Annotated in this window: 216 protein-coding genes, 1 tRNA gene, 1 other RNA gene and 3 pseudogenes (2 of these 221 running past the window's edge); 124 read left to right on the forward strand and 97 right to left on the reverse strand. The window is 71.7% G+C overall.

Annotated features, from left to right (window positions below):
* The 3 genes in view from ACIBSW_RS13385 to ACIBSW_RS13395 are tightly spaced (at most 37 nt apart) and all read right to left on the reverse strand, a layout consistent with a single transcriptional unit that may run on beyond the window.
* On the reverse strand, window positions 1-854 hold the 5' portion of the coding sequence (locus tag ACIBSW_RS13385; protein ID WP_354722585.1) for an ATP-binding cassette domain-containing protein. The gene continues 103 nt to the left of window position 1, outside the view; only the first 854 of its 957 coding nucleotides appear in the window; it begins with the start codon at window positions 852-854; its stop codon lies off the left edge, out of view.
* Window positions 855-866: 12 nt separating this feature from the next.
* Entirely contained in the window at window positions 867-1,712 is an 846-nt protein-coding gene (locus ACIBSW_RS13390; protein ID WP_354722586.1) for a DUF4097 family beta strand repeat-containing protein, read from the reverse strand.
* A 37-nt stretch (window positions 1,713-1,749) separates the two neighbouring features.
* Window positions 1,750-2,283 carry a toxin-antitoxin system HicB family antitoxin gene (locus ACIBSW_RS13395; RefSeq protein ID WP_354722587.1) on the reverse strand — a complete coding sequence of 178 codons (534 nt, stop codon included), beginning with the start codon at window positions 2,281-2,283 and terminating at the stop codon, window positions 1,750-1,752.
* A gap of 141 nt (window positions 2,284-2,424) precedes the next feature.
* On the opposite strand from ACIBSW_RS13395, the gene ACIBSW_RS13400 reads away from it, so the two are divergent.
* Complete coding sequence (locus ACIBSW_RS13400; protein ID WP_354722588.1) at window positions 2,425-4,575, forward strand: esterase-like activity of phytase family protein; 2,151 nt, start codon at window positions 2,425-2,427, stop codon at window positions 4,573-4,575.
* Window positions 4,576-4,612: 37 nt separating this feature from the next.
* Here the strand turns inward: ACIBSW_RS13400 and ACIBSW_RS13405 are convergent, their stop codons facing one another.
* Together ACIBSW_RS13405 and ACIBSW_RS13410 are read right to left on the reverse strand one after the other, a co-directional pair.
* Window positions 4,613-4,846: a hypothetical protein gene (locus tag ACIBSW_RS13405; protein ID WP_354730646.1), complete on the reverse strand. Its 234-nt coding sequence runs from the start codon at window positions 4,844-4,846 to the stop codon at window positions 4,613-4,615.
* 48 nt (window positions 4,847-4,894) lie between these two features.
* The gene (locus ACIBSW_RS13410) at window positions 4,895-5,119 is read right to left on the reverse strand and encodes a DNA-binding protein (protein WP_354730648.1); all 225 of its coding nucleotides are present in this window, start codon (window positions 5,117-5,119) and stop codon (window positions 4,895-4,897) included.
* Window positions 5,120-5,225: 106 nt separating this feature from the next.
* Between ACIBSW_RS13410 and ACIBSW_RS13415 the strand changes: the two genes are divergently transcribed.
* A complete protein-coding gene (locus tag ACIBSW_RS13415) occupies window positions 5,226-5,909 on the forward strand; it encodes a hypothetical protein (RefSeq protein ID WP_354730650.1) in 684 nt (227 codons plus the stop codon).
* A 21-nt stretch (window positions 5,910-5,930) separates the two neighbouring features.
* Here ACIBSW_RS13415 and ACIBSW_RS13420 read toward each other — a convergent pair whose 3' ends face one another.
* The 3 genes from ACIBSW_RS13420 to ACIBSW_RS13430 all read right to left on the reverse strand — a co-directional run bounded on the left by ACIBSW_RS13420 (window position 5,931) and on the right by ACIBSW_RS13430 (window position 9,009).
* Window positions 5,931-6,740, reverse strand: a complete 810-nt coding sequence (locus ACIBSW_RS13420; RefSeq protein ID WP_354730652.1) for an META domain-containing protein — start codon at window positions 6,738-6,740, stop codon at window positions 5,931-5,933.
* An 87-nt stretch (window positions 6,741-6,827) separates the two neighbouring features.
* The gene (locus ACIBSW_RS13425) at window positions 6,828-7,850 is read right to left on the reverse strand and encodes a hypothetical protein (RefSeq protein ID WP_354730654.1); all 1,023 of its coding nucleotides are present in this window, start codon (window positions 7,848-7,850) and stop codon (window positions 6,828-6,830) included.
* A 256-nt stretch (window positions 7,851-8,106) separates the two neighbouring features.
* Entirely contained in the window at window positions 8,107-9,009 is a 903-nt protein-coding gene (locus tag ACIBSW_RS13430) for an effector-associated domain EAD1-containing protein (protein WP_354730656.1), read from the reverse strand.
* Window positions 9,010-9,167: 158 nt separating this feature from the next.
* Here ACIBSW_RS13430 and ACIBSW_RS13435 point away from each other — a divergent pair, with 158 nt between their 5' ends.
* From ACIBSW_RS13435 to ACIBSW_RS13495, 13 genes are read left to right on the forward strand one after another with little or no spacing between them, the layout of a single operon-like run.
* Complete coding sequence (locus tag ACIBSW_RS13435) at window positions 9,168-9,764, forward strand: hypothetical protein (RefSeq protein ID WP_354730658.1); 597 nt, start codon at window positions 9,168-9,170, stop codon at window positions 9,762-9,764.
* A complete protein-coding gene (locus ACIBSW_RS13440; RefSeq protein WP_404799324.1) occupies window positions 9,761-10,837 on the forward strand; it encodes a HesA/MoeB/ThiF family protein in 1,077 nt (358 codons plus the stop codon). Before ACIBSW_RS13435 ends, ACIBSW_RS13440 begins: the two co-directional genes overlap by 4 nt.
* Window positions 10,834-12,297, forward strand: coding sequence for an effector-associated domain EAD1-containing protein (locus tag ACIBSW_RS13445; RefSeq protein ID WP_354719166.1), 1,464 nt, complete (start codon window positions 10,834-10,836; stop codon window positions 12,295-12,297). The genes ACIBSW_RS13440 and ACIBSW_RS13445 overlap by 4 nt, the downstream gene beginning before the upstream one ends.
* Before the next feature lie 7 nt (window positions 12,298-12,304).
* Complete coding sequence (locus ACIBSW_RS13450) at window positions 12,305-13,309, forward strand: JAB N-terminal domain-containing protein (protein ID WP_354719167.1); 1,005 nt, start codon at window positions 12,305-12,307, stop codon at window positions 13,307-13,309.
* The gene (locus ACIBSW_RS13455; RefSeq protein ID WP_354719169.1) at window positions 13,297-14,235 is read left to right on the forward strand and encodes a hypothetical protein; all 939 of its coding nucleotides are present in this window, start codon (window positions 13,297-13,299) and stop codon (window positions 14,233-14,235) included. Before ACIBSW_RS13450 ends, ACIBSW_RS13455 begins: the two co-directional genes overlap by 13 nt.
* Window positions 14,235-16,154, forward strand: coding sequence for an ATP-binding protein (locus tag ACIBSW_RS13460; RefSeq protein WP_354719171.1), 1,920 nt, complete (start codon window positions 14,235-14,237; stop codon window positions 16,152-16,154). The genes ACIBSW_RS13455 and ACIBSW_RS13460 overlap by 1 nt, the downstream gene beginning before the upstream one ends.
* A gap of 35 nt (window positions 16,155-16,189) precedes the next feature.
* Entirely contained in the window at window positions 16,190-17,350 is a 1,161-nt protein-coding gene (locus ACIBSW_RS13465; protein WP_354719173.1) for an AAA family ATPase, read from the forward strand.
* A 28-nt stretch (window positions 17,351-17,378) separates the two neighbouring features.
* Window positions 17,379-18,152 (forward strand): molecular chaperone DnaJ, encoded by a 774-nt coding sequence (locus ACIBSW_RS13470; protein ID WP_354719175.1) that lies wholly within the window; start codon window positions 17,379-17,381, stop codon window positions 18,150-18,152.
* Between the two features lie 18 nt (window positions 18,153-18,170).
* Window positions 18,171-18,443, forward strand: a complete 273-nt coding sequence (locus ACIBSW_RS13475; RefSeq protein WP_354719177.1) for a hypothetical protein — start codon at window positions 18,171-18,173, stop codon at window positions 18,441-18,443.
* On the forward strand, window positions 18,440-19,063 hold the full coding sequence (locus ACIBSW_RS13480) for a hypothetical protein (RefSeq protein WP_354719178.1): 624 nt from the start codon (window positions 18,440-18,442) through the stop codon (window positions 19,061-19,063). Before ACIBSW_RS13475 ends, ACIBSW_RS13480 begins: the two co-directional genes overlap by 4 nt.
* Window positions 19,060-20,700, forward strand: a complete 1,641-nt coding sequence (locus tag ACIBSW_RS13485; protein WP_354719180.1) for a hypothetical protein — start codon at window positions 19,060-19,062, stop codon at window positions 20,698-20,700. Before ACIBSW_RS13480 ends, ACIBSW_RS13485 begins: the two co-directional genes overlap by 4 nt.
* 40 nt (window positions 20,701-20,740) lie before the next feature.
* Entirely contained in the window at window positions 20,741-21,433 is a 693-nt protein-coding gene (locus ACIBSW_RS13490; protein WP_354719182.1) for a hypothetical protein, read from the forward strand.
* On the forward strand, window positions 21,430-24,810 hold the full coding sequence (locus tag ACIBSW_RS13495) for a WD40 repeat domain-containing protein (RefSeq protein WP_354719184.1): 3,381 nt from the start codon (window positions 21,430-21,432) through the stop codon (window positions 24,808-24,810). The genes ACIBSW_RS13490 and ACIBSW_RS13495 overlap by 4 nt, the downstream gene beginning before the upstream one ends.
* Before the next feature lie 3 nt (window positions 24,811-24,813).
* Here ACIBSW_RS13495 and ACIBSW_RS13500 read toward each other — a convergent pair whose 3' ends face one another.
* Entirely contained in the window at window positions 24,814-25,488 is a 675-nt protein-coding gene (locus tag ACIBSW_RS13500; RefSeq protein ID WP_354719186.1) for a TetR/AcrR family transcriptional regulator C-terminal domain-containing protein, read from the reverse strand.
* A 92-nt stretch (window positions 25,489-25,580) separates the two neighbouring features.
* On the opposite strand from ACIBSW_RS13500, the gene ACIBSW_RS13505 reads away from it, so the two are divergent.
* A complete protein-coding gene (locus tag ACIBSW_RS13505; RefSeq protein WP_354719188.1) occupies window positions 25,581-26,315 on the forward strand; it encodes a DUF4386 domain-containing protein in 735 nt (244 codons plus the stop codon).
* Here ACIBSW_RS13505 and ACIBSW_RS13510 read toward each other — a convergent pair.
* Window positions 26,280-26,612, reverse strand: coding sequence for a hypothetical protein (locus ACIBSW_RS13510; protein ID WP_354719190.1), 333 nt, complete (start codon window positions 26,610-26,612; stop codon window positions 26,280-26,282). The genes ACIBSW_RS13505 and ACIBSW_RS13510 overlap by 36 nt on opposite strands.
* A 119-nt stretch (window positions 26,613-26,731) precedes the next feature.
* Here ACIBSW_RS13510 and ACIBSW_RS13515 point away from each other — a divergent pair, with 119 nt between their 5' ends.
* The 6 genes from ACIBSW_RS13515 (at window position 26,732) to ACIBSW_RS13540 (ending at window position 31,709) form a co-directional block, all read left to right on the forward strand.
* Complete coding sequence (locus ACIBSW_RS13515; protein WP_354719192.1) at window positions 26,732-27,136, forward strand: helix-turn-helix transcriptional regulator; 405 nt, start codon at window positions 26,732-26,734, stop codon at window positions 27,134-27,136.
* Window positions 27,137-27,177: 41 nt separating this feature from the next.
* Window positions 27,178-27,723 (forward strand): hypothetical protein, encoded by a 546-nt coding sequence (locus ACIBSW_RS13520; protein WP_354719194.1) that lies wholly within the window; start codon window positions 27,178-27,180, stop codon window positions 27,721-27,723.
* Between the two features lie 159 nt (window positions 27,724-27,882).
* Window positions 27,883-28,296 carry an HPF/RaiA family ribosome-associated protein gene (locus tag ACIBSW_RS13525; protein ID WP_354719196.1) on the forward strand — a complete coding sequence of 138 codons (414 nt, stop codon included), beginning with the start codon at window positions 27,883-27,885 and terminating at the stop codon, window positions 28,294-28,296.
* A gap of 28 nt (window positions 28,297-28,324) precedes the next feature.
* Complete coding sequence (locus tag ACIBSW_RS13530; protein ID WP_354719198.1) at window positions 28,325-29,149, forward strand: TrmH family RNA methyltransferase; 825 nt, start codon at window positions 28,325-28,327, stop codon at window positions 29,147-29,149.
* 76 nt (window positions 29,150-29,225) lie between these two features.
* Window positions 29,226-30,839 (forward strand): methyl-accepting chemotaxis protein, encoded by a 1,614-nt coding sequence (locus ACIBSW_RS13535; RefSeq protein WP_354719200.1) that lies wholly within the window; start codon window positions 29,226-29,228, stop codon window positions 30,837-30,839.
* A 57-nt stretch (window positions 30,840-30,896) separates the two neighbouring features.
* Window positions 30,897-31,709 (forward strand): class I SAM-dependent methyltransferase, encoded by an 813-nt coding sequence (locus ACIBSW_RS13540; RefSeq protein WP_354719202.1) that lies wholly within the window; start codon window positions 30,897-30,899, stop codon window positions 31,707-31,709.
* Window positions 31,710-31,728: 19 nt separating this feature from the next.
* On the opposite strand, the gene ACIBSW_RS13545 is transcribed toward ACIBSW_RS13540, so the two are convergent.
* From ACIBSW_RS13545 to ACIBSW_RS13555, 3 genes are all read right to left on the reverse strand, one after another.
* Window positions 31,729-32,172, reverse strand: a complete 444-nt coding sequence (locus ACIBSW_RS13545) for an SRPBCC family protein (RefSeq protein WP_354719204.1) — start codon at window positions 32,170-32,172, stop codon at window positions 31,729-31,731.
* A gap of 93 nt (window positions 32,173-32,265) precedes the next feature.
* Window positions 32,266-33,114, reverse strand: a complete 849-nt coding sequence (locus tag ACIBSW_RS13550) for an SHOCT domain-containing protein (protein ID WP_354719205.1) — start codon at window positions 33,112-33,114, stop codon at window positions 32,266-32,268.
* A 51-nt stretch (window positions 33,115-33,165) separates the two neighbouring features.
* Window positions 33,166-33,612, reverse strand: a complete 447-nt coding sequence (locus ACIBSW_RS13555) for a protein phosphatase (protein WP_404799325.1) — start codon at window positions 33,610-33,612, stop codon at window positions 33,166-33,168.
* A 208-nt stretch (window positions 33,613-33,820) separates the two neighbouring features.
* On the opposite strand from ACIBSW_RS13555, the gene argS reads away from it, so the two are divergent.
* The gene (gene argS, locus ACIBSW_RS13560) at window positions 33,821-35,479 is read left to right on the forward strand and encodes an arginine--tRNA ligase (protein WP_354719207.1); all 1,659 of its coding nucleotides are present in this window, start codon (window positions 33,821-33,823) and stop codon (window positions 35,477-35,479) included.
* Here argS and ACIBSW_RS13565 read toward each other — a convergent pair.
* Complete coding sequence (locus ACIBSW_RS13565; protein ID WP_354719209.1) at window positions 35,415-36,434, reverse strand: RDD family protein; 1,020 nt, start codon at window positions 36,432-36,434, stop codon at window positions 35,415-35,417. The two genes, argS and ACIBSW_RS13565, sit on opposite strands and share 65 nt — an antisense overlap.
* Window positions 36,435-36,474: 40 nt before the next feature.
* On the opposite strand from ACIBSW_RS13565, the gene ACIBSW_RS13570 reads away from it, so the two are divergent.
* Window positions 36,475-37,470 (forward strand): stage II sporulation protein M, encoded by a 996-nt coding sequence (locus ACIBSW_RS13570; RefSeq protein ID WP_354719211.1) that lies wholly within the window; start codon window positions 36,475-36,477, stop codon window positions 37,468-37,470.
* 173 nt (window positions 37,471-37,643) lie between these two features.
* On the opposite strand, the gene ACIBSW_RS13575 is transcribed toward ACIBSW_RS13570, so the two are convergent.
* Window positions 37,644-38,546, reverse strand: a complete 903-nt coding sequence (locus ACIBSW_RS13575) for a LysR family transcriptional regulator (RefSeq protein WP_354719213.1) — start codon at window positions 38,544-38,546, stop codon at window positions 37,644-37,646.
* A 112-nt stretch (window positions 38,547-38,658) separates the two neighbouring features.
* Between ACIBSW_RS13575 and ACIBSW_RS13580 the strand changes: the two genes are divergently transcribed.
* Window positions 38,659-39,363, forward strand: coding sequence for a type 1 glutamine amidotransferase domain-containing protein (locus ACIBSW_RS13580; protein WP_354719215.1), 705 nt, complete (start codon window positions 38,659-38,661; stop codon window positions 39,361-39,363).
* A gap of 10 nt (window positions 39,364-39,373) precedes the next feature.
* Here ACIBSW_RS13580 and ACIBSW_RS13585 read toward each other — a convergent pair whose 3' ends face one another.
* Window positions 39,374-40,126 carry a class I SAM-dependent methyltransferase gene (locus ACIBSW_RS13585; protein WP_354719216.1) on the reverse strand — a complete coding sequence of 251 codons (753 nt, stop codon included), beginning with the start codon at window positions 40,124-40,126 and terminating at the stop codon, window positions 39,374-39,376.
* Window positions 40,127-40,146: 20 nt separating this feature from the next.
* On the reverse strand, window positions 40,147-41,301 hold the full coding sequence (locus ACIBSW_RS13590; protein ID WP_354719218.1) for a PQQ-binding-like beta-propeller repeat protein: 1,155 nt from the start codon (window positions 41,299-41,301) through the stop codon (window positions 40,147-40,149).
* A gap of 83 nt (window positions 41,302-41,384) precedes the next feature.
* Here ACIBSW_RS13590 and ACIBSW_RS13595 point away from each other — a divergent pair, with 83 nt between their 5' ends.
* On the forward strand, window positions 41,385-42,161 hold the full coding sequence (locus ACIBSW_RS13595) for an HAD hydrolase-like protein (protein ID WP_354719220.1): 777 nt from the start codon (window positions 41,385-41,387) through the stop codon (window positions 42,159-42,161).
* 7 nt (window positions 42,162-42,168) lie between these two features.
* On the opposite strand, the gene ACIBSW_RS13600 is transcribed toward ACIBSW_RS13595, so the two are convergent.
* From ACIBSW_RS13600 to ACIBSW_RS13625, 6 genes are read right to left on the reverse strand one after another with little or no spacing between them, the layout of a single operon-like run.
* Entirely contained in the window at window positions 42,169-42,621 is a 453-nt protein-coding gene (locus tag ACIBSW_RS13600; protein WP_354719222.1) for a pyridoxamine 5'-phosphate oxidase family protein, read from the reverse strand.
* A 26-nt stretch (window positions 42,622-42,647) separates the two neighbouring features.
* Window positions 42,648-43,967: a DUF58 domain-containing protein gene (locus tag ACIBSW_RS13605; protein WP_354719224.1), complete on the reverse strand. Its 1,320-nt coding sequence runs from the start codon at window positions 43,965-43,967 to the stop codon at window positions 42,648-42,650.
* A gap of 4 nt (window positions 43,968-43,971) precedes the next feature.
* Window positions 43,972-44,946 carry a MoxR family ATPase gene (locus ACIBSW_RS13610; RefSeq protein WP_354719226.1) on the reverse strand — a complete coding sequence of 325 codons (975 nt, stop codon included), beginning with the start codon at window positions 44,944-44,946 and terminating at the stop codon, window positions 43,972-43,974.
* Entirely contained in the window at window positions 44,943-46,307 is a 1,365-nt protein-coding gene (locus ACIBSW_RS13615; protein WP_354719228.1) for a DUF4350 domain-containing protein, read from the reverse strand. Before ACIBSW_RS13615 ends, ACIBSW_RS13610 begins: the two co-directional genes overlap by 4 nt.
* Window positions 46,304-46,882, reverse strand: coding sequence for a DUF4129 domain-containing protein (locus ACIBSW_RS13620; protein WP_354719230.1), 579 nt, complete (start codon window positions 46,880-46,882; stop codon window positions 46,304-46,306). The genes ACIBSW_RS13615 and ACIBSW_RS13620 overlap by 4 nt, the downstream gene beginning before the upstream one ends.
* Window positions 46,879-47,715, reverse strand: coding sequence for a hypothetical protein (locus ACIBSW_RS13625; RefSeq protein ID WP_354719232.1), 837 nt, complete (start codon window positions 47,713-47,715; stop codon window positions 46,879-46,881). The genes ACIBSW_RS13620 and ACIBSW_RS13625 overlap by 4 nt, the downstream gene beginning before the upstream one ends.
* A 160-nt stretch (window positions 47,716-47,875) precedes the next feature.
* On the opposite strand from ACIBSW_RS13625, the gene ACIBSW_RS13630 reads away from it, so the two are divergent.
* A complete protein-coding gene (locus tag ACIBSW_RS13630; protein ID WP_354719234.1) occupies window positions 47,876-49,675 on the forward strand; it encodes a 5'-nucleotidase C-terminal domain-containing protein in 1,800 nt (599 codons plus the stop codon).
* Between the two features lie 126 nt (window positions 49,676-49,801).
* Here ACIBSW_RS13630 and ACIBSW_RS13635 read toward each other — a convergent pair whose 3' ends face one another.
* The 5 genes from ACIBSW_RS13635 to ACIBSW_RS13655 all read right to left on the reverse strand — a co-directional run bounded on the left by ACIBSW_RS13635 (window position 49,802) and on the right by ACIBSW_RS13655 (window position 54,733).
* The gene (locus ACIBSW_RS13635) at window positions 49,802-50,938 is read right to left on the reverse strand and encodes a hypothetical protein (RefSeq protein WP_354719236.1); all 1,137 of its coding nucleotides are present in this window, start codon (window positions 50,936-50,938) and stop codon (window positions 49,802-49,804) included.
* A 190-nt stretch (window positions 50,939-51,128) separates the two neighbouring features.
* A complete protein-coding gene (locus tag ACIBSW_RS13640; protein WP_354719238.1) occupies window positions 51,129-51,971 on the reverse strand; it encodes a MerR family transcriptional regulator in 843 nt (280 codons plus the stop codon).
* A gap of 44 nt (window positions 51,972-52,015) precedes the next feature.
* The gene (locus ACIBSW_RS13645) at window positions 52,016-53,503 is read right to left on the reverse strand and encodes a serine/threonine-protein kinase (protein ID WP_354719239.1); all 1,488 of its coding nucleotides are present in this window, start codon (window positions 53,501-53,503) and stop codon (window positions 52,016-52,018) included.
* Window positions 53,504-53,642: 139 nt separating this feature from the next.
* The gene (locus ACIBSW_RS13650) at window positions 53,643-54,209 is read right to left on the reverse strand and encodes a YdeI family protein (RefSeq protein WP_404799326.1); all 567 of its coding nucleotides are present in this window, start codon (window positions 54,207-54,209) and stop codon (window positions 53,643-53,645) included.
* A gap of 38 nt (window positions 54,210-54,247) precedes the next feature.
* Window positions 54,248-54,733, reverse strand: coding sequence for a hypothetical protein (locus ACIBSW_RS13655; protein WP_354719242.1), 486 nt, complete (start codon window positions 54,731-54,733; stop codon window positions 54,248-54,250).
* A 339-nt stretch (window positions 54,734-55,072) separates the two neighbouring features.
* On the opposite strand from ACIBSW_RS13655, the gene ACIBSW_RS13660 reads away from it, so the two are divergent.
* Together ACIBSW_RS13660 and ACIBSW_RS13665 are read left to right on the forward strand one after the other, a co-directional pair.
* Complete coding sequence (locus ACIBSW_RS13660; protein ID WP_354719244.1) at window positions 55,073-55,441, forward strand: STAS domain-containing protein; 369 nt, start codon at window positions 55,073-55,075, stop codon at window positions 55,439-55,441.
* Window positions 55,442-55,568: 127 nt separating this feature from the next.
* Window positions 55,569-56,438: a serine/threonine-protein kinase gene (locus ACIBSW_RS13665; protein WP_354719246.1), complete on the forward strand. Its 870-nt coding sequence runs from the start codon at window positions 55,569-55,571 to the stop codon at window positions 56,436-56,438.
* A 4-nt stretch (window positions 56,439-56,442) separates the two neighbouring features.
* Here the strand turns inward: ACIBSW_RS13665 and surE are convergent, their stop codons facing one another.
* The 4 genes from surE to ACIBSW_RS13685 all read right to left on the reverse strand — a co-directional run bounded on the left by surE (window position 56,443) and on the right by ACIBSW_RS13685 (window position 59,553).
* The gene (surE, locus tag ACIBSW_RS13670; RefSeq protein WP_354719248.1) at window positions 56,443-57,267 is read right to left on the reverse strand and encodes a 5'/3'-nucleotidase SurE; all 825 of its coding nucleotides are present in this window, start codon (window positions 57,265-57,267) and stop codon (window positions 56,443-56,445) included.
* The gene (locus tag ACIBSW_RS13675) at window positions 57,264-58,202 is read right to left on the reverse strand and encodes a PfkB family carbohydrate kinase (protein ID WP_354719250.1); all 939 of its coding nucleotides are present in this window, start codon (window positions 58,200-58,202) and stop codon (window positions 57,264-57,266) included. The genes surE and ACIBSW_RS13675 overlap by 4 nt, the downstream gene beginning before the upstream one ends.
* Window positions 58,203-58,249: 47 nt before the next feature.
* Window positions 58,250-58,561 (reverse strand): hypothetical protein, encoded by a 312-nt coding sequence (locus ACIBSW_RS13680; RefSeq protein WP_354719252.1) that lies wholly within the window; start codon window positions 58,559-58,561, stop codon window positions 58,250-58,252.
* Window positions 58,562-58,638: 77 nt separating this feature from the next.
* Window positions 58,639-59,553, reverse strand: a complete 915-nt coding sequence (locus ACIBSW_RS13685; protein WP_354719254.1) for a cation diffusion facilitator family transporter — start codon at window positions 59,551-59,553, stop codon at window positions 58,639-58,641.
* Window positions 59,554-59,688: 135 nt separating this feature from the next.
* Here ACIBSW_RS13685 and ACIBSW_RS13690 point away from each other — a divergent pair, with 135 nt between their 5' ends.
* On the forward strand, window positions 59,689-60,609 hold the full coding sequence (locus ACIBSW_RS13690; RefSeq protein WP_354719256.1) for a superoxide dismutase: 921 nt from the start codon (window positions 59,689-59,691) through the stop codon (window positions 60,607-60,609).
* On the opposite strand, the gene ACIBSW_RS13695 is transcribed toward ACIBSW_RS13690, so the two are convergent.
* Both ACIBSW_RS13695 and ACIBSW_RS13700 read right to left on the reverse strand, forming a co-directional pair.
* Complete coding sequence (locus tag ACIBSW_RS13695; RefSeq protein WP_354719258.1) at window positions 60,606-62,729, reverse strand: AAA family ATPase; 2,124 nt, start codon at window positions 62,727-62,729, stop codon at window positions 60,606-60,608. The genes ACIBSW_RS13690 and ACIBSW_RS13695 overlap by 4 nt on opposite strands.
* A gap of 139 nt (window positions 62,730-62,868) precedes the next feature.
* Window positions 62,869-63,810: an alpha/beta hydrolase gene (locus tag ACIBSW_RS13700; protein WP_354719260.1), complete on the reverse strand. Its 942-nt coding sequence runs from the start codon at window positions 63,808-63,810 to the stop codon at window positions 62,869-62,871.
* Between the two features lie 186 nt (window positions 63,811-63,996).
* Between ACIBSW_RS13700 and ACIBSW_RS13705 the strand changes: the two genes are divergently transcribed.
* The gene (locus ACIBSW_RS13705) at window positions 63,997-64,659 is read left to right on the forward strand and encodes a carbonic anhydrase (RefSeq protein ID WP_354719262.1); all 663 of its coding nucleotides are present in this window, start codon (window positions 63,997-63,999) and stop codon (window positions 64,657-64,659) included.
* Between the two features lie 81 nt (window positions 64,660-64,740).
* Here ACIBSW_RS13705 and ACIBSW_RS13710 read toward each other — a convergent pair whose 3' ends face one another.
* The gene (locus ACIBSW_RS13710; protein WP_354719264.1) at window positions 64,741-65,070 is read right to left on the reverse strand and encodes a hypothetical protein; all 330 of its coding nucleotides are present in this window, start codon (window positions 65,068-65,070) and stop codon (window positions 64,741-64,743) included.
* A gap of 252 nt (window positions 65,071-65,322) precedes the next feature.
* Here ACIBSW_RS13710 and ACIBSW_RS13715 point away from each other — a divergent pair, with 252 nt between their 5' ends.
* On the forward strand, window positions 65,323-65,814 hold the full coding sequence (locus ACIBSW_RS13715) for a DUF3145 domain-containing protein (RefSeq protein ID WP_354719266.1): 492 nt from the start codon (window positions 65,323-65,325) through the stop codon (window positions 65,812-65,814).
* 92 nt (window positions 65,815-65,906) lie between these two features.
* Complete coding sequence (locus ACIBSW_RS13720; protein WP_354719268.1) at window positions 65,907-67,616, forward strand: glycoside hydrolase family 3 N-terminal domain-containing protein; 1,710 nt, start codon at window positions 65,907-65,909, stop codon at window positions 67,614-67,616.
* Between the two features lie 50 nt (window positions 67,617-67,666).
* Here the strand turns inward: ACIBSW_RS13720 and ACIBSW_RS13725 are convergent, their stop codons facing one another.
* The 7 genes from ACIBSW_RS13725 to ACIBSW_RS13755 form a co-directional block, all read right to left on the reverse strand.
* Window positions 67,667-70,216 (reverse strand): tetratricopeptide repeat protein, encoded by a 2,550-nt coding sequence (locus ACIBSW_RS13725; RefSeq protein WP_354719270.1) that lies wholly within the window; start codon window positions 70,214-70,216, stop codon window positions 67,667-67,669.
* 79 nt (window positions 70,217-70,295) lie between these two features.
* The gene (locus ACIBSW_RS13730; protein WP_354719370.1) at window positions 70,296-71,708 is read right to left on the reverse strand and encodes a carboxyl transferase domain-containing protein; all 1,413 of its coding nucleotides are present in this window, start codon (window positions 71,706-71,708) and stop codon (window positions 70,296-70,298) included.
* 31 nt (window positions 71,709-71,739) lie between these two features.
* Complete coding sequence (fabF, locus tag ACIBSW_RS13735) at window positions 71,740-72,966, reverse strand: beta-ketoacyl-ACP synthase II (protein ID WP_354719272.1); 1,227 nt, start codon at window positions 72,964-72,966, stop codon at window positions 71,740-71,742.
* A gap of 1 nt (window position 72,967) precedes the next feature.
* Entirely contained in the window at window positions 72,968-73,210 is a 243-nt protein-coding gene (locus ACIBSW_RS13740; protein ID WP_023359558.1) for an acyl carrier protein, read from the reverse strand.
* A 53-nt stretch (window positions 73,211-73,263) separates the two neighbouring features.
* Window positions 73,264-74,214 carry a beta-ketoacyl-ACP synthase III gene (locus ACIBSW_RS13745; protein WP_354719275.1) on the reverse strand — a complete coding sequence of 317 codons (951 nt, stop codon included), beginning with the start codon at window positions 74,212-74,214 and terminating at the stop codon, window positions 73,264-73,266.
* 37 nt (window positions 74,215-74,251) lie between these two features.
* Window positions 74,252-75,424 carry an acyltransferase domain-containing protein gene (locus ACIBSW_RS13750; protein ID WP_354719276.1) on the reverse strand — a complete coding sequence of 391 codons (1,173 nt, stop codon included), beginning with the start codon at window positions 75,422-75,424 and terminating at the stop codon, window positions 74,252-74,254.
* A gap of 176 nt (window positions 75,425-75,600) precedes the next feature.
* A complete protein-coding gene (locus tag ACIBSW_RS13755; RefSeq protein WP_354719278.1) occupies window positions 75,601-76,797 on the reverse strand; it encodes a helix-turn-helix domain-containing protein in 1,197 nt (398 codons plus the stop codon).
* A gap of 263 nt (window positions 76,798-77,060) precedes the next feature.
* Here ACIBSW_RS13755 and ACIBSW_RS13760 point away from each other — a divergent pair, with 263 nt between their 5' ends.
* From ACIBSW_RS13760 to ACIBSW_RS13775, 4 genes are all read left to right on the forward strand, one after another.
* Complete coding sequence (locus ACIBSW_RS13760; protein WP_354719378.1) at window positions 77,061-77,279, forward strand: hypothetical protein; 219 nt, start codon at window positions 77,061-77,063, stop codon at window positions 77,277-77,279.
* 81 nt (window positions 77,280-77,360) lie between these two features.
* A complete protein-coding gene (locus ACIBSW_RS13765; protein WP_354719280.1) occupies window positions 77,361-77,924 on the forward strand; it encodes a TetR/AcrR family transcriptional regulator in 564 nt (187 codons plus the stop codon).
* A gap of 45 nt (window positions 77,925-77,969) precedes the next feature.
* Window positions 77,970-78,422 carry a sigma factor-like helix-turn-helix DNA-binding protein gene (locus ACIBSW_RS13770; protein ID WP_354719281.1) on the forward strand — a complete coding sequence of 151 codons (453 nt, stop codon included), beginning with the start codon at window positions 77,970-77,972 and terminating at the stop codon, window positions 78,420-78,422.
* Window positions 78,419-79,186, forward strand: a complete 768-nt coding sequence (locus ACIBSW_RS13775; RefSeq protein ID WP_354719283.1) for a hypothetical protein — start codon at window positions 78,419-78,421, stop codon at window positions 79,184-79,186. The genes ACIBSW_RS13770 and ACIBSW_RS13775 overlap by 4 nt, the downstream gene beginning before the upstream one ends.
* 22 nt (window positions 79,187-79,208) lie before the next feature.
* Here the strand turns inward: ACIBSW_RS13775 and ACIBSW_RS13780 are convergent, their stop codons facing one another.
* Together ACIBSW_RS13780 and gltX are read right to left on the reverse strand one after the other, a co-directional pair.
* Window positions 79,209-79,742, reverse strand: coding sequence for a hypothetical protein (locus ACIBSW_RS13780; protein ID WP_354719285.1), 534 nt, complete (start codon window positions 79,740-79,742; stop codon window positions 79,209-79,211).
* 437 nt (window positions 79,743-80,179) lie between these two features.
* A complete protein-coding gene (gene gltX, locus ACIBSW_RS13785; RefSeq protein ID WP_354719287.1) occupies window positions 80,180-81,589 on the reverse strand; it encodes a glutamate--tRNA ligase in 1,410 nt (469 codons plus the stop codon).
* A 146-nt stretch (window positions 81,590-81,735) separates the two neighbouring features.
* Between gltX and ACIBSW_RS13790 the strand changes: the two genes are divergently transcribed.
* Window positions 81,736-83,109: a glycosyl hydrolase family 18 protein gene (locus tag ACIBSW_RS13790; RefSeq protein WP_354719289.1), complete on the forward strand. Its 1,374-nt coding sequence runs from the start codon at window positions 81,736-81,738 to the stop codon at window positions 83,107-83,109.
* Between the two features lie 24 nt (window positions 83,110-83,133).
* Here the strand turns inward: ACIBSW_RS13790 and ACIBSW_RS13795 are convergent, their stop codons facing one another.
* The 3 genes from ACIBSW_RS13795 to ACIBSW_RS13805 all read right to left on the reverse strand — a co-directional run bounded on the left by ACIBSW_RS13795 (window position 83,134) and on the right by ACIBSW_RS13805 (window position 87,813).
* On the reverse strand, window positions 83,134-84,387 hold the full coding sequence (locus tag ACIBSW_RS13795) for an MFS transporter (protein ID WP_354719291.1): 1,254 nt from the start codon (window positions 84,385-84,387) through the stop codon (window positions 83,134-83,136).
* A 134-nt stretch (window positions 84,388-84,521) separates the two neighbouring features.
* A complete protein-coding gene (gene aceE, locus ACIBSW_RS13800; RefSeq protein WP_354719293.1) occupies window positions 84,522-87,260 on the reverse strand; it encodes a pyruvate dehydrogenase (acetyl-transferring), homodimeric type in 2,739 nt (912 codons plus the stop codon).
* Between the two features lie 148 nt (window positions 87,261-87,408).
* Complete coding sequence (locus ACIBSW_RS13805; protein ID WP_354719294.1) at window positions 87,409-87,813, reverse strand: YjbQ family protein; 405 nt, start codon at window positions 87,811-87,813, stop codon at window positions 87,409-87,411.
* Between the two features lie 362 nt (window positions 87,814-88,175).
* Between ACIBSW_RS13805 and ACIBSW_RS13810 the strand changes: the two are divergent.
* The 4 genes and pseudogenes from ACIBSW_RS13810 to ACIBSW_RS13825 all read left to right on the forward strand — a co-directional run.
* Window positions 88,176-90,320, forward strand: a pseudogene (locus tag ACIBSW_RS13810) (thiamine pyrophosphate-dependent enzyme); the annotation flags it as partial.
* 109 nt (window positions 90,321-90,429) lie between these two features.
* Window positions 90,430-90,861, forward strand: a complete 432-nt coding sequence (locus tag ACIBSW_RS13815; protein ID WP_184996719.1) for a DUF3052 domain-containing protein — start codon at window positions 90,430-90,432, stop codon at window positions 90,859-90,861.
* A 75-nt stretch (window positions 90,862-90,936) separates the two neighbouring features.
* Window positions 90,937-91,401 (forward strand): peroxiredoxin, encoded by a 465-nt coding sequence (locus ACIBSW_RS13820; protein ID WP_354719298.1) that lies wholly within the window; start codon window positions 90,937-90,939, stop codon window positions 91,399-91,401.
* 67 nt (window positions 91,402-91,468) lie between these two features.
* Window positions 91,469-91,540, forward strand: a tRNA-Val gene (locus ACIBSW_RS13825).
* Here ACIBSW_RS13825 and ACIBSW_RS13830 read toward each other — a convergent pair.
* Entirely contained in the window at window positions 91,500-92,072 is a 573-nt protein-coding gene (locus ACIBSW_RS13830) for a tyrosine-type recombinase/integrase (protein ID WP_354719372.1), read from the reverse strand. The genes ACIBSW_RS13825 and ACIBSW_RS13830 overlap by 41 nt on opposite strands.
* 73 nt (window positions 92,073-92,145) lie before the next feature.
* Here ACIBSW_RS13830 and ACIBSW_RS13835 point away from each other — a divergent pair, with 73 nt between their 5' ends.
* Window positions 92,146-92,385: a hypothetical protein gene (locus ACIBSW_RS13835; protein WP_354719300.1), complete on the forward strand. Its 240-nt coding sequence runs from the start codon at window positions 92,146-92,148 to the stop codon at window positions 92,383-92,385.
* 190 nt (window positions 92,386-92,575) lie between these two features.
* Here the strand turns inward: ACIBSW_RS13835 and ACIBSW_RS13840 are convergent, their stop codons facing one another.
* Window positions 92,576-94,063, reverse strand: coding sequence for a hypothetical protein (locus ACIBSW_RS13840; RefSeq protein ID WP_354719302.1), 1,488 nt, complete (start codon window positions 94,061-94,063; stop codon window positions 92,576-92,578).
* A gap of 288 nt (window positions 94,064-94,351) precedes the next feature.
* On the opposite strand from ACIBSW_RS13840, the gene ACIBSW_RS13845 reads away from it, so the two are divergent.
* A complete protein-coding gene (locus ACIBSW_RS13845; protein WP_354719304.1) occupies window positions 94,352-94,810 on the forward strand; it encodes a hypothetical protein in 459 nt (152 codons plus the stop codon).
* Window positions 94,811-94,893: 83 nt separating this feature from the next.
* On the opposite strand, the gene ACIBSW_RS13850 is transcribed toward ACIBSW_RS13845, so the two are convergent.
* Window positions 94,894-95,619, reverse strand: coding sequence for a hypothetical protein (locus ACIBSW_RS13850; protein WP_354719306.1), 726 nt, complete (start codon window positions 95,617-95,619; stop codon window positions 94,894-94,896).
* A gap of 55 nt (window positions 95,620-95,674) precedes the next feature.
* On the opposite strand from ACIBSW_RS13850, the gene ACIBSW_RS13855 reads away from it, so the two are divergent.
* The 7 genes from ACIBSW_RS13855 (at window position 95,675) to ACIBSW_RS13885 (ending at window position 102,629) form a co-directional block, all read left to right on the forward strand.
* Window positions 95,675-95,872, forward strand: a complete 198-nt coding sequence (locus tag ACIBSW_RS13855; protein WP_354719308.1) for a hypothetical protein — start codon at window positions 95,675-95,677, stop codon at window positions 95,870-95,872.
* A 1,152-nt stretch (window positions 95,873-97,024) separates the two neighbouring features.
* Window positions 97,025-97,678: a hypothetical protein gene (locus tag ACIBSW_RS13860; RefSeq protein ID WP_354719309.1), complete on the forward strand. Its 654-nt coding sequence runs from the start codon at window positions 97,025-97,027 to the stop codon at window positions 97,676-97,678.
* A gap of 7 nt (window positions 97,679-97,685) precedes the next feature.
* Window positions 97,686-98,306, forward strand: a complete 621-nt coding sequence (locus ACIBSW_RS13865) for a hypothetical protein (protein WP_354719310.1) — start codon at window positions 97,686-97,688, stop codon at window positions 98,304-98,306.
* Between the two features lie 53 nt (window positions 98,307-98,359).
* Window positions 98,360-99,295: a hypothetical protein gene (locus ACIBSW_RS13870; RefSeq protein ID WP_354719312.1), complete on the forward strand. Its 936-nt coding sequence runs from the start codon at window positions 98,360-98,362 to the stop codon at window positions 99,293-99,295.
* An 837-nt stretch (window positions 99,296-100,132) separates the two neighbouring features.
* Window positions 100,133-100,699 (forward strand): hypothetical protein, encoded by a 567-nt coding sequence (locus ACIBSW_RS13875; RefSeq protein WP_354719314.1) that lies wholly within the window; start codon window positions 100,133-100,135, stop codon window positions 100,697-100,699.
* Window positions 100,700-100,771: 72 nt separating this feature from the next.
* Complete coding sequence (locus ACIBSW_RS13880; RefSeq protein WP_354719316.1) at window positions 100,772-101,122, forward strand: DUF1622 domain-containing protein; 351 nt, start codon at window positions 100,772-100,774, stop codon at window positions 101,120-101,122.
* Window positions 101,123-101,399: 277 nt separating this feature from the next.
* Window positions 101,400-102,629, forward strand: a complete 1,230-nt coding sequence (locus ACIBSW_RS13885; RefSeq protein ID WP_354719318.1) for a threonine/serine exporter family protein — start codon at window positions 101,400-101,402, stop codon at window positions 102,627-102,629.
* A 480-nt stretch (window positions 102,630-103,109) separates the two neighbouring features.
* On the opposite strand, the gene ACIBSW_RS13890 is transcribed toward ACIBSW_RS13885, so the two are convergent.
* Window positions 103,110-103,355 (reverse strand): hypothetical protein, encoded by a 246-nt coding sequence (locus tag ACIBSW_RS13890; RefSeq protein ID WP_354719320.1) that lies wholly within the window; start codon window positions 103,353-103,355, stop codon window positions 103,110-103,112.
* 265 nt (window positions 103,356-103,620) lie between these two features.
* On the opposite strand from ACIBSW_RS13890, the gene ACIBSW_RS13895 reads away from it, so the two are divergent.
* Window positions 103,621-104,796 carry a tetratricopeptide repeat protein gene (locus ACIBSW_RS13895; RefSeq protein ID WP_354719322.1) on the forward strand — a complete coding sequence of 392 codons (1,176 nt, stop codon included), beginning with the start codon at window positions 103,621-103,623 and terminating at the stop codon, window positions 104,794-104,796.
* A gap of 97 nt (window positions 104,797-104,893) precedes the next feature.
* Window positions 104,894-105,655: a DUF6928 family protein gene (locus ACIBSW_RS13900; protein WP_354719324.1), complete on the forward strand. Its 762-nt coding sequence runs from the start codon at window positions 104,894-104,896 to the stop codon at window positions 105,653-105,655.
* A 25-nt stretch (window positions 105,656-105,680) separates the two neighbouring features.
* On the opposite strand, the gene ACIBSW_RS13905 is transcribed toward ACIBSW_RS13900, so the two are convergent.
* A complete protein-coding gene (locus ACIBSW_RS13905; protein ID WP_354719326.1) occupies window positions 105,681-106,007 on the reverse strand; it encodes a DUF6331 family protein in 327 nt (108 codons plus the stop codon).
* A gap of 270 nt (window positions 106,008-106,277) precedes the next feature.
* Here ACIBSW_RS13905 and ACIBSW_RS13910 point away from each other — a divergent pair, with 270 nt between their 5' ends.
* Window positions 106,278-107,810 carry a hypothetical protein gene (locus tag ACIBSW_RS13910; protein WP_354719327.1) on the forward strand — a complete coding sequence of 511 codons (1,533 nt, stop codon included), beginning with the start codon at window positions 106,278-106,280 and terminating at the stop codon, window positions 107,808-107,810.
* 138 nt (window positions 107,811-107,948) lie between these two features.
* Here ACIBSW_RS13910 and ACIBSW_RS13915 read toward each other — a convergent pair whose 3' ends face one another.
* A complete protein-coding gene (locus ACIBSW_RS13915) occupies window positions 107,949-108,710 on the reverse strand; it encodes a DUF4253 domain-containing protein (RefSeq protein ID WP_354719329.1) in 762 nt (253 codons plus the stop codon).
* Between the two features lie 130 nt (window positions 108,711-108,840).
* On the opposite strand from ACIBSW_RS13915, the gene ACIBSW_RS13920 reads away from it, so the two are divergent.
* Both ACIBSW_RS13920 and ACIBSW_RS13925 read left to right on the forward strand, forming a co-directional pair.
* A complete protein-coding gene (locus ACIBSW_RS13920; RefSeq protein ID WP_354719331.1) occupies window positions 108,841-109,461 on the forward strand; it encodes a DUF3592 domain-containing protein in 621 nt (206 codons plus the stop codon).
* 254 nt (window positions 109,462-109,715) lie between these two features.
* Complete coding sequence (locus ACIBSW_RS13925; RefSeq protein ID WP_354719333.1) at window positions 109,716-111,260, forward strand: GGDEF domain-containing protein; 1,545 nt, start codon at window positions 109,716-109,718, stop codon at window positions 111,258-111,260.
* Here the strand turns inward: ACIBSW_RS13925 and ACIBSW_RS13930 are convergent.
* Both ACIBSW_RS13930 and ACIBSW_RS13935 read right to left on the reverse strand, forming a co-directional pair.
* Window positions 111,218-112,090, reverse strand: a complete 873-nt coding sequence (locus ACIBSW_RS13930; RefSeq protein ID WP_354719334.1) for a class I SAM-dependent methyltransferase — start codon at window positions 112,088-112,090, stop codon at window positions 111,218-111,220. The two genes, ACIBSW_RS13925 and ACIBSW_RS13930, sit on opposite strands and share 43 nt — an antisense overlap.
* 10 nt (window positions 112,091-112,100) lie before the next feature.
* A complete protein-coding gene (locus ACIBSW_RS13935; protein ID WP_354719336.1) occupies window positions 112,101-112,907 on the reverse strand; it encodes a TIGR02569 family protein in 807 nt (268 codons plus the stop codon).
* Window positions 112,908-113,147: 240 nt separating this feature from the next.
* Between ACIBSW_RS13935 and ACIBSW_RS13940 the strand changes: the two genes are divergently transcribed.
* Window positions 113,148-113,990 (forward strand): hypothetical protein, encoded by an 843-nt coding sequence (locus ACIBSW_RS13940; RefSeq protein WP_354719337.1) that lies wholly within the window; start codon window positions 113,148-113,150, stop codon window positions 113,988-113,990.
* Here the strand turns inward: ACIBSW_RS13940 and ACIBSW_RS13945 are convergent.
* A complete protein-coding gene (locus ACIBSW_RS13945; RefSeq protein WP_354719339.1) occupies window positions 113,963-114,907 on the reverse strand; it encodes an NAD(P)/FAD-dependent oxidoreductase in 945 nt (314 codons plus the stop codon). The genes ACIBSW_RS13940 and ACIBSW_RS13945 overlap by 28 nt on opposite strands.
* Before the next feature lie 46 nt (window positions 114,908-114,953).
* Between ACIBSW_RS13945 and ACIBSW_RS13950 the strand changes: the two genes are divergently transcribed.
* The 3 genes from ACIBSW_RS13950 (at window position 114,954) to ACIBSW_RS13960 (ending at window position 117,302) form a co-directional block, all read left to right on the forward strand.
* Window positions 114,954-115,550 carry an XRE family transcriptional regulator gene (locus tag ACIBSW_RS13950; RefSeq protein WP_354719340.1) on the forward strand — a complete coding sequence of 199 codons (597 nt, stop codon included), beginning with the start codon at window positions 114,954-114,956 and terminating at the stop codon, window positions 115,548-115,550.
* A gap of 67 nt (window positions 115,551-115,617) precedes the next feature.
* Complete coding sequence (locus ACIBSW_RS13955) at window positions 115,618-116,133, forward strand: SigE family RNA polymerase sigma factor (RefSeq protein WP_354719342.1); 516 nt, start codon at window positions 115,618-115,620, stop codon at window positions 116,131-116,133.
* Window positions 116,134-116,150: 17 nt separating this feature from the next.
* On the forward strand, window positions 116,151-117,302 hold the full coding sequence (locus ACIBSW_RS13960) for a hypothetical protein (protein ID WP_354719344.1): 1,152 nt from the start codon (window positions 116,151-116,153) through the stop codon (window positions 117,300-117,302).
* Between the two features lie 64 nt (window positions 117,303-117,366).
* On the opposite strand, the gene ACIBSW_RS13965 is transcribed toward ACIBSW_RS13960, so the two are convergent.
* The 3 genes from ACIBSW_RS13965 to ACIBSW_RS13975 form a co-directional block, all read right to left on the reverse strand.
* Window positions 117,367-118,203, reverse strand: coding sequence for a class I SAM-dependent methyltransferase (locus tag ACIBSW_RS13965; RefSeq protein ID WP_354719346.1), 837 nt, complete (start codon window positions 118,201-118,203; stop codon window positions 117,367-117,369).
* A 33-nt stretch (window positions 118,204-118,236) separates the two neighbouring features.
* Window positions 118,237-118,710: a GNAT family N-acetyltransferase gene (locus tag ACIBSW_RS13970; RefSeq protein ID WP_354719348.1), complete on the reverse strand. Its 474-nt coding sequence runs from the start codon at window positions 118,708-118,710 to the stop codon at window positions 118,237-118,239.
* Between the two features lie 249 nt (window positions 118,711-118,959).
* On the reverse strand, window positions 118,960-119,655 hold the full coding sequence (locus ACIBSW_RS13975; protein WP_354719349.1) for a bifunctional DNA primase/polymerase: 696 nt from the start codon (window positions 119,653-119,655) through the stop codon (window positions 118,960-118,962).
* A 246-nt stretch (window positions 119,656-119,901) separates the two neighbouring features.
* Here ACIBSW_RS13975 and ACIBSW_RS13980 point away from each other — a divergent pair, with 246 nt between their 5' ends.
* The 8 genes and pseudogenes from ACIBSW_RS13980 to mctP all read left to right on the forward strand — a co-directional run bounded on the left by ACIBSW_RS13980 (window position 119,902) and on the right by mctP (window position 128,022).
* The gene (locus tag ACIBSW_RS13980) at window positions 119,902-121,131 is read left to right on the forward strand and encodes a helix-turn-helix domain-containing protein (RefSeq protein WP_354719351.1); all 1,230 of its coding nucleotides are present in this window, start codon (window positions 119,902-119,904) and stop codon (window positions 121,129-121,131) included.
* Between the two features lie 16 nt (window positions 121,132-121,147).
* Window positions 121,148-121,732, forward strand: a complete 585-nt coding sequence (locus ACIBSW_RS13985) for a flavoprotein (RefSeq protein WP_354719353.1) — start codon at window positions 121,148-121,150, stop codon at window positions 121,730-121,732.
* A 21-nt stretch (window positions 121,733-121,753) separates the two neighbouring features.
* On the forward strand, window positions 121,754-122,614 hold the full coding sequence (locus tag ACIBSW_RS13990) for a Nif3-like dinuclear metal center hexameric protein (RefSeq protein ID WP_354719355.1): 861 nt from the start codon (window positions 121,754-121,756) through the stop codon (window positions 122,612-122,614).
* Window positions 122,611-123,345 carry a C4-type zinc ribbon domain-containing protein gene (locus ACIBSW_RS13995; protein WP_354719357.1) on the forward strand — a complete coding sequence of 245 codons (735 nt, stop codon included), beginning with the start codon at window positions 122,611-122,613 and terminating at the stop codon, window positions 123,343-123,345. Before ACIBSW_RS13990 ends, ACIBSW_RS13995 begins: the two co-directional genes overlap by 4 nt.
* Before the next feature lie 5 nt (window positions 123,346-123,350).
* On the forward strand, window positions 123,351-124,445 hold the full coding sequence (locus tag ACIBSW_RS14000) for a bifunctional RNase H/acid phosphatase (RefSeq protein ID WP_354719374.1): 1,095 nt from the start codon (window positions 123,351-123,353) through the stop codon (window positions 124,443-124,445).
* 96 nt (window positions 124,446-124,541) lie between these two features.
* Window positions 124,542-125,840: a glycoside hydrolase family 18 protein gene (locus ACIBSW_RS14005; RefSeq protein ID WP_354719359.1), complete on the forward strand. Its 1,299-nt coding sequence runs from the start codon at window positions 124,542-124,544 to the stop codon at window positions 125,838-125,840.
* Window positions 125,841-126,002: 162 nt separating this feature from the next.
* A pseudogene (locus tag ACIBSW_RS14010) lies at window positions 126,003-126,206 on the forward strand (DUF3311 domain-containing protein); the annotation flags it as partial.
* Window positions 126,207-126,375: 169 nt separating this feature from the next.
* A complete protein-coding gene (mctP, locus tag ACIBSW_RS14015; RefSeq protein ID WP_354719360.1) occupies window positions 126,376-128,022 on the forward strand; it encodes a monocarboxylate uptake permease MctP in 1,647 nt (548 codons plus the stop codon).
* Between the two features lie 641 nt (window positions 128,023-128,663).
* Here the strand turns inward: mctP and ACIBSW_RS14020 are convergent.
* A complete protein-coding gene (locus ACIBSW_RS14020) occupies window positions 128,664-129,125 on the reverse strand; it encodes a MarR family transcriptional regulator (protein ID WP_354719362.1) in 462 nt (153 codons plus the stop codon).
* A 72-nt stretch (window positions 129,126-129,197) separates the two neighbouring features.
* Complete coding sequence (locus ACIBSW_RS14025; protein ID WP_354719364.1) at window positions 129,198-129,950, reverse strand: sulfite exporter TauE/SafE family protein; 753 nt, start codon at window positions 129,948-129,950, stop codon at window positions 129,198-129,200.
* An 85-nt stretch (window positions 129,951-130,035) separates the two neighbouring features.
* Between ACIBSW_RS14025 and rnpB the strand changes: the two genes are divergently transcribed.
* Window positions 130,036-130,436: RNase P RNA component class A (gene rnpB, locus ACIBSW_RS14030), an RNA gene on the forward strand.
* A 444-nt stretch (window positions 130,437-130,880) separates the two neighbouring features.
* Here rnpB and ACIBSW_RS14035 read toward each other — a convergent pair.
* The 5 genes from ACIBSW_RS14035 to ACIBSW_RS14055 all read right to left on the reverse strand — a co-directional run bounded on the left by ACIBSW_RS14035 (window position 130,881) and on the right by ACIBSW_RS14055 (window position 135,814).
* Window positions 130,881-131,465 carry a hypothetical protein gene (locus ACIBSW_RS14035; RefSeq protein ID WP_354719366.1) on the reverse strand — a complete coding sequence of 195 codons (585 nt, stop codon included), beginning with the start codon at window positions 131,463-131,465 and terminating at the stop codon, window positions 130,881-130,883.
* A 114-nt stretch (window positions 131,466-131,579) separates the two neighbouring features.
* The gene (locus ACIBSW_RS14040; RefSeq protein WP_354719376.1) at window positions 131,580-131,942 is read right to left on the reverse strand and encodes an HNH endonuclease signature motif containing protein; all 363 of its coding nucleotides are present in this window, start codon (window positions 131,940-131,942) and stop codon (window positions 131,580-131,582) included.
* A gap of 335 nt (window positions 131,943-132,277) precedes the next feature.
* A complete protein-coding gene (locus ACIBSW_RS14045; RefSeq protein ID WP_354719367.1) occupies window positions 132,278-132,610 on the reverse strand; it encodes a helix-turn-helix transcriptional regulator in 333 nt (110 codons plus the stop codon).
* A gap of 1,184 nt (window positions 132,611-133,794) precedes the next feature.
* Window positions 133,795-134,601, reverse strand: a complete 807-nt coding sequence (locus ACIBSW_RS14050) for a hypothetical protein (protein ID WP_354717288.1) — start codon at window positions 134,599-134,601, stop codon at window positions 133,795-133,797.
* Between the two features lie 16 nt (window positions 134,602-134,617).
* The gene (locus ACIBSW_RS14055; protein WP_354717286.1) at window positions 134,618-135,814 is read right to left on the reverse strand and encodes a hypothetical protein; all 1,197 of its coding nucleotides are present in this window, start codon (window positions 135,812-135,814) and stop codon (window positions 134,618-134,620) included.
* A 531-nt stretch (window positions 135,815-136,345) separates the two neighbouring features.
* Between ACIBSW_RS14055 and ACIBSW_RS14060 the strand changes: the two genes are divergently transcribed.
* From ACIBSW_RS14060 to ACIBSW_RS14135, 16 genes and pseudogenes are all read left to right on the forward strand, one after another.
* On the forward strand, window positions 136,346-136,732 hold the full coding sequence (locus tag ACIBSW_RS14060; RefSeq protein ID WP_354717285.1) for a hypothetical protein: 387 nt from the start codon (window positions 136,346-136,348) through the stop codon (window positions 136,730-136,732).
* 130 nt (window positions 136,733-136,862) lie between these two features.
* Window positions 136,863-137,789: a hypothetical protein gene (locus ACIBSW_RS14065; protein ID WP_354717283.1), complete on the forward strand. Its 927-nt coding sequence runs from the start codon at window positions 136,863-136,865 to the stop codon at window positions 137,787-137,789.
* 11 nt (window positions 137,790-137,800) lie between these two features.
* Entirely contained in the window at window positions 137,801-138,157 is a 357-nt protein-coding gene (locus tag ACIBSW_RS14070) for a hypothetical protein (RefSeq protein ID WP_354717282.1), read from the forward strand.
* Between the two features lie 138 nt (window positions 138,158-138,295).
* Window positions 138,296-139,150, forward strand: coding sequence for an FtsK/SpoIIIE domain-containing protein (locus tag ACIBSW_RS14075; RefSeq protein ID WP_354717281.1), 855 nt, complete (start codon window positions 138,296-138,298; stop codon window positions 139,148-139,150).
* On the forward strand, window positions 139,150-139,341 hold the full coding sequence (locus ACIBSW_RS14080; RefSeq protein WP_354717279.1) for a hypothetical protein: 192 nt from the start codon (window positions 139,150-139,152) through the stop codon (window positions 139,339-139,341). The genes ACIBSW_RS14075 and ACIBSW_RS14080 overlap by 1 nt, the downstream gene beginning before the upstream one ends.
* A gap of 116 nt (window positions 139,342-139,457) precedes the next feature.
* Entirely contained in the window at window positions 139,458-139,979 is a 522-nt protein-coding gene (locus ACIBSW_RS14085; RefSeq protein ID WP_354717277.1) for a hypothetical protein, read from the forward strand.
* A complete protein-coding gene (locus tag ACIBSW_RS14090; RefSeq protein ID WP_354717275.1) occupies window positions 139,976-140,404 on the forward strand; it encodes a hypothetical protein in 429 nt (142 codons plus the stop codon). The genes ACIBSW_RS14085 and ACIBSW_RS14090 overlap by 4 nt, the downstream gene beginning before the upstream one ends.
* A 779-nt stretch (window positions 140,405-141,183) precedes the next feature.
* On the forward strand, window positions 141,184-141,531 hold the full coding sequence (locus ACIBSW_RS14095) for an RRQRL motif-containing zinc-binding protein (RefSeq protein ID WP_354717299.1): 348 nt from the start codon (window positions 141,184-141,186) through the stop codon (window positions 141,529-141,531).
* Window positions 141,528-141,938, forward strand: a complete 411-nt coding sequence (locus ACIBSW_RS14100) for a hypothetical protein (RefSeq protein WP_354717273.1) — start codon at window positions 141,528-141,530, stop codon at window positions 141,936-141,938. Before ACIBSW_RS14095 ends, ACIBSW_RS14100 begins: the two co-directional genes overlap by 4 nt.
* A complete protein-coding gene (locus ACIBSW_RS14105; protein ID WP_404799327.1) occupies window positions 141,935-142,828 on the forward strand; it encodes an NUDIX domain-containing protein in 894 nt (297 codons plus the stop codon). The genes ACIBSW_RS14100 and ACIBSW_RS14105 overlap by 4 nt, the downstream gene beginning before the upstream one ends.
* Complete coding sequence (locus ACIBSW_RS14110; RefSeq protein ID WP_354717271.1) at window positions 142,825-143,733, forward strand: hypothetical protein; 909 nt, start codon at window positions 142,825-142,827, stop codon at window positions 143,731-143,733. The genes ACIBSW_RS14105 and ACIBSW_RS14110 overlap by 4 nt, the downstream gene beginning before the upstream one ends.
* Window positions 143,734-143,771: 38 nt before the next feature.
* Window positions 143,772-145,295 (forward strand): replication initiator, encoded by a 1,524-nt coding sequence (locus ACIBSW_RS14115; protein ID WP_354717269.1) that lies wholly within the window; start codon window positions 143,772-143,774, stop codon window positions 145,293-145,295.
* A gap of 205 nt (window positions 145,296-145,500) precedes the next feature.
* Window positions 145,501-145,698 (forward strand): helix-turn-helix domain-containing protein, encoded by a 198-nt coding sequence (locus tag ACIBSW_RS14120; protein ID WP_354717267.1) that lies wholly within the window; start codon window positions 145,501-145,503, stop codon window positions 145,696-145,698.
* Complete coding sequence (locus ACIBSW_RS14125) at window positions 145,698-146,966, forward strand: site-specific integrase (RefSeq protein ID WP_354717265.1); 1,269 nt, start codon at window positions 145,698-145,700, stop codon at window positions 146,964-146,966. The genes ACIBSW_RS14120 and ACIBSW_RS14125 overlap by 1 nt, the downstream gene beginning before the upstream one ends.
* A 599-nt stretch (window positions 146,967-147,565) precedes the next feature.
* On the forward strand, window positions 147,566-148,084 hold the full coding sequence (locus tag ACIBSW_RS14130; RefSeq protein ID WP_354717263.1) for a monooxygenase family protein: 519 nt from the start codon (window positions 147,566-147,568) through the stop codon (window positions 148,082-148,084).
* A gap of 198 nt (window positions 148,085-148,282) precedes the next feature.
* Window positions 148,283-148,613 (forward strand): annotated as a pseudogene (locus tag ACIBSW_RS14135) (ASCH domain-containing protein); the annotation flags it as partial.
* Window positions 148,614-149,150: 537 nt separating this feature from the next.
* Here the strand turns inward: ACIBSW_RS14135 and ACIBSW_RS14140 are convergent.
* Window positions 149,151-149,501, reverse strand: coding sequence for a hypothetical protein (locus ACIBSW_RS14140; protein ID WP_354717261.1), 351 nt, complete (start codon window positions 149,499-149,501; stop codon window positions 149,151-149,153).
* Between the two features lie 340 nt (window positions 149,502-149,841).
* On the opposite strand from ACIBSW_RS14140, the gene ACIBSW_RS14145 reads away from it, so the two are divergent.
* The 6 genes from ACIBSW_RS14145 (at window position 149,842) to ACIBSW_RS14170 (ending at window position 154,966) form a co-directional block, all read left to right on the forward strand.
* Window positions 149,842-149,970: a hypothetical protein gene (locus ACIBSW_RS14145; RefSeq protein WP_354717259.1), complete on the forward strand. Its 129-nt coding sequence runs from the start codon at window positions 149,842-149,844 to the stop codon at window positions 149,968-149,970.
* Between the two features lie 123 nt (window positions 149,971-150,093).
* Window positions 150,094-150,738 (forward strand): hypothetical protein, encoded by a 645-nt coding sequence (locus tag ACIBSW_RS14150; protein ID WP_354717257.1) that lies wholly within the window; start codon window positions 150,094-150,096, stop codon window positions 150,736-150,738.
* 675 nt (window positions 150,739-151,413) lie between these two features.
* Window positions 151,414-152,466 carry a type I glyceraldehyde-3-phosphate dehydrogenase gene (locus ACIBSW_RS14155; protein WP_404799357.1) on the forward strand — a complete coding sequence of 351 codons (1,053 nt, stop codon included), beginning with the start codon at window positions 151,414-151,416 and terminating at the stop codon, window positions 152,464-152,466.
* Window positions 152,467-152,476: 10 nt separating this feature from the next.
* The gene (locus ACIBSW_RS14160; protein ID WP_354717254.1) at window positions 152,477-153,391 is read left to right on the forward strand and encodes a serine/threonine dehydratase; all 915 of its coding nucleotides are present in this window, start codon (window positions 152,477-152,479) and stop codon (window positions 153,389-153,391) included.
* Between the two features lie 262 nt (window positions 153,392-153,653).
* Window positions 153,654-154,268: a GTP cyclohydrolase II gene (ribA, locus tag ACIBSW_RS14165; protein WP_354717253.1), complete on the forward strand. Its 615-nt coding sequence runs from the start codon at window positions 153,654-153,656 to the stop codon at window positions 154,266-154,268.
* An 80-nt stretch (window positions 154,269-154,348) separates the two neighbouring features.
* The gene (locus ACIBSW_RS14170) at window positions 154,349-154,966 is read left to right on the forward strand and encodes a M15 family metallopeptidase (RefSeq protein WP_354717251.1); all 618 of its coding nucleotides are present in this window, start codon (window positions 154,349-154,351) and stop codon (window positions 154,964-154,966) included.
* A gap of 4 nt (window positions 154,967-154,970) precedes the next feature.
* Here ACIBSW_RS14170 and ACIBSW_RS14175 read toward each other — a convergent pair whose 3' ends face one another.
* The gene (locus ACIBSW_RS14175; RefSeq protein ID WP_354717297.1) at window positions 154,971-155,762 is read right to left on the reverse strand and encodes a methyltransferase domain-containing protein; all 792 of its coding nucleotides are present in this window, start codon (window positions 155,760-155,762) and stop codon (window positions 154,971-154,973) included.
* A 142-nt stretch (window positions 155,763-155,904) separates the two neighbouring features.
* On the opposite strand from ACIBSW_RS14175, the gene ACIBSW_RS14180 reads away from it, so the two are divergent.
* Together ACIBSW_RS14180 and ACIBSW_RS14185 are read left to right on the forward strand one after the other, a co-directional pair.
* A complete protein-coding gene (locus ACIBSW_RS14180; protein WP_354717250.1) occupies window positions 155,905-156,927 on the forward strand; it encodes an aspartate-semialdehyde dehydrogenase in 1,023 nt (340 codons plus the stop codon).
* Window positions 156,928-157,074: 147 nt separating this feature from the next.
* On the forward strand, window positions 157,075-157,278 hold the full coding sequence (locus tag ACIBSW_RS14185; protein ID WP_354717248.1) for a hypothetical protein: 204 nt from the start codon (window positions 157,075-157,077) through the stop codon (window positions 157,276-157,278).
* Here ACIBSW_RS14185 and ACIBSW_RS14190 read toward each other — a convergent pair.
* Window positions 157,275-158,594 carry a hypothetical protein gene (locus ACIBSW_RS14190; RefSeq protein ID WP_354717247.1) on the reverse strand — a complete coding sequence of 440 codons (1,320 nt, stop codon included), beginning with the start codon at window positions 158,592-158,594 and terminating at the stop codon, window positions 157,275-157,277. The two genes, ACIBSW_RS14185 and ACIBSW_RS14190, sit on opposite strands and share 4 nt — an antisense overlap.
* On the opposite strand from ACIBSW_RS14190, the gene ACIBSW_RS14195 reads away from it, so the two are divergent.
* Complete coding sequence (locus tag ACIBSW_RS14195; RefSeq protein WP_354717245.1) at window positions 158,554-159,156, forward strand: hypothetical protein; 603 nt, start codon at window positions 158,554-158,556, stop codon at window positions 159,154-159,156. The genes ACIBSW_RS14190 and ACIBSW_RS14195 overlap by 41 nt on opposite strands.
* A gap of 77 nt (window positions 159,157-159,233) precedes the next feature.
* A complete protein-coding gene (locus ACIBSW_RS14200; protein ID WP_354717243.1) occupies window positions 159,234-160,706 on the forward strand; it encodes an RNB domain-containing ribonuclease in 1,473 nt (490 codons plus the stop codon).
* Between the two features lie 3 nt (window positions 160,707-160,709).
* Here the strand turns inward: ACIBSW_RS14200 and ACIBSW_RS14205 are convergent, their stop codons facing one another.
* The 3 genes from ACIBSW_RS14205 to ACIBSW_RS14215 all read right to left on the reverse strand — a co-directional run bounded on the left by ACIBSW_RS14205 (window position 160,710) and on the right by ACIBSW_RS14215 (window position 163,907).
* Window positions 160,710-161,159 (reverse strand): VOC family protein, encoded by a 450-nt coding sequence (locus tag ACIBSW_RS14205; protein ID WP_354717241.1) that lies wholly within the window; start codon window positions 161,157-161,159, stop codon window positions 160,710-160,712.
* Window positions 161,160-161,206: 47 nt separating this feature from the next.
* Complete coding sequence (gene panB, locus ACIBSW_RS14210; protein WP_354717240.1) at window positions 161,207-162,037, reverse strand: 3-methyl-2-oxobutanoate hydroxymethyltransferase; 831 nt, start codon at window positions 162,035-162,037, stop codon at window positions 161,207-161,209.
* Between the two features lie 100 nt (window positions 162,038-162,137).
* Entirely contained in the window at window positions 162,138-163,907 is a 1,770-nt protein-coding gene (locus ACIBSW_RS14215; protein WP_354717238.1) for an NAD+ synthase, read from the reverse strand.
* 142 nt (window positions 163,908-164,049) lie between these two features.
* On the opposite strand from ACIBSW_RS14215, the gene ACIBSW_RS14220 reads away from it, so the two are divergent.
* The 9 genes from ACIBSW_RS14220 (at window position 164,050) to ACIBSW_RS14260 (ending at window position 175,977) form a co-directional block, all read left to right on the forward strand.
* Window positions 164,050-165,402, forward strand: a complete 1,353-nt coding sequence (locus ACIBSW_RS14220; protein WP_354717236.1) for a glutamine synthetase family protein — start codon at window positions 164,050-164,052, stop codon at window positions 165,400-165,402.
* Between the two features lie 78 nt (window positions 165,403-165,480).
* On the forward strand, window positions 165,481-165,906 hold the full coding sequence (locus tag ACIBSW_RS14225; RefSeq protein WP_354717234.1) for a DUF350 domain-containing protein: 426 nt from the start codon (window positions 165,481-165,483) through the stop codon (window positions 165,904-165,906).
* Window positions 165,907-165,931: 25 nt separating this feature from the next.
* Window positions 165,932-166,369, forward strand: coding sequence for a GNAT family N-acetyltransferase (locus ACIBSW_RS14230; RefSeq protein ID WP_354717232.1), 438 nt, complete (start codon window positions 165,932-165,934; stop codon window positions 166,367-166,369).
* A 23-nt stretch (window positions 166,370-166,392) separates the two neighbouring features.
* On the forward strand, window positions 166,393-167,202 hold the full coding sequence (locus ACIBSW_RS14235; protein WP_354717231.1) for a type 1 glutamine amidotransferase: 810 nt from the start codon (window positions 166,393-166,395) through the stop codon (window positions 167,200-167,202).
* Window positions 167,203-170,238: a bifunctional [glutamine synthetase] adenylyltransferase/[glutamine synthetase]-adenylyl-L-tyrosine phosphorylase gene (locus ACIBSW_RS14240; RefSeq protein WP_354717229.1), complete on the forward strand. Its 3,036-nt coding sequence runs from the start codon at window positions 167,203-167,205 to the stop codon at window positions 170,236-170,238.
* Window positions 170,239-170,388: 150 nt separating this feature from the next.
* On the forward strand, window positions 170,389-171,813 hold the full coding sequence (locus ACIBSW_RS14245; protein ID WP_354717227.1) for a hypothetical protein: 1,425 nt from the start codon (window positions 170,389-170,391) through the stop codon (window positions 171,811-171,813).
* Entirely contained in the window at window positions 171,813-173,285 is a 1,473-nt protein-coding gene (mptB, locus tag ACIBSW_RS14250) for a polyprenol phosphomannose-dependent alpha 1,6 mannosyltransferase MptB (RefSeq protein ID WP_354717225.1), read from the forward strand. Before ACIBSW_RS14245 ends, mptB (ACIBSW_RS14250) begins: the two co-directional genes overlap by 1 nt.
* Window positions 173,282-174,781: a polyprenol phosphomannose-dependent alpha 1,6 mannosyltransferase MptB gene (mptB, locus tag ACIBSW_RS14255; RefSeq protein ID WP_354717223.1), complete on the forward strand. Its 1,500-nt coding sequence runs from the start codon at window positions 173,282-173,284 to the stop codon at window positions 174,779-174,781. Before mptB (ACIBSW_RS14250) ends, mptB (ACIBSW_RS14255) begins: the two co-directional genes overlap by 4 nt.
* On the forward strand, window positions 174,778-175,977 hold the full coding sequence (locus ACIBSW_RS14260) for a glycosyltransferase 87 family protein (RefSeq protein ID WP_354717221.1): 1,200 nt from the start codon (window positions 174,778-174,780) through the stop codon (window positions 175,975-175,977). Before mptB (ACIBSW_RS14255) ends, ACIBSW_RS14260 begins: the two co-directional genes overlap by 4 nt.
* Here ACIBSW_RS14260 and ACIBSW_RS14265 read toward each other — a convergent pair.
* Together ACIBSW_RS14265 and ACIBSW_RS14270 are read right to left on the reverse strand one after the other, a co-directional pair.
* Window positions 175,922-179,017, reverse strand: a complete 3,096-nt coding sequence (locus ACIBSW_RS14265) for a BTAD domain-containing putative transcriptional regulator (protein WP_354717220.1) — start codon at window positions 179,015-179,017, stop codon at window positions 175,922-175,924. The two genes, ACIBSW_RS14260 and ACIBSW_RS14265, sit on opposite strands and share 56 nt — an antisense overlap.
* 30 nt (window positions 179,018-179,047) lie before the next feature.
* Window positions 179,048-179,416, reverse strand: coding sequence for an RDD family protein (locus tag ACIBSW_RS14270; RefSeq protein WP_354717295.1), 369 nt, complete (start codon window positions 179,414-179,416; stop codon window positions 179,048-179,050).
* Between the two features lie 280 nt (window positions 179,417-179,696).
* Between ACIBSW_RS14270 and glnA the strand changes: the two genes are divergently transcribed.
* On the forward strand, window positions 179,697-181,121 hold the full coding sequence (gene glnA / locus ACIBSW_RS14275; protein ID WP_354717218.1) for a type I glutamate--ammonia ligase: 1,425 nt from the start codon (window positions 179,697-179,699) through the stop codon (window positions 181,119-181,121).
* Window positions 181,122-181,152: 31 nt separating this feature from the next.
* Here the strand turns inward: glnA and ACIBSW_RS14280 are convergent, their stop codons facing one another.
* Window positions 181,153-181,812 carry a flavin reductase family protein gene (locus ACIBSW_RS14280; RefSeq protein ID WP_354717216.1) on the reverse strand — a complete coding sequence of 220 codons (660 nt, stop codon included), beginning with the start codon at window positions 181,810-181,812 and terminating at the stop codon, window positions 181,153-181,155.
* A gap of 193 nt (window positions 181,813-182,005) precedes the next feature.
* Between ACIBSW_RS14280 and ACIBSW_RS14285 the strand changes: the two genes are divergently transcribed.
* Window positions 182,006-182,941, forward strand: a complete 936-nt coding sequence (locus ACIBSW_RS14285; protein WP_354717214.1) for a hypothetical protein — start codon at window positions 182,006-182,008, stop codon at window positions 182,939-182,941.
* Window positions 182,942-182,962: 21 nt separating this feature from the next.
* Here ACIBSW_RS14285 and ACIBSW_RS14290 read toward each other — a convergent pair whose 3' ends face one another.
* Window positions 182,963-183,400: a hypothetical protein gene (locus ACIBSW_RS14290; RefSeq protein WP_354717212.1), complete on the reverse strand. Its 438-nt coding sequence runs from the start codon at window positions 183,398-183,400 to the stop codon at window positions 182,963-182,965.
* Between the two features lie 155 nt (window positions 183,401-183,555).
* Here ACIBSW_RS14290 and ACIBSW_RS14295 point away from each other — a divergent pair, with 155 nt between their 5' ends.
* On the forward strand, window positions 183,556-184,050 hold the full coding sequence (locus ACIBSW_RS14295; RefSeq protein WP_354717210.1) for a GNAT family N-acetyltransferase: 495 nt from the start codon (window positions 183,556-183,558) through the stop codon (window positions 184,048-184,050).
* Between the two features lie 17 nt (window positions 184,051-184,067).
* On the opposite strand, the gene ACIBSW_RS14300 is transcribed toward ACIBSW_RS14295, so the two are convergent.
* The gene (locus tag ACIBSW_RS14300; RefSeq protein WP_354717208.1) at window positions 184,068-184,694 is read right to left on the reverse strand and encodes a hypothetical protein; all 627 of its coding nucleotides are present in this window, start codon (window positions 184,692-184,694) and stop codon (window positions 184,068-184,070) included.
* Window positions 184,695-184,768: 74 nt separating this feature from the next.
* Between ACIBSW_RS14300 and ACIBSW_RS14305 the strand changes: the two genes are divergently transcribed.
* The gene (locus ACIBSW_RS14305) at window positions 184,769-185,707 is read left to right on the forward strand and encodes a carboxypeptidase regulatory-like domain-containing protein (protein ID WP_354717206.1); all 939 of its coding nucleotides are present in this window, start codon (window positions 184,769-184,771) and stop codon (window positions 185,705-185,707) included.
* A gap of 18 nt (window positions 185,708-185,725) precedes the next feature.
* Here ACIBSW_RS14305 and ACIBSW_RS14310 read toward each other — a convergent pair whose 3' ends face one another.
* Window positions 185,726-186,415 (reverse strand): DUF4191 domain-containing protein, encoded by a 690-nt coding sequence (locus ACIBSW_RS14310; protein WP_354717204.1) that lies wholly within the window; start codon window positions 186,413-186,415, stop codon window positions 185,726-185,728.
* Window positions 186,416-186,572: 157 nt separating this feature from the next.
* Here ACIBSW_RS14310 and ACIBSW_RS14315 point away from each other — a divergent pair, with 157 nt between their 5' ends.
* The gene (locus tag ACIBSW_RS14315) at window positions 186,573-186,758 is read left to right on the forward strand and encodes a hypothetical protein (RefSeq protein WP_354717202.1); all 186 of its coding nucleotides are present in this window, start codon (window positions 186,573-186,575) and stop codon (window positions 186,756-186,758) included.
* 53 nt (window positions 186,759-186,811) lie between these two features.
* A complete protein-coding gene (locus tag ACIBSW_RS14320) occupies window positions 186,812-189,673 on the forward strand; it encodes an AAA family ATPase (protein WP_354717200.1) in 2,862 nt (953 codons plus the stop codon).
* 385 nt (window positions 189,674-190,058) lie between these two features.
* Here ACIBSW_RS14320 and ACIBSW_RS14325 read toward each other — a convergent pair whose 3' ends face one another.
* Together ACIBSW_RS14325 and ACIBSW_RS14330 are read right to left on the reverse strand one after the other, a co-directional pair.
* The gene (locus tag ACIBSW_RS14325; RefSeq protein WP_354717198.1) at window positions 190,059-190,577 is read right to left on the reverse strand and encodes a hypothetical protein; all 519 of its coding nucleotides are present in this window, start codon (window positions 190,575-190,577) and stop codon (window positions 190,059-190,061) included.
* Window positions 190,578-191,043: 466 nt separating this feature from the next.
* Complete coding sequence (locus ACIBSW_RS14330; RefSeq protein ID WP_354717196.1) at window positions 191,044-191,688, reverse strand: DUF998 domain-containing protein; 645 nt, start codon at window positions 191,686-191,688, stop codon at window positions 191,044-191,046.
* Window positions 191,689-191,827: 139 nt separating this feature from the next.
* Here ACIBSW_RS14330 and ACIBSW_RS14335 point away from each other — a divergent pair, with 139 nt between their 5' ends.
* Together ACIBSW_RS14335 and ACIBSW_RS14340 are read left to right on the forward strand one after the other, a co-directional pair.
* Window positions 191,828-192,151 (forward strand): YciI family protein, encoded by a 324-nt coding sequence (locus tag ACIBSW_RS14335; RefSeq protein ID WP_354717194.1) that lies wholly within the window; start codon window positions 191,828-191,830, stop codon window positions 192,149-192,151.
* Window positions 192,152-192,179: 28 nt separating this feature from the next.
* Window positions 192,180-194,234, forward strand: a complete 2,055-nt coding sequence (locus ACIBSW_RS14340; protein ID WP_354717192.1) for a sigma-70 family RNA polymerase sigma factor — start codon at window positions 192,180-192,182, stop codon at window positions 194,232-194,234.
* A gap of 85 nt (window positions 194,235-194,319) precedes the next feature.
* On the opposite strand, the gene ACIBSW_RS14345 is transcribed toward ACIBSW_RS14340, so the two are convergent.
* Together ACIBSW_RS14345 and lipA are read right to left on the reverse strand one after the other, a co-directional pair.
* Entirely contained in the window at window positions 194,320-194,889 is a 570-nt protein-coding gene (locus tag ACIBSW_RS14345; RefSeq protein ID WP_354717190.1) for an NUDIX hydrolase, read from the reverse strand.
* Window positions 194,890-195,145: 256 nt separating this feature from the next.
* Window positions 195,146-196,069, reverse strand: a complete 924-nt coding sequence (gene lipA / locus ACIBSW_RS14350) for a lipoyl synthase (RefSeq protein ID WP_354717188.1) — start codon at window positions 196,067-196,069, stop codon at window positions 195,146-195,148.
* A gap of 357 nt (window positions 196,070-196,426) precedes the next feature.
* Here lipA and aspS point away from each other — a divergent pair, with 357 nt between their 5' ends.
* Window positions 196,427-197,692 (forward strand): aspartate--tRNA(Asn) ligase, encoded by a 1,266-nt coding sequence (gene aspS / locus ACIBSW_RS14355; RefSeq protein WP_354717186.1) that lies wholly within the window; start codon window positions 196,427-196,429, stop codon window positions 197,690-197,692.
* 9 nt (window positions 197,693-197,701) lie between these two features.
* On the opposite strand, the gene ACIBSW_RS14360 is transcribed toward aspS, so the two are convergent.
* The 6 genes from ACIBSW_RS14360 to lpdA form a co-directional block, all read right to left on the reverse strand.
* Window positions 197,702-197,866 carry a peptide ABC transporter substrate-binding protein gene (locus ACIBSW_RS14360; RefSeq protein WP_354717184.1) on the reverse strand — a complete coding sequence of 55 codons (165 nt, stop codon included), beginning with the start codon at window positions 197,864-197,866 and terminating at the stop codon, window positions 197,702-197,704.
* The gene (gene lipB / locus ACIBSW_RS14365) at window positions 197,863-198,498 is read right to left on the reverse strand and encodes a lipoyl(octanoyl) transferase LipB (protein WP_354717182.1); all 636 of its coding nucleotides are present in this window, start codon (window positions 198,496-198,498) and stop codon (window positions 197,863-197,865) included. The genes ACIBSW_RS14360 and lipB overlap by 4 nt, the downstream gene beginning before the upstream one ends.
* Entirely contained in the window at window positions 198,495-200,369 is a 1,875-nt protein-coding gene (locus tag ACIBSW_RS14370; protein ID WP_404799328.1) for a DUF2079 domain-containing protein, read from the reverse strand. Before ACIBSW_RS14370 ends, lipB begins: the two co-directional genes overlap by 4 nt.
* 32 nt (window positions 200,370-200,401) lie before the next feature.
* Complete coding sequence (locus ACIBSW_RS14375) at window positions 200,402-201,319, reverse strand: TIGR01777 family oxidoreductase (RefSeq protein WP_354717180.1); 918 nt, start codon at window positions 201,317-201,319, stop codon at window positions 200,402-200,404.
* 83 nt (window positions 201,320-201,402) lie between these two features.
* The gene (gene sucB / locus ACIBSW_RS14380) at window positions 201,403-203,190 is read right to left on the reverse strand and encodes a 2-oxoglutarate dehydrogenase, E2 component, dihydrolipoamide succinyltransferase (RefSeq protein WP_354717178.1); all 1,788 of its coding nucleotides are present in this window, start codon (window positions 203,188-203,190) and stop codon (window positions 201,403-201,405) included.
* Between the two features lie 47 nt (window positions 203,191-203,237).
* A complete protein-coding gene (gene lpdA, locus ACIBSW_RS14385) occupies window positions 203,238-204,623 on the reverse strand; it encodes a dihydrolipoyl dehydrogenase (RefSeq protein WP_354717176.1) in 1,386 nt (461 codons plus the stop codon).
* A gap of 103 nt (window positions 204,624-204,726) precedes the next feature.
* Here lpdA and ACIBSW_RS14390 point away from each other — a divergent pair, with 103 nt between their 5' ends.
* Entirely contained in the window at window positions 204,727-205,110 is a 384-nt protein-coding gene (locus ACIBSW_RS14390) for a hypothetical protein (RefSeq protein WP_404799329.1), read from the forward strand.
* Window positions 205,111-205,129: 19 nt separating this feature from the next.
* Here the strand turns inward: ACIBSW_RS14390 and ACIBSW_RS14395 are convergent, their stop codons facing one another.
* On the reverse strand, window positions 205,130-206,680 hold the full coding sequence (locus ACIBSW_RS14395) for a leucyl aminopeptidase (RefSeq protein ID WP_354717173.1): 1,551 nt from the start codon (window positions 206,678-206,680) through the stop codon (window positions 205,130-205,132).
* Between the two features lie 266 nt (window positions 206,681-206,946).
* Here ACIBSW_RS14395 and ACIBSW_RS14400 point away from each other — a divergent pair, with 266 nt between their 5' ends.
* The 3 genes from ACIBSW_RS14400 to ACIBSW_RS14410 are packed head-to-tail and all read left to right on the forward strand — an operon-like array spanning window position 206,947 to window position 209,101.
* Window positions 206,947-207,573 (forward strand): hypothetical protein, encoded by a 627-nt coding sequence (locus ACIBSW_RS14400; protein ID WP_354717171.1) that lies wholly within the window; start codon window positions 206,947-206,949, stop codon window positions 207,571-207,573.
* 56 nt (window positions 207,574-207,629) lie between these two features.
* Window positions 207,630-208,733, forward strand: a complete 1,104-nt coding sequence (gene gcvT / locus ACIBSW_RS14405; RefSeq protein ID WP_354717169.1) for a glycine cleavage system aminomethyltransferase GcvT — start codon at window positions 207,630-207,632, stop codon at window positions 208,731-208,733.
* Window positions 208,733-209,101: an MmcQ/YjbR family DNA-binding protein gene (locus ACIBSW_RS14410; RefSeq protein WP_354717167.1), complete on the forward strand. Its 369-nt coding sequence runs from the start codon at window positions 208,733-208,735 to the stop codon at window positions 209,099-209,101. The genes gcvT and ACIBSW_RS14410 overlap by 1 nt, the downstream gene beginning before the upstream one ends.
* Here ACIBSW_RS14410 and cobS read toward each other — a convergent pair.
* Window positions 209,072-209,794: an adenosylcobinamide-GDP ribazoletransferase gene (cobS, locus tag ACIBSW_RS14415; protein ID WP_354717165.1), complete on the reverse strand. Its 723-nt coding sequence runs from the start codon at window positions 209,792-209,794 to the stop codon at window positions 209,072-209,074. The two genes, ACIBSW_RS14410 and cobS, sit on opposite strands and share 30 nt — an antisense overlap.
* Window positions 209,787-211,598, reverse strand: a complete 1,812-nt coding sequence (locus tag ACIBSW_RS14420; protein ID WP_354717163.1) for a bifunctional adenosylcobinamide kinase/adenosylcobinamide-phosphate guanylyltransferase — start codon at window positions 211,596-211,598, stop codon at window positions 209,787-209,789. Before ACIBSW_RS14420 ends, cobS begins: the two co-directional genes overlap by 8 nt.
* A 138-nt stretch (window positions 211,599-211,736) precedes the next feature.
* Between ACIBSW_RS14420 and ACIBSW_RS14425 the strand changes: the two genes are divergently transcribed.
* Entirely contained in the window at window positions 211,737-211,934 is a 198-nt protein-coding gene (locus ACIBSW_RS14425) for a hypothetical protein (protein WP_354717161.1), read from the forward strand.
* Window positions 211,935-211,972: 38 nt separating this feature from the next.
* On the forward strand, window positions 211,973-212,758 hold the full coding sequence (locus ACIBSW_RS14430) for a site-2 protease family protein (protein WP_354717160.1): 786 nt from the start codon (window positions 211,973-211,975) through the stop codon (window positions 212,756-212,758).
* A gap of 36 nt (window positions 212,759-212,794) precedes the next feature.
* Here the strand turns inward: ACIBSW_RS14430 and ACIBSW_RS14435 are convergent, their stop codons facing one another.
* Together ACIBSW_RS14435 and ACIBSW_RS14440 are read right to left on the reverse strand one after the other, a co-directional pair.
* Window positions 212,795-213,793: an aldo/keto reductase family protein gene (locus ACIBSW_RS14435; RefSeq protein WP_354717158.1), complete on the reverse strand. Its 999-nt coding sequence runs from the start codon at window positions 213,791-213,793 to the stop codon at window positions 212,795-212,797.
* 21 nt (window positions 213,794-213,814) lie between these two features.
* Window positions 213,815-218,128 carry a WG repeat-containing protein gene (locus tag ACIBSW_RS14440; protein ID WP_354717156.1) on the reverse strand — a complete coding sequence of 1,438 codons (4,314 nt, stop codon included), beginning with the start codon at window positions 218,126-218,128 and terminating at the stop codon, window positions 213,815-213,817.
* A 345-nt stretch (window positions 218,129-218,473) separates the two neighbouring features.
* On the opposite strand from ACIBSW_RS14440, the gene ACIBSW_RS14445 reads away from it, so the two are divergent.
* Genes ACIBSW_RS14445 through ACIBSW_RS14455 form a run of 3 tightly spaced genes read left to right on the forward strand, consistent with a single transcriptional unit; the run spans window position 218,474 to window position 220,888 of the window.
* Window positions 218,474-219,133 (forward strand): ABC transporter permease, encoded by a 660-nt coding sequence (locus tag ACIBSW_RS14445; protein ID WP_404799358.1) that lies wholly within the window; start codon window positions 218,474-218,476, stop codon window positions 219,131-219,133.
* Window positions 219,126-219,926 carry an ABC-2 family transporter protein gene (locus tag ACIBSW_RS14450; protein ID WP_354717152.1) on the forward strand — a complete coding sequence of 267 codons (801 nt, stop codon included), beginning with the start codon at window positions 219,126-219,128 and terminating at the stop codon, window positions 219,924-219,926. The genes ACIBSW_RS14445 and ACIBSW_RS14450 overlap by 8 nt, the downstream gene beginning before the upstream one ends.
* 8 nt (window positions 219,927-219,934) lie before the next feature.
* Window positions 219,935-220,888, forward strand: a complete 954-nt coding sequence (locus ACIBSW_RS14455; protein ID WP_354717150.1) for an ATP-binding cassette domain-containing protein — start codon at window positions 219,935-219,937, stop codon at window positions 220,886-220,888.
* Here the strand turns inward: ACIBSW_RS14455 and ACIBSW_RS14460 are convergent.
* A complete protein-coding gene (locus ACIBSW_RS14460) occupies window positions 220,885-221,442 on the reverse strand; it encodes an XRE family transcriptional regulator (RefSeq protein ID WP_354717148.1) in 558 nt (185 codons plus the stop codon). The genes ACIBSW_RS14455 and ACIBSW_RS14460 overlap by 4 nt on opposite strands.
* Window positions 221,443-221,508: 66 nt before the next feature.
* Here ACIBSW_RS14460 and ACIBSW_RS14465 point away from each other — a divergent pair, with 66 nt between their 5' ends.
* Both ACIBSW_RS14465 and ACIBSW_RS14470 read left to right on the forward strand, forming a co-directional pair.
* Window positions 221,509-222,348, forward strand: a complete 840-nt coding sequence (locus tag ACIBSW_RS14465) for an AzlC family ABC transporter permease (RefSeq protein WP_354717147.1) — start codon at window positions 221,509-221,511, stop codon at window positions 222,346-222,348.
* Window positions 222,342-222,650 carry an AzlD domain-containing protein gene (locus ACIBSW_RS14470; protein ID WP_354717145.1) on the forward strand — a complete coding sequence of 103 codons (309 nt, stop codon included), beginning with the start codon at window positions 222,342-222,344 and terminating at the stop codon, window positions 222,648-222,650. The genes ACIBSW_RS14465 and ACIBSW_RS14470 overlap by 7 nt, the downstream gene beginning before the upstream one ends.
* Before the next feature lie 13 nt (window positions 222,651-222,663).
* On the opposite strand, the gene ACIBSW_RS14475 is transcribed toward ACIBSW_RS14470, so the two are convergent.
* The 3 genes from ACIBSW_RS14475 to nadA all read right to left on the reverse strand — a co-directional run.
* Window positions 222,664-223,299, reverse strand: coding sequence for a DUF3043 domain-containing protein (locus ACIBSW_RS14475; protein WP_354717143.1), 636 nt, complete (start codon window positions 223,297-223,299; stop codon window positions 222,664-222,666).
* Window positions 223,300-223,385: 86 nt separating this feature from the next.
* On the reverse strand, window positions 223,386-224,741 hold the full coding sequence (gene murA, locus ACIBSW_RS14480; protein ID WP_354717141.1) for a UDP-N-acetylglucosamine 1-carboxyvinyltransferase: 1,356 nt from the start codon (window positions 224,739-224,741) through the stop codon (window positions 223,386-223,388).
* Between the two features lie 215 nt (window positions 224,742-224,956).
* On the reverse strand, window positions 224,957-225,488 hold the end of the coding sequence (gene nadA / locus ACIBSW_RS14485) for a quinolinate synthase NadA (protein WP_404799330.1). 638 nt of this gene lie beyond the right edge of the window; the window shows 532 of its 1,170 coding nt (coding positions 639-1,170); its start codon lies off the right edge, out of view; it ends in the stop codon at window positions 224,957-224,959.

Raw genomic sequence — 225,488 nt, forward strand, 5'->3', positions numbered from 1 at the left:
TCGTCGAGTCGGCCGATCAGGGCACGCAGCGAGCGCAGGCTGCCGTCGCTGGGCACCCGCAGGGCGAGCGCGTCGTTGTCGCGCGAGGTCTGGCCCAGCACGCGCAGGCCCGCCTCGAGGCCCGCCGGGTCGGCGAACCGCAGCCGGACGTGCCCGCCGGGGATGCGGCGCTTGAGCTCCTCCGCGGTGCCCTCGGCGACCATCCGGCCGTGGTCGAGGACCGCGATTCGGTCGGCCAGCTCGTCGGCCTCCTCCAGGTACTGCGTGGTCAGGAAGATGGTGACGCCGCCGGCCACCAGGTCCCGGACGATCTGCCACATGTTCCGGCGGCTGCGCGGGTCGAGGCCGGTGGTCGGCTCGTCGAGGAAGATCACCTGAGGGCTGCCGACCAGGGTCATGGCCAGGTCGAGGCGCCGCCGCATGCCGCCGGAGTAGGTGGACGCCGGCTTGCGGCCCGTCTCGGCCAGGTCGAACTGTTCGAGCAGCTCGGCGGCGCGCCGCCGGCCGTCGCGCCGGGACAGGTGGTGCAGGTCGGCCATCAGCAGCAGGTTCTCCTCGCCGGTGAGCAGGTTGTCCACGGCGGAGAACTGGCCGGTGACGCCGATCGCGGCGCGCACCGCGTCCGGTTCCCGGGCCACGTCGTGCCCGGCGACCCGGGCCTCGCCGGCGTCGGCACTGAGCAATGTGGACAGAATCTTCACGGTGGTGGTCTTCCCGGCGCCGTTCGCGCCGAGCAGCGAGAACACCGTGCCGCGCTGCACGTCGAGGTCGAGACCGTCGAGGACGACCTGGTCACCGAACGATTTGCGGAGCCCGGTCGCGGCGATGGCCGGCCAGGAGGGCGTGGGGGTCATGGTTTCCCTCTTTCAGGAGCGGTGGACGGTGATGTCGCCGTAGGAGGTGCGGCCGCGCACCTCGACGGTCTCGGCGGCCCCGTCGGGCCGGGTGGCGTTCTCCAGCAGGTTGCGCATGTGCCCGAAGCCGGTGTTCAGCTCCAGCCAGGCGGCGGTGCCCGCGGCGATGCCGATGTCGAGGTCGCCCGCGGCGGTGCCGAGGACGATCGAGCCGCGGACCACCTGGCCGAGGCGGATGGCGCCGTTGGAGGTCTTCGCGTCGACGTTCGCGCCGGCCCGGTCGACGGAGATCTCGCCGTTGGCCGTACGCAGGCGCGCGTCGCCGGCGACCGCGTCGATCGCGATGTCGCCGTTGGAGCTCTTGACGCTCGCGGCGCCCTCGATCTCGCCGACCCGCACCTTTCCGGTGCCGGTGGAGAGCTCGGCGTTGCCCGCGACGCCGTCGACGGTGAGGTGGCCGGCGCCCGAGTTCAGCCGCAGCGGCCCGGTCAGCTCGAGCCGGGCGTTGCCGGCGGAGGTCTTGAACCGGCACTCACCGAGCCGGCCGGCGCCGTGCAGGTCGCCGACCTGCAGGTCGGCGGACACCCCGGAGCCGCTGGGCAGTTCGATGGACACGTCGACCGACCGGGTCTTGCGGGAGAAGTCGAAGGCGCGCGCCTTCGGCCCGGTCACCCGCAGCGTGCCGTTGGCGTAGTCGACGCGGACCTGCTGGGCGGCCGCGACGTCGGACTCGTCGGACTGGTCGGTCGGGCGGACCTCGACGACGGTGTCGGTCCGGTCGCTCGCGACGATTCGCACGTCGCCGACGCCGAGGTCGAGCGTGACGGAGATCGGTTCGGGCGTATCGAAAGTTGGCATTGTCGTTCCTCGTCTGAGTTGGTGTTTCGGTGTGCGGTCAGCGCACCCAGCCGGTGAAGCCCTGCTTGCTCCGCTTGCCGCTGCCGCGCGGCTCGGGACGCTGGTCGCGGTCGGTGCGCTGCAGGGCGGCGGCGGCCGCCCGGCTCAGCCAGGCGTTGACCGAGCGCCCCTCCTTGGCCGCGGCCTCCTCGATCGCGGTCTTGAGCTGCTCGGGCAGGCGCACGTTGATCCGCGCGGCGGGGCCGTCCTCGGCGATCAGCAGCTCGCTGTCCGGCGTGCCGTCGGCCGGCACGGCGGCCTGGTCGGCCGCGAACTCGAGCGGCCCGGTGGGTGCGGTGGTCACCACGAAGCTCGGGTCGCGCCCGCGCAGGCGCACCTCCACCGAGCCGGGGGCCAGGTCGCGGGTGATCTCGTCGGCGGCGGCGGACAGCGCGTCGAGCAACGTCATGCGGATCGCCGACTCGAGCGACCCGGTCAGGCGCTCGACCAGCGCACGGGCGTCGTCCCCGCCGGCCTCGGCGAGGGTGGCGAACTCGCGCCCAAGGTTGTTCACGTACGTGGTCAGGTCCATGTGTGCCACTGTGGCACACGGATGGCACGCATGCAAGCCATGATGGCTCACAGCGGTGCCACCCATGATCGGCAAGCCTGAGACATCAGACGTTTTCCGCCTGGCCACCTCGGCGTCGTTGTCGGCCCGTAGGCAGGCACCATGCGTTCCACGACACCCCTCGGCCGTACCAGAAAGGCCGTCTCCCTGGTCGGCATCGCGGCACTCGCCGCGCTCCTTCCCCCGCCCACGACCGCGGCTGCGCACCCGCACGGGCAACCGGCGCCGCAGTCCTGGCGGCGCCTCGCGACCGTCCCGGCATACCTGAACTCGAGCGTCGGCGACACCGCCGCCGCGGAGATCTCGACCGTCACCGACGACGGGCGCACCGTCGTCTACACCGACAGCCCGGGCGGCCGCCTCGGCTTCGTCGACATCGGCGACCCGGCCCGGCCGAGGCCGGCCGGCACCCTGGCGATGGGCGGCGAGCCCACCTCGGTCGCGCACCTCGGCGGCCTGCTGCTCGCCGCGGTGAACACCAGCGCGAGCTTCACCGGCCCGTCCGGGAAGCTTGTCGTGATCGACGCACGCACCCGCGCGATCCGCCGGAGCCTCGACCTCGGCGGCCAGCCGGACTCCGTCGCCGTCGCGCCCAGCGGCCGCTACATCGCCGTCGCGATCGAGAACGAGCGCGACGAGGACGTCAACGACGGCGCGATCCCGCAGGCCCCGGCCGGGCATCTCGCCGTGGTCGACACCCGCACCTGGACGGTCGGCCGGGTCGACCTGACCGGCCTGGCCGAGGTCGCGCCCGGCGACCCGGAGCCCGAGTACGTCAGCGTCAACTCCCGCGACGAGGCGGTCGTCAGCCTGCAGGAGAACAACCACCTCGCGATCGTCTCCCTCGCGCAGCGCAGGGTGATCCGGCACTTCGGCGCCGGCACGGTCACCGTGCCGGGCGTGGACACGCAGGACGACGACCGGATCTCGCCGACCGGCACGATCACCGCCAAGCGCGAGCCCGACGGCGTCGCCTGGCTCACCGACGACCTGTTCGCCACCGCCAACGAGGGCGACTACGAGGGCGGCTCGCGCGGCTGGACGATCTTCGACCGCCGCGGCCGGGTCGTCTGGGACGCCGGCAACTCGCTCGAGCACCTCGCCATCGCGCACGGGCTCTACCCGGACAAGCGCTCCGACGCCAAGGGCATCGAGCCGGAGAACGTGGCGTTCGGCCGCTTCGGCGGCGTGCCCTACGTCTTCGTGAACGCCGAGCGCGGCAACTTCACCGCCGTCTACGACGTCTCCCGTCCGTGGGCGCCGCGGTTCCGGCAGCTCCTGCCCACCACGAACGGGCCGGAGGGCGTCGTCGCCGTACCGTCGCGGAACCTGATCGTCGTCTCCAGCGAGGAGGAGCTCCCGGAGGAGGGCATCCGGGGCACCGTCCAGATCTACGGCCTCGGCGGTGCCGCCGGCGCCTTCCCGTCGCTGGTCTCCCGCGACGACATCGCCTGGGGCACGCTGTCCGGGCTGTCGGCCGTGCCGGGCCGCGCCGACCGGCTGGTCGCGGTCACCGACAGCGCATACAGCCCGACCCGGCTGCTCACCATCGACACGGCCGCGCGGCCCGCGGCCATCACCGCCGAGCTCACCGTGACCAGGAACGGCACCCCGGTCGGCTACGACGCCGAGGGCGTCGCCGCCCTCGCGTCCGGCGGCTACTGGCTGGCCGTCGAGGGTTCCGCCGGCAAGCCCAACCTGCTGGTACGCACGGACGCGCGCGGCGCCGTACAGCAGGAGGTCCCGCTGCCGGCCGACGTGGCGGCCGCGGTGACCGCCAACGGCCTCGAGGGTGTCGCGGTCGCCGGCTCCGACGTGTGGGTCGCGGTCCAGCGGCCGCTCAAGGGCGAGGAGACCGTGCGCATCGGGCGCTACCGCGACGGAGGCTGGAGCTGGCTGGCCTACCCGCTGGACGCGGCGAAGACCGGCTGGACCGGGCTGTCTGAGCTGGTCGCGGTCGACCGGGACACGTTCGCCGTCGTCGAGCGTGACAACCAGCGCGGACCCGCCGCGGCGATCAAGCGGATCTACCGCTTCGACGTGCCGAGGACCTGGGCCGGCGTCCCGGTGGTCGACAAGCGGCTGGTCCGGGACCTGCTGCCGGCCCTGAGCGCGGACCGGGGCTGGGTGCAGGACAAGGTCGAGGGCCTCGCGGTCGCGGGCAACGGTCAGGCGTACGCGGTGACCGACAACGACGCCGTCGACGACGCCACCGGGGAGACGGTCTTCCTCCGTCTCGGCCGGCTGTTCTGAATCGGGTGCCCGCGCCGCCCGGTGCGGCGCGGGCCCATCATGGACGCCGGCCGGCGATCGCGATGATGAAGTAGACGGCGGACACGAGGAACAGGATGACGGCCAGGCCGGCCGGGAAGATCGAGTAAAGGACCAGGACGACCCATCCGGTCTCGTTGGGGTCGCGGCCGTTCGACAGCACGAACGGCAGGACCCACAACACGACCGTCACCAGGACGCAGAGCGCGGCGGCGATGAGCGTACCCACGGCGATGCGCATGTTTGTCGGCATGGACCCGAGCGTTCTCGTCCGTACCCTCGATCACCTGAGCCGGCGTGCTCAGGTGTCGCTGCGCCCGGGTGCTCGATCCGGCGCCGTGTCGTAGCGGTGGGCGGCGATCCACTCCTCGACCTCGTCGACCGCCCAGACCTTGCCCTGCGCCAGGGTGGCGACGGGCGTCGGGAAGTCGGATCGCCCGGCTATGTGATAAGCCCGCTGCCGGCTGACGCCGAGCAGGTCCCGGATCTCGTGAGCGCCGACAAGGCGCGGAGACTCACCATCCATGCGTACGACCATAGTCGCACGACTAGTGGCGCGGGAAGCCTGTCGTTGTTGCGACGCCGTATTAGCGTCCCCCTCGCCCGGCATCGCCTACAGAGGAGGGCCCAGCGTGCTGCAAACCGCACTCCATACGCCGGAGTTCTGGCGGTGCTACGTGCTCGACGAGACCGACGGATTCGACGTCGACGCGGCGGGCAAGCGGCTCGCTGAGGAGCTGGGCGGGACCAACCTGGACTTGCCGGTCGGCTCGAACTGGTTCCTGCGCCTGAACCTGGCCTTCCAGGTCAACCTGTTCACGCTGTACCTCTGCGATCCTGCGGACTCGGACGACGTCGCCGGCGGCCGGCTCGAGCTCGGCCATTGGGACCAGGCCCGGGCGCACCCGTTCTGCCTGCGCTGGGATGAGCTGGAGGCGGTGGTACGCCGGATGCGCGCCGAGCCGGACCGGCAGCGGGTCTCGCCGGAACTGGCCATGCTGCTGCTGGCGCCCTGGGTCGGCCACGGCTCCGACGAGCAGGACCTGCTGGCGGCGCGGCGGCGGATCATCGCCGGCGAGCTGGACCGGCTCGGCCTGTTCCACGGCGACGCCGCGGAGCGGATAGTGGAGAGCCTGCTGATGCCGGTCTCCGAGGACGATTACGCCTGGCGCTGGGACGCCGAGGCCGGCTGGACCTTCGGCGGAGAGTACTCGTGCTACTCCAACCGCAACGACGACCACCGCTTCCCGTTCGCCGAGTTCGCCGAGTTTCGGCGGCTGCTGGGCATCGCCGACGAGCCGGCATCCGCGCACTGACCGGCCCGGCCGCGTCCCCGGTCAGGGCTCGGCTCGCAGGTCCAGGCCGTCGCCGTCGGCGCGGGTCAAGGTCAGCCGGTCGCCGGTGATGCGGTAGGCCACCTTGCCTTTGAGCAGGCCGAGGACGGCGCGGTCGAACGCCTCCAGCTCGGGCGGGCAGTCCTGTTTCCGGCCGGCCGGGCGGGAGAAGATGATCGCGCCGTCGCCGATGGACGCCGCGCCGTCGACGTCGGTGCAGCCCGTCGAGCCGGTCACCCGTCCGTCCCGGAAGGTCAGGTGTGCGTCGGCGCCGGCCGGGACCGAGGCGGCCGCCTCGCCGTCGATCAGGGACTGCACCGACCAGCGCGGGCCGGTCAGCGGCCGGTCGGGCACGGCGGACCGGATGTCGATCAGCCGCAGCCGGGTCGTTCCGGCGCTGAGCACCAGGGTGTCGCCGTCGAGCTGCCAGGTGGGCCGCTGCTGCAGGAAGTCCGTCAGCCAGGTGTCCTGCTCCATCAGCTCCGCCGAGCAGGCCATCATCGTGCCGCCGACGTCGGTGACCACCAGCCGGTCGCCGTCGACCGCGGCCCGGCCGCTGAGGTGGTTGCATCCGGCCTCGGCGGTCACGGTGTCCGGCTTGAAACCCAGCCGCACGCTGGTGCCCTCGACGAGCTGCCGGGAACCCTGGTCCGCCGCGGCCGGCGCGGAGACGAACGTCCGCCCCCAGATGTCCGCGGCGCCGGGCGGCGGCGCCGCCGCGCCGCCCTGGCCGCATCCCGCGATCGACATCGCCGTCATGGCCGTCAGGAAGTGCCACCATCTGATCGTCATGCCGGCTGAGACGACATTCATCCGCCCACCGTTCCCTCGATCTTGTAATTGGCGCCGGGGGAGGCCCCGGCAATCATGCCGGGGCCTCCGTCATTCGCATATTTCGGATCAGGCGGGGGACAGGCCCTCGGCGAAATCGAAGAGGCTCTTGACGTCATTGTCGAAATACGGGCCGTCCATCTGACTGGCGTCACCGTGTCGATGACTGACCACGCTGTTCGTGTATCCGAGGCCGTTCTGATCGTTGTATTCCTGTAGCCAGGGTCCGCCGCTGGAGCCCTGCGTCATGTTGCACCAGGCCCGCACCTGCTGCCCGTGACCGTTCCAGGTGGTGCCCTGGCAGAAGTACTGGAGATCGCCGGGGAAGCCGCCCGCGGCCGGGTAACCGAGGATGGTCACGGCGACGGAGTAGCCCCAGTTCCAGCGCAGGCCCATGCCGCCGACGGTGTCGACCACCTTGGCGCCGTAGATGCCGCCGTTGTTCATGATCGCGATGGCGATGTCCTCGTCGCCGCTGCTGTTGTTGATCCACGCGGTGCGGGCGGTGAGGTTGCCGGCGACGAAGTTGCCGACCGGCGACACACCCTGCCGGAAGCCCGGCACGAAGATGAAGTTCGAGTACCAGCCGCCGCCCGCGCCGGCGTGCACGCAGTGGCCCGCGGTGATGACCAGGCGGCGCTTTCCGCTGTTCAGGGCGCTTGCCGAGCACTGACCCGTGCCGCCGGGAACCGAGACGTACACCTTGCCGACGGTGACGGACTGGTTCAGCGCGGCCAGGCCGCGCGCGGGCGGCGCGGGTGCGATGCTGCCGGGCTTGCCCTGCGGCGCCGGCGCGCCGGCCGGGTCGGAGTCGGTGACCTTCAGGTCCAGGTCCACCGCGGCCGCCATGCGCTCGGGCGTCCAGTAGGCCTCCACCTCGGCGATCGCCGCCGGGGTGTTCACCGCCTTGCCGCCGGCCGTCCGGGCGACCGTGCTGACGTTGCCGGACGCCGCCGCGGACGGCTGCGCCTGTGCCGCGACGCCGCCGGCCAGTATCAGCGCTAGGCCGACTCCGGCGACGGTCACCGATCTGACGATTGATCTCATTCCGGTTTTCCCTTTCCCCGAGTGACGTTCGATTCTTCCGAGCATATAGATCAACTTGGATGAAAGGTTTCTGGACGGCGTTCGACAAAAAGACGTTCCTATTAACCGCTTCAAGAGACGTCGATTCAGTCCGCTGATGGATCTCGAAAATAACGGGCGCGACTTGGGTAATCCACCCAAAATGACATCATCAATCTTGAATGGTGGGACGGGCTGGATATCCGCGCGGAAACTCGGGTGAATGGCATCCGAAAATGGATCAATGCGATCGCCGGAAATGGAGATCGCCGCGGGGCCGCCGTCAGGCGGTGAGGATCTCGAGGCCGTCGGCGACGGCACGCCCGTGCTCGGTGTCCAGCAGCGGCAGCTCGGCCTTGGCGAGGTAGCCGGCCTCGGCCATCGACCCGCGGATCAGCAGCGCCCGGTACAGGGCCGCCGCCACCGTCGGCGCGGCCTCGTCGGGAAGGTCGTCGCGGTGCGCCACGACGGTCGTGGCGCATTTTCGCAGCGTCTCCGCCGCCGCCAGGCTGTAGCAGGCGTTGAGGACGATGCCGTGCAGCCGCGCCCGGCCCGGGCGGCTCTGGTAGGCGAGTAGCACCTCGGCCAGGTCCGCGGCGTGGATGGCCTGTGGCGCCAGGCCGGGCCCGTGGAACGTGAGCAGGTCCCCGTTGCCGTGGCAGGCCAGGTGCAGCACGTCGTGCCCGGCCTCGAGGACCCGGCGCATGTCGGCGAAGGTGGCGAACGGCCGGTAGTCCACGTCCAGGCGCGAGCCGGCCACGTCGAGGATCGCGCGGTACTCCACTTCGGGCTGCAGCCGGCCGAGCGGTGCGCCGGCCGCGAGCGGGCTCGCGCTGAGCAGGAGCACGCTGCGCGGCGGGCCGGACGTCGGCGGGGCCGCCGCGACGCGATTCCAGAGATCGAAGACGCCCGTGTTGCCCGGCAGCAGGCGCATGAGGCGCCGCAGCAGTTTGGCGTATCCCTCGGCGAGGATGCCGGCGTCGAGCTGGATCAGGATCAGGTCCCACCAGTCCTCGGCCGTGGTGGAGGCCGGCCAGCCGGGTACGGCGCGGGTGGGGAAGCCGATGTCGCGCAGCAGCCGGGCCGCGGAGCTCGCGACGGGAAACGCGTCCGCGATCAGCCCGCGCAGCTCGGCGCGGTCGTCGGGGCTCAGCGCCACGTCGGCGCGCGGACGGTCACCGCTCATTCGAGCCACAGTAGCCAGTCGATGCGATCGCGGTTCCGCGGGGCCGTTCGCCGATCGCATTTCACAATAGTCACATGATCACAAGTCGCAATAGTGCCAAGATGAATGAGTAGTTCGGCCGCTGCGCGGTCCTGTCGATGCGCCGATAATGACGATCCATGGATGACGTCGACGAATTCGATGCGGCCATGGCGGCCGCCATGGATCCGCAACGGGACACCCCGGGCGTCACCATCGTGGAACGCGTCGTGCAGGCGACGTCGTGGTGGCATCCGCACCGGTGCACGACGTGCGGGCACACGTTTCGGCGCGGCGACCGGGTGCGCTTCGACACCGGGAGCGGCCAGGTGTGGCACCTGGAGGAGGAGCTGGGCTGCCACCGCGAGGCCGGCACCGGCACCGCCGAGCGGCGCCTCGGCGAGGCCGATCTGGCGGAGCTGGCGCGCTTCCTGGACGGCATCGACGCGAACTGGCGCGTCGCCGGCGGCGTGCCGGTGGTGCCCGCCGACACGGACCCGCAACTGGTCGCCCCGCCGATCGGCGGGCTGGCGCGCAAGGAGTGCCTCGGCTGCGCGCACAGCTTCCGCCCCGGCGAACTCGTCGTGATCTGCCCGTGCAGCCCCGTGCAGCCGGAGTGCCACTATGCGGTGCACCGCGACCCGGGGCTCGGACTCGTCTGCTGGGAGACGTGGCGGCCCAGCGGCATGGTGGCGGTCTGCCCGGTGACCCTGCGCCGCCTGGCGGGCGGCCAGTGAGCTCGGGCGAGGGCCGGTACGCGCGGCAGTCGCTGATACCCGACTGGGATCAGTCCCGGCTCTCCGCCGCCACGTTTGTGCTGGCCGGGATGGGTGCGCTCGGCAACGAGGTCGCCAAGAACCTCGCGCTGCTCGGCGCCGGACGGCTGATCGTCTGCGACCGGGACACGGTCGCGACGTCGAACCTGAGCCGGTCCGTTCTGTTCGCGCCGGACGACGTCGGCGAGCCGAAGGCGGTGGTGGCCGCGCGCGCTCTCGCCCGGCTCGCGCCGTCGACCGTGGTGTCGGCGCGGGTGGGCGACCTGATCAATGCCGTCGGCGTCGGCGAGCTCGCCGACGCCGACGCCGTGCTGGGCTGCCTCGACTCGCGCCACGCGCGGCTCAGCCTGCTCGGCCGCTGCGCGCGGGCCGGCGCCCCGCTCATCGACGGCGGCACCCACCCGTGGGGCGGCGAGGTGCGGGTCCGGCTCTCGCCGGACGAGGCGTGCTACTGCTGCTCGCTGACCCCGGGCCAGCGCGCCGAGGCGGACGCGCCGCTGAGCTGTGATCCGGCCGGCGCGCCGCAGCCGGCCTCGATCATCAGCACCGCGCTCGTCGCCGGCTGGATGACCACGGCGGCCACCCAGCTGCTCCTCGGCCGGCCGGTCGGCTGGCGCTTCCTGCAGATCGAGGCGCTGAGCGGCCGGACCGCGCCGATCACGGTCCGCCGCGACGACGGGTGCGGATTCCATCGGCGGCCCGATTTTGTTGATCAATTGAAATTGGGCGGATCCGCCACCGTACGGGAATTGCTGGCAACACTTCCGGAGGACAGTGAACCCCTCGTCTGGTCGATGTTTCCCGTTCCGGGTATCTGCTACCACTGTGGCCACGAGTCCGTACCGGCTAGCATTCGCGGCGGCAGTCTGGTCGGTTGTCCAAACTGTCGGGAAATCGTCCACCTCGACCTGACCCAACGGCTTCGAGAAGCGCCACCCGACGCGACGCTCTCCGAATTGGGCGTCGCGCCCGAAGAGATCATTCCGGTCCGGTCGTCATCTGGAGGGTATCGGTGGCTACGGATAGCCGCGTGAGCGAGTCGGCGCCCGAGCCCGAGCGGCCCACCGCCGACATCGTCCTCACGCCGGAGGACCGCGCCGACCTTCTCGAGCTGTTCGGCACGGTGTTCCACGGCCGGGGCGACGCGCGCCGGCTGCTGCAGGCGATCGGATTCCCGATCGGCTCCCTGCCCGGCTGGAGCGACTCGGTGGCGGCGCTGGACTGGTGGGACGAGATCTTCACCCTCCTCGACGCCGGGCTGGTGCCGGAGGGCTACCGGCGGCTGCTCACCCGGGCGGTGCGCCAATATCGCGGCAACACCGGACTGTTCGACCTCTACCGCCGTTATGTCGCCGACGTGCCGGCCGCGGCCGCACCGGGCGTCGCGAACCCGTCCTGTGTGGTCTTCATCCGGGCCTCCTCGGAGGAGGAGCGGCAGGCGGCGTTCGAGCAGCTGCGGGCGCTCGACCTCGACCCGCAGGAGTGGGTGACGACCGACCTGGTCGCGGCGTACACGGTCGCCTCGACCGACCAGGCGACGGTGAGCGCGCAGATGGGCCGGACCCGGCTGCCGTGGACCGTCGCGTCGCCGAACGGCGCGAGCTACCTCGTGCACACCCTCATCGTCGAAGGTCCGGACGGCAGCCGGTTCCGGCTGCGCGACACACCCGCCGCGGTGCGGCTGGAGACGATCGCCAGCGAGGTCGTCGCCACGCAGTACGCCGGCAAGGATCCACAGGTGACGGCCCGGCCGACCGTGATCAATCGGGTGCTCGCCGGCGGCGAGCAGGAGCGGGCCAACCCGGAGCAGAACCTCGACGAGGCCGGCCTCGCCGACGGCGCGCAGGTCCGGATCGCCTTCGAGGGCCGGGCCGGGCACGTCGCGCCCGCCGACCGGGAGGAGGCGCTGGGCCGGGCTCGGCGCCAGATCGTCGGCTACGCCCGGAGCCGGCAGATCGAGGTGCGGGCCAACTCCGACCTGCTGCCCACCCGGTTCGACCTCAGCTTCACGCAGCCCAGCTTCGGCCCGCCCGAGCGGCCCGAGGGCCCGCCCACCCGGATCGACCGGCACCGGGTGCGCATCCTGCTGGTCGCGGGCTTCCCGGCGACCGCGCCCAAGGTCTACTGGCTCACTCCCTACTTCCATCCGAACGTCTTCCCGACCTACGACTGCGACCTGACCAAGGAGCCCGGCGCGCCGCGGGGCCTGGTCTGCCTCGGGCAGGTCGCCGAGTCCTGGTACCCGGCCAAGGACCTCGGCGATCTGTGCCGGGTCATCGCCGACATCGCCGCGTACCGCAACTACGACGTCTTCGGCCTCGACCTGCCGCCGGACGACGACACGGTGCCCAAGGTCAACTTCTACGACCCCGAGGCGGCCAAGTGGGCGGTGTTCCACCAGGAGGAGATCAGGGCCATCGGCGGTTCGCCGGTCGTGCCCGTGCAGCGCGAGGTGCCGACGGTGTTCCGTACTCATCTGCGACGCATCGGCTGAGCCGCGGATGAGCCTGGGAATCGACCTCTATCGCAGTGACGACTATGTGCGGGCCGGCCGGATCGACCTGCTGGCGCTGCTCATACCCATCTTCGAACGCGTGCTCGGCGAGTCGCTGCGGGACACTTTGTTCACCCTCAACTTCCACCCGATCAGCGACGTGCGCGAGCTGTACGGCGAGCCGAGCCTGCTGAACCTGCGGTCGAGCCACGGCTACGTCACCGTGCAGATCACCCGGGGCGGCCGGGTGATCTACCGGCATCCGCACGCGGTGCGGGAGATCATCGGACGGCCGCTGCAGCGGATCCTCTCCGAGCAGGTGCCGGACGAGCGCCAGTGGGGCTTCGGGGTGTCCGGGCCGGGCCTGGAGGCGATCACACTGGAGCGTCCGGCGCCGCGGCAGGTCGGCGCGGTCGACGTCGCCGTGCGCCAGGCCGGGCCGCGGGTCCTGCACATGGAGGAGATGCCCGACCCCGAGCCGCCGCTCGCCGACGTGGCCGAGCTGGGCGTCGCGGAGCCGGCGACCTCCGACGACGTCATGACCGTCGTGGTCGCCCGGCCGGTGCAGGAGCTGCTGCTGCAGGACATGCCGTTGTCCGGCGAGGTCGAGGAGGGCGGCTTCCTGCTCGGCCGGTTGCTGCGCGACCGGGCGCGTGGCGGCCACCTGGTGCATGTGACGGCGGCTCAGCCCGCGGAGCGCACCGGCGCCTCGCTGCTCAACTTCACCTTCACCGGCGAGAGCTTCCTGCGGATCAACCAGACGATCGGCGCGGCCAGCGGGGCGTACCGGCTGGTCGGCTGGTACCACACGCACCTGTTCCCGGCCACCGACGGCGTCGGGCTCTCGTCGATCGACGTCGACCTGCACACCACCACCTTCCGCAGGCCGTGGCATCTGGCGGCGCTGCTCAACATCGACGAGACCGGCAAGCGGGTGCTGCGGGCCTACCGCTGGGACGGCGAGGCGATGCGGCTCGCCCGGCACCGGATCGGGGCGCCGTGGAAGCCCTGACGACGGCCCGCGAGGTGCTGCGCTGGTCGATGCGGCCCGAGGGGCAGCCGCCGGCGGGGCGGCTGAGCCGCCTCGGCGGCCTGGTCCGGCCCGACGCGGCCACCGCCGAGCTGCTGCGCTGGGCGACGGCGACCACCGCCGCCCGGATCGGGGCGGGCCGGCCGCCGCTCGGCGACCCGGGCGCGCCCGGGCCGGCCGCGGTCCTGCTGGCCGCGGCCATCGGCGGCCGGCGGCAGCGCGACCAGAGCGCGAAGCTGCTGAGCCTGGTTCCCCGCCTGCGGCTCACCCGGCGCGACGCCGGCTGGGCCGAGGGAGTGGCGCGCCACGCCGTCGTCGGCCCGGCGGTGTCCGCGGAGCCGCTCGCCGGTGGCGCGCCGGCGGAGTTCGTCGAGGCGCTGCTGGCGGCGTCGCCGCTGACGACGGTGCTGCACCGGCCGCCGGACGCCGACCGCGCGACCGCGGGCGGCGTGCTGAGCCGGCTCCTCGCCCGGCCCCGGGGCGTCGCGGTCCTGGTCGCGGCGTGCGCCGCGCCGTCGGCCGATCCGCTCGTGCTGGAGTGGCGCTGGACGGTGCTCGACCGGCTGCGCCAGGAGCGGGTGGCGGACATGCTCGACGTCTACGTCGCCGCGCGGCTGTGGCACGGCCCGGCCTGGGACGCCCGCATCGAGGAGGCCCGCCGCGGTCTCACCGGGCTGCCGAGCCCCCGTACCGTCGCGACGCTGCGCTACTGGCTGCCGCTGGCCATCCTCGACGAGCAGGAGCAGCGCGAGTCCGGCCTGGCCTACCGCGCCGCGCGGGGCGCCGCCGTCCTCCCGGCGCCCGGCGCCTCGATCAAGGGCCGGATCCTGCTGGACCACGCCGGCTACGGGCCGGTGCTGGAGCTGGTCAACCGGCACCGCGCCAGCCTGCAGAGCGGAGGCGTCTGATGGCACGGCGAGCCACCGTACGGGTGGTGCCGCTCGGCGACCGCCAGGCGTTCGCGGATCGCATCGCGGAGGCCGAACACGACGGCCGGACCACGCTCGGCGACCTGCTGCGCGAGGGGCCCGCGCTCGCGCTGCAGCCGCTCGACGGGCTGGCCGGCACGCCCGTCGTCAGCCTCAGCGTCGAGCTCGCCGACCCGGGCCCGGACGAGCCGCTCTACCGGCCGCCGGGCATGGTCGTCGGCGGCACGGCCGCGGACGCCGGCCCGCCCGCCGACCCCGGCCCGCCCGTCGAGCAACGGCCGATGGAGGGCGCGCGGCCGGCCGCCGGGCATCCGGAGGTCATCGACGAGGCCACCACGGTCCGGATCGCCTACGACGAGCAGATCAGGCAGACCGCGGAATATCTCGCCGCCGACCTGTCGGTCCTGGTCCGGTGCGAGAAGCTGCTGGTCGAGCACCTCGCCCTGGAGATGGCCGGGCGCTCGGGGCACCACGTCAAGGTGATCCCGGCCGAGTCGGCCGGCGGGAAGCCGTCCGGCGTGCTGCCCGGCGGCGGCGCCGGGCGCCGGCAGCAGATCCTCACCGAGCTGCAGGTGGCGGTGCGGCACTGCGGCAAGCGCGACGTCCTCGTCGTCGCGCACCTCGACCTGCTCGCCGGCGGCAGCGACGCGGCCCTCGGCGCCGAGGCCCGCGAGCTCATCGACGTCCTGTACGAGCGCAGCAAGGTGGTGCTGCTCGCCTTCGTCGACCCGTCCCTGGTCATACCGGAGGTCCTGGCCAACCGCTTCGCGGTGCGGGTCGACATCGACATCCTGCCGAGGGAGGTCCTCGCCGAGACCGGTGAGGCGATCCCGATCGGGACGGCGCTGGTCACCCGCGAGGAGGCGGAGCGGTTCGAGGGCTTCCAGCCCGTGCAGTTCTACAAGCACATCGCCGGCCTCAACGCGGTCCGGCTCCGGCACGCGATGATCTACGCCGGGCACGTGCACCCGCGGGGCGTCTTCCAGGACCTGCTCGACGAGCTGCGCAAGTTCAAGGCCAGGACCACCGCCAGCTCGTTCGAGGTACCCCACGTCACGCTCGACGACATCGGCGGCTACGCCGAGGTCCGCAAGGAGCTGCTCCGGGCGCTGGCGCTGCTCAACGAGCCGGAGCGGATACCGAAGAAGTTCCGTTCGGAGCTGCTGCCCAAGGGTTTCATCTTCTACGGGCCGCCGGGCACCGGAAAGACGCTGTTCGCCAAGGCCGTCGCCACCGCCATGAACGCCACCATCCTGGTCGTGTCCGGTCCCGAGGTGACCGACATGTACGTCGGCGAGAGCGAGCGGAAGGTGCGCGAGATCTTCGCCGAGGCCCGGCGCAACGCGCCCGCCATCATCGTCTTCGACGAGATCGACTCGATCGCCTCCCGCCGCTCCGGGCGCGAGGACGGCGGATCCCGCGCCGGCAACGCGATCGTCGCGCAGCTGCTCACCGAGATGGACGGCTTCCGCCCCGAGGTACAGGTGCTCATCATCGGCACCACCAACCGGCTCGACATCATCGACGAGGCGCTGCTGCGCCCGAGCCGGTTCCGGGCCGTCGCCATCGGACTGCCCGACCGCGACGCCCGCCGCGAGATCGCCGCGGTGCACGCCCGCCACTTCGAGGTGACCGTGCCCGGCGTCGTGCTCGACCGGCTGGCCGTGGTCACCAAGGACATGAACGGCGACGAGATCAGGTCGATCTTCCGGGACGCGCGGGTCGACCAGCTGTTGACCAGCCCCGACGGCGACGTCGGGCCGGACCGGCTCGGCACGGTGGTCGGCCGGCTGCGCCAAGGCAGGCATCAGCGGGACCTGAACCGGGAACAGGGAGCCTCCGACCACCCCGAGGCGGACCCGCCCGCCACCGGAACCGACGACGACGTGGTGCTTTAGCACCTGAGCCCGAGCATCGACTGGAGAAGCAACCCGTGATCACCGAGCTCGACCCGGCGGTGCGCAGGCTCGCCCTGAACTTCGGCCGTCAGCTGCGACGCATCAAGGACGACTTCGTCGAGCGGGACACCGCGGTCGACGTCATCGCGCTCGCCGCGCTCTGCCGCGAGCACGTCCTGCTGATCGGGCCGCCCGGCAGCGCGAAGACCGGCGTGCTGGAGCGCTTCAGCCTCATGCTGCGCGCCCGGTACTTCCGATATCTGCTGACCAAGTTCACCGAGCCGGACGAGCTCTTCGGCACCATCGACGTGCCGAGCTTCCACGCCGGGCACCTGAAGCTGAAGACCGAGGGCATGCTGCCGCAGGCGCAGATCGCCTTCCTCGACGAGGTGTTCAACGGCAGCAGCGCCATCCTCAACACGCTGCTCACGCTGATCAACGAACGCACCTTCCAGAACGGGGCGCAGCGCGAGCAGGCCGACCTCATCACGCTGCTCGGCGCCTCGAACGACATACCGGACGACCCGATGCTGCGGGCGTTCTGCGACCGGTTCCTGTTCCGCTACTCCGTCCACTACGTCTCCGACGAGGCCGTCGGCGACGTGCTGCGGCTCGGCTGGAGCCGCGAACAGGCCGCGCTGGAGCCGGCCGGGCCGGCTCCGGACCTCGCCGACTTCCCGCTCGGCGACCTGTCGGAGCTGCAGCGGGCGGTGGGCGGCATCGACCTCGCGCCGGTGCACCACACGCTGATCTCGATCCTTCGCGCCTTCCGCGACGAGGACGTGAGCTTCTCCGACCGCCGCGCGGTCAAGGCGCAGAAGGCGATCGCCGCCATGGCGCTGCTGGACGCCCGGGGGCGCGCCGAGCCGCAGGATCTCTCGGTGCTCGCACACCTCTGGGCGGATCCGGGCGACAAGCTGACGATCCGCCAGGTGATCAAGGCGCACGACGTGCCCGAGCCGGCCCGCGACGGCGCGGCGCTGGACCTCGGCGAGCTGGAGAACCTGATCCGCAAGACCGGACTGGATCTGCCGCAGGTGGAGTCGGCCGAGGAGGTCCGGGAGATCCAGCGGCGGCTGGGCCGGTGGCTGGCCGACGTGCGCGACTTCCACCCGGAGCGCGACGACCTGCTGGAGACGCTCGGCCAGCTGCAGGCGGAGGCACTCGACCGCTTGGAACGGTCCCTAACCGGCTGAACGACCGCCCGAGACAGGAGGAAAGCCGATGTGCAATCCACGGCGGGTCGAGGTCACCGCCACCCGGCAGCTCGACGAGGCCTGGGAACACGAGATCCGCCGGCTGTCGCTGGTCACCGCCACCGCGGTGGGTGAGGCGACGGTCCGCGAGCCACTCGACGACAGCATCGGCGCGCCGACGCTGGAGGCCCTGGTCGGCGTGCTCGAGCGGACCGACGGCTGGGAGCGCGACGGCGACGCCTTCCGGTACGCCCTGCCGGACGGCCACGTCACCTACCACGTCGAGGACCAGGAGCTGGAGATCGTGGTCCGGCTGTCGGCCGAGGTGGAGGCCGAGGCGGAGGCGGTGGCGACCGCGGGCGGGCGGATCTCCGAGACGCTCACGGTCACCGGGCAGGGCACCTACTACGACGACGGATGGGGCGACATCACCGAGGACGACGCGGCGCGCGCGGCGCAGGCCGACGCCCAGCGGCTGCTCGACGGCGGGCGCCGGGAACGCCTGGACGCCGAGGCCGCCGCCGCCGAGCGGGAACACGACCGGGCGCTCAGCGCCGAGGCCGGGGAACGGGCGCGGGCCCTGCTGGAGGAGCGGATGCAACAGCGGTCCGAACGACTTCGCGCGGAGGCGGCGCGCCGCCTGGCCGCGGCCGGGATCCTCGCCCGGACCACCTTCTACCAGGCGCTCGCGCAGGCCCTGCGGGACACCCTGGTGGCGTACGCGCGGGCGAACAACGCCGAGGGGCTGACGCTGAGCGAGACCGACGGCGTGCTGAACATCCAATTCGAACTGCGCGTCTGAGGCCTGAGGGGAGGGACCATGCGCGTACGGATCACTTTCCGGTACCGGGTGGAGACCGGCGAGGTCGAGGTCTTCCAGGTCGACGACGTGCCCGAGGGGCCGCGGTCGGCCGATCACGACGCCCGGCACGAGCAGGCGGCGCGCGGCCTCGCCCGGCTCATCGACCCGCACGCCCGGATCGTCGAGGAGCTGCCGGCCGACGCCGAGAAGGCCGCGACGCCGGAGCCGCCCGCCGCCGAGAAGGCCGACACCACCCGGCAGCCGCCGCTGCGGGAGGGTGGCTCGCGGTGACCCTCTGGGAGAAGGCCGGCGACTGCTACCAGCAGGACGGTGCGCTCGGCGACGCCGCCCGCTGTTACGGCCAGGCCGGACGCTTTCGGCTGGCCGCCGAGCTGTACGTCCGGGCGGGCGACGTGCACGCGGCCGCCCCGATGTACGAGCAGGCCGGCGACCCGAGCCAGGCCGCCTGGCTCCTGGTGCACACCGCCGGCGACGTGGCCGCAGCCCGCGCCTGCCTCGCCCGTGCCGGCACGCCGGAGCCGACCGACACCGGATCCGGCCCGGTCTGGTCCGCGGCCTCGCTCGTGCACCGCCTGGCCGAGGCCCGCTGCGACCTCGAGGAGCGGATCCGCGAGCCGGCCGCGCTGCGCCTGCTCGGCGACGTCCAGGAGGCCCTGGCCGGCGCTCACCCGGTCAACGACATCCGGATTCCGGACTGGTCGACGATCATCGCCGTCCGGCTGCGCCGGCTCGACCAGGCGGCGCTGGTGCACGCCGCGGCGGTGCGCGGGCGCCGCTCGGGCGCCCGCCAGCGCTGGATCACCTGGTCCGCCGCCGAGTTCGGCGTACCGGTCGTGCTGCCGCCGGACACCGTCGCCGCGCCGGCCCGCGCCACGGAGCGTCCGGCGTGACGGGCCGGCGCCGGACCCGGCCGGTGGTGCCCGAGCGCCGCGCCGCGCTCGACATCGAACGGGTCGACGACCCGCAGCCCGGTGCGCCGGCCCCGGTCGCCCCGGTGGAGCCGTTCGCCGCGGCGCACCGGATCGCGGCGGCGCCGTTCGCGTCCCGGGTCGAGCTCGCCGCCGGATTTCCCGACGCCGGCGCCGCGCTCGCGTGCGCCGGCCACCTCATCGGCGTCTACGGCGGCGACTGCGTGCGCGCGCACTCCCGGGACGGCGAGTGGTGGCTCACCATGTCCGTCGAGCTCGACCACGGGCGGTCGGCGGTGCACGCCGCCGGCGGCGTCCTGTATGCCCTCGTCGACGGGCGTTTCACCCGCGACCGCGGGTTCGGTCGGCTGCCCACGGCCGTCGGCCGCGACGCGGTCGAGCCGGACTCGCTGGCCGAGCTTGCGATCCTGGAGCTCCTGCGGGAGGCGGGCCTGCGCCCGATCCGCGGCGTGCCGAGGACGACGGCGACGCTCCTGCTGCCGGCCCGGGTGGCGACCGGCGCCATGCGGCGGGCCCTCGACATCGGCCTGGCCGTGAGCTTCCAGCCGGTGCGCCTCGCGCCGCTCTTCGGGGATGCCGGCGCGCCCGCCGACGGGCATCCCGTCGCCCGCGTCGATCTCTCCGCGCCGGACGGGGTGATCTCGCCGACGCTGCTGGACGCGTTCGGCCGGCTTCCGTTGACTTTGGTCGCCCGGCAGGGTGGCCCGGACCGCAACGTCCTGCTGCAGCACCGCCGGGCCTCGCCGATGCCGGATGCGCATCTCGCGGCGCTGGTCGAGGAGGGTGGGAGCTGGGTGCTGGCGGACGCCGCGTTCGGGTGCTGGCGCCTCACCGAGCTGGCCGGCCCGCAGGACGCCGCGGACCTGGTGATGGCCGGGCCCGGATACCGGCTCCGCGACGTGGGGCCGCCGGCCGCCGCGGGCGAGACGCTCGTCCCGCCGGTCGTGCGCGTGGTGGCCGACCGGGCCGCCAACCGGCGCAGCGACGCGATGCTGCTGACCGACGCCGAGCTGGGCGGGCTTGCCGCGCTGCTGGAGGGCCACCCGCTCGCCGACCTCGCGGAGATCGTCCATGGGGACACCTGGCACCTCGTGCTGGCGCCGGGCGGCCTGCTGGAGACCTTCCCCATCGGCCAGCCGCTGACCTGCATCGGCCCGGGCCTGCTCTACATCGGACGGGGCCGCCGGCTCAGCCCGGAGCTGCCGCCGGCGGCGCGCCGGCGGCTCTTCACCACGGATCCGGAGCACGCGATCGTGCTGCTCGGCGACCGCGGGCTGCGGTTCCGGATCGGCGAGCGGCGCCCGGTCTGGTCGCTCTGGGCCGTGTCGGGCCCGCCGATGGAGACCCAGCTGCCCGCCGACACCGCGCTGGCCCTGGCGGCCCTGGACCCGCGGCCGCTGGTCCGGCGGATGCCGACCGTTCCCTGGCGGCGCCCGGCCGGCGATGCCGCGCACGACAGCCAGGACGAACTCCTGCGCCAGGCGATCGCGGCCGAGGCGGCCGGCGACCTGGTCGCGGCCGCCGAGCTGCACCGGCGCCGCGGCGACCCGTACCGCGCCGGCACGCTCTACGAGCGCGCCGCCGAACAGGGCATGTGACACCTGGAACCCGACCGCTCATCGATTGCTGAGGAACTAGATGGATCACCCGGAACTGGAATGGCGATCGGTGCCGATGGGGCTCGACGACGACCTCGTGGTGCGCGGCGGCACCGGCGAGGAGCCCGCCGGCGCGGACCTGGGCGAGCGGGTCCGGATCGGCGGCCCGCTCGCGGTGCCGGTGCGGCCCGAGGACGTCGAGGGCGACCTGCGGACCTTTATGGCCGCTGAGGCCGGGCGGCACACGTACCACCTCACCCACGTCGCGCTCTCGCTGATCACCGAGCGCGGCGACCCGAAGTTCGAGTCGGCGACGCTGAGCCTGCTGCTGTCGGCGGCCGGCGGCGCCGTGCCGGAGCCGGTGGCCTGGTCGATGCTGCCGCAGCGGATCACCGAGGAGGAGAGCGTCACGACGAACTTCCGCTTCGGACCGGAACTCACCCTCGAGCCGGTCGGGCTGTCGCTCGGCTCGGTGGAGCGCGCCGGCACCAGGACCAGCGCGCGGCTGGCCGTCGAGGCGCGGGGACTCCTGCGGGCGGACCCGAGCTGGCGGCTGACGGACACTGCCCGGAACCCGATCGCGGGCGTCCACCGGCTGGTGCTCGTCGTGCGCGGCGCGGCCGGGGTGGTGCCGCAGGCCGTCGTCGGCGTGCGCGCCACCGTCCGGGAGCGGCGCGTCCTGCGCTATCGGAGCCGGGACCTGCCGCCGGTCGTGATCGCCGGATCGCTGTGAGCACCCCGGCCGCGGGCGGCGACCTGGACCGTGAGCTGGCCGCGTGGGCGGCCGGGCACGCCGCGACCGTCGGCCGCCCCGCACCGGCCCGGCAGGCGGGTGCGGAGATCGCCGCGGCGGAGGAGCTCGATCCGCGGCTGCTCAGCGTGCTGCAGGGCAAGGGCGACGGTTCGGGCGGGACCCCCCGCAGCGGCGAGGATCGCCAGGGTGTGCGGGGACTCGCGTGCGCGCGGATCGACGACGGCGGCTTTCTGCTCGCGACCGGTTCGCACGACGGCACGGTGAAGGTGTTCGATCCGATCACCGGGGCGTTGCTGCAGACCATCACGGAGCACACCGACACCGTTCGGGGCGTGGCGCTGCACGCCCTGCGCGACGGGGGCGTTCTGCTCGCCACCGGCAGCGAGGACGGAACGGTGCGGGTCTGGGATCCGACCGACGCCCGGTGCCTGCTCGTCATGGAGGACACCGGCGGCTCGTCCGACGCGGCGGCCTTCGTCGAGCTGGACGGCGAACTGCTGCTCGTCACCGGGGACCGGGACGCCGCGCGGGTCCGCGACCCGCTGAGCGGCGAGACCCGGCGAACGATGCACGGACACAGCCAGAAGGTGTACTGCCTCGCGACGATCGTGCTCCCCGACGGCACGGCGCTGCTGGCCACCGGCAGCAACGACGCGAGCGTGCGGGTCTGGGACCTGCGGACCGGTGAGTGCCTGCACGTGCTCGAGGGATATTCGGACGAGATCCACACGGTGCGTTTCGGCACCCTGCCGGACGGCACCACGATCGTCTTCTGCGACGGCCAGGGCAGCCGGCTCATCGCGTGGGACGCCGGCACCGGTGCGCAGCTCTACTCGACCAGCCACGAGGCCCTCGTGGTCGAGGCGTCGGCGTTCCTGCTCCAGCCGGACGGCTCGATGCTGCTGCTGCTCACCAACTCGCGGGACCGGTGCGTGCACATCTGGGATCCGGTGCGCGGCCAGCGGGTACGGCAACTACTCACGCTGGACAACCCGCCGTGGTCGATGTTGCTCTTCACCGCGCCCGACGGCCGGCTGTTCATGGCCGCGGGCACGAGCGAGGGTGACGTCTCCGTCTGGACGCTGACCGGCGAACGGGCGCTCGCCGACGGGCCGCGCGGACTCACCCTCGGCGCCGAGCAGGCGAGGCTGAGTCACGCGGGGCCGAGGGGCCCGGTCCGCCTGCTGCGGAGGGCGGGCGCGCCGCCGCTGGTCGCCGTCGCCGAGGGGAAGGCCATCCGGATCTGGGACATCGCCCGCGGGGAGGCCGTGCACACCCTCGAGGAGAGCGGCGCCAACATCGCCTGGCACCTGTCGTCCGCGTCGCTGGACGGCGGCACCGAGCGGGTCATCGCCGCGGAGCAGGGCGGAACCGTACGGATCTGGGATCCGGAGGACGGCACCTGCGTCGAGCGGATCGAGACGTCGTCGGCGATCGCGACCGCCGCGACGACCATCCCGGACGGCCGATCGATCATCGCCGTCTCCGGTGTCCGGTCGAGCCTCCGCGTTCGCCCGAATGTCCAGCAGAGCGTCGGCCTCACCTGGCTGCCCGCCCAGGAGGGGTATCCGACGCAGGTCACCGAGCAGCCGGAGGTCGGCTACTCCCTCGCCTTCACGACGCTGGGCGACGGCACGACGATCCTGTCGATCGGCGGCGGCGACGGATCCCTGGCGCTGTGCGACATCGCGACCGGCGACTGCCGCACCAGAATCGTCGGCTCGGGTTCCGTCCGGACCGTGGCGAGCTGCGACCTGTCGGACGGGACGGCGATCGTCGTGGCCGGCACGGAACGCGGCCAGATCCTGGTGGTCGACGTCGAATCCGGGATCAGCCTGCACGAGATCGACACGAGTGGCGACGCCGACTCCAGCCCGCGCGGCGTCGAATCGCTGTCGGCCGTCGCCCTCCCCGACGGTGGCGCGCTCATCGCGGCGACCGCGAGGTCCGCCGAGGGCCTGCGGCTCGGCATCTGGGACGCGGTCACCGGCGAACAGCTGTTGCTGCTGCCCGGCGCCGGCAGCGGAAACTGGGTCTCGACGGAGACGGTCGGGATGCTCGCCGACGACGACGGCCGGATCTGGATCGTCTACCCGCACGGGCAGGACTACGTGGTGTCGACGCTCGACGTCGCGCTCGGCGGGCCGGTCGGGTTCCGCCACCGGGACCGCCGACCGTTCGCGGCCGTCCGGGCCGCGGTCGACGGCCTGCCCTGGCTGGCGAACGCGGGCATCCACGCGCCGCTGTCTCTCCTGGCCGACCTGGTCGTCCTCACCGGAGGGCGGGAACCCGCGGATCGGCTCGCCGCGCTCGCCGAACACCCGGGCACGGACCGCCTGCGGTCCCTGCGGTGGCCGCCGCCAGCGCGGGTCGGCCTCGCCGCCCTCCTGCTGGAGAACGCGACCTTCGACGCCGGGTTCGCCGCGCCGCCGGCCCAGGTCCCGGAACTGCGGCGGGCCCTGCTCGCCGCCATGAAGAAGACCCCGAACGCCGCGGCGGAGGTCGCGCCGCCGATGGGTGCCCTCATGGCCGGCGTCGAGGAGGTGACCGAGCAGGTCCTCGCCCTGCTGGCGCTGCTGGGGCCCGACGCCGTCGCGGCGGACCCGCTGCTGCCGCTGCGGGTGCGGCACGAGGCGGCCTGCCTGCCGCTGCTCGACCCGCGCGTCCGTACCGCGATCACCGAGATTCCCCGCCAGGTCAAGACCCAGATCGAGTCGCACGCCGCCTCCGCGCGCGCCAGCGCCGGCACGGTGGGTCTGCGGCGCCGCGGCACGCCGCGCAGCCTGCTGCGCACCCAGCTGGCGCTCCCGGCCGAGCTGCGGAACCTGCTGGAGGCGCGGGGCAACCTGCTGTACCGGCTGCACGACGGCGAGCCGGAGCTGCGCCTCGAGCCGATGGTGCTCGTGCTGGACACCTCCCCGCCGACCTTCGGGCCGGTGGAGAGCACGCTGCGGCTCGTCGCGCACGGGCTGGCGGGAGGGCTGCTCGGGCGGCAACGCGAGGCGGCCGTCGTCACGCTCGACCGCCCGTCCCGGGTCGTGCCGTTGCGCCGGCACAGCGACCTGATGGCGCTCTGGACCAGCCGCATGCTCGACCCGCCGCAGCTGCGGACGGCCCTGCTCACGGCCGAGAGCGTGGGGTTCGCGGCGACCGCCGTCCTCACCACGCACCACGTCGCCCGGGAGTATCCGCTGCCGGGCCGGGCGAACCTGCGCGTGGTGACCGCGCACGCGCCCGGCGAGAAGCCGCCGCTGGCCACGACCAACCCGTACACCGTGCACCTCGGACCGCGGGCGCAGGCCGCCGAGATCGCGCGGGCCGTGGTCACGGTCCTGGTCGGCGCGGACGGCCGGTGACCCTCAGTCGCGGGCCCGCCCGATGCCGTCGAGGAGCAGGTCGACGGTGAACTCGAACTCGACCTGACTGTCGCACCAGCCGAGCGTCGGGTCGGCGGCGGCGTGCGCCTCGGCGGCCATCATCGCCGTCAGGTGCGGCAGCGCCTCGGCCATCGCCGGCAGCTGCGCCTCGACGGCGTCGACGTCCATGTTGCCGCCCGCCGACGCGGGGCTGAAGACCTCCTGGGCGAAGCCGAGGGCCAGGCTGCCGAACGCGTGCAGCGCCCGGTGCGCGATCCGGTGTGAGAACCCGGCGCCGACCAGGGTGGCCACGATCGCGTCGTAGTAGCCGTACACCCCGAACGGGATGGTCGGGCGGGAGGCCAGGAGCCCGGGCGCCCAGGGGTGACGCAGCATGACCTGCCGCGCCGCGAGGAACCGCCGCCTCAGCCGGGCACGCCAGTCCGGGTCCGTCCCGGTCGACTCGGCGGCGGCGACCGCGACGCCGATCTCGTCGACGACGGTCTCGGCGAGGCCGTCGAGCAGCCCCTGCTTGCCGGGCAGGTGGTGGTAGAGCGACATGGCCTCGACGCCGAGGTCGGCGGCGAGGCGGCGCATGGTCAGCGCCGGGAGCCCCTCCGCGTCCGCCAGCGCTACCGCCGCCGCCAGTGCGCGGTCGCGGCTGAGTGGTTCCCGCACGGACTTGGCTCCCGTTTCTCCGCTGACTCTTGCCCGTACCTTACAACGTATGGTTCCCTTACAACGTAAGGTTGCCGATAGAGGAGTTCCAGATGTCGCCGCTTGTCCGCCTCGCCCGCCAGACGGGCCTGCTCTATCTCGGCCTCGCCATCGCCGGCGGGCTGGGCTTCCTGCTCATCCGGCCGCGGCTGTTCGCGGCCGGCGACGCCGGCTCGACCCTGGCCCACCTGGTCGAGCACGAGGGGCTCGCGCGCGCGGGCATCGCCCTCGAGCTGCTGATCGTGCTGACCCAGGCGCTGGCCGCCGTCTGGTTCTTCCGCCTGTTCCGCGCCGTCGACTCCGTCGCCGCCGGCGGCATCGCCGCCTTCGGCCTCGTCAACGCCGTCGCGATCCTGATCAGTGCGGCCCTGCTGGCCACCGCGACCGAGATCGCGCTGCAGCCGGTCGGCGACGCCGCCGCGAACGTCCAGCTCCTGTACCTGGTCAGCGGCAACCTGTGGATCGTCGGGGGCCTGTTCTTCGGGCTGTGGCTCATTCCGATGGGCTGGTGCGTGCTCCGCTCGGGATGGATGCCCCGGGCGCTCGGCTGGATCCTCGTCGGCGGCGGCGTCGGCTACATGCTGAGCCCGTTCGTCGCGTACCTCGCCCCGCGGGCGGACCTCGCCGTCGACCTTCTCGCGCTGCCCGCGTCCGTCGGCGAGTTCTGGATGATCGGTTACCTGCTCCTGCGCGGCGTGCGCGCCGCCGCGCCGGACGGAGATCCGGCCCGGCGCCGGGACCTGGGCAGGGTGTCAGAGCCGGCCGGCGCGGGTCCGGTCGGCGGGTGAGGCGAACCGGCCGAAGCCGTCGTTGCCGCGGGCGCGCCGCAGCGCCGGCGGTGCCGGCCGCTCCGCCGGCGTTTCGATGATCTCGGCGGTCCGGGCGGCCGGTGCGTGCATCGGTTCGGCCCGCGCCGCCGGTGGTGCCGGCGGCGGGCCGGGCGCCGGGGCGACCGTCGGCGCCGGGGCGCCGCCCAGGTCGTCGGGTCCGCTCGCGGCGAACCGGGTCCATCGTGGCCGGTAACGAAGGAACATGGCCGCGCCGATGCAGATCATCAGGATGCTCACCAGGACCGTCGTCCGCATCACGCCGCCCACGACCTCTCGCTCCAGCCCCGAGTCATTGGTTATCTAGCCAACGACGGTAGCAGCAGGTGGAGTTTCAACCAATCGCCCCGACGCGGGGGAGCGCCTATCCTGGGCCGATGACCCCTTCTCGGCCGCTGATCGGCTTCGGTGGCTACCTGAAGGAAGCGATTCAGGCGGCCGGATTCCCGACGCCGACCCACTTCGCGCGCGCGGTCGGCACCGATCCGTCCGTCGTGCTGCGCTGGCTCAGCGAGGAGCAGCGGCCCACCATCCGGTCGATCGAGCGCATCGCGCCGGTGCTGGGCCGGACCATCCCCGAGATCGTCATGGCGGCGTACCCCGATCGGCTGGGCGGGCCGTCGCCGGCCGCGCCCGCCGCCCATCCGCTGGTCCGCGAGCTCGGGCGGATCCTCGGCGAGGACTCGCCGATACCCGCCGAGGACCGGGCCGCGCTGGAGACGGTGCTCGACCGGCTGTTCGAGCCGTACCGGAAAGTGTTGCGGCGGCGGAGATCAGCATGATCGACGTCGCGTCCACACCGAAACTTCCGTAGTCTCGGACCATGACTGAGCGGGCCCGCGGCGATCAAGGGTCCACCATGGGCGGACTCTCCATCCACATGAGCAGGCTGCTGCTGGTCTCGCTGGTCATGGCCACGGCCGCCACCGGCGCCCTCATCGTCACGATCGTGGTCGGGCTGCCGCCCTCGCACCCGCCGCCCGGCCCCAACGGCATGCCGCCGCCCCCGCCCAGCCTGCGCCCGCTGGCCACGTTCCCGGTCGTCACCGGGCTGTTCGTGCTGTCCTGGCTCTCGGTCGTGGTGGTGTTCTCGCGCGACCAGATCCTGCGGCGGATCCGGCAGCTGCAGGACCGGCCGGGAGGGTCCGTCGAGCGGATCGACGAGTTGTTCACCGAGCTCCGGTCCCAGCTCGCCGCCGACCGCGACCGCGAGCTGCGGATGCTCGAGGAGCGCATCGCCGAGCTGACCACCGAGTACGGCGAGCAGCGCGAGACCGACGGCTACCTCAGCGGCCTGCGCGTGGCGACCACCGAGGACCCGGCCGGCAAGGTGCACGCGATCCGCCGCGACCGCCGCCCGGGAGTCTGACTCGATCTCTTCCCGATTCGGGAACTGAAGTCCGTTTCGTCGGCCCTTCTCCGTGGGTAGTCGGTCTTCAAGAACATTCCCGAGCGAAGGGTCAGCGACCATGGTGACCGTAACTGCGTGCAATGCCCGGACCGTCTCCGTCGAGCGGGAGGTGCGGCGATGAGCGCGGTAGCGAACCCGGCCACTGTCGAGGACTGCCTGCGGGTGGGTGCCGGGTTCTCACAGGGCGACCGCAACTGGATCGCCGAGCAGTTCGCGACGCTGGACGCCCGGCTGGCCGGCTTCCACGCCGACACGACCGAACTCGAGGTCTCGGTGAAGGACCGCGAGGTCCGCGGGCAGAAGGTCACGTTGGAGTGCTGGATCGCCGGCCGGCCGAAGGTCGTGACGACCTCGCAGGAGGAGGATCTGCACGCGGCGCTGAACGACGTCCGCGACGACCTGCGCCGCCGGCTCAACGACGCGAAGACCCGCCAGGAACCGCGCAACAACCGGCATCTGCGCGAGCAGGCCGTGCCGGAGCAGGCCGAGGAGCCGCTGCTCGGTGAAGGCGGCCACCCGCCCGCGATGTGAGGGCGCGAGATGCACCAGACTGTTCGCCGTGGCCAGAACGATACGGATCAGCACGCGTAACGCGACCTTCCAGCAGTGGCAGGCGTTGCTCACCAACCGGAACAAGAGGCAGCGCGCCGGCGAGTTCCTGGTGCAGGGCGTACGCCCGATCTCCCTGGCCGTCGAGCGCGGCTGGGAGGTCCGCGCGATGCTCGTCTCGGACGGTCCGGGCCTGTCCCGGTGGGGGCGAGACATCGTCGACATCGCGGGCGCGCCGCAGGCGGTGGTCGCCGGCGAACTGATGCGTGAGCTGGGCGGAAAGGACGACGAGGCGCCGGAGCTGCTGGCCGTGGTCGCGATGCCGGGCGATGACCTCGCCCGCATCGCGGCCGGCCCGGCCATGCTGGTCGTGGTCTTCGACCGGCCGACCACGCCGGGCAACGTCGGCACCCTGGTGCGCTCGGCGGACGCGTTCGGCGCGGCCGGGGTCATCGTCACCGGGCACGCCGCCGACCCGTACGACCCGAAGGCGGTCCGCGCCAGCACCGGCTCGCTCTTCGCCCTCCCGGTGGTACGGGTGCCGAGCCACGTCGAGGTACTCGACTGGGTGAAAGTCCTGCGTTCGGACGGCGTACCCGCGCAGATCGTGGGCACCGACGAGCGCGGCCCGATCGGGATCGCCGAGCATGATCTCACCGGGCCGACCGTGCTCGCGATCGGAAACGAGACGCACGGACTGAGCGCCGCCTGGCGCGACGCCTGCGACGAGACGGTCCGGATTCCCATCACGGGGGCCGCGAGCTCGCTGAACGCGGCGTCGGCCGGTTCCGTCGCCCTGTACGAGGTGGCGCGCCAGAGAGGCAATTCGAAATAGTCCCTTAGTCGCCGCGATCTCCGGCCGAAAGGTAAGACAAGCGGTATACCCGATGCCGCCGTCAGAGGAGAACCTCGTGCGCGTCAAGGACATCAGCGTCGGCAAGCGGCTCGGCATCTCGTACCTCCTGCTCACCTCACTCATCGTCGTCTCGGCGGCGGTCGGCTGGTGGGGGTTGCAGCAGCAGAGCGAGGCGCAGAGCCGCCTGGCGGCGCTCGAGCAGGTGCGCGAGGACGTCCGGACGGCCAAGTACCTGGCGGCGGACGTGTCCGGCTGGCAGGGGCTGGTGGTCGCGGACGTCGGCGCGTTCGGATACGCGGCGGCGACCGGGCCGGACGGCTTCAACCAGCAGGGCAAGGTCGAGTCGAAGAAGAACATCTACGACAGCGTCGCCGCCGCGCACACCGAGGACATGACCGACGCCGAGCGGGCCACCTACGCCGAGCTCAAGCCCGCGTGGGACGACTTCTTCAAGTGGGACGACACGATCATGAAATGGCTGGCGGCGGACACGCCGGCCAGCCGGGCCAAGGCGATGACCACCATGAACGGCGGGCCGGCCGCCGAGTCGTACGGCAAGGTCCTGGACGTCACGGAGGCGCTCGACAAGTCGGTCGAGGCCCGGTCCGAGCAGCTGCGCGCCGACGCGGCCGAGGTCCGCGCCACCAGCCTCAAGGTGCTCGGCGGCACGCTGCTGCTGGCCGTGATCCTCGCGTGCTTCATGGGCATCGGGGTCACCCGGTCGGTGGTCCGGCCGCTCGCGGTGGTCGTCGGCGCGCTCGACCGCCTGGCCCGGCGCGACCTGACCGCCCGCGCGGGCCTCTCGCGCAGGGACGAGCTCGGCCAGCTCGGCGACGCCGTGGACCGGACGGCCGAGTCGCTCGGCGAGACCGTCACCGCCATCGCCGGGCACGCCGGCACGATCGCGACGGCGTCCGACGACCTGTCGGCGGTGTCGGCGCGGGTCGCCGAGTCCAGCGCGCACGTCGACAGCCAGGCCGCCGCGGTGGCGCAGGCCGCCGACAGCGTCTCCGGCAACGTACGCACGATGGCCGCGGGCAGCCAGGAGATGAGCTCCGCCATCGACGAGATCGCCCGCAACGCGGGCGCGGCCGCCTCGGTCGCGACCGAGGCGGTGGAGGTCGCCACGCAGACCAACACGACCGTCGGCAAGCTCGGCGAGTCCTCGGCGCAGATCGGCGACGTGGTCAAGATGATCACCTCGATCGCGGAGCAGACCAACCTGCTGGCGCTGAACGCGACGATCGAGGCGGCCCGGGCCGGCGAGATGGGCAAGGGTTTCGCGGTGGTCGCGGGCGAGGTGAAGGACCTGGCGCAGGAGACCGCGAAGGCGACCGAGGACATCGCCCGCCTGGTGCAGGCGATCCAGGCCGACTCCAGCAACGCGACCGAGGCGATCGGGCAGATCAGCTCGGTGGTCGGCCGGATCAGCGACTTCCAGACGCTGATCGCGGCGGCGGTGGAGGAGCAGACGGCCACGACCAGCGAGATGGGCCGCAGCGTCGGCGAGGCGGCGGCGAGCAGCGAGAACATCGCGTCGAACATCGCCGGCGTCTCCGCGGCGATGGGCGAGACGACCATCGCGGTGCGCCAGGCCCGGGAGTCGGCCGAAGGCCTGGCCCGAACCAGCGGCGAGCTTCGCGGCCTGGTCGACAGCTTCCAGCTTTAAGGTCTCTTTGGACTGATCCGCACCCCGTACCCGGCCGGTGGCTCGTAGCGTCAGCGTATGACGAGTTCACCGGCGCTGGGCGACATCAAGGCACGTCAGCAGAAGACCTGGGCAAGCGGCGACTACGGCGCGGTGGCCGCGCTCATCCAGCCGGTCTCGGAGAACCTGGTGCAGGCCGCGGACCTCTCCGCCGGGTCGCGCGTGATCGACGTTGCCACCGGTACCGGCAACGCGGCGATCGCCGCGGCCCGCTGCCTCTGCTCGGTGACGGGCGTGGACTACGTGCCGGCGCTGCTGGAGCGCGGCCGGGCCCGGGCCGCGGCCGAGCACCTTCCGGTCACCTTCGAGGTGGGCGACGCCGAGGCGCTGCCCGGCCGCGACGGCGCCTGGGACGCGGCCCTCTCGGTGTTCGGCGTCATGTTCGCCCCCGACCAGGACCGGGCCGCCGCCGAGCTGGCCCGGGTGGTCCGGTCCGGCGGCACCATCGCCCTGGCGAACTGGGTACCCGACGGATTCATCGGCGAGGTGTTCCGCACGGTGGGGCGCCGGGTGCCGCCGCCGCCCGGCGTGCGGGCGCCGTCGGAGTGGGGCAGCGCGCCGCGGCTGCGGGAGCTGTTCGGCGAGCAGGTGACGGACCTGCGGGTGAACCGCCGCGAGTTCGTGTTCCGGTTCGCATCCCCTGAGGGCTTCGCCGACTACTTCCGCGCCAACTACGGGCCGACGCTGAAGGCGTTCGAGGCGCTCGACGACGAGCAGGGCGGGCTGCTCTACGCGGACCTGGTCGACCTGGCCACCCGCCACAACGTCGCGACGGACGGCACCGCGAAGATCCCGTCCGGGTACGTCGAGGTGCTGGCCACCCGGGCCTGACGGTCCGGGGACGATGCCGTCAGGCGGGCGAGGTCAGCCGGTTCAGCGCGTCCGTGAGGCCGGCCGCGGTCTCGTCGCCGAGCTTCTCGAACTCCGCCCGTATGACCGGCGTGGCCAGCTTGGCGAGGCCGTGCATCTCGACGTCGACGCGGTAGGTGACCTCGCTGCCGTCGGCGACCGGGCGGGCGGTGATCGTGTCGGTCGAGGTCGCGCCCTCGCTGTGGCCGGCGAAGACCAGCCGGTCGCCCTCGACGACCTGCAGGGTGTAGGTGAGCTCACTCGTCACGCCGAGGATCTTCGAGGTGTTGTGCCAGCTCGCGCCGACGGCGAGCGGCCCATTGTCGGTGCGGCGGGTCTGCCGGGTGGCCGAGTCCCAGGCATTGGTGTTGCCGAAGTCCATCAGGTACGCGAGCACCGCCTGCACCGGGGCGGCGACGGTGAACGTGCGGGAGATCGTGATCATCGTCTTCCCCTCGAGGGTCCGGCGGAGCGTTTCCACCCTAAACGCCGGTAATCCCGCCCGTCGCCCTTTCTGCCACCTCTGCCCGGGCGCCGGTCAGGCGCCGGTCAGCCGGGCCTGGGCCGCCGCGTACTCGGCGTCGGTCATCTCGCCGCGCTGGTACCGCCGGGCGAGGATCACCAGATCGGCGTCTACCTCGGAGCGGGGGCGCGGCGCGGACCCGTCGACCGGGCGGCTCCACGGCGGCCCGGTCGGGCGGGAGACCAGCGGCGGGGCCACGAACTGCGCGGGCGCGAAGGGTCCGGGCGGCGGGCCGCCGAACATGTCCTGCCGCCGGGTCGGGGCGGCCGGGTGGTAGCCCGCCGGCCCCGTAGCAGGCTGCGGCTGCGGCCGGAACCAGCGGCCGGCCGAGGGCCGGGTGAGCAGCACGATCGCGACGATCAGCGCGATCATCGCCAGGCCCGCGAAGATCCCGCTCCCGATCCGGAACGCCGCCGGGTAGGAGTCCGGCAGCGAGCCGACCGAGGTCGTCCGCGTGACCCTCCCGTCCGTGCGTGACGTCCAGAACGCCATGTTGCCCCCGAACTCCGGCGTCCCGCCCCGCGTGATCGCGCTGGCGCCGCAGAACAGGACCAGCCCCATGACGGCCCAGGCGACGATCCGGCCGGCCTGGCTGCCGGAGCGCACCGCGACCGCGGCGCCCAGCAGGAGCAGCGCCACGACAATGGTCATCACCGCGAAGACCACGACGGACGACCCGGCCATGGTCGGCATGAACTCGTCGTCGCCGAACTCCCGGAATTCCTCGCGAACCCACGCCCGGGTCCGGCCGACCTGCCCGAAGAGCGCGAACCCGGTGATCAGATAGCCGAGCGCGGTGATCATCATCAGCGCGGCGGCGGCGGTGACCGTCGCCGGGCGCGTCCTGTCCGTGGTGCTGGTCATCCGCGGAGTCCCCGTTCCCCGAACCGATACCGGCCACGTCAGTGAATCAGGTCACAGCAAACCTGGCAGGTCCGAAATGGACCGACGGACGAAACGCCGCTGCCACGGCGTCTCGACGGCACCCGGGTGGTAGTGCAGGCGCACCCACGCGACGGCCTCCCGCGGCGCGACGCCGTCCAGCACGGCCAGGCACGCCAGCGCGGTGCCGGTGCGCCCCCGGCCGCCGGCGCAGGCCAGCTCGACCCGCTCGGTCGCGGCCCGCCGCCATGCCTCGCGCAGGACCTCGGCCGTCCGCACCCGGTCGGCCGGCAGCCGGAAGTCGGGCCAGCGCAGCCACCGGCTCTCCCAGGCCACCGGCGGCGGCGCCGAGCCGAGCAGGTAGACACCGAACTCGGGGTCGGGCCCGGCCGGCGACGGCCGCCGCAGGCCACGCCCGCGCACCCGCCGGCCCGACGGGAACGTGACGACGCCCGGGTCGTCTGCCGCCCACCCACTCACCCGGCCGATTCTCCACGACGCCGCGCGGGCCGTCCCGCTATCATCGGCGACATGCACAGTGCCAGCAGCGAGCGACGCCGGATGACCTCCCTCCGGTTGAGCTAGCACGTTCCCAGCCGGTGGGTCGATCCCGCCGGCGCCGCAACCCGCACTGACCGCACGGGCACCGATCGACCCGCCTTGCCGCGTACCGTCGATTGGATTGTCAATGAATCTCGAAGCCCTGCTCGCGTCCCGGCTCGGCGCCGCGTTCTCCCAGGTCGCGGGCGCGACCGTCGACCCGGCGGTGCGCCGCTCGCGGCACGCCGACTACCAGTCCGGCGCGGCCCTGCCGCTGGCCCGGCGGCTGGGCACCGCACCCCGCGAACTCGCGGCCGAGGTGCTCGCGAAGGCCGACCTGGCCGGCGTCGCGACGGCCGAGGTCTCCGGCCCCGGCTTCCTCAACCTGCGGCTGGACGACGAGGTGATCGCCGCCGCCGCGGACGAGGTCGCCGCCGACCCGCGGCTCGGCGTGCCGCCGGTCGCGCGCCCGGAGCGGATCGTCGTCGACTACTCCTCGCCGAACATCGCCAAGGAGCTGACCATCGGGCACCTGCGCTCGACCGTCATCGGCGACGCGGCCGCGCGGCTGCTCGAATGGCTGGGTCACGACGTCGTGCGGGCCAACCACCTCGGCGACTGGGGCACTGCGTTCGGCCTGCTCATCGAGCATCTCGGCACCGGCGACCCGGCCGGGATCGGCGATCTCACGGCCTTCTACCAGGCCGCGCGCCTGAAGTTCGACACCGACGAGGGGTTCCGGACCCGGGCCCGGCTTCGGGTGGTGGCGCTGCAGGCCGGCGACGAACCGACGCTGCGGCAGTGGCGGCACCTGGTCGGCGCGTCGCAGCGCTACCTGCTGCTCGCCTACGACCGGATGGACGTCACGCTCGGCCCGGAACACTTCGTCGGCGAGAGCTTCTACAACGACCGGCTGGAGTCCGTCGTTGCCGAGCTGACCGCCAAGGGGCTGCTGGTCGAGAGCGAGGGCGCGCTCTGCGCGTTCCCGGCCGGCCGCACCGGCCGGACCGGCGATCCGCTCCCGCTGATCGTGCGCAAGAGCGACGGCGGTTTCGGGTACGCGGCCACGGACCTCGCCGCGCTGCGGTACCGGGTACGGGAGCTCGGCGCGACCCGGCTGCTCTACTTCGTCGGCGCGCCGCAGCGGACACACTTCGAGATGGTGTTCGCGGTGGCGGCGGCCGCCGGCTGGCTGCCCGACGGCGTGACGGCCGAGCACGCCGGCTTCGGCTCGATCCTCGGCACCGACGGCAGGATGTTCCGCAGCCGGTCCGGCGAGTCCGTCCGGCTGGCCGCCGTCGTGGACGAGGCGATCGCCCGCGCCTCGGCGCTCGCGCCCGAGCCGGAGGTGGCCCGGGCCGTGGGCGTCGGCGCGATCAAGTACGCGGACCTGTCCGGCGACCGGATGTCCGACTACGTCTTCGACTGGGACCGGATGCTGGCGCTGACCGGCAACACCGGGCCGTACCAGCAGTACGCGTACGCCCGGATCCAGGCGATCCTGCGCAAGGCGGGCGGGTCCGAGGGTCGGATCCGGCTCGGTGCGGGCGCCGAGCGGGCCCTCGCCCTGGAACTGCTCGGCTTCGCGCCGGTGGTCGAGCAGGCGGCCCGGTCGCTGGAGTTCCACCGGCTCGCCGGCCACCTGTACGGCGTGGCGCAGTCGTTCAGCGCCTTCTACGAGAGCTGTCCCGTGCTGAGCGCGCCCGCGGGCGTACGGGAGAGCCGCCTCGCCCTCTGCGCGCTCACGGCCCGGACCCTGCGCCAGGGCCTGGATCTACTGGGGATCTCCACGCCGGAGCGGATGTAGGGGAGGGGTCCGGCCGGCCCTGCTCCAGGACGACGCCGAGCAGCGGCCGGTTGCTGCCCGCCGGGTCCCAGGACGGGTCGGTGACGGCCGGCTGCGCCCAGGCGAGCCGGCCGAAGCCGGGCCAGATCCGCTGGGTCAGCGCCCGGGTCGCGTGCACCCGGGCGCCGGCCCGGCGGCGGCGCTCGGCGAGCACGGCGCTGAGGAACATCCAGTGCGGCGTGCCGGGCGGCGGCTGCTGGGCGATCTTCTCCGCGACCTCCTGGGCCAGCCGGTAGGCGAACCGCTCGTTGTGCGGCCGGCGGATCGCCGCGGCCCGGGCCAGGTAGTGCCGGGCGGCGAGCGCCAGTTCGTCGTCGAGCCCGCTCAGGTCCAGCCCGGACGCCCAGCCGGCGAGCTGCGGCGGCATGGCCGGCACCCAGCCCCACGGCGCGGGCGAGCGCTCGTGGATGACGAATGTGCCCGCCGCCTGGTCGCCGAGGCGCCGGCCCTGCGGCGAGACGAGCATCGTGGTCAGCGCCACCGCCCAGGTCAGCGGCGGGAACAGCAGGCCGGGCCACTCCACGGCGGCGCCGACCAGGGCCCGGGTCAGCGCGTGCCGCAGCCGGATCGGGCCGCCGTCCACCCGGACCACCCGCAGCCCCATCGCCCGCTTGCCGGGGCTGCGGCCGTTGGTGAGCGTCTCCACGACGGTCGGATAGGCGATGAGCACGACGATGATCGAGATCGTGACGGCGGCGTCCATGAACGCCCCGTCGGCGACCCGGTCCGGCAGCATCGCCGCCACGATCCCGCACAGGGTGATCATCAGCACCACGAGCAGGCCCTGCAGCGCGATGTCCAGGATCAGCGCGAGCCCGCGCGAGCCGACCCGGGCCGGCCGCACGTCGACCTCGACGGCCTCGCCGTTGACGAGCGGATCGTCGCGCCGCCCGGTGGTCGTCGCCGCCACAGTCATGCGGGTAGTTAACCCGATGGGCGTTGGCTACGCTGCGCCGGTGGACCTGGACGCGTACGTCGCCGAGCGCCGCGGTGAGTGGAACAGGCTCGAGGCGCTCGCCCGCCGCCGGCGCCTCTCGCCGGACGAGGCGGACGAACTGGTCCTGCTGTACCAGCGCGCGGCCACCCACCTCTCGGTGGTGCGCAGCCACTCGCCCGACCCGGTCCTGCTCGCCCTGCTGTCGCAGCTGGTCATCGCGGGCCGCTCGGCGGTGACCGGCGGCCGGCGCTTCTCCTGGCGGCCGGTGGCGCGGTTCTTCACCTCGTCCTTCCCCGCACAGCTCTACATCGCCCGGTACTGGTGGCTCAGCGTCATGGTGGTCAACGTGCTCGCCGGCTGGGCGCTGATGTGGTATTTCTCCACCAACCCGGACATCGTCGGCAGCTTCGCCAGCGGCGAGGCGCTGCGGAGGTACGCCGAGGAGGACTTCGTCGGCTACTACAGCGAGTTCCAGGCGCAGAACTTCGCGGCCAGCGTCTGGTCGCACAACGCGCTGATCGCCGCGCAGTGCCTCGCCTCGGGCGTGCTGATCCTGCCGGTGCTGTACATCCTCGGCCAGAACCTCTTCGCCATCGGCATGACCGGCGGCGTGATGATCTACGCCGGGCACGGCGGGACGTTCTTCACCATGATCCTGCCGCACGGTCTGCTCGAGCTGACGTCGATCTTCGTGGCCGCCGGGGTGGGCCTGCGCATCGGCTGGGCCTGGATCGCACCCGGCCCGCACCGCACCCGGGGCCAGGCCCTCGCCGAACGGGCGCGCGCCGCGATGCTGGTCGCGCTCGGCCTGGTCGGGATGCTCGGCGTCTCCGGGCTGCTGGAGGCGTACGTGACGCCGTCCGGCCTGCCCGACGCCGTGCGGATCGGAATCGGCGCCGCGGTGTGGCTGGCGTTCATGGTCTACGCGCTCGGCGTCGGCGGCGCCGCACACCGGGCCGGCGAGACCGGCGCCCTGGCCCCGGAACACGACGTGACCCCGGTACCGACGGCCTGAGCGCGCCCTCCACCGCGACCGGCGTGAGTGCGGCAGAAGGCTGCCGACCGCCGGGACCGCCACCGGTGCGCGGCCCGGATTACCGCGCAGCGTAGGCGTGGTTCGGACCGTGAGCGGGTCGAGGACGTCGTTGCTGCGGTTGTCTACCCCGCTCCGCGTACGGGAAAAAGGGTCTAAAGGGAACCCCACTGGCGGGCGCGGTCCAGCAGGAGCCCGTGGACCGCGGCGATCGTCGGGTCGTGCCGCCGGCCCGCGGCCACCGCGAGGAAGATCGTGTTGAGCGGATCGACCTCCGGGCGGTGCAGCTCCAGCACGGACCCGGTGCTCAGGGCCGCCTCGGCGAGAAACCGCGGCAGGACCGACACCCCGGCCCCGGCGACCACCGCGGCGAGGACCGCCCGCAGGTCCGGCGCGGTCAGGACCACCTCGTTGGGCGGCCGGCGGCCGAACTCGGAACGCCAGTAGCGCCGGATGATCGGCAAATCCTCCGCGTACGCGACGAGCGGCAGGTGCGCGAGCGCCCGCAGCGGATCGGTGGCCAGCGCCGCCGGGTCGACGGTGCGGGCCAGCGACGGCGGGCCGAGCAGCACGAACTCCTCGTCGATGAGCGGCGTCGCGAGCAGGCCGCGGGCCGTCGGCCGGATCGCGGAGACGACCAGGTCCAGCTCGCCGCGGGCGAGCGCGGTCAGCAGGTCGGCGGCGAGTCCGAAGCTCGCCCGGACCCGCAGCCCGCCCTCGACCAGCGGGGCGAGCGCGGGCAGGATGCGGGCGGTCATGCCCTCGGCCGGGCCGCCGATCCGGATCGTGCCGAGCGGCTCGGGCGCCGGTTCGCCGGTGGCCAGCGACCGGCGCAGCGCGTCCAGGTGCGGCCCGGCGCGGCGGGCGAGGTCGTCGGCGCGCTCGGTCGGGGTGGCGCCGCGGTGCGTGCGCACGAACAGGGGCGCGCCGACCTCCCGCTCGAGGCGGGCCAGCTGGCCGCTGATCGCGGGCTGGCTGACGCCGCGCAGGCCGGCGGCCGCGGACAGCGAGCCGGTGCGGTAGATGTCCAGGAAGACCGCGAGCAGATCAAGGTCCATGTCCGCCGCCTGTCATAAGGATTCTTATATCACTTCGCGGGTACGGAGATAGTTTCCCTATGAGGGCCGGGCACCCGGCCCGCCCGATTCACGAAGCTTCGAAGGAGACCCGATGTCCTCGGTACTCATGGTCGTCACGGCGGCGGACTCGCTCACCCTGGCCGACGGCGGCAGCCACCCGACCGGCTTCTGGGCCGAGGAGGTCGCCGCGTCGCACCGGATCCTGCGCGAGGCCGGCCTGGACGTGCGGATCGCGACGCCCGGCGGCCGCCCCGCGCCGGTCGACCCGATCAGCCTCGACGAGCGCGGCGGCGTCTCCGCCGAGGACGCCCGCGAGCTGCGCGCCTACCTCGACTCGATCTCGGCGGAGCTGCAGCGTCCGCTGGTCCTCGCGCAGGCGCGGGCCGCCGACTACGACGCGGTCTACCTGCCGGGCGGGCACGGGCCGATGGCCGACCTGGCCACCGACCCGGACCTGGCGCGGATCCTCGCCGAGGCGGACGCCCGCCGGCTGACCGTCGCGGCCCTCTGCCACGGCCCGGCAGGGCTGCTGGGCGCCGTCGGCGCGGACGGGCGGTTCCTGTTCGCCGGGCGCCGGCTCACCGTCTTCACCGACGACGAGGAGCGCCAGGGCGGACTCGGCGACCGCACGCCCTACCTGGTGGAGTCGCGGCTGCGCGACCTGGGCGCGGTGATCGAGTCCGGCCCGGCCTGGAGCAACACGGTCGTCAGTGACGGCAACCTGATCACCGGCCAGAACCCCCAGTCGAGCGCCGACACGGCCCGCGCGGTCGTGACCTCCCTGCGCAAGGGCTGACGCCGCGGCGTCACGAGGCGACCACGAACAACCGGTCCGGGGTGCGGCGGCCGACGCCGGCGGCGATGTCGATGTGCCGCATGCCGTTTCGCCGCAGCGCGGACGCCAGCTCGGCCCGGGACCACGGCCGCATGGTGAAGTCGTAGGTGGAGCACGTCGTGGCCTGGCCGTCCACGACGAGCTCATACCGTTCCTCCACCTGGAGCAGCCCTCGCTGCCAGGTGGTGCGGGCGGAGAACCTCAGTTTGCCGGCGTCGCCCAGCTCGGCGACGACGCGCCGCTCGCCGCCGTCGGCCCGGAGCCTGGAGGCCTCCGCCTCCCTCACGTCCAGGAAGAGCAGCCCGCCCGGCAACAGGCAGGCTGTCAGCGATCTGACCGCCGCGTCGCGCTCGTCGTCGGTGGTCATGTCGTTGAGGACGCCCCGGCAGGTCACGGCGTCGTAGCGGGCGCCGGGATCCATGGCGCACAGGTCGACCAGCAGCGCACGCGCGTCTGGGCAGCGCGCGCCGGCCCGCGCCAGCAACTCGCGGGAGGCGTCCGCGAGATCGACCCGATGGCCTCTGCCGATGAGGGCCGCGGCGTGCCTGCCGGTGCCGCATCCGGCGTCCAGCACCGCGGCCCGGTGCCGGCCGGCCCGCACGAGCCGGTCATGCACCGCGTCGGTCCACGGCTCGACCGGGTCGGTGATCAGCGCGTCGTAAGCGTCGGCGTGCAGGCTGTAGAAGGGACGCTCGGCGCTGACCCGCGCGGACGAGGAAGCCACCCGGTGACGTTAACCGGGCGTCAGCGAATCGCGTACGCGGTGAGCAGCCCCTCGTTGGCCTGGTAGAGCATGCCGCCTGTCACGGCGACGTCGCCCTCGAACGCCGGCACGTCGTCGATCACCTTGCCGCGCTCGGCGTCCAGGGCGACGTCGCCGGCGTAGACCAGGCCACCGGCCACCAGCGGCTGACCGGCGAAGCTCGCCAGTTTCCGGCTCCAGACCCGCTTACCCGTACGGGCGTTGAACGCCGTGACGGTCTGGTCGGACGAGCGGTACACCCGGGCGCCGTCCGTCGCGATCGGCGCGTAGGACTGCCCGGGCGGCGGCGCAGTCCAGCGAGGGGAGCCGTCCTTGACGCTGACGGCCGCCAGCTTGTCCTTGGCGTCGGCGCCGTAGAACGTGTCGCCGGCCGGGCTCGCGGCGTCGGCGGACAGGTAGCCCTTCCTGGTCCAGCGCACGGCACCGCTGGTGATGTCGAAGGCCACCGTCTCGCCGGCCCGCACGCCCTCGTCGTCGGTGGTGAATGCCGGGACGGTGCCGTCGGCGGAGACACCGGCGGCGCGGCGGTTCTCCACCCTCCACAGCTGCTTGCCGTCGCGTACCCGGTAGGCCACGGTCTGCGTGTCGCCGTAGATGTCGGTGTCCGAGGCCAGGATCACGCCCTTGTCCATCACCAGGCCGCCGACCAGCGGGGAGGCGCCGGCCCAGCGTCGCTTCCCGGTCGCCACGTCGAGCGCGATCACCTGGGAGTTCGGGTCGCTCATCGAGTAGCAGTCGTTGTATCCGGCGACGAGCAGGCCGCCGACGATCGCCATCCGCGGGGGATTGCCCTCCCCGAACTCGTCCCAGTCGAAGCTCCACTTCTTGGCGCCGGTCGCCGCCGAGTACGCCGAGATCCCGGCCTGATCGCCGACGAAGATGCGCCCGCCGGCGATCACCGGCGCGCCGAATCCGGCGCAGCTGTCACCCTTGCGCAGCGGCACCGACCACTTCTTGGCGAGCCGCCCGACCGTCGCCGCGGTGATCACGTTCTCGTGCGGGTTGAAGTAGCTGTTCTCGGCGTCGTAGCCGACGTGCTCCCAGCGCAACGGCGCCGGCGCGGCGGCGGCCGGCGTCGCGCCGGTGGCCAGGATCAACGACAGCGCGGCGGCCGGAACTCGGACAAATACCTGCATATTAGTAACTTATGTGGCATAACAAGCCTTCGATGGGGCATTCGGCAAATATGCCGGTGGTCGCCCGGAGATAAGGTGCAGCCGTGGAATCGCAGACGGTCCTGCTCGACCTGGACGGCACGCTCCACGAGCACGGGGATCCGATACCGGGCGCGGCGCGGGCGATGGCGGAACTCCGGCGCGCCGGCCACGTGGTGCGGGTGTTCACCAACACCGACTCGCAGCCCGAGGCGACGCTGCTGCACCGGATACAGCGGCTGGGCATCCCCGTCGCGTCGGGGGAGCTGTTCACGCCGGTCACCGCGGCGCAGCGGGTGCTGGCGTCGGCGCCCGGCTGCCGGGTTCTCGTCCTCGCCGACGAACCAGTGCGGAACGAGCTGGCCCGTCACGGGCGGCTGGTGAGCCCCGACGAGGCGCCGACGGCCAGCCACGTCGTCATCGGCGACTGCCGGCAGACGCTGTCCTACCCGTACCTGGACGCCGCCTTCCGGGCGGTGCGGGCCGGCGCCGAGCTGATGGCCCTGCAGCGCGGCCGCTACTACCGCGCGGCGGACGGGGACCATGTGGACACGGGCGCGGTCGTCGCCGCCGTCGAGTACGCCGCCGAGCGGCCGGCGCGCGTGCTGGGCAAGCCCAGCCAGGACTTCCTGCGGCTCGCCACGGAGTCGGCGCGGCCGTGGGTGGTGGGCGACGACCGCAGCACCGACATCGAGATGGCGAACGCGGGAGGCGCGATCAGCGTCCAGGTGCGCACCGGCAAGTACACCGACCAGCGCGACAACGACGCCCTGGCACGGGCCGCGCACGTCATCGACTCGGTGGCCGACCTGCCGGAGCTGATCGCCCGGCGCCGCCCGTGAGCCGCGATCAGGCCAGCCAGGCGCCGTCGCGCATCAGGGTGCGGCCGGGGATCTCGTTCACTTCGCGCCAGGCCTGTACCCGGGCCGGCACCAGAACGAGGAAGACGTAGGAGTCGCCCGCCGTACGCGGATCCCAGTCGCTCTGCGCCGCGTAGGCATCGCCCACCGCGCCGGCGTCGGCGACCGGGATCGTGCGCTCCAGCGAGGCATCGATCATCACCACGTCGCGGGTGTGCCCCAGCGCAAGCCGGGCATCGCCCCGCGCGACGAGGTTGCGGGCGGTCGGCGAGTCCCGCGCCGTGGCGAGCACGATCCGGTCGTCGAACCAGGCCATCGTGAGCGGCACCAGGTACGGACCGTCGCCGTCGGAGGTGGCCACCCACGTGTCGGCGACCCGCGCGCTCAGCTTCTCCAGCACGTCCGCCTTGCGCCGCTCTGAGGTCCGCGGTTCGTCAGCCATGCCACATCTCACCACGCGGGCCGCGGCTACAGCCGTCCGGCCGCCTTGAGCATCAGGTATACGTCGGCGACCTTCGAGGCGAAGCCGTCGCGAAGCTCGTCCACCACGATCACGCCCTGCTGCTCCAGCAGGGCGCGCACCCGGCCGCGCTCGGCCAGCGCCAGCTCGGCGGCCGCGGCGACGTGCACGGCCTCGGCGGTGGCGTCCACCTCCGGCAGCTGGGCCAGCTGCGCGGTCTCCGGGTCGCGGACGCTGGCCAGGACGATCCGGTGGCGGGTGGTCAGGCGGGTCAGCATCGGCAGCAGGCCCTCGACGATCGGCGCGGCGTCCAGCGCCGAGAAGATCACCACCAGCGAGCGCTTGTGGTCGCGGCGCAGCAGGTCGGCCACGGCCAGGCCGAAGTCGGTCTCCACCAGCGCCGGCTCCAGGGCCGCCATCGAGCCGATCAGCCGGGGGAGCTTGGTGCGGTGCCCGCCACCCTCCACCTTGGCCCGCACGACGGTGTCGACCGCCAGCAGGTCGACCCGGTCGTCGGCCTTGGAGGCGAGCACCGCCAGCAGCAGCGCCGCGTCGATCGCGGCGTCGAGCCGGGGTTCGTCGCCGATCCGCGCCGCCGAGGTCCGGCCGGTGTCCAGCACGCAGACCACCCGGCGGTCGCGCTCCGGGCGCCAGGTCCGGACCACCACGTCATGGGTACGGGCGCTGGCCCGCCAGTCGATCGAGCGGACGTCGTCGCCGATCACGTACTCGCGCAGCACGTCGAACTCGGTGCCCTGACCCCGCCCGCGGGTCACCACGGCGCCGTCGAAGATGCGCAGCCGGGCCAGCTTCTCCGGCAGCAGCCGCCGGGACGGGAAGCGCGGCAGCACCCGCAGCGTCGACTCCGGGGTGACGGCGTCGTTCCACCGCTGCCGCCGCTGCCGGTACGCGAGGCCGAGCGGACCGCACGAGCGCAGCGTCACCCGCACGGCCGGCCGGTCGCCGTGCCGGGTCGGCGTCAGCGTGGTGACCACCTCGCGCTGTTCGCCGGGCGGCAGGTCGAGCCGGTGTTCGGCGTTGCCGGCGCCCGCCGAGGGCACCCAGCGGTCGCGCAGCCGCAGCCGCATCCGCCGGTCGCCGGCGTTGCCGACGGTCAGCGTCGCCGCGGTCGTCTCGCCCAGCCACACCGTCGCCTCGGCCTCGCGGCGCAGCGTCACCCCGGTCAGCGGGGCCGCGATCAGCAGGTCCAGCACGGCCGCGGCGGCGGCGAGCCCGGCGACGGCGAGCGTGGCGAGCCACGGCGACCCGACCAGCGCCGGCAGCGGTACGCCGAGCGCCAGCAGCAGCGCGAAGCGCCTGGTGACCACGCGCTCAGCGGGGTGCGGGCACGGCGCCCAGCACGGTCCGCAGCACCGAGTCGGTCGAGACGCCGTCCAGTTCGGCCTCGGCGCGCAGCCGGACCCGGTGCCGCAGCGTCGGGACGGCGAACGCCTTGACGTCGTCGGGCAGCACGTAGTCGCGCCCGCTGAGCCAGGCCCGGGCCTTCGCGACGGCCAGCAGGGCCGTGGTGCCGCGCGGCGACGCGCCCAGCTCCAGCGCGGGGGAGGTCCGGGTGGCCCGGCACAGGTCCACCACGTACTCCAGCACCGGCTCGGCGACGGCGACCCCGCGGGCGGCGGCCCGGCCTGCGGCCAGGTCGGCGGCGGTGGCGACCGGTCCGACGCCGGCGGCCTTGAGGTCGCGCGGGTCGAAGCCGTTGTGGTGCGCCCGCAGCACGCCCAGCTCCTCGTCGCGCTGCGGCAGCGGCACGGCGAGCTTGAGCAGGAACCGGTCGAGCTGCGCCTCCGGCAGCGGGTACGTGCCCTCGTACTCGATCGGGTTCTGGGTGGCGACCACGATGAACGGCTCGGGCAGCCGGCGGGTCTCGCCGTCGGTGCTGACCGTGCGCTCCTCCATGGCCTCGAGCAGCGCCGCCTGCGTCTTCGGCGGGGTCCGGTTGATCTCGTCCGCGAGCAGCAGGTTCGTGAAGATCGGGCCGGGCCGGAAGTTGAACGCGGCGCTGCGCGCGTCGTAGACCAGCGAGCCGGTCACGTCGCCGGGCATCAGGTCCGGGGTGAACTGCACGCGCTTGGTGTCCAGGTCCAGCGCGGCGGCCAGTGCGCGGACCAGCAGCGTCTTCGCCACGCCGGGCACGCCCTCGAGCAGCACGTGGCCGCCGCAGAGCAGTGCGATGACCACGCCGCCGACCACGGCGTCCTGGCCGATGACCGCCTTGGCGACCTCGTTCCGCAGGCGCTGCAGCGCATCGCGGGCCGCGATGGCCTCCACCGGTACGGAAGACGTCACGTCACTATCCCCTCGTCAGGTCCCTGTCGCCAGTTCTGCCGCCCGGTCACGTAGCGGACCAGGTTCTGCACGGTCGTCGCGGCGCGGGCCAGTTCCTCGTCGCTGTCCTCGACGCCGCCGCCGAGCATGTGCCGCACCTCGGTGACCGGCCGGCCGATGACGGGGGCGACGCGCTCGGCCACCTCGTCCACGCCGGCGTCGGGCGGCATTCCGAAGTGCTCGGTGAGCCGGCGACAGGCGGCCGCTTGCAGCGTCGCGAGCGAGTTGCCGCGCGCGCCGGCCCGCCGGTACAGCCCGCCGAGGCCGCGTACCGTCTCGGCGGCCCGGACCCGGACCGGCAGGGGCTCGGCGACCGGCGCGCCCAGTCGCCGCGCCGAGGCGGCGGCCAGGGCGAGCGCGGCCAGCGCGAGCAGCGCCAGGGTGGCCCAGACCGCGGGCGGGAAGGCCCTGGCCAGAGGACTGTCGGTGACCGGGTTGCCGCCGCCCTGCGCCTGGTCGCTCTGCCCGCCGTCCGGCTCGCCGTTGCGGTCGCCGTTCCCGCCGCTCTCCGGATCGTCGGCCGGATCGCCCGGCTGCCCGCCGCCGGGCTCGTCGCCGGTACCGCTGCCGGGCTCGCCCGCCGGATCGGTGCCCGGTTCCGGCTCCTCCTGCGGGAAGAGGTCGGTGACCGGGTCGGGCTCCCGTTCGTGCAGGTCGAGCCAGATCACCCGGGGGTCGCGCGCCAGCAGGCCGACGGCGAGGGCCTGGTTGCCGTGCTCCCCGGCGCGGTCGTTGCGGAACGGGTCGGCGGCGCCGATCAACGTGATCGCGGCGCGGGCGGTACTCAACTCGACGAGGCCGTCCCGGTAGCACCGCACCGCGTCGTAGCCGCGCGGGTCGTAGCTGCGGCGCAGCGCGGCGGCCGGCCCGGCCGCGCCGGCGAAGCCCGCCGAGCAGCCGGGCTGCGGCGCCGCGGCCGTCCAGCGGGGCCCGCCCACCGCGATGTCGAAGCCCGCGGTCCGCACCTGCTGCGCCTCGGGCGCCACGAAGATCACCCGCAGCTGCGGCGGCAGCGACGCCAGCCGGCCGAGGTAGACCGGATTGACCAGCTCCGGCGTCGTCACCAGGATCGTCGCGGGGCCGCCCGAGGCGGCGGCGGCCAGCGCGTCGGTGCTCGTGGTCCGCACGTCCACCTGTACGCCGCCGGCGGTCAGGCGGTCGGCCAGCAGGCGCGCGCCGTCACCCGCGTCGCTGGTCGGCGAGAGGTAGGACGCGTCGGTCGGGTCCGGCTGCTGCACGACGTGCGCGATCGCGGTGATCGTCACCAGGCCGGCGACGACGGCGAACGGCAGCGCGAACCGCAGCCGGCGGCGGGGCCTCACGGTGTGCCCTCGCGCATCCGCAGGCGCACGTCCCCGGTGAGGGAGCGCATGCGCTCGTCGTGTGCGGGCAGGGCGGTGCGGTCGCCGTACCAGATCTCCGAGAAGAGGTCGGTCGCGCCGCCCAGCGAACCGGCCACCGCCGGGCGGTGCGCGGCCGCCGCGGCCGCGACCTCGGCGGCGGTCGTGCCGGGCAGCGGCGCGACGACGCCCGCGGCGGTCAGGTCGCCGACGATGTCACGCAGCCGCTGCCGGATGGCCTCGGCGTAGCGGCCCTCGGCGGCGAGCCGGTCGGCCAGCAGGGTGCCGTCGGCGAGCACCACGGTCGGCGCGAAGGCCGGCTCCGGCTCCGCCTCGGCGGCCTTCGGTTTTCCGGTACGCCGAAAGCGCGGCAGCCGCAGCCGCGGCAGCCGGAACCGGGGCATCCGCCAGCGCGGCCACCGGCGCGGCACCCACGCGGGGAACCAGTACCAGAGCGCGCCGGTCAGCCCGGCCAGCAGCAGCATGAGCAGCAGCAGGGTCTGCGGCGGCACGACGTCGAAGACCGCGGCCGCGAACTCGTCCCAGGCCCGGGTCATCTCGTGTACACCAGGGGAGCGGAGTCGTCCTCGCCCCGCGCCCGCGCCCGCCCGATGGCGATGTCGAGCCCCTCGGTGCGGATCCGCGTCTCGAGCGACACCACGGCGGCGACGCAGGCGAGCGCGGCGTAGGCCACCGTGTTGGCGATCGCCCAGGACGCCGGGGTGACCCAGCTGAGCCAGGCCGGGTCGCCGCCGCTGATCAGCGACAACAGCGTCACCCATCCGCTGCCCAGCGCGAGCCGGACGGCGAACCAGGTGACATAGGCGGCCAGCAACGTCCAGAAGCCGCGAAGGCCGCCCCGGGCGGCGAGCCCGGCGGAGCGCCCGAGCGCGGTGAACGGATTGGCGGACCGGTCGATGACCAGCACCGCGGTGGCGAAGCCGAACAACCCGAACAGGATCAGCCACGGCACGGCGCCGAACAGGAACCCGGCCCCGCCGGGGACGCCGAGCAGCACCGCCGTGCAGACGGTCGCGACGGGCCGGGTCCGCGGCCAGAGCTCGCGGTGCCGGACCGAGCGGCCGATCAGCGCGGGCCCGGCGGCGGCCGCGGCGAGCGCGCCGAGCAGCGTGAGGATGAAGGCCTCGGTGGCGAACCCGGCGGCGGTGGCGGCCCACCACGCGCCGAAGTGGCCGCGGGCCGGCCCGTAGTAGGGCGGGGTGGCGAACACCGCGGTACGCAGGGAGACCATCAGGACCTGCTCGAGCACGGCTAGCACGGCGGCGGCGGCGAGCAGCGGGACGGCCCGAGCACGCAGGAGCGAGATCGCCGCGTCCAGGGTCTCGCCGAGAGTCATGGGACGCAGCGGCAGATCCGGCTGCGCAGGCATGGCGGCGATCCTACGAGATGCCCGCTCCCGGTGGTATTTCGCGCCGCCGGGCGAGGCCATCGACGTCTGCCGGTTGACCTCGCCTGCCGATGCATCGGCGGTTATGGTGCCTCTTGGGCGCCCACGAGGCGCCCCGCTACCTCCCTTCGAAAGGTTCCCGATGACCCTTCCCGCAGGCGTTTCGCGGCGCGGCGTGCTTGCCGCCGCCGCTGCCGGAGCCGCCATACCCCTCGTTCTCGGCGAAACCGCCGAGGCCGCGCCGGCGCACGGCCATGGTCAGCCCGCCCCGAAGACTTACGACCTCACCGTGCTCGGCACCTCCGACACGCACGGCAACGTCTACAACTGGGACTACTACAAGGACCTGGAGTACGACGACAGCGCGCACAACGACGTCGGCGTGGCCAAGCTCGCCGGGCTGGTGAACCAGATCCGGGACGAGCGGCGGGGCAAGGCGACGCTCGTGCTCGACGCCGGCGACACGATCCAGGGCACGCCGCTGGCCACGTACTACGCCAAGCAGGAGCCCATCACCACGACCGGCGAGCGGCACCCGATGGCCCGGGCGATGAACGTGCTGCACTACGACGCCGTCACCCTGGGCAACCACGAGTTCAACTACGGACTGCCGCTGCTCAACCTCTGGATCCGCCAGCTCGGCTTCCCGGCGCTGGCGGCCAACGCCGTCGACGTCCGCACCGGCCGGCCGGCCTTCACGCCGTACGTGATCAAGAAGGTCTCGCTCGGGCACCGCGCGCCGACGCTGCGGGTCGGGATCCTGGGCCTCACCAACCCGGGCGTGGCCATCTGGGACAAGGCCAACGTCGAGGGCAGGCTGCGCTTCGACGACATGGTCGCGACCGCCGCGAAGTGGGTGCCGATCATGCGGGCCCGCGGCGCCGACCTCGTGCTGATCTCCGCGCACGGCGGCGACAGCGGCACCTCCAGCTACGGCCCGGAGCTGCCCAACGAGAACCCGAGCGCGCTGATCGCCGAGCAGGTGCCGGGCATCGACGCGATCCTGTTCGGGCACGCGCACGCCAGCGTTCCGCAGCGCTTCGTGACCAACGCCGCGACCGGCGCGCAGGTGCTGCTCGCCGAGCCGTCGCGGTGGGGCCAGCGGCTCGTCCGGATGGACTTCACCCTGACCCGCGACCGCGGCCGGTGGACCATCACCGAGAAGAAGTCGGACCTGCTGAACACCAACACGGTGGCCGAGGACCCGAAGGTGCTCGCGGCGGTACGCGCGCAGCACGCCAAGACGGTCGCCTACGTGAACCAGGTCGTCGCCACGTCGACCGAGGAGCTGTCCGCGGCGGAGTCGCGCTACAAGGACACGCCGATCCTGGACTACATCAACAAGGTGCAGACCGACACGGTGACGGCGGCCCTGGCCGGCACCGCGTACGCGGCTCTGCCGGTGCTGTCGATCGCGGCGCCGTTCAGCCGCACCGCGGTGTTCCCGAAGGGCGACGTCAAGATCAAGGACGTGGCCGGGCTCTACATCTACGACAACACCCTCGAGGCGGTCGTGCTGACCGGCGCCGAGGTGCGGGCGTACCTGGAGTACTCGGCGAAGTACTTCGTGACGCTGCCGGTCGGCGCGACGCCGGACCCGGCGACGCTCAACGACCCGAAGGTGCCCGACTACAACTACGACGTGTTCTCGGGCGTCGACTACGACATCGACGTCAGCCGGCCGGTCGGCGACCGGATCACCCGCCTGGAGATCGCGGGCGCGGCGGTGGCGGCGGACGCGCAGTTCGTGGTGGCCGTGAACAACTACCGGCGCAGCGGCGGCGGCAACTTCCCGGGCATCGTGAAGACCCAGGTCTACAACGCGCAGCAGGAGATCAGGCAGCTGCTGATCGACTGGGCGCAGGCCAAGGGTGAGATCAACCCGGCGGACTTCTCGGTGCCGAACTGGCGGCTGGTCCGCGAGGGCGTTCCGGTCTTCTGATCTGAAGTGAACGGCAGGTGCCGTCGTGATGCTCCCCCCGGAGCACCACGACGGCCACCCGCCCACCCCAGCAGGTCCATGCACCAGCGGGGGACTATCTCGGCGGCGCCGATCGGGCGCCGTGCGTCAGTCCGCGGACCGGGACACCCAGGTGCCGTCGGCGTCCGCGGTCAGCGTGAGCGTCGCGGTGCGCCCGTCGTTGAGGGTCAACCGGCACAGGTACTCGCGCATGCCGTCGGCGCCGCGTTCGGCGATGGCCCGGCACTCGGCCTTGTCCGCGGTGATGTTCGCCTTCTGGAGCTGGCCGTCGTGCAGGACGGAGTCCTCCACCGCCGCGAGTCGCTGACCCTCACGGATGTCGGTGAAGAGCGGCTCGATGACCACCGCGCCGACCACGAACCAGATGAACGAGGAGGCGGCGAGCGTGACCAGGAACGTGACCCAGTAGGGCGCGGTGCTGTTGCGCCCGCGCCGGGCGTCGGCCGCGCGGCGGGCCGCGGAGATCACCCCGAGGACCCCGAAGAGCAGGGTGAACACGGTGACCGGCCAGACCGCCGGCGGGTGGGCGCGCGAGGCGTTGCGCATCTCGTCCGGGTACGGGACCAGCAGGCTGCCGTGCTCGGTCGCCGGCTGCGCGGGCACCGTGTGCGCGGTGACGGGGCTGAGCTGGGCCGTGGCCGCCCACGGGGGCGAGGTCGGATACGCCGAGGGCGCGGCCCCGGCAACCGGCGCCGGGCCGCCCGCCGGGCCGTAGCCGGACGGTGCGTAGCCGGTCGGGGCGTAGCCGGCCGGGGCACCTGCCGGGGCGTAGCCGGCCGGGGGATACGGGCCGGGCCGGGCCGGGCCGCTCGCCGGGAGGGACGGAGCGACCGCGGGCGGGTAGGCGACCTCCCCGCCGGGCAGGTGGGCACCGTGCCGCCGCAGGCCGCTCGTCTCCGGGTAGCCGTCGTCGTCCGCGTCGCCGCCGCCCTGCGGGGCGCCGGCGGGCGTCGCCTCCGGCGCGTAGGCGGGCGCGGCGCCGCCCTGGTGCTGCCCGGACGCCCCGAGCTGGACGCCGGCGACGGTCAGCTGCGGGTACGGCACCGGCTCGGGAGAGTAGGCCGCGCCCTCCTGCGGGTACGCCACGGCCCGGAACCCGTCGGCCGGGCCCGCGGGCGGGGAGGAGACGGACGGCGCGTAGTGATCCGGTGCCGGCGGGTACTGTGCGTAGCCTGTGGCGAACCGCGGCAACTCCTGCGTGCCGTACGGATCCTGCGAGGTCATGCGGGGCCTTTCCGGTAGCGGCTCGGGAGCAATGCCGTGCCAGTGGCCCAACTCATCGGCCTGCGGCCGCTGGAGTTGAGCACTCCTTGCCGCCCAAGCCCGCACCACCGGCCGATCGGCCTGTTCGTGCGCACCGGCCCGCCCGGTCAGCCCATTCCGCTCGGCCCGCCCGCCCCGCCCGGGGTCGCCGTCAGGTGGCCGGCGCCACCGCCACCTGCATCTCGGTGATCCACTTACTCAGGTCGTCCATCGGGCAGTCCAGGTAGATCTCGCGGGCGTACCCGCTGCCGACCGTCTGGTAGCCGCTGTCGTCGATCCAGTTCGCGATCAGCTGGCCGGTGCGGAACGCCTCCGACATCGGGCCGTGGTGCAGCAGCGTCGCGGCCCGCTCGACGGCCGGCAGGTCGACGACCTGGAAGCCCGGGTCGGCCGGCACGTCGCCGGTGATCGGGAACGCGGCGTGCACGGTGATCGACTCGTCGCCCGGGCCGCTCGGGTCCGGCAGGTAGTAGGCCATCGGCGGACCGCTGATCGTCACGCCGCCGCTCTCCAGCCGCTCGATGAGCTGCGGATACAGCGGGCTGAGCGCGGTGCTGATGTCCGGCCCGTCGTAGCTGGAGGCGGGCGCCGACAGCTCCGCGACGCGTACCGCCGGGATGTTCTTGAGGATGACGTCCCCGGTGTCCATGTGTCCCTCCGTCTCGATCAATCGCAGACGCGCGTCGACCAGGGCCAGCCGTGCGGTGCCGGCGGCCATCTCCTCGGCGAGCTGGGCCCGGCGCAGGCGCAGCATGCCGCGCAGCTCACCGGTGTCGACCTTCTCGTCGATCAGCACCTGGACCTGCTGCAGCGTGAAGCCGAGGTCCTTGAGCGCGATCACCCGGTTGAGCAGGGCCAGCTGCGCGGCGGTGTAGTACCGGTAGCCGCTGGACTCATCGACACGGGCAGGGCGGATCAGGCCGATCGCGTCGTAGTGGCGCAGCATGCGCACCGACACACGGCCCAGGGCGGCGAAGTCTCCGATACTGAACATGTTCTCCTCACCTTGGCGTCTGACACCGTGTGAGGGTCAAGCGTTCAGTTGCCGGTGAGGGTGCCGCCGCCGTCGCCGCCCTCCGGCGGCTTGGTCGGCTCGGTCGTCGTCGCCGGCGTGGTGGGCGGGGTGGTCGAGGTCGGCTCGGTCGCCGGCGGGGTGGTCGGCTCGGTCGTCGCCGGCGGGGTGGTCGGGGTGGCCGTGGCGGACGCGGTCTTGCTCGGCGGCGTCGTGCGGTTGGACCGCGGCGGGTTGTTCGGCTGGTTCTGGTTCCGGGTCGGTGCCACGGTCGGCTCGAGCGGCTCCTCGGACTCCTCCGGGTCGGCGCTCGGTCCCGCCGGCACGACGCCCTTGTCGGAGTTCGGGCCGCTCTCGTTGCCGCCGGGCTGCATGGCGATCGCCAGGGCCAGCCCACCGGCCACGATGAAGAGCCCGATCACGGTGAGCAGCACGGCGAGCTCGTTCCACGACCGGCCCCGCCGGCGGGGGAACGTCTCCGGCATCGCCGGCGCGGCCTCGAGCAGGTTGCGCTGACCCGGCAGGACGCGGCCCGGCGCGGCCGGGCTCATCGGCCGGGTGAGCGCCGTCCCGGTCAGCGAGGCGCCGCCCAGCGTGGTGCCGGCCGACGCGGGGCTCAGCATCGACGGGCGGCGCAGGGACGTCCCGGTGAGCGAGGCGCTGGTCTGTCCGCGCCAGTCGAGCGCTCCGGAGGCGGCGAGCGCGGCGTCGGCGAACTCGGCGGCGTTGGCGAACCGGTCGTCCGGGTGCTTCGACATCGCGCGGCTGATCAGCTCGCGCACGGCCGGCGGCACCACGTTGGCCGGCAGCGGCTCCGGGTCGTCCTCGAGGTGACGCAGCGCGACCTGCAGGGCGTTGTCGCCGTCGAACGGCGGGTGCCCCGCGATGCAGTGGTACGCGACCGCGCCGAGGGCGTACACGTCCGTCGCCGGGGTGACGTTGCCCTTGGCGACCTGCTCGGGCGCCATGTACAGCGCCGTGCCGACGATCGCGTTGAGGCCGGTCACGCTGGTCACGGCGGCGGAGCGGGCCACGCCGAAGTCGACCAGGATCACGGTGCCGTTGGGCTTGACGATCAGGTTGCCGGGCTTGACGTCGCGGTGCACGGTGCCGTTCTCGTGCGCGGCGTGCAGGGCGTCGCCCGCCTGCGCCACGATCGACATGGTCTCGGCAACGCCGAGGCGGCCCTGCTCCTTGAGCCGGGTGGAGAGCGGCTCGCCGTCCACATACGCCATCACGAGGTAGGCGCAGTTGTCCTCGTCGTTGGCGTCGCCGGCGCTGTAGTCGTAGACCTCGACGACGCCGGGGTGGCGGAAGGCGGCCATCATCCGCGCCTCGCCGTAGAAGCGGGCGGCGAACTCCGGGTCGGCGAGCATCGCGGTGCGCAGCACCTTGACGGCGATCGTGCGGCCGAGCACCACGTCGGTGCCGCGCCACACGTCACCCATGCCACCGGTGGCGATGCGCTCGTCCAACCGGTAGCGGTTGTCCAGGAGACTTCCCGAACTGAGCACCAGCTGGACCTATCTACTCGGGTGTCGGCACGGACGGAACACGACCTGCTCCGGCCGAGCTGTTGGCCGGGCACAACTGTACAGATTCACGGTGCTTCCCGGGGAGGTCGGTCGGTTGCGGAACGGACGCGAAGATCATTCATCTGCGAGTCAGTGGCGGTACCGTGCGTCCGGCCGCCGAGTCGGCGATGAGCTGAGCCAGGCGCCGCTCCCGGGTGTCCGCCCGTTTTGCGCTGACCACCCAGTGCGTCGCCGCGCGGCGGTAAGAGGCCGGCTGCGCTGAGAACCACTCCCATGCCCCCTCCTCGCTCTTGAAGCTCGCCGTCTGCCGTTCATCGAGAACAACGCCGGCGGGCTGCTCATATGAGTAGGCCGCCACCCGTTCGGGTTTGCGGTTCTCGAACGCCAGCAGGCCGGCCGGATGCATTTTGCCCACCGCGGTCAACTCGGCGATCTTGGCGACGTTGATCGCGCTCCACACGCTGCCCCTGCGCCGGGGCGTGAACCGGACCTGGTAACGGTCCTCGTCGATGCGCCGGCCGATGCTGTCGATCCAGCCGAAGCAGAGCGCCTGCTCGATGGCCTCGTGGTGCTGGACCGTCGGCCGACCGGTGTGCTTCTTGTAGTAGCCGACGAACAGCTCGGGCGCGTCGGCGTGGTGCTCGGCGAACCAGGCGCGCAGCTCGGCCGCGTCGGCGAAGAACACAGGCTCCATGCCCGGAGCCTAGGGGCGGGGTGCGACAGTCAGTTGTCGTACGCCGGAGTGATGATCGTGGCCGTCTCGGCCCGCTCCAGCTCCTCGTTCTCCGCCTGGCGCTGCACCGCGGCCTGCGCCGTCGACGCGGCGGCCCAGCCCAGCGCGGCACCGATCAGGCCGGCGCCGACGATCAGGCCCCAGGGCAGGCCCGGCCGGCGCCCGGCCAGCGCGTTCGCGGCCAGGTTGGCCCGGGCCCACGCCTCGTCGCTCACCGTGTTCAGCGCGCTGCCGGCCCGGTCGGCGAGCCGGGAGGTGCGCCGGGCCGTCCGGTGTGCCAGCCGCGAGCTGCGGCGCCCGGCCCGGCCGGTGAGCCTCGACGCCTGTGCGCCGGCCGCCGACGCGCCGGTGCCGGCCAGGTCCGCGGTGTGTCTGCCGGCGTCCATCACGCCCTCGCCGGCCGTCGCCATGGCCGACGCGAGGTAGTCCCAGGCCTGTGCCGCGGTGCGCTCGGCGGTGCTCCTGCGCGAGAACATCTTCCGTTACCTCCTGCGATCGCCGAACCGGCATTGGGCGTTCGCCCGCAAGGTTGCCCCGCCCGGGCCGGGGGTAAACCCCGGTGTATGTCCGGAGCCGCTCGGAAATTCGACGGGCCTCGGCGGGATTAAACGGTGGACATGGCTGGTTACGCTTGCAGCGGTTAAAGACGTGGCACACAGCCACCTGCCAGGTTCGGGCACTACGGTTCAGGGCAGTTTCACCGGACCCGACGGGGGTGGTCTCCGCTGCCCCCCGGATGAGGACGGCCTCGGTTCGGGCCGCCCTCGTTTCGAGGAGAAGACGCCTGGATATCCCGGGCGGGTGGAGGTATTGGCGTGACGCTGTCGATAACGACGTCGACGCTGCCCGATCGGGTGGTGGAGATCTCACCGAGCGGCGAGATCGACGTCGAGAACGCGTACCAGATCAAGGACGCCGTGGCGGAGCTGCTCACCGCGGGACACCCCGAGCGCATCGAGCTCGACATGCACGCCGTGGCATTCATCGACTCCGTGGGCATCAGCGCCCTGGTGGCCGCCTTCCAGCTCGCCAGCGTCAGCGGCGTCAAGCTGGTGGTCACCCGGCCCAGCCGGTTCGCGCACCGCCAGCTGTGGGTCACCGGCCTGCTCGGCCTCTTCGGCGCACCGGAGCCGTGCACTGATTGTCCGGATCCTTCCCGGCCGGCGCTCGCCGCTCGGCCCTGACCACGGTCTCCGGCGGGATGACTGGTCCGGGATCCCGCCGGCCCGACCGGGTGAAAAAAGGTTCGTTGTCTTAACCATCGCCGAGATGCTTGTCGATGCCATCGGCGGTAGGGGATAGTGCCAATTCGTGGCGCAACTTCCGATGGGCACCGCGATCCTCGGGCGATATGTGCTGATCTGCGCCATCGGTCAGGGCGGCGTCTCGACCGTGTACTCGGCCGTTGACGCCCGCCGCGGCCGCAAGCTCGCGATCAAGGTGCTGGCCCCGAGCCTGGCCGACGACCGTCGGGCCCGCGAGGACGTCCGCCGCGAGGCACTGATCACCGATCGGCTGCGGCACCCGAGCGTGCCCCGCGTCTTCGAGTACGGCGAGGCGCCGCTGCCGGACGGCACCGTGGTCCCGTACGTGGTGTTCGAGCTGCTGGCCGGCGTGCCGCTGACCGAGTTGCTGGCCGGCGGCCGGCTGGACTGGCCCGAGGCCGTGCGGATCGCCGCGACGGTCGCCGACGTGCTGGCCGTCGCGCACCGCCGCGGCGTGGTGCACCGCGACCTGAGCGCCCGCAACGTGATGGTCGGCGCGGGCGCCATAAAGATCATCGACTTCGGGCTGGCCACTGCCGCGCTGCGCGCCGGCGAACCCGGAGTGCGGCCGATCGTGGTGCGCGGCGACAACCGCCGGGCGCCCTCGCACCCGAAGACGGCGTTCGCCCGGCCCGCGGACGACGTGTACACGCTGGGCGTGCTGCTCTACGAGATGCTGACCGGCCGGTCGCCGTACCCGTCGGCGATCGCGGCGACGATCGTGGCCGCCGGCCGGGTCGCCTACCCGGCGCCGACGCCGGTCCTGGCGATCCCGGGCCTCCCTCCGGAGCTGCGCGACCTGGTCCGCGCCTGCATGGCGAAGCGGCCGGAGGGCCGACCCCGCAGCGTGGACGCCGCCCTGGCGCTCTGGCGGATCCTGGACGGCGCGCCCCCGCCGGACCCGAGCGTCAACTGATCGGCTAGATCGCCGGCGTCTGCACCACGATCGACTCGAGGTTGAACGTCACGTCCGTCGCCTCGGCCGGCGACCGGATCGGTGTCACCACCGCGAAGCCCTCGGCCAGCGCGGCCAGGTCCGTGCCCGCCTCGACCGGCTCGTCGGCGGCCTGCACCGCGGTACGCACGAAGCCCTCGCCCGCCTCGGCGATGCTCATCTGCACCTGGCCGAACCGGGCCAGCCCGGCCCGGCGCAGCCCGCGGATGCCGTCCACGTGCAGGTCCGGCACGTTCAGGTTGAGCACGGTGCCGACCGGCGTGTGCGTCAGCGTGGGCAGCAGCTTGATCGCCAGCTCGGCCGCGCTGTCCCAGTGCCGCTTCTCGTCGTCGATGCCGTCGACCTCGACCTCGCCCTTGGCGTTGGCGGGGGTGAGCACGTCCAGGGAGACGGCGAGCCCGTGCAGGCCGGCGTGGGACGCGGTCAGCGTTGCGCCGACCGTGCCCGAGTGCACGACGGCCGCGCCCGCGTTCGCGCCCCGGTTGACCCCCGCGAAGACGATCGTCGGCGGCGGCCCGAAGGCGCCGCGCAGGGCCAGCAGCACGATGTAGGCGGGCGACGCGGCCACCCCGTACGCGGGTACGTTCCTGACCCCGGTCAGCTCGCGCTGCTGCACGACGATCTTGCCGTTCTGCTCGACGGCCGTCACCGCGGCGCTGCTGCCGCTCGCCTCGGTGAGCGGCGCGGCGACGACGACGTCGAGGCCCTGGCGCGCGGCGGAGCGGGCCAGGTGCCGGAGCCCGGGCGAGTCGATGCCGTCGTCGTTGGTGATCAGGATTCGTGGCGTCATGCCGGCACCTTCGTGTCGAGGGGCGTCAGTCTCACCCGTTCGGTCAGCACCTGGACCGCGTCGAGGCGCCCGGTGCCGAGCCCGTGGCGGGTGACGTTGAGCGCCCCGGCGGCGGCGCCGGTACGCACGGCGTCACCCGGGGTCCCGCCCTGAGCCAGCACCGCCGCGATGCCGGCGGTCATCGAGTCGCCCGCGCCGCGCGGCTCGGTGGCGATCATCCTGGGCATGTCCACCTCGTACACCCGGTCCTCGATCAAGGCCAGCGCGCCCTTGTCGGCGCGCGAGACGAGCGCCAGCCCGGCGCCGTCCTCCTGCAGCCCGTGCAGCGCGCCGGCCAGCGAGTCGGTGGAGTCGTCCGCGACCCGGCCGTCGCGCAGGAGCTCCTCGTGGCTCACCTTGACGACGTACGGCCGGGCCTCGAGCGCGGCGCTCAGGTGCGCGCCCGACAGGTCGACGATCACCTTGCAGCCGTTGGCGCCGAGGTCGGTGGCGAGCCGCCGGTACACCTCGGCGGGCACCAGCGAGGGGTGCGCGGGCCCGCTGAGCACGGCGATGCCCGACCGCAGGCCCTCGGCCAGCGCGAGGCTGTACAGCTCGTCCATCTCGTGCCGCGACAGCGGCCGGCCGGGATCCGCGGCGAGCTCCGCGCGCTCGCCGCCGCGCCGGTCGTGCACGTACCAGCCGCTGCCCGAGTCGCGCCTGGTGGTCTTGAGCGTCACGCCCTCGAACCGCAGCAGCGGCTCCAGCACCTGCCCGACCTCGCCGCCGACGGCCGCGCAGAGGGTGACCTGCGCGCCGAGCAGGGTGATCATCCGGGCCTGCCAGACGCCTTGGCCGCCGGGGTGCACGTGCAGTTCGGCGTGGTCGTTCTGCTGCTCGAGCGCCACGGTCAGCTGGGGCGCGGGCACGAACACCATGACGCCTCTGTGGCTCATGGGATCAGTCTCGCGGACGGCACGCCGCGCCGGGCCGGATCCGCGAATTAGCGGGCGAGGCCCTCCGTGAGCTCCTGTACGGCGCTGATCAGGTCGGGGCGCCGGCGCATCAGGTCCTCGAGGCGGACCCGCCACCTGGCGACCTCGACGTCGGCGACGGTGTGCTCGTCGCTGTCGCTCTGCACCGTCGCGGTCTGCAGCCGCTGGCGGGTGTTGGCCAGTTCGCCGTACCAGTCGGTGCCGAGCTTGCCGAGCATCTCGGTGGCGAGCGCGCTGTACTCCGCGCTGCCCGCGGCCCCGACGAAGGCGCGTGCGCCGTCCCAGGCGACCTTGGGCTGATGGATGACGATCCGAGCCATAACGTCCCCCCGCGATTTGGCGTCATCGAGGAGTCTAGGCAGCTCACGGCCGCCCTCGTGTGGCTTCGCCGCGGTTGCTACCAGCCCGCCGGCGTGCAGGACCCGCCGGTGGTGACCGGCTCGACCTGCAGGGTCGCGTGCTCGATCTCGAAGTCGTCGTGCAGCGCCTCGCGGGCCGTGGCCAGCACGGTGCCGAGCTCGGCCGCGGGCTCGAGGCGCAGGTGCGCCGAGGCGACGTCCATGCCCGAGGTGAGCGTCCAGACATGCAGGTCGTGCACGTCGCGCACGCCGGGTACGGCCGCGAGCCGGTCGCGCACCACCGCGACGTCGAGGTGCGCGGGCGCGGCCTGGACGAGGATGCGCACCGCCGAGCGGCCGAGGGCGAACGTGCGCGGCAGGATCATCAGAGCCACGATCACGGCGACGATCGGGTCCGCGTACGACCAGCCGGTGACCGCGATGATCCCGGCCGCGACGATCACGCCGACCGAGCCGAGCAGGTCGCCGACCACCTCGAGGTACGCGCCGCGCACGTTCAGGCTCTCCTTGGCGCCCGAGCGCAGCAGCAGGAACGCGACGATGTTGACGACCAGGCCGCCGGTGGCGACCAGGAGCATCGGCCCGGCGGGCACGTGCGGGGGATCGGCGAACCGGCGCACCGCCTCGATCAGCACGTAGATCGCGACGCCGGTCAGCAGCAGGGCGTTGGCCAGGGCGGCGAGCACCTCGAGCCGGTAGAGCCCGAAGGTGCGCTGCGAGTCGACGCCGGCCCGGCCGGCGGCGGTGATCGCGGCCAGCGCCATCGCGATGCCCAGCACGTCGGTGAACATGTGCCCGGCGTCGGAGAGCAGCGCCAGCGAGCCGGTGAGCAGCGCGGCGGCGGCCTCGGCCAGCATGAACGCGGCCAGCAGCCCGCCCGCGAGCCAGAGGCGGGACCGGTGCCGCTCGCCGGCGCGCAGCGCCTGGCCTCCATGGTCGTGCCCGGCTCCCATAGGTCTCGCCTTCCGACGCTCCGCCGAACCCCGGCAAATGTATGTTCACATCGCTATGTATGCAAGTTGAACTCGGTTGCCATTACCGGGGTACAGGGTGACGACAGACCGAACCCGCCTGGAAGGAATTCCCCCGTGTCCAGACGTATTCTCGCGCTCGTCACCGCGGCCGCACTCGTGGTCGTGGCCGGTGCCACCCCTGCGGGTGCCGCACATCGCTCGCCCGGGCCGGCCACCATCGCGCTGCCCGACGGCTTCCAGCCCGAGGGCATCGCCATCGGCCGGGCGCCGTACGCGTACTTCGGCTCCCGGGTCGACGGCGACATCTACCGGGCCAGCCTGCGCACCGGCCGGGGCGAGGTGATCAGCCAGGGTCCCGGCACGACCTCGCTCGGCCTCAAGATCGACGGCCGCGACCGGCTCTTCGTCGCCGGCGGCAACGGCGGCGACGCCCGCGTGCTGAACGCCGCCACCGGCGCGCTGCTCAGGTCCTACAAGCTGCAGACCGTCCCGGCGTTCATCAACGACGTGGTGCTCACCGGCGGCGGCGGCTGGTTCACCGACTCGGCCAACCCGGTGCTGTTCCGGCTGCCGCTGGGCCGCGGCGGCGGCCTGCCCGCCGCGGCGACCCCGGTGCCGCTGACCGGCGACATCGTGCACCAGGCCGGCATCAACGCCAACGGCATCACCGCGACGCCGGACGGCCGCGCCCTGATCATCGTGCAGTCCGGCACCGGCAAGCTGTTCCGGACCACATACGGGGGCGTGACCACCGAGATCGACCTGGGCGGCGAGTCCGTGCCGGGCGGCGACGGCATGCTGCTGCGCGGCCGCACGCTCTACGTCGTGCAGAACCGGCTCAACGTGATCACCCGGATCCAGCTGGACCGGCACGCGACCAGAGGCGAGGTCGTCAGCCGCACCACCGACCCGCGCTTCGACGTGCCCACCACCATCGCGGAGTACGGCAAGCGCTTCTACCTGCCGAACGCCCGCTTCACCACGCCGCCGACCCCGACCACGCCGTACACGGCCGTCGCCGTGCCGCGGCCCTAGCGTTCTGACCTGGTCCAGTCGCGGGTGCCCACCGTCGTGAGGCGCTGGGTCGCCCGCGACAGGGCCACGTACAGGGTGCGGGTGCCGCTGGCGTCGATGGCGATCTCGGCTGGCTCGACCAGCACGACCGCGTCGTACTCCATGCCCTTGGCCTCCAGCGCGGTCACCACCTGGATCCGCTCGGGCAGCCCGGCCACCCACTTCGCCATCTCGTCGCGTCGCGGCACCGGTGTGATCACGCCGATCGTGCCGTCCACATCGGTGAGATGCTTCTCGGCGGACTCGCGCACCGCGTCCGGCAGCTGCGCGGCGCCGACGACCAGGTCGACCGGCTCGACGCCGGTGCTGCGTACCGCCGACGGCAGCGGCAGGTCCGGCATGATCGTCCGGATCACCCGGGCGGCCACCGCGAAGATCTCCGACGAGTTCCGGTAGTTGGTGGTCAGCGAGTAGGTGTTGCGGCGCCGCGAGCCGAGCGCCCGGTCGCGCGAGCGGTCCAGCTCCTCCGGGTCGCCGGACCAGGCCGTCTGCGCCGGGTCGCCGACGATCGTCCACGACGCGTACGCGCCCCGGCGGCCGATCATGCGCCACTGCATCGGCGTGACGTCCTGCGCCTCGTCGACGACCACGTGCGCGTAGTCGCGGTAGTCCTCGTCGCGGACCACCTGGGCGCGCGCCGCCGCCTGCCGGTCCGCGAACGTGCTGACCTCCTGCACCCCGTCGCGGACGTGGAACGGGTTGCCCTTCTTGCGCTGCGGCTGCCGCGGGCGGCCCATCAGCTCGTCCAGCTCGTCCAGCAGCGCCACGTCGGCGATGGTCGGGCCGTGCGCGGCCAGGCCGTCGAACGAGCCCTGCAGCAGCGCGATCTCCTCGCGCGACAACAGCCCGTTCGCGTACGCCCGCAGCCGCGCCGGCTCGGCCAGCCAGCGCAGCACCCGCATCGGGGTGAACCGCGGCCACCAGGCGCGCAGGAAGTCCCGGAAGTCGCCGCGGTCGGCCAACTCGGACTCGAACTCCCGCTTCTCCGGCAGGTTGCGCACCGAGCCCTTGGCCTGTGCCCAGAGCGCGTCGAAGATCCGGTCGAAGCCGACGCCGCGCACCTCGTTGCGGCGGGCGCCGCGCGGCAGCGCCTTGCGCCGGACCCGGTCCAGCTCGTGGGCGTCCAGGCGCAGCAGGGCGCCGTGGTAGAGCAGCCGCAGCTCGGTGGGGCCGCCAGGCACGGCGTCGTGCGAGGCCCGCTCGAGCACCCGGCGCATCCGCAGCGAGCCCTTGAGCGCCGCCACGTCGGTCGGGTCCGTGCGGGCGGCGTCGTAGCCGGCGACCAACGAGCCGAGCGAGCGCAGCGTCGCGGTGTCCTCGCCGAGCGACGGCAGCACCGTCGCGATGTAGTTGACGAACACCCCGGACGGGCCGACCACCAGGATGCCGCCGCCGGCGAACCGGCTGCGGTCGGCGTAGAGCAGGTACGCCGCCCGGTGCAGCGCCACGGCCGTCTTGCCGGTGCCGGGGCCGCCGGTCACGATCGTCACGCCCGAGGCGGGCGAGCGGATCGCGTCGTCCTGCTCGCGCTGGATGGTCGCCACGATGTCGCGCATGCCGCGCCCGGTGGCCTTGGAGAGGCTGGCCAGCAGCGCGCCGTCGCCGACCACCCGCATGTCCGCGGGCGCGGCCTCCGGGTCCAGCAGGTCGTCCTCGATGTTGGTGACCCGCTCGCGGGTGGACTGGATCATCCGGCGCCGGACCACGCCCAGCGGGTCGGCCGGGGTTGCCCGGTAGAACGCCGCCGCGGCCGGCGCCCGCCAGTCCACCACCAGCGACTGCGAGTTCTCGTCGCGGATGCCCATCCGCCCCACGTAGTGCACCGCGCCGGTGCCCAGGTCGAGGCGGCCGAAGACGAGGCCCTCGTACTCGGCGTCCAGGGCGTGCCGGCGCCGCGCGCGGTGGTAGACCATCGCGTCGCGCTCGACCAGCGCGCCGAACGTGCCGACCCCAGCGAGCTGGTAGCCCTCCTTCTCGGCCCGGGACGCGTCCTTGCGCAGCTCGGCGAGCCGGGTGTAGACCCGGTCGACGTGCTCCTGCTCGACCGCGATCTCCTGCTGCAGAACGGTGGCGTCGCTCAAGTCGGTTGTGCTCCCCGCTGGTCTTCCGCGTGCTGACGCCGCCCGGCACCGGCGCCAGGGGGCAATCGAACTTACTCCTGTTGCGGTACCCCCGTCGACGTCGGCACGCCCGCAAACGCTTGACCTGGGAAATCGGCAGTCACGCCGCCTGCTCGAAGCCGACCTGGCTTCCCCGGCGACGCTTGGACGGCAGCCGCTTGGCGGCGCGCGCCGCCACGGCGAGCACCGCGGCGGAGACCTCGAAGGGTCGCTCCATCATCAGCATGTGGCCGGCGCCGGAGAAGACCGTCAGCTCGGTGCCCGGCAGGGCGTCGGCGATCGACTCCGCGCACGGCGGCGGGGTCAGCCGGTCCCGGTCGCCGACCAGCGCGGCGGCCGGCACGTCGCCGAGCGCGGCGAGGGTCTCCAGCCGCTGCTGCGCGCCGACCGAGGCGCGGAACCCGCCGATCGACCGCAGCGACGCCCACCCGAACGCCGACATGGTGATGTCCAGGTCGGCGGCGCGGTAGCCGTCGCCGAAGAGCAGCCAGCGCACGGCGGGGCGCAGGGCCGGCAGCATCGCCCGGTGCGGGCGCCACACGCCGAGCCGGGAGAGCAGGTCGGCGCCGGTCGTCTCGGCGGCCCGCAGGATGGAGGTGAGCGCGGTGGGCAGCCCGTAGCTGGTGTGCGTCGCGCCCTCGGCGGTCGTCGACACGAAGACCAGGCCGGCCACCCGCGCCGCGAAGTCGTCCGGGTGCGAGTCGGCGTATTCCATGATCGTCATGCCGCCCAGCGAGTGGCCGACCAGCACGATCGGGCCGCTCGGCGCGTACACCCGCAGCACCTCGGCCAGGTCGTCGCCGAGCTGCCCCAGGGTGGCGGAGTGCCGCCGGGTCGCGGAGGATCGGCCGTGGCCCCGCGCGTCGTAGACGATCACCCGGGCGTCGGTCGCCTCGAGGGCGCTGAGCTGGTAATGCCAGGTACGCCGGTCGAGGCACCAGCCGTGCAGCAGCACCACGGTCACCGGCGCGTCCGCCGGCCCGCTCGTCTCGACGTGCAACCGGACGCGGTCTGGAAGCGTGAGCTTCGAGCGCTCGGACATGGGCACCTCCGTGTTTCTCACGGCCCCCGTCGTACCCACGGGTAATAAGCATCACTCGTGTTTCCCGGAATTGCCACCGACCATCCGGATCTTGAGCTGAACGTTCGTTCGGCTTTTATGGTACGGCCCGGGTGATGTAGCTCGCATAGCCTGTCGGCAGCCGGTCACTCGTAGAGAATCGGACGCATGACGGGTATCTCACCTGGTGACCAGGCGAACCGGGCGGCGGTTTCGACCGCCCCGGTCAGCCCCGCGCCGACTCGCATCGTCCGGCCGGCGGACGCGCTGGCGGAGCTCATCGCCGGCAACCGCCGCTTCGTCAGCGGCCGGCCCGAACACGGCCACGACGTCGCGGCGGCCGCCGCGTCCTCGGGCGGGCAGGTGCCGCACGCGGTCGTGGTCGGCTGCATCGACTCGCGGGTGCCGCTCGAGGCGATCTTCGACCAGACGTTCGGGTCGATCTGCGTGGTCCGCTCCGGCGGGCACGTGGTGGACCGCGCGGTACTGGGCTCGGTCGGGTTCGCCGTCGCGGCGCTCAAGGTGCCGCTGGTGATGGTGCTGGGCCACGTCCGCTGCGGCGCGGTGGACGCGACGGTCGCGGCGCTGCGCGCGGGGGAGCGGCCCGAGGGCGACGTCGGCTACCTGGTCGACGAGATCGCCCCGGCGGTGCACGCGGTCGGCCTGGACGACCCGGACGTCGGCGCCAAGGCGATGCGCGCGCACGTGACCCGCACGGTCCGCCGGATGCGCGACGTCACCGGCGTGGCGGGCGCGATCGCCGAGGGCCGGGTCGCGGTGGCCGGCGCGGTCTACGACCTCGACACCGGCTGGGTCGACCTGCTGCCCTGATCAACTTGTCTTGATCTTCGGCAAATGCAAAAAGGCGCTCCCCGGGCGGTCAAGCCCGGGGAGCGTCCCTGTGTCGTCTGCTCAGCCGCCGAAGACGCCGGCGTCCTCGAGGCGCTTCTCGGTCGCGTCCCAGCCGTGCTTGGGGAACGACTCGTTGAGCCCGGCGATCTCCGCGCGGATCTTGGCGCCGTGGCCGGCGGTCGCCAGCGTGCGGATCTCCTCGACGAAGGCGTCCGAGTCGGTGCGCAGGTGGTGGGTCTTGCCGTTGGTGAGGTTGCGCACGTAGGCGAAGCGGCCCTCGGCCAGCGGGATCAGGTACTTGAACTCGCCGAGCACACTCAGGGCGTCGCCCTTGCCGGCCTGGCCGGCGCGGACTGATGCGCGGGCGGTCTTAGAGGTGTTGCTCGCCACGGCGGTACTCCTAGCTAATGATTCTCGGCAAAGTATGTCGGCAGAAAATGCCGCAGCAAGCCTACACGACCCCCGCATGGCCGCACCGCCGGAGCGGGTTCAGCCGTTAGGCCAGGTGTGCCGCTACGGCCCTGCACATGTCGATATTGCGGTTTCTCTGGCGCACCATCCGCACCACCCGGCATCATGGAGCACGATCAACCGCGGTCGAGGTCGTAGGGGAAGACGCACCTCGGTCTCCGGGAGGTCACCGTGCCAACGTGTGGCGTCGTATACGTCCACTCGACTCCACTCGCCGTGTGCCAGCACGTCGAGTGGGCGATCGCGCGCGTCCTGACGGCCGCGGTCAACCTGCACTGGACTGAGCAGCCGGTCGACCCCGGCATGCGGCGGTCCGAGTGCAGTTGGACCGGACGGCCTGGGACCGGCGCGGAACTGGCTGCTGCCCTCAGGCAGTGGCCCATGGTCCGTTTCGAGGTCACCGAGGAACCGAGCCCCGGCGTCGACGGGGAGCGGTTCATGCACGTACCCGGCCGAGGCCTGTTCCGCGGCACCATCGGGGCGTCCGGCGACATCCAGATCGGCGAGGACCGGCTGCGGGCGATCATGGCGACCGCGCGGGCTCCTGAGGCGCTCTCGCACGCCCTGGAGAAGGCGCTCGGCACCGCCTGGGATGCCGAACTCGAGCCGTATCGCTACGCCGGCGACGGCGCGCCGGTAACGTTGCTGACCCGCGTGGGGTAGCGCCCGGGGCAGGCACCCGCGGCCCCGGACGACGCCGTTTGTCGAAGTTGCCGGGAGCTGATCCAATGGCGGCTGTGAATTGGGCGCTCCGTATGGCTGTGTCCGTACCCCTGGCGATGTTGGTGGGTTGCGGCAACGACGCGCCGCCGGCACCGCCGGCGCCGGCACCCGGCCCGGCGTCCCACCAGGCCGTCCCGCCGTCGGCGAGCGTCCCGCCGCGCCCGACCGGCGACCCCGCCGCCCTGGCGCGGGCCGCGGTCGCCGCCTTCACCGACGCGGACCTGGCCGGCCAGGTCCTGATGCCCTACGCGTACGGCGACACGGCCGACCGGGTCGACAAGACCGCCGCCGCGGGCAACCAGAACATCGCCGGCGTCAACACCCCCGCCGAGATGATCACGAAGTTCCGGCTCGGCGGCCTGATCCTGGTCGGCTTCACGCCCGACGACCCGACCGGCGCCACCAACCCGGCGACGAACGTGGAGAACCCCAAGCAGGTCCGCGGCCTGACCGACGGGCTGCAGCGGGCCGCGGCCCAGCTGCCCGGCGGCGCGCCGCTGCTGATCGGCACCGACCAGGAGTACGGCGTGGTCACCCGGATCCGGCAGGGCGTGACGCTGCTGCCGTCCGCGATGGCCTTCGGCGCCGCCGGCCGGCCGGAGCTGACCGAGGCCGCCTGGCGCGCCGCGGGCGAGGAACTGGCGGCGATGGGCGTCAACCTCGACCTGGCGCCGGTCGCCGACACGCTCGGGCCCAAGGGCAGCTCGGTGATCGGCTCCCGCTCGTTCGGCGCCGACCCGAAGGCGAACTCCGCGCAGGTGCAGGCGGCCGTCCGCGGCATACAAGGTGCCGGGATATCGGCGGCCCTCAAGCATTTTCCGGGGCACGGGCACACGACCGGCGACAGCCACGACGGTCTGCCGGTGGTCGCGCAGACGAAGGCGCAGCTGGCCGCCGAGGACCTGCCGCCGTTCGCCGCGGGCATCAACGCGGGCGCCGGCGTGGTGATGTCCGGTCACCTCGACGTCCAGGCCATCGACAAGGGCGTGGCCGCGACCTTCTCCCACAAGATCATGACGGACCTGCTTCGGACCGAACTGAAGTTCACCGGCGTCGCGATCACCGACGCGATGAACATGCCGCCGGCGATGAAGTGGCCGGCCGGCGAGGCGGCCGTGCGCGCCCTGAACGCGGGCAACGACCTGCTGCTCATGCCGCCGAACCTGGCCGGCGCCCGGGACGGCATCCTGGCCGCGCTCGGTAACGGCACCCTCAAGCGCGAGCGGCTCGTCGAGGCGGCCACCCGGATCCTGACGCTGAAGTTCCGGGGCGGCGCCCAGCCGCAGCCGGAACTCTCCACAGTGGCCTCGGCCGCGCACCAGACGGTCGTCTACGACGCGAACGCGGCCGCGGTCACCATCTTCCGGGGCGCCTGCACCGGCCCGCTGGCCGGCGGCGCGGTCACGGTGAGCGCCTCCGGCGGCCGGGAGGCGGCGCGGGTCGGGCTCGTCAAGGCGCTGCAGGCGGCCGGCGTGCGGGTGCAGGCCGCGGGCGGCACGGTCGTGCACCTGGTCGGGTACGGCGACCGGCGGACCGACCTGAGCATGGACGCGGCGATCACGGTCATGATGGACGCGCCGTACCTGCTGGCGGACTCGCGGTCGCCGACCCTGCTGGCCACGTACTCGTCGAGCCCACTCGCCCTGGCCGCCCTGGCGAACGTGCTGGCCGGCAAGGCGCCGGCCCCGGGCCGGTCCCCGGTGCAGGTGGGCAGCCTGCCCCGCAGCGCCTGCGTCAAATGATCCGGCGATAACGCCCGGCGGCCGACGGGATGAGTGGCGCGGTCACCGGCTCAGCTGGCCGCTGTTCCGCCTGCAGCGGGATTCGGGCGTTGGGCAGGGTTTCGGCGCAGTTCGGCGAGAGTCTTTGCCGCCGCCCGGTGTCGTGATGCAAAGGCTGCCGGGTCAGAGGCTGCGAGAGTCTCGAAGTAGCGGACACCTTCCGCGGTCAAGGCAACGACGTCGTTGGTGACACAACCGACTTTGAGGGCGATGGAACCCATGTTGCACAACGACGTGGCGAGGTTGGGTAGGTAGGCGTCGCGGTTGAGCCTGGTCAGTTCTCGGCGCAGGTCGACGGCTTCTTGGCTGGCAGTCAGCGCCTCGGCCCGTCGGCCCGCCTCGGCCAGCATGATCGCGTGGTTGTTCACCGACGTGGCGAGGTTGGGTAGGTAGGCGTCCCGGTTGAGCGTGGTCAGTTCTCGGCGCAGGTCGACGGCTTCTTGGCTGGCAGTCAGCGCCTCGGCCTGTCGGCCCGCCTCGGCCAACCGGTTCGCGTGGTTGTTCACCGACGTGGCGAGGTTGGGTAGGTAGGCGTCGCGGTTGAGCTCGGCCAACTCCCGCCGCAGGTCGAGTGCTTCCTGGCTGGCGGTTAGCGCCTCGGCCCGTCGGCCTGCCTCGGCCAGCATGATCGCGTGGTTGTTCACCGACTTGGCGAGGTTGGGTAGGTAGGCGTCGCGGTTGAGCTCGGCCAACTCCCGCCGCAGGTCGAGTGCTTCCTGGCTGGCGGTCAGCGCCTCGGCCCATCGGCCTGCCTCGGCCAACCTGACCGCGTGGTTGCTCACCGACGTGGCGAGGTTGTGCAGGTGGGCGTCGCGGTTGAGCTTGGCCAACTCCCGGTAGAGGCCGACCGCTTCCCGACTGGCGATCAGCGCGTCGGCCCGCCGCCCTGCCTTGGCCAGCCGCAGCGCGTGCCAGGTGGTCCAGTGCGCCTGATCGGGGAGCGAGGCATCGGCGGGGAACCCGGTGACGATGTGCGTGGTCAACTCGAGTGCGAGCTGGCCGAGTTCCAGTGAGGGATACGGCACCCGCTTCGCTGTCTGTCGCGCCCAGCCGTGCTCGATGGTCGCATCCGCCAGCAGCGCCACCAGCCGGGACGTGAACAGCCCCGGGAACTGCACGCCCACTTCGATGACCGCTTCCACCATGCCCGGTACGTCCACCCCGAGCGCCGCATCGATCAACGCATCCACGCCGGTCTGGTGCACCCGTGCCCGGCCCAGCACCGTCAACACCCGCACCGCCTGAGCGGCACTCAACCCGGACAACACCCGCGTCCGTTCCTGCACGCCGCACTCGGTCAACACCCGCGCCGCGAGGGACTCCGCCAACAGATCCGGCTGCACCACGCCCAGCACGGACCCCTGCCCCGCCGGGTACAGCCCGGACAACCACGACACGAACCCCGCGACCCTCGCCGCGTCCGCATCCGCCAACAGCGGCGCCCGCCGAACCACCTGCTCAACCTCGGCCCGGCTGTCCGCACCCATCAGCGCGGAGATCCCCACCACCTGCCGCAATACACCGTCGATCGTCAGATCATCACTGATGCCGAACAACCCGGCCCGCCGCGCCGTGAACCGCCAATACCGGCTCTCATGCCCCAGCACCTCACCCAGCACGTCGTATTCACCCTGGCGGTGTGCCCCGTCCAGCACCGCGACCAGCGCGTCCGCATGCAATCGCAACACCGGCGTTTCCGCTGGCCACGCCCGCATTCCAGCCAGTACCGGCGCAGGCCGGCGCAACTTCTTCGCGAACGCCGTTGCCGCATCCGTCACGATCGTTTTCGGGTCGCGGGCATCGTCGATCCGGGCTGCTACCTCGACCAGCACACCAGGCGCGGTGGTCATCGCCTCCACGAGATGCGCCTGCCGGTCGAACGCCGCGGGCAGACTCTCCCACCACAACCCCGCCGAACGCGCCAGCAACAGCACCCGTACCCGATCCGCCAGGTGCGCCGCCCACAACAGCTCGGCTACCGCCGCCCGGTCCCGCGCCTCCGCGTAATCCAGCACCAGCAGCGACCGCGGTCCGAATCCGCCCGACGCGACCAACCCGGCAGTCTCCGTCTCCGCGTGCGGGCTGATCCACTCACACCGCCAACCCACCAACCGTGCGGCGAGCTCCCGCGCCAGCCGGGTCTTGCCCACCCCACCCGCACCCACCAGCAGCCGCACCGCCACCGCATCCCGGTCGCCGGCCCACATCTCCAGCTGCCGCAACACCCAACCCCGGCCGAAGAACGGCACCACCTGCTGGTCCGGGCGCAGCAACCGCGTCACCGACACCGGTAGATCCGCTACCCGCACGACGGCCACCGCGCCCGCGCGGGCCTGCCGCCGCTCCCGGGCCGCCGCGACCCGATCCGTCACCGTCGGCCCGAACGCGCCCACCGCCCCCGCGAACGCCGCCGCGATCACCGTCCACCCGTGCTTGTCATCGGCCAGTGCCGCCCACCCCGCAACGGCAGCCACCAGCGCGGGTACGCCCGACCACAACCCGTACCGGCGCATCCGGCCCCACCGGCCCACCACCATGGGCCACACCGTACCGACGGTCACCAATCCATCACAAAGACGATCATCGACGGTACGGCGAAGGGGGCGTCCCGGCCGGGACGCCCCCTTCATCGTTTGCGGGTCAGAGTGGGATGTTGCCGTGCGCGCCGCGGCCGGCCGGCGCCGCGGCCAGGGCCTCGGCGATGCGCCGGCGGGTCTCCTCCGGCGTGATCACGTCGTCGACCACGCCGATCTCCAGCGCGCGGGTGACGCCGCCCGCCGTCTTCAGCTGCTCCTGGATCAGCGCCTCGCGCAGCGCCTCGCGGCCCTCCTGCGGCGCCGCCGCGAGCTGCTTGCGGTTCAGGATGTTCACCGCCGCGCTCGCGCCCATGACCGCGATCTCGGCGTTCGGCCAGGCGAACACGGCCGTGGCGCCCAGGGAGCGTGAGTTCATCGCGATGTACGCGCCGCCGTACGCCTTGCGGGTCACCAGCGTCACCCGCGGCACGACCGCCTCGGCGAAAGCGTGCAGCAGCTTGGCACCGCGGCGCACCACGCCGTCCCACTCCTGGCCGAGGCCGGGCAGGTAGCCGGGCACGTCGACCAGCACGATCAGCGGTACGCCCAGCGAGTCGCACATCCGCACGAACCGCGCCGCCTTCTCGGCGCTGGACGCGTCGAGGCAGCCGCCGAGGCGCAGCGGGTTGTTGGCGATGACACCCACCGTGCGACCGCCGAAGCGGCCCAGGGTGGTGGAGATGTTCGGCGCCCACTTGGCGTGCAGCTCGACGCCCGGCTCGTCGAGCAGGGCGCGGACCACCGGCTTCACGTCGTACGCCCGGTTGGCCTCGGCCGGCATCGACCCGGTCAGGTCGTGGTCCGCCGCGGCGCCCTCGGCGACGTCCGCCGGGGTGAGCCGGCCCTGGCGGCCCAGCAGGACGGTGAGCCGGCGGGCCTGCGCCAGCGCGCTCTCGTCGTCCTTGGTGGTGATGTGCACGACGCCGGAGCGGCGGCCGTGCGGCTCGGGACCGCCGAGGCGCTCCATGTCGACCTGTTCGCCGGTGACGCTGCGGACCACCTCGGGCCCGGTCACGAAGATCCGGCCGGCCTTGCTCATGATCACGATGTCGGTCAGCGCCGGCCCGTACGCGGCGCCGCCGGCCGCCGGGCCGAGCACCACGGAGATCTGCGGCACGCGCCCGGAGGCGCGCACCATCGCCGCGAACACTCCGCCGACGGCGTCCAGGGCGACGACACCCTCGGCCAGCCGGGCGCCGCCGGAGTGCCAGAGGCCGAGCACCGGTACCCGCTCGCGGACCGCCGTGTCGATCGCGTCGACGACGTGCTGGCAGCCCTCGACGCCCATGGCGCCACCCATCCGGGTGGCGTCGGTGGCGAAGGCGATCGCGGGCGTGCCGTCGACCTCGCCGCGCGCCCACAGCACGCCCGAGTCGTCCCGCGGCGCGAGCAGGCGCAGCGAGCCGGCGTCGAAGACCGCCCGCAGCCGCCGTTCCGGATCTCGGTGGTCGACGTCGACGGGCGGTTCCGAGGTCATGGTCACGGCGTACTCCGATTCGGCCGGATGGTCACGCACGGGTGAAGACCAGGGCCACGTTGTGGCCGCCGAAGCCGAATGAGTTGTTCAGCGCGGCAGGGATCTCGAGCGGTCGCGCCTTGTGCGCCGCGACGTCCATGTCCAGGGCGTCGTCCGGGTCGTCCAGGTTGATCGTCGGCGGAACGACGCTGTCGCGGATCGCCAGGATCGTGGCGATCGACTCCAGCGCGCCGGCCGCGCCGAGCAGGTGCCCGGACATCGACTTGGTCGAGGTGAGGACGGGGTGGTTGCCGATGGCGGCCCGCAGCGCGGCGATCTCGGCCATGTCACCGACCGGCGTGGAGGTGGCATGCGCGTTGACGTGCACGATGTCGGACTTGGACACGCCCGCGTCGGCGAGCGCCTTGGTGATGGCCCGGATCGCGCCCGCGCCCTCGGGGTGCGGCTGCACGATGTCGTAGCCGTCGGAGGTGATGCCGGCGCCGGCGAGCCGGGCGTACACCCGGGCGCCGCGGGCGGCGGCGTGGTCGGCGCGCTCGAGCACGACCGCGCCGGCACCCTCGCCGAGCACGAAGCCGTCGCGGCCCTTGTCCCACGGGCGGGAGGCCTTCTCGGGCGCGTCGTTGCGGGCGGACATGGCCCGCATCGAGGCGAAGCCGGCGATCGGCAGCGGGTGGATCACGGCCTCGGTGCCGCCGGCCATGACCACGTCGGCCCGGCCGGAGCGGATGAGGTCCAGGCCGAGCGAGATCGCCTCGGCGCCGGTGGCGCAGGCGCTGGCCATCGAGTGGACGCCGGCCTGCGCGCCGAGCTCGAGGCCGACCCAGGCGGCGGGGCCGTTGGGCATCAGCATCGGCACGGTGTGCGGGCTGACCCGGCGCGGCCCGGAGGCCTCCAGGATGTCGTCCTGGGCCAGCAGGGTCTGCGCGCCGCCGATGCCGCTGCCGAAGCTGACGGCGAGCCGCTCGGGGTCGAGACCGGAGTCCTTGAGGCCGCTGTCGGCCCAGGCCTGGTGGCCGGCGATCAGCGCGATCGCCTCGGAGCGGTCGAGCCGGCGCAGCTTGACGCGTTCGATGACCTCGGAGGGCTCGACGGCGAGCTGGGCGGCGATGCGGACGGGCAACTGCGCGGCCCACTCCTGGGTGAGTGGTCCCACCCCGGAGCGGCCGGCCAGCATTGCGTCCCAGGTGGACGCGACGTCCCCGCCAAGCGGGGTCGTCGCGCCGAGCCCGGTGACGACGACGTCTGTTCTGCTCATGTCAGTGGTTCGCCTCGATGAAGGAAACGGCGTCGCCGACGGTCTTGAGGTTCTGCACCTCGTTGTCGGGGATCTTGACGCCGAACTTCTCCTCGGCGGCCACCACGACCTCGACCATGGACAGCGAGTCGACGTCCAGGTCGTCGGTGAAGGACTTCTCCTCGGCGACGTCGTCCGGGTTCACCCCGGCGACCTCCTCGAGGATCTCGGCGAGGCCGGAGGTGATCTCAGCGCGGGTTGCCATTGTGGTGGGTTCCTTTCGATGGTGGGGGTACTCGCGGACAGTTCTCAGCCCGGTCACGGGCAGCGGACAACCTGTCCCGCGTAGGTGAGGCCGCCGCCGAAGCCGAAGAGCAGGACCGGGGAGCCCGAGGGCACCTCGCGTCGCTCGACGAGCTTGGACAGGGCCAGCGGCACGCTCGCCGCGGAGGTGTTACCGGATTCGATCAGGTCCTTGGCGACGACGACGTTCGGCCCGAGGCCGAGCCGCTTCACGATGCCGTCGATGATGCGGGTGTTGGCCTGGTGCGGCACGAACGCCGCGAGCTCGTCCGGGCGGACGCCGGCGCGCTCGCAGGCCTGCAGCGCGAACGGGGCCAGCGCGGTGGTCGCCCACCGGAACACGCTCTGGCCCTCCTGCTGGATGTAGGGCTGCCAGCCCTCGATCCGCAGCACGTCGCCCTTCTCCGGCGCCGAGCCCCACAGCACCGGGCCGACGCCGGGCTTCTCGCCGTCGGCGGAGGCCGAGACCACGGCCGCGCCCGCGCCGTCGCCGAACAGCACGGCGGTGGTGCGGTCGGTCCAGTCGGTGACGTCGGACAGCTTCTCCGCGCCGATGACGATGGCGTTGCGGCTGGCGCCCGCGCGGATGGCGTGGTCGACCGTGCCCAGCGCGTACGAGAAGCCGGAGCAGGCCGTGTTCACGTCCATCGCGGCCGGCGCGGCGATGCCCAGCCGGGCGGCGACCCGGCTGGCCACGTTCGGGCAGCGGTCGATCGACGAGCAGGTCGCCACGACCACCATGTCGATGTCGGCGGCGGTGAGCCCGGAGCCGGCCAGGGCCTTCTCGGCGGCGAAGGTGGCCATGTCGGCGACGGACTCGGCGTCCGCGACGCGGCGCTCGGCGATGCCGACCCGGTCCCGGATCCACGCGTCGTTGGTCTGGACGATCTCCGCGAGGTCGTCATTGGTGATCACGCGCGAGGGCTGGTAGTGGCCCATCGAGACGATGCGGGAACCCGCGTTCATCGTGCTGCTCCTTCGATCGCGACGGACTGGACCACACTCACTGGAGCAGTCCGCCGATGCGGGCGACCGGCTGGCCGGGGGCCACCGGGTCGTCGTGGCGGGCCAGCCACTCGGTGAGCACGCCGGCGCCGTGCGCGGCGATCTCGACCGGGCCCTGGCGGGTCACCACCTGGCCGACCACCTGACCGGTACGCACGTCGGCGCCCTCGTCCAGGCCGTCGGCGGGCCGGAACACACCGGCGCTGGGCGCCACCACGACCCGGAAGAGAGGGGTCGGCTCGTGAGTGGAGACCGTGCCGTGCCGGGCGATCAGGTCGCGGGCGGCGGCCAGGTCGTCCGGCGTGTTCAGCGTGACGATCTCCGGGGCACCGTCGCCCTTGAGCTCGCGTTTTACCAGGCCGGCCAGGGTGCCGGCCGGCGGCAACTCGATGACGCCGGTGACGCCGAGGTCGCGCAGGTTCCGCATCACCAGGTCCCAGCGGACTCCGGCGGTGACCTGGCGGACCAGGCGCTGCAGCATCTCCCGGCCGTGGATGACGGCCGCGCCGTCCAGGTTGGACAGCAGGATGCGGCCCGGGTCGGCGACGGTGACGCCGCCGGCCACCGCGCCCAGTGCCCGCTCGGCGGGCGCCATGTACGGCGTGTGGAACGCGCCGGCGACCGACAGGCTGATGATCCGCGCCTTGGTAGGCGGCTCGGCGGCGAACTTGGCGAGGTCCTCCAGCGCGCCGGCGGCGACGATCTGGCCGGCGCCGTTGCGGTTCGCCGCGTGCAGCCCGTGCTTCTCGATCGCGGCGAGCACCTCGTCGGGGTCGCCGCCGAGTACCGCGCTCATGCCGGTCGGCTTGAGCGCGCAGGCGGCGGCCATCTCGCGGCCGCGGACCCCGGCCAGGGTGATCGCGGCCTCGGCCGGCAGCACGCCGGCGAGGGCGGCGGCGCCCAGCTCGCCGACGCTGTGGCCGGCGACCAGGCCGACGTCGTACATCGGCAGGTGCTCGGCGGCGAGCAGGGCGGCGGCGACGAGCAGGGGCTGGGTGCGCGCGGTGTCCTTGATCTCGTCGGCGTCGGCGGCGGTGCCGAGGTGGATCAGATCGACGCCGGCGAGCGCCGACCACCAGCGGAGGCGGGCCTCGGCGCCGGGAAGGTCGAGCCACGAGGAGAGGAAGCCGGGCTTCTGGGAGCCCTGGCCGGGTGAGAGAACTGCGAGCACGTTGCTGACTCTTCCCGATGGCGGCGCGTTGCGGGGTTGCTGCGCGCCACCAAACCCTACGACCGACGTTGTAGGTTTCCTACAAACACTCCCGAAAAATGTCCTGTTTTGGGGTGAATTAGTGGCACCTCAAGGCACTTAACGATCTTTCAGTCAGGGTCCGGACCGGCAGTGATTTAGCTCGCAGGGTCGAGCCGGCCGATGGCCAGCGCGAGCCGCAGCGCGAACGCGTCCCGCCCGTCCAGCGGGGACAGTCCGGTCACCTCGGCGACCCGCCGGAGCCGGTACCGCACGGTGTTCGGGTGCACGAACAGCTCGCGGGCCGCGCTCTCCAGCACCCCGCCGGCGGCGAAGAACGCGTCCAGCGTCTCCAGTAGCCCGCCGCCGGCCCGGACGACCGCGCCGTACGCGTCGTGCCGCAGCGCCCGCCGGGCCTCGGAGTCCCCGGCCAGGGCGCGCTCCGGCAGCAGGTCGTCGGCGGCGACCGGGTTCGGCGCGCCGGGCCAGGCGGGCGCGGCCCGGAAACCGGCCAGGGCGGCCCGGGCCGACTCGGTGGCATGGTCCAGCGACGGTACGGCCGGCCCGACCACGATCGGCCCCTCGCCGAAGCTGGCCGCGAGCTGCCCGGCGGTGGCGAGCGGGTGGGCGGCCCCGCCCATGACGATGACGAGCCGGTCGCCGTGCACCCCGCCGATCACCTCGACCCGGGCGCGCCGGGCCGCCCGGTAGACGCTGTGCAGCACCGCGGTGATGTCGCCGCCGGGGGAGCGCCCGACGACCACCGCGACGGGCGGCGCGTCCGCCCAGCCGAGCGCGGCGGCCCGGCTGGCGAGCACGTCGGAGGAGTCGCCGCGCAGCAGGGCGTCGACCAGCAGCGCCTGCAGCCGGGCGTCCCAGGCGCCCCGGGACTCGGCGGCGCGGGCGTACACCCGGGCCGCGGAGAAGGCGATCTCCCGGGAGAACTTGAGGATGGCCGTCGCGAGGGCCTCCTCCTCGCCCGCGGCGGCGAGGCTGGCCACCTCGGACTCGGCGACGTCGATGGTGACCTTGACCAGCTGCACGGTCTGGGTCAGCGTGATCGCGCGGGCCAGCGCGCGCGGCGCGGCGGCGAAGACCTCGTCGGAGATCTCCTGGGTGCCGGCCGCGGTGCCGCCGGAGCGCAGCCACTCCACCAGCGAGCGCACGCCGGCCTGCGCCACGAGCATCACCCAGGAGCGCTGGTCGGCGGGCAGCGCCCGGAACCACGGCAGGGTCTCGTCCATCCGGGCGACGCTGGCGGTGGCGAGGGCGCCGGCGCGGCCCTCGACGCGGCGCAGCGTGGCGGCCAGTGGCGCCCGCCGGCCCGCGCCCGGTGTTTTCGCTGGCTTCGCCACCGGCCCAGCCTGTCACGATCCTGTTCGCCGTGGTCAGAGCGGGCCTCGAGGTTGTACCGTTCCGCGCGGTCACGCGTACATCTCAATTCTGTACCTTTTGGGAAATTTGTCCGTAATAGCGGTGCGCCTCGGCCCCGATTTCGGTCGGTGACCTGGCAGTGTGTCGTCCTAGTGCGCCGTAAACGCCCGTTCGGGAGGTAATACCGGGCGCCGAGGTGCCGATGAGACCGGGGTAACGAAGACCGGCAGGGAAGGAGGCAGTGATGACGGAGCGCGAGGACGGCCAACTGTGCGCCGACGCGGAGCAGGCGGCCGCGGAGGAGTCGCTCACCCCACTCGCCGTCGAACCGGCCGGTGAGGTCCCGCACCGGGTCGGCTGCCGCACCGAGCTTCGCGGCTGGGCCGGCGCACATCTGCACGGCGCGGTCCGCCCGCGCCGCCGCGCCGCGGGCCGCGGCCGCCCGCCGGGCCGCTGGTGCTGATCTCACTCGGTTGAGTGACTGCCTGCGGTGTGGCGCGCGCGTTCCGTGACGTCGGCGCCCCCGTCCCGACACCGTGAACGGGTGGACGACAAGAGACGGCTCATCCTCGACCAGGCCCTGGCTCTCGTCGACGAACAGGGCCTCGGCGCCATGTCCATGCGCGCCGTCGCGGAACGGGTCGGGCTCACCTCGATGGCGCTCTATCCGTACGTCGGCGGCAAGGACGCTCTGCTCGACGGGCTGGTCGACCTGCTGCACCTGGAGCTCGGCACGGGGTACGGCGAGGACCCGGCCGGCATCGACTGGCGCCAGCGGCTCCGGGCGCTGGGCCGGGCGGTGCGGGCGCTCTCCCGCGCACATCCCGGCGCGTACCCGCTGCTGCTGAACCGCCCCTCCGCCGGCGCCTCGGCGTCCTGGCTGACCGCCGCCCTGCGGGGCTGCCTGCACGACGCGGGCGTGCCCGCGGAGCAGGTGCCGCGGCAGACCCGGATGATCTGCGCGTTCCTGCTCGGGTACACCGTCGGGGAGGTGACCGGCGGCCTGCCCGCCGACGACGCCGCCGAGCATGACGACGACGCCGCCGAGTTCGACGCGGACCTCGACGACCTGGTCCGGCTGGTGGAGGTCACCGTAGGCGTTGGCTGAGCCGGTTCCGCGGCGACCGCGCGCGGTAGTGGCCTATAAAGAGATATGTCCGATGGGTACGTCACCCAGCGCTACGTCCATCTTCGCCGTGCGGCGTTCCTGATGTGCGGCGACTGGGCGCGGGCCGACGACCTCACCCGGGCCACGCTGGCGCGGTATCTCAACGAGGCCGACGCCGGCGACCCGGACCTCTGGACGTACGCGGACCTGATGGCCGGCGTCAAGAAGCCGCGCGGGCGCCGCAGGCGGGTCTTCGTCGCCCCCGCGGACGGCGAGGCCGGCGGCGACGCGCACACCGTGCTGGTCCTCGACGCGCTGCACGGCCTCACGCCGCGCTGCCGGGCGGTGCTGGTGCTGCGCCACTTCTGCGGCCTGGCCATCGACGAGACCGCCGCCGTCCTCGACCTCGACGACGGCCGGGTCCTGGCCCTGGAGGCCGAAGGGCTCGGCGCCTTCGCGTCGCTGCTCGCGACCGCGCACCCGGCCGGCACGCGATGAGCGCCCTGCTGACCGACGTACTGCAGCGGGCCTGCGAGAGCGAGCCGCTGCCCGGCGACGACGTCACCGCCGACATCGTCGCGCGCGCCGATCGGCTGCACCGCCGCAGCGCCTGGGTCCTCGTGCTCGCCGGCGTCGCCACGATAGTCATCGTCGTCCTGCTCGGGTACACCGCCACGACGCTCCTGCTGCCCGGCCCCAAGCTGCCGACGACCGCCGCGGTGCCCGTGCCCCAGCCGCGCCCCTCGGGCGTCCTCGACCCGGTCCTGGCGAAGCTGGCGCCGCCGATCGACGCCAAGGGCTACACGATCGTGCCGCCGGAGCCGGCGTCGGGCCCGGGCTGGCGGCGGTACGCGGTGCACGACCGGTCCGGCGCGCCGCGGGGCATGGTGGAGGTGGCCGTCTTCGACGCGGAGGCCGGGCTCTGCCTGCCGGTCAGCGCCGACCCGAGCGCCTGCGCCCTACCGGACCGGACCGCGGCCGGCGTCGAGTACGCCCGCTACTCCACCACCGACGATGTCGACTGGCAGGTGAACCAGGTGATCGCCCGCCGGCCGGTGGACGGCCGGACCGTGGCGGTCATGGCCACCGGCGAGCGCGGCACCGGCAGCGCGGCGGCGGGCGAGCCGCCGCTGACCATGGCGGAGGCTGAGGCGGTCGCCACCGACCCGCATCTGCCGGACGCGTTCGGGGTGGGCGAGCGGTGCAACCGCCCGGCGCCGTCCTGCCCGATCCTGAAGTTCCCGGTCCGCCCGAGCGATTGACCGCGGCCCGGGCGGCTACCGGTCAGACCCGGCGGCGGATCAGGTAGGCGATCCCGGCCAGGCCGAGCAGGATGACGACGAGCACCGCCGTGTTGAGCAGGAAGAGCCGGCGGAAGTCGGCCAGGACGTGGTTGACGTTCTCGACCGGGTCCATCTCGGCCGCCTCGACGTCCTCGCCGATGCCGCCGCCGATGCCGCCGCTGACCACGTCCGGCTTGGCCTTCAGCGGAACCCCGCTCAGGCGCAGCGACTCCGACATGGTCAGGCGGCCGTAAAACCAGCCGGACTGCTTCTTGCCGGTCGGCTGCTTGGCCGGCCGGTATGCCCGGGGGCCGCCGGCGGCGTTGGGGTAGAGGTCGTAGACCTGGGTCGCCTTGTCCTTGACCAGGACGGTCACGACGAACTTCGGGCCCATCTTGTCGGCCTTGGGCCGCGAGGTGGTCGGCGGCGTGCTCGCCAGCCAGTTGACCTCACTCAGCAGCCGGTTGAACAGGTCGTCCCGCTCGGCCTGCTGCACGACGATCTTCTGGGCGGGGAAGTCTCCGACGATCTGCACCGCGGTCGGCTTGGCCGGCGCCTTCGGTGCGGCCCACCCCGGTGCGGGGGCCAGACTGATGCTTAGTGCGAAACCTGCTGCAAGGACACCGGCCGCCGATAGAAATCGGGCGATCACCCCTTGAACCACCGTCCGGCCTCCCCGCCCCCGTGGATGAAAATCTGCGCGCTGGTGGTGCCGTCCTCACAGCTTTCCCTCAGATGGTCTCGGCCGCATCTCGGGCCGGGACGAATTGGAGCTATCTGGGATCGGTTGCGGTGGCGAGGACGGACGCCGAGCAGCGGCCGAATAGTACCTAGGCGTCGCAAGTTCCGCCGGGCGCGGTCACCCGTGCTGCTGACGTTCCTACCCCATAGGACGGCGGGGCTGGTCAAGACGTTGTCCGGTGGAGTACGCGCGCGCCGGACAAATCTGGCGCGCGCGTACTAAACGGTCGGTCAGCCCAGCTTGGCGCGGGCCGCGGCCAGCCGGGCGAGCGTCCGCTCCCGGCCCAGCACCTCGAGCGACTCGAACAGGGGCAGGCCGACGGTGCGCCCGGTCGCGGCGACGCGTACCGGTGCCTGGGTCTTGCCCAGCTTGAGCCCGCGCTCCTCGCCGACCCGCTCGAGGGCCGCCTTCAGCGGATCGGCCGACCAGTCGGGCTGCTCCGCGAACGCCGCGGCGGCGGCGTCGAGGATGTCGGCGGCGCCCTCCTTCATCGCCTTGTTCCACGACTGCTCGTCGGAGACCGGCTCGTCGAGGAAGAGGAAGTCGACGTACTCGACGATCTCGCCGAGCACCGCGATGCGGGTCTGCGCCAGCGGCGCCACCGCGGCGAAGACGGCCGGGTCGAACACCGCCGGGTCCCACGGCGGCGCGGGGATCGTGTCGGTGCCGCCCAGCCAGGGCGCGCACACCGCGGCGAACTCCTCGGCGTCCAGGGCGCGGATGTAGTCGCCGTTGAACGCCCGCAGCTTCTTCACGTCGAAGAACGCGGGGGAGTGGCTGACCTCCGCGAGCTTGAACTCCTCCTCGACGACCGACCACGGCACGATCTCGCGGTCGCCGGAGGGCGCCCAGCCGAGCAGCATCAGGTAGTTGCGCATCGCGGCGGCGAGGTAACCCTCGTCGCGGTAGGACTCGAGCGCGACCTTGTCGCGCCGCTTGGAGAGCTTCTGCCGCTTCTCGTTGACGATGACCGGTACGTGCGCCCAGACCGGCGGCTTGACGCCGAGCGCCTCCCAGAGCAGTTGCTGCTTCGGGGTGTTGGGCAGGTGCTCCTCGGCGCGGATCACGTGGGTGATGCCCATGGTCATGTCGTCGACGACGTTGGCCAGCAGGAAGACGGCCGAGCCGTCGCTGCGGGCGATGATGAAGTCCTCGATCAGCTTGTTCTCGAAGGTCGGCTCGCCGCGGACCAGGTCGACGACCACAGTGTTGCCCTCGTCGGGCGTGCGGAACCGCAGCGCCCGGCCCTCGCCGGGGCCGAGGCCCCGGTCGCGGCAGAAGCCGTCGTAGCCGGTGTGCTTGTTGCCCGAGCGGGCGACCGCGTCCTCGCGGGAGCAGCCGCAGTAGTACGCGCGGCCCTCGGCGTAGAGGCGGGTCGCGGCGGCGGTGTGTTCATCGGCGTACGTCGACTGGTAGTAGGGGCCCTCGTAGGTGCCGCGTTCGATGCCGATCCAGTCGAGCGCCGAGATGATGCCCTCGGTCCACTCGGGACGGTTGCGGGCGGCATCGGTGTCCTCGATGCGCAAGACGAAGACGCCGCCCGTCTGCTGGGCGACGATCCAGTTCTGCAGCGCCGAACGGGCGCCGCCGACGTGGAACATTCCGGTCGGAGAAGGGGCGAAGCGTACGCGAACTGTCACCCGCCCAGCCTACGGCGCTCGTCGAGGTCTTTGTCAGCGACCTTTTATCACGTCGTATATTGACGACTATTAGTTAATCTTCTTAATATTTAACCGCTCGATGTCATCCCCGACGGCGTCCCCGACGCCGGACAGAGAGGTTCCCCATGAGACGACAACTGGCCGCGGCAGCGCTCGCGGCCGTCCTGGCCGCCGCCGGCACGGTCGCCCTGCAGGGCAGCTCCGAGGCGGCCGTCCTGCCCGGCAACTTCAAGAGCGTCGGCTACCAGCCGTCGTGGGCGGGCAACGTCAACAGCATCCAGTACGGCAAGCTGACGCACATCAACTACGCGTTCGTGCTGCCGAACTCCAACGGCACCCTGCAGGCGGTGCCGGACCCGGGCAAGCTGACGTCGCTGGTCACGCTCGGCCACCAGAACAACGTCAAGGTCGGGCTCGCGCTCGGCGGCTGGAACGACGGGAACGACTCCGCGTTCGAGGCGCTCGCCGGCAACGCCGGCGCACGCACCACCTTCGTCAACGCCGTGCTCGGCCTGGTCACCCAGTACAACCTGGACGGCGTCGACATCGACTGGGAGTACCCCGACCCCGGCGCCTCCGCCAACAACTACACGGCCCTGATGCAGCAGCTCAGCACCGCGCTGCACGGCCGGGGCAAGCTGCTCACCGCCGCGGTCGTCTCCGAGGGCGGCACCGCGAACGGCGTGCAGCCCGCCGTCTTCGGCATGGTCGACTGGCTCAACATCATGGCGTACGACGGCGGCAGCCCGCACGCCAACTACGACTGGTCGATCGCCAGCGTCAACTTCTGGAAGAGCCGCGGCCTGCCGGCCGCCAAGGCGGTGCTCGGCGTGCCGTTCTACAGCCGGCCCGGCTACCGGACGTACGCGCAGATCGTCGCCACCAACCCGGCGTTCGCCAACCAGGACTGCGCCACCATCGGCGGCGTCAACGAGTGCTACAACGGCCTGCCGACGATCCGCCGCAAGACCCAGTGGGCGATGGCGAACGCCGGCGGCATGATGAACTGGGAGCTCTCCCAGGACGCGACCGGCGCGAACTCGCTGGTCAGCGCGATCTACACGACCGCGACCGGCGGCGGGCCGACCACACCGCCGACGAACCCGCCCTCCGGGCGCACCGGCCGGATCACCGGCATCGCCGGCAAGTGCGTCGACGTCGCCGCGGCCTCGTCGGCCAACGGCACCGCGGTGCAGCTCTACGACTGCAACAACACGGCCGCGCAGACCTGGACGGTGGCCACCGACGGCACGCTGCGGGCGCTGGGCAAGTGCCTGGACATCGCGGCCGCCGGCACGGCGAACGGCTCGCTGGTGCAGCTGTACGACTGCAACGGCACCGGCGCGCAGCAGTGGCAGGCGCAGAGCAACGGCACGCTGCGCAACCCGGCCTCCGGTCGATGCCTGGACGCGTCGAACAACAGCTCGGCCAACGGCACCCGCCTGCAGATCTGGGACTGCTTCGCCGGCGCGAACCAGCGCTGGGTGCTACCCGCGTAACCGCGTGACTCCGTGCGGTCCTCGCTAGGGGACCGCACGGATGCGGACCACCATGACCGCGCCGAGCAGCGTCACGACCGCCGTCAGCGCGTACAGGGTCGGATAGCCACCCAGGTGGGTGACCAGCGGCGCCGCGATCGCCGGGCCGAGCACCTGCGGGGCCGCCGTCGCGATGTTGATGATCCCGAGGTCCTTGCCCCGGTCCACCGCGGCCGGCAGCACCTGCGTGATGAGCGCGTTGTCCACCGCCAGGTAGACGCCGTAACCCGCGCCGAGCAGCACCGAGCCGACCAGCGCGACCGGCCAGGTCGGCCAGATCGCCAGCAGCAGGGCCGCGACCGCGATGACCACGCCGGACCAGACCACGAAGATCTTGCGCCGGCCGGACCGGTCCGACAGCCGCCCGCCGATCACCGCGGTCGCCACCATGCCCAGCGTGTACAGCAGGATCATGATCAGCAGGCCCTCGTCCGGGTTGGCGAGCTTGACCCGGTCGGTGAGGAAGTACAGCAGGAACAGGGTGCCGAGCGCGTTGCCGAGCTGCACCAGGAACCGGGTGCCCCAGGCCCAGGCGAAGTCGGGGTTGTCGCGGAACAGGCGCCAGATGTTGGTCCGCGAGCTCGGCCGCCGCACCTCCGCCGGCAGCGGGTCGTCGGGCGTCAGCAGCGCGAACGGCACGGCGAGCGCGACCAGGAGCAGGGCCATGACCACGTACCCGGAGGCGACGCCGGTGACGACCGCGGTGCACAGCACCGCGCCGAGCACCAGGCCGAGCGCCTGCGGCATGCCGATCCAGCCGGAGACCGCGCCGCGCTGGCCGACCGGCACCCGGTCCGGGACGGCGGCGGTCAGCGAGGCCAGCATGATGTTGAGCCCGACCTGTGCGCCCGCCCAGCCGAGCGCCACGCCGAGGATGTTCCGCTGCTCGGCGAGGGCCAGCAGCGACAGGCAGGAGATGGCGGCGCCGGCGAGGGTCCACACGTGCCGGCGCCCGTACGCCCGTCCGCCGATCCGCAGCCGGGTCCGGTCGGAGAGCGCGCCCGCCGCCGGGTTGACGATGATCGCGACCAGCGCGCCCAGCGCGGTCACCCAGCCGAGCGCCGCCTCCTTGCCGGCGACGCCGATCTCGGTGATCTGCTCGGGCAGCAGAATCTGCACCGGCGTGAAGAACGCCATCCAGAGGCCGAGGTTCGCCGCGAAGAGCAGGCCGATCCAGGAGCGCCGTACCGGCACCATCGGCTCGGCCAGCGCGGCCGGCGTGCCCTGCGTGACGCTCATGGCACCCCCGGGGAGAACGCGAAAGATCCTCGGACCTTAAGGGATCGGGGTCTCCGCGGGAAGGGCCCTCCCGGCCGAGGCCGGACACGAAAGAGGGGAGCCCACCCGGGCTCCCCTCTTTCACAGGCCGTCGGTCAGCTGTCGCCGCCGGTCTCGCCGACCGGGGCGGCCGTGACGTCGTCGATCGCGTACTTCTTCGCGGCCTCCACCGGAACGTGCATCGGCACCTTGCCGCGCAGCGCCAGCTGGCGCAGCGTGGCCACCGTGATCGACTCCGCGTCCACGTGGAAGTGCCGGCGCAGCGCGTGCCGGGTGTCGCTCATGCCGAAGCCGTCCGTGCCCAGCGACGTGTAGTCGTTCGGCACCCAGCGGCTGATCAGGTCGGGCACCGCCCGCATCCAGTCGCTGACCGCGACGACCGGCCCCTCGGTGCCCTCGAGCTTGGCCTGGATGTACGGCCGGCGCGGCTGGTCGCCCGGATTGAGCAGGTTGTGCTCCTCGGTCTCCATGGCGTCGCGGCGCAGCTCCGTCCAGGACGTCACCGACCACACGTCCGCGGCGACGCCCCAGTCCTGCGCCAGCAGCTGCTGCGCCTTGAGCGCCCACTGCACGCCCGTGCCGGACGCGAGCAGCTGCGCCTTCGGGCCGGAGGCCTCCGGCGCCGGCGCGTACCGGTAGATGCCCTTGAGCAGGCCCTCGACGTCGACCTCGGCCGGCTCGGCCGGCTGCAGGATCGGCTCGTTGTAGATCGTCAGGTAGTAGAAGACGTTCTCCTGCTGCTCGCCGTACATCCGGTGCAGGCCGTTCTCGACGATGTGCGCGATCTCGAACGCGAACGCCGGGTCGTAGGCGACCACGGCCGGGTTCGTCGCCGCGATCAGCAGCGAGTGCCCGTCCTCGTGCTGCAGGCCCTCGCCGTTGAGCGTGGTCCGCCCGGCGGTGGCGCCGAGCAGGAAGCCGCGGGTCATCTGGTCCGCGGCCGCCCACAGCTCGTCGGCGGTGCGCTGGAAGCCGAACATCGAGTAGAAGATGTACAGCGGGATCATCGGCTCGTCGTGCGTCGCGTACGAGGTGCCGGCCGCGATGAAGCTGGCGGTCGAGCCGGCCTCGTTGATGCCCTCGTGCAGGATCTGGCCGTTCGTCGCTTCCTTGTAGGAGAGGAAGAGCTCCCGGTCGACCGACGTGTACGTCTGGCCGTGCGGCGAGTAGATCTTCTTCGTCGGGAAGAGCGAGTCCATGCCGAACGTGCGCGCCTCGTCCGGGATGATCGGCACCCAGCGGGACCCGAACTCCTTGTCGCGCATCAGGTCCTTGAGCAGCCGGACGAAGGCCATCGTGGTGGCGACCTTCTGCTTGCCGGAGCCGCGCTTGACATCGCCGAAGGTCTTCGAGTCCGGGATCGCCAGCGACTTGTGCTTGGTGCGCCGGCTCGGCACGAAGCCGCCGAGCTCCTTGCGACGATCCAGCATGTACTGCAGCTCGTCGGACTTCTCACCGGGGTGGAAGTACGGCGGCAGGTACGGGTTCTCCTCGAGCTTGGCGTCCGGGATGTCCAGGTAGAGCCGGTCCCGGAACTGCTTGAGGTCGTCCAGGGTCAGCTTCTTCATCTGGTGCGTGGCGTTGCGGGCCTCGAAGTGCGAGCCGAGGGTCCAGCCCTTGATCGTCTTGGCGAGGATCACGGTGGGCTGGCCGGTGTGCTCGGTGGCCGCCTTGTAGGCCGCGTACAGCTTCTTGTAGTCGTGGCCGCCGCGCTTGAGGTTCCAGATCTGGTCGTCGGTCATGCCCTCGACCAGCTTGCGGGTGCGCGGGTCCCGGCCGAAGAAGTTCTCCCGGACGTACGCGCCCGATTCGCCCTTGTATGTCTGGTAGTCGCCGTCGGGCGTGACGTTCATCAGGTTGACCAGGGCGCCGTCGCTGTCAGCGGCGAGCAGCGGGTCCCACTCGCGGCCCCAGACGACCTTGATGACGTTCCAGCCGGCGCCGCGGAAGAACGCCTCCAGCTCCTGGATGACCTTGCCGTTGCCGCGCACCGGGCCGTCGAGGCGCTGCAGGTTGCAGTTGATGACGAAGGTCAGGTTGTCGAGCTCCTCGCGGGCCGCCAGGCCGATCGCGCCGAGCGACTCGACCTCGTCCATCTCGCCGTCGCCGAGGAAGGCCCATACGTGCTGGTCGCTGGTGTCCTTGATGCCGCGGTTGTGCAGGTAGCGGTTGTAGCGGGCCTGGTAGATCGCGTTCAGCGGGCCGAGGCCCATGCTGACCGTCGGGAACTCCCAGAAGTTGCTCATCAGGCGCGGGTGCGGGTAGGACGGCAGCCCGCCGCCCGGGTGCGACAGCTCCTGGCGGAAGCCGTCCAGGTCGTGCTCGCCGAGCCGGCCCTCGAGGAAGGCGCGCGCGTACATGCCCGGGGAGGCGTGTCCCTGGAAGAAGATGTGGTCGCCGCCGCCGGGGTGGTCCTTGCCGCGGAAGAAGTGGTTCATGCCGACCTCGTAGAGGCTGGCGGACGACGCGTAGGTGGAGATGTGGCCGCCGACGCCGATCTCGGGCCGCTGCGCGCGGTGCACCAGCATCGCGGCGTTCCACCGGATGTAGGCGCGGATGCGCCGCTCGATGAACTCGTCACCGGGGAACCAGGGCTCGCGCTCCGGCGAGATCGTGTTTATGTAGTCCGTCGACGTCAGGGGCGGGACACCCACCTGCCGCTCCCGGGCCCGTTCGAGCAGCCGCAACATCACGTAGCGTGCGCGCTTGGCGCCGCCGTCGTCGATGACTCCGTCGAGCGACTCGACCCACTCGCTGGTTTCCTCGGGGTCGATGTCCGGAAGCTGGCTCGGCAGGCCGTCGCTGATCACCGGGCGCTTGCGTTCCGTGGCCACAGGCATTCCTCTAGGTCGGTGTCGGGCCGTGCGCTCATCGTGTGAACCGCACGGGAATAGGTCCATCCTGCCCCCTGCCGGTGGCTGGCGTCACGCCTACCGCGCTCGTTCGCGACGCTCGACACAGGTACTGACCAGTAACTTCGCGTCAACCTGCCAGAAAGCTGAACCGGACCTGCCGCTGCGGGTTGTCGCCGTTGGTGTCGACGAGACAGATCGACTGCCAGGTGCCGAGCGCGATGCGCCCCCCGATGACGGGGAGTGAGGCGTACGGCGCGATCCAGGCGGGCAGCACGTGATCGCGGCCGTGCCCGCGCGACCCGTGCCGGTGCCGCCACCGGTCCTCGGCCGGCAACACGTCGTCGATCGCGGTCAGCAGGTCGTCGTCCGACCCGGCGCCGGTCTCGATGATGGCGACCCCGGCGGTGGCGTGCGGCACGAAGACGTGCAGGAGGCCGTCGCCGCGCCCGCTGACGAACCGTTCGGCCTCGCCCGTGATGTCCAGGACGGCGGGCCGGTCCCCGGTCCGCACGGTGATCACGGTGGTGTCCATGACGGGACTCTAGGTGAAGAGATCCAGGGCGAGGAAGAAAACGCACACCACCACGAACCAGCAGGCGCACTGCGCGACCCGACCGACCACCGCCATACCGCCGACTCCACCACCGGATCCGGCCGTTCCGCGGCGTTTCCGGCACACCTCACCCCCGGGCCGCAGGTCTTACGGGTGAAGGGAACCGACACCACGCGCGGTGGCGGTGCTGGCCACCGTCGGCAATGCTGGATCGCGTGACCACCCCGCAAAACCTCGACGAGCGCTTCCGCGACGCCGTCTCGGCACTGCAGCCGGGCGAGCCGCGGCGAACGCCCGACGAACCGGTCCGTGACGGCACCGCCCTGACCGTGGCCCAGACCAGAGAACTCTTCGACGCACAGCTCGCCAGCCGGCACCTCGACCTCGCCGCACGCTGGCTGCGCAGCTTCAACGAGGGCTTCTACACGATCGGGTCGTCCGGCCACGAGGGAAACGCGGCCGTCGCCGCCGCGCTGCGCCCCGACGACCCGGCGCTGCTGCACTACCGCTCCGGCGCGTTCTACTGTGTCCGCGCCTTCCAGGTCGGCCTCGTGGGCGACGAAGAGTCCGAGAAGGACCCGCTGATCGAGGCCGCCCGCGACGTGCTGCGCGGCGTGGTCGCCTCGGCCGCCGAGCCGATCGCCGGCGGCCGGCACAAGGTCTTCGGCCGCGCCGACCTGCAGATCATCCCGACCACCTCGACGGTCGCCTCGCACCTGCCCCGGGCCGTCGGCCTCGCCTTCGGCATCGCACGCAACCTTCGTACACCCTGGCCCGCCGACGCCCTCGCGGTCGCCTCCTTCGGCGACGCCTCGGTCAACCACGCCAGCGCGACCGCGGCCTTCAACGCGGCCGGCTGGTACGACCACGCCGGCCAGCGGCTCCCGCTGCTGCTGGTCTGCGAGGACAACGGGTACGGCATCAGCGTCCCGTCGCCCGAGGGCTGGACCGCGGCGGCGCTGCGCGCCCGCCCCGGCATCCGCTACTTCGAGGCGGACGGCTGCGACGCCGCCGCCACCTACGACGCCGCCCGCGAGGCCGCCGACTGGGTACGCGAGCAGCGCCGCCCCGCCGTGCTGCACCTGAGCATGGTCCGGCTCATGGGCCACGCCGGCGCGGACGCCGAGGTCGCGTACCGCAACGCCGAGGAGATCTCCCGCGACCTGGCCCGCGACCCGCTGGCCGGCACCGCCCGCCTGCTCGTCGAGAGCGGCTCCGCCACCCCGGAGGAGCTGATCGCCCGCTACGACGAGGTCGGCTGGCAGGTGCGCAAGGTCGCCGAGGAGGTGCTCGGCGAGCCGAAACTGGCCAGCGCGGGCGAGATCGTCGCCCCGCTGGCGCCGCGCCGCCCCCTGCGCGCGGCCCGCGGCGTCGCCGACGCGGCCGACCGGGCCGCCGGACCGGGCTCGGCCGCCCGGCTCAAGGCCTTCGGCGGCCGGCTGCCGGAGCAGGGCGGCCCCCTCACCCTCGCGCAGACCATCAACGCCACCCTCACCGACGCGCTGCTCGCCGAGCCCGGCGCGATCCTGTTCGGCGAGGACGTGGCCGCCAAGGGCGGCGTGTACGGCGTCACGAAGAACCTGGCCGACCGCTTCGGCGCCGACCGCGTCTTCGACACCCTGCTCGACGAGACGTCGATCCTGGGCCTCGCCCTGGGCGCCGGCCTGGCCGGGATGCTGCCGATCCCGGAGATCCAGTACCTGGCGTACCTGCACAACGCCGAGGACCAGCTGCGCGGCGAGGCGGCCACCATGGGATTCTTCTCCCGGGGCGCGTTCCGCAACCCGATGGTCGTCCGCGTCGCCGGCCTCGCCTACCAGCAGGGCTTCGGCGGGCACTTCCACAACGACAACTCGGTGGCGGTGCTGCGCGACATCCCGGGCCTGGTGCTCGCCGTGCCGGCCCGCCCCGCGGACGCGGCCGCGATGCTGCGCTCCTGCCTGGCCGCGGCGGCCGTGGACGGCAGCGTCTGCGTCTTCCTCGAGCCGATCGCCCTCTACCACACCCGCGACCTGTACGAGGGTGGCGACAACGAATGGCTGGCGCCGTACGCCGGCCCGGCCGACTGGACCGGCGGCCACATGCCCATCGGCCGGGCACGCACCTACCCGGTCGGCTCCGCGGACAACCTGACGATCCTGACGTTCGGAAACGGCGTACGGATGTCCCTGCGGGTCGCGGCCCGCCTGGCCGCGGAGGGCTACGGCTCGAGGGTGGTCGACCTGCGCTGGTTGTCCCCGCTGCCGGCCGCCGACCTGGTCAGGGAGGCCTCGGCCACCGGCCGGGTCCTGATCGTGGACGAGACCAGGCGCTCCGGCGGCGTCGGCGAGGGCATCCTCGCGGCCCTGGTAGACGGCGGATTCGTCGGCGCGGTCCGCCGGATCGCCGCCGCGGACTCCCTTGTTCCGCTGGGTCCGGCAGCGCAACATGTCCTGATCGGGGAAGATGCCATCACACAGGGTGCCCATGCCCTGCTGGCACGGTAAATTGCCTCACACTCGGTGCGCCACTTGCGCGCAGCGCCGCAACTGTGTGGACTACCCAGACCAGGGGTCGGCTTTCCGGCCCCGTCACGGAACAAGGAGGCATTCGACAGTGAGCGCGACCGCTGGTCAGGCCGACGGCGTACGTAGCCCGGCGGACCGGTTCGGGATCGAACCGGGCATGGTGGTCATGGAGATGGGCTACGACGACGACGTCGACGAAGACCTCCGTGACGCCCTGGCCGAACGTTGTGGCGAGTTGGTCGACGAGGACACCGACGAGGTGGTCGACGCGGTACTGCTCTGGTATCGCGACGGCGACGGTGACCTCTTCGAGCTGCTCACCGATGCTTTGGGGCCCTTGGCCGACAGCGGAGTGGTGTGGCTGCTGACCCCGAAGGCCGGCCGCGATGGCCACGTCGAGCCGAGTGAAGTCAGCGAGTCCGCGCCGACCGCCGGCCTCCAGCAGACCTCAACGGTGAACGCGGGCCAGGACTGGACGGCCGCCAGGCTGGTCTCACCCCGCGGCGCCAAGAAGAAGTAGCCGCGGCGCTGTTCCGGCCGGCACCCCTGCGACGGGTGACCGGCCATTCGACGTGCGCGCGGTTAGGGTGGGCGTGTGTCGATCAATGTTGGCGCCCAGGCGCCGGACTTCACCCTCAAGGACCAGAACAACCAGGAGGTCAGCCTCGCTGACTTCCGGGACCGCAAGGCGGTCCTCCTGGTCTTCTACCCGCTGGCCTTCACCGGCACCTGCCAGGGCGAGCTGGCCGAGATCCGCGACAACCTCCCCGAGTACGCGAACGAGCACGTCCAGGTGCTGACGGTCAGCGTCGACTCGGTGTACAGCCACAAGGTCTGGGCCGACCGCGAGGGCTACGAGTTTCCCCTGCTGGCGGACTTCTGGCCGCACGGGGAGGTGGCCCGGGCGTACGGCGTCTTCCACGCTCAGGCGGGCTTCGCCAACCGGGGGACCTTCGTGATCGACAAGGAGGGCGTGGTCCGCTACGCACACCTGCAGGGCCCCGGCGAGGCCCGCGACCAGAAGCCCTGGCGCGAGACCCTCTCAGAGATCATCTCCTGACCCGCCGCGCCGCAAGCGAACGCGGCGCGGCACGGTAGGATGACGACTCCGGTTGCCATGCCGAACCGGGCGCGTAGCTCAGCGGGAGAGCACTCGCCTTACAAGCGAGGGGTCGCAGGTTCGAAACCTGCCGCGCCCACCCATCCCCACCAGCACGAACAGCGGGCACCAAGATTGCTGGTGCCCGCTGCCGTCTCAGTTGCTCGTCGCGGGGCCTTCCTTGGGCCTCCACAGCAGGCCATCAACCTGTTGTGCGATGCCAGCAACCAGCTCCCCGCGGTGACGTGTCGACATCGGGTCGTCATCGACATCTGAGACCACCCCATGACCTCCATGACGGCCCGCGTCGGAACGCCCAGGACGAGCAGCATCGTGGCGGCAGTGTGCCTGGCGTCATGTAGCCGGGCGTCCCGGACCCCCGCCGCTTGCAGCAGGGCCTTCCAGGCGCGCTGGTCTGCTCCGCGATCGATCGGACGGCCATTCGGCTGGGTGAAGACCCAGTCTCCTCTCTCCCACAGCGGGCCGGCTGCCTCCCGCTCTGTCTCCTGCACGGCCTGGTGTTCGCGGAGTGCCTTGAGTAGCGGCGCCGGAATGCCGACCGCTCGCTTGCCGGCCCGTGACTTCACGTCAACCTCGACCAGGCCGCCACCATGGCGCTCCGGGCACTTCATGGCGTGCCGTACGCAACCAGGCCCTCGCCCCGGGCGCCCTACTGATCATCGCAGCCATCATCGGAGCGACCCGATGAGAAAGCCAACAACGGCGCAGTTCCCCAACGGGGTCACCCTGTCTCGCAGCCCGCTAGGCGGACACACCGTCAACTGGGACGGCACGTTCATCGGCTGGATCCACGAAAGCGGCGACCACTGGAACGCATTCCTACGCGGCAAGAAAGGCGAACCCGGAACACCACTCGGCCGCTTCCCCGAAGACGAAGCAGTACGACAGATCGCCATCGCATCCGGATGGCCCGGAGTCAAGTAACTACGAAGGTATGCACGCTCTGTTAAACCGGTGAGCATCTTCCGTACGGGTTCAAAGCGGCCCGCTTCGCATGCCGCTCGCGCCGCCCAGCAGAGCCGGGCCGGAGGCCCGCCGAGCGGGACGTCTTAAGGCAGCGGGCGTCTAGCTAATTGAATGAAGTGGCAGGTTGCTCGTGAATGCAGAAGTAGAGCTACCTTGCTCTGGGTGATGCAAAAGCAGTGATGACCTCTATCGCGACCTGTCTAATCAGTTCAATATCGGGGGCTAAGTCGTCTACCTCCGGGTTCGTTGGGTATAGGGGATCTTTTTCCGTGGATCCGCCAGCCACTTTGGAATGGACGATCCTGCAGCGCAGATCGTAAATTCTCTCTGCGAATTGGAGCGTGAGGGGTGGTTGTTGCTTGTTCTCGGCATTGTTATGAATTAGGCCAATGTCTTTAATTGGCCCGTTCTTGGCGAAATGCCCCTTGTGTTGATTATTCAACAAGTCAAATATGGTCGTCGCTTTGTCTTCTGGAAGCGCAAATTGTAGCAGTGCGCGGAATGATTCCCGCTCACTCTTCGCGCTCTGCCGTCCGATCGCTCTCGCGAGATTTAGTAGCGACTGGTTGTTGTTTAGGTCAAAGCCTGGCGAGAAGATTTCGCGCCGGAGGCGATCGATGTTGCTCCGCTCGTCACTGAAGGGGAGGTAGTATTCGACGGATTGATAATATGAAAGGTACTCGTTCAGTGGGCTCTGGGCTTCTTTGGCTGCAATAAAAAGAGCCACTGCCGGGGCCTCAATGAATTGGGGCGGAAACCGAACGACGCGGTCCTTTGGCTGCAGCGCGATTCGGCTTCTGTTCCTGCGGTCCTTCAAGGGTTCGTGAAATCGGTATACGCCGCGACCGGTTACGGCTAGCTCAAAAAAGAATGCCGTCACAATCTTCTTGGCTAAATCAACGGCGTTGATTATGGTCTTCCCCTCCGAGAAGCGAACCTTCGCGGAAATCGATCGGGGTATGGCAATCGGGCGCAACCCGTTTGCGGCTCGGTAATATCGCGCTGCCATTGTTGCTGACGGAATTGATATCTCCAGGCATTCGCCGCCACCGCTTCCGACATGAAAAAGTACAGTCCTGCGGGCTCTTTTCCCGTCTGGCCCTGGAGCCGGGTCATGGGAGCCCAGTGCGGTCCTGAATGCGTTGCTGTGATCTTGGTCTTGGGTGTCGGTGGGGCATCTGGATCTAGGTGAGATGTAGTCGTCCCGCGGCAGTGGCTCACCGAGCCCACGGTGAGCCATGTATCTCGATGACACCATCAATTCAACTTGGCGCCCATCTGGCGAACAGAGCGCGAGATCACCATCCTGTGACACCCACCCGATATCGATCTCTTCGAGGAACAGTGGAACAATGCGGGCCGGAAGAATGCCGTGTGTTACCCGCTTTCCGTTCTTCTCGATCTTATCAAGCGAAATCCAAGGCGCTGAGCGGCCCGTTGATAAGTCAATCCGGCTATCCTGCGGATGAAATCCGGCTTCAGTGAGCAGATGGAATGCCTCTTCTTGTTCTTTGGAGAGAATCTCAGCGAGCCTTTCGCGTTCTTTTCTCTGTTGCTCAATAAAGGTGTCAGAGAACATCTGCAATACTGGCTCAGAGTCTAATTCATCGGCAGGGTTTACTTCTCCATCGGGCATGCGGCAGATCATACCGGACTTCAAAGCAATGTGGGTTCAGTGCGCTCGCGGAACTGGGAAGCGCCATTGCGTCGTCCGTCGAGACGCGAAAGCCTGTTAAGGAAATGAGCTGGTGTGTTGCCGAATTGATCTTTTCTGGATCGGGCGCCGCGCAGACGCGGCGCGGCCGGACGGGCTCGGCCTGCTGGCGGCGCAAGCGCCGGCATCGGCCGGCCTGCCGGCAGATGTCAGCGGCGGGGAGTTCTTGGCTAGCGGTGGGCTTGCGACCAGCCGATATCTTCTGAAGCCGTGAATCTTGGAGACTTCGCCGACCTCGGCGACGCGGTCAGCGGCCTCTGCGGGGTCGTACTTGCCCTTGCGGCGATCATCGGAGGTTCGGCCGGTCTGGGCGATTGGCGCGCGAGGCAGCGTGCCGAGAAAGAGCTCGCCAAGGAGCAGGCGAACGAGATCCGCCTCAACAGGCAGCGTGTGCTGCAGGGCTGGAGACCGCATGGTGTGCACGTCTACGGGGTTGAGGTCGTCGACGCGCCGGCCGCGGTAGCGAAAGCCGTTGAGGAGTTGTCGGCTGGCGGTCCGAGCGACTACGTCCTACTGCGCGTCAACGAGACGGCGGACGGGAACGCCAATCGTGCATACAGCCTGCGGCAGCTTGTCCAGGCCCAGCACTACCTCGCTCAGGCACCTTCCTCGGGAGAATATGAAGCGCTCCTGAAGGGGCGCGATCGCCTGGCACAAGACCAGCGCTGACCTAGACACAATGCCAGGGTCCGAGCTGATGCCTTAGGCAGAAGTCCTAGCATGACGAGGCGTCGATCGCGGCGGCTTGGGCCTCAAGGGTTCTCGACCGGCCGCGACGCAAGTCGCCTGCCGAGTGCGAACCACGTCTTGCGGTCCTCGGCACTCATGTTCCGCGCGATTGCTCGAACCTCGGTATCCCACGGCTCGATCAAGGTGTCGGCGATCTTTGCGCCGACGAGTGGCAGGTAGCGGCCATCCGGGTCGTCTTCGTGCACCTCGTCCAGTGCGACGATCACTTCGGCTGCGACCAGCGAGGCGATGAGCGGCGGGGCCAGATCTCGGTGATCCATTCGCCCCTCAGCTAGAGGCGCCGCAAGTTGTCCACCTGTGTAGATCGCTGATGGCCGAGTCAGCGTCGGACAAACTACTGCCGCCACAACATTGAATAACTGTCCAACAGCGAGCGGGTTCTGGGCGTGCGGACGCAGGAGGTCGACGACTGAAAGTGCATGTCCCCTGAACGGACGGCTTTGCCCGCCTTCCCAGCGTTCGATATTGATTCGGCTGACTTTGATGCGTTCGGCGAACTTCGCCTGGCTCAGCTCCAAAGCGTGGCGAAACCCCCGTATTGACGCGGGCATGCTGATCGGGATCGGCCACTCGGCATCGAAAGACGTGTGCGCAGGACCGTAGACCTCGTAGTGCCCAAGTGGACTATCCGCGAACGCGTGGCCCATGAGTCTCGAACCAGGCGGCTGGGCGGGGTAGCCAGGGAAGGCGGTCAAAGGCTTCACGGTCAACTGCTCAAAGATCCGCACCCACATATTTTATATGAGGGTGGATACAGCTTCATGCTGGTGCGACTGTGAAGGCGTGACCCGGAAGAGCAAGCAGATGATCGCCAGTAGAAGGACGAAGCCTCGCGCAGGCGCCCTCAGTATCGAGCGAACGGTTCAGTTGGTTAATGCGGCGGCGCAGTTGTTCGGATCTTGCACGAAGCTCGTGGTCGCCGTCATCGGGCTTGTGCTTGCAGTGTCCTTGCTGCTCGACGTGATCATCAGGCGAGTCTGACCATGGGCCACGGGGCGGACTCCTGGTTCAGATGAATTCTGACCGTACCTACTGCCGCGCGCTTCGCGGCCTGCCACCGAATAAGTGGCGCGATGGTGCCGTTGGTTGCCGAACGCCAGCACCGGCGGTCAGTGCCAGCTAGGCAGCGTGGCCGGCGGTGCGACCGTGCTGCGATCGCCATTGGGAGTGATCGGGGACGTTACCGACCGCCCAGACCTCGTTTGACCTCGCACGGGAGTTGATCCAACCGAGCTGCCGGGACTCCTTAGGTGCAGGGTCGCCGGAACGGCGGGGATGTGCGATAGCCCAAGATCATGCCGTCTCCACGCCGTGCGAGGTGGATCAGCGGTAACCACGCCGACCACCAACCACCGACGTAACTGCAGCTCAGGTGCCGTATGATCCGCTTAGCTCCGGTACGCCCAGGCCCTTGATCAATGCAACGCCAAGTGTCACGGATTCAAAATTCACAGGCGCGCATCGCCGGTGCGGACGACGGGAGGTCCTCGAGCTAGGAGGAGGTGCGCGGTCGCAGTTGTGGTCTCGTTCGCTGCCGTTCGGCAGTGTCCAGCGGCGTCCGCGACGCAGGCGCCGCTGCAGGTCACCTGCGGTGCCGCGATCATCGCTGTACGACAGGCATAAGACTTGGAAAGCGTGCTCAACTCCTAGACGGCTTGGGCGTGCTCCGTCTCAATCGCCGTCTCAGTTCCGCCCAGTCCGACCGACGTTCACCGGTATTCATTGAGGTCCGTCGAGGTCCGCCGTCTGTGCCCAGGCCCTGGTCGAAGGCGGTCACCGTACCGCCCCGGACGCCCCTGAACGAAGGTCGATCGATCTTACAAGCGAGGGGTCGCAGGTTCGAAACCTGCCGCGCCCACCCACCTCCACCAGCACGAACAGCAGGCACCAAGATCACTGGTGCCCGCCGCCGTCTCAGTTGTCCGTCACGAGGTTGCGCGATGCCGGCGACCAGCTCGGCAGTGACGTGCTGGTACCGGGTCGTCATCGACATCTGAGACCAACCCATGACCTCCATGACGGTCCGCGTCGGCACGCCCAGGACCCAGCAGCAGCATGGTCGCGGCCGTGTGACGTGCGTCATGCAGTGGTGTGTCCCGTGCCCCGTCGTATGCAGCAGGCCTTCCACGCGCGTTGGTCTGCTCCGCGATCGATCGGACGGCCATTCGGCTGGGTGAAGACCCAGCAGTCACCCCTCTCCCGCAGCGGACCAGCTACCTCCCGCTCCTTTCCCACAGCTACCTGTGGGACATCGAGACCGGCCGCAGACAACCCACCCCGGACATCGCCCAGACGCTCGACGACGCGCTCGACGCAGACGGGATCCTGGCCGAACTGGTGACCGAATCCCCGGCCGTCGAGGCTGTCGACCACGCGCCGATTGCCGCCACCATGCACCTGCTCGATACCAACCGCCACCACATCGAGGACGTCGCCCAACGGTGCTGGTCCGCTGCCGATCCCGGTACCCGGGCCGCTGCCTCGCAGTGGGCGCCACCTGAGGTCGTCGGCCGGTTGATGATCGCAGCGGGCGGCAGCGCTCACCGTCACCCAGCTCTTCGACAGCCTTGCCATCCCGGCTCATTCAAGCTGGGCCTGATTCGACAGGAGCGGGAGCGCTGCCGGGTGCTGGCCGTCCTGACCTTCCTGCGCGCTCGACCGTCCACTTCGGACGCGTTCGTCGGTTTTCGCGCGGACGCACGAGCGGGACCGCATACATCGCAGATCGTCTATAGCTTTGCTGGCAGCAACCACACGTACGGGGGAGGCAAGTGTGATTTCTGCTAGGAGAATCGTGCTCTCGGGGCTGATGGCCCTGGGAATGATCGCGACGGTGATGCCGTCGGCAGCGCAGGCCGCCGAGACGACGTCGGAAGTCGGCATGATGATCGCCGGGTTCGACGCAGCGGTGGCCGAGGCCCACGGGTACGAGATCGTCACGTTGCCGGACGGGTCGCAAGCCTCGGTTCCGGCGGCCAAGGCCGCGGCGGCCAAGGCGGGCACCTTCATCCCGACGTCAGGGGTGCTGGTCAAGCCAAGCGGGGGCGGGGTCTCGGCCAATGCCTATGGTGCGAGGGTGGGCGAGTGCGGTACCTCCTGGGTGCAGATCTCGCCGCGGGGTGGCGGCAGCGCCGGACTGACCACCGGTATGGACCTGGTGCTTGACTCGGGTGGCCCGTGGGACATCCACTGGAACGTCAAAGTCAGCGACCGTAACGGGAGTTCGAACCAGGGTTACGACGAGTACGACGGCTACTTCAGCGGCACCGGGCTGAGCTGGTGGGGCAAGGGCCGCACGCTCAACCTGGCCCGGGGTTCGGCCACCGTCAAGGTGACCGCGGGCAGCTTCACGATCACCGAGGCCGGCTGGATCTGCTACTCCTACGCACCGAGCGCAACCGACATCATCACCTGATCCGCACACATTGTGGCAGTGCCGGTGCTTGTCGGCACTGCCACAATGTGGTCATGGAATTCGCCAGATCGATCGGGCGGGACGAGCTCTTCGCCCGGCAGGCCAAGCGCCTGCGCCGCGAGCTAGCCGAGAGCGACATGCCGGTGTTCGGCCTGGTCACCCGGCTGAGGCCGGCTGATGAGACGTTCGGCGGGCTCGACACCATCGACGATCGGCTCAGCGCGGTGCAGGTGGCCTACGGGCGGGCGGCCGAGGTCGAGACCTCGCGGGCCGAGCCCGGCGCCCTGCGCGAAACCCTCGAGCACTACGTCCGGCGCGGCGGGGATCGGTTCGCTGATCTCAAGTGGACGGAGAGCCCGGCCGTCCTGCAAGTGGACGGCACCGCGGTGAAGGCCCGCATGCTGCGCGCCGGCGAGCACTGGTGGCTCGTCCGCGGCGCCCGCGACGGGCTCGAGATCACGGTCGTGGGGCACGACTGGCATCCCGGCGAGCTGGCCGTCGAGACGATCACGGATCCGGGGTCGATGCTCGACCGGCTGCGCACGACACCCGCCTTCGTGCACCGCGAGCCCGAGCCGCTCCCGGCCGACCTGGGCCGCGAGCCGCACCAGGCCCTGGCCGAGGCGGTGGTGGCCAACGCCGTCGAACACGCGCGCTGGCTGGCCGAGGGCGGCCCCAAGTCGACCCTGCCGAGCTATTGGAGGGCCCTGTGGGCGGCCGCCGTGCAGCGCCAGATCGAGCTGAGCGACGCCACCGAGGCCGACGCCAACGAAGCCGTCAGCGCCATGATGTCGCAGCTCGGCACCCTGCACCATGAGGCCGACTGGTTCCGCGACGACCCTTCCCGGCGTCGCCGCGCCATCGGCGAGACGTTGTTCCACGGCACGGGCCTAGACCCGCACGTCCCGAGCCGCGCCGCCCAGGAAGCCTGGAAGCGCGGCGCCCACCAGGAGTGGAAAGCCGCCTGGCTGGAGTGGGCCAGCAATTAGTGCCTGACTACTGGCAAACGCGATCGTGCAGACTGGATAGCGTTGGGATACCTCGGCCTCGGTCGGCTGGGGGTACGGGGCACCGTCTCAATCGTCGTCTCAGTTGCACTCGGTCCGACCGACGTTCATGGGTGTTCGTTGAGGTCCGCCAAGGCCCGCCGTCCGTGCCGCGCCCTGGTCGAAGGCGGTCACCGTACCGCCCCGGACGGTCCTGGACGAACGTCGATCGATCTTGCAAGCGAGGGGTCGCAGGTTCGAAACCTGCCGCGCCCACCACCCTGACCAGCAGCGTAACGAGTCGCCAAGATCGATAGGTGGCTGTTGACAGCAACGCTGACAGCAACGACGTTCACGACAGCCGCCCGTCGAGCCGCCCAGCGCCTGACGCATGGCGTCCAGGTTCGCGTGCGAGTAGACCTTCAGGGTTGGTTTCACATCGGCATGTCGAGCAATCGCCTGGTCGGCAGCTTGTCCGGCGCCTGCGCGTCGGTGCCGTCCCACGGGTCCTCGAACCCCGAAGGTCAGTGCCGCGCTGGTAGGACCGGTGTGGTTTGCCGGGTGCCCGGGGCGCTCAAGGAATCAGCGCGACGATCTCGACGGCGCGCAGCACCACGCCCTCACACTGCACGGGCGTTGGATCACGCCGGAAGGGCGGCCAGGCCGACGACCATGGTCGCCGCGCGCACTCTCCTAGCCGGGACCGGCCTCGCCACACCGGCCTGATCTCCCGGTCCAGTGCGCGTCCAGTGCGCGTCCACTGGCTCCGGTGACGCTTGCTGGGTCGCCGATCACGGTGACCCCGGGACGACCCGGGCCTTGACCCCCGAGAGGGATGCAATGTTCACCAAGATCAGAACCGTCGCGCCGGCGGTCGCCGCGCTGGTGATGCTCGCGTTGGCGGCGCCCGCACAGGCGCAGGCGCGGGCGGCCGAGCCCGCGCCGATCCCCGAACGCGGGGTCGTTCAGCTTTCGGCTGGGCAGGCGGCCAAGATGTTCAGGGTCGTGCCCGTGAAGGCCACCGACCGCAAGCTCCCAGCGGTCGCGGCGGCAGACGTCTGTGACTACTACGAGCCGATCTGGGACATCACCTACGTCCCGACCGGCCAGCACCTGTGGGCCCAGGCGACAAGAACGAAGCCCTGCTCTAACGCAACCAAGGTGACCCGGATCCTGGAGCGCGCCACCGTGGTCGTCGAGGACGAGCCCGTCGCCGGCCTTACCTTCGGCGTGCCCTCGGTCATAGAGGATCCGAAGTCGTTCCCGAACACCTACTACACCGCCAGGGGTGCGCAGCCGTTCCGCTACTGCCCACAGGACGGCAGCGCCTGCGTGAGCGGGACGTTCAACATTGACGTGTATGCCAATCCCAACAGATTCATCTACAACATCGGGTACTTCAGCTGACCGCACCAGTGCCGGTCCCGGTGTCCACCACACCGGGGCCGGCACATCGGCGGAGGACGTGCTCACGCATCGGTGCAGGCGCGGAGCCGGGGTGAAACCCGAGTCGCCAGTGGACGCTGCCCAGGTTGCGGAGCGTCGGCGCCTCGGCGACGCGCTCGCCGCCAAACACCTCGTGACGGCGATCGGCGATCGGCATACTGTGCATACCGCACCCTGCGGGCCACCTTCGGCGGCGCTCTGCTGCTGGGCATCGAAGTCCTCGTCGCGGCCGACCTCATCCGCACCGTGGCCGTGACCCCCACCCTGACCAGCGTCACCGTTCTCGGCCTGATCGTGTTGATCCGGACCTTCCTCAGCTTCTCCCTCGGGGTGGAGATAGACGGCACCCTCCCCGGGCGCCGCGGCCCGCAGCCTGAACGGTGACCCACGGCCCAACCCCGCATCGCCGGGTGATGCGATTCATCCACAACGGGTGATCTCCAAGCGGCGCGGTCACGAATGATGCAGGCTCAGCTGAGCCCACCCACGCCGGCGTGGGTAGTGGCGGCGATTGGTCGTGACGCCGGTATCGCCACTAGGACACCCGCCGGAATGCTTGTCGCGCCGCAACCGGACTGAACACGGAACGAGACAGGCCTCGATGACGCAACCGACGAGACCTCCCACTCGGCCGGGTACCCCCGGGAAAGACCTCGAGCAGGTGCAACAGTTCCTGCTCGACGTCGGCAGCATGCTCACGGCCTCCGGCGAGGCCGTCAACCTCGTCGAGGAGCACCTGCACGGCCTGGCGGTGGTGTACGGCGTTCCCGAGGCTCGCGTCAGCGTGCTACCCACTTACCTGGCGATCTCGATGGAACCCGGGCGTCCGGCAGCCCTCGAGTCCACCCGTCGACTGACCGGGAATCTGCGGCTGGATCAAACGGCGGCGGTGTTCGAGATCATCAAGGCGGCCGAGGCCGGGCAGATCTCGCCCGCGGAAGGCAGCCGGCGGGTCCGGGCGATCGGCCAGATGGCTCCGCGCTTCAGGCCCACGGTCAGAGTCCTGGGCCACGCGGTGCTCACCACCGGTATTTGCCTGGTACTGCAGCCGGCCTGGGGCGACCTCATCCTCGCCGCGCTGTTCGGCCTACTCGTGGGCGCCCTCAAGCTCCTCGCCGGGCGATGGACCAGCTTCCAGATGATCCTGCCCGCCGCCGCGGCCTTCGCCGTCGCGGCCGTCACGTTCCTGGTCGTCGGGCACGGGTGGGCGCAGGCGGACCTGCGGGCAATGGTCCCACCGCTGGTGACATTCCTGCCCGGTGCGATGCTCACGATGGCCGTCGTCGAGATCGCCGCCGCCGAGACCATCTCCGGTGCCAGTCGCCTGGTGGCCGGAGCGCTGCAACTCCTGCTGCTCACCTTCGGGATCATCGGCGCTGCCCACGTGGTCGGCCTGCCCCCGCTGGAGCGGCTTGCCGCCTCGGACGGCCACGAGATCGGCTGGTGGACGCCCTGGCTCGGCGTACTGATCATCGCGCTCGGCGACTACCTGCACCACTCGGCTCCGCGCGGCACCCTCCGATGGCTCTGCCTCGTCCTCTACACCGCCTGGATCGCCCAGTTCCTGGGCGACCAGGTGTTCGGCGGCTACCTCAGCGGCTTCATCGGTGCCATCGTCATGACTCCCGTGGCGTACCTGATCGAACGGCGGACCTCGGGGCCCCCGGCGCTGGTCTCCTTCATGCCGGCCTTCTGGCTGCTCGTACCCGGAGCCATGAGCGTCATGGGGGTCACCAAATATCTGGGTCGGGGCGATCCCGCGGGTGCCCAGGAGTTCATCTCCGCCGTCGGGTCAATGATCGCGGTCGCGCTCGGAGTGCTCTGCGGCTACCCGCTCTACCGCGCGCTGGCACGCGGCCTCGCCATGCGCGCGCGCCGCCGATCCGCGTAGCACCCGCGCTGCGGGCAGCGCGTGGACGAGGCTCGTCGCGCGAGGCCTCAAGCCATCTAGCGCAAGCCACGCACGTCTCCGGGCCGTCGTAGTCAAGCAGTGCCACCCCGAACGGGGGCCACCTGGAAGGGCGCGTGCCCTACTCCTGGACGGCGAGGGCGCTCCGTCTCAATCGCCGTCTCAGTTCGGCGCAGTCCGACCCGCGTCCGTCGGTGTTCATTGAGGTCCGCCGAGGGTCACCGTGGTGCCTAACTCCTGGTCGAAGGCGGTCGCCGTCGATCTTACAAGCGAGGGGTCGCAGGTTCGAAACCTGCCGGACCGGCCCTCGGCGCGGCGGGCATTTGATCGGGTGGCGTCATCGGACAGGGAGATCTCCGCGCGGTTCGCGACTCACATCGAGCTGCACCGGGGGCTTGATGTGGCGCACGCCGGTGACCGAGAGGACGGGCGCTCCCAGGATGACGCGATCTCGTTTGTGACTCACTCTGGTGGAGATTGCACCCTCTGACGGCGCGAGCGACGCCGGAGAACGTCGGCTACCAGGAGCGCGGCGGCCAGGATGCCGGGACCCATGTGCACCGCGAGAGCTCCGGCCAGACTCGGACCACCCCAGTCCTTCGCGTAGCTTTCCGGATCCGACACGTCGATGACGAACGGCTCGGCTGCCGCCCGGGCGACGAAGTACAGCCCGACCACCCACCCGATGACCAACCCAGCTCTGCGCATCAACCCAGCGTAGGGGCATTGATCAACGTGGTTCTGGTGTCAGATCATGGTCGTTGGGGTCGGCCGGGTCGGTGTCGGTCGTATCGTGCTGGCCGTTGTGAGGGCTTCCGGTTGCCGGGCGAGGGTGACTGGTGCAGAAATCGCGGATGCGGGCAGGGGCGGTGCCGGGTTGACGGATGATCCAGGCTCGGCCGCCGACAGTGAGCGGGCCGGGAACCGGAAACCATGGGTCCACGCTGGGTCGGCAGTCACGGTCGGCCAATGGGTGGAGGTGCACCGGCTGGCGGTCGCCGGCCGGGAGCCCGCGATAGCCCAGGATGTCGGGGGCCGGGTGGCGAAGGTATGGCTGCCCAGGTCCCGGTTCGCGGACGTGGCCGCCCTGGCGACCGCGACCCTGACGCTCGGCCCGGACGCCGGCGCCCTCTACAACCTGGGCTTTGCTCAATCCTCCACCGGGCAGCCCCGACCGGCTCTGGCCAACTACGAGCAGGCGCTCCGCCGATATCGCGAGGCCGGCGACCGCAGCCGCGAGGCCGCCACCCTCACCAACATCGGCGCGGTGTACGACAGGCTCGGGGATCGGCAGCAGGCCCTGGCCTACTACCAGCAGGCCCTGACCATCCAGCAGGAGGTCGGCAACCGCGCCGACGAGGCCGCCACCCTCAGCAACATCGGCCTCGTGTATGACAGGCTCGGGGACCGGGAGCAGGCCCTGGGCTACTTGCACCAGGCCCTGCCCATCCGGCGGGAGGTCGACGACCTCGCCGGCGAAGCCGCCACCCTCAACAACATCGGCGGCGTGTACAACGGGCTCGGGGACCAGCAGCAGGCCCTGACCTACTACCAGCAGGCCCTGACCATCACCCGGAGGATCGGCGACCGCGCCGGCGAGGCCGCCACCCTCAACAACCTCGGGCACGCGTACAACGGGCTCGGGGACCGGCAGCGGGCTTTGGCCTATTACCAGCAGGTCCTACCCATCGCCCGGGAGGTCGGCGTCCGCGCCGGCGAGGCCGCCACCCTCAACAACATCGGCGCCGTGTACGACAGGCTCGGGGACCGGCAGCGGGCCCTGACCTACTACCAGCAGGCCCTGCCGATCACCCGGGAGGTCGGCGACCGACCCGTCGAAGCCACCACTCTCAACAACATCGGCCACGCGTACGACGGGCTCGGGGACCGGCAGCAGGCCCTGACCTACTACCAGCAGGCGCTACCCATCCTGCGGGAGGTCGGCGACCGCGCCGGCGAAGCCACCACCCGGTACAACATCGCGATGATCCACCGGGCGGAGGGGAATCTCGGCCAGGCCGTCGACGAGCTTGAAATCGTCGTCGACCTCGACCACCAGGTCGGCCACCCGGACCTCGAATCCGACACCGCCGCGCTCGAACAGGTACGCCAAGAACAAGTAAGAAGCAGGAGAGAACATCCGACCTGAGTCGCCGAAATTGGCTGCTCCGTTCGCCGCCGACATGACGATCTTGTAGGTCGGTAGTGTTCAGGCGTTTGTCGGCTACCGACCTTGGAGGAGCGACGTGGGCGCGAAGACGGCTCTGCTCGCCTTTGCCGATGGAGATATCCGCTCCGCGCTGCTTGGCACGACCCGCGCGGATCGCGCGGAGACTGGGGCGTTGGTGCGTCAGATCCACCCGGGCTACGCCGTCGAACCGGCCGACGACGGCGCGTTGTTCGAAGACACGTATCCGCCGGATGACATCACCTATGCCACGGCGCTGGCCGGCGCCGAGCTCTACTGCGACCGGCGACTCGTCCTCGACCGTCCGTCCGAGCTGCCGGAACACCTGCTCGCAGCCGGAGCGGGTCGGCGAATCATCATGCACGGGATGCACTCGGTCTCGGACTGGCTCGGGTTCGCGGTCTGGGAGGACGGCGTGCTGATCAGATCGCTGAGCCTGTCGCCCGACGGCGGCATCCAGGAGAACCTCGGCGAGCCATACGACTTCGAGCTGCCCTACTGGGCGGGCGCGCATCCCGTCGAGCCCGTACCCGGCTGGCCCGATCAGGGCCCGTACCCCTTGCCGTTTCATCCGCTTGAACTCGGCGAGGAAGCGCTGCGCGCACTGTTCGGCTTCGTCGTCGAGGGCTGCCCAGAGCCGGACGACATCGACACTGAGGCCGTTCACCTGCACGGCTTCCGGGTGACCGACCCGTCCGGTGATGAACAGGCCGCGCGCGAAGCCATGTATGCGGCGGTACGACAGACCTGGGGCGAACCGCGGAGGTTCCAGCTGGGCCCGGACGGCACCATGCACGAGATCGGGCCCGAAAGCCTCTGATCCCTGGATCGGTCAGCTCGACCGCTTATGGCGCGTCGCAGGCCGCAAGTCCCGCGTCCAGCGCGGCCAGGAAGTCCAGCAACTGCCGCCGGCCGTCGTCGTCGTGCGTGTAGTGGTTCAGGAATATCGACACGACGCGATGTGAGCGGTCCTCGGTCACCTCGATCAGCTCGATCAGTTGAAGCCGAGCCTCGATGACCGCGTCCGGCCCCACCTGACGGCACCACTTCTCGATGAGGGCGGGATCGGTGGAGACGGCGTCGATCCCGCAGCAGGTGCGGACGCAGTCGACCTCGCAATAGATGACGCACTTGCTCAGAGGCGATGGTATTTCGACCGAAAGGTCCGCCATGGCCCTCCTTCCGCCGAGCCCGCCGCATCGGTAACGGGTAGCCGATGCTAGCGCCGTCTCCGGTCCGCGGTCCTGCGAATATCGGCGGCGGCTCCCTGCCTGCCAGGGTGTTTCTGCACGTGGGGTGACCGGTGACCTCCGGCGGGTACATGAATTGATCTCGTTTTTGCAACGACGGTACGGGTTCGTTCCACCGGGGCTGCGGCGCGCGTGACAGCCTTCTAAGCTCCTCCCGCTTCGCCTCATAGTTACCTCACGGGAGGACCCCCAATGCACCGCTCCCTCGGACGGCGCGTGTTCGTCGGCGCCGTCGGCGCCATCGCGGCAGCCGCTCTAGCGACCCCCGCTTACGCCGCTGCCCCCGTCATCGACGTTGCCCTGCCGGACGTCACGGTGGCTGCCGGCGGCAAGACCGAGATCGGCCCGCTCCTGTCCTCCGACAAGGAGACGACCGTCCTCGGCGCCAAGGCGGTCTACGAGCTCTCCGCCGGCCTCGAGGGAGTCAGCTTCGAAGCGCCGGAAGAGTCCTCGGACTGCACCAGCGACGGGCCGACGAAGTTCACCTGCACCGCGAACTTTGAGACCTGGATCAGCCCGGACGGCGTCATCGGTGACTTCGAAGCCGGCATCGCCGCCACCGAGGCCGCGCTCGGCAAGAGCGGCACCGTCAAGCTCACGTTCTCGGCCGACGGCGTCGCACCGATCACCCGTACGGCCGAGCTCACCGTCGCCGAGGGCGTGGATCTCGCGGCCGGCGGAGACAAGGAGATCAGCGGCAAGCCTGGCGCGTCGTTCGACGCCTCGCTGCAGGTCCGCAACAACACCGACAAGGTGGTGCGCGGCGCCGCGGTCCTCTTCTACACCGACTACCCGTTCCAGTCGACGAAGCAGTTCTCCAACTGCTTCTACTCGCAGGGCCAGGTGAACGCGTGCACGTTCGACCGGGACCTGGAGCCCGGCGCGTCGTACCAGATCGTCCTGCCGTACAAGCTGCGCGCGGACACGTATGCGCCCGGCGTGGTGGCCGGCGAGTTCGAGTGGTTCACCACGGGCGACTACACGGACCTGATCAAGTTCCTCGACGACAACGGCTACGAGGGACCGGGCACCGCCGGTGACGGCGGCAAGCTCGAGCTTCGGAAGCTGCCGGCGGCCGCCTCGCTCGGGAATCACAAGCAGACGGACACCACACCGACGAACAACTCGCAGACGCTGACCGTCAACGCCTCGGGCAAGCAGGGCACTGACTTCGCGGCGATCGGTGCCAACGTGTCCGGCGGTGCCGGCGACACCGTCAAGGTCCCGGTCGGCGTGCGCAACAACGGCCCGGCGTCGCTGGACCGGAGCCGCCACGGCGGCCCCGCCGTGGTCGCCGTCGTTACCATCCCGGCCGGCACCAAGGTCGCTACCGTTCCGGCCGGCTGCTTCAAGGCCGAGGACGACAGCGTGCGGACCAAGCCCGACGCCCTGCAGTACGTCTGCTTCAGCAACCCGGTCTTCCCGGTGAAGACTCAGGTGGTCTGGGAGTTCGGGCTGAAGATCACCAAGGTGGTGCCGAACGCCGCAGGGGCGATCGAGCTCAACCCGGCCTGCGAGTGCGACGTTTTCAGCCGTGACATCAACAAGTCCAACGATGTCGCCAAGATCGTCGTGAACCCGACCGATGACGGCGGCTCGGGCGGCGGCCTTCCGGTCACCGGCCCGCAGACCGGGCTCATCGGTGCGGGCGGGGCGCTTCTGGTGGCGGCGGGTATCGCCGGGTTCATCGTGGCCCGTCGGCGGCGTACCCGATTCGAAGCCTGATCATTCAACGGGGGCGGGCGTTCACCCGCCCCCGTTGACCAGGGTGTGAAAGCGCCCTACGGATCGGCGGCCTGTGCGCGCAGGACCGCGATCAGGAGCAGGGCCAGGCCCGCTGGGTACGCGGCGTACATCGCCAGATCAGTCCCACCAGAACGACCAGTGGTCGCCCCGCACCTGCTTGCGTGCGATGCTCCCGGATTCGCCGAGAATCTGGGACAGGTCGTCGCAGTAGACCAGCTGCTCGACCGTGCACCGCGCGATGTCGTCCGTCGTGACGGGCGGTTTCGCGACCGCCAGTTCCAGCTGCGAGCCGGCGGCGTAGTAGAGCTCCGCGCCGTGATGCCGGTGCCAGTGCCGCAGGACCACGAGGTGGTCCGCCGGCCACAGGTCGACGTTCGGGGGCTGAATGAGGCCGGGCACCAACACCGGCACCTCGTGCCCGGCCGCCGCCGGCACGAGCAGCACCGACGTGGGCGGGTACGCAACGGTGTATCGGCGCAGACCCGGACCCGGCCCGGTGAGTCCGTTCAGTCCGGCGGCGACCCGCACCGGGTCGTAGACGGCATTCCAGTACGCGGCGCCCTCCTCGTCGGACTCCGCCAGCAATTCGTCGAGGGCCGTCTGCCGGAGCTGGTCGAACCGCTCGGCCGGGTCGACGGCCAGGGCCGCGGTCAGCGCCGCCGGTCCCTGCGCGTCGGCGGGGTACCGGCCGGCGCGGTCGGCGGCCATGGCGGCGTCCGGCCCGAGGACGGGGTACCACCCGGTCGCCGGATGCCGCCCGAGCAGGTCGCGCCACACCTCGTCGTGCCGGCCCGAGGGCAGGTCGGCGCTGAGCAGCCGGACGCCGCCCGGGGTCAGCGCCTCGCCGATCCCGGACAGCCCGGCTAGCAGCCCGATCACCAGCCCAAGCCTTGGCAGTTGAGGTCGCTGCCGACTCGCACCTCGACCTTCGCCGATCCCGCCACGGGGCGCTTACCCGCGTGGAACTTCGCCTGGCCCCGATTCACGGTCGAATCCGCCGCATAGAGGTGTGTCGCATGCCGGCTGTTCGCTTCCTGTAGTGCTTCCTGACCTGGTCGGCGCCCCTGGCGGACACCGTCTTGAACTCCGACCGCACATCATCGACGTAAGCGTCGAAGACCTCGATGTCGGGCCGGCCGTCGGTGTTGATCAGGTCTCTTACCTTGAGGCGGTGAAGGTCGTGGATGTCGTCGCCGTGCTCGTCCTGGTCACCGTCGGAGCCGGAATCCTGGGCCTGGGCCTGGAGCTCCGGTCGGAGCAGTCCCCGTACGCCGACGGCGTCGTCACGACGGCGACCACGACCAGCTTCCACACCACACGCACCGCGAATCGGCGACGAACGGTCTGGACCACCCACTACCGGCCCGTCTACACATTCGAGACGCGGGCCGGCGAGACCAGGATGTTCGCCGATCCGATCACCGTCCGCGAGCCTCCGCGGCTGGGCCGGACCGTCGAGCTCTCCTACCGTGCGGATGAGCCCGGAAGGGCCCGAGTGATTCGCGGCTGGCACGGCTGGACCGGCTTCCCGATCATTTTCACCGCGGCCGGTGCTCTGGTCCTGGGCTCCGTCGTCTTCCTCCTGGGACGCAGTCTGATCTGGGAACTGGCAGACCGGAGATCCCGGTGACGCCGCGCTGAAAGCCGGACCTCTTCATTCGGGCGGGATGAGCCGGGGGCGGGGGTGGTCGTGGAGGCTGGGCAGCGTTGTCCACGATGCGGCGGAGGTGCCCATGAACGGCTGGCTGATGTGGGGGTTGTTTCTCCCCATCCTTCTCGTGGTCGCAGGAGTGATCACGATTCGGCGTAAGAACGGCCGCCGCTGAGTGCTTCAGTCCCTGCCGTCCCTGCCGATAGGAGGGGGCGTATGGACTGGGAGGGACCTTGATTCGCACCGCGGCTCGCGTCGAGGAGCTGTCGGCAGCCCTGCTCGAGGTCGAGGAGTCCAGCCTCTGGGACGTCGAGGCCGGCAACGACGTGGTCGAGCTCGAGCGGCAGGCGGAGGAGCTGGGCGATGAGGTGCTCATCGCGCGCGCCCGGCTGTGCCGGGCCAACTTCCTGGTGCGGACCGACGGCGTCGCGGCGGCCGCGCGGCAGGTGTACGACATTCACCGGTGGGCGCTCGAGCACGGCGACCGCCGGCTGCGGTCCCGGTCCCACCTGGCGTGTGCGAACGTCGAGCGGGCGCTCGGCGACCTGACCAGGAACCTCGAGCACACCATGAGCGCGGTCGAGCTGCTCGACGAGAACGCCACCCCGTTCATGCGGGTGTGGCATCACACCAAGCTGGCCGACGCGCTCGCCGCCACCGGCGCGATCGAGGCGGCGCGGCCCCGGTACCGCCAGGCCGAGGAGCTGGCCCGCGAGCTGGGCCAGTGGCAGCGGTTGGTGAGCCTGCTCAACAACTGGGCCAACTACGAGTACGCCGCCGGCGAGTACGTGCGCGCCGCCGAGATCGTCCGCCGGCTCACCGAGGCCGCCGCCGGGTACGGCGTCGAGCTGGACCCGACGGCGCTGGACACGATCGGCCTGATCCAGATCGGGAGCGGCCAGTACGCGAAGGCCGAACAGACGATGCGGGCGTGCATCGACCTGCATCAGGAGGGGTACCGCGACACCGCCGACGATCTCGCGGAGTTTCTGGTCACCCTCGCGCAGGCGCAGCGCGGCCTCGGCGCCTTCGATCGGGCACAGGCCAGCCTGGACGAGTCGCGCGCCCTGTGCGCCGAGCGCGACCTGCGCGAGATGATGGTCCGGCTGCACCAGGAGCAGGCGGAGCTGCACGCCGCGCGCGGCGAGTTCGCCGAGGCGTTCGCCGGCTACAAGACCTTCCACCTGGCGCAGGAGGAACTGCGTACGCGGCAGCGGCTGGACCAGGCGCAGACCCGGCAGGCCATGTTCGAGACCGCGGAGGCCCGCGAGGCCGCCGAGCACTTCCGGGAGCAGGCCCGCCGCGACGCCCTGACCGGGCTGCGCAACCGCCGGTACATCGACGAGGAGCTGCCCGCCCTGATCGCGGCCGACCCCGAGCTGACCGTCGCGATCGCCGACCTCGACCACTTCAAGCGGATCAACGATCAGCTCTCGCACGAGGTCGGCGACCGGGTGCTGGTCCAGGTGGCGCGGCTGCTGGAGGCGGGGCTGGCCGCCGCGGTGCCGGACGGGTTCGTGGCCCGGCTGGGCGGCGAGGAGTTCCTCATGGTCCTGCCCGCGACCGCGGTGCCCGCCGCGACCGTGCGGCTCGACGACATCCGGCGCACCGTCCGCGGTCACGACTGGGCGGAGATCACCGGCGCGCTGCCGGTGACCATCAGCATGGGCGTGGCGGGTGTCGCGGGCGTCGACGAGGCCCAGGCCACCATGCTGTCCGCCGCGGACCGCAACCTTTACCGCGCCAAGCGCGCCGGCCGCGACCGCGTCGTGGCCTGAGCGGCGCGGGCGAGCGGCACGGGCCGGGGGCGGCGGCCGCAGGCCAGCAGCGCCGAAGTCTGCAGGCCGTCGCCAAGGTCGGCGATCGCACGGTCGTAGGCGGCGCGGATGCGGGCGACCGACTCCGCCGGTAGGTCCCGCATCAGCGCGCCCAGGGTGCCCAGCCCGCTGGCCGGGCCGGACCACCAGGCCTCCGGGTCGAACCGGTGGGTCCAGCTCACCGTCTCGACCCGGACCGCCTCGAGGCCCGCGCCGCGCAGCAGCGCGGCCAGTCCCGCCGGCGTGCGCGGAAAGTCCCTGGCAGCCTCGAGTCGGGGCGGGGCGCCGGGCAGCGTCACGCCGGAGTCGGCGACGACCTCGCCCCAGAACGCCTGCAGCGGCGGCTGCGGTAACGGCCAGACCGACGCGGCGACGTGGCCGCCGGGCGCGGTCACCCGGACCAGCTCGCGGGCCGACGCGGCCGGGTCGCCGACGTGGTTCAGCACGAAGTTCGCGGTAACGGCGTCAAATGAACCGGCCGCGAAGGGCAGGTCCGGCAGGACCGCCGGCCGGACGTCCGCGCCGGGTACGGCGAGCCGGGCCGCCTCGACCATGCTCGGCTCCGCGTCGACGGCGGTGACCAGGGCGCCGAGTGCGGCGGCGCCCACGGCGAGGGCGCCGGTGCCGGTGCCGACGTCGAGCATCCGCTTTCCGCCGGCGACCCGGGCCAGGTCGAGGACCTGGTCGCCGACGGCACCGCACAGGGGCGCGAAGCTGCCCTGGTACGCCGCGGCGCGACCGGCCCACATCTCCCGCTCGTGCCGGTCGAAGTCCGTGTCGGCGTCAGTCACGCCCGGAACCTTAAGGTGTGGGTACGACGAGATCGGTGATCGTCGCGACCACCGGGCGGTAGGCGTCCTCGGGTTCCTGGGGCCAGCCCGCCGCGTCCCAGGTGCCCAGGCGGTAGATCGCCGCCCGGACCAGCATCTGCTCCCACTCGGGCAGGTGCGCCCAGCGGTCGATCACCCCGGGGCCGGCGTCGTGCCACACCATCGCGTCGACCGCCGCGACCGCCGACGCCCAGGCCGGCGGCCGCCAGTAGGCCGGCCAGTCGATCACCGCGGGCGGCAGGCCGTCGGCGAACAGGACGTTGCCGAGCAGGTCGCCGTGGACGATCTGCTCGGGCAGGGCGGCCGGGCGGCGCAGGGCGAGCAGCTCGTCCAGCAGCCGGGAGGGCCGGCGCGGCCCCGGCGGCGGGACGTCGGAGAAGGCCAGGCTCTCCCCGTACGCCCAAGGGTCGTGCCGGGTGTCCAGGAACGCGGGGCGCGGCACCGCCGTGAGCAGCTCGTGGAACGCGGCACCGACCCGGATGACGTCGTCGACGCGGCGCTGGTCGGGGTGGCCGGCGACGGCCTCGGTGGCCTCCCAGCCGCCGGCCAGCCAGTCGCCGTCGGCGGCGCGCAGCGGGCGGGCGATCCGCAGGTGCGGCGACCGGGGGAGGGCGTTGAGCACCTCGGCGCGCCAGCGGACCTCGTCGTCGCCCTCGGACGGCTTCAGGACGACGTCGCCGATCCGCCAGGTGCCGCCCTTGCCGCCGGCCAGGCGTACCGGATCGCCCTCGGCGCCGAAGGCCGCACGCACCGCGGGCGGCGGTCCCAGATCGTCCATTCGCGTGGTTGCCGTTCTCGACGTGGCGGACCCGCAAGATTACCGGCAGCCCGCGCCGCCGGAGCCCTTTTCGTGAGCGCCGCGGCGGCTGCAACCGCGCTGCAACCGAGCGCGGGCTCAGGTAGGGCGGCGTACACCCGATTCGTGAGTCACCGGCGGACGGCTCCGCCGTTGAGCGGGCCCGGGCGAACCCCCTCGGCATCCGGGCCCGCTCGGCTCACCCCGGTGGAAGGGGCGCGCGTGGGTCTGCACATCGGCTTCGACGCCGAGAAGATCGTCGTGTCGCCGTACCCGCTGGAGGTGCGCGGCGGGCGGGCCCGGCGCTCCCGGCTGGGGTCGGTGACCGAGGTCGTGCCCGCGCCGGCGAGCGGGCGCGGCCGCAAGGAGCGCGCGCGGTCCGCCTCGCAGCTCGCCCTGGTCCTGGTCCTGCTCTCGGCGGCGCTCAGCGTGTTCGGCGTCTCCGGGTGGGCCTCCGCCGCCGGGTCGGGCACGATCGTCGTCGCCGTCGTGCTCCGGCAGGCGCTGGCCGCCCGGGTCGGCCGCATCGCACTGCCCCGCGGCGAGGGCGCTCATATCCTGTACGCCGCCGAGGAGCGCGCCGCCTTCGAGCGGGCCGTCGTGGTGTCCCGGCGGGTGCGCGGCACCTGGCCGGCGCTGCGCCACATGATCGACCCGGACGAGGCGGACCGGAATCTGTCCAGCGCCCTCGAGCAGCTTGCCGCGGTCATGTCCCGGCGCCAGCAGATCCGCCAGCTGCGCGCGGAGCTCGCCGGCGCGGCACCGCACGGCCTGCCCGCCGGCAGCCCGGCGGTCCGGGCCCTGGCGGAGCAGCGGCTGCGGGTCGAGGGGCTGTGGCGCTCGACGGCGGGCGAGGCCAACCGCATCCTGGCGAGCATCAACGCCGCCGCGCTCGCGGGCGAGAATCTCCTGCGCGAGCAGCGGATCGGTGAGACCGCCCGGGAGGCGGAGCTGGCCATCTCCCGGCTCACGGCCGACCCGGCCTCGTCCGACGCCGGGCCGGAGCTGGCCGAGCGGACGGCCGCGGTGATCGCGGCCTACCGGGAGCTGGCCGCCGGCGACTGACCGGCCACCGCGCGGGCGGTGTCCTCCATGATCAGGTCCATGTTCAGCTGCGCCGCCACGTGCAGGCCCGCGGCGGCCGAGCTGATCACCTGGGCCATCTGGTCGGTCACGTTGCCGGCCACCCACACGCCCGGCACCTCGGTCTTTCCGTTCGGCTCGGCGACCACGGCGCTGCCGAAGTCGTTCTCCGCCGCCGTGAGCCCCAGCGACGCCAGCGGTTCGGCGTTCGCGGTGAACCGCGGCGCCACCACGAGTACCTCGCGCGCCACCACCGTTCCGTCGTCCAGGCGCACCCCGGTCAGCCGGTCGTCCTCGACCACCACCTCCGCGACCCGCCCGGGCAGCACCGCGATGCCGCGGGCCGCGAACTGCTCGGCCTGCTCGGCGTCCGGGTCCGGCGCCTCGTGCACGAACAGCGTCACGTCGTCGCTCCACTGGCGCCACATCAGCGCCTGGTGCAGCGACATCGGGCCGGAGCCGAGGACGCCGATGGCCCGGCCGCGCACCTCGTGACCGTGGCAGTACGGGCAGTGCAGCACCTCGCGACCCCACCGTTCGCGCAGGCCCGGCAGGTCCGGCAGCTCGTCGGTGAGTCCGGTGGTGACCAGCAGGCGCCGGGCCGCGTACGTGCGGCCGTCCGCCAGGGTCACGGTCAGCAGCTCGCCGTCGCGGGCGGCCGAGGCCACCGTCGCGTCGACCAGCTCGCCGCCGTACCGCTCGACCTCCGCGCGCCCGGCGGCGTGGAACTCCGCCGGCGTGATGCCGTCGCGGGTCAGGTAGTTGTGTATTCCCTCGGCCGGTGCGTTGCGCGGCGCTCCCGCGTCCACCACCAGCACCTTGCGCAGCGCCCGGCACAGGGCGACCGCGCCGCTCAGCCCGGCGGGCCCGCCGCCGATCACGATCACGTCATAGGTCATGACACCACGGTCGCCGGGTCCCGACCGGGTGGCAAAGTTATTTGCCATGACGGCAAATGAGCGGGACGTGCTCGCCGCGGTCGGGCCGCGGCTGCGGGCACTGCGGCAGGAGCGTGGCACGACCCTGACCGCGCTGTCCGAGACCACCGGGATCTCGGTGAGCACCCTTTCCCGGCTCGAGTCCGGGCAGCGCAAGGCGACCCTCGAGCTGCTGCTGCCGCTGGCCCGGGCCCACCGGGTGCCGCTGGACGAGCTGGTCGGCGCGCCGCACACCGGCGATCCGCGGATCTACGCCCGGCCGATCAGGCACAGCAGCGGGCAGACGATCCTGCCGCTCAGCCGCGGGTCGGGCGGGCTGCAGGCGTTCAAGCACCTGATCCCGGCCGGGTCGCGGCAGGCACCGGACCCGAAGACGCACGAGGGCTACGAGTGGCTCTACGTCCTCAGTGGCCGCCTGCGCGTGGTGCTCGGCGAGCACGACATCGTGCTCGCCGCGGGCGAGGCGGCCGAGTTCGACACCCGGGTGCCGCACTGGTTCGGCAGCGCGACGGGCGAGGCCGTCGAGTTCCTCAGCATCTTCGGCAGCCAGGGCGAGCGCATGCACGTCCGGGCCCGTCCCCGGAAGGTGGCCGCGTCGCCGTGACAACCGGCGGGCGGGCATCGGCGTCCTACTTTGGCCACCGACGCGCGGTGGCACCGGGGGAGGACGTGTGGACAAGGGCCTTGAGGAGGCGTTTCAGGGTTTCGTCGCGGCCCGCTCCGGCGCATTGCTGCGTACGGCGTACCTACTGGTAGGCGACCGACACGGTGCCGAGGACCTGTTGCAGACGGCGCTGGTGAAGACGTTCGTCAAGTTCGGCGGCATCCGCGACACCGGCGCGCTGGAGGGCTACGTGCGGCGGACCATGGCGACCACGGCGACGTCGTGGTGGCGGGGCAGACCCTTCCGGGAGCGGCCGGTGGAGCGGCTTCCCGACCGGCTCTGTGCGGCCGGGCCGGATGTCGGGCTCGAACAGGACGCGATGTGGGCGCACCTGGGTGCGCTGCCGGCCAAGCAGCGCGCGGTACTGGTGTTGCGCTACTACGAGGGCCTGGCGGAGGCCGAGATCGCGGACGTGCTCGGCATCTCCCGCGGCACGGTGAAGAGCCACGCCTCGCGCGGCCTCGCGACGCTGCGCCGGCGGCTGGGCGAGGAGCGCGACGTGGTCGAGGCGGTGACCTCATGATCGAAAAGGAGCGACCGGTGCAGGGTGAGACGACGGATCCGTTCACCGACCTGCTCTCGGCCACGCTGGAGCGCCGCGCCGGCGCGGTCGACGGCGGGCCCCGGTTCGCCGCGGCCGACGTGGTCCGGGCCGGGAACCGCCGGATCCGGCGGCGGCGGGTGGTGGCGGGAGCCGCGGCGGCCGCGGTGGTCGCGGCGGTGCTGACCGGGTCGCTGGTCGCCCGGCCGTCGGCCCTGCCGCCGAGCCGGCCCCAGCCGAGCCCGTCCGTGTCCGCGATCGACGTCCCGGTGGAGGTGCTGGCCGGCAACACGGTGTACCGCGCGGACGGCAGCAGGGTCGCGCTCGGGCTGCCCGGCGGCCGGACCGCACAGGAGGCGGTCCGCGTCCGCTGGGGGTGGGTGGTGACGGCGGCTCCGGCAGGCGACGGGCTCCTCGAGGCGTGGTTCGTCCCGGACGGCGGCACGCCCCGCCGGGTGGGCACGGCGTTCGGCGGGTTCGCGGTCTCCCCGGACAACGACGTACTCGTGGTCGCGCACGAGAGCGACCAGGTCGTGGCGTACGCGTTGCCGTCGCTGCGCGAGATCGGGCGGCGGGCGTTCCCGGACGGGATCGGGCCGGTCGTTCTCGGGGTCAGCAGCCAGGGGGTCCTGGTCAAGGGCGCACAGGGCGATGGGACACCGGCGCGGGGCGCCACGTGGAACCTCCGGTCCGGATCGGTCGCGGCCATCGGCTCGGAGGTCGAGATCTGGGGGATGTCGAACGCCGGTCAGGTGCTGCGCCGGGAGGGCGACTGCGTGAACCTCGTGCCGATCACGGAGAGCCCGCCGCAGAGCCATGCGCGCTGCGGCGGCGAGCTGGGGCCGGCCCGGGTCCGGCGCGGCGAGATCTCGCCGGACGGCAGGTGGGCGGCGCTGGAGGTCGGGCCGGCCGACGGGGCGACCGACCCGACGACGGTGCTCGCCCGGACCGCCGATCTGACGGCCGGACGGTTGCTGCCGGTGCCGACCGGGGGTCCCGCCGGGGCGGAACTGTCCTGGCTGACCGGCGACACCTTCGTCCTGGAGACGCCGACGGGTCGCCTGCTGTGCCGGGCCGGCGACCGTTGCCAGGCGGTGGTCGAGCCGCCCGGCCTCGCCGAGTCGACGGTGGTGGGTCTCCGCGGCAACTGATGATCGCCGGGTCTGGCTCCCACCCCGCCACCTCGCGGGGCGGGAGCCAGGCCGGGCCCCGGCGTCAGCGGACGGCGGTGTGGATCGTCGCGGCGCGGAGCATGAAGACGTCCGGGCGTTGCAGCACGCTCTCCGGGTCGTCGGGGTCGGTGAGCTGGTCCAGCCGCTCCGCGTCGCCGCCGGCCAGGTGGCCGTCCAGCATCTCCCGGGTACGCCGCAGCGTCCGCGCCAGCTGCCGGCGGGCCGCCTCGTCCAGCGGCGCGGGCAGATCGAGCATGAAGCTGCGGCTCTGCACCGCGCTCAGGCCGGCGTCGGCGAGCAGCTCCGGCCAGGACCGGGGCGGCTCGATCGCGCCCATCGGGTGCGAGTGGCTCTGCGACAGGGCGCTGTCCACCGCGTTCATCCGGGCCGTCATGCCGCCGTCCGCGTGCGACGGCAGGAACTGCAGCGGCAGGCCGCCCTCGCGCAGCGCCAGCAACCCGCCGGGCCGGAGCAGCGCGGCGAAGGCCCGTATCCCTTCTGCCGGATCCGGCAGATGGTGCGCAACGCCGCTGACCCAGATCAGATCCGCGGCCGGCAGGTCCCCGAGACCGTCCGGCAGTTTGATCTCGCGGGTGGCGAACCGGTCCGTCAGCCCGAGGCGCTCCGCGCGCGAGCGGGCGAGCGCCAGCAGCGGTGCCGCGCCGTCCGCGGCCAGCACCGTCGCGCCGGGAAGCAACTGCGCGAATCTGCAGGCCGCGACCCCCGGACCGCTGCCGACATCCAGGACCAGACCGGCCCGTGGCACGCGCTCGGTGAGCCAGCGCAGGGCCTGGTCGATCATCGGCGCGTTGATCTCCGCGTCGGCGATCAGGTCGGGACCGTACTCGCCCCAGTCCACGTGATCATGCGTGTGCGTCATGCCGCCATACTCCCCGGAGAGCGGCGCTCATGGTTACCGCGTCCGGGTCAGGTCTTTCGCGTACCAGTGATCCGCGTACGGCTGGTCGCGGTGCGGCGGGATCTCGGCGTAGCCGTTGGCCGCGTACATGGAACGCGCCTCGGTCAGGTCCGTCCTGGTCTCCAGGCGCAGGGTGCCCAGGCCGCGCTCCCGCGCCGCCTGCTCCACGGCGGACAGCAGCCGGCGCCCGATGCCGAGCCGGCGGGCACCCGGATCGACGAACATCTTGGTTATCTCGGCGACGCCCGGCTCGGCCGGGCGCAGCCCGGCGCAGCCGACCGGCGCGTCGTCGCGGTACGCGACCAGCAGCACCGCGATGTCGTCCGCCGGTTCGTCGGCGAGCGCCTCGTCCACCGCGGACGCGGGCATCGGCCGGCCGTGGTAGCGGTCCACGATCTCGCTCAGGTAGGACCGCACCAGGGCGACGGCCTCCGGCGCGCCCGGCTCGATCGCACGGATTGTGATCATGGATGAATCGTGCCAGGGCCGCCGCGCGGCCGGCGACCGGATTCGCCCTCGGCCGTCGGCCGATCGGCGGAGCCGCGCGGTACGGCATCTGCGTAGGGTGATCGCGTGTTCACCAATTCGGGTGACTCGACTACCGCAAGGTAGGCAAATACGTTGTCACCTGACATGTGCGCCGCCCAGCATGCCCGAACGCAGTCCGCCATCCGGGTCAGCGACCCGGCGGGCGGTGGCCGCACGGCGCTCGGAGCCTCAGGCGGCGCGGCGGGCGGTCGACATCTGGCGGGGCACGCTCACCGTGTAGGTGCGTTGCGGACGGCCACCGACGGCGTCCAGGGCGTCGAGCAGCACCGCCTGAACGGCCGCCGACCCGGGCAGGTGCCAGCCGGTCTGTTCCGGCGTGACGGCCCAGCGGACCGGGCCGTCGGGCATCCGGCTGGGCGCCGCGGGCACCCACGAGCCTCGCCCGTGCCGCAGCACGTCCAGGCAGGCACCGAGCTCGGGCCGGAGCTCCTCGCCGGGCTGGACCAGGAACATCCAGCGCCCGGTCGGCGTCACCGCGACCGGGCCGCGGGCGTCGCCGCGCTCCGGGCCGAGCACGCCCGTCTGCAGGCGGATCGCGCCCAGCGCGCGCAGTCCGACCGCGGCCGGCACCTCCAGCACGTCGAACCGCCAACCGGTGGCCAGCAGCACCGTGTACGGCCGGCGCCGCCACCACCGCGCCACCCGGCGGGCGTCCGTGCTGGAGTTGTCCTCCCAGGACTCGATCGCGGGGTGGCACCCCGTGATCGGGCAGCCCGCGCGCCCGCAGCGGAAGCGGTGCCCGGACAGGTACGCACCCGGAGTCACGGCCCAGCCGCGCGCGGAGTAGCGCAGCGCCGCCCGGCGCAGACGTATCCGATCTATGTACTCCCATGGGCCGATCGGCCGCCGGTTGGTCCACTGCATGGTCGTAAAACCCCCGATTCGGGATCGGTAGCCGCAATACCAGGCACGGCCGCCGTCACCAAGCTCGACACGCTTCGTTTGTCCGGGCAGATCACGTGTTGCAACTTGCATCAAAAACTATCGAGCATCGGTGGGCAGACGATCACACAGCCTGTGCGACCTGCGCGGACGAGTGAGGTCCAGACTGCAGCTGACACACCGGAATGCTCACCGGCGCCCGCCGCCGGCTGAGTGGGGGAGGCACCCGTGGACGAGCTGCCGATCGGCCGCCGAGTCGCCTATTGGCGCGGCCGTCGCAAGATGTCCCAGCAGGTCTTCGCGGACCGGCTGGGCAAATCCAAGAGCTGGGTCGACAAGGTGGAGCGGGGGGTCCGCCGACTCGACAAGTTCTCCGTCGTCTATGAGATCGCCGACGTGCTGCAGATCGACGTCCAGCTGCTGCTGGGCAAGGACGTCGAGCGGCGGCCCGAGACGCAGAACTGCATCGACCAGGTCGAGGTCGAGGAGATCCGCGCGGCGCTCGAGCGGTACGACCAGATGAGCGCGTTCTTCCATCCGGTGCCGCAGGCGCCGCCGCTGATGGAGATGCGCAAGGCGGTCAGCCACGCCTGGCTGACCTACCAGCACGCGAAGTACGGCGTCCTGGCCCGCAAGCTGCCGCAGCTGCTGCGCGACGCGCAGGCCGCGGACAGCGCACACGCCAGCGGCGAGGAGGCACGCGACGCGGCGCACCTGCTCGGGCAGGTGTACCAGATCGCCTCCTCCGCCCTGCGCAAGGTCGGCGAGCACGAGCTCTCCTGGCTGGCCGCCGACCGCTCGATCGCGGTCTCGCAGCGCGCCGGCGACCAGTTGCTGGCGGGGATGGCCAGCCACCGGGTCGGGCTGGCGCTGCTCTCGCTCGGCCGGATCCGCTCGGCGCTCGAGGTCAACGTCAACATCGCCAACCGGCTAGCGCCGATGACGCCGGAGGCGGCCACACCGGAGCGGCTCTCCGTGTACGGCCTGCTGCTGCTCACCGGCGCGATGGCGGCGGCCCGGATCGGCGACAGCGCCACCGTGCGCGACCTGGTCGGCGGCGCCGAGCAGGCGGCCGGCGCGCTGGGCGGCGACTACAACTACTACTGGACCTCGTTCGGGCCGACCAACGTGGAGCTGCACCGGGCCGCGGCCGCGATCGAACTCGGCGACGGCGGCAAGGCGATCGAGACGCACTGCAAGATCGACCCGGAGAGCTTCGCGGCGATGCTGCCGGAGCGGCGCGCGCACCACTACCTGGACATCGCCCGGGGCTACACGCAGATCGGCGACGTGGAGAAGGCCAGCGAGATGCTGCTGGAGGGCGACCGCCTCGCCCCCTCGGAGATTCGTTGCCGGCCGCTCGCCCATGAGGTCATCTCCGACGTGCTGCGACGCACGCGGGGCACACCGCCGGCGCCCATCGCGGAGCTGGCAGAGCAGATGGGAGTCGGTGTATGAGGTGGGTTCTCGGGTGATGAGTGTCAACATCTCGCCCGGCGTGCTGTACGTGCTGGTGTGCGGCTCGCCCATCGCCCGCGACGTCGGCGTCCTCGTCGACCTCGCGCAGCGCGACGGCTGGGAGGTCTGTGTGATCACCACGCCGGACGGCCGCAAGTTCGTCGACGCGGCCGCGCTGCAGGCTCAGACCGGGCACGCGGTGCGCAGCTACTACAAGAATCCCGGCGACGAGGATCTGCTTCCGCCGGCCGACGCGATGATCGTGGCGCCCGCGACGGTGAACACCATCAACAAGTGGTCGGCCGGCATCACCGACACCCTCGTGCTCGGCCTGCTGGTCGAGGCGTACGGCTTCGGGGTGCCGACGGTGGTGGTGCCGTACACGAACAAGGTGATGGCCCGGCACCCGGCGCTGCACGACAGCATGGCCAAACTCCGCAACTGGGGTGTCCAGGTGCTTTACGGCGATGACGTCGTCATTCTCGGCGGGCCCGGACAGAACGACCGTTTTCGGAGTCAGTTCCCGTGGCGGCGTGCGCTGCAGGCGCTGCACACCAGATTCGAGACCGACAACCGAGTCGAGCCCGGGGCCCGATCCTGAGCCTGGGTAGAGTTGGCGGCCGTGACCGACACCGCCGTTGCCCCACCCACCGTCCGTGACGTGGTGGCCGCCCTCGACGCGCGCTACCCGAGGGCCTGGGCCGAGCAGTGGGACCGGGTCGGCCTCGTGTTGGGGGAGTTCGAGACCGCCGTCACCCGGATCCTCTGCGTGGTCGACTGCGTGCCCGAGACCGTCGAGGAGGCGGTCGGCCAGGGCGCGAACCTGATCGTGGCCCATCACCCGCTGCTGCTCAAGGGCGTCTCCTCGGTCGCGCCGGACACCTACAAGGGCCGCATCGTGCACCGGCTGATCAAGGCCGACGTCGCGCTCTACGTCGCGCACACCAACGCCGACGTCGCGAACCCGGGCGTCTCCGACGCCCTCGCCGCGCGGCTCGACCTGGTCGACCTGCGCCCGCTGGTGCCCGCCGAGCCGGGCAGCCCGGCCGCCGGTGCGGGGCGCGGCGCCGGCCGGGTCGGCGAACTGGCCGCGCCGATGCCGCTCGCCGAGCTGACCCGGTTCGCCGCCGACCGGCTGCCGCCCACCGCGGCCGGGGTGCGCGCCGCCGGCGACCCCGCCCGGCTGATCCGTACGCTCGCCGTCTGCGGGGGAGCGGGCGACTCATTTCTGCGCGACGCGGTCCGGGCGGGTGCCGATGCGTACCTCTGCGCCGATCTGCGACATCATCCCGCTAGCGAGCACCTCGCCGCCGACGGTCCGGCGCTGCTCGACGTCGCCCACTGGGCGAGCGAGCGGCCGTGGCTCGACGAGGTGGCGGGCTGGCTGCGCGCCCAGTTCCCGGTCACGGCCCTCGTGTCCGATCTCGACACCGACCCCTGGACCGTGCACGCGGTCAGTGGAAATAAGGAGTACCTGACGTGAAGGCCGCCCCGGAAGCCCAGCGCCGTCTGCTCGACCTGCAGGCCATCGACACCTCCCTCGCCCAGCTCGCGCACCGCCGCAAGTCGCTGCCCGAGCTGGCCGAGATCGACAAGATCTCCCGCGAGCTCTCCGCCATGGAGGACGAGCGGGTCCGCGCGCAGGTGGCCGTCGACGACCTCGACCGCGACATCGCCCGCTTCGAGAAGGACATCGAGCAGGTACGCACCCGCAAGGACCGGGACAAGGCCCGGCTCGAGGCCGGCGGCGCCCTGCGCGAGATCGAGGGCCTGCAGCACGAGCTGGCCACCCTCGAGCGGCGCCAGTCCGAGCTGGAGGACGCCGAGCTCGAGCTCATGGAGCAGCGGGAGGGCGCCGAGACGGTCCTCAACGAGGTGAAGAAGCGGCTGGCCGAGGCCGGCGAGCGCCGCCGGGTCGCCGAGGCCGGCCGCGACGAGGCGTACGCCGACATCGCCAAGGAGCAGGAGTTCAAGACCCAGTCGCGGGCGCCGCTCGCCGGCGACCTGCCGCCGGACCTGCTCGCCCTCTACGACAAGATCCGTACGGACTCGGGCCTCGGTGCCGCGCTGGTCCGCTCCGGGCGCTGCGGCGGCTGCCGCATCGAGCTGTACGGCGCCGACCTGGCCCGGGTGAAGTCCGCGCCCGCCGACGAGGTCGTCCGGTGCGAGGAGTGCCGCCGGATCATGGTCCGCACCGCCGAGTCCGGGCTGTGACCGGCTTGCGGGTCGTGGTGGAGGCCGACGGCGGATCGCGGGGCAACCCCGGCCCGGCCGGCTACGGTGCCGTCCTGCTCGAGGAGGGCACCGGCGAGGTGCTGCTCGAGCGCCACGGCTCGCTGGGCACCACGACGAACAACGTCGCGGAGTACTCGGGCCTGATCGCCGGGCTGCGGGCGGCCGCCGAGCTGGGCGCCGCCCGGGTCGACGTCCGGATGGACTCCAAGCTCGTGATCGAGCAGATGTCCGGCCGCTGGCAGATCAAGAATCCGGGCCTGCGGCCGCTCGCCGCGGAGGCGGCGAAGCTGGTCGACGGCTTCGCGGGCGTGACGTTCGAGTGGATTCCGCGCGAGCGCAACAAGCTGGCCGACGCCCTGGCCAACCGCGCGATGGACGAGGCGGCCGGCAAGCGGGTACGCGACGAGTCGCCGGCCTTCGAAGCCAAGGCCCCGAAGAACTGGGCGCCGCCGTCGCTCGACTCGGCCACCCGGCTCATCCTCGTGCGGCACGGCGAGACCGCGCTGACCGCGCAGGGCCGCTACTCCGGCCGCGGCGACGTCCCGCTCTCCGAGCAGGGCGAGGCGCAGGCCATGGCCGCGGCCGGGCGGGTGGCCGGCATCTCGCGCGACGTCGCGGCCGTCGTCTCGTCACCGCTGCGCAGGTGTGTGCGTACGGCGGAGTTCATCGCGGCCGAGCTGGGCAACGTGACGGTGACCGTGCTGCCGGAGCTGATCGAGTGCGACTTCGGCGACTGGGAGGGCCTGACCTTCGCCGAGGCGCGCGAGCGCTGGCCCGCCGAGCTGGACCGCTGGCTCGACTCGACCGCGGTCGCGCCGCCGAACGGCGAGTCCTTCCAGGCCGTCGCGAAGCGGGTGCGCGGCGCGCTGGAGACGCTGCGGTCGGCGTACCCGTCGGGCACGGTCGTGGTGGTTTCGCACGTCTCGCCGATCAAGCTGATCCTGCGCGACGCGCTCGCCGCGGGCGACGCCTTCCTGCACCGGCTCTTTCTCGACGCGGCCGGGGTATCCACCGTGGACATGTGGCCGGACGGCGGCGTAGCCGTCCGATCGGTCAATGAAACGGCGCACCTGCGCTGAAGTATTGACCGGCAGGGTGCGGGCGTTTAGCTTCCTCGATTAGGAAACTTTCTTCACGATTCCTGATCGACACTTCCGTCCGCCCCTGGAGGGCTCATGCGCGGATTCTCCCGCCGCCTGCTGGCCGTCGGCGCTGCCGTACTCGTCGCAGCAACGGCCGCACCGGCCGCCGCACAGGCACATCAGAAGAAGCAGTACGTCAAGGTCGGGTACTTCACCCAGTGGGGCATCTACGGCCGCGACTTCCAGCTCGCCAAGGTCCAGCAGTCCGGCGCGGCCGCCGGGCTGACCCACATCAACTACGCGTTCGGCCCGGTGACCGCGGCCGGCGTCTGCGACTCGGCCGACAGCTGGGCCGACTGGAGCGTGCCGTTCTCGGACGCGAACAGCGTCGACGGCGTCGGCGACGTCGCCGGCCAGCCGATCGCCGGCAACCTCAACCAGCTCGCCGAGCTTAAGGCGGCGAACCCGAAGCTGCGAGTGCTGATCTCGCTCGGCGGCTGGACCGGATCGGCGTACTTCTCCGACGCGGCCCTGACCGACGCGTCGCGCAAGAAGCTCGTCGCCTCCTGCGTGGACCTGTGGATCAAGGGCAACCTGCCCGGGCTCGCCGCCGGCGCCGGTGCCGGGATCTTCGACGGCATCGACCTCGACTGGGAGTGGCCCGGCTCGGAGGGCAACGCCGGCAACGTGATCCGCCCGGCGGACCGGCGCAACTTCACCCTGCTAACCGCCGAGTTCCGCCGGCAGCTCGACTCGCTGAGCCGCACCACCAAGCGGCGCTACGAACTGACCGCGTTCCTGCCGGCCGCCCCTGCCAAGATCGACGCCGGCTTCGAGGCGAAGAAGATCTTCAAGTACCTCGACTTCGGCACGGTGCAGGGCTACGACTTCCACGGCTCGTGGGAGTCGCGGACCAACCAGCAGTCGGCGCTGCGGGTACCGGCCGGCGCGCCCGACAACCCCGACTTCTCGGTCCAGGTCGCGATCGACACCTGGCGCGACCGCGGCGCGCCCGGCGGCAAACTCGTCCTCGGCATCCCGTACTACGGCCAGGGCTGGACCGGCGCGTCCGGCGCCGGCAACGGCCTCTTCGCGCCGGTCACCGGCGGCGCGCCCGGCAAGTTCGCGGTCGGCACCGAGGACTACAAGACCCTGAAGGCGCTGCCCGCGCAGGGCTTCAAGCTGCACCGCGACTGGCGCTCCGGCCACTCGTGGCTCTTCGACGGCACGACCTTCTGGACGTACGACGACCCGGCGCAGGTGCTGCAGAAGACGGCGTACATCCGGGGCGAGGGCCTCGGCGGCGCGATGATGTGGTCGCTCGACGGCGACGACGAGCGTGCCTCTCTCACCCGTACGATCTCGGCGGGTCTCTGGACCCCCGGACACTAGCCGTTCGATCATGGGTGGTGCGCCGTTCGGCGCACCACCCTGGCCGTTCGGCGCAGGGTGATCTCAACCGGGCGCATCGGGCGCGAAACCTCTCGGTAACCTGCGGCCGATGGCCGTGACCACGGTCACCACCTCGTCTGCGCTCCGATGAGGAGGTACGGCATGTCCACACCGCGCAGTGATCGCAGCCCGTGGAACTGGCTGTTGCTTGTCCCGATCGTGGTTCCGCTGCTCACGCCGCTGTACAACTTCGACTCACCGCGGCTGTTCGGGTTTCCGGCGTTCTACTGGATCCAGTTCTCGTTCATCCTGCTCGGCGTTGCCACGACCTCGATCGTCTACCAGATGACCAGACGCCCACCGGACGCCGTACCGGTGTCGCTGTCGGCGGCCCCCGCCACTTCGCCGACCGCTCCCGCTTCGGAGGCCCCTTCCACGCCTCCTACCCCTTCGGAGGCCCCTTCCACGTCGAAGACAGCTTCCGGGTCGGAGACCCCCTCAGGGTCGAAGCCCTCGTCCGGTTCGGAGGCTTCGGATGAGTGAGCACATTACTGAGATCGTCGTCTTCACGGTGCTGTTCTTGCTGGTCAGCGGCATGGGGTTCGTGGCGGCCAGGTGGCGTGCGCCCAAGGACATGGCGCACCTGGACGAGTGGGGCCTCGGCGGACGCAGCTTCGGCGGCTGGATCACCTGGTTTCTCATCGGCGGCGACCTCTACACGGCGTACACGTTCGTCGCGGTGCCGGCGCTGATCTTCGGCGCCGGGGCGGCCGGCTTCTTCGCGGTGCCCTACACCATCGTGATCTACCCGATGTTCTTCCTGGTGCTGATCCGGCTCTGGTCGGTGTCGCACCGGCACGGCTTCGTCACCCCGGCCGACTTCGTCCGGACCCGCTTCGACTCGCCGACGTTGGCGCTGCTGGTCGCCGTCACCGGCATCGTCGCGACCATGCCGTACATCGCGCTGCAACTGGTCGGCATCGAGGCCGTGCTCAAGACGATGGGCGTGACCGGCGACAGCCCGCTGGCCCGGCACGCGCCGATCATCCTGGCCTTCGCGATCCTGGCGGCGTACACCTACCAGTCGGGGCTGCGGGCGCCGGCGCTGATCGCGTTCGTCAAGGACACGCTGATCTACATCGTCATCATCGTCGCGATCCTCTACCTGCCCTACAAGCTGGGCGGCTGGGGCTCGATCTTCGACGCCGCGGACGCGAAGTTCCAGGCGTCACCGTCGCCCAACGACGGCATCATTTTGAACGCCAACAACCAGCTCCAATACATCACCCTGGCGCTGGGCTCGGCGTTCGCGCTCTTCCTGTACCCGCACAGCATCACCGGCGTGCTGGCCAGCAAGAACCGCAACGTGATCAAGCGGAACATGTCGGCGCTGCCCGCGTACAGTCTGCTGCTCGGCCTGATCGCCCTGCTCGGCTACATGGCGATCTCGGCCGGGGTGAAGCCGCTGCCCGGCGCCAAGGAGGGCACGGTCGACAGCAACACGGTCGTGCCGCTCCTGTTCGACCAGCAGTTCCCGGCCTGGTTCGCGGGCATCGCGTTCGCGGCCATCGGCATCGGCGCGCTGGTGCCGGCGGCCATCATGTCGATCGCCGCGGCGAACCTGTTCACCCGCAACATCTACAAGGAGTACCTGCGCAAGGACGCCACCCCCGCGCAGGAGGCGAGCGTCGCGAAGATCACGTCGCTGGTCGTGAAGATCGGCGCGGTCGCGTTCATCATCTTCCTGGACCCGCAGTTCTCCATCGACCTGCAGCTCATCGGCGGCGTCATCATCCTGCAAACGGCCCCGGCCGTCGCGATCGGCCTGTACACCCGGTGGCTGCACCGGGGCGGGCTGGTCGCCGGCTGGATCGCCGGCATGAGCATGGGCCTGTGGATGCTCTACCAGGTCCCGAACGCGGCGACGGGCCGGGCGCACTTCGGCGGCTCGGCGTTCCCGCTCAGCAAGTTCGGCTTCGACACCCCGAAGACGATCTACGTCGGGTTCGTGGCGGTCGCGGTCAACCTGCTGGTCGTCGTGATCGCGACGCTGATCCTGCGGGCGATCAAGACCCCGGAGGGCATCGACGGTACGGAACCGGACGACTTCTTCGCCGATGAGGGCGATCCGCGGCTGGAGAAGGCCCGCACCAGCCCGGACGCCATCGCCTCCTCGACCTGACCCGCTCCGAAACCGGACCGCGACCCCGGATGTCTCCGGGGTCGCGGTCTTGGTTGGTGTCCTGCGTCGTCCCGGCTGTTCTGGGTTTGCGGTCCTGGCCGATGTCCGGCGCATTGTTCCGGGCGCTTCCGATCGTGCCACCCATGCCCGGCCCGGACCTCCGCGTAGCGCGGGCAGAGTTCGGGCCGTGAGCAGGTCGGGGACGTCGCTGCTGCGGTTGATGACGCCGCCCCGCGTAATGGAAGAAGTGGAACTTGGTGGGTGTCCGGGGCATTGTCTGGCCTGGCCGTGGCGCTTCACCCGTGCCCGGCCCGGACTTCCGCGTAGCGCGGGCAGAGTTCGGGCCGTGAGCAGGTCGGGGACGTCGCTGTTGCGGTTGATGGCCCCGCCCCGCGTAAAGGAAGAAGTGGAACTTGGTTGATGTCCGGGGCATTGTCTGGCCTGGCCGTGGCGCTTCACCCGTGCCCGGCCCGGACCTCCGTGTAGCGCGGGCAGAGTTCGGGCCGTGAGCAGGTCGGGGACGTCGCTGTTGCGGTTGATGGCCCCGCCCCGCGTAAAGGAAAATCGGACATTGATTGACGTCCGCGGCACTAACTGTCGAGGCCGTGGCGCTTCTTGGCCTTTGTCCGCTTCCCAGGGTTCTATTCGGGGCCGCGGCCTTTCAAATACGCGTCCATGTCGCGGGTGAGCCGCTCGAGGGTGATGGCGAGGTCGCGGCGCTCGTCCGAGGTCCAGCCCTTCAGCACCACGTCGTAAAGCTCGCGGCGGGCCAGGCTGACCGCGTCGACCTGGAAGAGGCCCTTGGCGGTGGCGGCGATGACGGTGCCGCGGCCGTCGTCGGGATCGGCGCTGCGCGCGACCAGCCCGTCCCGGTGCAGGGCGCCCACCTGCCGGGTCACCGTCGAGCCGTCGAGGTTGAGCCGGTCGGCGACGGCGGAGACGTTCTGCGGGCCGGCCTGTTGCAGCAGCCGCAGGATGACGTAGGCGGCCCGGTCCAGCGCCCGGTGCGGACGCGGCGAGGAACGGCGGGTGGCCTCACCGAGCCGCATCAGCATGGCCACCTGGGTCTCGATGGTCCCCAGCGCCGCATCGTCGTCGGCCATCTTCCCTTCCCGGGTCGCTATGCTTTGCTGCATTTTGCCTCCCGATCCTGAAGGTTTGCTGAAAAAGGGCGCTTATCTGAACGCCCGCCACATAAGGATGAGCCCGACCGCCGTCCCAAAGGTGACAATCAGCGCTTTCAGTACCCGGGCCGGCAGCCGCCGCGCCAGCCGCGCACCGGCGTACCCACCGACGATCGTGGCCGGCGCGAGCGTGAGCACCGCGTCCCAGTGCACCGGCGCGAAGATCGCGAAAACCACGACCGTGACCAGCCCGACGCAGGCGGAGAGCACGTTCTTGAGCGCGTTGATCCGGTTGAGGGTCTCGTCGAGCACCAGTGCGAGCGCGGCGACGTACATGACGCCGAGCGCGGCCCCGAAATACCCGCCGTAGACCGCGCCGACGAAGACGACGACCTGCAGCGTGCCCCGCTTCTCGGAGGTCGACCGCCCGACCAGCGCCTTGAGCCGATCCTGGAAGAAGAGCGTGGCGGCCGCGCCGAGCACGAGGAACGGAACGATGACCTCGAAGGCCCGCTCGGGCGTACCGAGCAGCAACGCGCACCCGACCCCGGACCCGACCAGGCTCGCGGGAATGACCGCCCGCAGCCGCCGCCCCTGCCCGGCAAGATCGGCCCGGCTCCCGGCGACGCTGGAGACATACCCGGGAAAGACCGCGACGGAGTTCGTCACGTTGGCGTCGACCACCGGCATCCCGACCGCGATCAGGCTGGGAAACGTGATCAGCGACCCGCCCCCGGCGATCGCGTTGACCACGCCGGCGGCCAGGCCGGCACCGACCAGCAGCAGAATGTGCGCAAAATCCATGATGCCGAAGAATCTACGGGCACCGAGATCCCCCCGCCGCCCGCCGGCCCCGCCCGACACGTAAGTAAGATGACCACGCGACGGACGAGTCGACCGGGCGGTCGCGTCGGCGCTCTCACGAGCGTCACCGAGGAACGTCCGGACTCCACAGAGCAGGGTGGTTGCTAACGGCAACCCGGGGTGACCCGCGGGAAAGTGCCACAGAGAAGAGACCGCCGGCTTCGTGCCGGTAAGGGTGAAACGGTGGGGTAAGAGCCCACCAGCATCCCGGGCGACCGGGGTGGCTCGGTAAACCCCACCCGGAGCAAGGCCAAGCAAGGCCCCCGCCGCGAGGCGGTGGCCGGCGCAGGCATTCGAGGGCTGCTCGCCCGAGTCTGCGGGTAGGCCGCAAGAGTGTGTCGGCAACGGCACGCCGAGATGGATGACCGCCACCGGCGACCGCAAGGCCGCCGCGTACAGAATCCGGCGTACAGGTCGACTCGTCCGTCGCCCTCAAGGTCACGACTGTGAGGGCGGCGTTGACCTGGCCTTATTGATGGGTGTTATTGGTCAACCTTAGTGAACCTTGGTCGACGTTTAGCGCCCTGGAGACGCCCTGGCGCCCTGGAGACGCCCTGACCGGGGGCAGTTCACGAACTACCGCAGCCAGCCGGATCGAACAGCTCCGCGCCGCCTATGATCGAACGCATGTACGAAGGCAGTGTCACTGAGCGGCTCATCGCGGCGTTGACTGCCGCCTTCGGCGACGGACCTCGGTGGAAGCTCAAGCCGAACCGATCTCACGGTTACTACCTCTGGTACGACCAGGGTCATGTGGGGATCGGGGAGATTCGGGACGTGATCGACGCCACGCTTCGGCACGAGGTCGGTGTCATCCTGGCGCCTCGGGGTCCGCGTCCTGGCGAGTTCCCGCCACTCGTGGGGATGTAGCTATCGCTTGCCCTCACAGGCAGGTGCGTTGACGTGGCCGCCACACCACGGGTAGGGGTTGACCCTCTCGATCTGCCAGCCGCTGTCGCGGCGAGCGTGGAACGTCCAGGTCTGCTGGTCGCCCGCGTAAGACATGCCACCGCCGTTCTTGTCCCACCAGATCGGTTGGACGCTCACCTCGACCACGGCGTGTTGCTCGTCCGTGTAGCTGGTCGAGTTGATGGAGACTTCGAGCTTCGACGGCCGGGTGTCGCCTCGTCGCATCTCGCCTCGATAGGCGCGCCATTGCGCGATGAGGTCATCGCCCTGGTCGTCATCGAGGACAGCCAGTAGCCCGTCTTCACTGTCATAGCTGAGTGCCAGCAGGTATTCGTCAGCGGCGGCGGACGGCGTCGCGGCACCCTTGCCTGCCTCCACAGTCATACCTATGACCCAGCTGAGCGGTGCACCGAGACCGATACCGCCGCAAACGCACAGCACGGCCGGCAGCAAGACAAGGGCGGTCCAGCGGCGGCGAAGTGGCCAGCCGTGAAGTCGCTGCGCGGCGCGGTCTTGCCAACACCGGAAGCGTTCACTCATGCCCATGGTGTGAATCTACGGTGATCGATCAAGGTGGCGGGCGGGATCGGCGGGTTGTCATCGCGACGCCGCGCCGCTAGTCGATCTTTCCGAGGGTGCGTCCTACAACGACAGCCTCAATCACTCGCCCAACAGAGCAAGAGGTGGCATATACATATCGGCATCACACTCCGGGCACAGCACCAATAGATTGGTTACCGAGCTGACGCCGCTGCGCGGTAGAGGAATTATGTGATGAGTATGCCATCGAGATCGGCGCCGACGTCCCTTACGAGATCGCAGAATTGCTCGCCAATCTTCTCGCACCCCGCAAATTGAACACCTACCGCGGGTCAGGTACGTGCGTCGAGCGTCGATCTCTATTGGAAGCGCAAGCAAAATAGCCGTCAGGGCGAGTATTGAGCTGGTCAACGTAACGATTAATGGGGCGCCGAGACCCATGCTCAACCCTGTAGTGAAGAGTGAAAAGACCCAGAGGGCCATGTGGGCTCGACGGAGCAGCTTTTTCTTGGTGATGTACTCGGGGACGGCGCGACGTACCTGGTAGAAACGGCCTTGAAGCCAAAGACGCTGTGCACGTCCTGCCGCCCCACCAACGAGCCGTGCTGCGACGGCGAGTTTAGTCAGCTTGCCGGGGCAGTCCTCGATGAGAGCCGCCCACTCCTCCTCATATATGGCGGATAGGTCAGCATCGCCAGCCGCCCAAATGCGAGCCGCCAATGGAACGAGTTTCCTTGCCAGGGTAGGTGACACGTCACAAAACTCGTTGACCGCAGCTCCTGTGAGGATCGAAACAACGACCCCCACCCAAAACGCCGTCACAGGCTGCCACCGCCGAACGCCAGTCGAGGCTCGACATGAATCCGGTCCGGGCGACGTTCATTAAGGAGTATTCGTGCGCGGCTGGCACCCACGCCCGTCAGCTTGTAGTAGCGGCGGCGCGGCTTGTTGGGTTCTGACGGCTTATCCTCCCAGCGAGCGGTAACCCATTCCATGTCAGCCAGTCGTTCGAGGATCTTGTAGACGGTCGGGCCGCTGCGCTGGCTCATCTTGATGATGGCCCAGCCGTGCAGCTCCTCGGCGCTGGAGGCGACGAACACCTCCACGACATCGAGGAACGGTGCTGTAATACGTACCGGCTCTACACTCACGGCCACAGTCTACCGTATGGTCACCTAGGTGAAATAAGCACACTGCGGACTACGCGCCCGCAGACGTGGTTCTCCATCCCGTCGGCCTTCGTCCACACACTGTGGAGTAGACAGGGCCTGCCTGGGCAAGGTGGAGCACCCTACGTCTGACCGACCTTGCCCAGGCAGGCCCTGTCTGCTCGGCTTCGCCTGGACGAAGGACGACGGGATGGCACCCCTCATCCCCGAGCGCTTGAGCGCCCCGCCGGAGGCGTCATGCCACCGTAAATCAAGAGCCCCGGAACTGCCGGCTACTTCGGCGGCCCGGGGCTTCTTCGTATCTCGCGCCTGCCGCCGGGCTGGAACCGCCGGGGGTGCGCCCAGCGAAGCGCCCGGGCGCGGGGTCCCCCGAGCGGCGGGCCTCCGGCCCGGCCCTGCTGGGCGGCGCGACGGCCCGCGAAGCGGGCCGCTTGAACCCGTAAAGAAACTCATCACAAGATTCGATCTGCTATCTGCCGTACTCACTTGATGGGTTACACGGTGACTTCAGTTGATGTATGACACCCCGCCGAGTGCTGGTGTAGTTGACAAACACGCGGAGCCCTCTTCCAAGTCCAAGCCGGGATGACGCCAGCCGCTACTAGTTCGCTGGTAGAAGCTGATGAGCACCTATAACATGTTCATTGCTTTGGCGGGAAGCCGTGCACCGTGCACAGAAGCGCCGCATTGCCGGTCGCGAACCTTTGTTGCTGTGAATCTTTCGTTAGGGACTGGAGGAGCGCATGTTCCGCGTGCCTCAATTGATTGTCCCCGGCATACTCTGCGTGATACGCAAACAGCCGCAACGCCGCCTCGGCCTGTTCCGTCTCTTCAGGTGTGCGTTTACGGCCGATGGAACTGCCCAGTTCCCTGAATTGATACAGCGCTGCGCAAGCCTCGCGGACGGTCGGGCGAATCTCCAGATCCAGGCTGGGGGATAACGCATGCCCAGACCTCCGGCAGAGATCCAGAGCCGGCGGCGGGTGGTCTTCCTCGCTGTCGTGCCTCGCGACTGGTCTTGCCGCTTGCCACTCAAGGCTCCTCACGTGACCAGTGACCAGGAGTAACTGGCAATTGTCTATCTGTAACGCATACCTGAGGTTCGACATCCGATCTGTTCGCCGCCGTGACGGTTCCGTCCCAACCGAGGTCGATAGAGTATGAAATCAGCAGGCTTGGAACTGTGCAACCGTGGCGTCGTCGTGGCGCTTAGTTCGGGGGTACCGTTCCCCTTGAGGATCTGCGGCTTCGATCGCTCGCACCTGCTGAATCAGGGCAGCGGGTCCAAGCTTGTCGAGAAGATCCAAGTAGGCGCTCCACTCGAAGCAGTGCATTTGATCGACAGGACGAGTCGCGCCATCGGTGTAAGCGCTAGCCCGCCGCATCTCCGACCGTGGGTAGCTCCCGACGTGTGCGTATTGAGCTGCGTTTGGATCGGCCGCCGCGACCCACCAGCCGTCAAGCCGATTGCGAGTAGCGGTCTGCTTTGCGACAAGATCAGCCAGCGCGGACCTGTGGCCCTCGGTGTCGAAAAGAAGGCCAGCAACGGCGTCCGGTTCGGTTCCGCTGATCCGCTCGATCGACAAATCGCAGGTGACCTCTGGGCCAGTCTCGAGATCGACCACGATGCTGACGTCCGAAAGCGCAAGCGTTTCTACCTGCCGCTCGCCGATGCGAAGGATGCCGACTGCTGCGCACGGAGTTCCGGGATTGTCGAGATCACAGGTGCCCCGGTGGAGGTCCGCGACGGCGGAGATTCCAGACGCCAATCCTTCGGCCAGCGGAGCTCCTGGATGCTCGATCAGAGCGGCGAGAGTCCGAACGCCGAGTTGTCGGGCGTACCAGGCGACTCCGTGGTGGCATCCCCCGAACGGAATCCCCGCGCCATCGACCACGACCGCAATCTCCGGCGACGCGACAACGAAGTCTTCGTTGGGACGGCCGGGGGCTGCGTCGGTTGTTAGCGAGAACACTCGCCCGGTACCTCCGTCAATTCGTGCTGGCCAACAAGCCCTGGAGTTTCGCGACCGGCGCGGTCTTGGCCCATGGCTCCATCTGTCGTACCAGGCTCTGTAGGTCCCTGATGGTACGAGACGAGCCTGTCGTCGCGGCAATCGCGAGAGCTTCTTCGGCGGCGAGACATGCCTCCGCCGGCACCCCTGCCAGCACATACGCCTGCGCGAGTCGGCCCAGGTACTGACCGCGGTCGCGATGGTACTCGGGCGGCAACGCATCCAGGACCTTGGCGAATGCCTCCACGGCGTCATCGCCGCGTCGTAGCTCGAGGTGGCACTTAGCTCGGGTGATGTCTAGGTAGAGGCCAAGGTCGCAGTAGCGGCCGATTGATGGATCACCAACGGCTGGCTCGTGCGAGGCCCCTTCGTCCATCAAGCGGGCGGCTAGGTCAAGGGCACGATCCGCTTCGGCGCCAGCACCGTCCACGGCATAGCCAACAGCCTCCATCTGCGCAGCAATGGCACGCACGCGCAAAGTCGATGGATCTCGGCTTCGCTGAGCGGCGTGGGCCAACTGGGCTGCCTGAGAACCGCTTCGAGCACCGATCGCCTGCACTGAGCGACGCATCAGCACGAATCCAGCCATACGGTCGTCACCGGCAGCCTCCGCTAGTTCCAAAGCGTGCCGATACCAACTTGTAGCGACGGCGGCTTCTCCAGAGTCCTGAGCCAACCAGCCGGCGAACTCCGCGTAGCCCGCTCCAACCTGCAGCAGGTCGGTGAGCAGCCGTCCGCTCGCGTCCCGCGCCATCGATTCGATGGCCTCGGCCTGTGCTTGCATGACTGGCAACAACGTACGGGGACCGAGCAGATTGTCTGCGGTGTAGTGGTGCCGGAGTCCTTCCCCTAGTGACGTCACCAGCTCAGGTGCGATGCGGGAGGGGTGGGCCGGCGGAAGTTGAAGGGACGGGGTCGGGCCGCTCTTGGACTGCCCTGCCCGCTCGGCACGCAACTGCGTAAACCGCTCCTGAACATCGTCAGCCGCGAGTCTGAGGACTGTGTCAAGCAACTGCTGCGACTTGAGCGACAGTTCGGTCCCAGGGTGAGCCTCCCACTTGGTGACGCCTCGCGTGGACACTCCGAGGTGGGAAGCGAACTCGTCGCACGTCATTCGGAGCGCAATCCGCAGAGCGAAGGCCGTGTCGCCCAACCACGTCGTAACGATCAGCACTTCTCCCCCCACATTGAGTGATCTCCGTCGAAGTGTAAGGGCCAGCGTCGACGTCAAGCAGGCCTAGTGCAGCGACAGTGCCGGAGTGGTTCCGGATCGGTTCGTGGCAGGAGTTTCCCCGACCGCGTTCACTTGAAGGCGTCGAAAGGAGGCGACGCAGGAACCGAGATAATCAGGCCTTCGGGCCTGGCGCCGCAGGTGGGATGCCGTTCTCACGGGCTAGGCGCCTCACGTATGCCCCAGTAAACGGGGACAGTCTTTCCACCTCAGACGGTCCGACCCCTGCTCGCAGAGCCGCGAGAACAGCCTCGATCGCAGCCCGTCGTGCCGCATCGTGATCAGCAGCCGTGCTGCGGTACCGCTGCGATGCGGCGCGAAGTAGCTCACGAGGGTCGGGCACCAAAAGAGAGTACCGCAACTTCGTTGCGCATCGCGCCACAGATTCGATACTCTGTTGCGCAACAAAGTTGCGATACTTCCATCGCAACCTCGCTACGCCCCTTCGGGCGTTCCAAACACAAGGAGCCAGTAGTGACTCAGAACCAGCCTCGTATCAGCACGCAGCCGCGTCTGATGCTGGACACCACGAACGTCATCTTCGAGATGGCGGACGACATCATGCCGAAGCTCGATGACAAGGGCGCTCAGAAGATCGACCGTGAGACGGCACTGCCGATGTGGACCGCGCCGATGTTCGGGCGTGGCCGCGCGGTCGGGCGGAAGTGGTCCGGTCAGCTCAACGTCACGATCGTCAGCGCGGAGAAGCCGCCGGCCGAGGACGGCGACCACGTCGTGCCGCTCGACTTGGAGGCCCTGCCGTGGGTCTCGGAGCAGAACGGCAAGACGCGCCATGGTGTCGCGTTCAAGGCTTCCGGCCTGGACGTGGTGTCGGCCCCGATGGCCCAGAAGGCCGCCTGATCCCTTATCTGACTGGCTCCTGAAGCCACCTGACCCGCAGGAAGCGGGGCCGCCAGAGATTGGCGTCCAAGAGCGGCCCCGCACCTGTTCATCGATCAACTCCTAGCCCCTTGGAAGGGGAGGAATCGTCGTGTCCAAGTCTAGCCGCCGCAGCGTGTTCGGCAGCAACAACAAGGGCCAGACCGTCACGGTCATCGAGGCCCCAACCCGGTACAGCCAGCGCCGTAAGGCGATCATCGCGTTCTTCGTCATCCTGTTCACCGACGGTCTGCTGACCGGCACGGTCGCCTCGCACTACATGCACCCGATCCTGGGTGGCCTCCTCGGCATCGTCACCGGCGCTGTGCTCGGCGCGATCGTGTTCGTGCTGATCATCGCCTGGCCCGTGCTGCGAATCCTCTGGTGGTGGCTGCCCGAGATCACGATCGGCCTGGCCACGGTCTACGGCTGGACCTGGCTGATGGTGGCCACCCCGCTGTGGCTGTCCCTGGTCCTGGTCACCGTCGGCGTCGGTCTGCCGGCCATCTTCCGCCGGTCCCGGTACTGGGTCCTGGCACCCGCGTGGTGCCTGATCGTGCGGCACCGGCTGCGGATGTGTTTCGCCGCGTTCATCGCCACCAACCGCGAAGGCACCCTGCCTCTGATCCTGTGGGCCCGGCCGACCCCGGCCGGAGAACGCGTCTGGATCTGGCTGCGTCCCGGCCTGTCGATCCGCGACCTCGAACAAGACGGCCAGGTTCAGAAACTCGCCGTCGCCTGCTGGGCCAACGAGGCCCGTGTCACCCGCGCCTCGCGCAAGTACGCCGCACTGATCCGGGTGGACATCACCCGCCGCGAGCCGCTCGCCGACACGGTCCTGTCGAACCTGCCGGGCCAGGTCCCGGACGGCGCACCGGCCACCACACCGGTCGTCACGGCGCTCCCCCCGACCGGCGTCAACCTCGCCGACGTCCCAAACCCGCGACCGAAGCGGGCCAGCAACGACAACGAGACCCGGCCCCGACGCACCCGGCCGGAAACAGCCTCGGACGACTTCGACCCCAGCGACTACGCCTGATCGGAGACACCATGTTCACCGACCACCCCGCGCATGAGGCTCTCGGCCACTTCGGATTCACCGCCACCGCCCAGACCGCCGACGGCCTGTACGACCCGCCGGTCCCGTCGACCGTGGTGGATCTATACGGCCCGTCCCTCGCCGTCACCGTCGCCCTGATGGTCCTGGCCACCACATCCGGCCTGGTGATCGTCGACACGGACACCCCGCATCCCTGTTCCCTCCCGCACGGCTGCGTGCACGCCACGGTCGTCCTCGACGGCCACATCGACTACTGCGTCGTCCGCGACGCGATCAGCGCCGTATTCGGCCAGCCCGAAGCGGTGCCCACCACGCCGTCACCGGCGAGCAACTCCCACCTCAACTAGCTCCAACCGCTTGACACCTACGTGTCAAAACCCCTGCCCGACGTGTTCCGGCGCGGCCATCGGCCCCTTGGTCACCAGCGCCGCGCCGGACACCCCATCCGATCCAACCCCGCCAACCACTCCGAAGGGAGCCCGGACATGACCACTGCACTTGCTGGGCCGAGCATCCCGGTCGGACCGCTGATGTCGATCTTCGACCCGCTGTTCCTCGGTATCGACGAGTTCGGCCACCCGGTCTACCTGCCGCTGGTCTACCGCAACAAGCTCCTTGGCGGCGAACCCGGCGCCGGTAAGTCGACCCTGCTCAACACGATCGTCGGGCACGCCGCCCTGTGCCATGACGTCAGCCTCTGCTTGCTCGACGGCAAACAGGTCGAACTCGGCCTCTGGGAAGACTGCGCCGACGTGTTCGTCGGCCCGGATCTCGACCTCGCCATCCTGACCCTGCAACGGCTGCAAACCGTCATGGACAACCGGTACGCGTTCCTGCGCTCGGTACGCCGCCAGAAGTTCAGCCCGAACGACGTGTTCGGCGCGATCCTCGTCGCCATCGATGAGATCGCCTACTTCTCCGCCACCGCCGGGGAGAAGAAGGACCAGGAGAAGTTCTCCGCGCTGCTGCGGGACCTGGTCGCTCGGGGCCGGGCCGTCGGCATCATCGTCGTCGCCGCCACCCAGCGGCCCAGCTCGGACATCATCCCGCCGTCGCTGCGGGACCTGTTCGCCTGGCGGTTCGCCGGCCGATGCACCAACGACGTATCTAGCGACATCGTCCTCGGTCACGGCTGGGCCGCCCGCGGCTACTCCTCCAACACCGTCGACCCGAACAACCAAGGATGCGGCTACCTAATCGCTGAGGGCGGCATTCCCGCCCTGGTCAAGGCCGCATACATGACCAACGCCGACATCATCCGCGTCGCGGACTACGCCGCGTGGATCCGCCGCCACGCCAACGCCACCAACCTGCCCACCCAGTGGAAGGACGCCGCCTGATGCCCACTATCGCCGCGCTCATCCCGCGCCTGCGCCTGCACCGCACTGGACGCGTCATCGCGATCCGCTGCACGAAATGCCGGACCTGGCGTAAGCCGAACCTGTTCGCCCGCAACATCAACGCCTGCCGTCGCTGCACCTACGGCGAGGCCCGCAGACGAGTCCTCGACCGCGCTCGCGGACGCCGCTGAACCGATACGGCACCACCAGCACCAACCCATAGGAACAGCCGACGAACCGGCCAAGGCCCTGAGAAAGCTGCCCGGTCCGTCGGCCACCACCACCGCCCACGAAAGGACGTGGCGTCATGCACCGTACCCAAAACCCGACCGGTCCCGCCGCCGACACCGACAACACGACTGTTGTCACCCCGGCTGACATCTTGCGCGGAGCCGCCTGCTACCTCGAAATCCACGGCTTGGTCAAGGGCGCCTACTACGCCCCCGACGGTCAAGCGTTCCCGCCCGCCAGCACCGTTGGTGCGCTGAGCTGCGCCGCTTTCGGCGAAACCCACCCGGCGTTGCCGTGCCGGCGACCCGAATGGCCCGTCTTCCGCAAGGCGCAGCGTTACCTGCGCGATTACCTCGCCCGCCGTCACGAAATCATCCCCGGCGAGCCCGGCGAGTTCGTTTTCCTCCAGCTCCACAACTGGAACGACGCCGCCGACCAGACCGCCGCGCACGTCATCACCACCCTGCGCGCGGCCGCCGACGAGTGGGACTACGCCCACGCCAGCGAAGACGACCTCGAAACCTACGCCGAAGCCTGCATCGCCAACGAAACCCACCCGACCCGTGAGGGTTTCCTCGCCTGGCTCGGTGCCCGATGAGCACCGCCGCCGTCACCGCCCTGCCGCTCGGACACGTCGACCGTGTCCTGGAACGCGCCGCCGACTACCTCGCCGACTACGGCTGGATTCCGGCCGGTCTTTACGACGCCCACGACGGCTGTGTCCGTCGGTGCGTCTGTCACCGCACCGGCAACTATCCCGCGTCGGTCATCGGCGCGATCCGCGTCGCGGTGTTCGGCGCGCCGCGCTGGTACCTCGACACCGCGCCCGCCGATTCCCGGCACGACTACACCGCCGCCGTCGAGTGGTTCAACACCTACCTCATCGCCATCGGCCACGCCGGGCGACACGCCTCGGTCTTCGACTGGCAGACCGCCCCCGGCCGCACCCGCGCCGACGTCTGCGCCGCGCTGCACGCCGCCGCTATCGCCTACCGCCGCCACGCGCACCGGAGGGCCGCATGACCACCGCAGAGATCGCCAACGTGACACGTACGTGTCAACCGACCTTCACCACCGCCGGTCTTCTGACCGCTCTGGAAACGGCCTGGGCCGCTATCCGTGCCCGTCACCCTGAGGTTCCCGACGCTGTTCTGATCGTCGGCTCCGGCTCGACCGCGAAAGGCGGCCAGCCGATGAAGTGGGGGCATTTCGCCTCGCTGCGCTGGCAGTCCGGCGACACCCGCCTGCCCGAAGTCCTCGTCTCCGGCGAGGGACTGTCCCGCACCCCGCCTGAGGTCTTCACGACCCTGCTGCACGAGGCCACCCACGGCCTGGCCGATGCCCGCGGCATCCAAGACACCTCCCGCCAGGGCCGGTGGCACAACAAGAAGTTCGCCACCCTCGCCGCCGAACTCGGCCTGGCTGCACGCCGGGACGACAAGCTCGGCTACTCGCCCTGCACCCTGACCGACACCGCCACGGCCGACTACGGCGACATCATCGCCAGCCTGGCCGCCGCCCTGCGCGCCTACCGGCACCCGGACCCGACCGGTGAGGGCAAGCAGCGCACGAACAACAACAACGGCGTCTCGTGCGAGTGCGAGTGCCCCCGCAAGATCCGGCTCTCGGTGACGGCCTTCGAGGAAGGCCCGATCGTCTGCGCCAAATGTACGGCCGCGTTCCTGCCTGAGGACGTCGACCGCGACACCTACGACTTCCCCACCTTCGGCCAGCCGTGCCAGCACGGCGACCAGGCCGACGCGATGCCGGCCGATCCCGACTCCGACCCGGAGGACGACCCGATGGTGTTCTACGACCCCACCGGCGAGAAGTACGGCATCCCGACCTACCCGTTCAAGATGGCCCCGACCGGCCTCGCCACCCGCCGCCAGCTCCACGCTGACGGCCTTCGCCCCGGCGGCCAAGACGTTGCCGCGCAACTGATGTGGCGCAAAGGCCAGCGCGTCGCCTACCTCTACCGCATCGACCTCGCCCGGCCCAAGCGCACTGCCACGGCCGCGCAGCTCGCCGCCCTCGACAAGGCCAACCGCGCCAAGCGCGTCTGCCCGGCCTGCGACCAGCTCAAGCCCTACCAGATCCCGCGCCGTGCCGGCGCCTGCCTCGACTGCACCCCCGGAGGCGCGTCATGAGCGTCCTTCACCAGCAGCGCATCCGCGTCAGTTTCAACGACTTCCACGGCCCGCAACGGCCGTGGCAGATGTCTTGCCCCTGCTGCATCCACTCACACGCCTTCGCCACCTGGTACGAGGCCATCGCGTGGGCACTGACCCACCTCAAGCTCCAGCACTGCCGATTCTGCATCGACCAGCAGATGCCCGCCGGACGCGATGACCTGCTCGGCGAACTGTTCGAACGCTGCCCGGCCTGCGGGCCTGCCTGCGAAAACTGCCACGGCGTCGCCGTCTACCCCGCCAACTACAACACCCCGACCGAACTGGTCGAAGACCTCGCCACCGTGCGACTCACGCCCGTCTTCTGCGACGGCTGCCACGGCGTCATCGCCGTCATCCCACTCGATCCGGAGGTTTACGCATGACCACCAACGACCGCACCTACACCCACCCCGACGTCTTCACCATCGGCGTCCGCGACGGATGGGCCGACCCCGAAACCGACCCCACTCGCATCGACTGGACCGAGCGGCAGGCCAACGCCGCGATCCCGTTCCAGGTCATCGACGGCCGCCCGGTCAACCCCTGCGCCAGTACCGGCATCCGCTACGGCCGCAACGAACTCGGCCACTGGGGCGAAGCCCTCGCCGCCGACGCTCTCGTCACCGCCTTCGACGGCACCGGCGGGCGCTGGATTCTGATGATCGAACGCGCCGACGGTCACGGCTGGGCACTGCCCGGCGGCTTCGTCGACCCCGGCGAACCTGCCAAAGACGCGGCCATCCGCGAACTGACCGAGGAGACCGGCATACGTCTGGCGAACGAGGTCTGGCAGATCCACGCCCCGCGCTACGTACCGGACCCGCGCGCCTCCGACGAGGCATGGATGGTCACCGTCCTCGCCCGCACCAACCTGGGCACCTTCGAGAGCCCTGACGAGTTCCCCCAGCCGACCGGCGCCGACGACGCCACCCGCGCGGAGTGGATCCCGGCGCACACCTACGAGGCACTCACCACCAACCTCGCCTCCTCCCACGAGCAGATCTTCGCGGCGCATCAGCAGATGCTCGCCGAAGCCCTCACCCCCACCACCGTCGAGCCATCTCGGTTCGACTACCTGTGCGCCTTCGCGCACTACACCGGCGGCCCGCTCGCCATCAGCAACGAGCGCCGCGTCCTCGACCACCCGATCACCCCGGACGACGTCACCGACCTCAACGACGAACTCCGCAAACAGGGCTTCCAGCAGGCCATGGTGATCAGCTTCTCCCTCTTCGACCAGCCGGTACCCGCCCCAACCCGGGAGACCTCATGACGAAGACACCCGCGTCCACCTCGGCCGCCACGCTGGCCAACCCGCCTACTCACGTCGAACGATTTCAGGACGGCACCCTGATCGTGATCGTGCTGCTCGTCGGCCTCATGGCCGGAGCCGCATCCTTCAACCACGTCCACGACTTCACCATCGAACACAGCCCCGCCGGTACCGCCGACTGGTTCGGCTGGGCCAACGCTGTCATCTCCGAACTGATCCCGACCGCCTCGCTGATCGAGATCGCGCGCCGTCGCCGCAAGAACCCCGCCGCGAAGGTCGGCTACCCGATGCTCCTGTTGGTCGGCGCTGTCGGCTTCTCGCTGACCGCGCAGCTCGCCGTTGCTCAACCGTCCGTGTTCGGCTGGATGGTCTCCGCGCTGCCCGCGCTGGCCTTCTTCGCCCTGTCCAAGCTCGTCTTCACCGCCACCGCAACACCCCGGCCCACCAACCCGGTCACGGCTGAAACGCCGGCCACCTCGCCCGCTACGTCTGCTGACACCACGCGCGCGAAGGTCCGCCCGGCCGCCGCATCCAAGACCAGGGCCACCACACCTGCCAAGAAAGCTGCACCGGCGAAGAAGACACCCGTTCGGACACCGGCCACGAAGACCCCTGCACCGGCAACCCCGGAGCCCGTCACGCCCGAACCCGTCACGGTCACCGCAACGGCACCGGCTGCGCAGGTGGACAAGAAGTTCTCTGACCTGCTGCTGGCCAACGCTCGGACCATCGCCGTCTCGCACCACGCCGAACACGGCGAGGACATCAGCGACAACCAGATGGCCGTACGACTCAAGGTCCCGACCGTGACCGCCAGGGACATCCTGACCCAACTCCGCGACAACCCGCCCGCAGCGGCCAACACCACGCCGCACAACGGCCGCACCGTCGGAGCCACTGCATGACCAGCTCGACGCTGCCTCTCGCACCCACAACTGATGTTGTGGGTACGGGGGAGAACGCCGAGAAGACCTGGCCCTGGGTCACCCGCACCCCGGCCGCTCCGCACCCGGACACCCGCCTCGGCTTCGACCTCGGCGAGGTCATCACCGCCCGCCGCCGTGTCGCCTCCGGCGAGTTTCCCGAGTGGCTCGATCACGTCAGCGCGGCCGCCGCCTGCACCCGCCCGATCCGGCTGTCCGGCAGCATCGACGTGAAGAACCCCGACGGTTCGTTGTTGCACTCGATCGACACGGACTCGATGCCCGACGGCGTCATCTACACCCCGTGCGGGAACCGCCGCGCCGCAGTGTGCCCGTCCTGTGCTGAGGTCTACCGCCGGGACACGTACCAGATCATTCGAGCCGGGCTGGAAGGCAACCGGTACGGGCTGCCCCCGCTCGATCAGCACATGGCCGTGTTCCTCACCGCCACCGCACCCTCGTTCGGGCCGGTCCACCACCGCGTCGTCAAGACCCATGCCGCGGACTGCCGCACCAAGGACGGCTGCACCTGCCGCCCCGCCGTGTGCCGGCCGTTCGGCAAACCCTGCCCGCACGGGGCTCAGATGCGCTGCACCGCTCGGCACAAGAGCACCGATCCCACGCTCGGCACACCGTTCTGCCTGGACTGCTACGACCACGACGCCCAGGTCGTGTGGAACAACCAGGCCCCCGAACTGTGGCGGCGCACCATCCAGGAATTCGACCGGGAACTGGCCCGTCTCGGCAAACGCCTCGGGACCACGCTGCGCCGCCAGTACCACAAGGTCTACGAGTTTCAGGTCCGTGGCGTCATCCACTACCACGCCCTGATCCGCCTCGACGGCTACCACCCGGACTGCCCGACCGCGATCGTCCCCGCCGACCGGGCCGTCACCCGCGACATGTTCGCCGGACTCCTGCGCCACGCCTTCGCCACCACCGCCTACACCAGCCCAGCCCACCCCGACCACGACGACAAGGGCTGGCCGATCGGCTGGGGCGACCCCGACAAGGGCCTCGACATCCGGCACGTCAACACCACCGGCGACGGCGTCAGCCTCGCCCAGGTCACCGCGTACATCGCCAAGTACGTCACCAAAAGCACCGAAGCCACCGGGCAGATCTACCGCCGCATCGACGATCTGACCATCGAGCTGCACGCGACCGAGGACACCCACCTCGGCCGTCTGATCCGCGCCTGCTGGAACCTTGGCACCGCCGACGGCTGGCACCGGCTACGTCGTTGGGCACACCAGTACGGCTGCGGCGGCCACATCAGCAGCAAATCGCGGGGCTTTTCCGTCACCTACAGCCTCAAACGGCTGGAACGCGCAATCTGGCGCCGCACCCAGGGCTTCCCACACCTGTGGGACGACGAGCAAGCCGATTTGGTCGTCTGCCGCCTCGGCTATCACGCCACCGGCTGGATCACCACCGGCGACGCCCTGCTCGCCAACTCCGCCGCCGACGCCGCCCGCCGACGGGCCACCGCTCGTGACTACGCCGACGACGAATCCGTCACGGCGCTACCCCTCGCTGCCTGACACGTACGTGTCAAACCATCGTTCCTTGACAAATCCACAGCGGTAATGACCCTCTCGGCCCCAACCGATCCGAAGGAGATCGTTATGACCCAACCGAACTCGTCACCTGAGGGTGGCCCGGTGAATCTGCCAGGCCATCTGCCGCGTCAGTACCACCCCGCAGAGATCCGCGCGTGTACTTCACCGTCACGCCGAAAGGAGATGGATGACCAACCCAACCACCCTCAATGAGGGCCTTTGGCACATCGAGCAAGCCTCTGCCTACCTAGGCGTTCCGGTCGGAACCCTCTACGCCTGGCGCAAGCGCCGCTACGGCCCGCCAGCTGGCCGTGTCGGGAGACACCTTCGCTACGACCCCGAGGAAGTCCGCCAATGGTTCCGCGACCAGCAGGAGGCGGCGTAATGGGGCATGTGGAGGACCGCTGGTTCAAGACCGTGCAGCGACCCGACGGCAAAAACGTGCGGGTCAAGACTGGCCTGTATGGCGTGGGTCTGCGGTACCGAGTCCGATACATCGACCCTGCTACCGGTCGTGAGCGTAAGAAGTCGTTTCCTGATCGAGCCAAGCGCGCTGCCGACGAGTACCTCATCTCCGTCGAGTCGGACAAGCTACGCGGGTCCTACATCGATCCAGCCGCCGGCCGAATGCTCTTCCGGGACTACGCCGAGACGTGGCTCCGCACGCGGCGTCTCGACGAATCCAGCCGTGAGGGCGTCGAGATACGGGTCCGGAAGCATCTCTACCCGTTTTTCGGGCACCGGGAGCTCTCGTCGATCAGGCCAGGGCTCATCCGCGAATGGGAGCGGGAGGTGGAGGACGTCATCGGACCTGGCACCCGTGCCGTGACGTTCACCCACCTCCGCACGATCCTTGGCGCGGCCGTCGACGACGAACGCATCGGCAAGAATCCGTGCTCGGCCAAATCCGTCGATCCGCCTCGTCCGATCGAGCGGAAGGTGGTGCCTTGGACGTTCGAACAGGTGCGCTCGATTCGAGCTGGAATACCCGCCCGCTATCAGCCGATGGTGGACATCGGTAGTGGCTGCGGCCTGCGGCAAGGGGAGATCCTGGGCCTCGCCGTTGAAGACGTGGATTTCTTGACCGGCTGGGTTCACGTTCGGCGGCAGGTAAAGAGGGTGCGATCCCGACTTGCCTTCGGGCTGCCGAAGAACGACAAGGAGCGACGGGTGCCGCTCTCCGACGCCCTGGCCGACATCCTGGCTCGACACATGGCAGCGGTACCGCCAGTCCCTGTGACGCTGCCGTGGGAGAACCCCCTCAAGGGAGAACCGGTCACCGCCACGCTGCTGTTCACGACAACGCGCAAGAACGCGATCAACCGGGGCGACTTCAACTCAGACGTCTGGCATCCGGCGCTGGAACAGGCCGGGATCGAGCGCAGCAGAGCAACCGGGATGCACGCGCTGCGGCACTTCTACGCCTCGGCTCTGCTGGACGCAGGGGAGACCATCAAGGCACTCGCCGCCTACCTGGGCCACGCCGATCCCGGCTTCACCTTGCGCACCTACACGCACATCATGCCGGCCAGTGAGGACCGCGCGAGGAAGGCGATCGACGCCCTGTTCGGCAAACCGCAGAGGCCGGTCACGCCCTGGCCGCGCCCTGGACGGCGTTGGAAGCGACGCTTCCGCAGCTCACAGCCAGTCTGAGCAGCAGAATCCGGCGTACAGGTCGACTCGTCCGTCGCCTTCCTGGTCAGAGCCCTGATCATGGGCTCTGACCAGGTGTTTCTCTGGTTACCAGTGGCCGCCGGAGGCTTCGGCGGCCGGCGAGAGCGTTGGTACGGGCGCAAGCGACGGGAACTCCCGGTGTCCGTCGCCCGATCGCCCGTCTGTGCGGCACCGGGATTGCAGCCGTTCGCGAGCGTACGGCAGGACCGCTGCCGCCCCCTATCGTCGTTCGGCCGTTGTAGGGCACTGTCCGTCCGAGCCCGGCATCTGCCGCAAGTCGGCTGCTGCCGGGCTTCGGCGTGTCCGCCTGACCTCGCCGCGTCCGCTGCCGGGTCGCGCCGGGAGCGAAGCGGCAGGGCGCGAACGGCCGGCGAAGCGGCTGCGCGCGGCCCGGAGGACCGCATTGAAGACGTTCAAAAGTGCTGCACACGATGGGCCGATCCGCCGACTTCGGCCTGCTCGGCAAGTGGTAAGTCATGGGCGGGCTGGGAGCTGACCGAGAAGGCCGTGCGCATCAAGTAGATGGTCGGTGCGCGGCCCTACCATCGGAGGATCCCCGACCTGAAGGAGATCCGGCGATGCTGAGCCGCGTCAATCGAGAGACCGTCGACCTGTCGTCCTATCCCGACCTGGTGGTGGTCTATCTGGGTATGCGTGTCAACCGGCTCTACGGCCTGCGCACCCTGATGGCCCGCGGCCCGCGGATCAGCCCGTCGGACGAAAAGCCGGAAGGGCTGCTCGCGCACGAGCCGCTCCTCTGGTCGTTGTTCCCCATGCACCTCGGCATCCGCCAGTACTGGCGGGACCTACCCACGCTGCTGGCCTGGGCCCGCTCCGAGCCGCACCGCCTGTGGTGGCGCGACTTCCTGCGCGACAGCGGCGGCACCGGCTTCTGGCACGAGACCTACCTGCTGCGCGGCGGCATGGAGGCGGTCTACGACGACATCCCGCAGCGCCGCGGCTTCGCATCCTTCGCCCCGGTACACCCGGCCCGCGGCGCGATGTTCAGCTCGGCCGCGCGGGTCGGTCGCCCGGAGGACGACATCGCCCCGGTCGTCACCGAGGACGACCTCTACACCCCCGGGACCGCGCACTAGGTTCTGTCTCTTTGCGGCCAAGGATGAGATCGCGGAGGTGGCATGGTGCGATCGGACGAGGCTCGCGGCCCGCACTCCATATCCGCTGTACGGTCCAGTCGAGGACTAACTCGACGACCGCCTTCAGCCCGGAGCGCCACAGACCGGGTGACCAGCTGGGTGAACGAGCGCCTATCAACACGGACGACCACGAACGTTAAGACCGCTACCACCGGACTGCTCCGGGACTATGAGATCGACGGCGAACCGCTTCCGGTCGTGGGCACGCGAGCGGCCGTGCTGGATTCCACCGCCTGCCAGGTCGCTGTAAGCGAGCTGACCGACGTGCGTGTCTGTCGACTCGGCGATGTCGATAACACCACGCCCGCGACGAGGGCGAAGGAAACGACTCGGTTGCCGCCTGGCGAGCCGAGCACGAGGACTACTGGCATGGATCGGACTACCGCGGCTGGATCGGCGACCCCGACTTCACCGTGGACGATGCAACGCGGCTGCGCTGAAACGGTTCCGCGTCGTTTCCCTGCTCTGACCTCAGACGGGCCAGACCGGGGACCCTCGGCGAGGGTTCAGCTCGATCCTGTCATCTCGGCTAATCCGGGCGCTCCAACATCCACGGCGCTCTCCAGAACAAAGGGCCTCGCGTATCTCCTGACGAAGATGTTGTTGATGATTTGCCGAGTCTTGCCTGTTCAAGCTTTCTGTACATCCCTCAAGCGGCGCCGGGCGGGCCGCTCACTCCGTTGCCCAGGGCGTCATGGTCGCCCGGCCGGGAGCTGGCCGGGCGGCCATGCCAACGTCCGACAACAGTCGTGCAGAGCGAATCGGGCCGCAGCGACGACAGGTCCGTAGGTGGTTGGGTTCGGGTGTTGGTCGGCTGCCGACCGGGGCGGCCTGGGCGACGCGGCCAGGGGGCGCGTTGAGGGCAGCCAGGAAGGCCGAACGCAGCGCCGACGCACCTGAACGCCAGGTGACCGATGGTCTCCGGACCAGCGCTGCCGCAGCCGCCGCTCAGCCATCGTTGTTCCGTACCACATCGAGGCCAACTGCTACGTAGGATGAAAGCGGCTCAGGGCTGGAGCGTTCGGGCGAGTTCTCCCGTGGCGTCGTACAGCTCGATTTCGTAGTCGATGCCGAGCGAGCGGAAGGTGTCAGCCAGCTCGTCAACGCGGGCCGGAGCCACCACGCCGGCAAACTTCCGCATTCCTCCGGAATTGAGGAGGTTGATCTGGCACCACCCGCATTCGACCTCGTACTCATCCCATGCCGACTTGCGGGCGCCCCATCCCAGTTTCGTGAATGCGCGTGCGAGCGATTCCAGGTGCGAGGCGTTGTGCAGGAGGCCGTAAACGTTGTTGTCCAAGGCGGCGAGGTCGGCGTCGAGGCGAGGACCGGGGGTGCCACCTGAAGCGATCGACATACTCGGAACCCCTTGATGGCTTGTTCGTGCCACCCGGCAGCCTATGCACGGAGCCGGCAGACCGCGCCATGATTCTCGATGTTTCTGCCTACGACTGGTGAAGCTCCGCGTGCCCAGGCGCCGGGTCGGATACCGTGATCCGCCCGAGCGCGATGTTGGCATCGCTCGACGGCTGGGGGCCGCGGGCGCTGCGGAACCATGAAGGAGTCACGTGAGCCTGTCGCGTCATCCGCATCCCGTCGATCGACCTGTACTTCCGATTCTCATGATCGCTTTTGTCGTGCTCGCTGCGCTCGGAGCGTTGGGCTGGAACGGAGGCGGGGGTCCGGCGACTGCCGTCATGACCGTCGGATCGGCTGCGAGCTTCGTGGTCCTGCTCGCGATCTATTGGACCGGCTGGGTGGTACGAGGACACGTGCTCTGGCTTGAGGAGCGGGCGACCTCCGGCGGTGAGCCGCCAACCACCTGATCGGAACCAGCCGGGGTTACGGCGATCGCCGACGGCCGGGTGGGGTTCGGGGTGTCAAGGATCGGACGGGAAGCGGGCCGTACGTTCGTTGACGTTGCGTTGTGTTCCTCGCACGCTGTTGCTATGGCTCTCTTCCGAACGCGCCGGGCTGAGCAGCGGGTCGCCGCCGTCGACGCGTACCAGTTTCCGAGCAGCGTCCGGCATCGTCTCGCCACCGGGTACCAGGATCTGAGCGCCGATGACATCCACACCGTTGAGGCGGGCGCCCGGCAGTGGTTCCGGCTCGCCGCCCGGAACCCCCGGGCCCGGCTCTCCATGCCGTCCGTCGTCGTCGACGATCTCTGGCATGAGCTGGTGCTGCACACGCGGGACTACGCGGCGTTCTGTGATGTCGCGTTCGGGCGCTTCCTGCACCATGTGCCCGAGTCGGCGATGAGCGCCGACGGTGCCGCGGCGAACCAGTCGACCGCGCTGCGGGACACCTTCCGCATGGCGCAGCAGGACGAGGGCTGTGAGCCGGCGCAGTTGCCGCTGCTGTTCCGCATCGACCGGGATCTCGCCGTCCCGGGCGGTCGGCACTACCTGGCCGACTGCGGTGGCCGGGGGGTCTGTCACGAGCTGAAGGGCACCACCTGCCTGCAGCACCTCGGCGGCCTGGGTCGGCGGCCCGGTGGCGGGTGGAACTTCTCGCGTCGGGACGGCGGGGCGGCGCAGGCCGACGCCGGCGGTTGCGGTGGCTGCGGCGGTGGTGGCTGCGGCGGCGGCTGATCGGAGCGCGCGCCGGCCGCGGCGATGATGATTCAGCCGATCGCGGAGTTGTCGGGCAATCCGTCCGTCACGGTTCCGGATGACGTTCGGTATGACTGGGCGTGAACTACCCGTTGTGGGTGTTGACAACGGGGGCCTGAATCTTTTGTCGGCATATGTTTCGAACGGCAGAATGAATGGTCGGCGACGCATTGGACCATCGAAAGTGCGGATGATCGGAATCGGGCCTCGGGTACTCGCCTCCGTGCGGGAGCCCGGCCGCCGCCGCCGGGGCGGTGTGCCATCCTCGCAGGTCCGGCCGCGCGGACACCGTCCGGTATGGAGGCGGCCGTCGCACCCTGTGCCGGTGCGGCCGGTGTGTCCCGGACCGGCGGGTGTGCGACTACTCAGCGGTGCGGTGCAAGCCCTGCCTGCGATTCTCTCGACATAGTGATATTCGCAGGTCGGCGGCGTTGTCCGGAGGGGAGTATCCCATTGAGTACACTGCTCGGCCAGCCCGCCGTCGTCGCGGGGCACACTGTGAGTATCCACTCTGAGCAGTTTGGTTGACGTGCAAGTTGCACACTCATAGTGTCTGGAGAGTGACGGCTAGTGTTTGCTGGCGCGACGCCTCCACGTTCGCGTCACGGGTACGTCTGTCGACCATCCGGCCATAGGGAGATCTTGGTGAGTGTCGTGATCGGCATCAACGGTTTCGGTCGGATCGGGCGGAGCGTTATGCGCATCCTGGGTGCCGAATCGGATATCGGAATCACGGTGGCCGCCATTAACGACATTGCTCCGGTGGACCGATTGGCGTACGCGCTGAAACGCGACAGTCTGCGCGGGCGATTCGGCGGAACGGTCGCCGCGGGCGCCGGTCAGTTGATTGTTAACAACCGTCCGATATGGGCGTTCAATGAGTCGCAGCCGGGGCGCATTCCGTGGGCGGACGCGGGCGTCGACGTGGTCATCGAGGCCACCGGGCGGTTCCGCGACGGCGGCAGCGCGCGCGGCCACATCACCGGGGGCGGCGCCCGCAAGGTCGTCATCAGCGCCTCGGCGGACAACCCCGACGCCGTGCTGGTCTACGGCGCCAACCATGAGCGGTACGACCCGCTCCTGCATCACGTCATCTCGCCGGCCTCCTGCGGGGTGAACGCGCTGTCGGTGCTGGCGAAGGTGCTGCTCGACCGGTTCGGCCTGCGCTCGGTGCACACCTCGGTGGTGCTGGCGGTGCAGGGGTGGCAGAAGGCGCAGGACGCGATGATCGGCTCGTCGCGCGAGGATCCCCGGCTGGGCCGGGCCACCGCCGAGAGCATCATCCCGCACAACCACGTCGCCGGTGACCTGCTCAGCGTCGCCTTACCGGAGCTGGGGAAGGTGCGCTACAGCTACTACTGCGTGCCGACGCCGATCGGCTCACTCGCCGAGCTGACCGGCTTCACCGACCGCCCGGTCAGCCGCGAGGAGGTCAACCGGGCCATGGCCGAGGCCGCGACCGGTCGCCTCGCCGGCGTGCTGGACTACGACCCGGACCCCACGGTCTCCATCGACGTCCGGGACAACCCGGCGTCCTGCCTCTTCGACCCGTCCGGCACGCAGACCAGCGCCGACGGCGGCGTGCAGGTGCGCGGCTGGTTCGACAACGAGTGGGGCTTCTCGCACCGCCTGCTGGATCTGGCGCGCCTGGTGGGGGAACGTGAGGCCGTTCCGGTGGGTGCCCCGTACCGGTTCGGCGTCGTGTAGAACGGATCGGGTGACACCCACCAGCGAAGTCGAGGCGGCGGCGCGACGGATCGCCGGCCGGGTCCGGCGCACGCCGTTGCTGCGGGACTCGCCGGCCCTCCTGAAGCTTGAGTTCCTGCAGCACGCGGGCTCCTTCAAGACCCGCGGCATGTTCAACAAGATTCTCGTCGCGGCGGAGCGGGGCCTGCCGGCCGCGGGCGTGATCGCCGCGTCCGGCGGCAACGCCGGCCTCGCGGCGGCATACGCCGCCCGGGAGCTGGGCGTGCCGGCCGAGATCTACGTGCCGGTCACGACCCCGCCGGTCAAGGTCGCGAAGCTGGGCAAGCTCGGCGCGCGGGTCGTCCAGGTCGGCGACGAGTACGCGGAGGCGTACGCGGCCGCGGCCGTGCGGGCGGAGGTCAGCGGCGCGCTGTTCTGCCACGCGTACGACGATCCGGACATGGTCGCGGGCAACGGGACCCTGGGCCTGGAGCTGCTGGAGCAGGCGCCGGACGGCTTCGACACCGTGCTCGTCGCGGTCGGCGGCGGCGGCCTGGTGGCCGGCCTCGCGGCAGCCCTGCGCGGGCGGGCCCGCGTCGTCGCGGTCGAGCCGTACGCCGCGGCGACGCTGCACTCGGCGCTGGCGGCGGGCGGTCCCGTCGACGTCGGGGTCTCGGGCGTCGCGGTCGATTCGCTCGGTGCGCGGCGGGCGGGGACGATCGCGTACGAGACGGCGGCCGCCGAGCGGCTGCCGTGCGTGCTCGTCGAGGACCGGGCGATCGTCGAGGCCCGTCGTCAGCTGTGGGAGGACTACCGGGTCGCCGTCGAGCACGGCACCGCCGCCGCGCAGGCCGCGCTGAGCTCGGGTGCCTACGTGCCGGCCGAGGGTGAGCGGGTCGTCGTGCTGCTCTGCGGCGCGAACACGGATCCCGCCGATCTGGCCTGACATGGATCCCGCCGATCTGGCCCGCGTTACGCGCCTGGTCGGCCGAGTCCGCGGGGTCGGACGGCTGTTCATGCTGGTCGCGCACCTGTTTCGGCCCGAGACGGCCGCGCCCTCAAGGTCGGCGCGGGCTGGGCGGCGCGAACCGTCACGATCTTTGTCGGCTGTTCCTTGATCCGTTGTGACGTTTGGCTCGTGGTTCCTTTAACAAGTGCGGCGTATGGTGGATCACGCGCTTGAAGCGTCAAGTGCTTAGGGAGTTCTCATGTCTTTGGGTATTCGCAGCCGGGTCACCGTGCCGCTGAAGTTCGCGGACGGATACCGCACGACCGCCGAGGTCATCACCTTCGACGGCCTCACGGACGGCAAGGAGCACCTGGCGCTCGCCCTGGGTGACGCGTTCGGTGCCGAGGTGCCGCTGGTGCGCCCGCACTCCGAGTGCCTCACCGGGGACGTGCTCGGCTCCGAGCGCTGCGACTGCGGCCCTCAGCTGCGCGAGGCCGTCGAGCGGATCGCCGCCGCCGGCGGCTTCCTGCTCTACCTGCGCCAGGAGGGCCGGGGGATCGGGCTCTACGCCAAGCTCGACGCGTACGCGCTGCAGGACCTCGGCATGGACACGTACGAGGCGAACCGGGCACTCGGGCACGCCGACGACGAGCGGGACTACACCGCGGCCGCCCAGATGCTGACCGCCCTCGGGGTCGGCACCGTCGACCTGCTCACCAACAATCCGGACAAGCCGGCGCAGCTGCGCGACTCCGGCGTCGACGTGCGGACCGTGGTGCCGACCAAGGTGCACGCCTCGGACGCCAACGTGCGCTACCTGCAGGCCAAGGTGTCGCACACCGCGCACACCATCGACCTGCCGCTGGCCGTCTGAACCCCGGGTTTCCGCTCAGTCATCCCCGCACCGCGCCGATCGGTACTTGGACAAGCCGTCGAGCACGGAGGTTGTTCGTTTTGGGGATCGAGGCCGTCAACAGCCGGATCGCACAGATCCAGACCCGGATCATCGCGCTGCAGACTCAGCAGGCGACGGCGCCCAGGCAGGCATCGGCGACCACCTCCACGTCTGCCTCCACTTCTGCCTCGGGCAGCGCCTTCGCGACGGCGCTCGCGGACGCCATGGGTACCCAGTCGTCCGCGGGCGCCGCGAAGTCGTACTCGCTGAACAGCAAGGGAATCCCGACCGAGCTGGCCGGGTACGGCAACGGCAAGATCCCGGCGAGCGCCCTGGAGAAGGTCGGCAACACCGGCCACAAGCTCTGGGCGCCGGCGGCCGAGTCGCTGAACCGGATGATCTCCGACGCCAAGGCGCAGGGGGTGACGATCGGGATCACCGACTCGTACCGCTCGTACGACGAGCAGGTCGACGTCGCCCGGCGCAAGGGCCTCTACTCGCAGGGCGGGCTGGCGGCCAAGCCCGGCACCAGCGAGCACGGCTGGGGCATGGCCACCGACCTCGACCTCAACAACAAGGCGCAGGCGTGGATGCGGGCCAACGGCGAGAAGTACGGCTTCGTGGAGAACACCCCGCGCGAGCCGTGGCACTGGGCCTTCAAGCCGAAGTCGCTCTAAGGTCCTACACCCGGCAGATCAGCTCGCCGTGCAGCAGGGACATCCAGCCGTCGTCCTCCTCGGCCCAGTCCCGCCAGGCCCGGGAGATCCGTTCCAGATCCTGCCTCGTCGCGGCGTTCGTCCCGAGCGCGGTGCGGGCCAGGTCGGATTCGAGGACGCGCTCCGCCCACATGCCGCCCCACCAGCGCCGGTCCTGCTGCGTCGCGAAGCACCAGGTGCTCGACGTGGCGGTCACATCGGTCAGGCCGGCCGCGTGCGCCCAGGCGAGCAGGCGCCGGCCGGCGTCGGGCTCGCCGCCGTTGCCGCGCGCCACCCGCTGGTACAGGTCCAGCCACTCGTCCAGCTCCGGCCGCGCCGGGTACCAGGTGAAGGCCGCGTAGTCGCTGTCGCGTACCGCGATCAGGCCGCCGGGTTTCGTCACCCGGCGCATCTCGCGCAGCGCGGCGACCGGATCGGCGAGATGCTGCAGCACCTGATGGGCGTGCACCACGTCGAAGGTGTCGTCCGGGAAGTCGAGCGCGTGCACGTCGCCGACGACGAGGTCGACGTTGCCCAGCCCGCGGCGTTCGATCTCCGCGCGGGCCAGGTCGAGGGCCGCCCCGGTGACCTCGAGGGCGGTGACGCGCCCGGGTGTGACGAGAGTCGCCAGATCCGCGGTGATGGTGCCGGGCCCGCAGCCGACGTCCAGGAGGGTGTCGCCGGATTTCAGCCGCGGCAGCAGATGCGCCGCCGAATTTTCTGCGGTGCGCCAGCGGTGTGAGCGCAGGACCGATTCGTGATGCCCGTGGGTGTACACAGCAGCCATGTCATGACGCTACGTCCGTGTCCCGAATATCGGGAGAGAAATCTTGAATAGTAAGACGATGAGTCATCGGTGCTGGTCCGAGCCTTGGGATACCGAGTTTGTCCGCTGGAAGTCAGGCCGTAGTTTTATCCGCATGAGGATCGGCATCGTAGGCGCGACGGGACAGGTCGGTGGCGTCATGCGCCGGATCCTGGCCGAGCGCCGGTTCCCCGTAGACCAGCTCCGGCTCTTCGCCTCGGCCCGCTCCGCGGGCCGCACCCTCCCCTGGGGGGACGGCGAGGTGGCCGTCGAGGACGCCGCAACGGCCGACTACCGCGGACTGGACATCGTCCTGTTCTCGGCGGGCGGGGCGAGCTCCAAGGAGTACGCGCCGAGGGTCGCCGAGGCCGGCGCCGTCGTCATCGACAACTCGTCGGCGTTCCGGATGGACCCGGACGTCCCGCTGGTCGTGGCGGAGGTGAACCCGGACGCCATCGCGCGGCGCCCCAAGGGCATCATCGCCAACCCGAACTGCACCACGATGGCCGCGATGCCGGTGCTGCGCCCGCTGCACGACGAGGCCGAGCTGATCGCGCTCGTCGCCACGACCTACCAGGCGGTGTCCGGCGCCGGGCTGGCCGGCGTCGCCGAGCTCGACGAGCAGGTGAAGAAGGTCGCCGACCGCGCGACTGAGCTCGCGCACGACGGTGCCGCCGTGGAGTTCCCCGCGCCGCGCTCGTTCGCCCGGACCATCGCGTTCAACGTCCTGCCGCTGGCCGGCTCGATCGTCGACGACGGCCGCGGCGAGACCGACGAGGAGCAGAAGCTGCGCAACGAGAGCCGGAAGATCCTCGGCATCCCGGGACTCAAGGTGTCCGGCACCTGCGTGCGCGTGCCGGTCTTCACCGGCCATTCGCTGCAGGTGAACGCGCGCTTCGCCCGGCCGATCACGCCGGACCGCGCGCGGGAGCTGCTGGCCTCCGCGCCCGGCGTCGAGCTCTCCGACATCCCGACGCCGCTGCAGGCGGCCGGCCGCGACCCGACGTTCGTCGGCCGGATCCGCGCCGACGAGACCGTGGACAACGGGCTCGCGCTCTTCCTCTCCAACGACAACCTGCGCAAGGGCGCGGCCCTCAACGCGGTCCAGGTGGCGGAACTGGTCGCCGCGGCGCTCTGAGGCAAGGGTTCGACGACCCGCTCCACCCGATGGGGGGAGCGGGTTTGTCGTTCCTTCGGGGGGTATTTCCGACACTCCACTATGGAAAAAAAGGGCTTTTTGCCTGAATCGGTAGCGCATGGTCGATTTCAGGTGCACAGTGATTGCATGAACGACAGTGGGCCCGGCGGCGGCTACTTCTGGTGCCTCCGCCACAAGCGGGTGGAGACCGGGGACGGCGTGTGTCCCGCGCAGTTCCGGCTCGGCCCGTACGCCTCCGCTGACGACGCCACGCGGGCGCTCGAGAACGTCGAGAAGCGCAACGCGGCGTGGGACGCCGAGGATGTCCGCTGGACCGGGGAGGTCAGCTAGCTAGGCCGGCTCGACCCCTGTGTCCAAGCCGGAATCCTGCAGTCTCCAGGCGGAGACGACCCGTAGTCATTCGCAAGGAGGAACGTCCCCATGGCCGTGACCAAGAAGGCCCCGACCCGGGCAGCCGCGACCCGCGCAACATCCGCGCGGGCCGTCGCGTCCCCGGCCGTCGCCGAGCCGGCCCCCGCGTCCCCGCCGGCCGCGTCACCTGCCGCCGCGGAGCCGGAGGCCGACCGGATGCCGGCCACCACCAGGACCGTCGCGGCGGTTTCGCCCAACCCGGTCACCACCGTGCAGGCGATCGTCCAGCCCACCGGGGGCGCGCCGACGAGCACCGAGCCCACCGCGACCGAGCCCGCCGCCGCTCCTGTCGCTCCCGCCGCTCCGGCGGCCAAGCGCACCGCGGCCGCGGCGTCGACCGCGATCAAGCCGGTGACGGCGCGGCCCGCGGGCAGGACCACGGCCGCCAAGAAGACGGCGGCGCGGTCCGGCGCGGCCGGGAGGGCGCCCGCGACCAAGACGGCTACCCGGTCGACGTCCGCACGATCCGCCGCGAAGTCGTCGGCCGCGAAGTCGTCGGCCGCGAAGTCGTCGGCCGCGAAGTCGACGGCTGCTAAGCCGACGGCTGCGAAGGCCACGGTTGCCAAGGCCGGTACCGCGAAGCGCGCGGTGGCGAAGTCGGCGTCCGCGGTGAAGAGCACGACCGCGAAGACCACCGCGGCCAGGTCGGCGACCACCGCCCGCTCCGGCGCGGCGAAGGCGACCGCCACCCGTTCCACCGCAACCAAGGCCGCTGCGGTCAAGGCGGCCGCGGCGAAGAAGGCTGCTGTCGCGAAGGCGGCCGCGGCGAGAAAGGCTGCCGCCGCGAAGACGACCGCGGCGAAGAAGGCGACAGCCGCGAAAACGGCTGCGGCGAAGAAGGCGACAGCCGCGAAGACGACTGTGGCGAAGAAGGCCGCTGCGAAGACGGCCGCTGCGAAGAAGGCTGCTGCGGGCAGGACGACTGCGGCGAAGAAGGCGACCGCGGGCAGGACGACTGCGGCGAAGAAGGCGACCGCCGCCAAGACGACTGCGGCGAAGAGGACTGCCGCCGCGAAGACGGCTGCGGCCAAGAAGGCCACGGCCGCCAAGACGGCCGCTGCGAAGAAGGCGACCGCCGCGAGGACGGCCGCTGCGAAGAAGGCGACCGCTGCGAAGAAGGCGACCGCCGCGAAGACGGCCGCTGCGAAGAAGGCGACCGCCGCGAAGAAGGCGACCGCTGCCAAGAAGACCGCGGTGAAGTCGACCGCCGCGAAGTCGGCGGCCGCGCGGGCCAAGGCGACGAGGCCCGCGGCCCGGAAGGCGACCGCCGGCAGGCCGGTGGCCCGGAAGGCGCCGGCCAAGGTCGCGGCGAAGTCGACGACGGCCAGGAGCACGGCCGCCAAGGCGACCGCGGCGAAGAAGGCCACCGCCGCGAAGAAGACGACCGCGACCAGGCCGGCGGCACGCAAGACGACGGCCAGGAGCACCGCCGCGAAGTCGACGGCCGCGAAGTCGACGGCCACGCGGGCCACCGCCGCGAAGTCCACCGCCGCGAAGTCGGCGGCAGCGAAGACGGCGGCCGCGACGGTCGCGGCCCGGGCCGCGGCCGTGACGGCGGCCAAGGTCGCGGCCGCCAAGAAGGCGACGGCCCGCAGCGCCGCGAACGTGGCCAAGGCCCGGGCGGCCGGCGCCGGCCGTACCGCCAACACCAGGACGGCCGCGATGACCAAGACCTCCGCCACCAACGCCGGCCGGGTCACGAAGGCGGCGACGCCCGCCGCGGCCCGCCGGGCCGTCGCCGGCAACAGCCGCTCCGCCTCGGCCGCACCGGTGCGCAGGGCGGCCGCGAAACGCTGATCCGCACAGCCGCACCGGCAAGGGCCGCGCCGAGGTCGGCGCGGCCCTTGCGCGTCCGCGCCTGGTAGGAATGAGCGGTGCCGATCAACAGGGTGTGGGCGCCGAGCATCGACTTCTCCGTGCTGCGACGCGAGCTCGAACTACCCGGCGAGTTCCCGGATGACGCGATGCGGGAAGCGCGGGAGGCCGTGTCCGCCACCGCGCTGCCGGCGACGGATCGCACCGACATCCCGTTCGTCACGGTCGACCCGGCCACCTCCCGCGACCTCGACCAGGCGATGGCCCTGAGCCGGACCGACTCCGGCGGCTACCGGGTGCGCTACGCCATCGCCGATGTGGCGTCCTATGTGCGGCCGGGTGGCCCGCTCGAGGCGGAGACCTGGGCGCGCGGGCAGACGATCTACCTGCCGGACGGAAAGATCCCGCTGCACCCGCGGCTGCTCAGCGAGGACGCCGTCAGCCTGCTGCCCGGCGTCGACCGGGCCGCCGTGCTCTGGACCATCGACGTGGACTCGGACGGCGCGATCGCCGGGATCGCCCTGGAACGGGCGCGGGTGCGCAGCCGGGCCAAGCTCGACTACGCCGGGCTGCAGGCCGCCGTCGACGCCGGCACCGCTGCCGAGCCGATCGCGCTGCTGCCCGAACTCGGGTCGTTGCTGGCCCGGCGGGCGGCGGACCGGGGTGCGGTCAGCCTGCCGCTGCCCGAGCAGGAGGTCGAGCCGCACGGCGACGGCTGGCGGCTGGTGCTGCGAGCGCCGCTCGACGTCGAGGAGCACAACGCCCAGATCTCGCTGCTCACCGGCATGGCCGCGGCCGAGCTCATGATCGACGGCGGGATCGGCCTGCTGCGGACCATGCCCGCGCCCAGGCCCGAGGCGATCGTCCGGCTGCGCGCCGCGGCCGGGTCGCTCGGCGTCGCCTGGCCGGAGGGCGACTCCGTCGGCGCGGTCGTGGCGTCGATCGACCCGGCGAGCCCGCGCGGGGCGGCGTTCCTCAACCAGGCCGCGGACCTGCTCCGCGGCGCGGCGTACACGGCCTTCGACGGTGATCAGCCGGCGGAGACCGGCCACGGCGGCGTCGGCGCGCCCTACGCGCACGTCACCGCGCCGCTGCGCCGCCTCGCGGACCGGTACGCGACCGAGGTCTGCCTTGCCCTGCACGAGGAGCGGCCGGTGCCGCAGTGGGCCCGCGACGCGCTGCCCCGCCTGCCGAAGAGCATGGCCACCACCGACCGGGTCGCCTCGGGGGCCGACCGGGCGGCGGTGGCGCTGGCCGAGGCGGTGCTGCTCGCACACCGGGTCGGCGAGACGTTCGAGGCCGGCGTGCTCGACATCGACGCACCGCCGAAACCCGCCGCCCAGCCCGAATCCGCCCGGCCCGAGGCCGCCGGTGAGCGGCAGAACCGGCGCCCGCGCGGCGGCACCGTGGCGATCGACGACCCGGCGGTGCAGGCACGCTGCGTCGGCGATTTGCCCCTCGGCGAGCGCATTCAGGTACGCCTGACCGAGGCCGACCCGATCACCCGCAGCGTCCTCTTCGAGCGGGTTTGACCGTTAGGGCAGCCGCGGTACGCCGGCCTCGTCCAGCGGCCAGGCCGGGTTGTAGGTGATCTCCCAGAGGTGCCCGTCCGGGTCGGTGAAGTAGCCGAGGTAGCCGCCCCACTCCGCGCCGCCGCCGGTCTTCACCAGGGTCGCGCCGGCCTGCACCACGGCGCGCAGCGCCTCGTCCACCGCCGCCGGGCTCTCCACGTTGATCGCCAGCATGGTCCCGCGGAAGTCCGTCGCGGGGTTCGGCGGAACGGGGCGCGCGGGCAGGCCGGCGTCGGCCGCGATGTCGTCGGTCGCCACCAGCGACAGCAGGCCGCCGGCCGTATGGAAGAAGCTGACCAGTCCGGGGACCGAGGCGGGGGAGAGGCGCCAGCCGAGGGACTCGTAGAACTCGGTCGCGCGGGCCACGTCGGTCACGCCGAGGGTCGCCAGGCTGACTCGGGCAGGAACGGACATAGACGAAGTGTGCCACTGATCCGATCTTGCCCGAGCCGGACCCTGCCTCAGAACGTGTGTTCCTCCGCCGGGAACGCGCCGCCGCGGACCTCGTCCGCGAACGCCTTCGTCGCCTCGGTCAGCACCCCGGACAGGTCGGCGTAGCGCTTCACGAAGCGCGGCGCCTTGCCGGTACGCAGGCCCGCCATGTCCTGCCAGACGAGCACCTGCGCGTCCGTGTCCGGCCCCGCGCCGATGCCGACCGTCGGGATGGCGAGCTCCTTGGTGACCTGCTTGGCCACGTCGCCCGGCACCATCTCCAGCACCACCGAGAACGCTCCCGCGTCCTCGACGGCCCGGGCGTCGGCGATGACCTCCTCGGCGCCGGTGCCGCGGCCCTGCACCCGGTAGCCGCCGAGGGTGTGCTCGCTCTGCGGCGTGAAGCCGATGTGCGCCATCACCGGGATGCCGGCCCCGGTGATCGCCTTGATCTGCTCGGCGACGCGGCGGCCGCCCTCGAGCTTGATCGCGTGCGCGCCGCCCTCCTTCATGAACCGGACGGCAGTGCGCAGCGCCTGGGTCGGGCCCTCCTCGTACGAGCCGAACGGGAGGTCGGCCACGACCAGCGCGGTCTTCGTCGCGCGCACCACCGCGCGTACCAGAGAAAGCATCTCCTCGACGGTGACCGGGAGGGTCGTCTCGTAGCCGAAGACGTTGTTGGCCGCGGAGTCGCCCACCAGCAGGACCGGGATGCCCGCCTGGTCGAAGATCGCGGCCGTGTACTGGTCGTAGGAGGTCAGCATCGGCCAGCGGTCGCCGCGCTCCTTGGCCGCGATCAGGTCGCGGGTGCGTACGCGGCGGGTGGCGGGGCCCCCGTAGAGCGTGGGGATCTCGGACATCGGTGTCTCCTTCCCTCGAGGCCGCGGGCGTGCGGTCCCCGGGTGTCCCGTAAATCGTCGCACCCGGGGTGCCGTGCCGGTGAGAGTTGAGTGGAGCCCGTCACACCCCCGTCGGCAGGCCCTCGCGGAAGCGGTTGGTGATCGGCAGGCGGCGGTCGCGGCCGAACGCCTTGATCGAGATCTTGGTGCCCGGCGCGGACTGCCGGCGCTTGTACTCGGCGAGGTCGACCAGGCGCAGCACCCGGTCGACCAGGGCGACGTCGTGGCCCGCCGCGATGAGGTCGTCGCGGCCCTGGTCGCCGTCGACGTAGCCGGCCAGGATCGCGTCCAGCACGTCGTAGTCGGGCAGCGAGTCGCTGTCGACCTGGCCCGGGCGCAGCTCCGCGCTCGGCGGCTTGGTGATCGAGTTCTCCGGGATCGGCGGCTCGCCGCCGCGCCGCGCGGCGTCCGCGTTGCGCCACTTGGCCAGGCGCCAGACCAGCGTCTTCGGCACGTCCTTGAGCGGGTTGAAGCCGCCGACCGAGTCGCCGTAGAGCGTCGAGTAGCCGACCGCGAGCTCGCTCTTGTTGCCGGTGGTCAGGACCAGGTGGCCCTCCTGGTTCGACAGTGCCATCAGGATGACGCCGCGGACCCGGGCCTGCAGGTTCTCCACCGCCAGGCCGGACAGCGACATGTTCGCCAGGAACGCGTCGACCATCGGCTGGATCGGCTCGGCGCGGTAGTCCAGGCCGGTCCGCTTGGCCAGGTCGGCGGCGTCGTCCCTGGAGTGTTCGGACGAGTAGCCGCTGGGCATCGAGACGCCGACGACGCGCCGCGGGCCGAGCGCGTCCACCGCGATCGCGGCGACCACGGCCGAGTCGATGCCGCCGGAGAGGCCGAGCACGACCGAGCGGAAGCCGTTCTTCTCCACGTAGTCGTGCAGGCCGAGGGTGAGCGCCGACCAGATCTCCGCCTCGTCGGTCACCCGGTCGGCGATGCCGCCGACCGCCGGACCGTCGTCGGCGAGCGGCCGCAGCGCGGTGCCGGCGGTGACCCGCTCGATGCCCATGCCGTCGTCGGCCCGCTCGCCGAGCGGTGTCTCGGAGAGGTTGGGTGTGTGGTGCGCCTCGGGCAGGTCCAGGTCGTGGATCAGCAGCTCGGAGGTGAACTGCCCGGCCCGGGCCAGCAGCTCGCCCGCGGCGGTCACGATCATCGAGTCGCCGTCGAACACCAGCTCGTCCTGGCCGCCGACCATGTTCACGTACGCGACGGTCGCCCCGGCCTCGGCGGCGCGGCGCTTGACCAGCGGAAGCCGGACATCGTCCTTGTTCAGCTCGTACGGTGACGCGTTGATATTGACCACCAGCCCGACCCCCGCCCGGCCGGCGGCGGCGAACGGCCCGCCGGCCTGCCACACGTCCTCGCAGACGGTGAGCGCGACGTCGACGCCGCCGAGCCGCACCACCGTGAGGGAGTCGCCGGGCTGGAAGTAGCGGTTCTCGTCGAAGACGCCGTAGTTGGGCAGGTGGTGCTTGAAGTAGGTCGCGACGACCTCGCCGCCGAGCAGCAGCGCCGAGGCGTCGCGCAGCCGGGCCTGCTGCGCCGTGCCGTCGGCGTCGACGTAGCCCACGATCACGGCGACGTCGCCCAGCCCGTCGGCGGCCAGGTCGGCGGCGAGGGTGCGCAGGGCGGCCTGCGAGGACGCGACGAACGAGCGCCGGAAGACCAGGTCCTCGATGGGGTAGCCGGTGATCATCATCTCGGGGAACGCGATGAGTTGCGCGCCGGCCGCGGCGGCCCTGCGGGAGGTTTGCCGCACGGCGGCGGCGTTGCCGGGGATGTCCCCGACGGTCGAGTTCACCTGGGCGAGAGCGACACGCAGCGAAGGCATGGCTTCATTCTTCCCCAGCGCCGGAGCGCCGCGTGATCCACATCGGGACTCACCCGGGGCGACCCTGTGGGAGGTGGTCAGCGTAATCTCGGCGTAATGGGACCGGGAGAGACTGATCGCCGGCCAAGCACGAGGGGTTGACGTGGACCGACAGCAGGAGTTCGTGCTTCGTACGCTCGAAGAGCGCGACATCCGTTTTGTCCGGCTTTGGTTCACTGACGTGCTGGGCACCCTCAAGAGCGTCTCCGTCGCGCCCGCCGAGCTCGAGTCCGCCTTCGAAGAGGGCGTCGGCATCGACGGCTCGGCGATCGAGGGCTTCGCCCGGGTCTCCGAGTCCGACATGGTGGCGATGCCGGACCCCACCACGTTCCAGGTCTTCCCGTTCGAGGGCGGCGTCAGCGGCGAGAGCGCCCGGATCTTCTGCGACATCCTGCTGCCCGACGGCAGCGCCGCCTGGGCCGACCCGCGGCACGTGCTGCGCCGCATGCTGGCGAAGGCGGCGGAGAAGGGCTTCACCTTCTACACCCACCCCGAGGTCGAGTTCTTCCTGGTGCAGGACGGGCCGCTGGACGGATCGGTGCCGATCCCGGTCGACGGCGGCGGCTACTTCGACCACACCACCCACTCGGTCGCCCGCGACTTCCGCCGCCAGGCCGTGCTCGCGCTCGAGCGGATCGGCATCTCGGTGGAGTTCAGCCACCACGAGGTCGCGCCCGGCCAGCAGGAGATCGACCTGCGCTACGCCGACGCGCTGACCACCGCGGACAACATCATGACGTTCCGGCACGTGGTCAAGGAGGTGGCGCTGACCCAGGGCGTGCGCGCCACGTTCATGCCCAAGCCGTTCACCGACCAGCCCGGCAGCGGGATGCACACCCACCTGTCGCTGTTCGAGGGCGAGCGCAACGCGTTCTACGACGGCGACGACCCGCAGAAGCTGTCCAAGACGGCGCGCGCGTTCATCGCCGGCCTGCTGGTGCACGCCCGGGAGTACACCGCGGTCACCAACCAGTGGGTCAACTCCTACAAGCGGCTGTTCCCGATGCAGCTGCCGGACCGGATCACCGAGTCGCCCGCGTTCGTCAGCTGGGGCCACCTCAACCGCTCCGCGCTGGTCCGGGTGCCCGCGTTCGGCAAGCCGAACTCGGCGCGGGTCGAGGTCCGCTCGATCGACTCGGCGACCAACCCCTACCTGGCCTTCGCGGTCATGCTCGGCGCCGGCCTCAAGGGCATCGAGGAGGGCTACGAGCTGCCGCCGGGCGCCGAGGACGACGTCTGGTCGCTCTCGCCGAACGAGCGCAAGGCGATGGGCTACGAGGCCCTGCCGGAGAACCTCGCCGAGGCGATCGACGTGATGGCCAAGTCCGAGCTGATCCCCGAGGTGCTCGGCGAGCACGTCTTCGACTTCTTCCTGCGCAACAAGCGCCAGGAATGGGAGCAGTACCGGCGCGAGGTCACCCCGTACGAGCGGCAGCGCTACCTCGGCGCGCTCTGACCTTTTAACCAGCCGGTGGATCACGCGCGTGCGCAGGTCCGATACGGTGCCCTCTGACGTCGTCACGAGGGAGTTGCCGTGCTACAGGATTTGCTTGAGGGTGCCGGGCGCAGCGTCGTGTTCGGCGGTGTCGGAATCGGGCTGATGGCGCTCGGCTATCTGCTGGTCGACCTCCTGACCCCGGGCAAGCTGCGCGACCTGATCTGGGTGGAGAAGAACCCGAACGCGTCCCTGCTGCTGGCCGCCAACCAGATCGGCATCGCGTTGATCGTCTTCACCGCGATCTTCACCAGCTACTCGAACTTCGTCGAGGGCCTGGCGTCGACGGTCATCTTCGGTTTCCTCGGCATCATGGTCATGGGCACGGCGTTCCTGGTCCTCGACTGGATGACGCCGGGCAAGCTGGGCGAGGTCATCTGCACGCCGGAGCGGCACCCGGGCGCGCTGGTCAGCGCGGCGTCGCACCTCGGTGCGGCCCTGATCGTCTGCGCCTGCATCTCCTGACCTGGCCGCCTGGGATGATGCCCGGGTGATCATCAGTCTCGAGCCCGTCACCAAGGACAACTGGCGGGCCTGCGCGGCGCTCGCCGTGCGGCCCGACCAGCGGGACTTCGTCAACGACGTGTCGCACTACCTCTGCCTGTGCCACTACGGCGGCCTCTGGCAGCCGCTCGCGGCCGTGCACGACGGCGAGGTCGTCGGCTTCTGCATGTGGGCCGCCGACGACGACCGGAGCCGGTGGATCGGCGGGGTCGTCGTCGACGCCGCCCGTCAGCGGGCCGGCGTCGGCCGCGCGATGGTGACCGCGCTGCGTGACCGGCTCGGCGCCGAGCCGGACTGCCCGAACGTCGCGCTGAGCTATACGCCGGAGAACGGCGCCGCCCGGGCCCTCTACGCGTCGCTCGGCTTCGTCGAGACCGGCGAGGTGGAGGACGGCGAGGTCGTCGCCCGGTGGACCGCACCGTAAACGGGTGGCCGGGGTGGATGTCGGTGGCACCCGATAGCCTCGAACCCGTGGGCACAGCGCTGGTAATCGAGAACGACCCGTCCGACGACCTCCGCAGGCTCGGCGACTGGTTCGCCGAGGCGGGTCTCGAGCTGACCGTGCTGCGCCCGCACGCGGGCGATCCGCTGCCCGAGACGCTCGACGGCCACCTGGCCCTGATCGTGCTCGGCGGCGACCAGAGCGCCTACCCGGGCGTCGCCGGCGAGCCGGGCGCGCCCTGGTTCCCCGCGCTCGAGGGGCTGCTGCGCAAGGCCGTGCGCCACCGCGTGCCGACGCTCGGCGTCTGCCTCGGGGCCCAGCTGCTCGCCTCGGCGCACGGCGGCCTCGTGGAGCGCAGCACCTCCGGGCCCGAGATCGGCCCGGGGCTGGTCGCGCGCCGGGACGCGTCCGACGCCGACCCCCTGTTCAAATGGGTGCCGCTGCTGCCCGACGTGGTGCAGTGGCACAACGACGAGATCACCGAGCTGCCCATCGGCGCGGTGCTGCTCGCCGCCTCGACGCGCTATCCGCACCAGGCGTTCCGGCTCGGCGACCGGGCCTGGGGCCTGCAGTTCCACATCGAGTGCGACGCCGACATGATCGCCGGCTGGGCCCGCTCCGACGTCGCGGTCCTCGACGCGCTCGGCTACGACGGCGACGCGGTCGTCGCGGCCACCGCCGACGTGCTCGCCGACGTCGAGGAGGCCTGGCAGCCGTTCGTGGCGCGGTTCGCGGCGCTGGCCCTCGGCGAGCTGCCCGACGCGGACATCCCCGCTCCCGGCAACGCCCGCACGCTCCCGCTGCTGGGTCAGTAAATGACCAGGCCCAGCCGGCTGGCCCGGTACGGCTTCGCCGACAACGGCACCCGCGCGGCCGACCTGCTCGGCCCGGGCGGGCTGCGGCTGTGGGACGCCGAGGCGCAGGGCCCGGTCGGCACCGACGCCGGCGAGCTCATCCACGCGCTGTCGCTGGCCGCCGACCCCAACCTGGCGCTGCGCCAGCTGCACCGGCTGATCGACGCGGTCGCCCGCGCCGCCCGGCGCGCCGACGGCGGCCCGGTGACCGGCCCCGGCGAGGAGATCGCCGAGAGTCCGGCCGCCGACGCGGTCCTGGCCTCGCTGTACGGCGACCCCGGGCTGCGCCGACGCCTGATCGCGGTGCTCGGCGCGTCGTCGGCGCTCGGTGACCATCTGGTGGCCAACCACGACGAGTGGCGGGTGCTGGCCACCGGCAAGACCGGCCTTCCGCCGAACGCCGAGGGACATCTCGAGTTCGGCGAGTCCGCCGGCTCGGGGCCGCCGAGCGTCCCGGCGCTGCGGGCGGCGTACCGGATCGCCCTGCTGCGGATCGTGGCCGCCGACCTGACCGGCGGCCGCGGCCTGGAGCCGACGATGGCCGCGCTCTCCCGGCTGGCCGACGAGACCCTGGCGGCGGCCTACGGGATCGCCGTCGCCGGCCTGCCGTCCGGCACGCCCGAGCCGCGGCTCGCGGTCGTCGCGATGGGCAAGTGCGGCGGCTACGAGCTCAACTACGTGTCCGACGTGGACGTCATCTTCGTGGCCGCCGGCGACGAGGACCTCAGCGCCGGCACCGTCGTCGCCGCCCGGCTCATCGAGGTCTGCGGCCAGGTCGCCTGGCCGGTCGACGCGGCGCTGCGCCCGGAGGGCAACCGTGGCCCGCTGGTCCGCACGCTCGCCAGCCACCAGGCCTACTACCGCCGCTGGGCGCGCACCTGGGAGTTCCAGGCGCTGCTCAAGGCGCGGCCGGCCGCCGGCGACCTGGCTCTCGCGGCCGAGTGGATCGATGACCTGGCCCCGCTGGTGTGGCACGCGGCCGAGCGGCCCGAGGCGGTCGCCGACGTGCGCGACATGCGCAGGAAGATCATCGACAACGTGCCGCCCAAAGAGGTGGACCGCGAGATCAAGCGGGGCCCGGGCGGGCTGCGCGACATCGAGTTCGCGGTGCAGCTGCTGCAGCTGGTGCACGGCCGGATCGACGAGTCGCTGCGCGAGCCCGGCACGCTGCCCGCGCTGCGCGCCCTGGTGGCGGGCGGCTACGTGGGGCGCGACGACGGCGAGACGCTGCTGCGCGGCTACCGGTTCCTGCGCGGCGTCGAGCACCGCCTGCAGATGCAGAGCCTGCGGCGCACCCACACCGTGCCCGACGACCCGGCCGCGCTGCGCTGGCTCGCCGCGGCCCTCGGCTACCGGGCGCTGCCCGGCCGCGACGCGGTCGAGGCGTTCCGCTCCGACTGGGTCGGCCACGCCGCGCACGTGCGCCGCCTGCACGTCAAGCTGCTGTACCAGCCGCTGCTCGAGGCCGTGGCGCGGGTGCCCGCGGAGGCGCTGCGGATGACGCCGGAGTCGGCCGGCCGCCGGCTCGAGGTCCTCGGCTTCGCCGACCCGGCCGGCGCGCTGCGTCACCTCCAGGCGCTCACCGGCGGGGTCAGCCGCACGGCGGCCATCCAGCGCACGCTGCTGCCGATGCTGCTGCAGGAGTTCGCGGACGCGCCCGAGCCGGACCGCGGCCTGCTCAACTACCGGCACGTCTCGGACAAGCTGGGCAGCACCCCCTGGTATCTGCGGCTGCTGCGCGACGGCGGCCCGGTCGCCCGCCGGCTGGCCCGCGTGCTCAGCCTCTCCCGGTACGCGACCGACCTGCTCACCCGCGACCCGGAGGCGCTGCGGCTGCTCGCCGACGACGCCGAGCTCCAGCCGCGGCCGCGTGAGGTGCTGCGCGACGGCTTCATCGCGGCCGCCGACCGCTACCTGCGCGACGGCGTCACCGACCCGGCGCAGGCCATCGCCGCGGTCCGCGCGGTGCGCCGCCGCGAGCTGTTCCGGCTCGCCTGCGCCGACATCCTCAGCCAGGCCGGCGACCTGGCCCCGGCGCAGCCGCTCGACGTGCACGCCGTCGGCGTCGCGCTCTCCGACGTCACCGACGCGACGCTCGGCGCGGCGCTGCACGCCGCCCGGCGGGTCCGCCCCGGCCCCGAGGGCCTGCGCTTCGCGGTGATCGGCATGGGCCGGCTCGGCGGCTACGAGATGAGCTATCCCTCCGACGCCGACGTGCTCTTCGTCTACGCGCCGCCGGAGGGCATGTCCGACGGCGACGCCAGCGCGTCGGCGCACGCGGTCGCCGAGGAGCTGCGCCGCACGCTCAGCGCGCCGGCGCCGGACCCGCCGCTCGGCGTCGACGCCGACCTGCGCCCGGAGGGCCGGCAGGGCCCGCTGGTCCGCAGCCTGAACGCGTACGCGCAGTACTACGCGCGCTGGTCGAAGGTCTGGGAGTCGCAGGCGCTGCTGCGGGCCCGCTTCGTCTGCGGCGACGAGGACCTGGGCCGCGAGTTCGAGGCCCTCGCCGACGGGATGCGGTACCCCAGCGGCGGCCTGACCCGCGAGCAGGTCACCGAGATCCGCCGGATCAAGGCCCGGGTGGAGACCGAGCGGCTGCCCCGCGGCGCCGACCCGAACACGCACACCAAGCTGGGCCGCGGCGGCCTGGCCGACGTCGAGTGGGCGGTGCAGCTGGTGCAGCTGCGCCACGGATACGCCCTGCCCGCGCTGCGGATGACCTGCACGCTCGAGGCGCTGGCCGCGGAGCTGCAGGCCAAGCTCGTGGACCGGGTCGACGCGGCGGCGATGACGGCGGGCTGGACCCTGGCGGCCCAGGTGCGCAACGCGCTGACCCTGGTGCGCGGGCGCCCGACCGACCAGCTGCCGCGGCACGGCGTCGAGCTGGCCGGGGTCGTGCGGCTGCTCGGCGGCGGCGACCCGGGCGAGTTCGTCGACCGCTACCTGCGGATCACCCGGCGCTCGCGCGCGGCAATGGAGCGGGTGCTGGATGCTTGATGCCGGTAGGGGGTGTCTCGCGGATCATGACGGCCTGCGGCGGATCCAGCTTCCGTCTCGCCGCGCGGGCCGAAAGGCCGGATACAACACCGGTATCCGACCTTTCACCCCACTTGCGAGACGAAACCTGGACCTCGCCTCGGCGACGCCATGATCCGCGAGACACCCCCTACCCGGCCGATCCTGGCCGCGGCGGCGCTCGCCGTGCTGCTGCGCCTGCCGTTCATGTTCACCGGGCTGTCGACCGACGAGGGCGGCTACGCCTACGTGGCGCAGCAGTGGTCGCGGGGCGCCCGGCTGTACGACACCGCCTGGCTGGACCGGCCGCAGGGCCTGCTGCTGACGTACCGGGCGCTGCTGGCCATCGACGACTCCGGGTGGGCGATCCGGCTCGGCATGGTCCTGGCCGGGGCGATCATCACGGTGGCGCTCGGCGCGATCGGCTGGCTGCTGGCGGGCCGCGCGGTGGGCAACGCGGCGGCGTGGATCTACGCGGTGGTCGGCCTCGCGCCGCACCTGGAGGGCATCACGCTCAACGGCGAGCTGCTGGCCGCGGTGCCGTCGACGGTGGCGATCGCGCTCGCGGTCAACTGGTGGCGCCGGGACGCCTCGCTGTGGTGGCTGGCCGGCGCGGGTGTGCTGGCCGGCACCGCGCTGACGATGAAGCAGTCGGGCATCGACGGCATCGTCGTCGGCGCCGTGATCGTGCTGCTCGCCCGGCGCGGCGCCGCCCGGCTCGCCGCGGGCGGGGCGTTCGCCGCCGGCGTCGCGGTGCCGCTGGCGGCCTCCGCGCTGCACGGCCTCGCGGTCGGCTGGTCCTACTACTGGACCGCGCTGATCGGCTACCAGCTGTCCGCGATGGGCGGCTCGGGGTCGAACACCGGGACGCGGCTGGAGGATCTCGGCCGGCACGCCGGCGACATCGCGCTCGGCCTCGCGGTGATCGTCGTCGTCTCGTTCTTCGGCTGGCGGGGCTTCGATCGCGGCGGCCGGTGGCTGCTCGGCGCCTGGCTGCTCGCCGGGTTCGCCGGCATCAACCTCGGCGGCTCCTACTGGCCGCACTACTTCGTCCAGCCGCTGCCCGCCCTCGTGTTGCTGGCGGCGGCCGCGGTCGTCGCGGTCCCGACGGTGGGTTGGCGGCGGGCCCTGGCCGCGGTGGTCGTGCTGCCGACCCTCGGGTGGCTGGTCGCGCTGGCCGTCATGTCGCCGGCCCGGCGGGCTGACACCGTCCCGTACGATGCGCTGGCCGCCCGCGACGACAAGATAGCGGCCGTGATCAGGGACTCCACGACGCCGGACGACCGGATCTACGTCCTGGAGTCCGAGGCGTACCTGTACTTCGCGGCGCAGCGTCAGTCGCCGTATCCATATCTTTGGGGCAAACCGATCGACAAGATCCCGGACGCGCTGCCGCGCCTGCGCGCGATGCTCGACTCGCCGCAGCGCCCGGCCCTCGTCGTCCTCGACACGCCGCCCGACGCGGTCGACCCGAGCGGCGGGCTCGCGGCCGACCTGGCCGCGAACTACCACCTCGAGACGGTCGTCGAGGGCGTGCCGATCCTGAGGGCCAACTGATGGCCGCGGTGCTGCCCGCCGGGCGGCGGGCCGTGGCGGGATGGCTGTCCCGGCCCGCGGTGCTGCGCTGGCTCGGGCTGTTCGGCGCGGCCTGCTGCGCCGTCGACGGCGTCCTGTTCGGCGCGCCGACCTGGATCCGCCGGGGCGTGTCAGTGATGAGCATCCTGCGCGGCCCGAACGGTCCACTGATCATGCTGCTCTGGATCGCCGGGCTGACGGCGCTCTGCACCGCCTGGTGGTGCGGGCGCAGGCTCGTCGCCGACGGCCTGGTGAGCCGGCGGTGGATCATCGTCACCGGCCTGCTCTGGGTGCTGCCGATGCTGGTGATCCCGCCGCTGGCCAGCCGCGACATGTACGCGTACGCGTGCCAGGGTTCGCTGTTCGACGCGGGCTTCAACCCGTCCGTCGTCGGGGTGTCCGCGCAGCCGTGCCCCTGGCTCGACTCGGTCTCGCTGGTGTGGCGGGACACGCCGACGCCGTACGGGCCGCTCTGGATCATGCTCACCGGCCTGGCCGCCGCGTTCGGCTCGCAGGCCGTCGCGCTCGCGGTCTTCCGGATCTACGCGGTGCTCGCGGTGCTCGCGCTGGCCGCGGTCGTGCCGGTGCTGGCCCGCCTGCGGGGCGCGCCGGCGGACCGGGCGCTGTGGCTCGTGCTGTGCTGCCCGATCGTCGCCGTGCACGTCGTCGGCGGCGGGCACAACGACGCGCTGACCATGGCGTTGCTGCTCGCCGGGCTCGCGCTGATCGCCGGCCGGCACCGCTCGATCGCCCTGCTGGTCGCGGGCGGCGCCGTCGTCGGCGCCGCGATCGCGGTCAAGACCACCGTCGGGGTGGTGCTGCCGTTCGCGGCGCTGCTCGCCTCCGGCGGGCTGCCGCCCGGCCGCGAGGGGTGGCTGCGCTTCCTGCGCCGCGGCGGCGCGGTGGTCGGCGGGGCGCTCGCCGGGCTGCTGGTGCTCTCGGCCGTCTCCGGGCTCGGGCTGGGCTGGGCCACCGCGCTGTCCGGCGCCGGGGAGTCCCGCAGCTGGACCTCGCCGTCGACGGCCGTCGGCATCGCGATCAACGCGGCCGCGAAGTGGTTCGGCCTGCAGATCGACGCGGTGCCCGCGACCCGGCTGATCGCGCTGATCCTGATGCTGGCCGGGCTCGTGGTGCTCTGGTGGCGCTTCCGGCGCGGCGATCCGCTGCACGGCGCCGCCCTGGCCTGCCTCGTCGTCATCTTCTGCGCGCCGATCACCCAGCCCTGGTACCTGTACTGGGCGCTGGCGCTGTTCGCCGTCACCACGCTGAAGTTCCGGTGGCTGGAGATCGCGGTCATCGCGGGGATGTTCCTGATCCTGCCCAACGGGGACGGCGCCTGGAAGCCGCTGCAGGTTCCGTTCGCGTTCCTGATGACGGGGCTGGTCGTGTGGGTCGGCCGGCGGGCGGTCAGGTGGCTGCGCGAGCCGGCCCCGGTCGAGGCGACCGTCACTTGACGCCGGCCGTCATCCGGTGGGGCGGCCTCGCGGGCAGCGTCGCGACCGCGGCCTCCGCGTACCTCGGTGGCTCCGGGTTCGTGCGGGTGCCCAGCGTCAACCCGCTCACGCTGCTCAGCGGGCAGCGGGGCGTCCTGCTGCCGATCTGCTGGGTGCTCGGCACCGCGCTGCTGATCGGTGCCTGGTGGTGGGGGCGGCATGTGGTGCCCTCCACCCGGTGGGCGCTGGTCACCGCCGGGCTCTGGCTGCTGCCGGTGCTGCCGTTCCTGCCGCTGGGCAGCGCCGACGTCTACTCGTACGCCTGCCAGGGGTATGTCCAGCACGCCGGCGGTGACCCGTACGCGATGGGTGTGCAGGAATTCGGCTGCCCCTGGCTGGATTCGGTGGCGACCTCCTGGCGCGACTCGCCGGCGCCGTACGGCCCGCTCTTCCTCATCCTGGCGGGCTGGGCCGTCGGCATCGCCGGCGGCTCGCTCGCCGTCGTCATCGCCGGGCTGCGGGTCATCGCGCTGGCCGGGCTGGTGCTGACCGCGGTGGCCCTGCCGGTGCTGGCCCGGCGCGCGGGCCGGGACCCGGCGCGGGCGGTCTGGCTGGTGCTGGCCTGCCCGCTCGTGCTGGTGCACCTGGTGTCCGGCGCGCACAACGACGCGCTGATGATCGGGCTCATCGTCGCGGGCCTGGCCCTGGCCGCGAGCGCGGGACCGCCGCCGGCCGTCGGGCGGCTGCCGCTTCCCGCGCCCGCGCCGCCGACCACCCGGCGACCGCCGCTTCCGGCGTCCGTGCTGCTGGTCGTCGCCGGGCTGGTCCTCGGGCTCGCGGTCGCAGTCAAGGCGACGGCCGTCGTGGTGCTGCCGTTCGCGCTCCTCGCCGCCGCGGCGCCCGGCCGCCGCGGCGCGCCGGTGCCGCCGAGGGACCTGTGGCGCCCGGCGCTGGGCCTCGGCGTCGGCGCGCTGCTGGCCACGGCGGCGTTGTCGGTGGCCTCGGGGCGCGGCTTCGGCTGGGTGGCCGGCCTCGCGCGCAGCGGCGACAGCGTGACCTGGGGCTCGCCGTCCACCGCGGTCGGGCTGTCCGTCGACTTCGTCGTGCGGCTGCTCGGCGGAGAGGTCGACGCCGTGCCGGTGACCCGCGCCCTCGGTATCGCGCTGCTCGCGGTGGTCCTGGTGGTGCTCTGGTTGCGGGCCCGGTCGGGCGGCGCGCTGCCCGGCGCCGGCCTGGCACTGGCGGCGACGGTGCTCTGCGCCCCGGTCTTCCACCCCTGGTACGCCACCTGGCCGCTCGCGGTCCTCGCCGCGACCGGCACCCGGATGGACGGCGCCGAGCGCGAGGACCGGTGGCTGCTCGGCCTCTGCGCGTTCGCCGCGACCCTCACCCTGCCGGCCGGCTACAACTGGGCGCTGTACACCCGCGTGCCCGGCGCGCTCGTCGTCACCGCCGCGCTGATCGCGCTGGCCGTCGTGCGGGTGCGCCGGCGCCGGGATCGTAAGGTGTTCGCGTGACGCGCCGGGCCTCGATCATCGCCGCCCTCGTGGCGCTCACCGCCGCGCTCCTCGCCTGGTCCAGCTTCTACCACCGCTTCTTCGACTCGAAGGTGTACTCCGGCGCGGTCCGGTACTGGTTCCGCGAGGGCGGCATGGTCTACGACTGGCTGCAGCCCGGCACCCCGTACGGGTTCACCTATCCGCCGTTCGCCGGGATCGTCATGTCGCCGATGGCGTACCTGCCGTACCCGCTGGTCCTGGTGATCGCGAGCCTGGCGACGGTCGCCAGCACCGCGCTGGTGACCTGGTGGCTGGTCCGGTCGATGGTGCGCCGGGCGGGCTGGGCGCCGTGGTTCGCCGGCGGCGTCGCCGTCACCCTCGCGCTCTGCTTCGAGCCGGTCCGCGAGACGTTCAGCTTCGGCCAGGTCAACACGCTGCTGCTCGCCCTGGTCGTCGGCGACGTGCTCTTCGGGGTCGCCCGCGGCCGCGGGTGGGCCGGCGTGGGCATCGGCCTGGCCACCGCGATCAAGCTGACCCCGGCCGTGTTCGTCCTCTACCTGCTCGTCACCCGGCAGTGGCGGGCCGCCGGCACCGCCATCGGTACGGCCGCCGCCGCGACGCTGGTGGCGGCCGGCCTCTTCCCGGCGGCGTCCCGCGAGTTCTGGACCGCCGCGCTGTGGGACACCAACCGGGTCGGCAACCTCGAGTACCTCTCCAACCAGTCGCTGCGCGGGATGCTGGCGCGGCTGCCGGTGGACACGGTCGAGGCGAAGCTCTGGGTCGCGTGCGTGCTGGTCGCGCTGGCGTTCTGGTTCGTCCGGGTGCGCGCCGCCGCCCGGCTCGGCGACCACCTGGGCGGGCTCGCGCTCACCGGCGTCGTCGGCTGCCTGATCAGCCCGGTCTCCTGGGTGCACCACTGCGTCTGGCTGCTTCCGGCGATCGTCCGCTGCGTCGACGCCGGGTTGTCGTCCGGGCGGGACCGTCGGCAGCTGTGGTTGGGCGGGGCGGCGTACCTGGTGCTGTCGTCGCGGCTCACCTGGCTGTGGGAGAACGGTCCCCGGCCGCCGCTCGCGGTCGTCGGCAGCAACCTCTACGTCTGGTTCGGCCTCGCGTTGCTGATCTGGATGCCGCTGGGCGAGCCGACCGGCACGCCCCGGCTCAGGCGGCCGGCGGCGGTTGCAGCCCCGTCGCCGCCAGTGCGGTCTCCGGGGTGACCGCGTCGCCCGAGCGGTACGCGCGCTCGTAGCCTTCCTCGTCCAGCGCGGCTCGGGCCGCGGCCTGTATCCGTTCGGTGTCCGGCACCGAGCGGTCCACCGACCCGCGCACCGCGTCGGCGGCGCCCATCAGCATCGCCGCCCGGGCCGGCTCCCCGGCGCGCAGCGCGTAGTCGGCGACCCCGACCAGGACGTACCCGATCACCGGCGAGTCCATCGAGTCGACGGCGAGCTCGACCGCGCTCAGGTGCAGGGCGTGCGCCGCGGCCAGGTCCCCGGCCGCGCCCTCGATCAGCGCCAGCGCCGACCGGGTCAGCGCCCGGAACTGCGGCGCGTGACCGGACATGTCGGTCACCTGCTCGGCCCGGGCGATCCGCTGCCGCGCCTCGTCGAGCGAGCCCTCCTGGCGGGCGATGGTCGCGTAGCCGTACTCGACCGCGGCCAGGACCTCGGGCAGGCCGATGTCCACCGCCGTCTCATGTGCCTGCTTGAGCAGGCGGTGCGCCTCGGCGTGGTCACCGGCCAGCCACAGCTGGTGCGCCAGCTTCGTCTCGAGCTGCGGCAGGTCCTCGCGGATGCCGACCTCGCGGACCAGCGCGATCGCCTCCCGCTGCCAGTTCACCGCGTCCTGGAAGTCGCCGCGCGACGCGGCCATGTCGCCGAGCGCGCTGAGCGAGAAGCCGATGCCCCAGCGCTCCCCGGTGGCCCGGAAACCGTCCAGCGCCTCGCGCAGCTCGGCCCGGGCGAGGTCCGCGCTCTGCCCGAAGTTGAGCCGCACGTGCGCCACGATCATCTTGGCGATCGCCCGCAGCCACGGGTCCGGATCCTCGAAGAGCGGCTCGATCTCCGCGAAGACGGGCGGACGCCCGGCGGACTGGAACAGGGTCGCCATCGGGCGCAGCAGCCGCAGCACCGGATGCCGGGAGTCCGGCCCGGCGCCCGCGCGCTCGGCCGCCCGGAACCACTCCTGAACCTCGTCGAACGGCGCCGCGCCCTCGAGCCCGTTCAGCGCCGCGGACGCGTACGTCAGCGCGCGGTCCTCGGGGTCGGCCTCGCCGGCCATGGCCGTCACGTCGCGGGCCAGCGCGCAGCCCTCGGCGCGGTGCCCGCGCAGCCACCAGTACCAGCCCAGCCGGGCGGTCAGCGCCGTGGCGGTGCGCGCGTCGCCGGCGTCGATCGCCGCGCGTACGGCCGCGTGCAGGTTGTCGTGTTCGGCGCCGAGGCGGCGCAGCCAGGTGAGCTGGTCCGCCCGGCGCAGCTCGGGCTCGGCGGCGCCGGCCAGCTCCAGCAGGTAGTGGGCGTGCGCGACGCGCATCCGCTCGGCCTCGCCCGCCTCGGCGAGGCGCTCCAGGCCGTACTCCCGGATGGTCTCCAGCATCCGGTAGCGGTCGCCCGCGAGGACCAGCAGGGACTTGTCGACCAGCGCGCCGACGAGGTCGAGCTCCACGCCGCAGACCCGCTCGACCGCGGTCACGTCGGCGCCGCCGTGGAACACGGAGAACCGCCGCCACAGCGTCCGCTCGTCGTCGTCGAGCAGATCCCAGCTCCAGTCGACGACCGCCCGCAGCGTCTGATGCCGGGGCAGCGCGGTGCGGCTGCCGCCGGTGAGCAGCCGGAACCGGTCGGTGAGCCGGTCGGCCAGCACGTCGACGGGCAGCGTCCGCAGCCGGGCTGCGGCCAGCTCGATGGCGAGCGGCATCCCGTCCAGGGCGCGGCAGATCCGGACCACCGGGCCGGTGGTGTGCGGATCCAGCCGGAACCCCGGCCGCGCGGCCGCCGCCCGGTCCAGCAGCAGCCGTACGGCGGGGTAGCCGGCGGCCTCCTGCGACTCCGACGGCGCGACGGCGAGCGGCTCGACGGGCCAGAGCCGCTCGCCGGGGATGCCGAGCGGCTCCCGGCTGGTCGCCAGCAGCCGCAGGCCCGGCGCGGCCCGGAGCATGGCGTCGGCGACCGCGGCCGCGGCGTCGATGAGATGCTCGCAGTTGTCGAGGATGAGCAGCAGGTCCTTGCCGGCGAGCGCCTCGGTCAGCCGGGTCAGCGGGTCGATCGACTCGCTGACCACCGTGCCGAGCCCCGGCCGGGCGACCAGCACCTGGCCGCGCAGGTTCAGCGCGGTCAGGATCGTGTGCGGCACCTCGGCGGGGTCGGTGACCGGCGCCAGCTCGACCTGCCAGACGCCGTCCGGGCGGCCGGCGGCCAGCGCCTGCCCGGCCTCGACCGACAGCCGGGTCTTGCCGCTGCCGCCGGGCCCGGTCAGGGTCACCAGCCGGTGCGCGGCGATGAGCTCGCTGACCGCACGCAGGTCGTCCTCGCGGCCGATGAAGCTGCTCACGTCCGCGGGCAGGTTGCCCCGGGACCGCCGCTGACGCCCGCGCAGCGTCGCCACGTGCAGCGCGGACAGCTCCGGCGACGGGTCGGCGCCGAGGGCGTCGGCCAGCTCGGCGCGGATGCCCTCGAAGACGGTCAGCGCGCGCCCGGGATGCCCGGCCGCGACCAGGGCCCGCATCAGTAGTCCGGCCAGCGGCTCGTGCAGCGGATGCGCCGCGACCAGGGCCTCCAGCTCGGGCACCAGGTCGGCGTCGCCCCCGGCCCGCAGCCGCGCCTCGATCCGGTCCTGCCGGGCGGCCAGCCGCAGCTCGTCGAGGCGCACCGCGTCGGCCCGCGCCACGTCGGGGAACTCCGTCGGCCCGCGCCAGAGCGACAGGGCCTCCTCGCTGCGGCCCTCCGCGACCAGCCGGGTGAAGCGATGCGCGTCCACCCGGTCGCGGTCCAGGTCGAGCCGGTATCCGGCGGGCGTCGCCGCGACCGCCAGGCCCGGCGCGGCGCGGCGCAGCCGGGACACCAGCGCCTGCAGCGCGTTGCCGGCGCTGGCCGGCTGATCATCACCCCAGACCCCGTCGGCCAGCCGGCCGGTGGACACGGCGCGGCCCGCGTCGAGGGCGAGCAGGATCAGGAGGGTACGCAGGCGCGCGCCCGCGACCGGCACCGCCTCACCGGTGTCGGCCCGCAGCTCGACCGGGCCGAGCACCGCGATGTCCACAGGGTCGATTCTGCTCCCTCCGCGCCCGCTTTATCGGCCGCGTGGCGGCAGTCCGACGACGATCGATCCGGCGGCGCGGTCGTGCAGGCCGCGGCGGTCGTCGTCCATGATCACGGCCGGGACCAGCAGCGCCAGCAGCGCGCCACGCAACAGCCCCTTGAGCACGCCGATGGCGCCGCCGTCGGACGCCGAGACGCAGCGGATCCGGGCCAGCGACATGCCCGGCGTCTGTCCGAAGGGGCCGATGAAGAGGGCGTTGAAGAGGATCAGCAGGACCACGGGCGGCCAGGCGATGACCCGCGGGTCGGCGTAGAGACTGGCGATCACCAGGCACAGCGCCCAGTCGATCAGGAGCGCGGCGAACCGGCGGCCGAAGTTGGCCGGCCCCAGCTTGGTCAGATCGAGGGCCGCCGCCCGGTCGGGTGGGGTCGGTGTGCCATTCGCGGGTGTCGCCACGGGATGCGAGAGTAACGGCGCCCCGCTGAGACGATGCTGAGGGGGCGTTTCGGCATGAAAAGTTCCACACGTGGCGGTAGGGTCCGGGTGTCGCGGGGCTCCGTAACACGCCGGTAACAATAGGGATACGCCCGGGCAACGGCGGACCCATAGCGTCGCGACCAGCCTAGCCACGAGGCGGCTCACGCCGCCCCGGTTCGAAAATCCTGTGCCAGGAGGACGTGTGTTCGCCAATCCCGAGGAACTCCTGCGATACCTCAAGGACGAGGACGTCAAGTTCGTCGACGTGCGGTTCTGTGACCTGCCGGGTGTGATGCAGCACTTCAACATGCCGGTGGAGTCGTTCGACGACAGTGTGGTCACCGACGGTCTCGCCTTCGACGGATCCTCGATCCGCGGGTTCCAGGCCATCCACGAGTCCGACATGATGCTGCTGCCGGACGTCACGACCGCCTTCGTCGACCCGTTCCGGATCCAGAAGACGCTCGCGCTGAACTTCTTCATCCACGACCCGTTCACCCGCGAGGCCTACTCCCGCGACCCGCGCAACGTGGCCAAGAAGGCCGAGACCTACCTCGCGTCGAGCGGCATCGCCGACACGGCCTACTTCGGCGCCGAGGCCGAGTTCTACATCTTCGACTCGATCCGCCACGAGACGTCGGCGCACCAGGCGTTCTACTACATCGACTCGATCGAGGGCGCCTGGAACACCGGCAAGGACGAGGAGGGCGGCAACCGCGGCTACAAGACCGCGTACAAGGGCGGCTACTTCCCCGTCTCGCCGGTCGACCACTACTCCGACCTGCGCGACTCGATGGTGCGCCGCCTGATCGACGTCGGCTTCACCGTCGAGCGCTCGCACCACGAGGTCGGCACCGCGGGCCAGGCCGAGATCAACTACAAGTTCTCGACGCTGCTGCACGCCGGCGACCAGATGCAGATGTTCAAGTACATCATCAAGAACACCGCCTGGGAGCACGGCAAGACCGCCACGTTCATGCCGAAGCCGCTCTTCGGCGACAACGGCTCCGGCATGCACACCCACCAGAGCCTCTGGCTGGGCGGCGAGCCGCTGTTCTACGACGAGACCGGCTACGCCGGCCTGTCGGACACGGCCCGCTGGTACATCGGCGGCCTGCTGCACCACGCGCCGTCGCTGCTCGCGTTCACCAACCCGACCGTCAACTCGTACCGGCGCCTGGTCCCCGGCTACGAGGCCCCGGTCAACCTGGTCTACTCGCAGCGCAACCGCTCCGCCTGCACCCGCATCCCGGTGACGGGCAGCAACCCGAAGGCGAAGCGCGTCGAGTTCCGCGTGCCGGACCCGTCGAGCAACCCGTACCTGTCCTTCTCGGCCCAGATGATGGCCGGCCTGGACGGCATCAAGAACAAGATCGAGCCCCCGGCCCCGATCGACAAGGACCTGTACGACCTGCCCCCGGAGGAGTGGGGCAACGTCAAGCAGGTCCCGGGCTCGCTGGACGCGGTCCTCGAGTCGCTCGAGAACGACCACGAGTTCCTGACCGCCGGCGGCGTCTTCACCGACGACCTGATCTCGACGTGGATCGACTACAAGCGCACCAACGAGATCGACCCGGTCCGGCTCCGCCCGACCCCGCACGAGTTTGAGATGTACTACAACGTCTAGTCCGTTCTAAAGCGGCGGTCATGCCTGGCTCTCAGCCGGCGTGGCCGCCGCTTCCTGCCATGGTCGGCCGGAGTCGGTGGGGCATGCGCCAGCCTGTGGCGAGGCGCGACGAGTACACGTTGTCGCCACCGCCGAAGAGCTCACAGAACTTCATGATGAGCGGATCCCAGCGCAGCGGGTCGACGTAGTGGGTTCCCGGCACCAGCAGGTCCTCCTCGATATGCGCCCGGATCACGTTGACCTGGAACGCCGTAGCGTGTGGTCCGGGCACGCCGAACGGATGCGCCGCGGCCACTTCACACTCCAGTTGGACGGGGCACTCAGCGACCCGTGGTGCCGCGACGATCTCGCCGGCTTGCTCGGTCAGCCCGGCGGCGGCGAACTTGTCGCTCTCGTACCGGTACCCGATCGCCGCCTTGTGCGCGGGGACCACGGGTGCCGCGGTGGTCAACGCGAGCCGATCTACCGCGCCCGCCATCGACGACGGCGCCAGGTTGAGCACGCACTGGCGCTCACGCAGCAGGTTGGCGGTGGTCTGCGCGCTGTTGCCCAGGCCCAGCATGCAACTCTGGCCCAACCACCATGCCGACGACATCGGGGCGAGGTTGGCGGTGCCATCGGGGTTGCGGGAGCCGATGAGCACAACCGGGGTTCCGAAGTACAGGACCTTCAAGTCAACGGCGACATGCATGACGATGACAATGCTCAGTGCCGGAGAAGACTGCTGGCGGCAATCGGACGTGGCGCTGATACGGACCAGGACGAGGCCGAGGGCTTCGGTGCCTGCTGCAGGAGCTCAGCGGATGGTTGGATGGCTGATCGCAGGGCGTCATGGCGCAGCAGCCTGCTGATCTCGACCAGGCTAGGTTGATGCCATGTCTCGTGTGATCGCCCGGTTCTCGGCCGGTCTGGTGCAGGCGTACGACTTCTCGACCGATGCGGCGATGGCGTCGGACGTGGCCCCGGCTGTGGCCTTCCCGGTCGCCGGTGCGGCGAACTTGAAACCTGACAGCTGCGCCGTCGCACCCGACCTGAGCCGCGCGGTTTACGCGACACCGAATCGCGTGAACTGTATCGATCGCGACGGAGCGACGCTGTGGCAGCTCGACTTCCCGCGCGCGTCATCGGAGCGGCCGAACGCATACAACCGCTGCGACTTCTCGCTCGACGGCGCGGTTGTCTGGGTCTACCGCCCGGACGCGATGGCTCGCAACAACGCAGGCACCGACAAGTGGCTGGCGGTCGACGCCGACACCGGCCACCTCCTGGCCCAGGCAGACCTCGGCGCGGTCGGCCACGGCGGCGAACACCTCGCGCACCCGGACGGCGTGCACATGTTGCTCGACGTCGGCGAGGGGCAGGACGGCACCCGCGTCTACCGGGGCCGACTCGACGGCAACCGAATCGAGCTGTTCGAGTTCGAGTGGGACAACCGCGTGCTGGTCTCCATGACGTCGGACGGCCGCCATCTGATGACGGTGGACCATGACAACGCGGACGCCGCGTTTCACACCTACCCCGACGGCGCGGTGGTGGCGCGGGTTTCGATCGAGGCGCTGGGCCACGAGCCGCTCGACGCGTTCATCGAGTACGCCGGCGGGTACGTCGACGATGCCACCGCGGTGGTGACCGTCGCCGGTGAAACCGAGGACGAGGAGGAGTGGTTCGAGCGGTACCTCGTCGATCCGCACACCGGTGAGGTCGGCCGCCGACTCGACGCGCCGTCCGCGCACCAGCACGATTTCGAACCGCTCGGCGACGGCTCCTGGCTCAGCACCACCGACGCCGGACAGCTCCGACGCCACACCCTGAACGGCTGATCCCCTCGGAGGCCCAGCAGCCTATTGAGGGTCGAGCGCGGGGCGGGCGGACCAGGCCCTTTGTAGGGCTGCGAGGAGGTCCGTGAAGGTGGGCGTCACGACCCGCCAGGAGTATTGGGTGGGATCTGTCCATATGTCTGCTGCGACGACCCGGGGATCGGTGGAGTCGGTGCGGTAGTCCAGGGCTAGGACCACGTCGTCGCCGGCATGTTCGTTGACGGCGATGAGTACGGCCTGGTCGACGTCGAGCCACGGCAGATCGATCGGATGGTCCGAGCGACTGCCGCGTGCCATCCGGAACAGGCCGCTTGTCGATCTGTCGTCGGCGATGAAGTCCAGGGCGTTGTTCTGGAACCGCAGGTCGCGAAGGTCCGCCATGAACGTCAGGGGTTCTTCGAACCATGGCATGAGGTCATGGAGGGCCTGTTTTCCCGGATGTATCCACTTGCCGTTCTGCAACAGCGAGATCAGCGCGGCGGGCAGGGGAAGGCCACGGACCGACCAATCCGCGGCTTCGGAACGAACGAGGGATCATGAAATCTCTCTCCGAACGACCAACGCGTTACGGGATACCGAGTTGCCTGATCCCCGCATCTCGAAGCACGCTCTCCTGCATGATCGAGACGCGTGTGCTCAGCGAGGACGATTGGAAGTTGTGGCGGGGGTTGCGGCTTGCTGCGCTGACGGAAGCGGCGTACGCGTTCGGGTCCAAGCTGGCGGACTGGCAGGGCGAGGGTGATCGTGAGGAGCGCTGGCGCGGGCGGCTGGCCATCCCCGGCGCGTACAACATCATCGCGATGCTCGACGGGCAGCCCGTCGGGATGGCCAGTGGGGTGCCGACCGATCAGGACGACGTCGTCGAGCTGATCTCGATGTACGTGGCGCCGCTGGGACGTGGCCGGGGCGTGGGCGACCAGCTCTTGCAGGCGGTCGAGCGGTGGGCTCGGCTGGCGGGCGCGGCGACACTGCGCCTGGCCGTGGTGGAGGGCAACACGAACGCCTGGGCGCTCTACCAGCGAAACGGCTTCCACGACACGGATGAACTCGGCGGTCTCATGCCTGACGGCGTACGTCGAGAGCGCATCCTGACCAAGCACCTCAGCGCTTAGCCCTGTTCAGCCACAGATCAGTCCCGGGACGTGGGTGACACGTCCGGCGAGGTGGCCGCCGCTACCCCTGCCCGGGCCGCGTATCCGGGAGACAGGACGGCGGGTCCGAACCATCCTTGGACGGTCGCCGCCACCGCGGCGCGCGCGGGTTCGGCCGGCATCATGTTGTGCCCTTTGGACCAGGCCAGCAGCATGCCTTCGGTGGTGCTGATCTTGGTTGTCACCAACGTGATCGGCCGGCCGCGCTCGTTCCAGGTCTGCCACAACGCCCAGCCGAGCGGCTGAGCCTCTACGCCGAGGCGTGCGCAGATCTCGGTGTATCTGTTCTTGTTCGAGATGGTCTCGGGGGAGACCAGAAGCGCACCGGCCAGATCGGCGAGTGGCGCGTCGGGATCAACGCAGCCGTCGTCCTCGAAGTGGTGAACCCGCAATTGGTTCACCAGTGCGTTGATCGCCTGTTGCAGCGGTGTCGCGCCGTCAGGATCGGGACCAGAGCTGAGCCACCCCTCGTCCAGCGCCCGATCGAAGACGTCCTGGGCGAGCAGCTCCACCTGACGCAGGTACTCGAGTTCTGATTCCTCGGAGTCGGGCACCACCGCAGCCTGCCAGCGGCCGACCAGACCGTCCGACGGCGTTCCCAGCACGTGGGCGAGAGGGCATCAGTCGTCGCCGATATGATCCCCGGCGGATCTGACGACCGATCATGGGGAGAAGTGCGATGGTTCTGCGGAAAGCGGCGAGGGTGGCACTCGCGGTAGGTGCCGGTCTCGGCTTCGTGGCGTTCGGCGTGCCCGCCTACGCGGACGACGCGAAGTCCGATCTGAAGACGGCGATCGCCTTCAGCAGCGACCTGGGCAAGGTCGGCGAGTCCATCACGGTCACGGTCACCGTGACGAACAACGGCACGGCCACCGCAACGGACACCTCCGTCGTACGGGAATGGGACGACGCTCTCGATTGGACCTCGCCGCCGATCGCCGCCGGCGCCAAGTTCGACGTGGCGCCGGGCGAGTCGAAGGTCTTCACCCGTACCGGTGTGGTTCCGCAGAAGGCGTACGACGACGGCTACGTCCAGGTCCTCTACTACTTCCACGCCACGAACGAGAATACGAACACCAACGACAACATCGCCTACCGGAGCATTCGTGTGCCGGGCCAGCTGGGCGATCTGACCGTGTACGCGCGCGACGAGTCCACCGGCGCCGGCGTCGCGGGCGCGAAGATCACCGTTGACGAGAGGACCAGCAGCCCGGGGAACCTCTCCACCGAGCTGACCACGGACGCCGACGGCGTCGCCACGCTGAAGGCGGCCCCGGCGGGCAGCTACGCGCTGCGGATCAAGACGCCGCAGGGGTGGAAGGCCGAGATACCGGCAGCGCAGACCAACATTTCCGGGAAACCGGCGACGGTCACGTTCAGGCTCGAGCGGAACGGCGAGCCGACGGTCGCCCCCACGGCGACTCCCAGCGGCAGCGCCAGTGCCACGCCGGTCCCGACGACAACGGCCCCGCCCGCACCGGGCTCGGGCGGCGGCCTGCCGGTCACCGGCTCCAACGCGGCGCTGGTCGTCGGAGCGGGCCTCGGCCTGGTGCTCATCGGCGCCGCCGCGTTCCTGACGGCACGGCGGCGGCGCACCCGCTTCGTCAGCTCCAACTGACCGGGGGCGTCAACCCGGTCAGCGGGGGCGCTGCTGGCGCATGCCCTTGCCGCCCGGCCGCATGTTCTTGGGGATCGCGCCCTTGGGCATCTGCGGGCGGGCCATCAGCGCGCCCAGGCGCTTGTCCAGCGCGTTGACGTCCTTGCCCGTCAGGTTGCGGGGCAGCTTCATAACCGTCGTGCGGAGCTTGCGGATCGACAGCTCGCCCTCGCCCTGGCCGATCAGGTAGTCGTACATCGGCGCGTTGCCGATCACCTTCGACAGGCGGCGCTTCTCCTGGCCCATCAGGCTGCGGACGCGCTGCGGCTGCCCCTCGCCCAGCAGGATCACGCCGGGGCGGCCGATCACCACGTGCACCATGTCGAACTGGGTGGTCGAGCTCGCCGCCGGGCGGACCCGCCAGTCGCCGCGCATGTTCTCGACGATCGAGGCCGCGGCGCCGGGCTGGCCCTCCGCCGCGTTCATCATCGCCGTGTTCGAGCGCAGGTTGAGCACGATCAGGGCCGCGAGCAGCGCGACCATGATGCCGATCGGGATCCAGATCCAGCCGAGAAGGAGGACGGCCACCACGGTCAGCGCCACCGGGATCAGGACCGCCGCGATGATCAGCGGGACGAACCACTTGTCCTGCCGCGCGGTGAACGCGAACACCTGGCCGATCTGCTTCAGGCGCTCGACGAACGAGACCTTCTCCTGGGGTTTTGCCATACCCGAAAGTGTAATGGTCACCCAGGTGCCTTACTCGCCCAGGACCCGCAGGTAAGGCACCCCCGGCCCGGATATCAGGCACCTTCCCCATGCGGGGGCGCCACCTTCGCGCGAAGAGTCGAGGACAGCAGACGACGACCGATCGCGAGGAGTTGCCATGTCAGTGCCCAACGACCCCCAGTACCTGCTCGACCTGTACCACCAGCGCGCCGCCGAGTGGCAGCGCCAGGCGCACGCCGACCACCTCGCCCGGGCGGCGTCCGGCGGCGGCCGGCACCGCCACGCGTGGTGGCACCGGCCCGCCCGCCGCCCCGGCCCGGTGCGGGCGCCCGCGGCGTCGTGACCGTGCTGATCGGGGCAGGCGCGCCTTGGCTGTGGCGTGACATGCTCGACGGCGTGACGGCGCGGGCAGGCAGCGAGGTTCTCGTCGGCCGGGAGGCCGACCTGTCCGCGCTGCGCGACGCGCTGAAACGCACCCGCGGGGCCGAGCCGTCGACCGTTCTGGTCGGCGGCGAGGCCGGGGTGGGCAAGACCCGCCTGGTGGAGGAGTTCTGCCGGGTGGCGGTCGAGGACGGCGCCCGGGTGCTCACCGGGCAGTGCCTGGAGCTCGGCGAGGAGGGCCTGCCGTTCGCGCCGTTCGGGGCGGCGCTGCGCCGGCTCGTGCACGCCGACGGGCCCGCGGTCCTGGACGGGCGCGAGGACGAGTTCGCCCGGCTGCTGCCCGAGCTCGGCCCGCCGCCGCTCGACGTCGTCGGGGACGCCCGTCGCGGCGTCCTGTTCGAGCTGGTCGCCGGCCTTTTCGACCGGTTGTCCCGGCAACAGCCGCTGGTGCTGGTGATCGAGGATCTGCACTGGGCCGACCGGTCGACCCGCGACCTGATCGGCTTCCTGGTCCGCGCGGCGCGCCTGCCGTACCTGCTCCTGCTGGCCACGTACCGGACCGACGAACTGCACCGCGGCCATCCGCTGCGGCCGTTCCTGGCCGAGCTCGACCGCGTACGCGGGGTGCAACGGGTCGAGCTCGAGCGCCTCGACCGGGACGGCACCGCCGAGATGATGGCCCACCTGCTCGGCGGCGAGCCGGAGCCGCGGACCGTCGACACGATCCACGAGCGTGCGCAGGGCAACCCGTTCTTCATCGAGCAGTTCGCCGCGTCCGGGGACCCGGGCTGCGCCGACATCCCGCACAGCCTGCGCGACCTGCTGCTGAGCCGGGTCGACCAGCTGCCGGAGGCCTCACAGCAGCTGCTGCGGGTGGCGGCCGTCGGCGGCACCAGGTTCGGCCACGAGCTGCTCAGCCGGGTCGCCGGCGTCGACGACGCCGAGCTGGAGCCGGCGCTGCGCGCGGTCGTGGCGGCGCAGCTGATCGTCGTCGACGCCGACGACGGGTACGAGTTCCGGCACGCGCTCGTCCGTGAGGCCGTACACGATGATCTGCTGCCGGGGGAGCACACCCGCCTGCACGCCCGCTACGCCGAGGCCGTCGAGGCCGAGCCGCAGCTCGTCGCGGCGGGCCGCGCGCCGGCGGAGATCGCCCACCACTGGTACGCGGCACACGACTACGCCCGCGCGCTGACGTCGGCGAAGCTCGCGGCGAACGCGGCCGGCCGCCGCTACGCGTACGCGGAGCAGGCCCGCCTCCTGGAGCGGGTCCTCGAGCTCTGGGAGCTGGTGCCGGACGCGGCGCGGCTGCTCGGCGCCGGCCACCTGGACCTGCTGGAGGAGACCGGGCTGGTGGCGATCGACGCCGGCGACCACCAGCGGGCGCTGAAGCTGACCAAGGCGGCGCTGACGGACCTGGACTCCGAGGCCGAGCCGGTGCGGGCCGCGCGGCTGCTGGTGCGACGCAGCAAGCTGCTCTTCAACGCCGGAAAGAGCGACGGCGCGGCCGAGGTCCGCGCGGCGCACGCGCTGCTGCGGTCCGCGCCGCCCTCGCCGGAGCGGGTCATGCTGCTCGCGGACGTCGCCTACGCGCTCAACGGCGCCGACGACGAGGAGGAGGCCGGCCGGGTCGCGCAGGAGGCCATGGCGGCCGCCGCCGAGATCGGCGACGTGAGCACGCAGGTCTCGGCCACCATCACGTTCGGCCAGGTGTGCGGCGGCCGGCTGTCGGCGGACGACGGCCTGCCGTCGATGACGGCCGCGGCGGCGCTCGCCCGCGAGAACGGCGACCTGCCGAACCTGGCCCGCGCCCTGGTCAACGTGTCGGACGCGCTGTTCGAACTCGGCCGCTACGAGGAGTCGGCGGCCGTCGCCGCCGAGGGCGTCCCGTACGCCGACCGGGTCGGGGTGAGCCGAACCACCGGGGTGTTCCTGCTGGCCAACCACGCCGAGGCGCTGATGGCGCTCGGCCGCTGGGACGAGGCCGACGCGCGCTGCGCGGAGGCGGCCCGGCTGGACCCGCCCGGCACGCTGGCGCTGCCCTGGCTGCGCATGCGCGCCCGCCTGCGCCTGGCCCGCGGACACGAGGCCGCCGAGCCGACCGCGCACCGGGCGATCGCCTTCCTCGCCCGCCCGTTCCTGCACCGCGACAACCGGCTGGCGCTGCTGGAGCTGCGCATCCTCGTCGCCCAGCACGCCGACGACGCCGCCGCGGCGCTGGCCGCGGCCCGGCTGGCGCTCGCCGAGCCGGCCATCGCCGACCGCCCCCGCTACGGCTGGCCGGTACTCGCCGCGGCGGCCGTCGCCGCCGCGGAGTCGCGGGACGAGGAACTGAGCGCCCGCATCCGGCAGGTCGCGGCGGCGCTGCCACGGCGCTACCCGGCCGACCGGGCGTACTCGGCGCAGGTGGACGCGACCCTGGAGCGCCGCCCGGACCTGTGGCGCGACGCGGTCGCCGCGTGGCGGGCCGACGGCCAGCGCCATCAACTGGCGGTGGCGCTGCTCGCCCTGGCGAACGCCGCGGCCGGCGCCGGCGACCGCATCGCCGCGGGGGAGGCGGCGGAGGAGGTCGCGGCCATCGCGGCCGCGCTCGGCGCCGCCCCACTCTCCGCGGCCGCCGACACCCTGGCGCGGCGGATCGGACTGCGCTCGGCAACGCAGCCGGCGGCGGCCGGAACGCAGGCACTGACCGAACGCGAACGCGAGGTGCTGCGGCTGGTCGCCGAGGGACGCAGCAACAGCCGGATCGCCCAACAGCTCTACATCTCCCCGAAAACGGCGAGCGTGCACGTCTCCCGCATCATCGCAAAACTCGAAGTCCAAAACCGCGGCGAAGCAGCCGCCGTAGCCCACCGCCTAGGCCTACTCGACGAATAATTCAAGATCCCTTTTTCCCTTACGCGGGACGGGGTCAACAACCGCAGCAGCGGCGTCCACGACCTGCTCACGCTCCGAACTCCGCCCGCGCTGCGCGGGAGTCCGGGCCGCGCACCGGTGGCGATCCCGGCGGTCGGCACGCTCCCTGCCGCACTCACGCTGGTCGCAGCGGCGGTTGGTGCCCCTTCTGTCGTGCTAATGCAGTGTCCTGCCGATCATCGGGCCGGATTGGTGCGGCGATGAGCAGCAGTGATGGGTGGTAGGGGTGTCGCGTTTGACGTTTCGTTGCCGGTCCGTCAGCTCACCACGCCCGGTGCGCGGCATATCGACCAGAACTGATCATCTGATCGGCCAGGCAGCCTAGGTTGGTGTCACGTCACGGCGGTTACTTTGTGTTGGTGGTGCGGGAGACTTGCACCGGGCCGCCGTGGATTGCGAGAACGGCTCGTTTGCCCAGGGGTGTCGCCAGGTTCAGCGTGGCTGTGCGGGTCATGCCCATCATTGGGCATATTCCGCTGTAGCCGTTCGGTTGCTTCAGCACGATGACCACCACCGCCTTGTCCGACTCGACAGGCTCGGCGGCGTAGTCGGTGCCGCATCCATCGTCCGTCGCCGGCCATGGTGAGCCGGTGAACGTGACCGTCATGCGGGTGCCCTGGGCGTTCACGGCGGCGGAGTCGATGGACATGCCGTGGGCCGTGACGGTGGGATCCTCGTCGGACAGGCTGGTGGTAGGAGCTTGCGACGGGGATTTGGCCTGCGCCTGGTCGTAGCGAGCCAGCGACGCTCTCGCCTGCTGGCGTAGTTCCTCCCAGCTTTCACCTTCGGCCAGGCTGGAAGTGTCGCCGCCTTCGTCGTATACGTCACCGGAGTCGCAGCCGGCGAGCAGCAATGCGGCCGCCAACACGGCTGACCATGACCGTGCAGCCCTCACGGCCACCTCCTCGGCGCGTTCGACGTCCCAGCCCGCACCAGCAGCGGTGCGCCTTGATGCGAGCACGTGCGCGGCGATTCTGACCTAGCGGTCACAGAAGGTAGCGCACTTGATCAACTGATCTGGGCTGGGCGACAAGCGTCACCGGGACGGATGCGTCAAGCACCAGGCGGGACCAGGCAGGCCGAGGTCGGTTGCGGTGGTGGGGCAGCGTGGTCCGTCGGCTTTCCTGCCCGCGCTCACGCGTTTGCCGGCCGGCGTGAGTGCGGCAGAAAGCGTTCCGGCCGCTGGGATCGCCGCCGGTGTGCGGCCCGGACTCCCCGCGCGGCGCAGGGGGAGTTCGGGCCGTGAGTGGGTCGAGGACGTCGCTGCTGCGGTTGTTGACCCCGTCCTGCGTAAGGGAGAAGGGGTTTGGGGGTCTTCTGGTTTGGCGCGGTTATCGGGCGTCTTTTGCGAGGGTGGCGGCGAATGCGGAGAGCCAGAGGGATGCCGTGATTGCGCCGATTGCCAGGGTCAGGGTGCCTGCTGTTCCGCCGGTCATCGCCCACAGGTCGCCGGCCAGCAGGGTCGTTCCGGCGATGATCGAGGTTGTTGCGGCTCGGTGGTTTCCGGCGCGGGCGAAGCGGCGGGCCAGGACGTAGCAGGCCGCGATCGAGGCCGTGAAGGCGAGCGTGCCCGCGGCCATGTGGCCGTAGCCGTGCCAGCTCAGCGACGAGGGCATTCCGTGCGGTGTGCCGGCCGGGAAGCCGTCGGCCGGGTCCATCACCAGCGCTCCGGCGGCGAGCAGACCCACGCCGTATGCGGCGACCAGCCTCGGTAGCCAGCCGCGGCCCAGGGCACGGCGCAGGCCGACGGCGCCGGCCAGGGTGAGCGCTCCGGCGATCATGAAGTTGGCGATCTGCAGCCAGCCGAGTGTGCCGTTGCTCAGCGCGCTGAGCGGGTGCCGGGTGAGGTCGAAGCCCGGGCGGGTGGCCGCCTGTGCGAGGGCGACGGCCGCCCAGAGCGGGCCGGCGACGGCGAGGCACATGAGCAGCGTGCGGGTGGCGGTGGTGGACGCGGTGCGGGTGGCGAGCGTGGTCATGAAGGGCCCTTCTCGGGTTCGTATCCTGCGGTTCCGCCCCTGCGTCGGTTCCGGGATGTGACAGGGAATGATGTGATTACCTGTCACATCCCTCGTTCGACGCCGGGGCATGGCAACCACCGAGAACGGAGCAGCCTCCATGCGCTTCCTGATGATGTCCAAGCCCACCGATGAGCCCGCCGACGAGAAGCTCTATGCCGAGATGGGCAAGTTCGTCGAGGAGCTGACCGCGGCCGGAATCCTGCTCGCCACCGGCGGCCTCGAGCCCGGCGGCGTCCGGGTCACCTCGTCCGGCGACGAGATCACGGTCATCGACGGGCCGTTCACCGAGGCGAAGGAGGCCGTGGCCGGCTTCGCCCTGGTGGAGGTTCGCTCGCGGGAGGAGGCGATCGAGTTGACCCGGCGCTTCCGCAAGATCGTCGGGGACGGCGAGAGCGTGATCCAGCAGGTCTTCGGGCCATGATCCGGACCCGGACTCCCGGCCGGGTGACGTGACGGACATCCATCGCACGATCGACGCGGTGTGGAAGCTCGAGTCGGCGCGGATCATCGCCGGGCTGATGCGGATCGTGCGGGATGTCGGCCTGGCCGAGGAGCTGGCGCAGGACGCGCTGGTCGCCGCCCTCGAGCAGTGGCCGGCGCAGGGCGTGCCGGACAACCCCGGCGCTTGGCTGACGGCGATCGCCAAGCGCCGGGCCGTCGACCACATCCGCCGCGCCCGGCTGCACGAGCGCAAAGCGCAGGCGTACGCCCGGGAGCAGGACCAGCCGCCCGAGCCGGAGCGGGACGACGTCCTGCGCCTGATGTTCATCTCCTGCCACCCGGTGCTGCCCACCGAGCACCGGGTGGCACTGACCCTGCGGGTGGTCGGCGGGCTCACCACCCGGGAGATCGCGCGCGCGTTCCTGGTGACCGAGCCGGTCGTGGCCCGGCGGATCGCCGCGGCGAAGCGCGTGCTGGCCGAGGCCGGGGTGCCGTTCGCGCTGCCGGGGGCGGATGAGCTGGCGGGGCGGCTCTCCTCGGTGCTCGAGGTCATCTACCTGATCTTCAACGAGGGCTACTCGGCGACCTCCGGCGACGACCTGATCCGCCCGGCGCTCTGCCTCGAGGCGCTCCGGCTCGGCCGGATGCTCGCTGAGCTGGCGCCCGACCAGGCCGAGGTGCACGGCCTGGTCGCGCTCATGGAGATCCAGGCGTCGCGCTCGGCCGCACGGACCGGCCCGGACGGCGAGCCGATCCAGCTGCACGAGCAGAACCGCGGCCGCTGGGACCAGCTGCTCATCCGGCGCGGCTTCACGGCGCTGCTCCGGGCCCGCGAGCTCGGAGGTACGCCGGGACCGTACGTGCTGCAGGCCGCCATCGCGGTGTGTCACGCGCAGGCCCGGACGGCCGAGGAGACGGACTGGGTTCAGATCGCGGCCCTCTACGACGCGCTGGCCCGGCTGATGCCGACGCCGATCGTGCGCCTCAACCGGGCGGTGGCGGTCGGCCTGGCCCGCGGCCCGCAGGCCGGCCTCGACCTGGTCGACGCCCTGCGCGACGACCCGGCGCTGCGGGACTACCACCTGCTCCCGGGCGTACGGGGTGACCTGCTGCTGCGGCTGGGCCGGGAGCCGGAGGCGCGCGCCGAGTTCGAACGGGCCGCGGCGCTGGCCGGCAACGCCGCGGAGAGCGCGTTTCTGCGCCGCCGGGCCGACCGCATCGCCGTTCCCGGGCCGGAAACCGTCACGCTGGGCGATTCGGTCCGCGCCTTCCTGGCCCGCGACGACCTGGGCGCCGAGACGCTGCGCTCCTACGGTCAGAGCCTCGGCCGGTTGTGCCTCGCCCTGGGCGACCGCGTGGCCCTGGCGGACCTGACCGCGGACCAGGTGACCCGAGCCTGCGCGGCGCAGTGGACCGACACGTCCGCCGCAAGCTGGAACCGCCACCTGTCCGCGATCCGCTCATTCACCGCCTGGGCCGCGACGCGCGACCTCACGACGGGCGGTCTCGCTGCCGGCGATCTGGCCACGGGCGATCTGGTTGCGGGCGGCCTGGCTGCTGGCGATCTGGCTGCTGGCGATCTCGCGGTGGGCGGCCTGGCTGCGGGCCTTGCCCGGCGCGCCGTGGCCCGCACCCGCGTCGAGCCGATCGGCGGGCCGGAGCTGGAACGGCTCTGGGCGCGCACGGGCCTGCCGCTGCGTGAACGAACCCTGTGGCGTCTGCTGCACGAGTCGGCGGCCGGTGTCCGGGTCGTGCTGTCGCTGAACGTGGAGGAGCTGGACCTCGACGACCGCCGGGCCCGGGCGGGCGCGGCCTGGGTGAGCTGGCGGGCCGCCTCCGCCCGGCTGCTGGGCGAGCTGGTGGCGGGCCGGACCCGCGGCCCGGTCTTCCTCGCCGACCGCCGGCCGGGGCCGGCCCGGACGCCGGCCGAGCGCGACCGCTGCCCGGACACCGGCCGCGGCCGGCTCTCCTACGAGCGCGCCGAGTACCTCTTCAAGCGGGCCACCATCGACCTCGACCCCGCGGGCAGGGGCTACACGCTGCACCGCCTGAAGCCCCGCTGAACCCGACCTGCTCAAGCCAGCCGAGCCGCGACCGGGCCGAAGCGGTCCGAGCCGCCGCTGAGTCTCTCGAGGCCGGTTCGCCGGTTCAGTTCGTCGACCAGGCTGCCCGGTCGAGGGCAGCCAGAAAGCGGAAGAAGTGCGGGTCGAAGCGGCCCGGAGCGGCCGCCGCCAGCTCGTCACGGGTCCACCAGCGGACGGCGTGGAACTCGCCGGCGTCCGGGCGCAGTTCCTCGTCGCCGGTGCAGGCCAGGACGTACCAGAGGCTGACGTCCGTGTGGCCGTGGTCCTGCCCGACCGTGCGCGTGACGGTCAGGAAGATCGGCGACCGCGACAGGCCCGTATCGCCCAGGCCGAGCTCTTCCTGGATCTCCCGCCGCGCGGTCAGCGCGGGATCCTCATCGACCTCGACGTGACCACCCGGCGGGAGCCACAGCCCGGCGTTGACGTGGTCGACGAGCAGGATTCGCCCGTCCGCGGCGACCGGCACGACGTAGGACACCAGGTGCTGCGGCGGGGACGCGGGCTTGACCCGGCGGAACACGTCGTCAGTGCTCGCCAGCCAGGCCAGCGCCGACGCGCGATGCTCGGCGCCGAGCTCGTCGACCGGTGAGAACCGGGACACCAGGTCATGGACGACCGCTACGGACTCACGCATCCGGGAATGCTGTCACGAGCGCCGCGGCGCCGTGGACCTGGCGCGCGTTGGGGTGTTCGCCCTGCACCGCCGTGAGTGTGGCAGGAAGGGTGTGGACCGCCGGGCGGCCAGCGCTGTCCCGGCCTCGGGCCCCGCGCAGGGCGGGGTGAGCTCGGGCCGTGAGCAGGTCGAGGACGCCGCTGTTGCGGTTGATGACCCCGCCCTGCGTACGGGAAAGGGTCGGTGAATTGGCCGCTCTGCGTGAGGAGAGGGGGTGTTAGCCGCGGGCGGCGAGGGCCTGCTGGTAGAGGCGGCCCGCCCGGTAGGACGAGCGCACCAGCGGCCCGCTCATCACGCCCGCGAACCCGATCTCCTCGGCCTCCTCGCGGAGTTCGACGAACTCCTCCGGCTTCACCCAGCGTTCCACCGGGTGGTGGCGCGGGGTCGGGCGTAGGTACTGCGTGATCGTGATGAGTTCGCAGCCGGCCTCGTGCAGGTCGCGGAGGGCCTGGGAGACCTCGGTGCGCTCCTCGCCCATGCCGAGGATCAGGTTGCTCTTCGTCACCAGTCCGGCGGCGCGGGCCTGGGTGATCACGCCGAGGGAGCGCTCGTAGCGGAAGCCGGGGCGGATGCGCTTGAAGATGCGGGGGACGGTCTCGACGTTGTGCGCCAGGACCTCGGGGGCCGCGCCGAAGACCTCGGCGAGCTGTTCCGGCTCGGCGTTGAAGTCGGGGATGAGCAGCTCGACGCCGCAGCCGGGCTGGAGCTTGTGGATCTGGCGGACCGTTTCCGCGTAGAGCCAGGCGCCGCCGTCGGGGAGGTCGTCGCGGGCCACGCCGGTGACCGTGGCGTACTTCAGGCCCATGGTGGCGACCGATTCGCCGACGCGGCGGGGCTCGTCGGCGTCGAACTCGGCCGGCTTGCCCGTGTCGATCTGGCAGAAGTCGCAGCGGCGGGTGCATTGATCGCCGCCGATCAGGAAGGTTGCCTCGCGGTCTTCCCAGCATTCGTAGATGTTGGGGCAGCCGGCCTCCTGGCAGACCGTGTGGAGGCCTTCCTTCTGCACCAAACTACGCATATGCGTATATTCGGGACCCATCTTGGCTTTGACTTTGATCCACGGCGGCTTGCGCTCGATAGGAGTCTCGGCGTTGCGCGCCTCGATGCGCAGCAGGCGGCGGCCCTCGGGAGCAATAGTCACAAGGCTGAGGTTACGCCGGTCGCAAGATCAACCGTTGCAGGGGCGACGAGGCTCACGCGACGGATCCTGTGAGGGCCCTCACGCCCGCGCGGAAAATCCGTTTGCGGGGCGGTGTGGCGCTGTTAAGGTCGCGGCCACGGTGATGACGGAACCGAGTAACGCCCCGATCCGCCGGCCGAGAGAGCCATCGGCAGCTGTGAAGATGGCCCGGTGCCGGGGCGCGAAGACACTCCCGAGCCGAGCATGACAAGAGGCGCCCGGTCGAACCCGGGCGCGAAGGTGTGGTGGTACCGCGAGGATCCCGCTCGCCCACGCCTCCCTGGGGCCGCGTTGCAGTCACCGAGGAGGTAAAAAGCCATGCAACGCATCCTCTCCACCGAACTGGCCCGGCACACCGGCGAGACCGTCACGGTCGCCGGCTGGGTACACCGCCGCCGGCTGCTCAAGTCGGTGGCCTTCCTGATCGTCCGGGACGCCGCCGGGTACACCCAGGTCGTCGTGGCCGAGCCCGAGCTGCGGGCCCGGATCGAGGCGCTGCCGGAGGAGTCCGTCGTCGAGCTGACCGGAACGGTCACCGCGAACGAGGCGGCGCCCGCCGGGGTCGAGCTGACCGGCGCGGAACTGCGGGTGCTCAGCGCGGTCGGCGTACCGCTGCCGTTCGAGCTGCACCGGCCGGCGCTGACCGCGAGCATGCCCACCCAGCTGGACCATGCCGCGCTCGCGCTGCGGCACCCGGCGCGCGCCGCGGCGCTGCGGGTGGCGGCGGCCGCGTCGGCGGGCTTCCGGGCCGCGCTGGAGGAGCGCCGGTTCGTCGAGATCCATACGCCGAAGATCGTCGCGTCGGCGACGGAGTCCGGCGCGAACGTGTTCGCGCTCGACTACTTCGGCCGGCCCGCCTACCTGGCCCAGTCGCCGCAGTTCTACAAGCAGCTCATGGTCGGGGTCTTCGAACGGGTCTACGAGGTCGGGCCGGTGTTCCGGGCCGAGCCGCACGACACCGCCCGGCACCTGGCCCAGTACACGTCGCTCGACGCCGAGCTGGGGTTCATCGCCGACCACCGGGACGTGATGGCCGTGCTCACCGACGTCGTGTCGGTCATGACGGCGACGGTCGCCGAGCGGACCGGCGTCGCGGTGCCGAAGGTGCCCGCGGAGATACCGGCGCTGCATTTCACCGAGGCGCTGCGGATCGCGGGCGCGCCGGCCGACGAGCCGGACCTGGCGCCGGCGCACGAGCGGGCGCTGGGGGAGTGGGCGCTGCGCGAGCACGGCTCGGAGTTCGTCTTCGTGACCGGGTACCCGATGCGCAAGCGGCCGTTCTATACGCACCCGCAGCCGTCCGACCCGGCCTGGTCGAACAGCTTCGACCTGCTCTTCCGCGGGCTCGAGCTGGTCACCGGCGGGCAGCGGCTGCACCGTTACGAGGACTACCGGTCCGCGCTGGCCGCGCGGGGCGAGACGACCGCGGCCTACGAGGGCTACCTCGACGCCTTCCGGTACGGCATGCCGCCGCACGGTGGCTTCGCCATCGGGCTGGAGCGTTTCGTGGCCCGGCTGACCGGGGCGGGCAACGTCCGCGAGGTCACGGCGTTCCCGCGCGACCTGCACCGGGTCACACCGTGATGGCCCGGCTCAGGCGATGACCGCGATGGTCACGCCGACCACGATGATCAGCGGGATGATCGTGGTGCTGATCACGATCCACCACGCGACGGGGTGGCCGAAGTTCAGCACCAGCCCGCCGCCCTTCTTCGGCACGAAGACCCGCTTGTCGCGCGGGTCGCGGTAGAGGCTCACAGCAGCGTCGGCAGGTGGCGCTCGACGACCGGCATCAGGTCGGCGACCGTCACCTGCCGGCCCAGCTCGGCGGTCAGGGACGTCACGCCCGCGTCGCGGATGCCGCAGGGCACGAAGCGGTCGAAGTTCGCCAGATCGCAGTCGGCGTTGATGGCGAAGCCGTGCTGGGTGACGCCGCGGGCCACCCGGATCCCCACCGCCGCGATCTTGCGGTCGGGGCCGCGGTCGTCGGCGCGCACCCAGGCGCCGCTGCGGCCCTCGGTCTCCACCCGCTCGGCCTTGACGCCGAATTCCCCGCACACGTCGATCAGCACCTGCTCGACGCGGCGCACGTAGGCGACCACGTCGATCGGGTCGGGAAGCTTGACGATCGGGTAGCCGACGAGCTGGCCCGGGCCGTGCCAGGTGATCTTGCCGCCGCGGTCGACGTCGACGACGGGCGTGCCGTCGAGCGGCCGGTCCAGCGGCTCGGTGCGCTTGCCGGCCGTGAAGACGCTGGGGTGCTCGAGCAGCAGGATGGTGTCCGGCCGGGTGCCCGCGACGACGGCCTCGTGCAGCCGGCGCTGCTCCTCCCAGGCCTCGCGGTAGTCGACCAGGCCGGGACGCAGGACCTGGAACGTGGAAGTCGTCACGGCTCCAGACTATCCCTGGCGACCGGATCGATACCGGGACGGATTCGCCACAGCAGCACGCCGCCGACGTGCTCCGGCTCGCCGAACAGGTCGGTCGCGGTCATCTCCACCGCGGCCCGGAACAGCGGGGAGTGCGAGCCGGTGATCCGCTCCGGCAGGAACACGGCCTGTACGTTCCAGTCCGCCAGATCGATGCGGGCCTGCGCGCGGTCGTAGTCGTCGAGCGGGGCGACGTAGCCGTACAGGGCGGCACGGAAGAACAGCCAGTCGGTGTGCCGCTGGGTGGCGCCGATCTGGCCGGTGCCCTCCGGCCCGCCGGGCCCGAGGAAGTAGCCGTCGGGGATGCGGAACTGCGCACCGCGCCGGGCCATCGTGTACGCCTGCCAGCGCTGCCCGTCCGCGGTGTCGGTGGTCGCGAACGGCAGGGTGGTCATCGTGCCGCCGTCGGTGACGTAGTCCTTCCAGATCCCGTCGGCGATGAACGGCGGCTCCGGCACCCGCTCGGTGGTCAGCAGCGGGAGCGGGACCAGCGGCACCAGCGCCACCGCGAAGCCGGCCGCCCAGAGCGTGTGCGAGCGCACCGTCTGCATCGGATCGTCGAGCACCCGGTCCGCGCTGAGCGCGAGGACGATGCCGACCACCCCGACCACCACGAGGGCGAAACGGCCGGGCAGCGCCGAGTCGAAGAGCGGCAGGTGCTGCAGTGCCGCGTACGGGAGCTTGATGCTCGTCGTGCCCGAGAAGAACTTGAGCTGCGGGCCGAGGGACAGCACCAGGAAGACCGCGCCGACGGTGTACAGCGCCGCCAGGGTCTCGAACCGGCCCGGCGCCGCGTGCCGGCGCAGCGTCACCAGCGACACCACGACCAGGATCAGCAGCGGGAGGCCGAAGTAGGACGTCTCCTCGGTCGGGTTCGGCGCCAGGTCGCTGCCCAGGCCCAGCCAGCCCGCCACCGAGCGGGTCGGGTATTCGAAGTAGGCGCCGATGTCCTCGGCGTAGTGCGCCTGGTTGAAGCCGGTCCCGCTGAACGACTGCGGCCCGGCGAAGTGCATGAAGAGCGGATAGGCCAGCAGCAGGCCGGCGACCACCGCGGTGACGCCGAGGCCGGCGAGCACCGTCGGCAGCGCCCGGCGTGCCTCCGCCCGGCACTCCGGCAGCAGCGAGCGGGTGATCAGGAAGAGGCCGCTGGCCAGGGCGGTGAAGAACAGGCCCTCGGCGGCGATGGAGAAGCCGACGGCGACCAGCAGGCCCAGGATCAGGCCGTGCCGCAGCCAGCGCCCGCGCTCGGGCAGCTTGAGGACCCACCAGAGCACCACCGGCGCGACCCAGCCCGCGGTCCAGTTCAGGTGGCCGTTGGCGTGCGAGATGAAGCCGGGCGCGAACCCGCAGAAGAAGCCGCCGACCGCCGCCGCGACCGCGTGCCGGACCAGGTAGCGGCGCAGGAAGAGGTACCAGGCGAACGCCGACCCGGCCAGGTTGAGGGTGAGGATCGCCGCGAAGCTGACCTGCGGCCCGGCCAGCATGGTCAGCGGTGAGAACAGCACGATGAAGACGGTGATGGACGTGTTGGCGGCCAGGTTGACGCCGACAGGCGCGTTCAGCATGTCGGTGGAGAACGGATCGGCGCCGTGCCCCAGCAGGTACACGCCGTAGCCCAGCAGCCACTCGAAGAAGGCCTGGTCGCCGACGTTCTTGGTGAGCACGTGCCCGGCCGGGTCGCGCCACAGGCCGTTGGTCACCCAGGCGGCGAGGCCCAGCGCGGCGACGGCCACGACCAGGTGCTGGCGCCACGACCGGCGGCCGCCGGCGCGGGCCGTGGAAGCGACCGGCGGATCGGCGGACTCTGAGGGGGCTGCGGCGACGACGGACACCAGCCGCAGGTTAGCAAAGCCCGGGTGCCGGCTCAGGCCACGGCGTTCGATTCCTGGGCGATCGCCGCGCGCAGCGCCACCTCGAGGGTCGGCTGGGCGAACCCGAAACCGGCCCGCTGCAGGACGCCGGGCAGCACCCGCTGGCTGCGCAGCGCCTCGTGCGCGAACTCGCCGAGCGCCACCTGCAGCGCGATCCCCGGCACCTGGAGCACGGCCGGACGGTTCAGCACCCGGCCCAGCACCTGGGTGAACGTGGCGTTGGTCACCGGTTCCGGGCCGACCATGTTGACCGGGCCGGCCAGGTCGTCGCGCTCGAGCAGGAACTCGGTGGCGCTGAGCCAGTCGCTCAGGCCGATCCAGGGCACCCACTGCCGGCCGCCGCCGAGCCGGGCGCCGACGCCCAGCCGGAACGGCACCATCTGCGGCTTGAGCAGGCCGCCGCGGGAGTCGAGCGGCAGCCCGGTGCGCAGCAGCGCGACCCGGATGCCCGCGTCCTCGGCGGGCCGGACGGCCGCCTCCCAGACCCGGCACACGTCGGCTAGGAAGCCGGAGCCGGCCGGGGAGTCCTCGGTGACCTGGCGGTCGCCGGTGTCGCCGTACCAGCCGACGGCCGAGGACTGCAGCAGGACCCGGGGGCGGTCGGCGGCGGGCAGGCTCCGGACCGTCTGCGCGATCGTGCCGGCCGTGTCCACCCGGCTGCTCCGGATCAGGCTCTTGTAGCGGGCGTTCCAGCGCCGGTCGCCGACGCCCGCGCCGGCCAGGTTGATCACCGCGTCCGCGCCGGCGACCACCCCCGGGTCGAGCTGTCCCGCGGACGGTTGCCAGGTGGCCTCGCCGGCCTCCTCGGCCGGCCGGCGGACGAGCAGGGTGAGGTCGTGGCCGGCGGCACGCAGCCGGCCGATGAGCCGGGTGCCGAGGAAACCGGACGCGCCGGCCAGAATGATCCGCATGCTTCCATCATTGCCCGAAGCCGATCCAGCTCAAAACAAAACAGGGGGCGCTGGGCGCCCCCTGTTTGACGTTCAGCCCCGGATCAGGAGGACAGGCCGAGGTCTCCCTCGAACTGGCCGGCCTCCAGCCGGTCCTTCATCGTCACCAGGAAGCGGGCGGCGTCCGCGCCGTCCACGATCCGGTGGTCGTAGCTGAGCGCCAGGTAGATCATCGAGCGCGGCACGATCAGCTCGCCCAGGTTCGGGTCGTCGACGACCACGGCGCGCTTGACCACCGCGCCGGTGCCGAGGATGCCGACCTGCGGCTGGTTGATGATCGGGGTGTCGAAGAGCGCGCCCCGGCTGCCCGTGTTGGTCAGCGTGAAGGTGCCGCCGGACAGCTCGTCCGGGCTGATCTTGTTGTTGCGGGTGCGCTCCGCCACGTCGGCGATCCGCTTGGCGAGGCCGGCCAGGTTGAGGTCGCCGGCGTCCCGGATGACCGGGACGACCAGGCCCTTCGGGGTGTCCACCGCGATGCCGAGGTGCTCGCCGTCGTGGTAGGTGACCGTGCCGGCCTCCTGGTCGATCGACGAGTTGACGACCGGGTGCTCGCGCAGCGCCTCGACCGCGGCCAGCGCCAGGAACGGCAGGAACGTCAGCTTCGCGCCGTGCTTGGCCTGGAAGGCGACCTTGGCCTTGCCCCGCAGCGTGGCGACCTTGGTGATGTCGACCTCGACCACCGTGGTGAGCTGCGCCGAGACCTGCAGCGACTCCACCATGCGGCGGGCGATCGTCGCGCGGATGCGGGTCAGCTTCTCGGTGCGTCCCCGCAGCGGGCTGGGGGCCGGCTTGGCGGCGGCGGCCGGGGCCGGCGCCTCCTGCCGCGCCGGGGCGGCCTTCGCGGCGGCGGCCCGCTCGGCGGCCTCGATGACGTCCTGCTTGCGGATCCGGCCGCCGACGCCGGTGCCGGTGACCGACGAGAGGTCGACACCCTTCTCGGCGGCGAGCTTGCGGACCAGCGGCGTCACGTAACCGGCGTCGCCGGCGCCGTTGGCGCTGACCTTCTCGGCGGCCGGTGCGGCGGCCTGGGCCGGCGCCGGCGCCTCGGGCTCCGGCGCGGGCGCGGGCTTCGACTCGACCAGCGGCGCGGACTGCTGCTGCGGTGCGGGCTTCGGTGCGGGCTTGGGCGCGGGCTCGGCGGCCTGCTTCGGCGCCGGTGCGGCGGGCTTGGGCGCCTCGGCGGGCGCGCTGGCGGGCGCGCTGTCCGCGGAGCCGATGATGGCCAGGTCGGCGCCGACCTCGACGGTCTCGTCCTCGGGGACCTTGATCTCCAGAACGGTGCCGGCGACCGGCGACGGGATCTCGGTGTCGACCTTGTCGGTGGAGACCTCGAGCAGCGGCTCGTCGGCCTCGACCGTGTCGCCGACCTGCTTGAGCCAGCGGGTGACGGTGCCCTCGGTGACGCTCTCGCCCAGCGCGGGCATCTTGACGGCGGTGCCACCGCCGCCGCCCGTGCTCGCGGCGGGCTGCGCCGCCGGTGCCTCCTGCTCGACCGGCTGCTCGGTCGAGGGGGCCTCGGGCGCGGCCGGCTCGGGCTCGGCCTCCTGCTTCGCGGCCGCGGCCGGCGCGGGCTCGGCGGAGTCCTCGTCCTCGCCGTCGCCGGCGATGACCGCGAGCTCGCTGCCGACGTCCGCGGTCTCGTCCTCGCCGACGACGATGCGCGAGAGCACACCGGCGGCCGGGGACGGGATCTCGGTGTCGACCTTGTCGGTGGAGACCTCGAGCAGCGGCTCGTCGGCCTCGACCCGCTCGCCCTCCTGCTTGAGCCAGCGCGTGACGGTGCCCTCGGTGACGCTCTCACCCAGCCGGGGCATGGTGACCGATACCGGCATGTCTCAGAACTCCTTAACCGCTCTAACGGGTCGGATGGGTATCGAAATCAGGCGTGTGCGTGCAGCGGCTTGCCGGCCAGTGCGAGGAAGGCCTCGCCGAGCGCCTCGTTCTGGGTCGGGTGCGCGTGCACGAGCTGGGCGACCTCTTCCGGGAACGCCTCCCAGTTGTAGATCAGCTGAGCCTCGCCGACGAGCTCGCCCATCCGGGCACCGACCATGTGCACGCCGACGACCGGGCCGTCGTTGACCCGGACCAGCTTCACGAAGCCCTGCGTCTTGAGGATCTGGCTCTTGCCGTTGCCGCCGAGGTTGTAGCTGTAGGAGGTGACCTTGTCGGCGCCGTACTGCTCCTTGGCCTTGGCCTCGGTGAGGCCGACCGAGGCGACCTCGGGGTCGGAGTAGGTGACGCGGGGGATGCCGTTCTCGTCGATGACGGCCGGGTTCTTGCCCGCGATCTCCTCGGCCACGAAGATGCCCTGCTGGAAGCCGCGGTGCGCCAGCTGCAGGCCGGGCACGATGTCGCCGACCGCGTAGATGTTGCCGACGCCGGTGTGCAGGCGCTCGTTGGTGATCACGAAGCCCCGGTCGAGGGTGATGCCCTGCTGCTCGAAGCCCAAGTCGCCGGTGGTCGGTCCGCGGCCGACCGCGACCAGCAGGATCTCGGCCTCGACGCTCTCGCCGCCGGCCAGGTACGCCTTGACGCCGTTCTCGGTGTGCTCGACCTTCTCGAACGGCTTGCCGACCTTGAAGTTGATCTTCCGCTTGCGGAAGGCGCGCTCGACCGCCTTCGAGATCTCCTCGTCCTCGGCGGCGACCAGGCGGGGCAGAGCCTCCAGGATGGTCACGTCGGCGCCGAAGGACTTCCAGACGCTGGCGAACTCGACGCCGATGACGCCGCCGCCGAGCACGATCGCCGAAGCCGGCACCCGGTCGAGCCGCAGGGCGTGCTCGCTGGTCAGCACGCGCTTGCCGTCGACCTCGAGGCCGGGCAGCGAGCGGGAGTACGAGCCGGTGGCGAGGATGACGTTGCGTCCGGTGTAGCGCGCGCCGTCGACCTCCACCGTGTCGCGGGAGACGAGCTTGCCCGCGCCCTGGACCATGGTGATGTTCGGCTGCTTCATCAGGCCCTGCAGGCCCTTGTAGAGGCGCCCGACGACACCGTCCTTATAGGCGTTCACACCGGCCATGTCGATGCCGACCAGATCGGCCTTGATGCCGAACTGCTCGCTCTCGCGGGTCTGGTCGGCGAGCTCGGCCGCGTGCAGCAGGGCCTTGGTCGGAATGCAGCCGCGGTGCAGGCAGGTTCCGCCCAGCTCCGCCTTGTCGATCAGGGCCACCGACAGGTTCAGCTCGGCCGCGCGCAGCGCGGCGGCATAGCCGCCACTGCCGGCGCCGAGGATCACGATGTCGAAGGTTCCGCCCGGCTGGCTCACGTCTACTCCCGGATCGCGTTCGTTGCCACATGGGTCGCATGGTGGAAACGGTCACAGCTGTCCTGGCCATCTTGTCACTTACCGCGCCTGTCTATGTATCCAGGTGCCCAACGAGACCGGCGCAGGACGTACCCTTGCGGCAATTGACGGTAAGGGGTGGGGCGTGGGGTGGTTCCGGCGACGCAAGGAGCCGATCCGTGGGGGCGGCCGACCGGCGGATCGTGCCGATCTTGAGCATCTTGCGGAGTTTGTCCGGTCTCGGCGTGGCGTCGAGGGCTTCATCGAGCCCCGTACCACGGTGACCGAGACCACGGTGTTGCTCGTGGCACACGACGGCGAGTGGACCCGGCGGCGCGTGGACTCACCGGAGACCGCCCGGCGCTTCGCACACCAGCTCGCCATGCCCATCTACGACGTCCGCCTGATGGGCTACCCCCAGCGCATGCGCGACTACAACGCCCGCCAGAAGCGGAGGCCGGCCTCCTAAGAGGCCAGCCTCCGTCAGGTCATCCGTTGGCGGCGATGTCGTCGATCAGGGTCAGGAGGGTGCGGACCGGTACGCCGGTGCCGCCCTTCGTCCAGTAACCGCTCGCCTCGCCCGTGTGGTACGACGGCCCGGCGATGTCGATGTGCGCCCACTCGACGCCGTCCGCCACGAACTCCCGCAGGAACACGCCGCCCTGCAGCATGTGCCCGGCCCGGTCCATGCTGGCGTTGACCTGGCTGATGTCGGCCACCTCGGACTCCATGCCCTTGCGCACGTCGTCCGGCAGCGGCATCGGCCAGGCCGGCTCGCCGACCTCGTCGCCGGCCGCCTTGACCCGCTCGCAGGTCTCCGGCGAGCCCATCACGCCGGCGATGCGCTTGCCGAGCGCGACCACCTGCCCACCGGTCAGTGTGGACGTCTCGAAGACGTAGTCGGTGCCGTCGGCGCAGGCGCGGGCGATCGCGTCGGCGAGCACCATCCGGCCCTCGGCGTCGGTGTTGAGCACCTCGACCCGCTTGCCGTTGAACATCGTGATGACGTCGCCGGGCCGGTACGCCGTACCGGAGGGCATGTTCTCCGCCATGGCCAGGTAGCCGGTGACCGCGACCGGCGGCCGGAGCGCGGCGACCGCCAGCATCGTGGCGCCGACGGCGGCGGCGCCGGCCATGTCGGACTTCATCTCCCACATGCCCGCGGCCGGCTTGATGCTGATGCCGCCGGTGTCGAACGTGATGCCCTTGCCGACCAGCGCGACCCGCTTCGGGTTCGCCACCCCCTGCGGGGTGTAGCTGAGCTTGACCAGCCGCGGCGGCGCCTCGGAGCCCTGGCCGACCGCGACGATGCCGCCGTAGCCACCCGCCTTGAGCTGGTCGAAGTCGAGGATCTCGACCTCGAGGCCGGTGCCGTCCGCGGCGGCCGCGACGGCGTCGGCGAACTGCGGCGGGCGCAGCTTGTTGGGCGCGGTGTTCACCCAGTCCCGGGTCAGCCGCACGACCTTGGCGACCACCTCGGCGCGCTCGACCTCGGCCCGGGCGGCCGCGTCGGCCGCGTCGGGCACGGTCACCTGCAGCGCCTTGACCGGGTCGCGGCGGGCTGGCTGCGGCTTGGTCTTGTAACCGGCGAAACGGTACGACCCGAGCAGCGCGCCCTCGAGGATCGCGCGCAGCACGCCGGGCGCGTCGGAGTCGTCGGGCACCGGCAGCGCCAGCGCGACGGTGGCGCTGCCGGCCAGCGCGCGCACCGCGGCGCCGGTGCCACGGCGCAGGGTCTCCGTCGTGGGCGCGGAGCCGGTCGGCTCGTCGCCGAGGCCGACGGCGACGATCAGCGGCGCCGCGACGGTGCCGAGCGTGGCGAGCTTGATCACCTCGCCGGCGGTGCCGGTCGCGCCGAGCAGGGTCAGCGTCGAGATCAGCTTTCCGTCGAACGCGGCGGCGATGCTCTCCGCGCCGGCGGCCGGCAGGACCGCGCCGCCCTCATCGGGCTGACTGTGCAGCCCGATGACGATCGCGTCGACGGCCAGTTCGGCCGGGTCGCTGTCGACCAGGCTGAGGGTGGGTGCGGGGTGGGTCACTCGGGCTCTCCGCGACGACTGGGGCCGGGAGCTCCCTCGTGGGACGCCCCGACGGGTGTGGTCACCCCGGCGCGGTTCGCGCCGGACGGTGTTGTCCCGCCGATGCTAACCAAGGTTAAGGCTGCGTGATCCTTCCGGCGCCCGGTCAACGGCGAATTCGTCTTCACATCTGCGTCAACCGTCCGCGCACAGACGGTAATCGGCGTTGCGAGATCATCCACCGGGGCTCACAATCCGGACGAGCTCTCACATTTCGAAGGACGGCGATGACCAACCCCGACCCCGTACCGCCCACCGATTCCGGCCCGCCGCCCTGGCAGCCGCCACCCGCACCGCAGGGCTTCCACCCGCCTGCCTTCGCCCCGGCCCCGCCGCCGCGGAAGAAGTCCTTCCTGCCCTGGCTGATCGCCGGCGGCGTCGCCGTGGTGCTGCTGCTCTGCGGCGGCATCGGCGTCGCGGTGACCGTCGCGGCCAACCGAATCGAGGCGGAGGCGAACAGGCCCCTGTCCGCCTGGGAGGAGGAGCAGGCGCGCCGGGCACAGCAGGACCCGGTCCCCGACCTGCCCGAGGAGCTGGAGGAGGCCGAGCCGGTCGTGACGCCGGCCGCGTCGGACTTCAAGCTCACGCCGAAGATCACCGGCCGGCAGTGCTTCGGCTCGGCCGGCTGCAACATCAAGTTCAAGGTGAAGATGGCGTACACCGGCCCGGCGCTCTCGGAGACCGACACGTGGGCCGTCACCTACGAGGTCTCCGGCGTCGAGGACGGGCCGATGATCGGCACCTTCGAGGTCAGCGGCGAGCGGTACAACGCGGACGAGGAGCTCACGCACACCTCCGGCCCCAAGAAGAAGCTCACGATCAAGGTGACCGACATCGAGCGGGTCGGGTTCTGACACCGATCCGCCGGTAGCTGTCGGCGGCGGCCGAGGCCACGGGTAAGTTGCCACTCATGTCTGCCGAGGCCGCCGCCCTGCTCCGTTCGCCCCTGCACGAGCGCCACGCCGCGCTCGGGGCCAAGTTCGCCGCCTTCGGCGGCTGGGAGATGCCCCTGGAGTACGCGGGCGGCGGTGTCCTGCGCGAGCACGCCGCCGTGCGCGAGGCCGTCGGCGTCTTCGACGTGTCACACCTCGGCAAGGCCCGGGTCACCGGCCCGGGGGCCGCGGACTTCGTCAACTCCTGCCTGAGCAACGACCTGGGCCGCATCTCCGCCGGCAAGGCGCAGTACACGCTCTGCTGCGACGACGCGTCGGGCGGCGTGGTCGACGACCTGATCGCGTACCTGATCGGGCCGGACGAGGTCTTCCTGATCCCGAACGCCGCCAACACCGCCGAGGTCGTGCGCCGGCTGGCCGCGGCCGCCCCCGACGGCATCACCGTCACCGACGAGCACCGCCGGTTCGCCGTCCTCGCGGTGCAGGGCCCGCGGTCGGCCGAGACCATCACCGGGCTCGGGCTGCCCACCGACCATGACTACATGTCGTTCAACCCGGCCCGGATCGGCGGCGTCGACCTGATCGTCTGCCGCACCGGCTACACCGGGGAGCACGGCTACGAGCTGGTCGTGCCGTGGGACGACGCCGGCACCGTCTGGGACACGCTGGTCGAGGCCGGCGTCCGCCCGTGCGGGCTCGGCGCCCGCGACACGCTGCGCACCGAGATGGGCTACCCGCTGCACGGGCAGGAGCTGTCCCTGGAGATCACCCCGGTGCAGGCCCGCTCCGGCTGGGCGGTCGGCTGGTCCAAGCCCGCGTTCTGGGGCCGCGACGCGCTGCTCGCCGAGAAGGCGGCCGGCCCGCGCCGGCTGCTGCGCGGCCTCGAGCTCACCGGCCGCGGCATCCCGCGCTGTCACATGCCCGTGTACGCGGGTGAGACGCAGGTCGGCGAGATCACCAGCGGCACGTTCTCGCCGACGAAGAAGGTCGGCATCGCGCTGGCCCTGCTGGACAGCGCCGCCGGGCTGTCCGAGGGCGACCTCGTCGAGATCGACATCCGGGGCCGCCGCACCGAGGCGCGGATCGTGAAGCCGCCGTTCGTCGACACCTCGGTGCGCTGATGGCCGCCACCTGGGCGGAGGTGCGGGAATGGGTCCTCGCGCTGCCCGGTGGCCGCGAGGCGTTCGTGGAGCAGTGGGGCGACTGGACCCTGCGGTACGGCGAGAAGGTCTTCGTCGTCGGCGGCCCCGACCACGACACCGTCTCGGTAAAGGCGTCCAAGGAGGAGCAGGCCGAGCTGGTCTCGAGCGCGCCGGAGACGTACTCGCCGGCGCCGTACGTCGGCCGGTACGGCTGGGTGCGGGTGGTGCTGGCCCAGGCCGACGCGGGCGAGCTGCGGCAGGTGGTCACCGAGGCGTGGCGCCGGACCGCGCCGAAGAAGGTCGTCCGGGAGTACGACTCAACCCAGGGCCAGGCCGACCAGGGTTAGCGTCGTGGTCGCCTCGACGGAGGCGCCCAGCACGTCGCCCGTGATGCCGCCGAACCGGCGTACCGCGTGGCGCTGCAGCAGGACCACGACGAGCAGGGCGGCGGCGACGGCGGCCGGACCCTGCCAGGGGCGGCCCGGCACCGCGAACACCGCCGCGGCCGCCACCAGGGCCGCGGCCCCGGCGACCACCGGAACCGGCACGGTCGACGCGACCAGCGCGCCGAGGCCCTCCGGGCGCGCGGCGCCGACGCCGCGGCGGCAGGCGACCGTGACGCCGAGCCGCCCGGCCGCCCAGGCGACCACGATCGCCGCGGGCCCGACCTCGGTCAGCGCGGCGGCCTGGATCAGCAGGACCAGGGCGATCGCGGCGACGCCGAACGGCCCGATGTCCGGCTTCTTCATGATCTCGAGCGCCTGCTCGCGGCCGCGGTAGGAGCCGAGGGCGTCGACCGTGTCCGCGAGGCCGTCCAGGTGCAGGCCCCGGGTCAGCAGCGCGCCCGCGGCAACGGTGACCGTCGCGGCGACCGGGCCCTGGCCGAGCAGCACGAAGACGCCGGCCAGCACCGCGCCGAGCAGCGCGCCGACGAGCGGCGCGAGGCTCATCGCGACGGCGGCCGTGCGGCGGTCGATCCGGCCGGCCCGGACCGGCAGCACCGTCAGCGTGGTGAGCGCCAGGCGCAACCCGTCAAACACCGGCCGGTTCGACCCCGTCCGGCTCGGCCTCGCCGTCCGGCTCGAGGTCCGGGTCGAGGCCCGCGTCGCCGTGCCCGGCGAGCAGCGCCGGGTGCACCGGCAGCGCGCCGGCCAGGGCGATCGCGGCGCGCAGCAGCGGCAGCGCGGCCAGGGCGTTGGCGCCCTCGCCGAGGTCGAGGCCCAGCTCCATGACCGGGGTCAGGCCCAGCACGTCGGCGCCCTGCCGGACCAGCTGATGGGTGCCCGCCTCGGCGAGCAGGCACCAGTGCCGGGACTGGCTGGCGATGTCCCGGGCGATGAGCCCGGCCGCGATGCCCAGCGGCCCGTCCACCACCACCGGCATGCGCCGCGACGCCGCGCCGAGCAGCGCGCCCGTCGCGACGGCCAGGTCGGCGCCGCCGAGCTGGGCCAGGATGTCCTTCGCGCCGCGCGGGTCCTGCCGGATGCGGTGCATGGCGTCGCGCACCGCGGCGCACCGCAGCATCCAGGCGTCGTCGTCGTAGCGGCCGCCGGGCGCCAGCACCCGGGGCAGCAGCGCGACCGGCTCGGCGCCGGTGGTCGCGGCCAGCACGGCCGTCGCGGCGGCCTCCGTCCCGGTGCCGCAGGAGCCGATGATCAGCACGTCCCGGCCCTCGTCGGCGGCGGCGTCGGCGAGCTCCCAGCCCTGCCGCAGCGCGTCGTCGACGGCCTCGGCGCCGAGCACCGGGCCGTCCTCCATGGCGCCCGCCGCGGCGGTGCGCACCACCACGATGTCGGCGCCGGCGCTCGCGGCCAGGGCGGCCAGGGCGCCCTCGCCGGCCTCGGCCAGCGCGGCCCGGCGCTCGGAGTCCGGCACGTCGGCGCCCGCGGCCGCGCCGCCGGCGTGCCGGCCGTCGATCAGCAGGACGCGGGCCGGTCCCCACGGGCGCGGCACCGCGCTCGCCTGGGTCGCGGCGGCGAACTCGACCGCCTCGACCAGCGCGCCGAGGCCCGCGCCGGGCAGGTCGACGCCGGCGAGGCGGTCGCGCGCGTCGGGGCCCGCGTCGCCGTCGGGCAGAGGCATGTCCATGCCGGGCGCGATGACCGCGCCGTCGTCGGTACGGGGGTGCGCCTCGGCGGGCGTCGTCGGCGGCGGCGCGGCCGCGGCCATCGCGGCGTGCATCGCCGCCGCGTCGAGCCGCGGCGCCTCGACGACGACCGTGTCCCGCGGCGCGGGCGGGGCCGCCCGTTCCGCCGCGCCGTTCTCGGCCTCCAGGTCCGTGGTGATCCCCGGCGCGTCCGGACCGGACTTCAGCCAGGTCGGTCGGCCGGCCACCACGAACGCCACCCGGTCGCACGCGCCGGCGAGCTCCTGGTTGGCCGTGCCGAGCGCGTCCGCGAACGCCCGCCCGACCGCGGTGGTCGGCACCAGCGACAGGCCCACCTCCGGGCTGACCAGCACCACGCGGGCGGCGCACGCCCGGACCGCGTCGGCGAGCGCGGTCACCGTCGCCAGGTCGTCGTTCGGCTGCCGGGCCGGGTCGAGCAGCGCCGCGACCCAGCCGCCCAGGTCGTCGACGAGCAGGGTGTCGTCGGGCTTGGCCTCGGTGAGCACGGCGGTCAGGCCCGCGGGGTCCGCGCCGGTCTCCTCGGTGGTCCAGGACTGCGGCCGGCGGCGCTGATGCGCCTCGATCCGGGCCCGCCACTCCGGGTCGTCCTCGCCGCCGACGGCCGTGGCCACATAACGGACCGACGCGGCGCCGGCGACCAGCGCCTCGGCGAACGCGGACTTGCCGGACCGGATCCCGCCGAGAACCAGGATCGAACGCCACCCGTCAGCAGACATGCCCCGTACTTTAGGGCCGGGCGTCACGATCATGGGGGCCGACCCGGCCCCGGCCGCGCCCGGGCGTTCCGGGTGCACCGGCGCGCACACCGTAGGGTGGCTACAGGACCTTTGCTCGACACCTGAGGAGGCGGCGGAATGCCGTGGAGTTGGCGGTACGAGGGCGTCGACGGGCAGCCGGTGGCCGGCCCTGCCGAGTCGTTCAGCAGCCAGGCGGACGCCGAGTCATGGATCGGCCAGGCCTGGCGTGAGCTCGCGGCCGCCGGAGTCACCCAGGTCACCCTCGTCGAGGACGACCGGGTCGACTACCAGATGAGTCTGCTGCCGGCCGAGTGAACTACCAGGTCTCGCGGGGCTCCCCGAAGAGCGCCTTCGTGCCGAGTCCCGTCTTCGTCGGGATTCTCGCCATCACGGGGGTGGCCGGCTGGATGACCTGGACCGCGTACGGCAACGTCCGGGTCGACGTCTTCCTGCTGGTCATCTCCGGCTGGGTGCTCTCGCTCTGCCTGCACGAGTACGCGCACGCCATCGTCGCGTACTTCGCCGGCGACCGGGGCGTCGCGGACCGGGGCTACCTGCGGCTCGACCCGCTCAAGTACACGCACCCGGTGCTGTCGATCGTGCTGCCGCTGATCGCGGTGGTGCTGGGCGGCATCGGCCTGCCCGGCGGCGCGGTCTGGGTCGACCACGCGCACATCCGGAGCAAGGCCAAGCAGTCGCTGATCAGCGCGGCCGGCCCGGCGACGAACGTGGTGTTCGCGCTGGTGCTGGCGGTGCCGTTCGTGTTCGGCGCGGGCAGCGACGTGGTGCTTTTGCGGGACGGCTCCGGCGGGGTCGCGGTCGGCGGCAGCCACGGCGACTTCTGGGTGGCCATCGGCGCGCTCGCGTTCCTGCAGGTAACGGCGAGCCTGCTCAACCTGGTGCCGATGCCCGGCCTGGACGGCGGCAACATCATTCAGCCTTGGCTGAGCGAGCCGTACCAGCGGGCATACAACATGTTCGCCCCGTACGGCTTCATGCTGCTCTTCGTCCTGCTCTGGCAGTCGCGGATCAACCAGGCGTTCTTCGCGGTGGTCGGCTGGTTCGCGAGCCTGATCGGCATACCCCCGGGGCTGGGCGAGGTCGGGCTCTTCTACATGCGCTTCTGGTCATCCCTGTGACCCCGGCGCCCCCGTGAAGGGGCGCCGGGTGCACCGTCAGGGGCGCTGCGCCGGGCTGACCGTCTGCGCCGGGTCGCGCTCGATGACGCCGGAGAGCGCCTCGTCGATCGCCTTCATCAGGTCGTCCTCGAGCCGCACGCCGGCGGCCTTGGCGTTGTCGTAGACCTGCTCCGGGCGGGACGCGCCGATGATCGCCGCCGAGACGTTGGGGTTCTGCAGCACCCAGGCCACCGCGAGCTGGGCCATCGACAGCCCCGCCTGCTCGGCGAGCGGCTTGAGGCGCTGCACGGCGGTGAGCACTTCGTCGCTGAGCCAGCGCGAGATGAAGTCGGCGCCCGACTTGTCGTCGGTGGCCCGCGAGCCGGCCGGCGGCTGCTTGCCCGGCTCGTACTTGCCGGTCAGCACGCCCTGCGCGATCGGCGACCAGACGATCTGGCCGACGCCGAGCTCGATCGAGGTCGGCACCACCTCGGGCTCGATGACCCGCCACAACGCCGAGTACTGCGGCTGGCTGGAGACCAGCTGGATCTTCAGCTCCCGGGCCAGCTCCCAGCCGGCGCGGATCTCGGTCGCGGTCCACTCCGAGACGCCGATGTAGTGCGCCTTGCCGGAGTGCACCACGTCGGCGAACGCCTGCATGGTCTCCTCGAGCGGCGTCGCGTAGTCGTAGCGGTGCGCCTGGTACAGGTCGACGTAGTCGACCTGCAGCCGGCGCAGCGAGCCGTTGATCGACTCCATGATGTGCTTGCGGGACAGCCCGCGGTCGTTCGGCCCCGGGCCGGTCGGCCAGTAGACCTTGGTGAAGATCTCGAGACCCTCGCGGCGCTCGCCCTTGAGCGCGCGGCCGAGGACCTCCTCAGCGCGGGTGCCCGCGTAGACGTCCGCGGTGTCGAATGTGGTGATGCCCACGTCGAGGGCGGCCTTGACGCACTTGGCGGCGGCCTCCTCCTCGACCTGGGAACCGTGGGTGATCCAGTTGCCGTAAGCGATCTCGCTGACCATGAGGCCGGAACGGCCGAGGTGACGGAACTCCATGTCCCGGACCCTACCCGCGCCTTACAGAACCGGCCGGGTGTCGGTCAGCAGTCGTTCTATCTCGTCCGCCACATCGGCGACCCGGGAGTGCACGACATCGACGATCATGTCGCCGCGCCGGTCGAGCGCGCCCCACCGGCCCTCGCGGTCGCCGATGATGAACGCCACCGGGTGGATCACGATCCGCGGGTGCACCGGGGCCACCAGGAACTGCCCGGTCCGGTCCACCACGCCGAGCCGGTCACCGGCGTCGACGACGGCCAGGCCGTCCGCGGTGAAGCCCTCGACCGGGCCGCCGGCGATCAGCTCGGTCGCGAAGCGCCGGAACTTCGGCTGCACCACGATCCGGCCGTGCCGGTCGATGGCGCCCCAGCCGCCGCGCCGCACCGCGGCCAGACCCTGCCGGAACGGCCGCACGTCGTCGAAGCCGCCGGGCACGATGACCCGGTTGTGCCAGTCGACGGCGAACCAGCCGCCGTCCTGGTCGCGCGACACCCAGGCCAGGCCGCCGCCGAACGGGCCGGCCTGCACGTACCCGCTGGAGGAGTCGATCAGCAGCGCGCCGGTCTCGTCGATCAGCTCCCAGGCGTCGTTGCCGGGCCGGCGTACCCAGGCGGCGCCCTCGTGGAACGGCTGCGCGTCGGCGTACCGCTCGGCGATGACGACGTCGCCGTTGGCGTCGGCGTAGCCCTGCCAGCCCGACTCGTAGTCGACCGCCGGGTGCGGCGGCCGGCTCTGCTGCAGGATCTCCTCGCGCGAGCGCGGATAGGGGCCCCAGCCGGCCTCCTGCACCCGCGCCATGACGGCGTCGAGGGCGACCTCGGTGCGGGCGATCAGGTCCGGGTCGTCGGCCCGGCGCAGCTCGACCGCGGCCTCGAAGTGAGTGCAGGCCTCGAGGTAGCGGCCCTGCTCGTAGCAGCACTTGCCGGCCTGGATGTGCATCTCGGCCCGCAGCCGGTCGGGCAGCTCGACGGAGTTGGCCTCCTCGAACAGCCGGTCGGCCTCGGCGAAGTCGCCCCGCCACTGCTGCACGTGCGCGAGCCGGGCCTGCACGATCGCGGTCCGCCGCAGCTCGCCGGTCGCCTCGGCGTGCCGCAGCGCCTCCCGGCCGTCGGCGAGGGCGCGGCCCAGGTCGCCGAGCACGCGGGAGACGACGGCGCGCAGGCTGAGCAGGCGGGCGCGGATGGTGTCGCGTTCGGCGTACTCGAGCTTGTCGCTGAGCCGGTCCCGCACGTCCAGGAGACGGTCCGGATCGTCGATCACCTCACGCAGGGTGAGGGGATCAAACTTCCAGGGGTACGTGGCCAGCACCTGCTCGGGGTCGGCGCGGCGCCGCACGGGCTCGAGTTCGGGCTCGGGCGGCGGAGCCACCGAGAGCGTCGGCAGTTGCATGCTCGGGATCGACACCGGGTCGGGCGCGGTGGGTGCCGGGGTGGCCTCGGTGGACGGTTCCTCCGCGACGGCGCTGTCACCCGCCTCGGCCTGGTCCGGACCGGGTTCGGCGGCACCGTCGGTGACGGCGGCGGGCTCACTCGGGGCCGGCGCGGGCTCGTCGGCGACCGGTTCGGCCGGGACGGGCTCGGCTCGGGTCAGGACGGGCTCGTCAGTGGCCGGTTCGTCGTCGACTTCCGGCTCGTCGGTGCTCGGTTCATCGGAGCTCGGCTCGTCCGGGAGGGTCTCCGCCGGGCTGGGGGCCGCCTCGGGCGTCGCGTCGGCCGGCTCCTCGACGGTGGGCTCGACCCCGGCGGGCTCCACGATGGTCGCGTCGACCGTCATGGGCTCGGCCTCGACCGGTTCGTCGACGGTGGACCGAGGCGTCGCGGGTTCGTCGTCGGCGACCTCGTCAACGGCATCCTCGACGACGACGGCCTCGATCACCGCGCCTTCGACGACGGTGGCTTCGACCGCCGGGACCTCGACTTCGACGGCTTCGACCTCGATGATCTCGGCTTCGATGACTTCGGCTTCGATGGCCTCGAGTTCGATGGCCTCGGCTTTGATGGCCTCGAGTTCGATGGCCTCGGCTTTGATGGCCTCGGCTTCGATCTCGATGGGCTCGATCGCTGCCGGGGAGTCCTCCGGAGCGATCGGCCCGCCGGGGAGGGTCGCCTCGGTCGCGGCCGCGTCGGGGCGCTCCTCCGGGACCGCCGACTCGGCGGGAGCCTCGACGACGGCCGCCGGATCGTCGTCGGCCTCAATCGGTGCCGGCTCGTGCTCGGCCGGCGCGTCCTCCTCGGTCGCGAGGTCGGCGGGCGCGACCTCCGGTTCCTCGGTCTCCGCCGGTACGACCAGGTCGGTCTCGGCGGTGTGCGAGAACCAGTCCTGCTTCGCGGGCTCGTCGCCGGCGTCCGCCGGGCCGTCCGCCGGTGCGTCGTCCGCGGCCGCGTCGTGGTCGTCCTGCGCCACGTCGATCGGGGCGTCCGTCGTCGCCTCGACCGGCTCCGGCGCGGGTTCGGGCTCGGAGGTGGTCGCGCCGAGGCCGCTCAGCGAGAGCAGCCAGCCGAGGCCGTGCGGCTCGTCGGCGGCCGGGTCGGTGCTCGCCGGTGCCGGGCTCGTGGCGTCGGGCGTGGCCGGTTCGGAGACGACCGCACCGGCCGCCGGATCCTCGCCGCTGAACCAGCTCGACGGCGCGGCCGGCGCCGCCGAGACGGGTGCCGCCGGCGGGGCGGGCGAGACCGGAGTCGGTGTCGCCGGCTGAACCGGGGGCGCCGAGACGGGCGGAGCCGGCGGGGCGCTCGCCGGCTCGACGGGCACCGGCGGGACGCCGTATGGCGGTCGCGGCGCCTGCCGCTCGTCCGGCGCGGGCGCGTGTCGCGGCTGCGGCTCGTAGGGGTGCGCCGGCGGGGCCGGGCGGTAGTGGGCGGGCTGGGCCGACGTCGGCCGAACCACCGGCGGCGCCTGCTGCTGCGCGACCACCGGCGGCACGAACCCGGGCTGCCCCGAAACGGGCCGAACCGGCGCCGCGGGCGGCGCGGAGTAGGCCGCCGGAGCCAACGGCGCGGGCGGTGCCGAGTGCGGCGCGGGCGGTGCCGAGTGCGGCGCGGGCGGTGCCGAGTGCGGCGCGGGCGGTGCCGAGTGCGGCGCGGGCGGTGCCGAGTGCGGTGCCGGCGGTGCCGAGAGCGGTGCCGGCGGTGCCGAGTGCGTGGCGGGTGGCGGCGCGTAGGCGGCCGGGCGCGCCGCGGGCGGCGGGGTCCGCGGCTGCTGCGGTTCGACCGGCGGCATGGCGCGCAGCGGCGGGGCGAGGCGCGGGTCCGTCGGCGGTTCCGCGCTGTGCCGGGAGACACGCCGCGGCGGATCGGCCGGCGGCTGGGCCGGCGGCGGCGCGGACCGGGGGCCGAGCGGCGTGGCGGGCCGGGGATCGACCGGCGGCGCCCACGACGGGTCCGGCGGCGTGGGCCGCGGTGCCTGGTACGGCGCGACCGGCGTCGCCTGACCCGGACCTTGATAGGCCGGGGTGTCGCGGCTGACCGGCCGGGCCGGCTGGTACGCCGCCGGCGCGGAGACCGGTCGCGCTCCGTAGCGCGGGTCGTCCTGCGCCGCCGGCCGTGGTGCGGGCCGCGACTCCGGGCCGGGCCGGGGCGCGGCCTGCGGCTCCGAGCCGGGCCGGGCGCCGGGGCGCAGGTCCTGCTGGGGCTGGGCCGGGCGGGCGAATCGCGGATCCGCCTCGGGCCTCGGCCCGCCGGACCGGGCGTCGTGCGGCTGCGGCCGCTGGTACCGCGGGTCGGCGCCCTGCGGGTGCTGGGCGTCCTGCGGGTGCCGGGCGTCCTGGAACCGCGGGTCCTGCGGCGGCTGCTGAGGCGCGGGCCCCGGGCGGGCGGTGCCGTACATCGGCGGTGCCGACTGCGGGCGCTCCGCCGACGGGCGCGGGTGGCGGTGGTCGGCGTCGGGCAGCCGCTCGGGCAGCGGCACCGGGCGGTTCCACGACGGCCCCGGCCGCTGGGGCGCCTGGGCCTGCGGCGACGCGGGTCCGGCCACGTACGGCGTACGCGGTGCGGGTTGATCCGGGCCGGACCAGGACGGCGGCGGCAGGGGCGGGCGGCCGACGGAGGCGCGGCCCGCGGCGGGCGAGACCGGCCGGGCCGGCGACGGCCCGCCGGACGACGGCGCCGGCGGTCCGGAGGCCTGTGCGATCTTGCGGAAGTCGGCGTCCCACTGCGAGGCGGCCTCGGCCGCGCGGGACGCGTCGTAGACAGGGTGATGCACGGCGCGGCGGCGGCCCGGGTCGCCGGGGTAGCGCTGCCCGGGCAGCGGCTCCCACTCCCAGGTGATCTCGTACACCCAGGCCGGCTCGTCGTCCCACCGGTTCGCACCGGAATGCGAGCTCCAACCGTTCATCGGGCAGCCCTCTGGGCGCCGGATGTCTGGCTACGCTCCGTCACGACGAAAATCCACCTTGTCGGAAATTGCTCGGTGGCAGGGCGGGGCACCGGGTACAGTCGCCCGGCTCCGCTGCGGGGGTTGTGAGAGGAGATTAACGGCGTGGACGGGCTCGACGCCAGGGTGCCTCAGATCTCTGCACGCCGTCCGTTCCGGGATACCTGCACTACTTTCGGCGCTCTCTCATGGTCGGGTTTCCGGAGGTACGCCACCTACCGGCAGGCGACCATAGCCGGATCGTTCACCAACATCGTCTTCGGGTTCCTCCGTTGTTACGTCCTGCTCGCCGTTGCGGCGGGCGCCGTGAACGGGACGCCCGCAGGGTACCGCCCGGACCAGCTGGCCACTTTCGTCTGGGTCGGGCAGGGGTTGCTCACCGTAGTTTCACTCTGGGGCTGGACAGAGTTGTCCGACCGGATCCGATCGGGTGAGGTTACGGCGGATCTGTTGCGCCCGATCCATCCGGTGACCGGCTACCTCGCGCCCGACCTGGGCCGCGCCCTGCACGGCATGATCTTCCGCTTCCTGCCGCCGCTCGCCGTCGGCCTGATCTTCTTCGACCTCTACCTGCCGGGCCGCTGGTTCACCGTGCCGCTGTTCGGGCTCTCGGTGCTGCTCGCCGTCGTGGGCAGCCTCGGCATGCGGTTCCTGGTCAACGCGACCGCGTACTGGCTGCACGACGCCCGCGGACCGATCATGCTGTGGACCCTCGCCGCGGGCATGCTGGCCGGCCTCTACTTCCCGCTGCGCTTCCTGCCCGACTGGCTGGCCGTAACGTTGTGGGTCGCCACACCGTTTCCAGGTTTGATGCAGACGCCGCTCGACGTGTTGGTCGAGCGGGATCCGGCGCCGTTGCAGTTCGGGCTCGTCGCGCTGCAGGCGGTCTGGGCCGCGGTGCTGCTCGCGCTCTGCGCGCTGGTGCAGCGCCGCGCCGAGCGCCGGCTGGTGGCGCAGGGTGGCTGAGCTGCGGGCGTACGCCGCGCTGCTGGGCGGGCAGTGGCGCTCGGTCACCTCGTACCGGGCGTCGTTCGCCGTGGAGATGATCACCAACATCGGGGGTACGGCGCTCGACGTGTTCGCGGTCGTGGTGATCTTCCAGGCCACGACGACCATCGCCGGCTTCTCCCTGCGCGAGGGCGTGCTGATCGTCAGCCTGTCGTCCTGCGCGTTCGCCCTCGCCGACTTCGCGGTCGGCAACATCGACCGGCTCAAGACCTACGTGCGCACCGGCACGATGGACGCGGTCCTGGTCCGGCCGCTGAGCGCGCTGGCCCAGCTGATCCTGATGGACCTGCCGGTTCGTAAGGCCCTGCGGCTGCCGTTCGGCTTCGCGGTGCTCGCCGTCGCGCTGCGGATCAACCACGTGGACTGGACCCCGGCGCGGGTGGCGCTGCTGGTCGTCGCGCCGCTCGCCGGTGCGGTCTTCTTCTCCGCGATCTTCGTGCTCAGCGCCAGCCTGGCGTTCTGGTGGGTCGACTCCGGCGAGGTCGGCAGCGCGTTCACCTACGGCGGGCGGGACTTCACCGCGTACCCGATAACGGTGTACTCGGGGTGGTTCCGGGCCGCTTTCGCGTACGGGCTGGGCTTCGGTTTCGTGGCGTACCAGCCGGCGCTGGCGCTGCTGGGCCGGGCCGACCCGCTCGGCCTGCCGACCTGGGCGGGCTTCGTCTCCCCGCTGGTCGCGCTGCCCGCCGCCGGGCTCGCCGCGGCCGTCTGGCGCACCGGCATCCGGCACTACCGCAGCACCGGATCGTGAGGGGGAACATGGCCGTCATCGAGATGCGCGGGCTGCGCAAGGACTTCGTGGTTCGGGTCAAGGCGGGCCGGGTGCGCCGCGAGAAGCGGGCCGTCGCCGCCGTCGACGGCATCGACCTGCGCATCGAGCGCGGCGAGATGGTCGGCTACATCGGCCCCAACGGCGCGGGCAAGTCGACCACGCTGAAGATGCTCACCGGCGTGCTCACCCCGTCCTCGGGCGACGTCTCGGTCTGCGGGCTGCGGCCGGTGCCGCAGCGCACCCGGCTGGCGCTGCGCATCGGGGTGGTCTTCGGCCAGCGCTCCCAGCTCTGGTGGGACCTGCCGCTGCGCGAGTCGTTCGGCCTGCTCCGGCACATCTACCGGGTGCCGGCGGCCGAGCACTCGGCCCGGCTGCGCCGCTGCGTGGCCCTGCTGGACCTGGACGGCTTCCTGGACACGCCGGTCCGGCAGCTCTCCCTGGGCCAGCGGATGCGCGGCGAGCTCACCGCGGCGCTGCTGCACGGGCCGGAGGTGCTGTTCCTGGACGAGCCGACGATCGGGCTGGACGTGGTGAGCAAGCAGGCGGTCCGGTCGTTCCTGGCCGAGCTCGGCGCCACCGGCGACGTCACGCTGGTGCTGACCACGCACGACCTGGCCGACATCGAGCGGCTCTGCGGACGGCTGGTGGTCATCGACCACGGCCGGGTGGTGCACGACGGCACGATCGAGGCCCTGCACGCCCGGTACGGCTCCCGCCGCCGCCTCGTCGCGGACCTGGACGCGCCGCTGCCGCCGGGCTTCACGGTCGAGGGCGCGACGCTGGTCTCGCTGGAGGCGGACGGCCACCGGGCGTCGTTCGACCTGGTGGCCGACACCGCGGGACCGGTGGTCGGCCGGCTGGCGGCGCTGGCCTCGCTGCGGGACCTGTCCCTGGTCGAACCGGACATCGAGGACGTGGTGGCCCGCCTGTACGCCTCTTAGCGGTGCTCCATCACGAGCACGGCCCAGGTGCCGGGTTCGAGGGCCTCGTAGCGGTGCGGGAGGTCGCCGGGGAAGGTCACGTAGTCGCCCGGACCGAGGTCGAGCTCCTCGCCCTCCGGCCCGGTGCGCAGCCGCCCGGCCGCCACGACCAGGTGCTCGATGCTGCCGGCGAGGTGCGCGTCGGCCCGCCGCGTGGCGCCCGGCTCGAGCTCCATCACGTACAGGTCGCGGCGGGCGTGCGTGCTGCCGGCGGCGAGCAGGGTCGCGAAGAAGTCGGCGTGGTCGGACTGCAGCCGCGGCCCCTCGCCGGCCCGGACCACCCGGATCAGCGGCTCGGGCGGCTCGACCAGGCGGCTGAACGGCACACCCAGCGCGACGCCGAGCGACCACAGAGTCTCCACGCTGGGATTGCCGGTGCCGGACTCCAGCTGGGAGAGCGTCGACTTGGCCAGGCCCGCCCGCCGGGCCAGCTCGGCCAGGGAGATGCCGACCCGGTCGCGCTCGCGGCGCAGGGCCGCGGCGATGGTGGCCAGCGGGGGAGTGGGCTGCGACATGTTCACTCCGTCGATCGAGTCGTTCGGTTTGACGAACGTTACGCCCGTCGTTCATTATTTTGAACTATGCGTACGCCAAGTCGAACACCGGATCGGGCCCTGCTCCGGGACGCCGCCGCGATCGCGGCGGCGATGGTCGCGGTCGGTGCGTCGTTCGGCGCCATCGCGATCGCGTACGGGATGCCGGCCTGGGTCCCGTTCCTGATGTCGACGGCGGTGTTCGCGGGCGGCGCGCAGTTTCTCGCGGTCGGCCTGATCGCGGCCGGCAACCCCCTCGCAGCCGTCGCCGCGGGCCTGCTGCTCAACGCCCGCCACCTGCCGTTCGGCCTGGCGGTCTCGGCCACCGTCGGCCCGCGCTGGCGGGACCGGCTGATCGGCAGCCACCTGATGACCGACGAGGTGGTGGCCTTCACGCTCGCCGAGGAGGACCCGGCCCGGCGCCGCCGCACCTACTGGCTGATCGGCGCCACGCTGTTCACGTCGTGGAACCTCGGCACCGCGCTGGGCGTCTGGCTCGGCGGCGCGGCGGGCGACCCGGCCGCGCTCGGCCTGGACGCGGCGTTCCCGGCGGGGCTGATCGCGCTGATCCTGCCGTCGCTGCGCGACCGCGACACCCGCGTGGCGGCGCTGGCCGGCGCGGCGGTGGCGGTGGCGCTGACCCCGGTCCTGCCGGCGGGGCTGCCCGTGCTGTGCGCGCTGCTGGGCCTCGGCGCGGTGTTCCTGCCGCGCCGCCGCGCCGCGCGGGCCGGTGCCGGCCACGCGGAACCGGGCGCGGAGCGGACCGCCGCCGTGCCTGGGCAGGCCATCAAGGCCGGACCGTCCGCCGAAAGTGCGGTCGGCCAGGGCGGCGGCGCGGCCGACCGTGCCGCCGGGCGGCGCGTAGAGACCGAGGAGGCGCCGTGCTGATCGCCGCGATCCTGACCCTGGCCGTCGGCACCTACACGATGCGTCTCAGCGGCGTCCTGCTGCGCGACCGGCTGGAACTCTCCGACCACCTGCAGCGCCTGCTCCCGATGGCGGCGGCGACGCTGCTGGCGGCGCTGGCGGCGACGGCGGCCCTGATGGAGGGTGCCGCGCCCGCGGGCATCGCCCGCCCGGCGGGGGTGGCCGCCGGCGCGCTGCTCGCCTGGCGCCGCGCGCCGTTCGTCGTGGTGGTGCTCGCGGCCGCGGCGACCGCCGCCCTGCTCCGGCTCGCCGGCGTCGAGTGACCGGCGGCGCGGATCAGATCTTGGCGCCGAGCTCGACCTGGGGCTTCGGGACGCGCATGCGGCGGAACGTCAGCCCGCGCATGATGCCGTAGAGGTAGAGCGAGCCCAGCCGCTGCGTCGTGTCCGGGAAGCGGGCCGAGACCAGGCTCTTGACCTTGCGGGAGATCAGCACGCTGTCGACCACCACCGCGATGGCCAGGATCGCCCAGAGCAGGTTGGCGCCGAGCCGGACCTGCTGCGGCATGGCCGCGGTCGAGCCGACGAAGACGACGATCGCGCCGGCGAAGAACCAGGTGCCCGCCGTGCGCTTGGAGTCGACGATGTTGCGGACCAGCGCGCGCTCCGGGCCGCGGTCGCGGGCCAGCAGGTAGCGCTCGTCGCCGGCCCGCATGCCGGCCGAGGCCTCCGCCCGCTCCGTGCGCTGGCGCTCGCGCATTTGCTTGTAGGCCTCGCGCCGGTTGGCCGGTGCGGCCGCCGTGTCGTGCCGGCGCTGTGCGCTGGTGCGCTTCGGCGTGGCGACACCCAGCTCCTTCTTCGAGGGGGTGTAGGCCTTGGGCTTGGACGCGGCCGAGGGCTCGGGCTCGGAGGTCACCGTTTCGGTGGCGTCGGAGACGAGGTCGGCGGACTTTCGGCGAAACAGCGAGGGCACCCCAGCAGCGTAGCCAAGAGGTCCGACAAAGCCGAAACCGCGCCGACGTTTGTCGGCGCGGTTCGGTAAAGAAGCAGACGAAAGGACTAGACCCGTTCGACCAGCGCGCCCAGGGCGGCGAGCTTGCCCTCGAAGTCCTCGTAGCCGCGGTTGATCAGGTCGACCCCGTAGACCCGGGAGGTGCCCTCGGCCGCCAGCGCCGCGATCAGGTGGCTGAAGCCGGCCCGCAGGTCCGGGATCACCAGGTCGGCGGCGTGCAGCTTGCTCGGGCCCGCGATGACCGCGGAGTGCTTGAAGTTGCGCCGGCCGAAGCGGCACGGTGTTCCGCCGAGGCAGTCGCGGTAGACCTGGATCGTGGCGCCCATGGTGTTCAGCGCCTCGGTGTAGCCCAGCCGCTGCTCGTACACGGTCTCGTGCATGATCGACAGGCCGCGGGCCTGGGTCAGCGCGACCACCAGCGGCTGCTGCCAGTCGGTCATGAAGCCGGGGTGCACGTCCGTCTCCAGCGCGACGGCGTTGAGCTCGCCGCCCGGGTGCCAGAACTTGATGCCGCCCTCGACGCCGGTCACGCCGGTCCGGGCCACCCGCGCGTCGGTGATCTCGAACTCGCCGCCGATCGAGCGGAAGACGTTCAGGAACGTCATCATGTCGGCCTGCTGCGCGCCGAGCACCTCGATCTCGCCGCGGGTGGCGAGCGCGGCCGCCGCCCAGCTCGCGGCCTCGATCCGGTCCGGGATCGGCTTGTGGTGGTAGCCGTGCAGCTTCGGCACGCCGAGGATCTCGATGACCCGGTCGGTGTGCACCGTGATGATCGCGCCCATCTTCTGCAGCACGCAGATCAGGTCCATGATCTCCGGCTCGATGGCCGCGTTGCGCAGCTCGGTGACGCCCTCGGCGCGCACCGCCGTGAGCAGCACCTGCTCGGTGGCGCCCACGCTCGGGTACGGCAGCTCCAGCTTGGTGCCGTGCAGCCCGTTCGGCGCGGTGAGGTGCATGCCCTCGGGCGTCTTGTCGACGACGGCGCCGAACTGGCGCAGCGCCTGGATGTGGAAGTCGATCGGGCGCGGCCCGATGTGGCAGCCGCCCAGGTCCGGGATGAACGCGTGGCCGAGCCGGTGCAGCAGCGGGCCGCAGAACAGGATCGGGATCCGGCTCGAGCCGGCGTGCACGTTGATCTGGTCGCTGCTGGCGCTCTCCACGTTCGTGGGGTCCATGACCAGCTCGCCGTCGTCAGCGCCGTCGCTGACCTTGACGCCGTGCAGCCCGAGCAGGCCGCGGACGACCTCCACGTCCCGGATGCGGGGCACGTCGAAGAGCCGGCTCGGCGTCTCGCCCAGCAGGGCGGCCACCATGGCCTTGGAAACCAGGTTCTTGGCGCCACGGACCCGGATCTGCCCGTGCAGCGGCGCTCCGCCGTGTACGGCCAGGACGTCGTCGGTCAACGCAACCTCCAGAGGCGGGCGTGCGAGACGCCCGATGCGGATAGGGACGCAGCCGACGGTGGGGGACCGGTGGCTGCCGCCCGGGCAGCATAGCCCTGAGTGACCAGTGCAGAAATCGCGACAACGCCTAGGACGGCACGAATTGCTGATGATTAAGGCAACAGAAAGGTACAGGCGTGCGGACGGCGCATCGCCGATTACGCAGAGTTAGATTTTTACGGGAGGGCGAGCATCTGGTCGAGGGCCGCCCGGGCGTGCTTCGCGGTGTCCGCGTCGACGGTGATCTGGTTCGGCACCCGGCCCGCCACGAGCTCTTCGAGCGCCCACACGAGGTGCGGGAGATCGATGCGGTTCATGGTGGAGCAGTAGCACACCGTCCGGTCCAGGAACATGATCTGTTTGTCCGGATGTGCCAGCGCCATTCGGCGTACGAGATTGAGTTCGGTGCCGATTGCCCAGGCCGAACCGGCAGGAGCCGCGTCGAGGGCCTTGATGATGTATTCGGTGGATCCCACCTCGTCGGCCGCGCGCACGACATCGTGCCGGCACTCGGGGTGCACCAGGACGCGGACGCCGGGCACCCGCTCGCGCACCTCGCGGACGCTGTCGATGGTGAAGCGGCCGTGCACCGAGCAGTGCCCGCGCCAGAGGATCATCTTGGCGTCGCGCAGCTGCTCCGGGGTGAGCCCGCCGTGCGGCTTGTGCGGGTCCCAGAGCACGCAGTCGTCGAGGTCGAAGCCCATGTTC

The organism is Actinoplanes sp. NPDC049668, assembly GCF_044465445.1.
GTDB lineage: Bacteria > Actinomycetota > Actinomycetes > Mycobacteriales > Micromonosporaceae > Actinoplanes.

Excerpts from the sequence above, each read along its gene's own strand:
- ACIBSW_RS13525 (WP_354719196.1), top strand. The coding sequence starts at position 27,883 with ATGAGCGCGGTAGCGAACCCGGCCACTGTCGAGGACTGCCTGCGGGTG.
- ACIBSW_RS13835 (WP_354719300.1), top strand. The coding sequence starts at position 92,146 with ATGAGAAAGCCAACAACGGCGCAGTTCCCCAACGGGGTCACCCTGTCT.
- ACIBSW_RS13675 (WP_354719250.1), bottom strand. The coding sequence starts at position 58,202 with ATGAGCCACAGAGGCGTCATGGTGTTCGTGCCCGCGCCCCAGCTGACC.
- ACIBSW_RS13460 (WP_354719171.1), top strand. The coding sequence starts at position 14,235 with ATGGCACGGCGAGCCACCGTACGGGTGGTGCCGCTCGGCGACCGCCAG.
- aspS (WP_354717186.1), top strand. The coding sequence starts at position 196,427 with ATGCAACGCATCCTCTCCACCGAACTGGCCCGGCACACCGGCGAGACC.
- ACIBSW_RS14005 (WP_354719359.1), top strand. The coding sequence starts at position 124,542 with ATGCGCGGATTCTCCCGCCGCCTGCTGGCCGTCGGCGCTGCCGTACTC.
- fabF (WP_354719272.1), bottom strand. The coding sequence starts at position 72,966 with ATGAGCAGAACAGACGTCGTCGTCACCGGGCTCGGCGCGACGACCCCG.
- ACIBSW_RS14465 (WP_354717147.1), top strand. The coding sequence starts at position 221,509 with ATGCGTACGCCAAGTCGAACACCGGATCGGGCCCTGCTCCGGGACGCC.
- ACIBSW_RS14280 (WP_354717216.1), bottom strand. The coding sequence starts at position 181,812 with ATGCATGTCGCCGTTGACTTGAAGGTCCTGTACTTCGGAACCCCGGTT.
- ACIBSW_RS13420 (WP_354730652.1), bottom strand. The coding sequence starts at position 6,740 with ATGAATGTCGTCTCAGCCGGCATGACGATCAGATGGTGGCACTTCCTG.
- ACIBSW_RS13470 (WP_354719175.1), top strand. The coding sequence starts at position 17,379 with ATGTGCAATCCACGGCGGGTCGAGGTCACCGCCACCCGGCAGCTCGAC.
- ACIBSW_RS13775 (WP_354719283.1), top strand. The coding sequence starts at position 78,419 with ATGAGCGCCCTGCTGACCGACGTACTGCAGCGGGCCTGCGAGAGCGAG.
- ACIBSW_RS13490 (WP_354719182.1), top strand. The coding sequence starts at position 20,741 with ATGGATCACCCGGAACTGGAATGGCGATCGGTGCCGATGGGGCTCGAC.
- ACIBSW_RS14095 (WP_354717299.1), top strand. The coding sequence starts at position 141,184 with ATGGTGTTCTACGACCCCACCGGCGAGAAGTACGGCATCCCGACCTAC.
- ACIBSW_RS14145 (WP_354717259.1), top strand. The coding sequence starts at position 149,842 with ATGACCGTCGGATCGGCTGCGAGCTTCGTGGTCCTGCTCGCGATCTAT.
- ACIBSW_RS13945 (WP_354719339.1), bottom strand. The coding sequence starts at position 114,907 with ATGACCTATGACGTGATCGTGATCGGCGGCGGGCCCGCCGGGCTGAGC.
- ACIBSW_RS13425 (WP_354730654.1), bottom strand. The coding sequence starts at position 7,850 with ATGCTCGGAAGAATCGAACGTCACTCGGGGAAAGGGAAAACCGGAATG.
- gcvT (WP_354717169.1), top strand. The coding sequence starts at position 207,630 with ATGTCTGCCGAGGCCGCCGCCCTGCTCCGTTCGCCCCTGCACGAGCGC.
- ACIBSW_RS13840 (WP_354719302.1), bottom strand. The coding sequence starts at position 94,063 with ATGCCCGATGGAGAAGTAAACCCTGCCGATGAATTAGACTCTGAGCCA.
- ACIBSW_RS13830 (WP_354719372.1), bottom strand. The coding sequence starts at position 92,072 with ATGAAGTGCCCGGAGCGCCATGGTGGCGGCCTGGTCGAGGTTGACGTG.
- ACIBSW_RS13700 (WP_354719260.1), bottom strand. The coding sequence starts at position 63,810 with ATGTCCGAGCGCTCGAAGCTCACGCTTCCAGACCGCGTCCGGTTGCAC.
- ACIBSW_RS14245 (WP_354717227.1), top strand. The coding sequence starts at position 170,389 with ATGATCCGCGAGACACCCCCTACCCGGCCGATCCTGGCCGCGGCGGCG.
- ACIBSW_RS13905 (WP_354719326.1), bottom strand. The coding sequence starts at position 106,007 with ATGGCGGACCTTTCGGTCGAAATACCATCGCCTCTGAGCAAGTGCGTC.
- ACIBSW_RS14315 (WP_354717202.1), top strand. The coding sequence starts at position 186,573 with ATGTCAGTGCCCAACGACCCCCAGTACCTGCTCGACCTGTACCACCAG.
- ACIBSW_RS14310 (WP_354717204.1), bottom strand. The coding sequence starts at position 186,415 with ATGGCAAAACCCCAGGAGAAGGTCTCGTTCGTCGAGCGCCTGAAGCAG.
- ACIBSW_RS13720 (WP_354719268.1), top strand. The coding sequence starts at position 65,907 with ATGGCTGTGTCCGTACCCCTGGCGATGTTGGTGGGTTGCGGCAACGAC.
- ACIBSW_RS13795 (WP_354719291.1), bottom strand. The coding sequence starts at position 84,387 with ATGAGCGTCACGCAGGGCACGCCGGCCGCGCTGGCCGAGCCGATGGTG.
- ACIBSW_RS13770 (WP_354719281.1), top strand. The coding sequence starts at position 77,970 with ATGTCCGATGGGTACGTCACCCAGCGCTACGTCCATCTTCGCCGTGCG.
- ACIBSW_RS14345 (WP_354717190.1), bottom strand. The coding sequence starts at position 194,889 with ATGCGTGAGTCCGTAGCGGTCGTCCATGACCTGGTGTCCCGGTTCTCA.
- ribA (WP_354717253.1), top strand. The coding sequence starts at position 153,654 with ATGTCTTTGGGTATTCGCAGCCGGGTCACCGTGCCGCTGAAGTTCGCG.
- ACIBSW_RS14100 (WP_354717273.1), top strand. The coding sequence starts at position 141,528 with ATGAGCGTCCTTCACCAGCAGCGCATCCGCGTCAGTTTCAACGACTTC.
- ACIBSW_RS13950 (WP_354719340.1), top strand. The coding sequence starts at position 114,954 with ATGACGGCAAATGAGCGGGACGTGCTCGCCGCGGTCGGGCCGCGGCTG.
- ACIBSW_RS14075 (WP_354717281.1), top strand. The coding sequence starts at position 138,296 with ATGACCACTGCACTTGCTGGGCCGAGCATCCCGGTCGGACCGCTGATG.
- mptB (WP_354717225.1), top strand. The coding sequence starts at position 171,813 with ATGGCCGCGGTGCTGCCCGCCGGGCGGCGGGCCGTGGCGGGATGGCTG.
- ACIBSW_RS13985 (WP_354719353.1), top strand. The coding sequence starts at position 121,148 with ATGAGTGTCAACATCTCGCCCGGCGTGCTGTACGTGCTGGTGTGCGGC.
- ACIBSW_RS13575 (WP_354719213.1), bottom strand. The coding sequence starts at position 38,546 with ATGGACCTTGATCTGCTCGCGGTCTTCCTGGACATCTACCGCACCGGC.
- ACIBSW_RS14090 (WP_354717275.1), top strand. The coding sequence starts at position 139,976 with ATGAGCACCGCCGCCGTCACCGCCCTGCCGCTCGGACACGTCGACCGT.
- ACIBSW_RS14070 (WP_354717282.1), top strand. The coding sequence starts at position 137,801 with ATGTTCACCGACCACCCCGCGCATGAGGCTCTCGGCCACTTCGGATTC.
- ACIBSW_RS14180 (WP_354717250.1), top strand. The coding sequence starts at position 155,905 with ATGAGGATCGGCATCGTAGGCGCGACGGGACAGGTCGGTGGCGTCATG.
- ACIBSW_RS14375 (WP_354717180.1), bottom strand. The coding sequence starts at position 201,319 with ATGCGGATCATTCTGGCCGGCGCGTCCGGTTTCCTCGGCACCCGGCTC.
- ACIBSW_RS13975 (WP_354719349.1), bottom strand. The coding sequence starts at position 119,655 with ATGCAGTGGACCAACCGGCGGCCGATCGGCCCATGGGAGTACATAGAT.
- ACIBSW_RS14035 (WP_354719366.1), bottom strand. The coding sequence starts at position 131,465 with ATGGGCATGAGTGAACGCTTCCGGTGTTGGCAAGACCGCGCCGCGCAG.
- ACIBSW_RS13705 (WP_354719262.1), top strand. The coding sequence starts at position 63,997 with ATGACGGGTATCTCACCTGGTGACCAGGCGAACCGGGCGGCGGTTTCG.
- ACIBSW_RS13935 (WP_354719336.1), bottom strand. The coding sequence starts at position 112,907 with ATGGACGATCTGGGACCGCCGCCCGCGGTGCGTGCGGCCTTCGGCGCC.
- ACIBSW_RS14130 (WP_354717263.1), top strand. The coding sequence starts at position 147,566 with ATGCTGAGCCGCGTCAATCGAGAGACCGTCGACCTGTCGTCCTATCCC.
- ACIBSW_RS13875 (WP_354719314.1), top strand. The coding sequence starts at position 100,133 with ATGTTCACCAAGATCAGAACCGTCGCGCCGGCGGTCGCCGCGCTGGTG.
- ACIBSW_RS13890 (WP_354719320.1), bottom strand. The coding sequence starts at position 103,355 with ATGCGCAGAGCTGGGTTGGTCATCGGGTGGGTGGTCGGGCTGTACTTC.
- ACIBSW_RS14105 (WP_404799327.1), top strand. The coding sequence starts at position 141,935 with ATGACCACCAACGACCGCACCTACACCCACCCCGACGTCTTCACCATC.
- mctP (WP_354719360.1), top strand. The coding sequence starts at position 126,376 with ATGAGTGAGCACATTACTGAGATCGTCGTCTTCACGGTGCTGTTCTTG.
- sucB (WP_354717178.1), bottom strand. The coding sequence starts at position 203,190 with ATGCCGGTATCGGTCACCATGCCCCGGCTGGGTGAGAGCGTCACCGAG.
- ACIBSW_RS14120 (WP_354717267.1), top strand. The coding sequence starts at position 145,501 with ATGACCAACCCAACCACCCTCAATGAGGGCCTTTGGCACATCGAGCAA.
- ACIBSW_RS13410 (WP_354730648.1), bottom strand. The coding sequence starts at position 5,119 with ATGGATGGTGAGTCTCCGCGCCTTGTCGGCGCTCACGAGATCCGGGAC.
- ACIBSW_RS14110 (WP_354717271.1), top strand. The coding sequence starts at position 142,825 with ATGACGAAGACACCCGCGTCCACCTCGGCCGCCACGCTGGCCAACCCG.
- ACIBSW_RS13395 (WP_354722587.1), bottom strand. The coding sequence starts at position 2,283 with ATGGACCTGACCACGTACGTGAACAACCTTGGGCGCGAGTTCGCCACC.
- ACIBSW_RS14185 (WP_354717248.1), top strand. The coding sequence starts at position 157,075 with ATGAACGACAGTGGGCCCGGCGGCGGCTACTTCTGGTGCCTCCGCCAC.
- ACIBSW_RS13405 (WP_354730646.1), bottom strand. The coding sequence starts at position 4,846 with ATGCCGACAAACATGCGCATCGCCGTGGGTACGCTCATCGCCGCCGCG.
- ACIBSW_RS13655 (WP_354719242.1), bottom strand. The coding sequence starts at position 54,733 with ATGTTCTCGCGCAGGAGCACCGCCGAGCGCACCGCGGCACAGGCCTGG.
- ACIBSW_RS13505 (WP_354719188.1), top strand. The coding sequence starts at position 25,581 with ATGTCGCCGCTTGTCCGCCTCGCCCGCCAGACGGGCCTGCTCTATCTC.
- panB (WP_354717240.1), bottom strand. The coding sequence starts at position 162,037 with ATGTCCGAGATCCCCACGCTCTACGGGGGCCCCGCCACCCGCCGCGTA.
- ACIBSW_RS13630 (WP_354719234.1), top strand. The coding sequence starts at position 47,876 with ATGACCCTTCCCGCAGGCGTTTCGCGGCGCGGCGTGCTTGCCGCCGCC.
- surE (WP_354719248.1), bottom strand. The coding sequence starts at position 57,267 with ATGACGCCACGAATCCTGATCACCAACGACGACGGCATCGACTCGCCC.
- ACIBSW_RS13965 (WP_354719346.1), bottom strand. The coding sequence starts at position 118,203 with ATGACGCACACGCATGATCACGTGGACTGGGGCGAGTACGGTCCCGAC.
- ACIBSW_RS14125 (WP_354717265.1), top strand. The coding sequence starts at position 145,698 with ATGGGGCATGTGGAGGACCGCTGGTTCAAGACCGTGCAGCGACCCGAC.
- ACIBSW_RS13430 (WP_354730656.1), bottom strand. The coding sequence starts at position 9,009 with ATGAGCGGTGACCGTCCGCGCGCCGACGTGGCGCTGAGCCCCGACGAC.
- argS (WP_354719207.1), top strand. The coding sequence starts at position 33,821 with ATGAATCTCGAAGCCCTGCTCGCGTCCCGGCTCGGCGCCGCGTTCTCC.
- ACIBSW_RS13510 (WP_354719190.1), bottom strand. The coding sequence starts at position 26,612 with ATGCGGACGACGGTCCTGGTGAGCATCCTGATGATCTGCATCGGCGCG.
- ACIBSW_RS13390 (WP_354722586.1), bottom strand. The coding sequence starts at position 1,712 with ATGCCAACTTTCGATACGCCCGAACCGATCTCCGTCACGCTCGACCTC.
- ACIBSW_RS13475 (WP_354719177.1), top strand. The coding sequence starts at position 18,171 with ATGCGCGTACGGATCACTTTCCGGTACCGGGTGGAGACCGGCGAGGTC.
- ACIBSW_RS13910 (WP_354719327.1), top strand. The coding sequence starts at position 106,278 with ATGCACCGCTCCCTCGGACGGCGCGTGTTCGTCGGCGCCGTCGGCGCC.
- ACIBSW_RS14205 (WP_354717241.1), bottom strand. The coding sequence starts at position 161,159 with ATGTCCGTTCCTGCCCGAGTCAGCCTGGCGACCCTCGGCGTGACCGAC.
- ACIBSW_RS14305 (WP_354717206.1), top strand. The coding sequence starts at position 184,769 with ATGGTTCTGCGGAAAGCGGCGAGGGTGGCACTCGCGGTAGGTGCCGGT.
- ACIBSW_RS13590 (WP_354719218.1), bottom strand. The coding sequence starts at position 41,301 with ATGCAGGTATTTGTCCGAGTTCCGGCCGCCGCGCTGTCGTTGATCCTG.
- ACIBSW_RS13400 (WP_354722588.1), top strand. The coding sequence starts at position 2,425 with ATGCGTTCCACGACACCCCTCGGCCGTACCAGAAAGGCCGTCTCCCTG.
- ACIBSW_RS14410 (WP_354717167.1), top strand. The coding sequence starts at position 208,733 with ATGGCCGCCACCTGGGCGGAGGTGCGGGAATGGGTCCTCGCGCTGCCC.
- ACIBSW_RS13790 (WP_354719289.1), top strand. The coding sequence starts at position 81,736 with ATGAGACGACAACTGGCCGCGGCAGCGCTCGCGGCCGTCCTGGCCGCC.
- ACIBSW_RS13540 (WP_354719202.1), top strand. The coding sequence starts at position 30,897 with ATGACGAGTTCACCGGCGCTGGGCGACATCAAGGCACGTCAGCAGAAG.
- ACIBSW_RS13545 (WP_354719204.1), bottom strand. The coding sequence starts at position 32,172 with ATGATCACGATCTCCCGCACGTTCACCGTCGCCGCCCCGGTGCAGGCG.
- ACIBSW_RS14025 (WP_354719364.1), bottom strand. The coding sequence starts at position 129,950 with ATGGATTTTGCGCACATTCTGCTGCTGGTCGGTGCCGGCCTGGCCGCC.
- ACIBSW_RS13565 (WP_354719209.1), bottom strand. The coding sequence starts at position 36,434 with ATGACTGTGGCGGCGACGACCACCGGGCGGCGCGACGATCCGCTCGTC.
- ACIBSW_RS13520 (WP_354719194.1), top strand. The coding sequence starts at position 27,178 with ATGACTGAGCGGGCCCGCGGCGATCAAGGGTCCACCATGGGCGGACTC.
- ACIBSW_RS14425 (WP_354717161.1), top strand. The coding sequence starts at position 211,737 with ATGCCGTGGAGTTGGCGGTACGAGGGCGTCGACGGGCAGCCGGTGGCC.
- ACIBSW_RS13805 (WP_354719294.1), bottom strand. The coding sequence starts at position 87,813 with ATGGACACCACCGTGATCACCGTGCGGACCGGGGACCGGCCCGCCGTC.
- ACIBSW_RS13600 (WP_354719222.1), bottom strand. The coding sequence starts at position 42,621 with ATGGCTGACGAACCGCGGACCTCAGAGCGGCGCAAGGCGGACGTGCTG.
- ACIBSW_RS14150 (WP_354717257.1), top strand. The coding sequence starts at position 150,094 with ATGGCTCTCTTCCGAACGCGCCGGGCTGAGCAGCGGGTCGCCGCCGTC.
- ACIBSW_RS13580 (WP_354719215.1), top strand. The coding sequence starts at position 38,659 with ATGTCCTCGGTACTCATGGTCGTCACGGCGGCGGACTCGCTCACCCTG.
- ACIBSW_RS14435 (WP_354717158.1), bottom strand. The coding sequence starts at position 213,793 with ATGGAGTTCCGTCACCTCGGCCGTTCCGGCCTCATGGTCAGCGAGATC.
- ACIBSW_RS14460 (WP_354717148.1), bottom strand. The coding sequence starts at position 221,442 with ATGTCGCAGCCCACTCCCCCGCTGGCCACCATCGCCGCGGCCCTGCGC.
- ACIBSW_RS13970 (WP_354719348.1), bottom strand. The coding sequence starts at position 118,710 with ATGATCACAATCCGTGCGATCGAGCCGGGCGCGCCGGAGGCCGTCGCC.
- ACIBSW_RS13435 (WP_354730658.1), top strand. The coding sequence starts at position 9,168 with ATGGATGACGTCGACGAATTCGATGCGGCCATGGCGGCCGCCATGGAT.
- ACIBSW_RS13685 (WP_354719254.1), bottom strand. The coding sequence starts at position 59,553 with ATGGGAGCCGGGCACGACCATGGAGGCCAGGCGCTGCGCGCCGGCGAG.
- ACIBSW_RS14330 (WP_354717196.1), bottom strand. The coding sequence starts at position 191,688 with ATGACCACGCTCGCCACCCGCACCGCGTCCACCACCGCCACCCGCACG.
- ACIBSW_RS14420 (WP_354717163.1), bottom strand. The coding sequence starts at position 211,598 with ATGTCTGCTGACGGGTGGCGTTCGATCCTGGTTCTCGGCGGGATCCGG.
- ACIBSW_RS13740 (WP_023359558.1), bottom strand. The coding sequence starts at position 73,210 with ATGGCAACCCGCGCTGAGATCACCTCCGGCCTCGCCGAGATCCTCGAG.
- ACIBSW_RS13745 (WP_354719275.1), bottom strand. The coding sequence starts at position 74,214 with ATGAACGCGGGTTCCCGCATCGTCTCGATGGGCCACTACCAGCCCTCG.
- ACIBSW_RS13550 (WP_354719205.1), bottom strand. The coding sequence starts at position 33,114 with ATGACCAGCACCACGGACAGGACGCGCCCGGCGACGGTCACCGCCGCC.
- ACIBSW_RS14440 (WP_354717156.1), bottom strand. The coding sequence starts at position 218,128 with ATGAACGGTTGGAGCTCGCATTCCGGTGCGAACCGGTGGGACGACGAG.
- ACIBSW_RS14140 (WP_354717261.1), bottom strand. The coding sequence starts at position 149,501 with ATGTCGATCGCTTCAGGTGGCACCCCCGGTCCTCGCCTCGACGCCGAC.
- ACIBSW_RS14400 (WP_354717171.1), top strand. The coding sequence starts at position 206,947 with ATGACCAACCCCGACCCCGTACCGCCCACCGATTCCGGCCCGCCGCCC.
- ACIBSW_RS13870 (WP_354719312.1), top strand. The coding sequence starts at position 98,360 with ATGGAATTCGCCAGATCGATCGGGCGGGACGAGCTCTTCGCCCGGCAG.
- ACIBSW_RS14085 (WP_354717277.1), top strand. The coding sequence starts at position 139,458 with ATGCACCGTACCCAAAACCCGACCGGTCCCGCCGCCGACACCGACAAC.
- ACIBSW_RS14335 (WP_354717194.1), top strand. The coding sequence starts at position 191,828 with ATGCGCTTCCTGATGATGTCCAAGCCCACCGATGAGCCCGCCGACGAG.
- ACIBSW_RS14020 (WP_354719362.1), bottom strand. The coding sequence starts at position 129,125 with ATGGCCGACGACGATGCGGCGCTGGGGACCATCGAGACCCAGGTGGCC.
- ACIBSW_RS14295 (WP_354717210.1), top strand. The coding sequence starts at position 183,556 with ATGATCGAGACGCGTGTGCTCAGCGAGGACGATTGGAAGTTGTGGCGG.
- ACIBSW_RS13730 (WP_354719370.1), bottom strand. The coding sequence starts at position 71,708 with ATGACCTCGGAACCGCCCGTCGACGTCGACCACCGAGATCCGGAACGG.
- ACIBSW_RS14080 (WP_354717279.1), top strand. The coding sequence starts at position 139,150 with ATGCCCACTATCGCCGCGCTCATCCCGCGCCTGCGCCTGCACCGCACT.
- ACIBSW_RS13680 (WP_354719252.1), bottom strand. The coding sequence starts at position 58,561 with ATGGCTCGGATCGTCATCCATCAGCCCAAGGTCGCCTGGGACGGCGCA.
- ACIBSW_RS14040 (WP_354719376.1), bottom strand. The coding sequence starts at position 131,942 with ATGGCCCTCTGGGTCTTTTCACTCTTCACTACAGGGTTGAGCATGGGT.
- ACIBSW_RS14455 (WP_354717150.1), top strand. The coding sequence starts at position 219,935 with ATGGCCGTCATCGAGATGCGCGGGCTGCGCAAGGACTTCGTGGTTCGG.
- ACIBSW_RS13635 (WP_354719236.1), bottom strand. The coding sequence starts at position 50,938 with ATGACCTCGCAGGATCCGTACGGCACGCAGGAGTTGCCGCGGTTCGCC.
- ACIBSW_RS14240 (WP_354717229.1), top strand. The coding sequence starts at position 167,203 with ATGACCAGGCCCAGCCGGCTGGCCCGGTACGGCTTCGCCGACAACGGC.
- ACIBSW_RS13760 (WP_354719378.1), top strand. The coding sequence starts at position 77,061 with ATGACGGAGCGCGAGGACGGCCAACTGTGCGCCGACGCGGAGCAGGCG.
- ACIBSW_RS14215 (WP_354717238.1), bottom strand. The coding sequence starts at position 163,907 with ATGCCTTCGCTGCGTGTCGCTCTCGCCCAGGTGAACTCGACCGTCGGG.
- ACIBSW_RS13450 (WP_354719167.1), top strand. The coding sequence starts at position 12,305 with ATGAGCCTGGGAATCGACCTCTATCGCAGTGACGACTATGTGCGGGCC.
- ACIBSW_RS13640 (WP_354719238.1), bottom strand. The coding sequence starts at position 51,971 with ATGTTCAGTATCGGAGACTTCGCCGCCCTGGGCCGTGTGTCGGTGCGC.
- ACIBSW_RS13625 (WP_354719232.1), bottom strand. The coding sequence starts at position 47,715 with ATGCCTGCGCAGCCGGATCTGCCGCTGCGTCCCATGACTCTCGGCGAG.
- ACIBSW_RS13620 (WP_354719230.1), bottom strand. The coding sequence starts at position 46,882 with ATGACCCGGGCCTGGGACGAGTTCGCGGCCGCGGTCTTCGACGTCGTG.
- ACIBSW_RS13515 (WP_354719192.1), top strand. The coding sequence starts at position 26,732 with ATGACCCCTTCTCGGCCGCTGATCGGCTTCGGTGGCTACCTGAAGGAA.